The sequence below is a fragment of the Micromonospora ureilytica genome (genome assembly GCF_015751765.1).
GTDB lineage: Bacteria > Actinomycetota > Actinomycetes > Mycobacteriales > Micromonosporaceae > Micromonospora > Micromonospora ureilytica.
In genome coordinates, this window is sequence record NZ_JADOTX010000001.1 from 4,072,415 (window position 1) to 4,300,540 (window position 228,126).

Sequence of the window (228,126 nt, forward strand, 5' to 3'; positions counted from 1 at the left end):
ACCACCGGCGTCGCCGTGGTGCTCCAGTCGGTGGGCCTGCAGGCCGGCGACGAGGTGCTGAGCACCGACCACGGGTACGGGGCGGTGAGCCTGGCCATCCAGCGCGAGTGCCGCCGTACCGGCGCGGTCAGCCGGGTCCTGCCGATCCCCCTGGCCGCCACCGACGAGCAGATCGTGCAGAGCATCCGGGACGGCCTGCGCCCCGGGCGGACCCGGCTGCTCGTCGTCGACCAGCTCACCTCGGCCACCGCCAAGCTCTTCCCGACCGCCGCCATCGTCGGGGTGGCCCGCGAACAGGGCGTGCCGGTCCTGGTGGACGCCGCGCACGCCCCGGGCATGCTGACCACCCCGGTGGCGAGCATCGGCGCGGACTTCTGGGTGGGCAACCTGCACAAGTGGGCGTACGCGCCGCGCGGCACGGCCCTGCTGGCGGTGGCACCGCAGTGGCGGGACCGGATCGAGCCACTTGTGGTGTCCTGGGAGCAGGAGTCGGGTTTCCCGGCCCGGCTCGAGTGGCAGGCGACTCTCGACTACACGCCCTGGCTGGCCGCCCCGGCGGGCCTGTTCACGATGCGCAGCCTCGGCGTCGACCGGGTGCGGGCGCACAACGCCGCGCTCGCCGCGTACGGCCAGCGGGTGGTGGGGGACGCTCTGGGGGTGGACCCCGCCGACCTGCCCGACCCCGGCGGGCCGGGGGTGGCTCTGCGTCTCATCCCGCTGCCGCTCGGCCTGGGCAGCACGATCGACGCGGCGCGGGCGTTGCAGACGCGGATCGGTGCGCGGCTCGCCGCCGAGGTGGCGGTGATGAGCTGGAGCGGCCGGGGGTGGCTGCGGCTCACCGGCCAGGTCTACAACGCCGCCGACGAGTACGAACGGCTGGCCGCACGGCTGCCGGCACTGCTCGCCCAGCGCTGACCGGACCTACCGCGAGCAACAGCACCGGGCCGACCGGGAGCAGGCGCACCGGGCCGAGGCCGAGCAGAGCCAGCGGGTCGAGATACTCCTCGCCCCGGCGCAGGCCCCAGTGCAGGCACGCCTCGGCCGGGCAACCCGGGTGCCCGGGCAGCAGCTCGCCCAGCGGTGCGCCGGCGGCGACCGGCTGGCCGGGGCGTACGCCGGGTTGGACCGGTTCGTGGGTGGTCCGCAGCCCGTCGGCGTGCCCCACGGTGACCACCGGTCGACCGGCCACCAGGCCGGCGTAGAGCACGGTGCCCGGCCCGGCGCTGCGGACCACCGCTCCGGCGGGGGCGGCCAGGTCGACGCCGCGATGCCCGGGTAGCCACGGTCGCGGCGGCCTGTCGAACCGGCGAACCGGACGGGGTGGCCCGTCGACCGGCCAGCGGAACCGTCCGGCGGGCGTCGGGGCGGCGACCGGCTCCCCCAGGACCGCGACCGGCATGGTCGGGGTCGGTGGTTGGCCGGGCGCCGCCGCTACCAGCACCGCCAGCCCGCAGAGCTGGACGGTCAGTGCGAGCGGAAGCGCGGCGCAGAGCAGCACCGTGCGGCGGATCGAACGGACGGGTGGCTGTCGCATGACGGCAGCCTCCGGCCGAGGCCGGGCCGACCGCCAGCCCCGCCGACGCGGCTGTGGACAACCGGAGGCGCTGTGGACGACCACCCGACGGCTCCGATGATCTGCTATGCCCGGGGCCGCCGAACGCCGTCCACGGCCCGTCGCGCCAAGGCCGCCGCACTTCCGCTGCCGTTTTCGGGCCGCCGCGCAGGGCCTAGGCTGGGCCGGGTACGGCGGGTGCCGCCGTCTGTACCGGGGAGGCCCCGCATGACCACTCTCGATGACCGGAAGCCGTCCTCCCGCGAGCCGACGCTGGCCGACGTGAGCGGCCCGTCCCGGCTCGCGGAGCCGGACGAGGCGATCAGCGCCGAGGAGTTGCAGCTCGCGGCCCGCAACCACGGCATTCCGTTGGAGGCGCTGCGCTACGACGTCACCCCGGCCGGGCTGCACTACCTGCTGATCCACTACGACATCCCGGAGCTCGACCCGGCGACGCACACGCTGACCATCGGCGGGGCGGTGGACCGGCCGCTGACTGTCACCCTCGCCGACCTGCGCGAGCGGCAACGGGTCACCCGACAGGTGACCCTGGAGTGCGCCGGCAACGGACGAGCCCTGCTGCACCCCCGGCCGGTCAGTCAGCCCTGGCTGGTCGAGGCGGTCGGCAACGCCAAGTGGACCGGCACCCCCCTCGCACCGCTGCTGCGGGAGTCGGGCATCGACCCGGACGCGGTGGACGTGGTCTTCACCGGCGCCGATCACGGTGTGGAGCGCGGGGTCGAGCAGGACTACCAGCGGGCGCTTCCGGTCGCCGACGCGCTGCGCGAGGAGGTGCTGCTGGCGTACGAGATGAACGGCGCTCCCCTGCTGCCGCAGCACGGCGCGCCGCTACGGCTGATCGTGCCGGGCTGGTACGGCATGGCGCACGTGAAGTGGGTCCACTCCGTCGAGCTGCGGACCGAGCCGTTCGAGGGGTACCAGAACGCGGTGGCCTACCGGGTACGCCGCGACGCCGACGATCCGGGCGTGCCGGTCACGCGGATCGAGCCGCGGGCAGTGGTCCGCCCGCCCGGCTTCCCCGACTTCATGTCCCGCCGCCGGGTGCTGCGACCCGGCCCATGCCTTCTGGATGGTCGGGCCTGGTCGGGGCACGCCCCGGTGGTCGCCGTGGAGGTGACCACCGACGGCGGGGAGAGCTGGGCGCCGGCCGAGCTGGACCCGACGGACGCGGGCGATTTCGCCTGGCGGCGCTGGCGATACGAGTGGGTAGCCGACCCCGGCCGGTACGTGCTCGGCGCGCGGGCGACCGACGCGTCCGGGCGGACCCAGCCGGTCGAGCAACAGTGGAACCGTGGCGGCTTCGCCAACAACATGGTGCAGCGGGTCGAGGTCGTGGTGCCGGCCGAGTGATCGGCGGCGGGTGTCACGCCACGGGTGGGGGGCCCGTGGCACGGCCCGGCGGCTCGGGTGCGCTCAGCCGCCGAAGCCGGAGTCGGCGGGCAGCGAGATGTCGGGCTTCTCCAACTCCTCGACGTTGACGTCCTTGAAGGTCATCACCCGGACGTTCTTCACGAAGCGGGCAGGACGGTACATGTCCCACACCCAGGCGTCGTGCATCTCGACCTCGAAGTAGACCTCGCCGTCGGAGTTACGCACGTGCAGGTCGACCTGGTTGGCCAGGTAGAACCGGCGCTCCGTCTCCACCACGTAGGAGAATTGGCGGACAATGTCGCGGTACTCCCGGTAGAGCTGCAGCTCCATCTCGGTCTCGTACTTCTCGAGATCTTCCGCGCTCATCGCACTCCGCCTTCCATGGCCACATCTTCCCCCACCGGCGTCGGAGGCCGAGGCTGCTCGCCCAACGCCACGCCGACGGTACCCCCTGACGCCCACGAGCGCTCCATCGGCTCATCCGGGCGGTGGCCGCCGGGCCGTCGAGCACGCGGCGGCCGGCCGTCGCGGCCGGAGACCGCGGCGACATTGACGTACGAGAACCGGTGCTCCCGGCACGGCCCGTGCTCCCGCAGCGCCGCCGAGTGCTCCGGGGTGATGTAGCCCTTGTGCTCGGCGAAGCCGTACGCCGGGAAGACCCCGTCCAGCTCCACCATGAGCCGGTCCCGCGTGACCTTGGCCAGGACACTGGCCGCCGCCACACACGCGGCCACCCGGTCGCCCTTCCACACCGCCAGCCCGGGAACACCCAGGCCGTCCACGCCGAAGCCGTCGGTCAGCACGTACTCCGGGCGGGTGGTGAGCGAGGCGAGCGCCCTGCGCATCGCGGCCAGGTTGCACACGTGCAGGCCGCGGGCGTCGACCTCCTCGGCCGGGATGACCACCACGGCGTACGCGAGCGCGCGGTCCACGACCTCCGCGTACACCCGTTCCCGGCTGGCCGGGGTGAGCAGCTTCGAGTCGGCCAGCCCCTCGACCTCGCCGCGCCGCCCCTCGGGCAGCACCGCCGCGGCGGCGACCAGCGGACCGGCGCACGCACCGCGGCCCGCCTCGTCGGCACCGGCGACGTGCCGGAAGCCACGTCGCTGCAACGCCCGCTCCAGGGCGTACAGGCCGGCCTCTCGGCGCACCACGGTGCGCGGCGGGGTCAGCACGACGCCTCGTCCTGGCCGGCGGTGGTCGACAGCCCGAGCCGGGTCAACAGGGCGGGCAACTCGGGCGGGTAGAACCGGTCCCCGCTGGCCACCAACTCGTCGGGACGCCACCAGTTGTGGTCGGCGATGCTGCGCCGCTCGATGTCGTTGAAGCCCGTGGTGTCCACGAGCCAGGAGTCCACCCGGAAGAGGAAGAAGTCCTGCTCCTGGCGGTACCAGACGCCGTCGAAGGAGAACTCGGTCGCGTCGGACCAGACCGGCTCACCCAACTCGGCCGGGTCGAGCCGCAGGCCGGTCTCCTCGGCCAACTCCCGGGCCGCGCCCGCCGCTGGGGACTCCAGCGGATCGAGCCCGCCGCCGGGAGTGAACCAGTAGCGGTGCTCGGGCCGGGCCGGGTCGAAGCCCTCGAACAGCAGGACCCGGCCGGCCGCGTCGACGAGCAGCACGCGGGCCGCACGTCGAGGGGTGTAGGCACGGTCGCCACTGCTCGCGCCTGCGGGGCTCGCAAGCTCACTCCTCGCGCTCACGGTCACCGCACCAGCCTGCCAGACCGACGACGGATCGCCCACGCCCCGTCTGCCTACGGCTTGGGAATGCCGTCGAACCCGTCGGGCACCGTGAGCCAGGTGGCCCGGTTGACCGGCCAGAAGACGGTGAACGCCCGCCCGACCACTGAGTCCTCGGGGATCGTGGCCTCGGTGATGTTCTGCTGGGACTGCTGCCAGTGCTCCAGCGAGTCGCCGGAGGCCGACCGGTGGTCGCCCATCACCCACAGCCGACCCTTCGGCACGGTGATGTCGAACTCCTGGTCGGCGGGCTTGTCGCGAATCCCGTCCATGGAGAAGATGTACGGCTCGTCCAACGACTTGCCGTTGATCATCAACCGTTCCTCCGGGTCGCAGCAGACCACGTGGTCGCCGGGGATGCCGATCACCCGCTTGATGAAGTCCTCCCCGTCGGGGTTGCCGCTCCACTCGGTCGGGGCCTTGAACACGATCACCTCGCCCCGGTGCGGTGATCGGAAGTCGTAGACCAGCTTGTTGACCAGCACCCGGTCATCGATCTTGAGAGTGTTCTCCATGGACGGGGAGGGGATGAAGAAGGTCTGCAGCACGAAGGCGCGGACCAGCACCGCGACCAGGATCGCCACACCCAGCAGGATCGGCAGCTCCTTCCAGAAGGAGCTGCGGGGCTTGTCGGTCTGCTCGTCAATCACGCCAAGGAGCCTACGTTGCCCGACTGGACGGCACCGTCCGGAACGCGCGGGAACCGCGTAGTGCGGCTGCCAGCGGAAGCATCAGCAGCACACCGCCCTCCGGAGTCGGTCGCACCGGAGGCGCAGCGGGGGACGCCGTGGCCGACCCGGACACGTCCTCGAACGTCGGCGGCACCGACAACGCGCTCCACCGCGACGAGGGCCAGACCACCATGAAGGCCCGGCCGACCACGTTCTCGATCGGCACCGGCCCCTGGCAACGCGCGTCCTGGGAGACCTCACGGTGGTCGCCCATCACGAAGATCTGACCGGGCGGCACGACGACCTCGTCGAAGCGCCGGGAGCGACACTCCGACGGGTTGGGGGGCAGATCCAGTGGGGAGTCCCGCAGGACGTACGGCTCATTGAGCGGCGTGCCGTTCACTGTGACCCGCCCCTGGCTGTCGCAGCACTTGACCCGGTCACCGGGGAGACCGATCACCCGCTTGATGAAGTCCTTCTCACCGGGGCGGCTCACCCCGATCAGATCGCCGACGGTCCGGGTGAGCCGGCCGGCGACACCGGGCTTCGGCTGATCGTCGACCTGCGGCGCCCAGCGGTCGGTGCCCCGGAAGACCACCACCTCGCCGCGCAGCGGGTCACGAACGTCGTAGACGACCTTGTTGACCAGCACCCGGTCACCGACGAGGAGGGTGTCCTCCATCGAGCCGGACGGGATGAAGAACGCCTGGAGCAGGAAGGTCCGGATCAGCACCGCGAGGCAGAACGCGACCACCAGCAGCAGCGGCAACTCCTGCCAGAGGGGCATCTGCCGGCGGGTGCGGCGAGCCCGTCGGCGCCACGGATCGACGGTGCCGTCCTCGTCAAGCGTCTGCACCACGCCACTCCCCGGTCCGCAGAAACACCACCGCCCGGGAGCCTCGTCGAGGCTCCACGGGCGGTAGTGGACAACTGCCCGCCACGTGGGCGGGACCGCTACCTCGCTGCGCCCGTACCGACCAGGGTAGTGCGCTCTGGTCGGTACGGCATACGCGCAGCTCGGGCAGCGTGGCGAGCGGGAAGTCAGCTGGGCTGCTTCTCCCGCTTCTCCTTGATCTTGGCCTTCTTGCCGCGCAGCTCGCGCAGGTAGTAGAGCTTGGCGCGACGCACGTCACCGCGGGTCACGATCTCGATCCGGTCGATGCCCGGGCCGTTGAGCGGGTAGGTCCGCTCGACGCCGACACCGAAGCTGACCTTGCGGACCGAGAAGGTCTCGCGCAGACCGTCACCCTGGCGGCGGATCACGACGCCCTGGAAGATCTGGACACGGGACCGGTTGCCCTCGACGACGCGGGCGTGCACCTTGACGGTGTCACCGGCCCGGAAGTCGGGAAGGTCGGTCCGCTTCGACTGGGCGTCAAGGGCGTCCAGGATGTTCATCGCTGCGTCCTCGTAAGGCTCACGGCGCACCGTCACTCGGTGCGCGGGTGGGTGATTCTGATTCCCGGGTGGTGATCGGCGGACCGACCCCCGGTCGGGGATCCTCGCAGCCGACCGCGGGCGCGGACGGATGCGGCAACCCCACTACTTTGCCACATCCCCCGGCGGAGGTTGAAATCCGGCCTGGTCGAGGGCCGCGATGTCCCGTTTGTCGAGCCGATCGGCGGGCAGCGCGGCCAGCAGGTCCGGACGGCGGGCCGCGGTCCGCAGCAGACCCTCCTCGCGCCGCCAGCGGGCGATCTTGCCGTGGTCACCGGAGCGGAGCACCTCCGGCACGTCGTGCCCACGCCAACTCGGCGGCTTGGTGTAGATCGGCGCCTCCAGCAGCCCGTGCGCGTGCGACTCCTCGTCCAACGAGCCCGCGTTGCCCAGCACCCCCGGCAGCAGCCGGGTGACCGCCTCCAGCATCACCAGGACCGCGACCTCGCCGCCGAAGAGCACGTAGTCACCGAGCGACACCTCGGTGACCGGCATCCGGGTGGCGGCGTGCGCCAGGACCCGCTGGTCGATCCCCTCGTAGCGGCCACAGGCGAAGAGCAGATGCGACTCGGCCGCCAACTCGTACGCCATGGCCTGGGTGAACGGGGCACCGGCCGGCGACGGCACCAGCAGCCGGGGCGGCGGGGCGTCGACCGGCGCGAGGGCGTCCAACGCCTCACCCCACGGCTCCGGGCGCATCACCATCCCCGGCCCGCCGCCGTAGGGGGTGTCGTCGACAGTGCGGTGCACGTCGTGGGTCCAGGTCCGCAGGTCGTGCACGGCGAGCTGGAGTACGCCGTTGGCCCGCGCCCGTCCGATCAGCGACAGGTCCAGCGGGGCGAAGTACTCCGGAAAGATCGACACGACGTCGACGCGCATGCGGGCTGGTCCTAAAGGTCGAGCAGTCCGGCTGGCGGGTCGACGACCACACGTCCGCCGGCCAGGTCGACCTCCGGAACGATCGCCCGGACGAACGGGATCAACGCGGTACGCCCCTCGGGGCGCCGCAACACCAGCAGGTCGGACGAGGGAGCGTGGTCGATGCGGGCGACCTCACCCAGGCGTTCGCCGGCGGGGGTCACCACGGCCAACCCGACCAGCTGGTGGTCGTGGAACTCCTCCGGGTCGTCCGGTGGGGCCACGTCGGCGCTGTCCACCACGAGCAGCGTCCCACGCAGCGCCTCGGCGGTGTTGCGGTCCAGGATGCCGTCGAACGCGATAAGCACCCGGCCCTGGTGGAAGCGGGCTTCCTCGATGGTCAGCTCCGCCGGAACCCGGAACGGCACGCCGGGCTCGTCGGTGGCTGGAGGGGGTGTCGCCCCTGGCTCAGTGCGGAGCACTGTGCCAGGGGCGAACCGTGCCTCGGGCTCGTCGGTCCGCACTTCCACGGTGACCTCACCGCGGACACCGTGCGGCTTGCCGATCCTGCCGATGACGAGCTGCATCAGTACGAGTCGACGATGTCGACGCGGACTCCGCGCCCGCCGATGGAGCCGATCACCTGGCGCAGCGCCTTGGCGGTCCGGCCGGACCGCCCGATCACAGTGCCGAGGTCCTCGGGGTGCACGCGGACTTCGAGCCGCTTGCCCCGACGGGAATCGACAAGCCGCACCCGGACGTCATCCGGGTGGTCGACGATGCCCTTGACCAGGTGCTCCAACGCCGGACGCAGTGGCATGTCAGGCCTGCTCACCGGCGTCGGCAGCGGCCGGGGCCTCGGCCGGAGCCTCGGTCTTCGGCGCCTCGGCCGTCGGAGCCTCAGCCGCAGCCTCGGTCTTCGGCGCCTCGGTCTTCGCAGCCTCGGTCTTCGGAGCCTCGGTCTTCGGAGCCTCGGCAGCCTTGGCGGCCTTCTTGGCCGGCTTGGCCGGGGTCTCCGGGGCGAGCCCGGCGGCGGCCTTCGCCTCAGCCTCGTACGCCGCCTTGCGGTCGGCCCGCTCGGGGGCGACCAGGAGCGGCGGCGGGGCGGGCAGGCCCTTGTACTTCTGCCAGTCACCGGTCAGCTCCAGCAGCCGCTGCACCGCCTCGCTCGGCTGGGCGCCGACGGACAGCCAGTACTGGACCCGCTCCGACTTGACCTCGATGATCGAGGGGTCTTCCTTGGGCTGGTAAATCCCGACGAACTCGATCGCCCGACCGTCGCGCTTGGTGCGCGAGTCGGCGATGACGATGCGGTACTGCGGGTTGCGGATCTTGCCCATCCGCAGGAGCCGGATCTTTACGGCCACAGTTGTTTCGCTCCTGTTGCGATCTCACCGGCCCAAACGGGCGGTGTGCATGGGTGAGCGCCGACCGGACCCGTGGGGTTGGGCCGGAGACTACTCGGTGGACTGGCAACGCGCCTGGGTTAGAGGGCGCCGGACGCGCGCCGGATACCAGCGACCCATTCTGCCAGATGAAGCGCCGATCACTCACACCGGAGCCCCAGACCGGCCCGCCCGACGCCGCTACGTGACCGACATCACTCTGCCTTCGGGGTCCACGGGGCCCGGCAACCCGGGGGTGGCCAGCCAACCCAGCAGCTCGCGGGCCGGACCGGCGGGCACGATCCGCAGCGCCTCTCGCGCCCGTTGGGCGTGTTCGGCGATCAGGCCGAGCAGACCGGCCACCCGGGGGTCGTCGGGCGCAACCGCCCCGGGCTGCGCCGCCCCACCCCACCGGGACGCCCCTGCCAGCTCCCGAAGCTGCTCGCCGAGGGCGTGGGCCGCGCCGACCTCACGACCGTACGTGGCCAGCGCGTTCACCACCGGAACCCGGGCGCCTCCGAGCCGGCCGCCGAGCCGACACGGCAACTCGAACGCGATGGCGGCGCGCCCGGCCAGGACGGCACCGCCGGCTCCCCCGCCCGACGACGGGTCGTCGCGCAACTCCTGAGCCCGACCTTCACAGGCCACTGTCAACGCCTCGGCGAACTCGGCGACCACCGGGCCGCCGCCCTGCGCGGCGAACTCGTACGCACGGGCCAACAGGAAGTCCGCGACCAACACCGCGAACCGGTTGCCCCACGGCGTCGGTCGGGGCCCGGTCGACCGGGGCTCCTCCCGGGCGCTGTCCACCGCCAGCCCGGCGAGCAAACCGAGGTCAACAGCTGCGGCGAGGGCGTGCCGAAGCGGATGCTCACGGCCCCCGACCGCCGCGGCGACCAGCAGCAGCACCGCCGGACGCAGCGAGAGGGTCGACAGGTCCTCGTCCACCCCGCCGAGCCGGACGAACATCGGCCAGTCCTCGCGTACGCAGCCGGCCAGCAGCTCGCCCACCGCCATGAGATCGCGCCGCAGGTCACGGGCGAGGCCCGGAGCTGGCTGGGGCAGCGGGTCCAGCAGGACACCCGCCCGCGCCCCGTCCGGGAAGAGCGCCAGCCGGCGGCAGAGGGCGAACAGTGGCCGGTCGTCGTCGAAGGTGGCGTCGAGCACCCGCCAGGCGAGCAGGTAGCGGCGCACCGAGTACCGGCCGGTCTCGAAGTAGCCGGACTGCCGGGCGGCGAGCTGCCGAGCGTACGGAGCCGGGTCCACCGGTCCCGTCTCGGCGCGGCGGAGTGCCGTGTCGATCCGGTCGGCGGCGAGCAGGCCCGATTCCAGGGCGAAGCTGATGCCCTCACCGGTGAACGGGCTCACCAGCCCCGCCGCGTCGCCGACCAGCAGCAGCCCTGGCACACCGCACCGGGACGGGTCGAAGTCCAACCGCAGTGGCGCACCGGTCATCGGTCCGGCCGGACGGGCCGCCCGGAACCGGTGGTCGGTCGCCACCAGCTCGGTGACGAAACGCTCGTACAGCACTCGGACGTTCTCCCGGTGGGTCGGGTCGAAGAGGCCCACGCCAACGTTTGCCGTCCCGTCGCCGACCGGAAACACCCAGCCGTAGGAGGGCAGCACCCGCCGGTCCGTGACGTCCGCCAGCGGAAGGTGGATCTCCAGCAACTCGTCGAGGTCCGCGATCTGGGTGAAGTAGCCCCGGACGGCGAACCCGGTCCATTCCCGGTCCGGGCTACGCAACCCGGCCTGGTGAGCCAGCCGCGAAGAGGCCCCGTCGGCGGCGACCACAGCCGGGGCACGCACCGGAAAACGGCGGCCCGCGTACTCGACCTGCACGCCGTGGACCCCGGCGGCGCCGCCGAGCAGCCGGGTGGCACGTGCCCCGGTCCAGAGCACCGCGCCGGCGCGCACCGCCCGCCGGCACAGCACCGCGTCCAGCTCCAGCCGGGGCACCACCATGCCGTACCCGGTGCCGTCGGGGTCCTCGTAGTGGAAGTCGCGACCGCCCCGCCCGCGCATCCGGATCCGCACCCCGCCGACCCGCTGGGCACCCGTCAGCTCGTCGAGCACTCCCATGTCCGCGAGCAGACGTACGGCGCTGCGGGTCAGGCCGTCGCCGCAGCACTTGTCGCGGGGGAACTCGCGCCTGTCGATCAGCAGAACCCGGCGGCCCAGCACCGCCAGCCGGTAGGCCGCGGCGGCGCCGCCCGGGCCGGCGCCCACGACGACCGCGTCGAAGCCGTCGAGCCGGTCCGGGACCATCGGCGGGTCCGGCGTAGCCATCTCAACCGGCCCTGGTGACGGCGTAGTCGGCGAGTCGGACCAGCGAGTCCCGGGCCGGGCCGGGCGGCAGCGGGTCGAGTCGCCGGGCGGCCCGAGCGGCACGGCTCCGGGCCTCGGCGAGGACCTCGTCCACGGCACCCGAAGCGACGACCAGCTCCGCCACCTCGGCCAGCTCCGCCGGGGTGGGCTCGCGTACTTCCAGGAGGTCGCGTACCCGGCCGGCCGCCGGTGTGTCGCGGGCCAGCAGGCGCAGCACCGACATGGTGTAGATCCCTTCTCGCACGTCCGTCAGTGGCCGCTTGCCGAGCGCCGCGTAGCTGCCGCGCACGTCGAGCGCGTCGTCGGCGAGCTGGAAGGCGACGCCGAGGTCGTGGCCGTACCCGGCCAGCGCCTCGACGGTCGCCGGCGGCGCCCCGGCGAGCAGCGCGCCCAACCGGCAGGGCAACTCGAACAGGGTCGCTGTCTTGCCGGCGATGATCTCCAGGTGCTCCGCCTCGGTCAGCCCGGTGTGGAACGCGTTCTCCGTCTCGCGGAGCTGCCCGGTGCAGAGCGCGACCAGCGCCGCGGCCGCCTCCCGGCCGTACCTGTCGTCGAAGGCGGCGAGCAGGGCGATCGCCCGGGCCACCAGGAAGGTCCCGGCGACGACGGCCGCCGGCTCGCCCCATTCGGCGTTGACGCTGGGGCCGTGCCGCCGCGTGACGGCGCGGTCCATCACGTCGTCGTGGTAGAGCGAGGCCAGGTGCAGCAATTCCAGCGCCGCGGCGGCGTCGAGCAGATGTGCCGAACGGACGGTGCCGAATTCGGCCGCGACCAGCAGTAGCGCGGGACGGATCCGCTTGCCACCTCGGCGCTGCAGTGCCGTCGCCATCGCCCACAGCGCCGGGTCCGACGCTGCGACGGCGTCCCGCATCCGCCGGTCCAGGCCGGCCAGCGCCTCCCGGGTACGGGCGCTGGCCAGCCAGTCCAGTTCAGGTGCGTCACCCACCGTGACCGGCGCTCCCACCGCCACCGCAGCCACAGCCGCCGTCGCCGCGCCGCCCACTGCCCGGAGCGCACAGAGTGGGCACCCGCTCGACCAACTCCTGCGCCTTCTGCAGCAGCTGCTCGTCGTCGAGCATCCGCAGGATCTCCATCGGAGTACGACCAACGGCGTCGTTCGCCAGCGCCAGCACCTCCTCGGCGGCGGAGAGTTCCTCGGTGGTCAACCGGTCCGCGAAGCGGCGCAGCGTCTTGCGGGCCTCGTCGATGTGCTCGGTGGTGAGCGTCGCCTCGGAACGCTGCGGCTGGAGCATCGCCGCGCGGGCCGTCTCGGCGTAGGTGTCGTAGAGCTTCTGCAGGTGCCGCCGGTCGGCGTCGGAGAGCTTCGTCGCCCGCGCCCGGGCGACCAGCCGGTCCTCGTTGGCGAAGTAGGTGTCGACAGCGAACCGGCCGACCCGGGTCTGCTGCAGGTAGCGCTGCCGGAACTCCTTCTCGACCGCCACATCGAGGTCGACGTCACGGTCCAGGACCCGGCGGGCGGTGCTGCTGGAGGCGCAGCCGCAGGCGCTCTCGTTGCCACCTTCGCCGCCCAGGTAGACCACCGACCCGGAGTCGCCACCCTCGGACAGGTGGGCGGTGGCGATCTGGCCCTCGAAGCTCAACACGCCGACGCCGGGGCCGTAGTCGATGCTCGCGCTGACATCCAGCTCGGTCACCGTGGAGGTGGTGTACTCCGTGGTCCGGCCGACCTTCTCCACATTGCTGCCGATGTCGACGCCGGCGATGGCGTTCGCACCGCTCAGAAACGTCACGTCGAGCTGTTGCAGCACCTCGTCGATGGGGTTGATCAGGGTCCGGTTGCACGAGCCCGCGAAGAGCAGACCGATCGCCGGGTGGTCGCTGTTGGCCACCGGGAAGATGTCGTCTTTCACCCGGTCGACCACGTCGTTGGGCTGGGAGACCTGGCCGATAGCGCAGTCCACCCGATTGCCGGCCGCGTTGATCATGACGAATCGCTTGAGCGTGGCGATGGTGTCGGCCGGCGCGGTGCCGCCGTCGGCCGGGCCGGGCTGCACGATCGCGTCGCCGATCGCCCCGGCGTTCGAGTTGGCCAGCACGTGGTTGTTGCTCAGGATGCAGAGCGACCCGTCGGTGTTGTCGGTGACCAGCGCGCCGAGCGTGCCGGCCGTGACGTCGATGTGCGCGACGCTCACCCCGTTGGGCGCCGGGCGTTCCCGAGCGGTGAACTCCTGGGCGAAGAACGGGCCGGTCTCCACCACGTCGACCTCGACGAAGTCGGGCCCGAAGTAGACCCGCCGCGGCAGCAACCGGGTGGTCGGTAGGAACTGCCTCGGCACCTTGCGTACCACGTACACCACCAGGGCCGGCTCGTCCGTGCGGCGGCCGCTGACCTCCCGTCTGCCGTAGGCGAGGCCGCTGACGTTCGGGTCGCCCAGCAGCCCGGCCAGTGGTCCTCGACGGGCCGCCCGGGCCAACGCCCGGGCCTTGACGTAACTGTCGTCGTTGGAATTGGACATGGCCGCCTCCTGCCGATGGAACGGGGTGATGGATCAGGTTGGGCGGGCCTCGAACGGCCCGGTGAGCACGAAGCGCAGCGCGACACCGTCGACGCGCTCGCTGGTGCGGGCCACCAACACGGGGTCGGTGACGTAGACGGTGATGACGTACGGTCCGGCCGGGTCGGGCCGACCGATGCCGGTGCCGACTGCGGCGAACCGTCGGGTGAGGTCAGCTCGGTGCGCGGCCAGCACGGCACGGACGGCGTCGAGCGAGCCAGGCTCAGCCACAGCAGCCGCCACGCAACGGCGGGTCGGATCGGCGCGCCGGGCCGGTCGCAGCGGGGTCGATCGGAACCGGGTGCGACGTGGGGTCGCCGTGTTCGTCAGCGGAGTCGTCGTCCGGCCCGGAGGCGTCGGCGTACTCGGCGCAGAGCCGGACCAGCAGCCCTTCGGCCGACCGCCCGACGATCCGGACGGCGACGATGCCGGGGCCGGTGAGAGTCACCGTCGCCGGGCCCGGAGGCGAGTTCGCCGGCACGTCGACGCGGTCGAGTGGCGCACCGTCGTCGTCGAGCGCGGTCAGCTCGACCGGTTTGCCGCCCTGGTTGACCAGGGTGACGATGACCCGGTCCGCCGGGTGGGGCAGTCCGACCTGGACGCCGGCGCCGAGTTGCAGGGCCGCACCGCCGGTAGGCGGCCCGACCGCGACGACCACCCGGCCGACGCCGTCCACGGAACGGATGAGGAACTCGTGGTCCGTCCACTCCGCCGGGAACTGGGTGCCGGGCTGCCGGCCGGCGAAGTCGAGGCAGTCACGCGGCCGTGGCGGCGGCGGCTCCGTCGGGCAGTACGGCTGCACGGCCAGCAGGTCCACGTCGTCGAACCACACCCGCCCGCCGCCCCTTCGGGGTTCACGCCCGTCGGCCACCGCCTCCAGGAAGACGGTCAGCGCGGCGGCCTGGGCAGCGACGCGTACCGTCAGCGGGCTCCACCGCTGGGCGCTCGTGCCGTCGCTCCAGACGACGGCGGCGGAGGTCGGGTCGGTGCCGCCGGTGGGGTCGACGCCCAGCCGCGCGGTCGAGGGGTCGGCCTGGTCGAGGTCGTACCAGGCGGTGAGCTGGTAGGCCCAGCCCGGGTTGGCCCCGATCTGCTGCCGGACGCCGACCCGTTGCTGCGGCCCAGGCACCAGCCCCTGTGCCCGGCGACCACCGTGCACCACGAAGTTGCTCGCGGCGTGCTGGCCGGTGCCGCCGGCCGCCGAGCCGGCGAGCACGTATGGCTCCCAGCCGTTGGCGACCTGTCCGGTGGTGCGCTGGGCGAACCCGTCCTCGAAATGCCGGTTGACCACGTCGACGGCCCGGACCACCAACTCGTCGACACCTGTCCCGCCGTCGTCGTCGGTGACCGTGCACCGGGTCAGGAACGTTCCGCAGTCCGGGTAGCGGTGGGACAGCACGGCGGTCCCCCGGCCGATCGGCGGCTCGTGCGTCTCGTCGACCAGGGCCGGCAGCGGCGGGGTGCAGTCGCCGAAATCCCAGACCGCGGTGTGCGTGTCGCACCAGCCGGGATCGGTGAACCGGGCGGTGAGGGTCAGGACCGTGCAGGGGTAGGTGAACAGATCGGGGCCGGCATCGACCGTCGGCGGGACGTTGCGCACCGTCACGGTTCGGGTGTCCGTCGCCATCCCGCCGTTCTGGTCCCGGACCCGCAGGGTCACCTCGTACACACCGTTGTCGCACCAGGCGTGCCGCACCGTGCTGGTGCCCTCGGCCCGGGGTGGGGTGTTGGTCTCCACGACCGTGCCCGGTTCGGTGGGTTGGGCGTCGCCGAAGTTCCAGGTGGTCTCGTGGGTGTCGGCGTACTCGACGTCGCTGAACCGGCCGACGAGCGTCACCACCTCACCCTCCTCGACGGTGAGGTCCGGGCCGGCGTCGACAGTGGGCGGCACGTTGGCGACGTACACCAGCGCGAAGTGGCGGCTGGTGGCGCCGCCGGGCTGGTTGATCGTCAACGAGTGCGCCGCCAGGTAGGTGCCGCTGGCCGCGTAGACGTGGTTGACGTCCGCGGTGGCGGCCGGTCCCGCGCCGTCGCCGGTCAGCCAGGTGTAGCCGGCGGCGGCGCTGGTGTGCCCGGCGGCCAACAGGAGGGCCGACTGGGCCGTCCCGGTGTACGGCCCGCTGCTGCGGGCGGCGAGCACCTCGGTGCTCTCGCAGGAGCTGAGCACCTCCAGGTCGCCACCGAGGAGGAGCCCGTCGGCGTTGATCACGATTGGGTCGAAGAAGACAGCCCTGACCCGCCCGATCCGGGCCAACTCGGGCGGCCAGCCGGTGATGCCGCTGACCGCTCCGGTGATCGGGTCGACAAGGCGCGACCCGCCGATGTTGTTGACCACGGCCGTGATCACCGCGGCGATCACGATGATGATGACCCCGATCAGGATGCTCCCGGCGCCGAAGCTGATGATCGCCAAGATGATGGCGATGACCCAGAACAGGACCGACTCCTCGGGGTCGACGTCCGGCTCGCCGATCAGGTGGTTGTCCATCCGCTGGACCCCGTCGGGATCGAGGTCGCCGCTCGGGGTCCAGTGCAGTCCCACGTCGGCCCGGAAGCTGGCGTCGACGTCGATGCTGCCGAGGATCGCGTCGATGACGGTCAGCTCTCCGGTCATCCGGATCGACCCGTCGCGGAGTACGACGTCCAACTCACGGACGTCCGCCTTGTCGTCGCCCTGGTCGACGCGGCGCGGCAGGTCGCTGTCCGCCCAACCGTTGGTGACCCGGGCGGAGTCGATGTTCTCCTGCACGATCGTCCCGTCGAGCAGGATGGCGAAGTCCCGACCGGCCGGTACGACGTTTGTCATCGCCCCGATGTCGGCGCCCTCGCCGGCGTTGATCGCGATCACCAGCAGATCGGCGAAGACCCGGGTGGCGACGGTGTCGGCCTCGAACACCTCGCCACCGACCTCCGGCGTCCACAGTGCCAGGAAGCCCCGCCCGACCAGGTCGCCGAAGAGCAGGTCGCCGATGGCCGTCTCGATCTGCGCCACGGTTGGCACCACCACGCTCTGCGCCCCGAAGCCGTGCACCAGCGCCGCCCCCTGCTGGTTGAGCTGGGCTTGCAGCGCGTTGTCGAGGAATCCGAAGAGGGTGGCGTTGTTGGTGGTGAAGTGGGTGCCCTCGATGCCGGGTGCCGGGTTGATCGGTCCGGCGACCACGGTCGCGGTGTCGAACCGCAACGTGTACGCCCCCGGCGGGGTCTCCAGCGGCACCGTGATGGCGAGCCGGGTTTCCACAGCCATCGGGTCGGCCAGCGCGGGCGCCACGCCACTACCCACGATGTGGAACATCCGCAGGTAGACCGGCATGCTGATGAGGACGTGCCCCGGATCGGGCTGACTGACGTCGATCCGGTGGGCGGGGTCGGCCTGGTCGTCGTAGATCTCCAGGTGGGTGTCGAGGGTGTAACTGCCGACGCCGAGTCCCAGTACCAGCCCGGTGTCGTCCTGCTCGTGCGGGATCGCCGGGATACCGGGATGCAGCACGCCCCCGGGGCCGCCGTTCTCGTAGGCAGAGTGGACGTATTCGCCGAGGATCTGCACGAGCTTCGGGGCGAGAGGGTCGCCGCTGGTCAGAGTCGCGGTGACCGCGCTGCGGGGCAGGCCGTCAAAGCGCAGCCCCACGTTCTTCGAGTCGGGCAGCACCCCGATCGGCACGGCGGCATGCGCGGTGGCGGTGAGGTCCAGCAGTTGCGCGGATGGCACCGGCGGGTCGGCGACGGTCACCTGGATGATCAAGCCGAAGGTGAGTTCGCAACCGTCGATGTCGGGCCGTGGGGTGGCGTCGAGCTGGTCCCGGGGGATCTCCACCTGGCCGCCGGCCGTGGTGAACCCGCCGATCCCGAGGCCGGCCGGGACCGGCAGGTATTGCGGGATACGTCCCTCGTCGGTGCTGGTGTCGCCACACTCGGCCGACTTCCAGGCGCCCTGCAGGGCCTTGCGGAGAACGGGCGGGGTCGCCTCGATGACGACCTCGAAGCCATGGGTGTCGGCCATTGGTCCCCCTTCGGGGCCGGTGTGGTGGAGGCCGGAGGGTGTGGACGGCCGGATGCCGGGCCGGACGTCGGGAGTTGCCTGGGACCGTCGCCGCGCGACGGGCCGCCTGTTGGTCAGCGGGGGTGGGTCTCGGGTTCCGGCTCCGGCGCTGGCGACTGGAGCCGGCCGGTCACCGCCGTCAACGGTGTGGTCACCGCACCGCTGAGGATCGCGGCGAAGGCCCGCGGGGGCGCGAACCTCGGCCGGCGGGCGGAAACCCTCCGGTACTCCAGCAGCGGTTCCATCACCGGGTGCCGGTCCCGGAACGGTTCCAGCGGGTCGGGGCCGGCGCCGCCGGGCTGCCAGCGCGGCGGGTCGGTGTCCGGTTCATCACCGTCGGGGCAGGCCGGGAGCACGCCCAGGTCGGTCAGGAGCCGGCGGACGGTGGGGCCGTCGTCGGGGTCGACCTGACGATCGACAAGCCGGGCGATCGCGGTACGCAGCTCGGCGAGCTTCTCGGCGGCGGTCGGTCCGAGTCGGATGCGGTCGCCGATGCCGGTACGGGTGTCGGGGTTGAACTCGTAGCCGAGGTGCTCGACGGCCAGCAGCGGATTCGTGGCTGCCGCGATCGCGACGGCGGGAGCGGCATTCAGCCTGGCGAGGATCACGCCGGCGCGGGCCTGCAGGTCGGAGAAGGTGTTGATCTGGTCGACCATGAGGGTCTCCCATTACTGGTGGTGACGTTGCCTGAACCCTAGGCCGCCACGTCGCGCACGCACGCTCTATGTCCGCAGGATGACACCGAGTAATCGGAGCAGGTCAGCGGACTGGTGCTCGGTCCCAGCCGGCGGGCAACCCGTCCGGTACACCCCAGCCCGGCGGCGGAGTGTAGTCACACCAGGTGCCGTCGAACGGGAACTCGCCGGCCTCGGCGAGCGCGATCACCCGCTCCCCCTCGGCGCGGACCGCCTTCTCGTCGGTCACCCAGTAGTCGGCGCCGAAGGCGAGTCGCTCGACGAACTCGCCCTCGTCCTTCCACTGCCAACTCAGGTCCGGGTGGACGACCACGTCCAGGTCCTGGTCCACCACGTCCACCCCGGCCACCGGCCCGTCGTCCCACCGGACGCCCGGCTCCTCCAGGTTGACGTACCAGTTCAGGAAGCGCCCCTGCGCGTCCCGGAACCACCAGACCGAGTGCGCCGCCCCTGTGGGCAGGAACTTCAGCAGCGGCGGGCCGTTCCAGCGCCCCCGCGCCAGCCGGTACGTCGACGAGATCCACTCGGCGAACGGCATCGCCCGCATCCCCAGCCCGGCCTCGGTCACCTCGTGGGCGACCGGCGAGTCCCGGGCGATCCAGACCAGCAACCCCCGGTCGTCGTCGCTGACCACGCGGGCCGGCCGGACCCACCCGATCCGGCCGTGCCGCACGTTCCGATGCATGATCAGCCGGCCCGGCTCGAACCGGTCGACAGGGTTGCCCGGCCGCACCTCAGTAGGCGCGGGCGAGGATCGCGACCAGGTCGGGCTCGTCCTCCGAGTCCGGTACCGAACCATCGGCGCGCAGCAGGCAGCGCACCGTGACGCCCTGACCGTTCGCCTCCGCCTCGCCGGCCACGCCGACCGCCGACCACGGCACCCGCGCCCAACCGGTCGCGGCGGCCTCGATCGCCTCCGCCAGGGTGGCCACCTCCACGGTGCGCGACTCGCGGTTGGCCAGCGCCTGGTCGTGCAGCACCTGCTGATCGGTCTCCAGGGCGGCCAGCACCGCGGCGACCACGTCGGCAACCGGCGTCGGGGTCTTCGAGCCGTCGGTCCGGCGCACCACCGTCGCGTTGCCCACGGCCAGGTCACGAGGGCCGACCTCGACACGTACCGGATAGCCGCGCAGCTCGGCGTCGACGGCCCGGCGGCCGAACGGGGTGTCGGTCCGGTCGTCGAGCGCGACCCGGACACCGGCGTCGCGCAGGCCGTCGCGCAGCTTGGCCGCCGCCGCGCCGACGCCGTCACCATCCTTGACGACCATGACGTACGCCTGGATCGGTGCCAGCCTCGGCGGCACACGCAGGCCGTTGTCGTCGCCGTGCGCCATGATCAGCCCACCCAACATTCGGGTGGACGTGCCCCAGGAGGTGGTCCAGGCGTGCTCCCGGCCGCCCTCCTTGGAGGAGTAGCTGATGTCGAACGCCTTGGCGAAGTTCTGGCCCAGCTCGTGGCTGGTGCCCAGCTGCAACGCCTTGCCGTCGCCCATCATGCCTTCGCAGGTGTACGTGGCCGTCGCGCCGGCGAACCGCTCGCGCGTCGTCTTCAGGCCCACCACCACCGGAATGCCGATCACGTTGACCATCAGGTCCTCGTACGCCTCGTGCAGGATCCGCCGCGCGTACGCCCGGGCGTCCTCGCGGGTGGCGTGCGCGGTGTGCCCCTCCTGCCAGAGGAACTCGCTGGTACGCAGGAAGATCCGCGGACGAAGCTCCCACCGGACCACGTTCGCCCACTGGTTGAGCAGCAACGGCAGGTCCCGGTACGAGTCGATCCACTTGGCCATGAACTCGCCGATGACCGTCTCGCTGGTGGGGCGCACCACGATCGGCTCGGCCAGGGGCTTGCCACCACCGTGCGTGACGACCGCCAGCTCCGGCGAGAAGCCCTCGACGTGCTGCGCCTCGCGCTTGAGGTAGCTCTCCGGGATGAACAGCGGGAAGTACGCGTTCTCCGCACCCGCCGCCTTGATCCGGGCATCCATCTCGAGCTGCATACGCTCCCAGATGGCGTAGCCGGCCGGTCGGATGACCATGGTGCCGCGAACCGGGCCGTTGTCGGCCAGCTTCGCCTTGGCGATCAGGTCCTGGTACCAGCGGGGGAAATCCTCCGCACGGGGAGTGAGCACGCGTGCCATGACCGCACATCCTATGCGCCACGCGGGCGGCCACCGCGTCCGGGAGTCGCCAAGCCGCGCCGTGCCGCACTCCGCGCCCGCGCCGTGCCGCTCCGAGTGGTCCCGAGTGGTCCCGAGACCGCGTTGGGTGGGTCCACGGCGTTGCGTGGGTCCACGGCGGTGGGCGGGCCTGGACGACGCTGGGCGGGCCGAGGGTGCGACCGTAGAATTCGACCACCATGGCTACATCGACGGACTCCCCTCGACAGCGGCTGCGGGACACGATCGTGGACGCCGCCCGCGCGCGGACCATCACCGCCGGGTGGGACGCGGTCCGGATGGGCGGAGTGGCCACCACTGCCGGGGTGAGCCGGCAGACCGTCTACAACGAGTTCGGCAGCAAGGCGGGCCTCGCCGAAGCGCTCGCCCGCGCCGAGGTGGACCGGTTCGTCGGCGACGTTCGCGACGCGCTGCTCGCACACGGCTCCGACGTACGGGCCGGCGCGTACGCCGCCATCGCGCGCACCCTCTCCACAGCGGCGGACTAACCCGTTGGTCACAGCGATCCTGACCAGCGCCCGGGGCGGCTCGGACGAGCTACTGCCGTACCTCACCACCAGGGCCGAGGTGGTGCTCACCGAGGCGTCCGGCGCGCTGATCGACCGGGCCGGCGACCACCTGCCCGGGGCGGACCGGGCCGCACTGGCTTTCGCCGCCGACACCACCGTCCGCCTGGTGGTCAGCCACATCGTGCTCCCCCGCGAACCGATCGAGCAGACCGCCACGGCCCTCGCCGACCTTGCCGTACACCTCTTCAGCGCCGCCGCCCGCCCAGCCCCCTGAGCCCCCGGCCGCCCCCTGAGCCCCCCGGCCGCCCCCTGAGCCCTCCGGCCGCCCCCTGAGCCCCCCGGCCGCCCCCTGAGCCCTCCGGCCGCCCCCGGCGCCCCCGGCGCCAAGATCCGAGCAAATTCCCGGATGTTGCTGCCTCGGGCGCGCGGGAGGCAGCAACATCCCCGATGTTGCGCGGATCTTCCTCATCGATCTCGCACCCGAGACTGCTGCTGGAGACGACCGACCTCACCGTCGACCAGATCGCCCACCGCTCGGGTTTCGGCACCACCGCCGCCCTACGCCAGCAACTCCACCAACGCATCGGCGTAGCGCCCTCGACCTACCGCCGCACCTTCCACCCCCGCCCCGAGCTGGCCGAACCCTGATCCCCCACCCCCAGCCCTCGCACCTCCCCGCCTCCCCGCCTCCCCGCCTCCCCGCCTCCCCGCCTCCCCGCGATCTTGCATTTACTGTTGTGGATTTGCCCTTTTGTGCGGCTTTTGTCGCGACAGAAAGTGCAAGATCGGCGGTGGGATTGGGGCGGGGTGGGCAGCACTGGTGTGAGCGTGATGTCTGTGGGTCATCGTGATGACTCACCGACATCACGCTCAACTGGGCAAGACCTTCGGCGCCGACCGGCCGATCGACGTCGCTCAGGACCGGAGGACGTGCAGCTGGGACTGATGCTTCGGCAGGTGCACCCGCATGTGCAGGTCCAGGGTGCGGGACCAGGGCAGCGGCTCGTCGACGATGAGGTCGAAGCCCTCGCGTAAATGCGTCGCGACAGGGGTCTCGGCGGCCAGGCCAAGCTGATCGACCAGCCCGCACAGCCGATCGCTGGTGCCATGCAGCAGCGCCTCGGTGGCCTGGATCATCAGCTCGTCGTTGGCGACCAGATGCGCGACGATCTGCTCGGCGCTGAGCTGCCCCTCCGGAGCCGGACCGAACCCGCCGGCGTCGACCTCCGCGAACAAGGCACCGTAAGCCCGCCGCAATCCCCACCAAGATCGCGCTCGATCCTGGATGTTGTGGCATCCCTTAACGCCGAGGCCACTACATCCTGGTTCGAGCGCGACCTCGCGCGCCGCATACGGCGCGGCACGGCGCGGCGCTCGCAGGGGTTAGCGGATGACACGGCCGCGGAGGATCGTGCGGGACGGGGCGCGGACGACGCGCAGGTCACCACGGGGGTCTTCGGGGTAGACGGTCAGGTCGGCCAGGCCGCCTTCGACCAGGCCCGGGAAGCCGAGCCATTCGCGGGCGCCCCAGGAGGCGGCGGCGAGTACGTCGATGGGGGCCATGCCGGCTCGTTCGTGCAGCAGCAGCATCTCCTCGGCGGCCAGCCCGTGGTCGATGCCGCCTCCGGCGTCGGTGCCCACGTAGATCGGCACCCCCGCCTCGTACGCGGCACGCACCACCTCGGGGAAGCCGTCGCGCAGCGCGAGCATGTGCTCGGCGTACCCGGGGAACTTGCCCCGCGCCTGTTCGGCGATGCCTCCGAAGGTGGCAATGTTGATCATCGTGGGGACCAGCGCGGTGCCCTGGCGGGCCATCTCGTCGATCAGGTCGAGGTTGAGCCCGGTGCCGTGCTCCACCGAGTCGACGCCGGCCCGCACCATGATCTCGACGGCTGATTCGGAGAAGGTGTGCACCGCGGCGCGCACCCCGGCGTCGTGCGCGGCCCGCACGGCGGCGGTGAGGGTGTCCGCGTCCCAGGCCGGCGCGAGGTCACCCACCCCCCGGTCGATCCAGTCGCCCACCAGCTTCACCCAGCCGTTGCCGGCCCGCGCCTGCGCGGCCACCGTGGCGGCCACCTCGGCCGCGTCGACCTCCACGCCGATGTCACGCAGGTAGCGCTTCGGTGGGGCGACGTGCTGGCCCGCGCGGGCCAGTCGCGGTAGGTCCGGCGCGTCGTCGAGTTCCGGGTACGGGTACGGCGAGCCGGCGTCGCGGATCGCCAGCACACCTGCGTCCCGGTCGGTGTGGGCCAACTCGCGGGCCTGGTCGAGCGAGGTGATCGGGGCGCCACCTCGGGCGATGCCGATGTGGCAGTGCGCGTCGACCAGCCCCGGCAGCACGAAGCCGCCGTCGACGACGGTCTCCGCGCCGGGCACCGGGTTGAAGGTCACCCGGTCGCCGACCAGCCAGAGATCCCGGACCTCGTCGTCGGGGAGCAGCACGCCGCGCACATGAAGAGCCATGCGCACAGTCCTACCTGATCACTCCCCGTCGGGGGCGAGCAGGTCGCCCCCGACCGGCAGGGAGGTCAGCGGGGGCGGTTGTCGCCACCCTTGCCGAGCTTGTTGAAGTCGATCTTCGGGAGCTTGAAGCCGGGCGGAAGGCCCTGGCCGCCGGCGAGATCGTTCGGGTCCATTCCCGGCGGGAGCTGCGGCATACCACCCGGGAAACCGCCCGGGAGTCCGGCGCCGGCGCCAGCGCCGGTACGCGGACGACCGCCGCCCTTGGTGCCCTTGCGCTTGTTCTTGGGCGACTTGGTCGCCTTGCGGCGGCCACCGCCGGGCAGGCCCATCATGCCGCCCATCTGCTTCATCATCTTCTGCGCGTCGGCGAAGCGGTTGAGCAGTTGGTTGACGTCCATCACGGTGACCCCGGAGCCGTTGGCGATGCGCGCCCGGCGGGAGCCGTTGATGATCTTCGGGTTGGTCCGCTCGCCCGGGGTCATCGACCGGATGATCGCGGTGACCCGGTCGAAGTGGCTGTCGTCCAGCTCGGCGAGCTGGTCCTTCATCTGCCCCATGCCGGGCATCATGGCCAGCACGTTGGCGATCGGGCCCATCCGCCGCACCGCGATGAGCTGGTCGAGGAAGTCGTCAAGGGTGAACTGCTCACCGCCCATCAGCTTGGCGGTCATCTTCTCCTTCTGATCGGAGTCGAAGGCCTGCTCGGCCTGCTCGATCAGAGTGAGGACGTCGCCCATGCCGAGGATGCGGCTGGCCATCCGGTCGGGGTGGAAGACGTCGAAGTCCTCCAGCTTCTCGCCGGTGGAGGCGAACAGGATCGGCTGCCCGGTGACCTCACGGACCGACAGCGCGGCACCACCACGGGCGTCGCCGTCGAGCTTGGAGAGCACCACACCGGTGATGCCGACGCCGTCGCGGAACGCCTCGGCGGTGCGGACTGCGTCCTGACCGACCATCGCGTCGATGACGAAGATGACCTCGTCCGGCGAGACGGCGTCGCGAATGTCGGCGGCCTGCTGCATCATCTCGGCGTCGATGCCGAGCCGGCCGGCGGTGTCGACGATGACGATGTCGCGAGCGGAGCGCTTCGCGTGCTCGATCGACGCGCGGGCCACCTGCACCGGGTCACCGGTGCCGTTGCCGGGCTCCGGGGCGTACACCTCGACACCGGCCCGGCCACCGAGAACCTGGAGCTGCCCGACGGCGTTGGGGCGCTGGAGGTCGGCGGCGACGAGCAGCGGCTGGTGCCCCTGGCCCTTGAGCCAGCGCGCCAGCTTGCCGGCGAGGGTCGTCTTACCGGAACCCTGGAGGCCGGCAAGCATGATCACCGTGGGCGGCTGCTTGGCGAACTGGAGCCGTCGCCCCTCACCGCCGAGCACCTTGATCAGCTCTTCGTTGACGATCTTGATGATCTGCTGGGCCGGGTTCAGCGCCTGGGAGACCTCGGAGCTGCGGGCCCGCTCCTTGACTGCCGCGATGAAGCCCTTGACCACCGGCAGCGCGACGTCCGCCTCCAGCAACGCGAGGCGGATCTCGCGCGCGGTGGCGTCGATGTCGGCGTCGGTGAGCCGCCCCTTGCCGCGGAGCTTGGTGAAGATCCCGGACAGGCGGTCACTCAAGGTGTCAAACACGCGAACATCCCGTTTGTCAGTGTTCCGGCGGGCACAACGCGGCCGGCACTGCGGAGTCCGGCCACCGCTAGGGTAACCGCCCGGCCGTAGGGCCGCTGTCGCCCGGCCCGGGCCTCACCCCGACACCAACCCCGACTGGTACGCGAACACGACGAGCTGGGCCCGATCCCGGGCTCCCAGCTTGCCCATCGCCCTGCTGACATGGGTTCGCGCGGTCGCCGGGCTCACCACCAACTGGGCGGCGATCTCCTCGTTGTTCAGGCCCTCACCGACCAGGCCGACGACCTGACGCTCCCGATCGGTGAGCGTGTCCAGCCGGGGGTGCGGACGGAGCACCCGGGACGGCCGGGTGGCGAACTCCCGCACCACCCGCCGGGTCACCGACGGCGACAGCAGCGCCTCCCCCTCGGCGACGAGCCGGATCGCGCGCAGCAGCTCGGCCGGCCTGGTGTCCTTGGTGAGGAATCCACTCGCACCGTGCCGGAGCGCGTCGAAGACGTACTCGTCCAGCTCGAAGGTGGTGAGCACCACCACCCGGGTACCGGTCAGGTCGGGGTCGGCGACGATACGGCGGGTCGCCTCGATGCCGTCGATGCCGGGCATCCGGATGTCCATCAGCACCACGTCCGGCCGTTCCCGACGCGCCAACTCGACCGCCAGCAGCCCGTCGGACGCCTCGCCGGCCAGCGCCAGGTCGTCCTCGCTCTCCACAAGCGCGCGCAGTCCGAGCCGGACCAGGTCCTGGTCGTCGGCGATCAGCACCCGGATCATGTGGCCGGCTCCACCGGCAGCCCGGCGTACACCCGGAACCCGCCACCGGCGCGCGGCCCGGTGGTCAACCGCCCGCCGAGCGCCGCGACCCGCTCCCGCATCCCGGCCAGTCCGTGACCGCCCTCGTCGTCGACCGGAGCCGTTCCGGCGCGGCCCGTCCCCATCCCCCGGTCGGTGACCTCGACTGTCACCTCGTCCGCGCGGTAGTCCACGGTCACCTCCGCGCTCGCCACCCCGGCGTGACGCAGCACGTTTGTCAACGCCTCCTGCACCACCCGGTACGCGGCGAGATCCACCGCGGCCGGCAACTCGCGGGGCGCACCGACCACACGCACCTCGACCGTGAGACCCGCCCCGGCGAGCCGGTCGCGCAGTGCGGAAAGCCGGGCCAGGCCGGGTACCGGCTCACGCTCGGCACCCCGCCGGACCGCCCCCAGGGTGACCCGCAGCTCGTCCAGCGCCTCGCGGCTGGTCCGACTGATCGCGGTCAGGGCCACCTCCGCCTGCTCCGGCCGCTTCGGCAGCAGGTGCAGGGCGATCTCGGCCTGCATGCTGATCGCGGCGAGCCCGTGCCCCACCACGTCGTGCACCTCCTGCGCGATGCGCAGCCGCTCCTCGTCGGCCTGCCGTCGCGCCTGCTCAACTCGACTGCGGGCCTCCTCGGCACGGGTACGCGCGGCCGCCTCACGACTCACCCGCACCACCACCCCCACCGCGAACGGTACGACCACCCAGGCCGACGCGGGCAGCACTCCCGTCCAACCCGGCGCGGGCCCCCGCCCGAAGAAGACGTGCGCCAACAACAGGACGAACGCGCCACCGCTGGCGAGCGCCGCCGGTCGCACCGGCAGCCGCACCGCCACGGTGTACACAGCGACCAGGAACGTGACCAGAATCGGCCCGTACGGATAGCCGATCAGCAGGTACGTCGAGGTGACCACTGTGACCACGGCGAGGGCGGCGACCGGAGCACGCCGCCGGAGCAGCAGGGCGAGCGCGGCGACGGCGATCAGCACCCGACAGGCGGCGTCCACCGGCCTCGACCCCGGCTGGTTGTCCCCGGCCAAATCGGTGGCGAGCAACCCGAACCCGAGCAGCACCAGGGCCAGCACGGCATCTGCCGCCACCTCCGGCCACCGCCACTGCCCGCCTCGTCGCATGGCCGTCATTCTGCCCGCGCCGACGCCGCTCGACGTGCGTCCACGAGCGGCACCGCCCCTACGCCCCCGGACGTACCCCGCCCCACCCTCACCCCGGCCTCGGCCCCGGCCCCGGCCCCGGCCCCCGGCCCCCGGCCCCCGGCCCCCGGCCCCGCGATCTTGCACTTTGTGTCGCCACTATGCGGCTTTCGCGCCTTATGCGGGGACACAAAGTGCAAGATCGACGCGGGGGGCGGGGCGGGAGTGCGGCGGGGCGGTTAGACGGCGGCGAGGACCGCGGCCTCCAGGCGGGCCCGGGTGGCGTCGTCCGGCCAACCGCCGACCAGATAGAAGGCATCGACCACGTCGGCGCCGAGGGTGGAGATGCGGGCCGCGCGAACCAGGGCGCCAGCCTCGTCGAGCGCACAGGCGACCCGGAAGAGCAGGCCGGCGGCGTCGGCGGCGCGCAGTTCCAGCAGTACGGCGTCGGTGGCCGCCTCGCGATGCCAGACCACTCGTGGAGCCGCGCCGCCGGCACGGCTGGCGAGCGCACGGCCGCGCAGCCGTTGGGTGACCGACACGTCGCCGGCGACCGCCCGGCGCAGGTCGGCGCGGAGGGGGACCGGGTCCGGCGGGAGGCCGTAGCGGGGCTGCACCCGGCACTCGACCAGGGCCCGACCGTCGACGGCGGAGGCGTCCGCGGAGATCACTTCCAGCCGGTGCAGCGCCAGGCAGCCGGCCACCGTGGCGAGCAGACCACGCCTGTCGGCCGCCGCGACCGACACCCGGTCGCCGGTCAGGTGGACGACCGGCAGTGGCCCGGCCAGCAGCTCCGGGTCCGGGGCGGGCGGCTCGGGGAGTACGCCGGTGTCCAGCGCGGTGCGAACCCGGGCGACCAACTCGGCGACGAGTCGGCCCTTCCAGTCGGACCAGGCCGCCGGCCCGGTCGCCGCCGCGTCGGCGCGCACCAACGCGTGCAGCACGTCGAGGGTGCCGGTGTCACCGACCGCGTCGGCCACCGAGGCGATGGTGACCGGGTCGGACAGGTCCCGGCGGGTGGCCACGTCGGGCAGCAGCAGGTGCAGCCGGACCAGCTTGCCGATCAGCTCCACCTCCGGGGCGGGCAGACCGACCCTGGTGGCCACCGCCTGGGCGACCGGCACACCGACGGTGCTGTGGTCACCGGGGAGGCCCTTGCCGATGTCGTGCAGGAGGGCGCCGAGGAGCAGCAGGTCGGGGCGCTCCACCTCGCGGGCGTGCCGGCTGGCCTCGTGCGCGGTCTGCACGAGGTGCCGGTCGAGGGTGAAGCGGTGTACCGGGTTGTGCTGGGGCAGGCTGCGCAGCCGGGTCCACTCGGGCAGCCAGCCGTCGACCAGGCCGTACCGGTCGCAGGTCTCCCAGGCCGGCACCAGGCCGGGACCGGCGCCGAGCAGGGTGATCAGCGCGGCCCGTGCCTCGGCCGGCCAGGGGGCGGGCAGGGGCGGGCAGTACGCCGCCAGCCATTCGCAGGTGGCCCGCGCGATGGGGATTCGGGTCGTGGCCGACGCGGCGGCCATCCGCAGCGAGAGGCTCGGATCGGGGCGTGCGCCGATCGCCGTACGGGCGAGCACCAGCTCGCCGTCGTGTTCGACCACGTCGCGGGCGACCGGGCGGCGAGCCGGGCGGCCGTTCCCTCCCCGGGAGCGGCCGGAGCGCAGCCGGTCGGCGGCCCGGAAGGCGTCGTCCAGGGCGTGGCTGACCGTGCGCGCGTCACCGGCGACCCGACGCAGCAGCGCGTCGCGGTCTTCCAGATTGAGCAGGGTGGCCACCCCGTCGCGCTCCTGGGCGACCAGACGGTCGACCCGTCGGCCGACCTGCTGGTGCAGCGCGTCGCGGGTGTCCAACAAACGCAGGTGGGCGGCGCGTGCGGCGGGACGCAGCGCGTCGGTGATGCCGGCAGCGGAGATCGCCCGCAGCAGGCCCACGTCGCGCAACCCACCGGCGGCCTCCTTGAGGTCGCCCTCCAGCAGAAATGCCAGCTCACCGTGGGCCTGCCAGCGAGCTTCGGTGACCTCCCGCAGAGCGGGCAGGTGCCGGACGGCGGTGCGCCGCCAGTGATCGGCTGCGGTGTTGATCAGCGCGTCGGCCAGCGCCTGGTCCCCCACTACCAGCCGGGCGTCGAGCAGCCCGAGGGCGACCTTGACGTCGTCCTGGGCCACCGAGAGCGCCTCGGCGACGGTGCGTACCGAATGGTCCAGCCGCAGGCCCGCGTCCCAGATCGGGTACCAGACCGAGGCGGCCAACTCGTCGATGCCGGACACCCCGGCGTGCACCAGCACCAGGTCGAGGTCGCCGTACGGGGCGCACTGCCGCCGCCCCAACCCCCCGACGGCCAGCAGTGCCACCCCGTCCCGCGCCGGCAGCAACCCTCGCAGGAACGAGTCGTAGGCGGCAGCCCGCCCCCGCCGGGCCGCTTCCCCGATCCCCCCGGGAACGCCGACGACCTCGTTGATCAAGAGGTTCGCGTCGCCGTCATCGGCGTTTCCTGACGCATTCTTCTTGATCAACGAGGTCATGTCAGTCGTGGCCGAGATCAGAGGGCGTCGAGGCCGCGTTCGCCGGTACGCACCCGGACGACCTCTTCGACACCGGTGACCCAGACCTTGCCGTCACCGATCTTGCCCGTGCGGGCCGCCCCGACGATGGCGTCCACCACCTTGTCGACGTCGATCTCGTCGGTGAGCACCTCGACCCGGATCTTGGGCAGGAACTCGACCGTGTACTCGGCACCCCGGTAGACCTCGGTGTGCCCCTTCTGCCGCCCGTACCCCTGAACCTCGCTGACGGTCAACCCGGCCACCCCGAGGGCGTGCAGGGCCTCCTTCACCGCGTCCAGCTGGTACGGCTTGATGACTGCGGTCACCAGCTTCATGTCCAACCCCTCCATCCCAGGAACGTTAACCGGCGACCTTTTCGCTCACCGGCTCGGCGGGCTCCGCCTCCGGCTTGGCACCGCTCGTCGTGCCGCCACCGGGGGTGCCGATGCCGGCCATCGCGAACGCGCTGCCCGTGCCGCCGCCGGCCGGGGACAGGTCGTAGCTGCTCTCGGCGTGCTCGGCGATGTCGATGCCCTCGACCTCCGCCTCGCCCTTGACGCGGAAGCCGATCGTCTTCTCGATGACGAAGGCGAGCACCCAGGCGACGCCGAACGACCAGACGGTGACGATCAGGCCGGCGAGGGCCTGCCGCCCCAGCTGGGTCGCTCCGCCGCCGTAGAAGAGGCCGTCGGAGGCGCCCACCACATCGGTGATCGCGGCGTTGACCGAGTTGGTGGCGAACAGACCGAGCCAGAGCGAGCCGATCCAACCACCGACGAAGTGCACGCCGACCACGTCGAGCGAGTCGTCGTAGCCGAGCTTGTACTTGAGGCTGACGGCGAGCGCGCACACCGCGCCGGCCACGATGCCGAGCAGGACCGCCGCCCACGGTGCGATGAAGCCACAGGCCGGGGTGATGGCGACCAGACCGGCGATGGCGCCGGACGAGGCGCCGACCATCGTCGGCTTACGGGTCTTGACCCACTCGACAGCGATCCAGCCGAGCACCGCCGCCGCCGTGGCGAGCTGGGTGTTGATGAAGGCGAGACCGGCGACCGAGTCGACGGTCAGCTCCGAGCCGGCGTTGAACCCGAACCAGCCGAACCACAGCAGACCCGCACCGAGCGCGACCAGCGGGATGTTGTGCGGCTTCATGCCCTCGCGTGGCCAACCGAGCCGCTTACCGAGGACCAGGACCACGGCCAGGGCCGCCGCACCGGCGTTGATGTGCACCGCGGTGCCACCGGCGAAGTCCAGTGCGTGGATGTCGCCGCCGATGATGCCGCCGCCCCACACCCAGTGCGCGACCGGGAAGTAGACCAGGGTGGCCCAGCCGAAGGCGAACAGCAGCCAGCCGGCGAACTTGGCCCGGTCGGCGATGGCACCGCTGATCAGCGCGACGGTGATCACCGCGAAGACCATCTGGAAGGCCATGAACACGTAGAGCGGAACCCCGATGCCGCTGGGGTTCTCCGCCGTGGCACCCCACAGGTCGGTCTCGGCGAGGAAGGTCTTGGTGCCGAGGTACGCGCCCGGGTCACCCCAGAAGCCGTTCACGTCGGTCCCGAAGGCGACGCTGAAACCGTAGAACCACCACAGAATAGAGATGAGCCCGATAGCCGAGAAGCTCATCATCATCATGTTGAGTACGCCCTTGGCCCGGTTGAGGCCGCCATAGAACAGCGCCAGTCCGGGGGTCATGAGCAGCACGAGCGCGGTCGAAACCAGCAGCCACGTGGTATTGGCGCCGTCGATCGTCGGTGCTTCAGGCACGCTGGCCTCCTAAAGGTGAAGTCCTCCTTCGCGGCTTTCCGGGGCAGCGTCGCCCGTAGGCCGGTTGGGCGGAAGCTTCGCGGCCGGCTGTTTCACTTTGGGTCCCGTGCGGGTTTCCGTTTCGTGACGGGTTGTTTCGTACGTGTCACGAAGTCCGCACAGTCAGGAGCATGGACGACTGTGGATCGCCCGGACAGCGAACGTCGATGGCTGACCGGTCAGAGGCATCGACCGGTGGGCCTGACAGGCCCGGCCGAGCATCGGCCTACCGACGCTCAGCGGAGGGCGTTCTCCAGAGCGTGCCGCTCGTAGTCGAGCAGCCGCAGATCGCGCATCGGCCGGCGCAGGTGGCCCTTGTGCACGATCCGGACGAACGCCGGCTCACCGGCCGCGGCCATCCGGCGGATCCCCTCGACGTGGTCCACGATCCGTTTGCGGATGGTCCGGATCAGCCGGTGCCGGTCCCGGGGAATCAGCCCGTACGCGTCGGCGAAGAGCCGGAGGCGGCGCGGCCGGTCCGGGTGCTTCCAGCCGAGCGTGATCGAGTCCCGGTCCGCGAAGATCGGCACCCAGGTCCAGGCCGCGTACGCCACGTCGTAGATCCGCGCTCCGGGTGAGGCGAGGTCGAAGTCGATCAGCCCGAGGGTGCCGTCCGGACGCCAGATCACGTTGTGCGGCGCGGCGTCGTGGTGGCAGATCACCTCGGTGTCCGGTGGCGGGGGCCCGAACGAGCGCCAGACCGCCGACTGCGGAGGGGTGAAGCCGTACTGCGCGTCGTGGAACATCCGCAGCATGGTGGCGACGGTGACCAGGGCCTCGTCGGTCACCCAGTGCGGGGCGAGCGGATATTCTCCGCACTCCCCCTCCAGGTACGACAGCACCTCACGGTTGCGCTCGTCCATCCCGAGCGCCCGCGGGGCGCCGGTGAACCCCACGTACTCCAGGTGACGCAGCAGCGCGTGCACGGACGGGGTCCACGGTCCGGCGTTGCGCCGGACGGTGTCACCCACGCGGACAACTGTGCTCACGTTGCCGCCGTGCAGCGGGATCTCCTGCGAAGTCACGTACGGTCTCCCGAGGCGCTGCGAAGGATGGCCGGGGTCGCGCCAGCCCGCGTACGCGCGATCGTCAGTGGTCACCCGAGACTACGCGTCCCGGCCGGTGGCCTCGGTCCCCAGCAACGCGTCGACGAACTGCGCCGGGTCGAACGGAGCCAGGTCGTCCTTGCCTTCGCCGAGGCCAACCAGCTTCACGGGGATGCCGAGCTTGCGCTGCACGGCGATCACGATGCCGCCCTTGGCGGTGCCGTCGAGCTTGGTCAGCACCACACCTGTCACGTTGACCACGTCGGTGAAGACCCGGGCCTGCTCCAGGCCGTTCTGACCGGTGGTGGCGTCCAGGATGAGCAGTGTCTCGTCGATCGGGCCCTGCTTCTCCACCACGCGCTTGACCTTGCCCAGCTCGTCCATCAGGCCGACCTTGTTCTGCAGGCGGCCGGCGGTGTCGATGAGCACGGTGTCCACGCCGGTGTCGATGCCGCGCTTGACGGCGTCGAAGGCGACGCTGGCCGGATCGGCGGCCTCGGGCCCCCGGACGGTTTCCGCGCCGACGCGCGAGCCCCAGGTTTCCAGTTGGTCGGCCGCGGCGGCCCGGAAGGTGTCGGCCGCGCCGAGCAGCACGCTGCGACCGTCGGCCACCAGCACCCGGGCGATCTTGCCGCAGGTGGTGGTCTTGCCGGCGCCGTTGACGCCGACGACCAGGACCACCGCCGGCACGCCGTTCTTGGGGGCGGTGCGCAACGAGCGGTCCAGGCTCGGGTCGAGCGCGTTGACCAGCTCGGCGGCGAGCAGCGCGCGCAGCTCGGAGGCCGAGCGGGTGCCGAGCACCCTGGTGCGCTCACGGAGCCGGTCGACGATGTCGCGGGTGGCGTCGACGCCGACGTCGGCGGTGATCAGGCTGTCCTCGATCTCCTCCCAGACGTCCTCGTCGAGGTGGTCACGGGCGAGCAGGCCGAGCAGGCCCTTGCCGAACACGTTCTGTGAGCGGGACAGCCGCGAACGGAGCCGGACCAGCCGCCCGGCGGTCGGCTCGGGGACCTCCACCTGCGGTTCGAGCACCGGCGGTGGCTCGACCAGGACGCCGGTGGACAGATCAGACTCCGGTGCCTCGACCGGCGGGCCGGCGAGATCCTCCTCAACCCTGGTGTCGACCTCGGTGCGCGGCAGCGGGGGCTCGGGCCGCCGCCGCAATCGCGGCACGACCAGCCCGACTGTGCCGGCGATCAGCACGCCGAGCAGGACCAGAGCGAGGACGAGATATTCGGCCATGCCGGAATCCTGTCAGATGCGGACGGCGGCGTCCCAGCCACCGCACCCCGAGCGGTGCCCGGGGTCTCAGCCACCGCACCCGGCCGGGGTCGGGAACCGGCGGTAGGCTCGGCCGCATGCCCGCCGCACACCTCCTCATCGGCCCACTGCTGCGGCGAGTGGTGGACACCCGGGCGACGATCTGGGTGGAGACGGCGGCGCCCGCCGTGGTCACCGTCCGCACCGCGGGCGGCGCCACCGGCACCGCGCCCACCTTCTCGGCGTACGACCACCACTACGCCCTCGTCGTGGTGGAGGGGCTTGACCCGGACAGCGAGACCACCTACGAGGTGCTGGTCGACGACGAGGTCGTCTGGCCGGTGCCGAGCAGCGGGTTCCCGCCGAGCGTGATCCGCACCCGGGCCGCCGACGATCGGGACCAGCCGGTCAATCTGATCTTCGGCTCGTGCCGGGAGACCACCCAGCACGCCACCACCCGCAAGCTGCCGCCGGACGCGCTCGACGCGTACGCCCGGCGGTTGATGGCCGACCCCGAGTCGAATCCGCTGCCCGACCTGCTGGTCCTGCTCGGTGACCAGGTCTACGCCGACGTCACCTCGCCCACCGTGCGCCGGCTGCTGCGTCGACGGCGGCGGCGGCCGAAGGGCGCTCCGGCCGACCAGGTGGTGAGCTTCGACGAGTACACAAAGCTCTACCTGGAGTCCTGGCGTGATCCGGAGATCCGCTGGCTGCTCTCCACCGTGCCGAGCGTGATGATCTTCGACGATCACGAGATCATCGACGACTGGAACACCTCGGCGGCGTGGCGAGCCGAGGTGCGCGAGCAGCCGTGGTGGCAGGAGCGGATCGGCAGTGGGCTCGCCTCGTACTGGGTCTACCAGCACCTGGGCAACCTCTCCCCCGACGAGATCGTCGCCGATCCGGTCTTCGCGAAGGTCGCCGCCGCCGAGGACGCCACAAGCGTGCTGCGCGAGTTCGGCCACCGGGTCGACCAGGAGTCCGACCTGGCGCACGACACCGAGCGCTGGCGCTCGGTGCAATATCAGTGGAGCTACGCACTGGATCTGGGCCGGACCCGGCTGGTCATGCTGGACAACAGGTGCAGCCGGGTGCTCGAGCCCAACAGCCGGGCGATGCTGCCGCCCGGCGAGTGGGCCTGGTTCCTCGACCAGGCGCACGGGGTCTACGACCACCTGGTGGTGGGCGCCTCGCTGCCCTGGCTGCTGCCGCAGGGCATCCACCACATCGAGGCGTGGAACGAGAAGCTGGCGGACTCACGCCGACCGTGGGTGGCGCGCGGGGCGGAGAAGCTGCGCCGTGCCCTGGACCTGGAGCACTGGGCGGCGTTCCGGCGTTCCTTCGAGGCCCTCGCGGAGACGTTCGCCCGCATCGGCACCGGCACACCACGGCAGTCCGGCGCACGGATCGGGGCCGGCCCCGCGTACGCCCCGCCGGCGTCGATCAGCGTGCTCTCCGGTGACGTGCACCACTCGTACGTGGCGCGGGCCCGGTTCGCCGACCCGGCGGTGGTCACCCCGGTGCACCAGCTCACGTGTTCGCCGATCCACAACCAGGTGCCGGCGGGCATCCGTCCGCTGATGCGGCTGGGCTGGTCGCCCGGTCCGGCAGGGGCGACCCGGGCGCTGGCCCGTTCGGCGGGCGTACGCCGGCCGGGGGTGCGGTGGCGCAAGCTGGCCGGCCCGTACTTCGGTAACGCGGTCGCCACCCTGACCCATCAGGGGCGCGGGGCCGACGTGGTCATCGAGGGCACCACCAAGGACGGCCATCTACGCCCGGTGATGCGGCGCCGACTTTCCGGTGGCGGCGAGCCGGCCGCGCCGTAGTCTCTACGCCGTGGATGAGCACCTGCCGGAGCCGATCCGGGCGGTCGAGCACGAGTTGACCGCTCTGCTGCGTCGTGGCCGGGCGGTCTCCTGGGAGATCGCCCGGGAGGTGCACCCGAACCTGGAGCCGAACACCTACGGGTTGCTGCTCTGGTTGCGCCGTAGCGGGTCGATCCGGTTGACCGAGTTGGCGGCGCGGCTGGGCGTGGGCAAGGGGACGCTGAGTCGGCAGATCAACGCCCTGGAAGTCCTCGGCCTGGTGCACCGCGACCCCGATCCGAGTGACCGGCGGGCCGCGCAGATCAGCCTCACCGACGAGGGGCAGCGCCGCTTCGACGTGGCCCGCGCGGCCCGGCTGGGCGAGTTCCTGCGCGCCCTGGACGGCTGGCCGGAGCGGGACGTCGAGGAGTTCGCCCGGCTGCTCGGCCGGTTCAACGACTCCTGGCAGTAGCCGCAGGGAACCGGGGAATAGGGCACCGGTCCGACAAGTTGTTGCTTCAGGCAACTAAGGCATACGGTTGCCTCAGGCAACTCACAGGCGGCCCGTGCGTACCAGCCCCGCCGTTCCACCTCGACTCCGCTCGGAGGCAACAAACGATGAGCCAGGCGACAGCGCCTCCCCAGGCGACCGCCGTGACCATGACCCACCGGCAGATCCTGGAAGCACTCTCCGGCCTGCTGCTGGGTCTGTTCGTCGCGATCCTCTCCTCCACGGTCATCTCGAACGCGCTGCCGCGGATCATCACCGAACTGCACGGCGGCCAGTCCGCGTACACCTGGGTGGTGACCTCGGCCCTGCTCGCCACCACCGCGACCACCCCCATCTGGGGCAAGATGGCCGACCTGACCAGCAAGAAGACCCTGGTCCAGCTGGCCCTGGGGATCTACGTGCTCGGCTCGGTGCTGGCCGGCCTCGCCCAGGGCACCGGTGAGCTGATCGCCTGCCGGGTGCTCCAGGGCGTCGGCGCCGGCGGTCTCACCGCGCTGGCCCAGGTGATCATGGCTACGATGATCGCGCCCCGCGAGCGCGGCCGCTACAGCGGCTACCTCGGCGCGGTGATGGCCGTCGGCACCATCGGCGGCCCGCTGATCGGCGGCGTGATCGTGGACACCTCCTGGCTCGGCTGGCGCTGGTGCTTCTACGTCGGCGTGCCCTTCGCCATCCTCGCGCTGATCGTGCTCCAGAAGACCCTGCACCTCCCGGTGGTCAAGCGGAAGGCCCAGATCGACTGGTGGGGCGCCACCCTGATCACCGCGGCCGTCTCGGTGCTGCTGATCTGGGTCTCGCTCGCTGGCGACCAGTTCGCCTGGGCCTCCTGGCAGAGCGCCGTCATGGTCGTCGGCGCGCTGGTCCTCGGCGCGCTCGCGATCCGGGTCGAGACCCGGGCCGCCGAGCCGATGATCCCGCCGCGACTGTTCCGCAACCGCACCATCACCCTCGCCGTCGTCGCCAGCATCGCGGTCGGCGTGGGCATGTTCGGCGCGTCGATCTTCCTGGGCCAGTACTTCCAGATCAGCCGCGGGCAGAGCCCGACGATGTCCGGTCTGATGACCCTGCCGATGATCCTCGGCCTGCTGGTCGCCTCCACTGTCATCGGGCGGGTCATCAGCAAGACCGGCCGCTGGAAGCGGTACCTGGTGATCGGGTCCGCGCTGCTCACCATCGGCTTCGCGCTGATGGGCACCCTCCGCGCCGACACCAGCTTCACACTGCTCAGCGTCTACATGCTGCTGATCGGCGTCGGCCTGGGCATGACCATGCAGAACCTGGTCCTCGCCGTGCAGAACACCGTCGGCCCGCACGAGCTCGGCGCGGCCAGCTCGGTGGTGGCGTTCTTCCGCAGCCTGGGTGGCGCGATCGGCGTCTCCGCCCTCGGCGCGGTGCTCGCCCACAAGGTCAAGGACTACACCGCCGACGGGCTGGCCCAGCTCGGTATCCCGGCGTCCAGCTCCGGCAGCGGCGGCGCCCTGCCCGACGTGCACACCCTCCCCGGCCCGCTGCGGGCGGTGGTCGAGGGCGCGTACGGCCACGGCGCCGGTGACATCTTCCTGGCCGCCGCCCCGTTCGCGCTGATCGCGCTGATCGCGGTGACCTTCATCAAGGAGGTGCCGCTGCGCCAGCACAACGGCAACCCGGTTTCCGACGAGGTCGAGCGGGAATCGACAGTCGCCGCCGGCGCTGGCGCACCCGTGATCCGTACCGGCGAGCAGAGGTGAGGTAGAACCATGGGCGTGGGAGCACCGGACCGCGAGGAGTACGGTCCCCGGACCCGACCGCTGCCCTTCGAGCGCGGCACGGACGGGCCTCGGGTGATCATGGTGGGCGTCGACGGCACCCGTACCTCCGAGCGGGCCGGCTCCTACGCCGCGGGCCTGGCCCGTCGGCAGAGCGCCGCTCTGGTGGTGGTCTTCGTCAGCTCGCCGAGCGGGCTGACCGCCCTCGTGCCCGGCATGGATGCCGGCGCGGTCCAGCGCACCCACGACGAGTTGGCCGACGAGCTGCGCCGGGAGTGCCGGCGCGGGGCCGAACAGTGGGGCATTCCGGTGACCCTGCTGGTGCGGCGCGGCGACGCGTACGGCGAGCTGTGCGCGGCGGCCGACGAGTTCCAGGCCGACATGGTGGTGGTCGGGGCCTCCGAGCAGGCCGGGCACCGGCTGGTCGGCTCGGTCGCCACCCGGCTGGTCCGCGCCGGCCGCTGGCCCGTCGTCGTGGTGCCCTGATAACCCGTCGCGGCGTGTCCGGGGTGCCGGGCAGGATGCGCGGCATGACGTGGACCGCACCGGAGATCACCCGGACCCCCGAACCGTACGTCGGCGACGAGCGCACCATGCTCGACGGCTGGCTCGACTACCACCGACAGACACTGCTGCTCAAGTGCGCCGGCCTGACCGAGGAGCAGTTGCGGACACCCAGCGTGGAACCGTCCGGGCTGACGCTGCTCGGCCTGGTCCGACACCTGGCCGAGGTCGAGGCCTGGTGGTTCCGGGAGAACTTCGCCGGCGAGCCTGTCGACTACCCGTACTTCACCCCGGAGACCCCGGACGCCGACCACGACGTCAGCGCCGCCGACGCCGAGGCGGACTTCGCCATCTTCCACCGCGAGGTGGCGCTGGCCCGGGAGGCCGCCGCCGGCCACTCGCTCGACGAGACGTTCACCGAGGTCGGCGCGAAGAAGCGCACCTTCAACCTGCGCTGGGTGTACGTGCACATGATCGAGGAGTACGCCCGGCACAACGGGCACGCCGACCTGATCCGGGAACGCATCGACGGCGTCACCGGCGAGTGACAGGCGCTCAGTAGTTCAGGGCGGCCCGCAGGTAACGGAGGTCGGCGTGGCCGCCCCAGCGGTGCGCCGACAGCCCGGCGGCGCGGGCACCCCGCACGGCCCAGTCCTCGTCGTCGACGAAGAGGACCCGGGCCGGCGGGGTGGCCAGGGCCACGCAGGCGGCCTGGAAGTATTCCGGGGCGGGCTTGTGCACGCCGACCGTCGAGGAGTTGACCACCACGTCCAGCTCGCCGACCAGGCCGAGGGCGGCCAGGTCGGCGTCGAGCAGGTCGGTGGCGTTGGTGCCCAGACCGACAGTGATCCCGGCCGCGCGCGCCTCCCGGACGAAGTCGAGCACCTCGGTGTCCACCTCACCCCGGTAGCGCTGCCACTGCTCCACCGCCGCGCGGGCCCGGTCCGGGCCGCCGGCCGGCTCGGCGAGCGCGTCGGCCACGCTGCTCACCCACTCGGCGTGGCTGACCTGGCCGGTGAGCACCGGCTGAAGCCGGCCCCACTGCATGGCGATCTCGCCGAGCACCCCCTCGGACAGGCCGTACTCCCGCTCGACACCGGCAGCCACCGCCGGATCCCACCGGCGCAGTACGCCGTCGAAGTCCAGCAGGAGCGCCGTCGCGCGTTCCCGAGCCACTACCCGTTCTCCTCGCCGCGGCCGTGCCGCTGGTCGTCCTCGTCGGCCCGGTTGAGCCGTTGGCTGATCACCTGGGTGACCCCGCTGCGCATGGTCACGCCGTAGAGCGCGTCGGCGATCTCCATCGTCCGCTTCTGGTGCGTGATGACGATCAGCTGGCTCTTCTCGCGCAACTGTGCCAGCAACAGGATCAGCCGGCCCAGGTTGACGTCGTCCAGGGCCGCCTCCACCTCGTCCATGATGTAGAACGGGCTGGGTCGGGCACGGAAGATCGCCACCAGCATGGCCACCGCGGTCAGCGACCGCTCGCCACCGGAGAGCAGCGACAGCCGCTTGATCTTCTTGCCCGGTGGGCGGGCCTCCACCTCGACACCTGTGGTGAGCAGGTCGTCCGGTTCGGTGAGGATGAGCCGCCCCTCGCCGCCGGGGAACAACACCGTGAACACCTGCTCGAACTCCCGGGCGGTGTCCTCGAAGGCGCTGGCGAAGACCTCCAGGATCCGCTCGTCCACGTCCTTGACCACGGTGAGCAGGTCCCGACGGGTGGCCTTGAGGTCCTCCAACTGCTCGGAGAGGAACTTGAAACGCTCCTCCAGCGCGGCGAACTCCTCCAGCGCGAGCGGGTTGACCTTGCCGAGCAGGGTGAGTTCACGTTCCGCCTTCGCGGCCCGCTTCTCCTGCACCGGCCGCTCGTAACGCACCGGCTCGGGCACCGGCAGACCGTCACGTTCGGCCGCCGCGACGTCGACAGGGGTCGGCGGAACGGGCTGAGCCGGGCCGTACTCGGCCACCAGCGTCTCCACGTCCAGCCCGAAGTCCTCGGCGGCCTTCGCCTCCAACTGCTCGATGCGCAGCCGCTGCTCCGCGCGGGCCACCTCGTCGCGGTGCACCTGGCTGGTCAGCCGCTCCAGCTCGGCACCGAGCCGCTTGGCTGCCCCGCGTACCTCCTGAAGCTCTGCCTCCCGCGCGGCGCGCTCCAGGGCGACCGCGTCGCGGTGCTCCTCGGCCGTCGCGATCGAGGTGGTCAACCGGGTCAGCGCCTCCCGGGCGCCACCGGCGACGGACCGGGCGATGCCCGCGCCTCGGGCGCGGGCGGCCCGCCGGGCCGCCGCGCGCTCCCGGGCGGCCCGCTCCGCGGTGGCCTGCCGGGCGAGCGAGTCGGCGCGGCCGGCGATCGAGGAGACCCGCTCCTCGGCGGTACGCACGGCGAGCCGGACCTCCATCTCGTTCTGCCGGGCCTGCGGCACCATCGCCGCCAGTTGGTCCCGTTCCTCGGTGGACGGCTCGGCGTCGACCGGGGTCTCCTCGGCCAACCGCAGCCGCTCCTCCAGCTCGGCGAGGGCGGTGAGGTCGCGTTGCCGGGCAGCCTCGGCGCGGGAGCGGGAGTCGCCGAGCCGGTCCGTCTCGGCCTTCGCGGACCGGGCCGCCGCGCCCAGCTCGGCCAGCCGGCGAGAGGCGGCGTTGCGGTGGCTCTCCGCTTCGCGCTTCTCGGCGGCGGCGTGCTGCACGGTCTCCTTGGCGGCGGCCACCTCGGCGCGCGCCTCGACCAACTGATCACGTAGCTCCAGGCCGGCGCGTTCGGCGGTGAGCCGGTTGGCGCGGGCCTCCTCGACGGCGGCCTGCACCTCGATGTAGCTGGGAGCCTTGGCCGACCCGCCCGCCGCCGCGTACGCCCCGACCACGTCACCGTCGGGGGTGACCGCCCGCAGCTCGGGGTTGCTGGCGACCAGCTCGGCGGCGGCGGCGAGATCATCGACGAGCGCCACGTCCCGCAGGGCCCTGTGCACCGCCGGCCGCAGCTCGGCGCCGCACTCCACCAGGTCGGGCGCCCACCGGGCGTCGTCCGGCAGCTTCGGGCGCAGCGCGTCCGCGGAGCCGGTCATGCCGGGCCCCGCCGGGCTGCCGACCAGCAGGCCGGCCCGGCCGGCGTCGGAGATCTTCAGCAGCCGCATCGCCTCGACGGCCTCGTCCACCCCGCTGACGGCGACCGCGTCGGCGAGGCCGCCGAGCGCGGCGGCCAGCGCGGCCTCGTGGCCCGGCGCGACGGTGAGCAGCCCGGCGAGGCTGCCGAGCAGGCCGGGGACGTCCCCGGCGCGGGCGAGCAGCGCCCCGGCGCCGTCCTTGCGGCGCAGCCCCAGGGCGAGCGCCTCCTCGCGGGCCTTCCAGGTAGCGGCGTCCTTCTCCGCCGCCCGCTCGGCGTCGGCCAGCGATCGGACGGTGGCCTGGGCCCGTTCCTGCACGGCGACCGCTTCGTCGTGCCGGGCGTCCAGGTCCGCGTTGTCCCGGTCGGCCTCGGTGGACTGGGCGGCGACCGCGTCCAGGTCGGCCTGCGCCTGCTCGGCGCGGCCCAGCGCGTCGGCGTGCGCGATCGCGAGGCGTTCGATCTCCTCGCCGGCGCTTGTGGTTCGGGCCCGGGCGGAGTTGACCTGCCCGGTGAGCCGGGCCATCCCCTCCCGCCGGTCGGCGATGGCCTTGGCCGCGGCGACCAGTTCGCGCTCGGCGGCGGCCAGCTGCCGCTCCAGCTCCTGCCGGCGCTCGACCGCCTCGGCCAGTCGGATCTGGTCGTCGGTGAGCGCGCCGCGTAGCTCCTCCTCCTGCTCGCGGACGCGTTCCGCCTCGGCCTCCAGCTGCTCCGGGTCCCGGCCGGGTCGCTCGTCGTCGCCGGTGGCGCTGAGGTGCCGGAGCCGTTCCCGGGCCAACTGCTCGATCGAGCGGAAGCGTTCCTGGAGGGCGGACAGCTTGTACCAGGTGTCCTGGGCGGCGGCGAGCAGCGGCGCGTCCTCCGCGAGGGCGGCCTCCAACTCGCCGAGCCGGCCCTGCACCTCGGCGTGCTCACCCTCGATCTGCTCGCGCCGCTCACGCAGCGCGGTCTCGTCGGCGATCTCCCGGTCGAGGGTGGTCCGCAGGGTGGCCAGGTCGTCGGCGAGCAGGCGCAACCGGGCGTCGCGCAGGTTGGCCTGGATGGCGGCGGCCCGTCGGGCCACCTCGGCCTGCCGGCCCAGCGGCTTGAGCTGACGGCGCAGCTCGGCCGTGAGGTCGGTCAAGCGATTGAGGTTCACCTGCATCGCGTCGAGCTTGCGCAGCGCCTTTTCCTTGCGCTTGCGGTGCTTGAGGACGCCGGCCGCCTCCTCGATGAACGCCCGGCGGTCCTCCGGCTTGGCGTGCAGCATCCCGTCGAGGCGGCCCTGCCCGACGATGATGTGCATCTCCCGGCCGATGCCGGAGTCGGACAGCAGCTCCTGGATGTCGAGCAACCGGCAGGTGTTGCCGTTGATCTCGTACTCGCTCTCGCCGGAGCGGAACATCCGGCGGGTGATGGAGACCTCGGTGTACTCGATCGGCAGCGCGCCGTCGGTGTTGTCGATGGTGAGGGTGACCTCGGCGCGACCCAGCGGCGCCCGGCCGGCGGTGCCGGCGAAGATGACGTCCTCCATCTTGCCGCCACGCAGGGCCTTGGCGCCCTGCTCGCCGAGGACCCAGGCGATGGCGTCGACGACGTTGGACTTGCCCGAGCCGTTCGGGCCCACCACACAGGTGATCCCCGGCTCCAGCTTCAACGTCGTGGCGGAGGCGAAGGACTTGAACCCCTTCACCGTCAGGCTCTTGAGATACACCTACTCGATCCTCGTCCGGTGGCCGCCGTACCGTCGCCGGCTGTGGGGACCTGGGTGAACTCGCAGACTAACCCGGCGGTGGGAGTGGGCCGGCACGCGACCCGCCCCAGGTCGCGTCGACAGTGGGCGCGCTGTCGTTCCGCCGACCGCGAGAAAGACAAGCGCCTTTCATGATCGGCTTATCCGGCGACGCGCTTTCGGTAACTGCGCGGCGCGCTTCCCGCACGATCGGCCACAAGATCACGAATCGTCGGCGCCGAAAGGTACCGGACAGTGTTACGCGCCGGCACAGACGTGTCGGCGCGCATTTTGCGATGGTGCGATTCAGTTTTTTTACGACCTGGAGATCAGGTCAGCGCCGGCTCGGCCAGACGGAGCAGATCGTCCGCCTCCGCCGCAGCCGCCGCGAGCCGATCATTGTCGGCACGCAGCCGCGTGATCTCGAACTCCAGTGCCTGGACCCTGGAACGCAGTCGGGTGACCTCGTCGAGCAGACGCCGGTCGGGCGCTGCACCTACGTGGCCGTAGAGGGCCTTCGCCATGCTGACTCCTTGATATGCGCTGCCGGAAAGGCCGGCCAACGCGCGCCCATTTGTACGCGGCTGTCATTCCAGGCTGTATCTGGGCATGACCGGGCGCGACTGGCGACACCTATATATTGAGCCGCAAACCCCTCCTTCGTCAAGTTCTCGCAGGCCGTAGATCATCTCCACGTCGACCTGTCCACTTGTCGGGGGGGCTGCCGCAAGGCACGGACACTCTCTGTCCGGACGCCTTTACTGTACGCCCGGATCTGCGGAAGTCCGCACCCTGGCGTCCGACTTCCCCTTAACTCTTTCTTAGCCACGTTGCCGCAGGTCTTGGGCGCGCCGTAGCGTCAGCCCGGCCCGCAACCGACCCCTGGAGGCATAGGCGTGTACGGCTGGACCGATCCGATGGACCCGAACGGCGCCCCCCGGCGCGCCGAGGGACCGACCGACGAGCCGGCCTGGCTGCATGACCGCCCGGAGCCCCGCTCGGCATACCTGTTCGGCGACGAGCCCGGTCAGCCGGGCGACGAGTGGCACCGGGAACAGCCCACCGGCGGCCTCCAGTCGGAACCGGCGACCCCCGCCGAGCCGGCCGACGCCCACACCGCAGCCTGGCCGGCGTACCAGCCGGAAGGCGAGGCCGGCGGCTGGGGCGACAGCCGCCCGGCGCAGGACAGCACCGGCCGGCGCGCCGAGACGCCCGGTGGCTGGCACACCGACACCGACCCGGAGACCACCGACGGCTGGCGCGGCGCCGCCGAGACCGGGCGGTCCGGCGAGGGACGGCACCGCTCCCCACGCCGCTGGCGCCGGCCGCTGATGATCGGGGGCGCGGCCGCGGCCGCCACCCTCGTGGTGAGCTTCGGCGTCGGCGCGCTCACCCTGCCCGGCGGTGACGACGGTGCCGCCCAGCCGACGGCCGTCGACGACTCCTTCGCCGCGTCGGCCGTGCCGACCGACGAGCCGGTGCTGGACACCCTCGCCGCGCCCTCGGAGTCCGCCGTCCCCAGCCCGGCGTCCCCGAGCCCGTCGCCGAGCAAGGTCATCAAGCCCACGCCGGCGTCGTCGCGGAGCACCGCCGCCTCGCGCCGCAGCGTCGAGCGCAGCAGCGCGCCCAGCAACACCGGCAGCTCCACCGGTTCCAACGGCTCCAGCGGCTCCGTCAGCGCCCAGGCCCAGGAGGTGGTGGACCTGGTCAACGCCGAGCGGGCCAAGGCCGGCTGCAAGGCGCTGAGCATCGACGACAAGCTGATGACGGCCGCCCAGCGGCACAGCCAGGACCAGGCCGACCACCAGAACATGTCACACACCGGCAGCGACGGCAGCAACGCCGGCACCCGGCTGGACCGGGCCGGCTACACCTGGCGCACGTACGGCGAGAACGTGGCCTGGAACCAGAAGAACCCGGCCGCGGTGATGGACGCCTGGATGAACAGCTCCGGCCACCGGGCCAACATCCTGAACTGCGCGTTCACCGAGATCGGCGTCGGCATCGCCAACAGCAACGGACCGTACTGGACGCAGGTCTTCGCGGCGCCGCGCTGACCGCGCGTCGTTCCCGCCCCCGCGCTCGTTTGACCCGGTGAGGTACGTCGGGCCGGAGCGTGGGGGCCGCGTACCGGTGCGGGCGGCGACCGGCCGCCCGGGACCCGGGAGCTGCCGATGCGGATCCGGCCGCGGCGACGCGTCGCCGTACGCCCGCTGCGCCGCGTCCTGTCCGCCGGCGTCGCTCTCGCGTTGGTGGTGCCGGCATACGGGTGTCGGCCCGCGCTGACCCCGCCGGGGGCGCCCACCACCTGGCCGACGGAACAGGCCCGGCACTGGCAGTGGCAGTGGCAGCTCAGCGGCCCGCTCGACCCGGCGGTGGACGCCGAGGTCTTCCTGCTCGACCCGGTGGCCACCACCGCCGCGCAGACCGCCGAGCTGCGCTCCCGGGACCGCAGGTTGATCTGCCAGGTGAACGTGGGGTCGGTCCGCTCCGCCGACCCGGACGCCAGCCGGTTTCCGGAGATCGTCCGGGGTACGGCCGGGCGTCGACCCGACAGCCGGTGGCTGGACGTCCGGAGTTGGGACGCGCTCCGGCCGGTGCTGGCCGACCGGTTCCGGCTCTGCCGGGGCAAGGGCTTCGGCGCGGTGGCGCTCTTCGACGCCGACGGGTACGCGGCGCGCACCGGCTTCCCGCTCGACTTCGACGACCAGCTGCTGTTCAACCGCCGGCTGGCCGAGCTGGCCCGCTCGCTGAGCCTCTCCCCCGGGCTGGCCAACGACGTGCCGCAGCTCGCCGCGCTGGCCCCGGATTTCGACTTCGCGGTCAACGAGGAGTGCGTCCGGCTGGCCCTGTGCGCCAAGCTGCTGCCGTTCGGCGACGCCGGCAAGCCGGTCTTCCACGTCGAGTACACCGGCTCGACCGACGACTTCTGTGTCACCACAGTCGGCTACGGCTTCGCGTCGATCCGCAAGGACCGCACCCTGGACGCCCCCCGAGAAGCCTGCCCCCTCCCCTGACCAACCCGCCCCGCCCCCGATCGGCGGGGCGGGGCGGGAGTGCGGTGGTTAGGGGACCGGCACCAGTTCCGGGGCGGGGGTCGGCGGATCGGCGGGGGCGGGCGCCGGACGGGGGCGCAGGAAGCGCGGTGCCCACCAGTTGGCGTCGCCGAGCATGGTCATCAACGCCGGCAGCACCACTCCCCGGATGATCGTGGCGTCCAGCAGGATCGCCGCCGCCAGGCCGATGCCGAGCTGCTTCATGTCGATCGTGCTCAGCGTGGCGAAGATCGAGAAGACCCCGACCATCACGATGGCCGCGCTGGTCACCACCCCGGCCGACGAGGTGATCCCGTACGACACGGCGTCCCGGTTGGACATGCCGGCCCGGACCCCCTCGCGGATCCGGCTGACAACGAAGACGTGGTAGTCCATCGAGAGGCCGAACAGCACCACGAAGAGAAACAGCGGCAGCCAGGACACGATCGCGCCCATCGACGTGAAGCCGAGCAGTCCCTGCGCCCACTCGCCCTGGAAGATCAGCACCAGCAGACCGTACGCGGCACCGGCGGAGAGCAGGTTCAGCGCGATCGAGCTTGCCGCGATCACCACCGACCGGAAGGTGAACGCCATAACCAGGAAGGTCAGCACCAGCACGAAGCCCATGACCAGCGGCAACTTGTCCCGGACGTGCTGTGCGTAGTCCTCGCTGTCGGCCACACCCCCGCCCACCGCGTACTCGATCCCGGGGACGCCCCGCAGCTCGGCCGGGACCAGGTCCGCGCGCAGCTTCTCCAACGACTGCACCGACCGGTCGTCCCGACTGGCGTACGGGGTGGGGACCTCCAGCACCGACACCCGCCGGTCGGCCGACACCTCGATCTTCGGGCCGTCCGCCTCGGCCGGGGCGAACAGCGGATCGCCGGCCGCCCGGGCCGACAGGTCGGTGAGAGCGGCGCTCACCCGGCCGGCCTGGTCGGCGGGCGCCCGGACGGCCACCACGTGATTGGTGCCGGCGCTCGGGAAGGCCGCGGTGAGCCGGTCGTACGCCTGCATGGCCGGAGTGGTGCGGGGCAGATCCTCCATGCCGGGGAACTTCAGCTTCATGCCGAGCGCCGGCGCGGCCAGCGCGAGCAGCAGCCCCACGGAGATGATCAGCGTGACGACCGGCGCGCGCAGCGCGGGCCGGAGCACCGCCGGCCAGAGCCGGGGCTTGCGGGGCTCGCCGTGCCGGCCGGTACGCGGCGCGGTCAGTCGCCAGAGCAGCGGCACCCGGGGCCTGTCGACCCAGCGGCCGAGCTTGGCCAGCAGCGCGGGCAGGACGGTCAGCGAACCGGTCACCGCGACGGCCACCACGAGGATCGAGCCGATGGCGAGGGACGAGAAGACCACGTCGCCGGCGAGCAGCAGCCCGGCCATCGAGATGATCACCGCGAAGCCGGAGACCACCACGGCGTGCCCGGACGTCTCCGCGGCGATCTCCACCGCGTCCAGACCGGACCGACCCTTGGCCCGTTCCTCCCGCTCCCGGCGGATGTAGAACAGCGAGTAGTCGACCCCGACCGCCATGCCGATCAGCAGGATCACCGGTGCCGTGGTGTCGGTGGCCGGTACCAGGTGCGAGGCGAGAGTGGACAGACCCATCGCGGCGGCGACCGAGGAGAGCGCCAGCAGCACCGGCACGCTGGCCGCGATCAGCGCGCCGAACGCGATGATCAGGATCGCCAGGGTGACCGGCAGACTGAGCAGCTCCGCGCGCTTGAAGTCCTTGCCCAGGGTGTCGTCGAGGGCCTGACCGATCGACGGCCCGCCGACCTGCTCGACGCGCAGCTGCGGATGCGCCGCCTGGACGGTGGCGGTGGCGTCGCGCAGCGGTTGCACCCGGTCCGAGGCGGTCTCCGGGTCACCCGACATGGTGATCGGCAGCAGCAGCGCGGAACCGTCCCGCGCGGTGATCGGCTGGCCCACCCCGGCCACCCCGGCGACCGTACGCAGCCGGGCCGCAGCGTCGTCGGCCGCCGCCTTCGCCGCGGCCTGGTCGAGCGCACCGCCCCGGGAGGTGATGAGGACGTTGTCAACGGCCGGGTCGTCGAAGTCACCGGCGTCCACGATCAGGCCGGCCCGCCCCGCCTCACCGATCGCCTGGTCGCCGCTGGTGGCCTCGTTGAGACCGGCGGCGCTGCCACCGATGAAGCACACGGCCACGAACACGACCCACAGCGCGATCGCCCGCCATGGGTGCTCGGCGCTCCACCGTGCCATCCGCACCGTCACCGGTCTGCTGCCCATCTCGCGTCCCCCTGTCACGTCAACCCCCTGTCAACGGTGCTGACGCTAGGTGCGTGACGAGACGGTCACATCGGGGATCGACCCCGGTCCACCCTGGAACGACCAGACCGGGGGCGGGGGTGCGTTCATCGGGCGTAAGTCCGCGATCCGGACGTACACCGGGGTCCAGCCCGGAGCGACCCGCCGCGACCCGCCGGCATCCCCCCGAGCCGGCTCGGGGTCATCCCCGAAGGGAACCCCGGGGCCGTGGCTGACAGTGCGGGCAACTGTACGAGGAGCGGTTCATGAACGCCTCGCGGCGGATCGGCGCGCCGCACCGGCGGCACGGCTCGCCCTCGCGCCCGTAGGCGTTGAGCGCCCGGTCGAAGTAACCGCTCTCGCCGTTGACGTTCACGTAGAGGGCGTCGAAGCTGGTGCCGCCCTCGCTGATCGCCTCGGCCAGCACGTCGCGGACGTGGCCGAGCAGCCGCTGCGCGGCCGGGCCGGTCAGCGCGTCGGTGGGTCGGCCGCCGTGCAGCCGGGCGCGCCACAGCGCCTCGTCGGCGTAGATGTTGCCCACCCCGGAGATCAGGGTCTGGTCGAGCAGGGCCCGCTTCACCTCGGTGTGCCGGCGGCGCAGCGCCGCGACGAACGCCTCGTCGGAGAACTCCGGGTCCATCGGGTCGCGGGCGATGTGCGCGATCTCGTCGGGCAACTCGGCGCCGCCCTCGCTCACCGAGAGCCCACCGAACGTGCGCTGGTCGACGAAGCGCAGCTCCGGGCCGTCGTCGGCGAACCGGAACCGAACCCGCAGATGGGTCTCGTCCGTCGTGCCGGGTGGCTGGAGCAGCAGCTGACCCGACATACCGAGATGCCCGACGATCGCGTCACCGCTGTCCAGTGGCAACCACAGGTACTTGCCGCGACGGCGGGCGTCCAGCACCGTCCGGCCGGCGAGCACGTCGGCGAAGTGCACGTCGCCCGGAACATGTCGACGGACCGCACGCGGGTGACGAACCTCGACCGAGGCGATCCGACGGCCGACGACCCACTGGGCCACCCCCTGTCGGACGGTCTCCACCTCGGGCAGCTCAGGCACGCCGCGGGCCCGTCTCGTGGCCGTCGGCGCCCCCGGCCGGCAGCGCCTGCGCCAGGTGGTCGGCCTGCTCGGCCTGAGCAGCCCGCTCCGCGCGCTCCAGCGGCCCGAACGGCTCGTCCCGGTCGCCCGAGTCGTCCCGGCCGGTCGGCTGGTCCCGGCGGTCGTCGCCGGCCCGACCATTCTGGCCGTCGTCGCCGTTCTGGCCGTTCTGCTCGGCGAGCGTCCGCCAGGCGGCCTCGGCGGCCCGCTGCTCCGCCTCCTTCTTGCTGCGCCCCTCGGCGCCGCCGTACCGGTTGCCGGCCACCACCACCCAGGCGGTGAACGTCTTCAGGTGATCCGGGCCGGTGCCCTCGATCCGGTACTCCGGCACGCCGAGCCCGAGCGCCGCCGTCAGCTCCTGGAGGCTGGTCTTCCAGTCCAGTGCGGCCCCGCGGCCGGCCGACTCGGCCATCAGCGGGTCGAAGAGCCGGTGGATGACGATGCCCGTGGTGTCCAGGCCGTACTGGAGGTAGATCGCGCCGAGCAGCGCCTCCAGCGTGTCGGCGAGGATGCTCGCCTTGTCCCGGCCACCGGTCGTCTCCTCACCCTTACCGAGCAACAGGTACGCGCCGAGCCCGTCCGGGCCCAGACCACGGGCCACGTCGGCGAGCGCTCGCATGTTGACCACGCTGGCACGCAGCTTGGCCAGCTGCCCCTCGGGCAGATCCGGGTGGTTGTGGAAGAGCGCCGTGGTGATCACCACGCCGAGCACCGAGTCGCCGAGGAACTCCAGCCGCTCGTTGGTCGGCAGCCCGCCGTTCTCGTACGCGTACGACCGGTGGGTCAACGCGCGCTGGAGCAGCTCGGGTTCCAGGCTCACTCCGAAGGCGGCTTCCAGGTGACCGACGGACGCCCGCCGCCGCTTGTCGTTGCTCATGTGCGTACCTCGGTGTCGGTGGAGCGATCGGTGCGATCCGTCGCGGCGTCGCGGTCGAGCAACGCGGAGACCAGATCGGTGGCGCGCCGCCGCCACAGGTGGGCGGCGAGAGCTATGCCGGAGGCGACGTCGTCGGCGCGGGCGGACCCGTGGCAGACGACCACCGTCCCCGCGACGCCCAACAGGGCAGCCGCGCGGGGCGCACCGCCCTGGGCAGGTGGGCCGCCGGCCATCGCGTACGCGCCCTCAATGGCCTTGAGCAGCACGTTACCGGTGAACCCGTCGGTGACGACCACATCGGCGCGCGCGCCGAGGGCCACGTCGTACCCCTCGACCAGACCGACGTAGCGCGCCCCACCGGGCAGCGGTTCGACGGCGAGCAGAGGATCGGTGGCGCGGCGGACACGGTCGCCCTTGCCGGCCTCGGTGCCGACCGAGAGCAAACCGACCCGTGGCGCGGCGATCGAGTGGGCCACCGCCGCGTACGCGGCGCCGAGCACGGCGTGGCGGGCGAGGGTGGCCGGGCGGGGTTCCAGGGAGCCGCCGACGTCGAGCAACACCACAGGCCCCGCCACGGCGGGCAGGGTGGCGGCCAGAGCGGGTTGGCGGATCTCCGGCGAGCGGCCGAGGCCGAGCACTGCCGCGGTGACGGTGGCACCTGTGGCACCGGCGGAGACCAGGGCGTCGGCGGTCCCGTCACGGACGGCGGTGACCGCCGCCCGGACGGTGCTCTCGGCGCGGGCGGCGCTGGGATGGTCGGCCATGCCGACGACGTCGCGGACGGGCCGCACCGTGATCCGGGCGCGTTGCCCCGGATCGAGGGCAGCAATCAACTCGTCGGCGACCTCGGTCGGACCGACGAGAAGCAGATGCAGGTCAGGGTCGGCGCGCATGGCCCGCAGAGCGCCGTCAACCACGACGGCGGGAGCGTCGTCCCCGCCGAGGAGGTCAACGGCGATCCGCGCGGCGCCCGGCTCCACCGGAACGCCGGCCGGAGTAGGCCGGCCGGCGTCGGAGGGAGCCGGAGCACCGGGCGAATGCCAGGATGCGCGCGCCGCCCGACCTGGGGTCGGGGGCGTCACTCGGCGTCCAGGTCAGACCTCGAGAACCTGGCGGCCGTTGTAGGTGCCGCAGACGGAGCAGGCGGCGTGCGGCAGCTTCGGGGACTTGCACTGCGGGCACGCAACGGTCGCGACCACTGTCGCCTTCCAGTTCGCCCGGCGGGACCGGGTGTTGCTGCGCGACATCTTGCGCTTCGGGACGGCCACGGTTCTTACTCCTCTGTAACGGTCAGTTGCGACAGGCCCGCCCAACGCGGGTCGATCTGCTGGTGACTGTGGTCGGCCGGCAGATCGTCCCAGTGCGCCCCGCATTCGGGGCACAGTCCTGGGCAGTCCTCCCGGCAGAGCGGGTTGGTCGGCAGCGTGAGCACCAACGCGTCCCGCAGCGCCGGCTCCAGGTCGATCAGATCGCCCTGCATCCGGCCCACCTCGTCCTCGTCGGTCGTGGCGTCCGTGGTGCTGTCCTCGTACGCGTACAGCTCCTGGATCGTCACGCCCATCGAGTCGTTGATCTCGCGCAGGCAACGGCCGCACTCGCCCCGGACAGGACCGGTGATGGTCCCGGAGACGAGCACGCCCTCGGACACCGACTGCAACCTCAGATCGAGGTCGAGGTCCGCGCCCTCCGGCACAGCGATCAACTCCACACCGAGGTCCGCCGGTGCCGGCACGACCCGCCGGACCTCACGCAACGCGCCAGGGCGACGCGGCAGGTCCCTCGTGTCGAGGACCAACGGCGACCTGGGGTTGAGTGTCGATGGCGAGCGCTTGGGCATAGTTAGACTCCGGCCGGTGAGAGGCCGACAAAAAAGGTTACCTGGACGACCGCCCGACCGTCGAACCGGGGGCGACGCCCGCCTGAGAAGTCGGCTGGTGAGGTGCCGCTCAGAAGGGTAGCGGGCGTTCCGGCTCATCCCCAGCGAAGGTGCCGATCTCCCGCAGCGCGTGCATCTTGTCCCGGCCGCGCTCTATCGAGGCCAGCGCCCGGGTCAGGAACTGCTCGAAGTTGGCCAGCGCGGTGTCGACGTAGTCGTCGACCTCCTCACGCAGGCGCTGTGCCTCGGCACGGGCCTCGCCGATGATCCGGGCACCCTCGTGCTCGGCCGACACGGTGATCTCGTTCACCGAAACCAGGCGGGCGTGTTCTGCCTCACCCTCGCTGATGATCCGGTCCGCCTCGCGCTTGCCGGCGTCCATGATCTTGTCGCGCTCCTCCAGGAGCGCGGCGGCACGACGCAGGTCGGCGGGAAGATCGGCGCGCATCTCATCGAGGGCAGCGATCATCTCACCCCGGTCGACCATGCAGTTGTTGCGCGACATCGGGACGGAGCGGGCCTGCTCCAGGATGGCGATCAGTTCGTCGATGCGATCGAGCGGGTCCACCGGCTACCTCACTCCTGTCGTTCGTCGGCCGACCTCCATGATGCGGGCTACGGCCGTTCCCCGCGCCACCAATCATGTCGTGCCCGCCCCACCGCCGCCCCACTCACCCCAACCCGGCGAGTCGCGACATAGTCACCCCCCGCTCCCGCGCCCACCCCGCGCCTCTTTCCGCGCCGATCTTGCACTTTCGGTTGCACCAAACCACCCCGAAAGGGGCGATCCGGGAACCATAAGTGCAAGATCGCGGGTGAAGGGGTGACGGGGTGAGGGGGTGACGGGGGCAGGTCAGCGGCGGGGGCCCAGACGGGCCTGGAGGGCTTCGCGGACCGGATCGGGGACGTGGGCGGAGATGTCGCCGCCCCACTTGGCCACGTCCTTGACCAGGCTCGACGAGAGGAACGAGTAGAGCGGGTTGGTCGGCATGAAGAGCGTCTCGACACCGGCCAGACCGATGTTCATCTGGGCCATCTGCAGCTCGTAGTCGAAGTCACTGACCGCCCGCAGACCCTTGATCAGCACACTTGCCTGCTGGGCCCGACAGAAGTCCACCAGCAGCCCTCGGAACGACTCGACCCGCACGTTGCCGTACGACGAGGTCACCTCGCGGAGCATCTCGATGCGCTCCTCGACGGTGAACAGGCCACTCTTCGACTGATTCACCAGCACACCGACGATCACCTCATCGAAGAGCCGACTGGCCCGCCCAATGATGTCGAGGTGTCCGTTGGTGACCGGGTCGAACGAACCGGGGCACACCGCACGTCTCATGATCGGCGACCGTACCAAAGGGTGGTCTCGCCGTAACGGCGACTGCGCTCGGCGGTGATCCCCTCCACCCAGTCGAACTCCCTGGTCCGGCGGGACCGCTCCACCACCACCAACGCGTCGGGCGCCAGCCATTCGCCGTCCACCAGCGCGGCCAACAGCGCGGTGATCTCCTCGTCCGGCACCGCGTACGGCGGGTCCGCGAAGACCACGTCGTACGGCTCGCCGTCCGGTCCGCCGGCCAGCACCGTCGCCACCTTGCCGGTGACCAGACGGGCCGCCGGACCGGCGCGAAGGGCCGCCACGTTCTCCCGGATCACCCGGGCCGCCCGCGGGTCGGACTCGACCAGCAGCACGTGCCGGGCACCCCTGGAGAGCGCCTCCAGGCCGACCGCGCCGGAGCCGGCGTACAGGTCGGCGAAGCGGGCGCCGTCGAGATCGACCTCGGCCTGGACGGCGCTGAAGAGCGCCTCCCGGACCCGGTCCGAGGTGGGTCGGGTGCCGGCGCCGGGCGGCGCGGCGATCCGCCGGCCACCGAGCGTCCCGGCCACGATCCGGGTCACCGTTTCCTCCTGCTCATGCCCGCGACGCTACGCGATGCGGCGCGCACCCGGTCAGGACGGCGTGGATCCGAGCAGCCGGCCAGCCGGCGCCGACGCGGAGTACCTGAGCTGCCCCGACGGTGCGGCATCCATCGTGGAGACCGGGCTGGCGCACCGTCCCCAGTGACCAGACCGACACCTTCGGTTTATCAAAGATCACGAATCGACTACATTGCCGGATGGCAATGATCTGAACTCCCCTCATTAACCACCCATCAGTACAGTCTCCCCCTGTCCCCGCTTTCGCCGCGGGAACACCACCGCGTCGCGCGACGCCCCGGTGAGCAGGTGACTCCCCGGTCACGATGTCTCCCGGCCTCCCGCCACGCGATCCGTACCCCCCTCACCAGGAGCAGGCGTGAACCCTCCCAAGTCTCCGTTCCCCGGCGCGTAGCGGCCATCGCCGCGGGCGCGCTGATCGGCCTCGCCGGCATCGGCGCCATCGCGAGCCCCGCGAGCGCCCACCACCCCGAGCCCTCCGGCACCTACTGCCTGACCTCCGACGGCCAGGTCAAGGTGACCTGGACGGTCGGCAACAGCGAGAACATCGACGCGAAGATCACCACGCTCAAGTCGACCGTCCCGGGCGACTTCACCGGCGGCCTCGCCAAGGACGCCACTCTCCCGGCGAAGGGTCAGGGTTTCCTCACCGGCACCCAGGCCCACCGCTTCGACGAGAAGCGGCCGACGATCGAGCTGACCGTCGAGGCGCGATGGGTGCGCTCCGACCGGATCGTGACCGAGGAGCGGACCGTGGCCGCCGAGCCGGCGGGCACCTGCGCGGCAGAGCCCACGCCCTCGCCGAGCAACCCGACCGCCACTCCGTCGGCCACCCCCAGCCCGACCCCCACGGCCGCCTCTCCGTCGCCGAGCCAGCCTGCGACCCAGAGCCCGACCCCGACCCCGCCTGCCACCCCGGCTCCGGCGGAGCCGGTGGGCTCGGTCGAGTCGACCTGCGACAAGCTCACCTTCACGATCGAGAACCCCGCCGACGGTGAGACCGTCACGCTCACCCTGACCCCGAACAAGGGCGAGGTGAAGACGCTTGTCGTGAAGCCGGGCGAGACCGGTTCCGTCTCCTTCGACGCGACCAAGGGTCTCGTCGTCACGCCGGCCGCCGAGGGCCTCGACGACACCGCGCCGATCGCCTGGGAGCAGCCGGCCGACTGCGCCCCGGGTCAGGGTGGCGGTAAGGACGAGCCCGCTCTGCCGCTGACCGGTGCTGCCACCGGCGGCATCATCGCCGGCGCCGCGGTCCTGCTGGCCGCCGGTGTGGCGCTGTTCATGGTGGCCCGTCGTCGTCGGGTTCGCTTCACCGTCTGAGACAACCCGCTCTGACACCTGAGGGCGCGTCGACCACCCGGTCGGCGCGCCCTCAGCCATGTGATGAGCGTGGTCAGCCCTTTTCCAGGTACTCCGCGCGGTCCTCGTCCACAAGTGCGGCCACCGACGCGGCCAGCGCCGGACTGCGGGTCAGCTCCGGGTCGTCCTCGATCAGGGTGATCGCCTCGGCGCGGGCGTCGCGGATCAGGTCGGCGTCGCGTCGCAGGGACAGCAACCGCAGGTGCGAGCGGCGCCCGGACTGGGTGGCGCCCAGCACGTCGCCCTCACGGCGCTGCTCCAGATCGAGTTCGGCGAGCTTGAAACCGTCGCTCGTGGACGCCACCGCGTCCAGCCGCTCCCGTGCCGACGAACCCTCGGCCGCCTCGCTGACCAGCAGACAGAGCCCGGCAGCGGCGCCCCGGCCGACCCGGCCCCGCAGCTGGTGCAGCTGGGAGACACCGAACCGGTCGGCGTCCAGCACGATCATCACCGTCGCGTTCGGCACGTCCACGCCGACCTCGACCACTGTCGTCGCCACCAGCACGTCCAGGTCGCCGGCCGCGAAGGACCGCATCACCGCGTCCTTCTCGTCGGCCGGCAGACGACCGTGCAGCACCCCGATGCGCAGGCCGTGCAGCGGGCCCTCGGCCAGCAGCGGAGCCACTTCGGTCACCGCCAGCGGTGGCCGCCGACCGTTGTCGTCCTCGGCCGGCGGTTCCTCATCGCCAGTCGGTCCGTCGCCGATCCGCGGGCACACCACGTACGCCTGGTGGCCGGCGGTCACCTCCTCGCGCAGCCGACGCCAGGCCCGGTCCAGGTAGGCCGGCTTCTCGGCGGCCGGCACCACGTGCGAGGCGATCGGCGACCGCCCCCTGGGCAGCTGAGAGAGCGTGGAGACCTCCAGGTCGCCGTAGACGGTCATCGCCACCGTGCGCGGGATCGGGGTGGCCGTCATCACCAGCACGTGCGGCGGCTGGTCGGCCTTGGCCCGCAGGGCGTCGCGCTGCTCGACGCCGAAGCGGTGCTGCTCGTCGACGACCACCAGGCCGAGGTCGGCGAAGTCGACCCCCTCGTACAGCAGGGCGTGGGTGCCGAGCACGATGCCGGCGGCACCGCTGGCCACCTCGCCGAGCGCCCGACGGCGGGCCACCGCGCCCAGCGAGCCGGTGACCAGCTCGACCCGGGTGGCGGTCTCGGCGGAGCCCAGCTCGCCGGCCCGCCCGAGGGGCCCGAGCAGGTCGAGCATGCCGCGGTGGTGCTGGGCGGCCAACACCTCGGTGGGAGCCAGCAGTGCGGCCTGCCCGCCCGCGTCGACCACCTGGAGCATCGCCCGCAGCGCCACCACCGTCTTGCCCGAGCCCACCTCGCCCTGCAACAGGCGGTGCATGGGGTGCGGGGTGGCCAGATCGGCCGCGATCTCCACACCCACCTCGCGCTGACCGGCCGTCAGCTCGTACGGGAGTCGTGCGTCGAAGGCTTCCAGCAGCCCGCCCGGGCGCGCCGGGCGGGGCCGGGCCGGCCAGTCGGCCGCCCGGTGCTTGCGCTGCACCAGGGTCACCTGGACGGCGAAGGCCTCGTCCCACTTGAGTCGCCGCCGCGCCTGGTGCAGCGCCTCCTTGCTGGACGGCCGGTGGATCTCGGTCAGCGCGGCACCCAACCCGACCAGCTTGCGGCTCGCCCGCACGGCGCTCGGCAGTGGATCGTCCGGCGGGGTGAACGTGTCCAGTACGACACGCACGCAGCGCGCGATCACCCAGGTCGGCACGGCCGCGGCGGCCGGGTAGACGGGGATCAGCGCCCCGGCGAACTCCTCGATGTCGTCGCTGACCGCCGCCTCGCCGTCGCCACCCTCGCCGAGCAGGACGTACTCCGGGCCGTTGAGCTGCCGTTTGCTGCGGAACTCGGTGACCTTGCCGGCGAACAGGCCCCAACGGCCGGGGCGCAGCTCCCGCTCGCGCCACGCCTGGTTGCCGAAGAAGGTCAACGTCAGCACCCCGCCGGAGCCGTCGCCGACGGTCACCTCCAGCAGGTTGCCCCGCCGCTGACGCATCGGGCGCACCGCTGTGCGCTGCACCTGGGCCAGCACGGTGACCTGCTCACCGACGTCCAGTGCGCGGATGTCGGTGTGCTCACCACGCTCGTCGTAGCGACGCGGGAAGTGGTAGACCAGGTCGCCCGCGGTGTGCAGGTCGAGGTGCGAGGCCAGCGCCTTGGCTGTCTTGTCCCCGACCAGCTTCTTCAGCGGAGTGTCCACCGTGGCTGGTTCGCTCATTCGATCCCTACCAGGAGCGGATAAAAAGGCTGGCCGCCAGGGTACGCGTGCACCTCGACGAACGGCCAACGTCGCGCGACGTGCGCGCGGACGGCATCGGTGAGCCCGGCCGGAGCGTCCACCCCGGCCAGCAGGGTGACCATCTCGCCGCCACCACCGAGCATCCGGTCGACAACTGCCGCGCAGGTGTCGGTGAGATCGGTGCCGATCAGGTGCACCTCACCCTCCACCAGCGCCAACACGTCACCGGGGCGGCACGGACCGGCCACGGTCAGCGCCTCCCGGCTGGCATGGCAGACCTCGGCGTAACGGCAGGCGCCGGCCGCCTCGGCCATCGCGATGACGTCGTCCTCGAAACGGCGGTCAGCGTCGCGGACCGCGAGGGCGGCCAACGCCTGCACGGGTGAGCGGGTCGGCACCACGCTCACCTTGATGCCGTGCCGATGGGCCTCGCGGGCTGCCGCGCTCGCCACCGCCTCGGTGTTGGGGTCGTTGGGCAGCACCACGACCCGGGCCGCGCCGGTGCTGCGGACGGCGTCGAGCAACTCGCCGATGGACGGGTTGCCCGGCACCACTGTGGCGCCCTCCGCCGCGAACAGGTCGGCGATGCCGCCGCCGGTGGCCACCACCACCGCGGCCCGGCCGGCCACCACCGGGCCGGGGGGCGACTGCGGCTCATCGGCGAAACGGGTCACCGAGATCCGGTACGGGCGGCCGGCGGCGACACCGGCCTCGACCGCCGCGCCCACGTCGTTGACGTGCACGTGCACGTTCCAGGTGCCTTCCGGCTCACGCCCGTCGCCGACGACGACGAGCGAATCTCCCAACGCGTCCAGGGCCCGCCGCAACCCGGCCACCGCTTCGCCTCGGGCATCGAGCAGGAACTGCACCTCGTACGCGTATTCCTCCGAACCGGTCTCGCGGGCGACGGTGGCCGCCGGGCGGGCGGAGCGCGGCGTCGGCGCGGGCCGGGCCGTACGCTCCCCGGTCAGCACCTCGACCAGGGCGTCGAGCAGCACGCAGAGCCCTCGGCCACCGGCGTCGACCACGCCGGCGCGGGCCAGCGCCGGCAGTTGCTCCGGGGTCCGGGCGAGCGCCTCGGCCGCCGCCCGGGCCGCGACGCCGGCCACCGTCGGCAGGTCGTCGCTGTCCGTGCCCTCGGCCGCGGCGGCGGCCGCCGCGACCACTGTGAGCATTGTGCCCTCGACCGGCCGGGAGACCGCGGCGTACGCGGCGGCGGTGCCGGACCGCAGCGCGGCGGCCAGCTCCCGGCCACGGACCGCCGGCGCCCCGGCGACCTGGTCGGCGAAACCGCGCAGGATCTGCGAGAGGATCACCCCGGAGTTGCCCCGTGCGCCGAGCAGCGCGCCCTGGGCCATCAGCCGCAGCGCGTGCCCGTGCGCGGTCGGCCCACTGTCGGGGAGAGTGTCCAGATCCATGGCGAGGGCCTGCTGGGCCGAGGTGAGGGTGAGCACCAGGTTGGTGCCGGTGTCGCCGTCGGGCACCGGATAGACGTTGAGCTGGTCGATCTCGCCCTGGTGGCGCTTCAGTGCGGCCAACCCGCTCGCGCACCAGCGGCGGACCGCGGCGGCGTCGAGGGTGTCCAGCACGGGCAGAAGCCTACTGGCGCACACCGACACCCGTCGGACTCGTCCGGCGTGTCCCCCGCGCACCGGGCCGGCGCTGGCCGCGGCGGGGATCACCGTCTCCGGTACCCTTGCCGCCGGGCCGGCCCGCCGATGGGCGGACAGGTCCACGACCAGGTGTGAGCCGGGGCACGGGCGAGCGCCGGACCGGGCCGGTTGGCCGGGTCGGCGAGTCATCGGGTAACCTGACCAGGTTGCCCGGGCAGCACCTGCCGGCGACCTCATGAACGTATCAATCCCAGGAGTATCCCGTGGCTAGCGTGTGCGACGTCTGTGGCAAGGGACCGGGCTTCGGCCACAACGTGTCCCACTCGCACCGGCGGACCAACCGCCGCTGGAACCCGAACATCCAGTCGGTGCGTACCCCGGCCGGTGGCGGCAACACCAAGAAGTTGCAGGTCTGCACCTCGTGCATCAAGGCCGGCAAGGTCACCCGCGCCTGACGCGGTAGCACCCACCTTTCTCGTACGGCTCAGCCGGCGGACCTCGAGGGTCCGCCGGCTCTGTCGTGTCCCCTGGGCAGACACCGCACACCGGGCCCGCCGGGGCTCGGCGCGCAGGTCAGAGGGTGCGGCCGAAGGAGATGCAACCCTCCGCGTCCTTGTAGAAGCCGAAGTTCGGGATCCGCTCGTACCCGGCGGAGCCGTACATGGCAATCGCCTCGGGCTGCTTGTCGCCGCACTCCAGCACCACCCGCTTGCGGCAGTGCTCGCGGGCTGAGCGCTCCACGGCCGCCAGCACCGCGCGGGCCACCCCCCGCCCCCGCGCCGCAGGTGCCGTGTACATCCGCTTCAGCTCCGCGGTGTCCGCGCCGTGGCTGCGCCAGCCACCGCAGCCGACCGGCTCGCCAGCCAGGTAGGCGACGAGGAACGCGCCATCGGGCGGCTCGAACTCGGCCGCGTCCACCGGGGTGTCGTCGCCGGTGCCGCCGTAGCGGGCGCCGAGGTCGGCCAGTGCGGCGTGGATCAGGTGCTGTGCCACAGGTGCGTCGAACCGCACCACCCGGATCTCGATCTCACTCACGGTATCCAGGGTACGGCCGCGCTCGGACCTCAGCGGAAGTGGTCCCAGCCGGTCGGGCCGTCGTAGGCACCGCCGTCGACAGTCACGCCGGCACCGTCGGTAACCAGGCCGATCGGCCGCCAGCCCGGCGGCAGCACCGCCGCCGGGGGGAAGGTCGCGGCCAGCGCGTGGTCGTCGCCACCGGCGAGGATCCAGGTGTACGGGTCGACGCCGAGCGCCTGCGCCGCGTCTGCCATCTGCCGGGGCACCTCGAACCCCTCGCGGCGTACGTCGATCGCCACCCCGCTGGCCGCCGAGACGTGCCCGAGGTCGGCGAGGAGCCCGTCCGACACGTCGATCATGGAGGTGGCACCGAGTTCGGCGGCCTGCGGGCCAGCCCGGTAGGGCACCTCCGGCCGCCGGTACGCCTCGACCAACAGCCGGGGGGTACGGAAACCCCTGGTCAGCACTGTCAAACCGGCTGCCGCGTACCCGGTGCGTCCGGCCAGGGCGAGCACGTCCCCGGGTCGGGCCCCCGAGCGCAGCACGGGCGGACGGCCCGCCAGGTCACCCAGCGCGGTGACCGCGACGGTCAGGGTGGGGCTGGCCGACATGTCCCCGCCGACGACACTCGCGCCGACCGTCGCCGCCTCCGCGGAGAGCCCGTCGGCCAACTCCTCCGCCCAGCCGGTGTCCAGGTCCGCCGGCATGCAGAGAGCCACAAGCAGGGCGGTCGGCGTGGCACCCATCGCCGCGATGTCCGCCAGGTTGGCCGCTGCCGCCCGGTGGCCGACGTCGCGGGCCGAGGACCAGTCCCGCCGAAAGTGCCGGCCGTCGACGAGCACGTCGGTGGAGGCCGCCACCCGGCCGTCCGGCGCGGCCACCACCGCCGCGTCGTCGCCCGGGCCGAGCAGGGTCGTCGGCCCGTACGACAGCCGGGCGGTGATCTTCCCGATCAGCCCGAACTCCCCGATCCCGGACACACCGACGCCACCGCGGGCGTTCCGCCCGTGCTGCCCGGCTCCGCCGTGCTCGCTCACCGCTGCTCCTTGACGACCGATAGGGATCAGACCTGGTCCGTAGGGTAGTTTCACCCTTCGGGCCGCTCCCGGGCGGCGACGGACGGAGGTCGAGTCGTGGTACAGGCGTACATCCTCATCCAGACCGAGGTCGGCCGCGCACGTGACGTGGCGGGGCTCATCGCGGACATCCCCGGCGTGGTACGCGTCGACGCCGTCACCGGGCCGTACGACGTGGTCGTCCTCACCGAGGCGAACACCGTCGACGAGCTCGGCAAGCTCATCGTCAGCAAGGTGCAGATGGTGCCCGGCATCACCCGCACCCTCACGTGTTCGGTGGTGCGGCTGTAAGTGGACGAGATGACGACCTCCTCCTCCCTGGACGACGACGCGGCGCGCGACGCGGCCGATGGCACGGCCGAGCCGGCTGACGGTATCCGCGAGTCGACCGATCCTGCCGCTGCCGCGCCGGCCGGTCGCGATCGGACCATGCGCGGCGCGGCCCTACTGGCCACGTTGATCGCGCTGCCGATCACGCTGCTGGTGGCCGTGCTGGCCTTCAGCAAGCTCAGCCCGGACGCGCCGGCCGCCGCGCCGACACCCTCCGCGACCAGCGCCCGGGTGCAGTCCACAGCCCCGGTGGAGATGGCCGCCCCGGCGCTGGCCGCCCGCCCGGCGACGGTCTGCCGGGCCCTGCTCTCCCAGCTCCCGGCGAGCATCCGCGACCTGGCCCAGCGGCCGGTCACCGCCGGTCCGGAGCAGAACGCCGCGTACGGCGACCCCGCGCTCACCGTGGCCTGCGGCGGCACCGAGCCGACAGTCCCCAGCACGGACGAGGTCTGGACGGTCAACCAGGTCTGCTGGCACCTGGCCGAGCAGGCCGACGCGGCGGTCCTCTCCACGGTCGACCGGGAGACGCTGATCACCGTGCGCGTCCCGCGCTCGTACGAGCAGCCGTTGCAGTGGTTGCCGACGATCTCCAGCACGATCGTGGCGAGCGTGCCCTCCGGCGGCGCCATCCCGTCCGGCTGCCAGCGCTGAACTCGACCCGACTCCGCCCGCGCCGGCTGACCTGCACGGGCGGGGTCGGACGGCTCAGTGCAGGCCGACGCCGCGCCGCTGGGCGGTACGGATCAGCCGGTTGACCAGCTTCGGGTACTCCAGGCCGGAGGCCGCCCACATCCGCGGGAACATCGACGTCGGGGTGAAGCCCGGCATCGTGTTGATCTCGTTGAGGTAGACGTCCAGCTCGGGGGTGACGAAGAAGTCGGCCCGGGCCAGGCCGGCGCAGTCCAGTGCGGTGAACGCGCGGACCGCGTACTCCTGCACCTGGCGGGTGACCTTCTCCGGCAGGTTGGCCGGAATGTCGTACTCGCAGGAGTCGTCGAGGTACTTGGCCTCGAAGTCGTAGAAGTCGTGGTCGGCGACGACCCGCACCTCGGCCAGCACGGACGCCTCGGGCGCGCCACCGGCCTCGCCCTCCAGCACACCGCACTCGATCTCGCGGCCGACGATCGCGGCCTCGATGATGACCTTCGGGTCGAACTGCCGGGCGGCGGCGACCGCCGCGTCCAGCTCGGCCCAGTCGGTGACCTTGCTGACGCCGAACGACGACCCGGCCCGGGACGGCTTGACGAAGACCGGCAGGCCGAGCCGATCCTTGTCCTGCTCGCTGAGCGTCATGCCGTTGCGCAGCACCGCGTACGTGCCGACCGGGATGCCCTCGACGGCACAGAGCTTCTTGGTGAACTCCTTGTCCATGGCCGCCGCGGAGGCGAACACGTTCGCTCCGACGTAGGGGATGCCGGCCATCTCCAGCATTCCCTGGATGGTGCCGTCCTCGCCGTAGGTGCCGTGCAGCACCGGGAAGACCACGTCCACGTCGGCCAGCGCCCGGGGGCCCTCGGTCGGGTCGAGCACCATCAGTCCGTTGCCGGTGGGGTCGGCGCGCAGCACGATGTCGTCGCCGGAGTCGGCGGTGATCTCCGGCAGCTGACGGGCGTTGATCGCGAGCTGGGCGGGATCCCCGTTGGTCAGCACCCACTGGCCGGCCCGGGTGATGCCCACCGGCACCACCTCGAACTCGTCCGGGTCGAGTGCCCCGAACACGCTGCCGGCGCTGACGCAGGAGATGCCGTGCTCCGGGCTGCGGCCGCCGAAGACGATCGCCACGCGGGTCTTGCCTGGGGTGGTCACTCCGGTCACCTCTTCGTACGCGACTGCGGCTGGTCGTGCTCGCCGGTGGCGCTCACCCGGTTGACCTTACTGTGCGTGGCCACAGGGCGAGGCGATACCCGGCGAGCCACGGCGCGACACGGCATTCGGTCATCAGAGGATGTACGGTGCGTAATCGGTCGGTAGCGGTGTCGCGGACCGCTGACCTGGGCCCACGCTCAGTCCCGGGAGTGCCGGCGGCCGACCGCGATCACCTTCACCCGCTGCCGGCCGGCCCGCACCATGCCCAGCGCCATGAACGCTCCGGCGATGCGATCGGCGGCCTCCCGACTGCTGGCACCGACGACCTGCCGGCGCCGCTCCGGCGCGACCCGTTCGTTGCGGTTGACGCCCTCGGCGGTGCGCACGTCGGTGAGCACCACGAGGAAGCGGGTCATCGCGCGCCGCCCGAGGGTATGGCGGGGGGCTCCGGGCGGGTTCGCACGTCGTCTCCTTCCGGCAGGCCGGGGTGGAGGGGCGGCACGCGACGATCGGGAACGGGGGAGAAACCCGATCGCCGCGCGCCCCATCCCCTCCGGTCGCTCACCACCACCGTCGCCACGACAACCGGCGGTGAGGACGCGATAACAGATTGACACGTGTACAGCCGTGAATGCAACTCTCATCGACGTTCTCTCATGCAGACGTTCCCGCGAATGTGTGCGACCATCGATGCATGGCCCCGAAGACCGCCCGTGCCCGCCGGCTCGGCATCGCCCTACGCCACCACCGGGAAGCCGCCGGGCTGACGCTGGAGACCGCGGCGGATGAGATCAACAGCACCCGCAGCACCCTCTCCCGGTACGAGAACGCCCAGACCCTGATCAGCCCCGCCACCGTGCGCGCCCTGCTCACGTCGTACGGGGTGAGTGCCGAGGAGGTGGCCGCGGCGGTGCAGCTGGCCAAGGACGCCCGCAAGCCGGGCTGGTGGGTGTCGTACTCGTACCTGCTGGATCCCCGCACCATCGACTTCATCGCACTGGAGGCCGAGGCGACCGCAATCGCCAACTTCGAGCCCTCGGTGGTGCCCGGTCTGTTGCAGACCGCGGACTACGTCCGTGGCGTGATGCGCGGCGGGCCGCACACCCTCGGCGACGACCTGGTGGAGCAGCGGGTCAAGATCCGGCTGGACCGTCAACAACGGCTCACCGGCGAGAACCCGGCCATCTTCGACGCGATCATCGACGAGGGCGCGCTGCTACGCCCGGTCGGTGAGCAGTCGGTGATGAACGGGCAACTGCGGCACCTGGTCAAGATGGCCGAGCTGCCGAACATCAGCGTTCAGGTGATCCCGCTCTCCGCCGGCTACCACCGGGGCACCCGGGGTTCTCTGCACATCCTCGAGTTCGCCGACCCGGAGGACCCGATCATCGCGTCGGTGGAGACCGTCGCAGGTCAGATGATCCTCGACCGCGCCGGCGAGACGCGTACCTGCACCAAGATCATGGAGCATCTCCGAAGCGTGGCGCTCAGCCCGGCGGACAGCCGCGAGATGCTCCTGTCAGTCCTGAAGGGACGGTAGGACCGATGACCCCGATGATCACAGCGGCCTTGGCCGCGGCGCAGTGGCGCAAGAGCAGCCGCAGCGGCGACGAAGGCGCCTGCGTGGAGGTGGCCACGATTCCGCGACTCGTGGCCGTCCGCGACTCCAAAGACCCGGCCGGCCCGGCCCTGCTGTTCCCCGCGGCGGCCTGGGCCGCCTTCGCCCAGGCTCCACCCCGCCCCTGACCAGAACCGTCGCACCCCCGGAACGCACCAACCGCTGACCCGGCCCGCCCCGCGCCGCTGACCACGGCTCGCGGCGGGCCGGAGTGCACCTGGCGGCCGAGGTACGGCTGACCTCGGCCGCGCCGCAGGCCGCTCGGCCGCGCCGATCTTGCACTTTCTGTTGCCGAAATATGCGGAATGACCCGTTATGCCGCCGCACAAAGTGCAAGATCGCGGTGGACCTGGTCGATCATGGAGTTGTGGTGCCTGACTTAGGAGCGTAACGGCTAGTTTGTCCCCCACCACAAGTCCATGATCGACGGGGCGAGGGCGGGGTGAGGGCGGGCGAGGGCGGAGCCGGGCGGGGCGGGACGCTCAGGCGACCAGGGGGCGGGACTCCGGGACGGTGCGGAGCGTTTCCAGTGCGGCGATCGCGACTCCCCGGGCACCGGCCATGTCCCGGTCCGGCACCAGCGCGAAGGTGGCCACCGCCGCCTGCTCCTCACGGAGCACTGTGTGCTCGCGGACCGTCGCCAGGAACCAGTCGCGGAACTCCGGTGCCGCTTCCACCACGCCACCGCCGACGAAGTACGCGTGCGGGTCGGTGAAGTTCGCGGCAACGGTGAACAGCCGCCCCAGCGCCATCGCCTGTTGGGCGAAGAGGTCCCGGGCGAGGGCGTCCCCCCGCTCGCCGTACCCGCGGACCAGCTTGGCCGCTCGGGCCACCGGTTCGGCGGCGAGCGGGTGGTCGGGGTACCGGGTCAGCCAGTACGGCAGCAGGTTGCGCTCGATGCCGGTCAGCGAGGCGACGCTCTCCACGTCTCCGGTGAAGCCGCAGGCACATCTGGGCTCCGGCTGGTCGGGGCCGAGCAGCCCGTTCAGCGGGATGTGCACGTGGCCGAGCTCGCCGGCCATTCCGGACGCACCGGCGATCACCCGACCGCTCTCGACCACACCGCCGCCGAGGCCGGTGCCGACGATGGCGGACACCGACGAGCGGTTCATCGCGTCGACGCCGAAGTAGACGTGGTGGGCGTACAGCGCGGCGGCGTTGCCGTCGTTGTGATAGATCACCGGCAGACCGAGGCGTCGCTCCAGCGCTCCTCGCACGTCGAAGCCCCGCCAGGCCGGCTGGGAGAAGTTGGTGGACCCCCGCGACGAGATGACGCCGTCGGCGCTGGCCGGGCCGGGAGTGTCCAGCCCCACCGCCTGAACCAGGTCACGTGGCACGCCGGTCTGCGCCAGGGCGCCGTCCAGTGCCCGAGCCAGTGCCTCGATGGCTGCCTCCGGCCCGGCCTGCACCTCGCTGGGGATCTCCAACAGGCCGTCCACGAGGAAGTGGCCGTCCACCGTCAGCACGGTGGCGTTGTTGCTGGTGCCGCCGTTGTCCAAGCCGACGACCACCGGCACCCCTGCGCTGCCCACCGAAACCGCCTCCCGCCGTGATGAGTGTGAGCCGAGGCTAGTGCCAAGCCCTCTCCCCCGCCACGCCCGGCCACCCAACCGAATCTGCTCCGTGACCTGAACCGGACGCTCAGCCGGTTTCCCAGCCAAAAGCCCGCGCCATGAGCCCGCGCCATGAGCCCGCGCCATGAGCCCGCGCCATGAGCCCGCGCCATGAGCCCGCGCCATGAGCCCGCGCCACTGCGCGCCGGTCAGGTCCATGATGCCGCCGCTTTCCGGATGAGGTCGAAGGACTGCACCCGCAGTCGAGCCTCGCCGCAGATCCGTGCCCACCGCCTGTCCAGGGCAGCAATCTCACTTGTCGATTCGATGATCTGCGCCTGCGCCTGCCCGTCGACGTGGGCGGCGCGACCGGGCGGGGCCGGCTCAGCCGGGACGGCGGGCGGTTACCGCTGTGGCGTCCAGGTCGTCGTCGTGGCGGACGGTCGGCAGCAGTCCGGCCGCGCGGAACGCGTCGCAGAGCGTGTCCACCTGGGTGGTGCCGGCCTCCACCACGAGGTGGCCACCGGGGGCCAGCCAGCCGGCCGCGTCGGCACCCACCCGGCGCAGCACGGAGAGCCCGTCCGGGCCGCCGTCGAGCGCCACCGGGGCCTCGTGCAGTCGCGCCTCCGGCGGCATGAGCGCGACCGCGTCGGTCGGCACGTACGGGGCGTTGGCGACCACCAGGTCCAGCCGGCCCCTCCACCGCTGGGGCAGCGGGGCGAAGAGGTCCCCCTCGTACACCTCGACGTTCAGCCCGACGACGTTGCGGCGCGCGCATGCCACGGCCGCCGGGTCGATGTCGGCGGCGGCCAGCCAGCGCGGCGTGAGCCGCTGCGCCAGCGCGACGGTGGTGGCCCCGGAACCGCAGCAGAGGTCGACCACGGCCGGCGCCGCGCCGGTCAGGTCGGCCGCCAGCTCCACCAGCAGGGCGGTCCGGGCACGGGGCACGAAGACGCCCTCGTCGACGGCGATCCGCAGGCCGCAGAACTCCGCCCAACCGAGCAGGTACTCCAACGGTTCACCGGCCACCCGGCGGTCGGTCAGGTCGGCCAACGCCGCCGGGCTGTGCGCGGCGGCCAGCAGCAGCTCGGCCTCGTCCTCGGCGTAGACGCAACCGGCGGCCCACAACCGGCCCACCAGAGCGGCCCGGTCGGAGTGGGAAGAAGGCGCCATCGGAGACGTCAGACCGCCCCGGCCACATCCAACGCGGCGGCGATGTCGGCCACCAGGTCCGCGGTGTCCTCCACGCCGCAGGAGAGTCGGACGAAGCCGGGAGCGGTGTCGTCACCCCACTGCGCCCGCCGGTCCGCCGTGGTGTGCAGGCCGCCGAAGGAGGTCGCCGCCGCCACCAGCCGGGCGGCCTCGACGAATCGGCCCACCCGGTCGGCGTCGCCCAGGTCGAACGAGAGCACCCCCGGTATCCGGCGCATCTGCGCCGAGGCCACCGAGTACGCGGGGTCGTCCGGCCGCCCCGGCCACCGCAGGCCGGTCACGTCCGACCGGCCGACGAGCAGGTCGACGATCGCGGCGGCGTTCGCGCTCTGCCGGGCCAGCCGCAGGTCGAGAGTGGCAAGCGACCGGTGGGCCAGCCAGGCGTCGAACGCGCCCGGCACCGCCCCGGTGGTGGTACGCCAGGTCGTCACCGCGTCGATCAGCTCGGTGGACCGGCTGGCCAGGTAGCCCAGCAGCAGGTCGGAGTGGCCGGTGAGCGCCTTCGTGCCGGAGGCGACCACCAGGTCGGCACCGAGATCCAGCGGGCGCTGACCGAGCGGGGTGGCAGTGGTGTTGTCCACGGCGAGCAGCGCGCCGGCGGCGTGCGCCCGCTCGGCCAGGGCCGCCACGTCGACCACGTCCAGGCCCGGGTTGGCGGGAGTCTCCACCAGCACCAGCCGGACGCCCTCGAACGACGGGTACGGCCCGACGGTCGGCACGAAGAGCACCCGGACGCCGATGGCCTCCAGGACTCCGGTGGCGAACGCCCGGACCGGAAAGTATCCGTCGGTGGGGAGCACCACTGTGTCCCCCGGACGCAGCAGGCTGAGCAGCAGGCCGGTGATGGCCGCCTGACCGGTCGCGAAGACCCGGCAGTCACCGCCCTCCAACTCGCCGACCGCCGCCTCCAGCAGCCGCCGGGTCGGGTTGTCGGGGCGACCGTAGCCGTTCGGCGACGCGCCCTGACCCTGGAACGGGTCGAGGTGGTACGGCGCGGCGAAGACCGGCCCGGGCAGGAACGGGTCCCCCGGTGCCGGTTCGGGCAGGCCGGCGCGTACGCAGCGCGTGCCGTCTCCCCACTCGGTCATCGGGTTCCTCACTCGTACGACTCGGGTTTCGCGGTGCGGCTCATCAGGGTCTCCACGGCGAGGCGCGGGTCCATCCCCTCGTGGCAGATCCGCTCCACGTGCTCGGTGATCGGCATCTCCACGCCGTGCGCCCGGGCCAGGTCGCGGATCGCCAGGCAGCTCTTCACGCCCTCGGCGGTCTGCCGGGTGGCGGCCTGGGCCTGCTCCAGCGTCTCGCCCCGGCCCAGGTGCTCGCCGAAGGTGCGGTTGCGGGCCAGCGGGGACGAGCAGGAGGCGACCAGGTCGCCCATGCCGGCGAGGCCGGCGAAGGTGATCGGGTCCGCGCCGAGCGCCACGCCCAGCCGGGCCGTCTCGGCCAGCCCACGGGTCATCAGCATGGCCCGGGTGTTGTCGCCGAAACCCATCGCGGTGGCGATGCCGTACGACAGGGCGATCACGTTCTTGACCGCCCCGCCCAGCTCACAGCCGATCACGTCGTCGTTGGTGTAGGGGCGCAGGTACGGCGTCCGGATGGACGACTGGACGAGCGTGGCGCGGGCGCTGTTCGTCCCGGCGACCACCGTCGCGGCGGGCTGCTCGGCGGCGATCTCCGGGGCCAGGTTCGGGCCGGACACGACGACCACCCGGTCCGCGGCGACCCCTGCGGTCTCCACGATGACCTCGCTCATCCGCTTGGTGGTGCCCAGCTCGATGCCCTTCATCAGCGACACCAGTGTGGAATCCGGGTGCAGGTGCCCGGCCCATTCGGCGAGGTTGCCGCGCAGGGTCTGCGACGGCACGGCCAGCACCACCACCTCGGCGCCGGTGATCGCCTCGGCGGCGTCGGCGGTGGCGGTGACGCGGGCCGGCAGCAGCAGGTCGGGCAGGTACTCCGGATTGCGGCGCTCGGCCCGGATGCTCTCGGCGACCGGCGCGCGGCGGGCCCACACCGTCACGTCCCGCCCCGCGTCGGCGAGGATCTTGGCGAACGCGGTGCCCCAGGAACCGGCACCGAGCACCGCGACGTGACCGCTCATGCCGCGTCGTCCAGCTGCTCGCGGCCGACGGAGGGTCGGGCCGGTCGCTCCCACAGTGGCGGCGGGGTACCGCCACGGACCTCGGCGAGCATGTCCCGCAGCCGCAACATGATGGTGTCCGTCATCTCCTCGAGGGTGGCCCGGGTCGGCTGGGCGTCCGCCCACCGGCTCAGGTCGATCGGCTCCCCGGCGGCAACGGTCACCGGGATCCGGGGGCGCAGGCTGACACGGGTCGTCCGCGGGTCGAAGATCCGTTCCGGCCCCCACATCACCACCGGTACGACCGGGGCGCCGGTGGCCAGGGCCAGCCGGGCCGCACCGGTCTTGGCCTTCATCGGCCAGAGCTCCGGCTGTCGCGTGGTGGTGCCCTCAGGGTAGATCACGACCGCGCCGCCCTCGTCGAGCGCGGCGACCAGTGCGTCCAGCGAGCGGACGGCGTCGGTGCTGCCCCGCTCGACCGGGATCTGCCGGCACCGGTGCAGGATCCAGCCGACCACCGGCACCCGGAAAACGCTGGCCTTGCCCAGGTACTGCGGCCAGCGCCCGGAGTCGTAGATGAAGTGCGCGGACACCAACGGGTCGGCGTGCGAGATGTGGTTCGCCACGACGATCACGCCGCCGTCGCCGTGGAGATGTTCCTGACCACGCCAGGTACGCCGGGTCCAGACGGTCATCACCGGCTTCACCAGCCCCACGGCGAACCGTTGCCAGAACCCCAGCCTCCGCCGTGCCACTGTGCCTCCTCGTCGCGCCCCAACCCCGCCGCGAAATCCCGCCCGCGACACCCGCAGCGGAAATCATGCCTGCTCGCCCCCGGTACGGCCAGCGAGGGGCCCGCCGTCCGGCTGGCAGGATTGCGGACGTGAGTCAGCCGAGGTGGGCCGTGGTGGTGCCGGTGAAGCAGCTGGCCGCGGCCAAGAGCCGGCTGCGGGGCGCGCTGCCCGGCGTACCCCATGAGGAGTTGGCGCTGGCCCTGGCGGCCGACACGCTCCGCGCGGTGCTGGCCTGCCCGGCGGTCGCCGAGGCCCTGGTGGTGACCGACGACCCCCGGGTGGCGGCGGCGGCGCGGGCGGCCGGCGCGCGGGTGCTGCCGGACGAGCCACGCGCCGGCCTGAACGCCGCGTTCCGGCACGGAGCGGCCGGGGCCGCCGCCGGGTGGGTGGCCGGGATCACCGGGGACGTGCCGGCGCTACGCCCGGCCGAGCTGGCCGGCGCGCTGCTCGCGGCGCAGAACGGCCATCCCGCGGCACGCCGCTTCCTGCCGGACGCACCCGGCGGAGGCACGGTGCTGCTCACCGCCCCGCCTGGCGTGCCGTTGGATCCTCGCTTCGGGGTGGGCTCGGCGGTCGCGCACGCGGCGAGCGGGGCACTGCCGCTCGACGGCGACTGGCCCAGCCTGCGCCGGGACGTGGACACCGCCGCGGACCTGGCCGCCGCCGCCCGGCTCGGGCTGGGGCCGCGCACGGCCGCGCTCGTGGCCTCCGCTCACCCCGCCCGCGCCGCGGGCTGAGCTCGCCCGGCTCCGCCGGCTGAACCCCCGGGTGTACGGTGCCAGCATGCAGGGCACGGTGGCCAGCTACGACGCGGCGACGCGCAGCGGTGTCCTGCTGCTCGACGACGGCACCGAGATGCGCTTCCCCGCCCGGGCCTTCGACGCCTCCGGGCTGCGACTTCTCCGGCTCGGTCAGCGGGTTCGCATCGACACCGATCCCGACGGAGAGGTTGTCCGGGTGACATTGCCGACGATGATCTGACCCGGCGAGCCCAAGTTCATTTTGCGTTTACCGTAATCGGGTGATTATGAGCGGGTGAGCACCCCTCGCGAGCAACCGGTCCACCCGCCCACCACCGACCTCCGCAACGGCTCCCGCGCGCGCGGGACCGATGGACGCTTCCGCCCGTCCCGCGCCGAACGCGCCAGCGCCGCCCGTGCCGACACCCTCGCGGACGATCCCGGCGCCGCCTCCTCCGGGCTGGACGAGGTCATCGAACCCGCGCCGACGATCGAGGCGGACGGCCCGGCCGCCGGTGACGTCCACCCGGTCCTGCCGGGCGGCCTGTCGGCGGGTGCCGGGCAGGGGGACGACGACGCGCCCCCCGCTCCGCCGCTGCCGGAGGACCGCTTCCTCAACCGGGAGCTGTCCTGGCTCGACTTCAACGCCCGGGTGCTCACCCTGGCCGAGGACCAGAACACACCGCTGCTGGAGCGGGCCAAGTTCCTGGCCATCTTCGCCAGCAATCTCGACGAGTTCTACATGGTGCGCATCGCCGGGCTGAAGCGGCGGCTCTCCGCCGGCCTGCCGGTGCGCGGCGGGGACCGGCTGCCCCTGCGTACGCAGTTGGAGCTGATCGCCGAGCGGACCGCCGCACTGGGCGCCCGGCACGCCGCCTGCTTCGTCGACGACGTGCTGCCCAAGCTCGCCGACGAGCGCATCCGGATCCTGCGCTGGGCTGAGCTGGGCGACGGCGAGCGGGAGCGGCTGCGCACCTACTTCCGGGAACACATCTTCCCGGTGCTGACGCCGCTCGCGGTGGACCCGGCGCACCCGTTCCCGTACATCTCGGGGCGGTCGCTGAACCTGGCGGTGGCGGTTCGTGACCCCGACGGCGGTTCGGAGCTGTTCGCCCGGGTGAAGGTGCCCAACAACGTCCCCCGTTTCGTCCGGGTGGACCGGGACCAGCCGGGCGTCCGGATGCTCCCGGTGGAGGACCTGATCTCGGTGCACCTGGGGCAGCTGTTCAGTGGCATGCAGGTGGTCGAGTGCCACCTGTTCCGGGTCACCCGCAACGCCGAGGTGGAGGTCGACGAGGACCGCGACGAGGATCTGCTCCAGGCCCTGGAACGGGAGCTGGCCCGGCGGCGGTTCGGTCCCCCCGTCCGGCTGGAGGTCGCCGAGTCGATCTCCGACCACATGCTGGAGCTGCTCGTCCGCGAGCTGGACATGGACGACCAGGACGTCCTGCGGGTGCCCGGCCTGCTGGACCTGTCCGCGCTGTGGCAGGTCTACGGCGAGGCGGACCGGCCGGACCTGAAGGACCCGCCGTTCGTGCCGGCCACCCATCCCCGGCTCGCCGAGGGTGAGGTGCCGCGCAGCGTCTTCGCCACCCTGCGCGACGGCGACATCCTGGTGCACCACCCGTACCACTCGTTCGCCACCAGCGTGCAGCGCTTCATCGAGCAGGCCGCCGCCGACCCGAACGTGCTGGCCATCAAGCAGACCCTCTACCGGACCAGCGGCGACTCCCCGATCGTCGACGCGCTGGTCGACGCGGCCGCCGCCGGCAAGCAGGTGGTGGTGCTGGTGGAGGTGAAGGCCCGCTTCGACGAGGTGGCAAACATCGGCTGGGCCCGCACGCTGGAACGCGCCGGCTGCCACGTGGTGTACGGCCTGGTCGGCTTGAAGACGCACTGCAAGACCGCGCTTGTGGTGCGGCAGGAGGGCAACCAGATCCGTCGCTACTGCCACATCGGCACCGGCAACTACCACCCGAAGACGGCCCGACTGTACGAGGACTTCGGCATGCTCACCGCCGACCCGGAGATCGGCGCGGACCTCACCGACCTGTTCAACGTGCTCACCGGGTACAGCCGACAGACCGCGTACCGGCGGTTGCTCGTCGCACCGCAGGGCATCCGCAGCGGGCTCATCGAGCGGATCGAACGGGAGATCTCGCACGTCCGCCTGGGCATGCCCGGCCTGGTCCAGTTCAAGGTCAACTCGCTGGTCGACGAGGGGGTGACCGACGCGCTGTACCGCGCCTCCCAGGCCGGCGTACACGTCGACCTGCTCATCCGCGGCATGTGCACGCTGCGCCCCGGGGTGCCGGGGTTGTCGGAGAACATCCGGGTCCGCTCGATCCTCGGCCGGTTCCTGGAACACTCCCGGGTCTTCCGGTTCGGCAACAACGGTGAGGCCGAGTTCTGGATGGGCTCGGCCGACCTCATGCACCGCAACCTGGACCGTCGGGTGGAGGCGCTGGTGCAGGTGAGCGATCCGATCGCCCGCGCGGAGCTGGACCACGTGCTGACCACCGCCATGGGTCCCGATGTGGACGCGTTCGAGCTGGCCGGAGACGGCACGTGGACCCGGCGTACCGGCGATGACGACGCCGGCCGGGCGCATCTGCAGGAACTGCTGCTGCGCCGCGTCGGTGGCACGGCCAGCTGACCGCCCAGCGCATAGGCTGAGCTGATGGTCGAGGAGGAGCAGAAGTACGAGGTGGACGACGCCTACGTGCTGCCGGACCTGGCCGGCACGGCCCCGGCCGGCGGTCGGGTCCGGGCGCTGCCACCGGTGACGCTCGTCGCCCGCTACCTCGACACTGTCGACCTGCGGCTGGCCCGGGCCGGTGCCTCGCTGCGCCACCGCAGGGGTGACGAGCTGCCCTGGACTGTGAAACTCCCGACCGGAACGCCGGGCGTCCGGCACGAGATCTCCCGGGCCGGGCCGAAGGGGCAGCCGCCACCGGAGCTGGTGGAGTTGGTCACCGTCCTGCACCGGGGAGCGCCGCTCGCCCCGGTGACCGTGGTGCGGACGGTGCGGCACGCGTACGAGGTGTGTGACCGGGTCGGCACGGTGCTCGCCGAGGTGGTGGACGACCGGGTGACAGTGCTCGACGACGCCGGCACCACCACCGACACGTTCCGCGAGGTGGAGGTGGAGCTGAAGGCCGGCGACCGGAAGCTGCTCGACCGGGTCGGCGGGGTGCTGCGCGAGGCTGGCGCCCAGGGCGGGTCGTTCACGCCGAAGCACGTACGGGCGCTCGGCGCCACGGCGCAGGCCGATCCGGACCTGGTCGCGCCGGCCGGGCTGGCCGCCGAGCCGAGCGCCGGTGACGTGGTGACCGAGGCGGTACGCAAGGAGATCCGCCGGCTGTTGGCGCACGACCCGCTGGTCCGGTTGCGCGCCCCGGCCGCCGGTGGCGACACCGCAGTGCATCAGATGCGGGTGGCCTGTCGACGCCTGCGCAGTGATCTGCGCACCTTCAAACCGTTGCTGCGCAAGACCTGGTCCCGCCCGCTGCGTACCGAGCTCGGCTGGTTGGCAGGTGTTCTCGGCGGGGCCCGCGACGCCGAGGTGCTGCGCGCGCGGCTACGCCGTACCGCCGACGCCGATCCGCTGAGCCCGCTCGACCAGGGCGCGGTGAACCGGCTCGACGAGGTGCTCGCCGACCGGCAGCGGCAGGCGCTCACCGCCATCGACGAGACGCTGCGCTCCGCGCGTTACGTTGCCCTGGTGGACTCCCTGGTGCTGGCCGCCCGCGCGCCCCGACTCACCCGCCGGGCGGCGGCTCCCGCCGCGCAGGCGCTACCCGCGCTGGTGGCGCGCCCCTGGCGGCGGTTGACCGGGCCGGACGGCGTCGAGGGGCTCGACGCGCAGTCGCCGGACGACCGCTGGCACGCCGTTCGCAAGGAGGGCAAGCAGGCCCGGTACGCGGTAAACGCGGTGGCCCCGACGGTCGGCAAGGGCGCGCGCCGGCTGTCCCGCGCCCTCGCCCGTGTGCAGGACGTGCTCGGCGAGCACCAGGACGCGGCGGTGGCGGCGGACACCTGGCTGGAGATCGCCACCGAGCGGCCGGAAGACCACAAGTTGGCGGTCACCGCCGGGCGGCTGGCCGAGCGGGAACGCCTGTCGGTACGCCGGATGCGGGATCTCTTCCCGGCCGCCTGGCACCGGGCCACCCGGCGACGGCGAACCAGTTGGCTGCCGTGACCGGCATCCGGGCGGCGGGCGGGGTGGCCTGGCGGCCGACCGACGACGGCGTACGCGTCTGCGTGGTGCACCGCCCCCGCTACGGCGACTGGACGCTGCCGAAGGGCAAGCTGGAACCGGGGGAGCATGCGCTGGCCGCGGCGGTCCGTGAGGTGGCCGAGGAGGCCGATGTGCGGGGCGTGCCGCAGGTGCGGCTGCCGTCGGTGCGGTACCGCAGCGAGGGGCAGCCCAAGCTTGTCGACTACTGGTCGATGCTCGCGGTGGCCAGCGGCGGTTTTCAACCGGGCACCGAGGTGGACGACATCCGCTGGCTAGCGGTCGACGACGCGATCCGGTTGGTGAGCTACTCCCATGACGCCGAGGTGTTGGGGGCGTTCGCCGTGTTGCCGTCGGTGACGGCGACTGTCGCGCTGGTGCGGCACGCGCACGCCGGCAAGCGGGCCACCTGGTCCGGCCCGGACGTCGGGCGACCCCTGGACGCCGAGGGGTGGGCCCAGGCGAGCGCGCTGGCCGGGCTGATCGCCCTGATCCGACCGGCCCGACTGGTGTCGGCGTCGCCGCGACGGTGCGTGCAGACCCTCGACCCGGCCGCCGTGTTGCTCGACCTGCCGATCGAGGTCTGCGGGGACCTGGACGAGCCACAACCCGGCCAGCAGAGCGACGAGCAGATCCTGGCCACCGCCGCCCGGCTGCTGGAGCTGGCCGGCAGTGGTGGGCAGGCGGCGGTGTGCAGCCAGGGCAAGGTCCTGCCGGGTGCCCTGGAGCGGCTGACCGGCCGCGCCGACGAGGACTTCACCACGCCGAAGGGCGGCGGCTGGCTGCTCGCCTTCGCCGCCGACCGGCTGCTGGCCGCCGATCGCCTGTAGGGCCCGCGTTCGCACCGGGCCGCGTTCGCACCGGGCCGCGTTCGCACCGGGCCGCGTTCGCACCGGGCCGCGTTCGTCCCGGGCCGCTTGGTCAGCGGGGCGGCAGGGTCACTGTCACCGCGACCGGCAGGTGGTCGCTGGCCGTGCTGCGCGGCGCGACCGGATCACTCGGGGCCAGGCCGGGCGAGACGAAGATGTGGTCGATCTGCTGGCGCGGGTCGTCCGCCGGGCTGGTCGCCAGCGGTCGGGCGGCGGCCAACGCGTCGACAAGTCCCGCGTCGACGAACTCCGTGAACGCCTCGTCGCCCGGCTCGGTGTTCAGGTCACCAGCCACCACCAACGGCCGACCGGCCGCGTACCGGGTGGCGAAGTCGGCGACAGCGCGGGCCTGGACCACCGGGCCCCTGCCGGGCGGCGGCTGCAGATGGGTGCTGACCACTGCGGTACGGACACCGTCGCCGAGGTCCAGCGTGACGGCGAGCGCCTGCGCACCGGTGGGCGCGCCGACGGCGGCCAGCGGCAGGGTCTGCGGATCGCGCACCGGCCACCGGCTGAGCACCGCGTCACCCCAGACGGGGTCGGCCGCCGGCCCGAAGACGTACGGCATACCGAGCCGGTCGGCCAGCAGGTCCAGGGTGTCGTGCCCGCCGTTCAGCAGCCACGCCCGGTCCACCTCGCTGAGCAGCACGACGTCGGGCCGTTGCCGGACGACGACCTCGGCGAGGCCGGTCAGGTCGAACCGGCCGTCCAGCCCGAAACCCATCCGGATGTTGTACGCCACCACTGTCAACCGTTCCGGCGGGCCGTCCCGGTTGCTGGCGACCGGCACCTCGTCGGCGAGCACCGGTGCCAGCAGGGCCAGCGCGGTGACCGCGGCGGCGGCCCGTAGCGGCGGGAACGGCCCGGAAAGCCGGTGGACGACGGGACGGGCGGTGAACGCCACGGCGGCGACCAGCACGGCCACCACGACGGGCACCGCGGCGTTGGGGTAGCCGAGGTCGTAGGCCGAGTAGTAGCCGACAGCCCCCAGCGCGAAGACGAGCATGCCGGCGGCGACCGCGTACCCCCGCCGCGAGGCGCTGGCGCCCCCACCGGTGCTGGCGTTCGCGGGGCCGTCACCGGTGCTGGCGTCGTCGGTGCTGGCGTCACCGGTGCTGGCGTCGTCGGTGAGGGCGAGGCAGGCGCCGAGGCCGACCGCGGCGAGGAGGATGGCCGGGAGGAGCAGGTCGCCACGGTCGAGGGCGAACAGCACGGCGCCGCCGAGCAGCGCCACCGGGCCGTACGCTCGGGCCCAGCCGCGCGGCGGCCGGGTCAACGCGGCGCACAGGAACCCGGCGACCGCCACCGGCACCGGCGCCAGGCCGAACAGCGGCGAACGGGCCACGCCATCCCCGGCGGCCAGGTACGACATCCCGGTCCGGGCCAGCGCCGGGGAGAGCGCCACCATTCCGGCCAGCAGCAGCGCGGGCCCGGCCAGCAGCCAGGCTCGGCCACCACCAGCGCCGGCCGGGGCGTCAGCGGGGCCAGCAGGGGCGTCAGCGGGGCCAGCGAGGGCGTCACCTGCGCCGCCGCGCTGGCCGGGTTGCGCCGTGCCGGCCAGGAACACCGCCACCGCGACGGCGCTGAGCAGCCAGGCCACCCAGTCACCCCGCCAGACCAGGTCGGCGGTGTCCAGCACCGCGTGCACTGCCGCGTTGGCCGCGAACCCCAACGCCAGCCCCGGGACCGGCCGGTCGGTGTCGGCGGCGACACCGACCAGCCAGACCAGCCCGGCGAGCAACCCGGCGGTGGCCACCCAGAGTTGCGTACGCCCGCCGGGTGCGGCGGTGAGCGTGAGCCGGGCGACGGCGAGCGCGACAGCGGCGGCGATAGTGACCGGGCGCGCTCCGACGCGGCGGACCACGGCGGGTGCGCCCAGCGCGAGCACGAACCAGCCGAGGGCGAACGCCCCCATCAGCTCGGCGGGGGTGGACGCCGCCTGACCGAAGATGGTGATGATGCCGGGCAGCCAGACCCGCAGCACGTCGATGAGGAGGAGCACGCCCAACGCGAGCGTCCCGGTGGTGAGCTGGCGGTAGCGCACCGGCGCCCCATTTCCCGTCGACGGGCCGGCCCAGGGGTGGCCGGCACGGCGATTCTGCGCGAGCGAGGCAACCGGGTCAACGGTCCTCGTACGCCGAAGGACGGTCCCGGTACGCCGAAAGGGCGCCCACCCACGGGTGGACGCCCTATCGGAGCTGGTCGGTCAGCGCTTGCTGGCCGCCTTCTTGGCCGGAGCCTTCTTCGCCGGCGCCTTCTTGGCCGCCGTGCTCTTGCTCGCCGACGCGGTGGTCTTCTTCGCCGCGGTCGACCGGGTCGCCGCGGTGGTCTTCTTCGCCGCGGTCGTCTTCTTGCTGGCGGCCGTCTTGGTCGCCGTGGTGCTCTTGCTCGCCTTGGCCGGGGCGGTCTTCTTGCTGGCGGCCGTCTTGGTCGCCGTGGCGGTCTTGCTGGCCTTGGCCGGGGCGGTCTTCTTGCTGGCCGCCTTGGCCGTGGTGGCCTTGGCGCCCGTGGCCTTCGCGCTGGCCGCCTTGGTGCCGGTCGCCTTCGTGCCCGCCGCCTTGGCCGTGGCGGTGCTGGTGGCGGTCTTCTTCGTCGCCACCGTGGCCTTCGGCACCTTGCCGCTGGCCACCATTTCCTTGAACCCGGCGCCGGGGCGGAAGGTCGGGACTGACGTCTTCTTGACCTTCACCGCCTCGCCGGTACGCGGGTTGCGCGCTGTTCGCGCGCCACGCACACGCTTTTCGAATGCTCCGAATCCGGTGATCGCCACCTTCTCGCCCTTGGTGACCGCCGCCTGGACCTCGGTGAGGACCGCGTCGAGCGCGGCCGTCGCCATCTTCCGGTCCCCCAGGCGAACGGCGAGCGCCTCGATGAGCTCGGCCTTGTTCACGACTTCCTCCCGATTGTGCAACTGACTCGTCGCGAGCCATTCTGCGCGCACGGTATGCCCTGTGCTGCCGGGACACAAACATTCGGTAGAAAAAAGCCCTTGTGTCGTAACGGATTCACCCCCACCGGATGGACCGATGGGGGTGAAATCCGCTGTGCGAGCGGCCTAACGGCTATGCGACGGCGGGCAGGAACGGCAGTCGGCGCGCCTCGTAGGAGTCGATGTCGGCGACGTGCCGGAGGGTGAGTCCAATGTCGTCGAGGCCCTCCAGGAGGCGCCAACGGCTGAAGTCGTCCAGCGGGAACGACCAGCTCGCGTCCCCCGCCCGGAGCTGCCGGGAGGTCAGGTCGACGGTCACCGGAGTGGTCGGATCGGCCTCGACCAGGTCCCACAACTCTTCGACGGCTTTCAATTCCAACTCGACCGGCAACAGACCTTCCTTGAGGGCGTTGCCACGGAAGATGTCACCGAAGCGTGGGGCCACCACCGCGCGGAAGCCCCAGTCCCGTAGCGCCCAGACGGCGTGCTCCCGCGAGGAGCCGGTGCCGAACTCCGGGCCGGCGATGAGGATCGACGCCCCGGAATAGTTTTCATCGTTGAGCACGAATGCCGGATCTTCCCGCCAGGCGCTGAACAGCCCGTCGGCGAAACCCGTCCGGGTCACCCGCTTGAGGTACACGGCGGGGATGATCTGATCGGTGTCCACGTTGGACCGGCGCAGCGGCACGGCGGTGCCGGTGTGGGTGGTGAACTTGTCCATCTCGTCGGTCCCTTCTACAGGTCGGCGGGTGCGGCCAGCCGGCCGACCACTGCGGTGGCGGCGGCAACCGGCGGGGAGACCAGGTGGGTACGCCCACCCCGGCCCTGCCGGCCCTCGAAGTTGCGGTTCGAGGTGGAGGCAGAGCGCTCACCCGGCTTCAGCGTGTCCGGGTTCATCCCCAGACACATGGAGCAGCCGGCGAACCGCCACTCGGCCCCGGCGTCGGCGAAGACCTTGTCCAGCCCCTCGGCCTCGGCGGCCTCGCGCACGGCTGCTGAACCCGGCACCACGAGCATCCGGACGCCGTCGGCCACCCGGTGGCCGCGCAGCACGTCGGCGGCGGCCCGCAGGTCCTCCAGTCGACCGTTGGTGCAGGACCCCACGAAGACCACGTCGATGGGCAGCTCCCGCAGCGGGGTGCCGGGACGCAGGTCCATGTATTCCAGGGCCCGCCGGGCGGCGGAGCGCTCCGAGTCGGTGGTGAACTCCTCCGGGTCCGGTACCGGGGCGCTCAGCGGGGCGCCCTGGCCGGGGTTGGTGCCCCAGGTGACGAACGGGGTGATCTGGCTGGCGTCCAGGGTCACCTCTGCGTCGAAGCGCGCGCCCTCGTCGGTGGGCAGCGTCCGCCACCACGCCAGCGCCGCGTCCCAGTCCGCGCCCTGCGGCGCGTTAGGTCGACCCTTGAGGTACGCGAAGGTGGTCTCGTCCGGCGCGATCATGCCGGCCTTGGCGCCCCACTCGATGGACATGTTGGCGATGGTCATCCGCCCCTCCATGGAGAGGGCGCGGATCGCCTCGCCGCGGTACTCGACGATGTGCCCGCGACCTCCACCCGTGCCGACCTGCGTGATCAGCGCGAGCACCAGGTCCTTGGCGGTCACGCCGGGCGCGAGGCGGCCGGTGACGTTCACGGCCATCGTCTTCGGCCGGCTCTGCGGCAGCGTCTGGGTGGCCAGGACGTGCTCCACCTCGCTGGTGCCGATACCGAAGGCAAGCGCGCCGAAGGCGCCGTGCGTGGCGGTGTGCGAGTCGCCACAGACGATCGTCAGGCCCGGCTGGGTGAGACCGAGCTGCGGGCCGATCACGTGCACGATGCCCTGGTTGTCGTCGCCGAGCGGGTGCAGTCGCACCCCGAACTCGGCGCAGTTGCGGCGCAACGTCTCGATCTGCGTACGCGACGTCGGGTCCGCGATGGTGAGCAGGTCACCACGGCGGAGGCGGAACGCCGGGTCCGCGTACCCGGTCGGGGTGTTGTGGTCCTCGGTCGCGAGGGTCAGGTCGGTACGACGCACCCGGCGCCCGGCGAGCCGCAGCCCGTCGAACGCCTGCGGGCTGGTCACCTCGTGCAGCAGGTGCAGGTCGATGAAGAGCAGGTCCGGCTCACCAGCGGCGGACCGTACGACGTGCGCGTCCCAGACCTTCTCGGCCAGGGTCCTCGGCTCAGGAGTGACTCCCACCATCTGGACATCCTAAATTCTGGGAGGTAAGTTTCGGCTTGTGGGACACAGTATGAGCGGTGTCGGCGTTCTCGACAAGGCGGTGGTCATCCTGGCCGCCTGCGTCGACGGCGCCAGCCTGGCCGAACTCGTTGAACGCACCAAGCTGCCCCGGGCCACCGCACATCGCCTGGCCCAGGCCCTGGAGATCCACCGGATGCTGGTCCGGGACACCCAGGGCAGATGGCGGCCCGGCCCCCGGCTGGGCGAGTTGGCCAACGCCGCACCGGACGTTCTGCTGACCGCCGCCGAGCCACTGCTGGCCGCGTTACGCGACGCCACCGGTGAGAGCGCGCAGCTCTACCTGCGCCGCGCCGACGAGCGGATCTGCGTGGCCGCGGCGGAGCGCGCCAGCGGCCTACGGGACACCGTTCCGGTCGGCTCGGTCCTGCCGATGACGGCCGGCTCCGCGGCCCAGATCCTGCTCGCCTGGGAGCCGCCGGAGGCGGTGATGCCGCTACTGCCGCGCAGCAAGTTCACCGGCCGTACCCTCGCCGAGGTACGCCGCCGCGGCTGGGCGCAGAGCGTCGCCGAGCGGGAGGCCGGTGTGGCGAGCGTCTCCGCCCCGATCCGCGACCGCACGGGCCGGGTGATCGCCTCGGTCAGCATCTCCGGCCCGATCGAGCGCCTGGGCCGCCGCCCCGGCGAACGCCACGCCATGGCCGTAGTAAGAGCCGGCCAACGCCTGTCCGGCCTCTAACCCCACCCCCTCCCCCTCCACCCACCCCGCCTTGCCCGCGTTGATCATGGGGTTAGCGGCGCCGACATCGGCGTGTCGTGACGTTAACCTCATGATCAACCGCGAGACCGGGGTGGGGACGCGGGGTGGGGAACGAGAAAGGCTCATCTCGCTGAGCGAGATGAGCCTTTGGTTGTAGCCCCGACCGGATTCGAACCGGCGCTACCGCCTTGAGAGGGCGGCGTCCTGGGCCACTAGACGACGGGGCCAGAACTTTTCCGTTCACCACCCTCGCGGGCGGTACGACTGTAGTCTAGCGGCACCGTACCCGGGCACGAGCGCGGGGTGCGCGCCCGGCGGCGGGCCCTGCGGTGGACACGAAACAGCCCGCCTCACCAAGGTGAGACGGGCTGTGCACAATGTAGCCCCGACCGGATTCGAACCGGCGCTACCGCCTTGAGAGGGCGGCGTCCTGGGCCACTAGACGACGGGGCCAGAACAACTTTTGCTCCCCCACCTTAGCGGCGGAGGAGCTGCACTCTACCGAAGACCGCTCTCCGCCCCCGAAGGGGCGGAGTCGAACTCCGTCAGAATCCAGCGTCTGGAAATTCTCGCGAACTCCAGCAGCGCTGGGGTACCAGGACTCGAACCTAGACTAACTGAACCAGAATCAGTCGGGCTGCCAATTACCCCATACCCCATTGGCCCCTTGCGGTGCCGGGAGTGAACTTTACCCTCCCGGTGCCGAGAGGCCAAACCCGATCCCCCCGAACCACCCGTGAGCTGCGGAAACAGGGGAATCAGACGGATCAGGCGACGGGAACCACCGGGTTGGTGAGCTCGCCGATGCCGTCGATCCGCACGGTGACCGTATCCCCCTCGACAAGCGGGCTAACCCCGGCCGGAGTGCCGGTGAGAACGACGTCGCCGGGCAGCAGAGTCATCACGTGCGAGATGTACGACACCAGGCCCGGCACGTCGAAGACCATGTCCTTCGTCCGGCCGAGTTGGCGTACCTCCATCTCCTCCGGGTTGCGACCCACCTCACACCGGATCTCCAGGTCGGAGACGTCCAGCCCGGTGGTGATCCACGGGCCGATCGGGCAGAACGAGTCGAAGCCCTTGGCCCGGGTCCACTGCGCGTCCGAACGCTGGAGGTCCCGAGCGGTGACGTCGTTGGCGCAGGTGTAGCCGAAGATGGCGCGTTCGGCGGCGGCCCGGTCGGCGCGACGGGCACCCGGCGCCCCGATCACGACGGCCAACTCGGCCTCGTGCTCGACCTGCTTGGAGAAGATCGGCAGGCGGATGGCGTCCCGGGGGCCGATCACCGAGGTGGACGGCTTGAGGAAGAGCAGCGGCTCCTTGGGCACGTCGTTGCCGAGCTCGGCGGCGTGGTCGGCGTAGTTGCGACCGACACACACGACCTTGCTGGGCAGGATCGGCGAGAGTAGCCGAACGTCGGAAAGGGCCCACCGGGCCCCACTGAAGGAGAGTTTGCCGAACGGGTGGCCCTCGATCTCGGCGATGGTCAGGCCCTGCGGCCCGGCCTCCGGTTCGCCTTCGACGGCACCGAACGACATTCCCTTGGCATGGGCGAAACGAGCGATACGCACCCGGCCAATCTAGCCCGGCGGGCACCCCAACCGGCCAGGACCGGCGGTCGGGTGTGCTCAACCCGTCAGCGCGCGGGCACCCTAGCGGAGCTGGAGGTGACCGGGGCGGGCTTCCCGACTTCGTACCCGCACGGAGGCTGCTCGCCCCTAGCGTCGGCTCCGGAGGTTCGTTCGTATGCCTGCATCGACACGACACCACAGAGCCCTCGCAGTGTTCGTGCACTGCCTCGGCATCCTCGCCGCCGTGCCGGCCCTGCCGACGGCGGCTCCGGAGGCGGCGGCCGCGCCACGACCAGCGGCCGCCACACCACGACCAGCGGCGGCCACGCCACATCCAACAGCCGCCACACCACGACCAACGGCCGCCACACCAGAACCGGTGGCCACGAGGTCACCGGTGGCGATGGTCGCCCGGGTGACCGAGCCCACCCCGCCCTCGGCGCCACCGGCGCTGGCACCGCCCACCCGGGCACCGGCGTCGGCGCCCCCGCAACAGGTCACGGTGGCGGTCGCGACGGAGAGCAGCCCGGCACCGAGGTACCGGATCCAGGTGCGCAACGTGAGCAACTCGCCGCTGGAGACCACAGTGCGTCAGGAACTGCCGCCCGGCTCGTCGACGACCGCGATCAGCGGTGGAGGCCGGTCCACGCCGGCCAGCGGATCGACCACCGAGGTGACCTGGCGGCTACGGCTGCCCGCGCACAGCACGACCACGCTGGGGACCGCGCTCGCCGCGACCGCGCCGGGCCGGCCGTTGACCGCGCCGACCTGCGCGTTCACCAGTGACGGCAGCCGGCCGTACGACTGCGCTACGGCCACCTGGCAGGCGGCAGCCGCACCGGCGGCCGAGGTGACCGAGGCGCCGCCGTGGCGCCGCTACCCGGTGCTGCTCGCCGGACTGGCGGTCCTGCTGCTGATCAGTGCCGCCCTGGCGTGGGTGTGGCGGCGTCGGCGCGGGCGTCGGGTGACGGCTGCCGCACTGTCCACCGGCGGCGGTTCCGGGGGTGACCGCGGAACGATCTATCCGCGACCGGCAGCCCCGAACCCGGTGCGCCGTCGGCGTACCCCGCCGGTCTGGATGTTGGTGGGCGCCGCCGTCGTGGTGCTGGCCGGCGTGGTCGGCACCGCGGGTTGGACGGCGACCCGGCAGGTCGCGGCGATCGACACGCAGAAGCAGCCGACCAGCGGCGCGTGGACGGGCACCGGGGTCAACGGGTCGCTGGGCGTGCCGCTGCGCGAGTCGGCGTTCGAGTTCACCGTGTACCGGATGACCTGCGGCGCTCCCGGCACCGCCGGGAAGACCGCCGGCGGCGGTGCCCCACCGGCGAACGGTCGACGCTGCGAGGCCACAGTGGGTGTGCGCAACGTCACCGGCGACCACCAGCCCTGGCACAGCGAGCTGCAACGGGCGTACCTGCCCGGCGGGCGTTGGGTGAGCACCGACGAGTCGGCCACCCGGACGGCGAACCTGGGTCGGGATGTCTTCGCCGACCCGATGGCGGCGGGTACCCGGATGGTGCTCCCGCTGGTCTTCACCGTCGACGGGCGGGACCCGCCCCAGCAGCTGGAGTTGCGCAGCGGGGTGTTCTCCGCCGGCGTGCGGGTGCAGATGCCCTGACCTGTGTTTCGGGCGGCGGTCGTACCCTGGGTGGGTGACCGCCGCCCTCGCCCCCGCCGTGCTCGACGTGGCGCAGTGGCAGGCCCGCCGGCGGGCCCACGAGGAGCGGGTGGATGTCTGGCTGACGCCGCACCTGGCCCGGCGGCGACGCGGTGAGCGGCATCCGGTGGCCGACTTCCTGTTCACCTACTACTCGCACCGCCCGGCCCAGCTGCGTCGCTGGCATCCGGGGCCCGGGGTCGAGCTGCGCGACGCCGATCCGGCCGAGTTCGGCCGCGACTACCGCGCCGGCACCGCCGGGGTCACCCTCGACACCGATGGGGTACGCGAGCGGCGCGCCGAGTCGATCACCTGGATCCGCTCCCTGTTGACGGCGACGCGTGGACGGGCGCCGCACTTCGGCTGCTTCGGGATGCACGAGTGGGCGATGGTCTACCGGCAGACCAGGGAGGAGTTGCGGCACAACGCCTGGCCGCTGCGGCTGAGCGCGGAGCGCACCGCCGCGGTCGTCGAGGAGCGGGGCGTGCGGTGCAGCCACTTCGACGCGTTCCGGTTCTTCACACCGCCGGCCCGCCCGTTGAACCTGCTCACCCCGACCCGGGAGACGCAGCACGCGCACGAGCAGCCGGGCTGCCTGCACGCCAACATGGATCTGTACAAGTGGGCGTACAAGCTGTCGCCGTTGGTCTCCTCGGAGCTGGTGGCCGACGCGTTCGACCTGGCCCGAGACATCCGCACGCTGGACATGCGGGCCAGCCCGTACGACCTGGCGGCACTCGGCTACCCGCCGGTGCGGGTGGAGACTCCGGACGGCCGGGCGGAGTACGCGGCGGCGCAGCGCGCGTTCACCGAGCGGGCCGCGATGCTGCGCGACCGGCTGCTCGCCGCCGTCCCCGCCTGAGTCGGCGCCGGCGTCGGCGCCTAGTCGTCGTCGGCGCGGCGGTCCCGCTTGCGCTGCGACTGACGTTTCTTCTCGGCCAGCCGGCGTTCCTTGGCCCCACGGGACGGGCGGGTCGCTCGGCGGGTCGGAGGTGGCGGCGCGGCGGCCTCCCGCAGCAGGGCGGTCATCCGCGCCCGGGCCGCCTCCCGGTTGGCCAACTGGGCCCGGTGCTCGCTGGCGGCGATCGTCAGCACCCCGTCGACGAGGCGGTTGGCCAGCCGGTCCAGCGCCCGCGACCGCAGCCACTCGGGCACGGCCGGCGAGTTGGCCAGGTCGTAGCTCAGCTCGACGCGGGAGTCCGCGGTGTTCACACCCTGCCCGCCCGGCCCCGACGAACGGGAGAAGCGCTCCCGCAGCTCTCCGGCGGGGACGACCCACCGGTCGGTCACCCGCAGTCCGTCGTCCACGCCCCGAGGCTAACCCGCGACGACCCGCCAGGGGCTATCGGTGCGGAGGCTGGCTCTGGGTCGGTGACTGGCTGGGCGCCGGCCCGGCGGTCTCCTCGTCGGAGCCGACCGCCGCGTACGCGACCGCGCCGAAGAGCAGCAGCCCGATCACCGCAGCCTTCACGGCGACCCCACGGATCAGCGACCAGGCGCCCCGGCGGGCGCCTGGCACCGACTTCTTGACGGTCTGGTAATCGTTCCACCCGCGTCGTGCCCGGGCGTACGCCGACCCCACTGCACATCCGATGACCAGGCCCACCAGCAGGAGGACCGTGAGAAGAGGACGCTCCACCTCCGCCAGTATCCATACCGAGCGTAATATTTCCATGGTCCGATGCCGTCCGGCCGGATATCTGACAGTGGTGGCCCTCTATGCGGGCGTTCGGGCAGCTCAGCCGCCCTTGCCGATGATCGTGTCGGCGGTCTGCTGCACCTGGTCGATCGGGATGGCGAACCCGATGCCGATCGAGCCGTTTCCGTCGATGGTGGCGATGGCGGTGTTGACCCCGACCACCTCTCCGCGCGCGTTGACAAGTGGTCCGCCGGAGTTGCCGGGGTTGATGGACGCGTCGGTCTGCACCGCGCTGTGCCGGTTGTTGCCGAGCCGCACCTCGCGGTCCAGCGCGCTGACGATGCCGGCGGTGACCGTCCCCGCCAGACCGAGTGGCGAACCCACAGCGAGCACCGGCTCACCGACCCGGGTCGCGCCCGGCTTGGACAGGGGCAGCGGGGTGAGACCTGCCGATGCCGGCACCTTCAGCACCGCCAGGTCGCTGCGCGGCTCCCGTCCGACCACCTCGGCGGCGAACCGGCGGCCGTCGGGCAGCTCCACTGTCACCGGCCCGCCACCCCCCTTGGCGAGGATGTGGTCGTTGGTGATCAGGTGCTGCTGGTCGTCCACGGCGAAGCCGGAGCCGGTCGCGGACCGGCCGGTCGCACCGCCGGCCAGCACCGACACCACCCCGGGTACGGTCCGCTCGGCCGCGGTGACCAGCTCGGCCGGCACCGGGGCGGCGGACGCCGCGGCCGGTCCCCCAGCCCCGTCCCGGCCGGCCACCACCCCACCGGCGATGGCGCCGGAGACGGCGGAGAGCGCCACCACGGCCAGCGCGGCGAGCAGCCGTCGAGGCCGCCGCCCGCCCGGGTCGCGCTCGGGCGCGTCCCACCACCCGCGCCCGTCCGGGTCGAGTTCCGGCGAGATGAACCAGGGACCGCGCGGTTCGCCCAGTCCGGTCTGCACTGCCATGCGTACTCCTCACTGTCGACGTCAGTTGTGCGCGGCGGTCAGGGCAACCGGGAGAACCAGCGCATCGAGCCGGCGGCGGCACCCATCGCGAACACCAGTCCGAGGCCGATGAACCGGGCCGAGACGTCCTGCCGCTCGGTGCGGTAGCCGACCGAGCTGCCGATGTCGTCGTAGACGGCGCGCAGCTCGTCGGTGGTACTGGCCTCGTGGAACATGCCGCCGGTCTCCTCGGCGACCGCCTTGAGGGTCTGCCCGTCCACCGGCACCTGGATGGGCCGTCCACCGCGGTCGACGAACCCGGACGGTGTGCCGAACGAGATCGAGTGCACCGGCACCTCCGCCTTCACCGCTTCCGCCGCCGCCTCCATGGGGTCCATCCCGGAGGTGTTGGCACCGTCGGAGAGCAGGATGATCCGGGCCGGTGGGGTCTCCTTCGCGGCTTCGCTGTCCAGGCTCTTGACCGCGCCGAGTGAGGTGTTGATGGCCTCGCCGATAGCGGTGCCCTGCACGCCGGTGATGCCCTCGGCGAGCCGGTCGATCCCCTCGTCGAGGGCCTCCCGGTCGGTGCCCGGGGGCACCAGCACGGCGGCGCTGCCGGCGAACGCGACGAGACCCACGTTGAACTCGTCGGGCAGTCCCTCGACGAAGCGCCGGGCAGCTTCCTTCGCCGCGGCCAACCGGTCCGGTTCGACGTCGGTGGCGAGCATCGACGTGGAGACGTCCACCGCCACCATCACCGTGGCCCGCTCCCGGGGCACCCGGACCTCGGCGGTCGGGCGGGCGAAGCCGACCACGAGCAGCGCCAGCATGGCCAGGAAGAGTCCGGCCGGCACATGTCGACGCCAGGCCGGCCGCTGCGGTGCCACCCGGTCCAGCAGCCGCAGGTTGGTGAAGCGCACCGCGTACCGGCTGCGTCGCCGCTGCAGCACCAGGTACGCGACGACCAGGGCGAGCACGCCGAGCAGCAGCCAGAGTCGCAACGGCGACTGCCAGATCACGCGGCACCTCCCCGGGGCTGGCCGGCCGGCGCGGCGGCCATCCGACGCTGGGCGTGCACGTGCCTGACGATGTCCGCGCTCCAGTCCCCGTCGGTGCGCAGCGGCAGGTGGGTGGCCCCACTGCGGCGCAACGCCTGGTGGACCTGTTCGCGCTGGGCGGTGGCGGCCTCGGCGTACCGCTCGCGCAGCCCACGGTCCGATGTGCACACCTCGCGGTGCCGACCGGTCTCCGGGTCGACGAGCGTGATCAGGCCGACGTCCGGTAGTTCCAGCTCACGCGGATCGGTCACCTCGATCGCCAGCACCTGGTGCCGGACGGACAGCCGGCGCATGGTCCGTTCCCAGGGCGCCGCCTGGGCGGGTTCGTCGGGCAGGCCGTCGAGGAAGTCGGAGACCACCACGACCAGCCCCCGCCGGTTGGCGATCCGGTGCAGCGCGTCGAGCCCGTCGGCCAGGTCGGGTGGCCGGGCCGTCGGCCCCCGCCCCGGCCGGTCGGTGGGCGCGGTGGCACGCGGGGCGGCGAGCAGCGCGCGGAGCAGGGCAAGCAGATGGGTACGCCCGCTGCGGGCCGGAAAGCGGCGTACCCCGTCGGCGCGCAGCACCTGGGCGCCGAGGCGGTTGCCGATGCCCGCGGTCAGGAAACCGACAGCCGCGACGGCGGCCACCGCCAGTTCCCGTTTGTCCAGCTCGGCGGTGCCGAACTCCATGCTGGCGCTGCCGTCGACGAGCAGCCAGGTGGTCAGTTCCCGGTCGGCGTCGACCTGCCGGACGTGCGGCACGCCGGTCCGGGCCGTCACCGCCCAGTCCATCCGTCGGACCTCGTCCTCGCCCGGCCGGTACTCGCGACTGCCGGACGGTTCACTGCCCGGACCGGGCAGCAGACCGCGGTACTGGCCGTGTAGCAGGCCGTTCAGCCGGCGCGTGACGGTCAGCTCCAGGCGGCGCAGGCGTTGGTCGGGGGCCAGCTCGGCCAGGCCGGGGTCGGCGGGGGCGCTGGCCGACGCGACGTTCGCGCGTCTCATGCCGCCGCCAGATCCGGTGTCTGCTGCGGGTGTCCGGTGGCCAGCCGGGGCGGCGGCACCGCCTCGACGAGCCGTCGCACCACGCTCTCGGCCGACACCCCGTCGGCCACCGCGTCGAAGGAGAGCACCAGCCGGTGGGCGAGGACGTCGACGGCCAGCTCTCGGATGTCCTCGGGCAGCACGTACTCCCGCCCCCGCAGCAGGGCCTGTGCCCGGGCAGCCGCGACCAGGCCCAGGGTGGCCCGCGGGCTGGCCCCGTACGCCAGCAGCGGGGCGATCTCCGGCAACCCGAATCGGCCTGGATCGCGGGTGGCGAGGATCAGCCGCACCACGTACTCGGCCAACGCGTGGTGGACGAAGACCCGCTCGGCGTGGATCTGGAGGTCCCGCAGCCGTTGCGCGTCGAGCACTCGGCGCGGGCTCGGCCGGTCGGTGCTCATCCGGTAGAGGATGGCCAGTTCGTCGGCGTCGCTGGGGTAGTCGACCACCACCTTCATCAGGAACCGGTCACGCTGCGCCTCCGGGAGCTGGTAGACCCCCTCGGACTCGATCGGGTTCTGGGTGGCCAGCACCAGGAACGGCTCCGGGACCGGCCAGCTGCGCCCGCCGATCGAGACCTGCCGTTCGGCCATCGCCTCCAGCAGCGCCGACTGGACCTTGGCCGGGGCCCGGTTGATCTCGTCGGCCAGCACCAGGTTGGCCATGATCGGGCCCAACTCGATGTCGAAGGTCTCCTTGGACGCCCGGTAGATCCGGGTGCCGACGATGTCGGACGGCACCAGGTCCGGGGTGAACTGGATCCGGGAGAAGGTGCCGCCGACCACTGTCGCGAGGGTCTGCGCGGCCAGGGTCTTGGCCACGCCGGGTACCCCCTCCAGGAGGCAGTGTCCGTTGGCGACCAGGGCGGTGAGCAGGCGTTCGACGAGGCGATCCTGCCCGACGATCACGCGTTTGACCTCGAAGAGGGTCTGTTCCAGCTCGATGCCGGTCGGCTCCGGATCGACCGGGCTGGGCATGCTGGCCAGGGTGTCCGAGATGTCCGTCACGGTGCTTGCTTCCCTGGCACACGCTCGGCAAACGTGGGATTGTGCGGCAGGGACCGGCCCGGAGTGACCGGAATGGGGATGAGCTGCGCGGAAGGGTGACGACCGTCGCGAGCCTGCCGAGAGGCGGACAAGCGGCGGGTGACCGGCCAGCGGGCGCCCGATCGGCACGAACCGGTCGAGGAGAGCCAGACGCTTCCTGGGCCGCCGATCCGGGCGGGCGGCGCGGGCCGGGCAGACAGGGTCCGGCCCCCGCGCCGGAGGCGACGGGGGCCGGGTGTCGGTTGGTCAGGGTGTGTGGGTGAGCAGTGTGAAGCCCAGGTTGGCCGGCGTCCCGGCCGAGTTGCGGGTCTGCACGAAGACCGCGTTGGGTGTCAGCAGTCGCGGGGCGACCGAGACCTCGCCACCGGGCGGGATGCAGCAGGAGCCGGACAGGGAGAGGGTGGCCAGGAAGGCACCGGCCGAGACCGTGTGACCAAAGATCACCTCGTACTCCCCGACACCGTACTTGACCACGGTGCCGCCGCCGCGCGCCTTGGTGCCGTTGGAGTTGACGACTGTGAAGACGTTGGTGGCCACCAGTGGGGTGGCCGCACCCGCCTTCAGCGCGGCCTTCGCCAGACGCGCCGACTCGGCGCTGACCGGCGGCTGGGAGTTCGTGCCGCGTGCCGCCGGCTGGACGGCCTCCTGCGGCGCCTTCGCCGACGGCTGGGCGATAGCGATGCCCCCGCCGGCGAGACTGAGCGCCAGGACGGCGAACGTGACCGCCGCCACCTTACGTCGGAAGGATGTGCTCATGACAGGTCCCCCTTGTGTGACCGTGCGAATTCGGCCGACCCGCGGGGCGGGACGGATGACTGCCCATAAATAGGCTTACGACGACAGTTGGACGGGGGAAAGCTGCCTCGCTCACACCCGAAGAGATTGATTTCTCAGCAATCTGCATCCCATCTGAGCTGGGGTTACTACTCAGAGTTGCGTCGTTTAAGCCAGATGGAACGTAGCACCGGAAAAAGCCGCCAGTCAATAGTTGATCTCGCTTTTCCGGAGTGTCAACCAGCCGTCAGATAATTGTGAAATGTGAGCGCACCACCATTCATGAAATGGCTTCGCGGGGCCCGACTAGGATCACCGTCGTGATCGTCGACGCTCCACCCGCGCACCGAGGTGCCCGGCTCGGCACGGTGTTGTGCTGGCTTGCCGCCGTACCCACAGCCCTCTGGGCGGCCGTCCGGCTACTCGGCCTGGACCGGGGGCCGTTGGTACAGGCGCTCGCCTTCACGCCGTACGTCGCGGGCGTCAGCGTCCTGGTCCTGGCCCTCGCGCTCGCCCTACGGCGCTGGTGGCCGGCGGCGCTCGCGGCCCTGGCGGCGGTGGCGTTGCTCGGCACCGTCGCACCTCGGGCGCTGTCCAACTCTCAGCCGGCGGCGGCCGGGCCGACCGTGCGGCTGCTCACCGCCAATCTGCTCGCCGGTGCCGCCGACGCGCGGACGCTTGTGGAGCTGGTCCGGCGACACGAGGTGGACGTGCTCACCGTGCAGGAGTTCACACCGGACGCGCAGGCCGCCCTCGATCAGCTCGGCCTCGCCACGCTGCTGCCGCACCGGCAGCTCAACCCGGAGGTGGGCACCCCCGGCTCCGGGCTCTACTCGCGGTGGCCGATCACCGACGTCGGCGTCCGGCGCAACCTTGAGGGTTGGGGCTTCACCCAGGCGTACGCGACGGTGTCCGTCCCCGGCGGACCCCCGGTCCGGGTCGAGTCGGCCCACCCCTCGGCGCCCTACGCGCTGGACCAGGTGGGCGCCTGGCGAGCCGACCTGACCGCCCAACCAGCCGCCACCCCGGACGGTGGCCTGCGGATCCTCGCCGGGGATTTCAACGCGACCCTCGACCACAGTCCACTGCGGGCCCTGCTGCGCACCGGTTACGTCGACGCCGCCGACGCCACCGGGAAGGGCCTGACCGGCACCTGGGGTCCGTACGACGGTGACCTCATCCCACCGGTCACCATCGACCACGTCCTGGTCGACCACCGGATAGCGGTCCGCTCGGTGAAGGTGCTGAACCTCCCCAACACCGACCACCGCCCCGTCCAAGCCACCCTCACCCTCCCCACCCCCTAAACCCCGCCCCCGCCCCGTCGATCTTGCACTTTCTGTCCCAGCATCAGCGACAAAAGCCTCATAATGCCAACACAAAGTGCAAGATCGCGAGGGTGGGGTTGGGGTGGGGGTTAGACAGTGGTGGGGGCCAGGCCGTAGGTGAGGGCGTCTACCAGGGCGTGCCAGCTGGCCTCGACCACGTTGGGGTGGACGCCGACCGTGGTCCAGTCTCGGCCGCTGCTGTCGGAGGTTTCCAGCAGGACCCGGGTGACCGCGCCGGTGCCGTGGCTGCCCTCCAGGATGCGCACCTTGTAGTCGGCCAACTCGAAGTCGCGCAGCTGTGGGTAGTGCCGCGCCAGCCCCACCCGCAGCGCCTCGTCGAGTGCGTTGACCGGGCCGTTGCCCTCGGCGGTGGCGATCACCCGCTCACCGCGGACCCGGATCTTGACGGTCGCCTCGGAGACCACCGCGCCGTCCTCGCGGTGCTCGACCAACACCCGGTACGACTCCAGCTTGAACGGTCGGGCCGGGCTGCCCTCCGGCAGCTCGGAGCGGACCAGCAACTCGAAGGACGCGTCGGCCGCCTCGAAGGACCAGCCACCCGCCTCCAACTCCTTGACCCGCTTGGTGACCCGGGTCAGGGCGTCCGGGCTGCCGGCCAGGTCCAGGCCGAGCTCGCGGCTCTTGAGCTCGACGCTGGCCCGACCGGCCATCTCGGTGATCAGGATCCGCATGTCGTTGCCCACCACCGACGGGTCGACGTGGTTGTAGAGCAACGGGTCGACCTTGATCGCGCTCGCGTGCAACCCCGCCTTGTGGGCGAAGGCAGCGGCCCCGGCGTACGCCTGGTGGGTGTCGGGGGCGATGTTGGCGATCTCGGCGATGGCGTGCGAGACCCGCACCATCTGCGCCAGGCAGCCCTCCGGTAGGACGGGCATGCCCAGCTTGAGTTGGAGGTTGGCGACGACCGCGAAGATGTCGGCGTTGCCCGGGCGTTCGCCGTACCCGTTGGCGGTGCCCTGCACGTGGCGGACGCCCGCCTCCACGGCGGCGATCGTGTTGGCCACCGCGCAGGCGGTGTCGTTCTGGGCGTGGATGCCGAGCAGCCCGGCGTCGATCCCCAGCTTGTCGGTCAGGTCGAGGACCGCGGCGGTCACCTGGGACGGCAGCATGCCGCCGTTGGTGTCGCAGAGCACCATCCGCTCGGCGCCGGCGGCGAGCGCGGTCTGCACCACGGCCGCGCTGTACGCGGGGTCGTGCCGGTAGCCGTCGAAGAAGTGTTCGCCGTCGACGAAGACCCGTCGGCCCTCGCGGACGAGGTGGCTGACGGTGTCGTGGATCATCGCCAGGTTCTCCGCGCCGGTGGTACGCAGGGCGCGCTCGACGTGCCGGGAGTGGGCCTTGGCGACCAGGGCCACCGCCGGGGTCTGCGCGTCCAGCAGGGCGCGCACCTGGGGGTCGTCGGCGACCGGAACACCGGCCTTGCGGGTGGCGCCGAACGCGACGAGTACGGCGTGCCGCAGGTCCAGCTCGGTCCGGGCGCGGCGGAAGAACTCGGTGTCCTTGGGCACCGCGCCCGGCCAGCCGCCCTCGATGAAGCCGACGCCGAACTCGTCGAGCAGCCGGGCCACGGCCAGCTTGTCGACCACCGAGTAGGTGAGCCCCTCGCGCTGGGCGCCGTCGCGCAACGTGGTGTCGAAGACCTGGAACGTCATCAGGATCCTTTCTCGGAGCAACAAAAAGACCTCCCGCGGATGCGGGAGGTCTGCGCGCTCGGCAGAGGGGAGGGCCGGCGCGCTAGGTCGCAATAATCAGGACGGTGCTGGTCACGCTCGCCACTCTGCCACCCCTCCCCCGAATGTGGGAGGAACAATCCACATGGCGGGATGGTGACTGAGGGTTCGTTCACCCCGAACCGCCGCTCGTGATCGGCTTCACAAGCCCACCAGGCCACTCAACGGCGCAAACAGCTATGCGGAAGCATCGGCAACGGATCCAATGATGGCCACCGTGCCGTCTGCAAGGAGGACCTGTGCTCACCGTCAGTGACCGCTTACCTGAGCACGGACTCACCGCCTGCGGATCGCTGGGCGCCAACAACGCGTCCAAGACAACCAGCCACACGTCCCACGAGGGCACGTGGCGTGTGGTCTTCGTCGGGCCGATGGACTTCGTCTCCATCAGCCCGACGGAGATCGCCGGGGTTTGATCATGGGTCTGGACGCGATCAAGGCGGCCCTGCCCGACTACGCCAAGGACATCCGGCTCAACCTGGGCTCCACCATCGGCGCCTCGACGTTGACCCCCGCGCAGACCTGGGGCACGGCACTTGCCTGTGCGGTGGCCGCCCGTAACCCGGTGGTACTGCGGGAGATCGCGGCCGACGCGCTCGGGCACCTCGGGCCGGAGGGTGTCGAGGCGGCCAAGGGCGCCGCGGCGATCATGGCGATGAACAACATCTACTACCGGGCCAAGCACCTCATCGGCGACGACCAGTACGCCTCGATGCCAGCCCGCCTTCGGATGCAGATCATCGCGAGGCCGGGGGTGGACAAGGGCGACTTCGAGCTCTGGTGTTTCGCCGTGTCGGCCATCAACGGCTGCGGGGTGTGCCTGGAGTTGCACGAGAAGAAGCTGCGCGGCAGCGGCTTCACCAGGGAGCAGCTGCACGAGGCCCTACGGATCTCCGCCGTGGTGCACGCCGCGGCGGTCACCCTGGACGCCGAGGCCGCACTGCGCCTCGACCTCTCACCGTTTCCGGCCCCCGACGGCCGGGTAGCTCCTGCGGAGACACGATCTGATCGGTGACAGTCAGGAGTGAACGGCATGGACAGGATCGATCCGCACGCCACCCACGCCGGGCCGGACCCGCTGCGCGGCGGCGACCAGGGCTCGGTGCCCGGCGGCGCGCCGGCCGGCACGTTCGACCCCTGGCGCTACCGCGACCAGGCCGGCGTGGCCGACGCCGACCTGGTCGGCTACAAGGTCGAGGCCAGCGACGGTGGAATCGGCAAGATCGACAGCGCCAGCCACGAGGTGGACGGCAGCTACCTGGTCGTGGACACCGGGCCATGGATCTTCGGCAAGAAGGTGATGCTGCCGGCCGGCACCGTCAACCAGGTCGACCACGACCAGCGCACCGTCTCCGTCGACCGGACCCGGGACCAGATCAAGGCCGCCCCGGAGTACGACGAGACCACCCACAGCGACCCGAGCTACCGGGATCAGCTGGGTGGCTACTACGACGAGACGTACGGCGCGCTCCCGCCCGGCACGGCACGGTGACCGTTCGACCCGATGGCCGGTGGGGCACTGTCCCACCGGCCGTTACCGTGTGAACGTGGACGCCACCGAGGACAACCTCCCGCTTTCGCTCCCCGCCACCTTCAACTTCCGCGACGTCGGTGGCTACCTCGGCCACGACGACCGATCCGTACGCCGAGGCCGGCTCTACCGCTCCGACTCGCTGCACCGCCTCACTGAGCAGGACCGGGACGCGTTCGCCGCGATCGGGATCCGCACCGTCATCGACCTGCGCCGCCCCACCGAGGTGGAGCGGGACGGCCGGGTGCCTGCGTACCAGGGGCTGACCTACCGGCACATCCACCCGGAGCACGCCGACTGGGCGGGTACGCCGCACGAGGAGGGCGCGAGCCTCGCCCAGTACCTCGCGGACCGGTACGCCGACCTGGCCCAGACCGGCACCGCCGGGCTGGCGGAGGCGGTCGGGCTGATCGCCGACTCCGCCAACGCCCCGGTGGTGGTGCACTGCGTCGCCGGCAAGGACCGCACCGGCATGGTCTGCGCGCTGACCCTCGCCGTGCTCGGCGTCGACGACGCGGACATCACCGCGGACTACGCGTTGAGCAGTGCGGCGTCGGCCCGGTACAGCGCCTGGTTGGCCTCCGTCACCCCGGGCGGTGTGGACGTGCCGGCGCCGTTTTTGAGCTCACCCGCCGAGGCGATGCAGATCTTCCTGAACGAGTTGCGCGAGGGGCACGGCTCGGTCGAGGCGTACCTGCGTCACGCCGGGGTGACCGACGAGCAGCTCGCGGCGCTCCGCGACCACCTGCTCGACGAGCCCACCAGGGCGAAGTCCACCGACGCGTAGGCCGCGCGCCGGCCCGTCCACATGGACGGGCCGGCGCGGCGACGGAGGTCAGAGGACCCGCTGCACCCAGCCGTGCGGGTCGGCCGCCTTGCCACGCTGGATGTCGACCAGCTGCTGACGCAGGGCCATGGTGACCCGGCCGGGCTCGCCACCACCGATCAGGAACTCGCCGTCCGGGAAGCGGACCCCACCGATCGGGGTGACCACCGCGGCGGTGCCGCAGGCGAACACCTCCCGGAGGCGACCGCTGGCGGCGTCGGCCTGCCAGTCGGCGAAGCTGACCGCCCGCTCCTCGACCGGGTGCCCGGCCTCCCCGGCCAACGTGAGGATGGCGTCGCGGGTGATGCCCGGCAGGATCGTGCCGCCCAGCGGCGGGGTGACCACCGTGTCGTCGTCGTAGACGAAGAAGACGTTCATGCCGCCCAGCTCGTCGACGTACCGGCGCTCCACCGCGTCCAGGAAGACGACCTGGTCGCACCCGGCCTCGATGGCCTCCGCCTGGGCCGCCAGCGACGCGGCGTAGTTGCCGCCGCACTTGGCCGCGCCGGTGCCGCCGGGCGCCGCCCGGGTGTAGTCCGGGGAGACCCAGACGGTGACCGGCTTGACGCCACCGGTGAAGTACGAGCCGGCCGGTGAGGCGATCACCAGGTAGAGGTACTCGTTGGCCGGGCGGACGCCGAGGAAGACCTCGCTGGCGAACATGAACGGTCGCAGGTAGAGGCTGCCGTCCTCGCCGGTGGGGATCCACTCCTGGTCGATCTCGATGAGCTTGTGCAACGAGTCGACGAACACCTCCGGCGGCAGCTCCGGCATCGCCATCCGCTGCGCGGAGGTGACGAAGCGAGCCGCGTTGGCGTCCGGCCGGAACATCGTCACGCCGCCGTCGGCGGTCCGGTACGCCTTCAACCCCTCGAAGATCTCCTGCGCGTAGTGCAGCACCGCGCTGGCCGGGTCCATCGGGATCGGCCCACGGGCCTCCACCCGGGCGTCGTACCAGCCCTTGCCGTCGGCGTAGCGGACGGTGACCATGTGGTCGGTGAAGACGCGGCCGAAACCCGGGTTGGCCAGCAGGGCGGCCCGGTCGGCGGCGGATACCGGTGCGGGATTCGGACGGATCTCGAAGTCGAGCTTGTCACCACCGCTCATCGCGCTGACCTCCCTGCGGAACAACGGCATGCGGGACCGCACACCGACATGGCTGTGCCAGAAACTTACCCCGAACGGTCGTTCAGAAGGTAGCGCCGGTCGGGCGAGGCGGACAGCCCCGGGCAGACCGACGCCGGGTCGGTCGCCCCTCGGGCCGGGACGGTCAGGCTACGGCGTTGGCCGCGAGCCGGTCGCCGACCTCTTCGGTACGCAGCGTTACGCCCGGAACCCGGCTGGCCAGCTCGGCGGCGACCGCCGCATTGACCCGGGCGGCGGACTCGCTGTGCCCGAGCTGCTCCAGCAGCAACGCGGCGGAGAGCACCGCGGCGACCGGGTCGGCGATGCCCTGCCCGGCGATGTCCGGCGCCGAGCCGTGCACCGGCTCGAACATCGAGGGGTACGCCCCTTCGGGGTTGATGCAGCCGCTGGCGGCCAGCCCGATGCCGCCGGTGACGGCCGCGGCGATGTCGGTGAGGATGTCGCCGAAGAGGTTGTCGGTGACCACCACGTCGTAGCGCTGCGGCTGGGTGACAAGGAACATGGCCGCCGCGTCGACGTGCTGGTACTCGGTGTCGATGTCCGGGTGTTCGGCGGCGACCGCGTCGAACGTACGGGCCCAGAGCGAACCGGCGTGGGTGAGCACGTTGGTCTTGTGCACGAGGGTGACCTTGCGCCGCTCCCGGCGAGCGGCGCGGGCGAACGCGTCGCGGATCACCCGCTCCACGCCGTGCCGGGTGTTCAGGCTCTCCTCCGTGGCGACCTCGGCCGGGGTGTCCCGGTGCAGGGAACCACCGGCGCCGGCGTAGAGCCCCTCGGTGCCCTCGCGCACCACCACGAGGTCGACCTCGCCCGGCTTCACGTTGCCCAGCGGGCCGGCGACCCCGGGCCAGAGCCGGGACGGGCGCAGGTTGACGTACTGGTCGAAGGCGAAGCGGAGCTTGAGCAGCAGCCCCCGCTCCAGCACGCCCGGCGGAACCGTCGGGTCACCGACCGCGCCGAGCAGGATCGCGTCGTGTCCGGCCAGCTCGGCCAGCACCGAGTCGGGCAGCACCTCTCCGGTACGGTGCCAGCGGGCGGCACCGAGGTCGTATTCGGTGGCCTGCACATCGGGCAGCACCGCGTCGAGGACCTTGCGGGCCTGCGCGACCACCTCGGGCCCGATGCCGTCTCCGGCCACCACCGCGATCCGCGCCACGACCGCACTCCTCTGCTCAACGGTTCCGTACCCGGCAACGGTACGTCGCCGTCCCGCCTCCCGGTACGCGGCGTCCACCATTTGGGAGGCGGAATGCACAGCACCCTCTCAGCTGGGACTCATGGGGCGGTCATCTCCGCTGCCTACCGTAGTGCTCAGTGGGTCGCGGGGGCCCGCTGACCAACTGGGTCGCGATGACGCGGCGCCATGTGCGAGGGGGCAGATGCGATGCGCATCGACGAGCAGCCACGGACCCGCTGGCCGGACCCGTCCGCGTTCCGCAACCGCCGGCCGGACCTTCGACTCGGCAGCCGCCGGCACCGGATCGACCCGGCCGCCGCCACCGAGGGCCGGATCGCGGTGCAGCACACCGTACGCACCGCGACCGCCGAGTACACCCTCCTGCTCAACGCCCCCGAGTGGCTCGGCCGCCGGGGTGTGGGCGAGGCGCTGCGGGACAGCGTCGCCGAGCTGCGTGCCATCGACCTCACCTACGGCCCCAACCGACCGGAGAGTCTGGTCTCCCGGCTGCGTCGGGGCGAGATCAGCCCCGACTCGTACCCTCCGCTCGCCGATCTGGTGGACCGCTGCGCGGCGATGCGCGCGGCCACCGACGGGTGGTTCGACGCCTGGGCGGTGCCCGGCGGCTTCGACCCGGGCGGGATGCTCGGCGGTTGGGCTGTGGAACGCGCCGCCGAGCGGCTGCGCACCGCCGGCATCCACGACTACGCCGTACTCGCCGGCGCTGACCTGGTCGTCCGGGGCCGCGCGCCGCACGGCGGACCCTGGCGGGTCGCGGTGCACCACCCGACCGCGCCCGAGCGCGCGCCGCTGGTGCTGGAGATGACCGCCGGCGCGGTCGGCACCTCCGGGGTGACCGGGCGGCAGGGGCACGTGGTGGACCCGCACACCGGTGAGCCGGCCGACCACCTCGTCGCCGCCACAGTCGTGGGCCCCGACCTGGCGATCGCCGACGCCTACGCCACCGCGCTCTACGCCGCCGGCCCCACCGGCCTGGCGTGGTTCCGGGGCAACTCCGACTATCGCGCGCTCTTCGCACACCGTCGCTGAGCTGGTCGAGCCGCGATCGGCCCCCACGGTCTCGGCAACGACAGTGGGGGCCGGTCAGCGACGAGTGCGCGTGGCTCGCACAACCGAGGGGTGCGGACCGGTCGGGCCGGACGTCGACCGCGCCACCCGAAGACGGGCCGGCGCCTCGAACTCGGCCAGTGACCGCAGTGCGTACGCTAGCGAATCGACGCAACTCGACGCAAGAGTCTCCACACCGGACCGTCGCGACCGGAGCCTGCGGTGATCGATGGTCGACCGGCGGCGAGGCAGTTTCGACATGGTGAACGGCGGATGGCACGCTATCCGCCGTGAGTTTCGATCTGAGCGTGTGGGCCCTGGAGGACGGGGCGACGCCCGAGGACGTGCGGACAGCGGTCGACGGTTGCCGGCAGGGGCGGCACGTGGACCGCTACCCCGACCCGCGGGTGGTCAGCTTCTACCGGGCGATCACCGCCTCCTATCCGGACCGTCACCCCGGCCCGAACAGCCCGTGGGCGGTGGCGCCGCTGCACGCGGCCCACGACCACGTCGAGCTGAACCTGCACCCGACCTGCGCGGACCAGGTGCTGCTCGACATCGAACGGCTGGCCGGCGAGCACGGGCTGATGCTGTTCGACCCGCAGGACGGCTCGGTCTACCCGCCTCCGGCGCGGCTGCCCGGCTGACGTCGACCGGCGGCACGGACGGGAAACGACGAGGGGCCCGGCGAATCGCCAGGCCCCCCACGGTGCTTGCCGTCTACTACTCGTCGCGCAGGTCCGCGGCGCTCGCCGCAGTGGCGCCGATCGACTCGGCAGCCGAGGTGAGCAGGTCGGCGCCGAGCGCCTGGTCGACGGTGAGCGTCATCAGCGTCTCGCCGCCCGCCTCCCGACGAGCCACCTGCATGGCGGCGATGTTGATGCCCGACTCGCCGAGCAGGGTGCCGACCGTGCCGACCACACCGGGTCGGTCGGCGTAGCGCAGGAAGAGCAGGATGCCCTCCGCGCCGATCTCCACGTCGAAGCCGTCCACCTCGGTCAGCTTCAGGACGTCCCGAGCGCCGGAGTGGGTGACAGTGCCGGACACACTGACCGTCCGGCCGTCCGGCAGCGCGCCGCGCACCGTGACCAGGGTCGGCTGCTCGGCCGTCTCGGCCAGGGTGGCCAGGGTGACCTCGACGCCACGCTCGGCGGCCAGGTGCGGGGCGTTGACGTAGGTGACCTGCTCCTCGACCACTGAGCTGAACAGGCCCTTGGTGGCGGCGAGCTTGAGCACCGACACGTCGTGGCTGACGATCTCGCCGCGGACCTCGACGGTGACGCTGGCGGCGACCACGCCGGCGACCGCGGTGAACGCCCGGCCGAGCTTCTCCGCCAGCGGCAGCAGCGGCCGAACGTCCTCGGCGACCACACCGCCGGCCTGCACGTTGACCGCGTCCGGGACGAACTCGCCCTGCAACGCCAGCTTGACGCTCTTGGCCACGGCGAGGCCGGCCTTGTCCTGCGCCTCGTGGGTGGAGGCACCCAGGTGCGGGGTGGCCACCACGTTGTCGAAGGCGAACAGCGGCGACGAGGTGCACGGCTCCTTGCTGTACACGTCGACACCGGCGCCGGCGACCCGGCCCTCGGCGATGGCGTCCGCGAGCGCCTGCTCGTCGACCAGCCCACCGCGGGCGGCGTTGATGATGCGCACGCCGGGCTTGACGATCGCCAACTCCTTCTCACCGATCAGGCCCACCGTCTCCGGCGTCTTCGGCAGGTGGATGGAGATGAAGTCGCTCTCCCGCAGCAGCTCCTCCAGCCCGACCAGGCGAACGCCGAGCTGCGCCGCACGGGCCGGCTGGATGTACGGGTCGTACGCGATCAGCCGGGTGCCGAACGCGGCGATGCGCTGTGCGAAGAGCACCCCGATCCGACCGAGCCCGACCACGCCGACGGTCTTGCCCTGCACCTCGACGCCTGTGTACTTCGACCGCTTCCACTCCCCCGCCTTGAGCGCCGAACTGGCGCTCGCGGTGTTGCGGGCAACGGCGAGCAGCAGCGCGACGGCCTGCTCGGCTGCGGAGACGATGTTGGAGGTGGGCGCGTTGACGACCATGACGCCCCGCGCGGTGGCGGCCGGCACCTCGACGTTGTCCAGTCCGATGCCCGCCCGGGCGACCACCTTCAGTCGCGGCGCGGCGGCAATCGCCTCGGCGTCGATCTGGGTCGCGCTGCGCACGATGACGGCGTTGGCCTCGGAGAGCGCCGAGAGCAGGGCCGGACGGTCGGTGCCGTCGACGTGACGGACGTCGAAGTCGTGGGCGAGCACCTCGATGGCGGCGGGGGCGAGTTCTTCGGCGATCAGTACGACAGGATTCATCGGTCCTCGTAGAGGTCGTGTTTGCGATCGGCCCGGGCGGCCGGGCGCCGCACTGCGCCCTGCGCTGATCCGTGCCGTGGCCGTCAGGTGCCGGCTGCTGCACCTACAGGCGATCGTAGGGGGCCCGCTCGTCGGCGTGTTCTGGTCTTCGGGGTGAGTGCCCTCACACGCCCGGTCGAGCGACGGACATCGGCCGTTCACCGCACCGAAACGGTTGCTCCGGCCGCGCCGGGCACCGGCGACGCCGGGCACCCGGGCAGTCCAGGGGAGTCGTGGCGCACGAGCACTGCCGCCCGACGCATCGACGGGCGGCAGCATGCCGGGCAGCCCCGGGGCGGCGCTGGGGAGAGCGCCGGCCCAGGGGCTGTCGGTGAATCGTCGTCCGGCCGAGCCGGACGGTCAGGCGGTCTCGGTGATCGGGCGGTCCACCCAGCTCATCATGCCGCGCAGCTTCTTGCCGGTCTCCTCGATCGGGTGCGCCGCGCCCTCGGCCTGCCACTTGGTGAAGTTGGGCCGGCCGGCCTCGTCCTCGGCGACCCACTCGCGGGCGAACTCGCCGGACTGGATCTCACCCAGGATCTTGCGCATCTCGTCCTTGACGCGGGAGTCGATGATGCGCGAACCACGGGAGAGATCGCCGTACTCGGCGGTGTCGGAGATGCTGTAACGCATCTTCGCGATGCCGCCCTCGTACATGAGGTCGACGATCAGCTTCAGCTCGTGGAGGCACTCGAAGTAGGCGATCTCCGGGGCGTAGCCGGCCTCGGTGAGCACCTCGAACCCGGTCTGCACCAGCGCCGAGGCGCCACCGCAGAGCACGGCCTGCTCGCCGAAGAGATCTGTCTCGGTCTCCTCGGTGAAGGTGGTCTTGATCGCACCGGCCCGGGTGCCGCCGATCCCCTTGGCGTACGCGAGGGCGAGCGCGAACGCGTTGCCGCTGGCGTCCTGCTCCACGGCGACGAGACAGGGCACGCCCTTGCCGTCGCTGTACTGGCGGCGGACCAGGTGGCCGGGGCCCTTGGGCGCGACCATCGCCACGTCCACCTCGGCCGGCGGCTTGATCAGGCCGTACCGGATGTTGAAGCCGTGGCCGAAGAAGATCGCCTTGCCCGGGGCGAGGTTCGGTGCGATCGACTCCGCGTAGATCCCGCGCTGGGCGGTGTCCGGTGCGAGCACCATGATCACATCGGCCTCGGCGGCGGCCTGCGCCGGCGTGACCACCCGCAGGCCCTGCTCCTCGGCCTTGGGACGGCTCTTCGAGCCCTCCGGCAGACCGATCACCACGTCGACGCCGGAGTCACGCAGCGACAGCGCGTGGGCGTGGCCCTGGCTGCCGTAACCGATCACCGCGACCTTCTTGGCCTGGATCAGGCCGAGGTCGGCATCGTCGTCGTAGTACACCTCAACGCTCATGAGAACTTCCCTTTCGTACGACGGCCGGGGCGGCCCGTCGTGGTCTGTGCGGATGGATTCCGGTACGGCCCGCCGGGGCCGACCGGCGGCGGGTCAGGCGGCCCGCAGTGCGGGGCCGGCGGTGATCGAACGCGAGCCGCGCCCGATGGCCACCAACCCGGACTGGACCATTTCCTTGATGCCGAAGGACTCGAGGTCGCGCAGGAGCGCGTCGAGCTTGTCCGGGGTGCCGGTGGCCTCGATGGTCAGCGTGTCCGGTGCGACGTCGACCACCCGGGCGCGGAACAGGCTGACGGTCTCCAGCACCTGCGACCGCGCGGACCGGTCGGCGCGAACCTTCACCAGCAGCAACTCCCGGGCAACCGAGACCTGCGGGTCCAGCTCAACGATCTTGAGCACGTTGACCAGCTTGTTCAGCTGCTTGGTGACCTGCTCCAGCGGGGACGACTCCGCGTTGACCACGATGGTGATCCGGGAGACGTCCGGGTTCTCGGTCTCGCCGACGGCGAGACTGTCGATGTTGAACCCGCGGCGGGAGAACAGGCCGGAGACCCGGGCGAGCACGCCGGGCTTGTTCTCCACCAGCACGGACAGGGTGTGCATGGTCATTAAATGTCATCCTCGTCGAAGGTCGGGCGGACGCCACGGGCGAACATGATCTCGTCGTTGCTGGTGCCGGCGGCGACCATCGGCCAGACCATCGCGTCCTTGCCGACCACGAAGTCGATCACAACGGGCGCGTCGTTGATCTCCATGGCGGCGGCGATGGTCTTGTCCACGTCAGCCGCGCTCTCGCATCGCAGCCCGACGCAGCCCAGCGCCTCCGCGAGCTTCACGAAGTCGGGGATGCGGTGCTTGTGGGTGCCGAGCTCCGTGTTGGAGTAGCGCTCGTTGTAGAAGAGCGTCTGCCACTGTCGGACCATGCCGAGGTTGCCGTTGTTGATGACGGCGATCTTGACCGGGATGCCCTCAAGCGCGCAGGTGGCCAGCTCCTGGTTGGTCATCTGGAAGCAGCCGTCACCGTCCACCGCCCAGACCACCGTGTCCGGCTTGCCGACCTTGGCGCCCATCGCCGCCGGCACCGCGTAACCCATCGTGCCGAGGCCGCCGGAATTCAACCAGGTGTACGGCTTCTCGTAGGAGATGAACTGCGACGCCCACATCTGGTGCTGGCCCACCCCGGCCACGAAGATCGCGTCGGGGCCGACGATCTCGCCCAGCCGCTTGATCACGTACTGCGGGGAAAGGGTCCCGTCGACCGGCTCGTCGTAGCCCAGCGGGTAACGGTTGCGCAGGTCGTCCAGCTGCGTCCACCAGTCACCGAGGTCGGTGTTGTGCCCCGCCGACCGCTCGGCGGTGAACGCGACGATCAGCTCGTCGATGACGTGCTTGGCGTCGCCGACGATCGGCACGTCCACGTGCCGGTTCTTGCCGATCTCGGCGGGGTCGATGTCCGCGTGCACCACTGCCGCGTCCGGGGCGAACGAGTCCAGTTTGCCGGTGACCCGGTCGTCGAAGCGTGCGCCCAGCGCGACGATCACGTCCGCCTTCTGCAGGCCGTAGACCGCGGCGACCGTGCCGTGCATGCCGGGCATCCCCAGGTGCTGCTGATGCGAGTCGGGGAACGCCCCGAGCGCCATCAACGTGGTGACCACCGGGATGCCGGTCAGCTCGGCCAGCCGGCGCAGCCCGTCGGCGGCACCGGCCTTGAGCACCCCGCCGCCGACGTAGAGCACCGGCCGTCGGGCCGCGGCCATCAGCCGCGCCGCCTCCCGGATCTGCTTGCCGTGCGGGTGCAGGGTGGGTCGGTAGCCGGGCAGGTCCAGCGTGGGCGGCCAGGCGAAGGTGGTCGGGGCCTGGAGCACGTCCTTGGGGATGTCGACGAGCACCGGGCCCGGCCGCCCGCTGCTGGCCAGGTGGAACGCCTCGGCCAGCACCCGGGGGATCTCCTCGGCGTTCTGCACGAGGAAGTTGTGCTTGGTGATCGGCAGGGTGATGCCCTGGATGTCGGCCTCCTGGAAGCCGTCGGTGCCGATCAACGGGCTGGCCACCTGGCCGGTGATCGCGACCATCGCCACCGAGTCCATGTACGCGTCGGCGATCGGGGTGACCAGGTTCGTCGCGCCCGGGCCGGAGGTGGCGATGCAGACGCCGACCTTGCCGGTGGCCTGCGCGTAGCCGGTCGCCGCGTGCCCCGCGCCCTGCTCGTGCCGCACCAGGATGTGCCGAACCGTCGAGTCGTAGAGCGGGTCGTACGCCGGCAGGATCGCGCCGCCCGGAATGCCGAAGACGACGTCGACGTCGAGCGCCTCAAGGGACCGCACGAGCGAGCCGGCACCGGAGATCGGGGTCGCGGCGGTGGGCCGTACCGCCGGGACGGCCGGGGTGGCGGTGCGCGTGGCGGCCTGGTCGACGTCGACGGTCGGGTCGGCGGCCGCGCGGGCCCGGCGGGCGGTGTGGGCGAGGGTCTCGGGCGTGGGTCTCGTCATGGCGGTTCTGGCCTTCGGCTGGAGTGGCTGGTGGCTAGTCAAGCGATGCGACGCGGGCGCGGCCCGCTTCGCCAGGTTCCGATGGCAATAAAAACGGCCCTCGTGCAGATGCACGGGGCCAGCGCACTCTCGATGGGGAGAGTGCGCTCAGGTAAGTACTCGCAGCGACCGGTACGACGACATGCGGCTAAGCCTGACGCATCTCACGCGATGAGTCAACTGATCCCACATGTTGGTTAACGGAGGTCGGCGCGTCTGCCGACGACGCGCCATCGGCAGGCGGGGTGAGCTGCCCGGACCCGCCCGGAGCGCGACGTGGCGCGGGCATCGGAGCGGGACGTGCACCCGGGGACGTGGCCGCCTCCAGCATCGCCTCCAGGTGCTCGGCCGGCACCCCCCAGCCGAAGAGCGCGCCCTGGCCGAACCGGCAACCGGCGGCCACCACCGCGGCCAACTCGGTCGGGGTGGTCACCCCCTCGGCGATCACCTCCAGCCCCAACTGGTGGCCCAGTCGCATGACGATGTCGACCATCGGGGCGAACGCCGGGCCGTCCTGGTCGACCGGGCGGACCGGCTCGTGCTCGGCGACCAGACTGTGGTCGATCTTGAGAATGTCGATCGGCAGCCGGCGCAGCTGCCCCAACGACGAGTAGCCGGCGCCGAAGTCGTCGAGCGCGATCCGGACACCTGTCAACCGCAGCGCGGTGAGCCGCCGGATCAGCTCGTCCAGGTCGGTGGCGACCGCGTGCTCGGTGACCTCCAACACCAGCCGCTGCGGCGGCACGTGGTGGGCGCGCAGCGCCTCGGCGACCTGGACCACGTACGCCGGGGCGTGCAGCTCGCGCGGGGAGACGTTTACCGACACCCAGACGTCGTGCCCGTCCGCCAGCCACCGGGAGAGCTGGTAGCAGGCCTGGTGCAGCACCCAGGCGCCGAGCGGAGCGATCATCCCGCACTCCTCGGCGAGCGGGATGAACTCGTCCGGACGGACGTTGCCCAGCTCGGGATGGTGCCAACGGAGTAGCGCCTCGGCGCCGACCGGCCGCACCGACGGCAGCGACGCCACCGGCTGGAACGCCAACCGCAGCTCGTCGCGGTCGATGGCCCCGCGCAGCTCGTGCTCCACCGTCGTACGGCGGCGCAGCAGCTTGTCGTACGCGGCGTCGTACCGCTCGATCCGGTTCTTGCCCCGCTGCTTGGCGTAGCGCAGCGCCAGGTCGGCGTGCCGCAGCAACAGCTCCACGTCCGGCTCGTCGGCCCAGTCGGCGACCCCGATGCTCACCGACAGGAAGACCGGCCCCTCCGGCTGGTCGTACGGCCGGTTGAGCACCCCGAGGAGCCGTTCGGCGACCCGGTCCGCCTCGACCGGCCGGCCCTGCATGAGTACGGCGAACTCGTCGCCACCCAGCCGGGCGGCCACGTCACCGGGGCGCAGGTTGCCGCGCAGCCGCCGGCCCACCTCGGCCAGCACCGCGTCGCCCACGTCGTGGCCCCGCATGTCGTTGACGTTCTTGAAGCCGTCCAGGTCGAGGCCGAGCAGCACGCACGGATTGTGGTCCGCGGCGTTGCGGTGCAGCGCCCGGAGCAACCCGCGCCGGTTGGCCAACGACGTCAGCGGATCGGTGTGTGCCAGCTCACGGAAGTGCGCCTCCCGCTCGGCCAGGCGGCCCGCGTACCCCCGGACGTCGCGAAGGGTGAGGTATTGCCGCGCCACCAGGGCGAAGCCCTCCACGCTGCCGGCCACGATGCCCGCCGCGGTGAACCGGCCGTCCTGGGCGAGGTGGTACATCGCCGAGGCGGCCATCGCCAGCATCGGGGCGATCGCGTACTCGCCGTCGCTCCCGACCAGGTCCAGGTCGACCTGCCCCGGCCGGTCGGCCCGGTGGACCGTGAGCGCGACGGTCAGCAGGCCGGCGGCGAGCATCGCCGCACCGGTCAGCGCCATGGTCGGCCCGGCCTGGCACAGCCCGGCGCTGAGGCCCAGCCCGCCGCAGGTCACCGCGCTGATGCCGGCGCCGAGCGCGGCGAGCCGTCGACGTGGCGCGGCGGCCCGGAAGACGACGATCACGGTGAGCCCGGCGCCGAGCGCGGCGCTCACCGTGGCCACCAGGATCGCCGGGCAGGCCATCGGGGTGGCGGCACCGAGCAACCGGGTGGGCTCGGAGAACAGCACCCAACCGACGAACCACAGCGCCGCGGCCATGACCAACCCGTCCAGGGCGAGCCGGGCCGTTCCCGCCGCGCCGGCGGCCACCCCGGGCAAGCGGAGCAGACCGGCGGCGAAGGCCAGCCCGCTCACCGCCATGCCGATCGCCACCACTGTCGCCCAGCCGGTGCGCTGCCCCTGCTCGTGAGCCCAGTGGTCATTCGCGCTGAGCGCCGCGACCACCCCGATCAGGAGACTGAGCAGGGCACCCCCGGCGGCCGCCGCGAGCAGCACGTGTGCCGGTCGACGCGGGCCCGTCCGCCGCCGGGCGACGACGGTCAGCAACACGGCGGCCACCGCGGCGACGAGCCCGCTGAGCGCCGCGACAGCGACCATGCCCGGTGGAAGATGCACGCCTCCAAGAGTGCCGGATGGGCGCACGTCGTGGGGGGCTGAGTGTGCATCTGTTGGGACACGGCAGATACCCGGGTGGGCCGGCGCGTCGACGGTGTCATGCTGGTATGCATGCCTGAGCTGCGGTCGAGGACTTCCACACACGGTCGGACGATGGCCGGCGCCCGGGCCCTCTGGCGGGCCACCGGGATGACCGACGACGATTTCGGCAAGCCGATCGTCGCCATCGCCAACAGTTTCACCCAGTTCGTGCCTGGTCACGTACACCTCAAGGACATGGGTGGCCTGGTCGCCGACGCGGTCGCCGAGGCCGGCGGGGTGGGCCGGGAGTTCAACACCATCGCTGTCGACGACGGCATCGCGATGGGCCACGGCGGCATGCTCTACTCGCTGCCCAGCCGTGAGCTGATCGCCGACGCCGTCGAATACATGGTCAACGCGCACTGCGCGGACGCCCTGGTCTGCATCTCCAACTGCGACAAGATCACGCCCGGGATGCTGCTGGCCGCGTTGCGGCTCAACATCCCGACCGTCTTCGTCTCCGGCGGCCCGATGGAGGCCGGCAAGACGATGGCGATCGAGGGCGTCGTGCACAGCAAGATCGACCTGATCGACGCGATGATCGCCTCCTCGAACGAGGCGGTCACCGACGAGCAGCTCGGTGAGATCGAACGCTCCGCCTGCCCGACCTGCGGCTCCTGCTCCGGCATGTTCACCGCCAACTCGATGAACTGCCTCACCGAGGCGATCGGGCTCGCGCTGCCCGGCAACGGTTCGACGCTGGCCACCCACGCCGCCCGCCGGTCGCTCTTCGTCGAGGCCGGCCGGACCATCGTGGAGATCTCCAAGCGGTGGTACGACGGCGACGACGACTCGGTGCTGCCGCGCGTCGTCGCCTCCAAGGCCGCCTTCGAGAACGCGGTCGCCCTGGACGTGGCGATGGGCGGCTCCACCAACACGGTGCTGCACCTGCTCGCCGCAGCCCGCGAGGCCGAGATGGACTTCGGCGTCGCCGACATCGACGCGATCTCCCGGCGGGTGCCGTGCCTGGCCAAGGTCGCGCCGAACTCGCCGAACTACCACATGGAGGACGTGCACCGGGCCGGCGGCATCCCGGCGATCCTCGGTGAACTGGACCGTGCCGGGCAGCTCAACCGGGACGTGCACGCCGTGCACTCCCCCTCGCTGGCGCAGTGGCTGACCGACTGGGACGTGCGCGGCGGTTCCCCCACCCCGACGGCGGTCGAGCTGTTCCACGCCGCCCCCGGCGGGGTGCGTACCGTCGAGCCGTTCTCCACCACCAACCGGTGGTCGTCGCTGGACACCGACGCGGCCGGCGGCTGCATCCGGGACGGCGAGCACGCATACTCCGCCGACGGTGGGCTGGCCATCCTGCACGGCAACCTGGCGCCCGAGGGCAGCGTGGTGAAGACCGCCGGCGTGCCGGACGACTGCCTGACCTTCCGTGGCCCGGCGAAGGTCTACGAGTCGCAGGACGACGCCGTGACCGCGATCCTCGCCAAGCAGGTGGTCGCCGGGGACGTCGTGGTGATCCGGTACGAGGGGCCCAAGGGCGGCCCCGGCATGCAGGAGATGCTCTACCCCACCTCGTTCCTCAAGGGACGCGGGCTGGGCCGCTCCTGCGCGCTGCTCACCGACGGCCGTTTCTCCGGTGGCACCTCAGGGCTCTCCATCGGGCACGTCTCCCCCGAGGCGGCCTCCGGAGGGCTTATCGCCCTGGTCCGCGACGGCGACGAGGTCGTCATCGACATCCCGAACCGGTCGATCGAGCTGAACGTGCCCGCCGAGGAGCTGGAAGCGCGACGGGTGGCCGAGGAGAAGCGCGACAAGCCGTACAGCCCGACCGATCGGCAGCGCCCGGTGTCGGCGGCGCTGCGCGCGTACGCCTCGATGGCCACCTCCGCCAGCGACGGCGCCTACCGCCGCGTCCCGGAGTAACCACCCGGTCCCGCCCGCACCGACATCTGTGATGTCGGTGCGGGGTGGGTCGGCGAAAACGCGGTGCCCCCGAATCGATCAGGTGGGCTAGCGTGTCGTCGGTCTACTGGGGATCGCCCCAGATTCTTACGGGGGAAGGCGTGTACGTGTCATCTTGGAAGAAGCCCGCTCTGATGGCGGTTTCGGCGCTCACCGCGTTCGCTGTCTCCGCCTGCGGCGTGACGTCCGGCGCGTCCGAGGCGCCGAAGCAGCCCAGCGTCCTGGAGCTGCTGGCCAGTGATCTCAAGGGTTCGCTGCTGAAGGCGGCCGAGGCCACCGACAAGACCGACTCGGTGACCGTGACGATGACGGGCACGATGGCCGGCGAGAAGATCTCGGTGCAGGGTCTCCTGGACCTGGGTGACCCGCTCAAGGCCGAGATGAAGATGACCAACAGCAAGGGCGCCACGACCGTCCGGATGATCGGTGCCGTGATCTTCACCGAGATTCCAGCCGAAAACCGCGCGGGTACGGGTGGGAAGCGCTGGATGAAGATGGACCTGACCGGCCTGAGCGAAATGGCAGGCTCGGGCTTCGCCAAGCAGTTCGAGGACGTCGACCCGGTCAAGCAGGTCAAGACGCTGCTCGCCATCGACGGCACGACGGTGGTGGGGCAGGAGACTGTGAACGGGGTGCCGACGGTCCACTACACCGTCACCACTCCGGTGGCGACCTATCTCAAGCAGATCGACGCCATGCGCCGGGACACCACCGAGCAGACGCTGGCCGCGCAGGGCGTCAAGGAGCTGACGATCGACCTGTGGGTCGACGAGCAGTACCGTCCGCGTCGGGCCGGCCTCGTGATGGGCACGATGGGCGACATGGTGATCGACTACACCGACTACGACAAGACGGTGACCATCGAGACGCCGCCACCGGCAGAGACCGCCGACTTCGCCGAAATGCTCAAGGGTCTGACCGCCGACATCTGATCAGAGGTGGCGTGCTGCCCGGCCGGCGCGGAGACGCGCCAGCCGGGCAGTGCCGTGTCCGCCCGCTCGTCGCCCCCGGCTGACAGCCGACTCCGGGTCAGCCGAGGTCGCACAGGTCCTTCACCCCCGCCACCTGGGTCACCTTCGTGCGAGCGACCAGCACGTTCCACTGAGGCGCCGGCGGGTGCCCCGGGACCGCCTCGGAAAACCACGCGGTGCAGGGCCACGCCCGCTGGTGGCGAGCATGGCCTTCGACCGCCCGCCACTCGCGACCGGCCGCCTCGCGGGTTCCTGGAGTGGCATCTCGACGAGGTGTACCAGGCAGCACGAGGCCCGCGCACCCCAGTGCACCGCTCCAGCTCTGCAGTCTGAGGAGATCTTGGACAGTTTCCGTTAGCGACTAACGGAAACTGTCCAAGATCTCCTCGAAATTGCGCGAGAGGCAGGTATCACGCTCGCCGCAAGCGTTAGGAATCAGCCGCCCGGCTTGTCGAGCTGGATCTCGGCGAGCGGGTCCACAGTGCGGTGGACCCTCCGGCGGCCGCCGACCGGTGGGCCCAGTGTCTGCTGGCTCACCTGCGTCGCATGAACGCGTGCAACATCCTGGCGCTCTCGATCGTTCCGAACGGCTGCCCCGTTCCTCAGATCAACGTGGCGGTCGGGGTGGGGATCACCGGGTCAGGACGGTGCCCACGGTCCGCTGATGAACTTGCCGTTCGGGGCGAACGGGCTGACGTTTGGCACGCACCCGCCCAGGCCCATCGTCTGGGTCATCATGACCGGGGCCGGCTTGCCGCGGCCGCCGCACTTCATGTGGGCGAAGCCGAGGAAGTGGCCGAACTCGTGATTGATCACGCCGGCGTGGTACTCGTCGATGCTGACCGGGTATCCCGGGGAGCCCTGGAGCCAACGCCGCAGGTTGATCATGATGGTCTTGCCGTACTTGCAGGAGTAGACGCCCTCGGTGTCGACGCCGCTCGCGCCGCAGAGTCTGTCCACTGTCCTCGGTGTCGCGAGCCGCACGTCGACGTCGACCTTTGAGGTCCCGACCCGCTGGAAGGACCATGACGCCCGGGTCAGGTTCACCGCCGCGTTGGTGACCGGGCGCTGTGCCGAGGTGGCCCACCCGTTCGGTGCCGCCAACACCTGCTCGATGCTCGCGGCGAACCGGCCGGGCTTCCAGGCGGGAATGTCACCCCAGGCGATGCCCTTCTCCACCGAGACGCTGTAGCGCACCCGCTTCTTGCCCTTGCCGATCACGCGACCGTTGCCGCTGGCAGTGGTGAAGGTGCCGGCGGCCCTGGTGGGAATCTGCTTGTCGGTCGGGATCTCCGGCGTTGGGCTGGAGGTCGGCGTGTCGCTGGGGTCCGCACTCTGGGTGCTCAGCCCGGAGAGTGGGACATCGGCCTGCCCGGCAGCCGGTGTCGACGTGCCACACCCGGCGGTCGCCAGCATCACTGCCAACGAGATCGGCACGAGCAGCCGTCCGTTGATCCGCACGTCGAAACCTCCAGGAGCAATCACGGGTCAGCGAGGAACACCGGAAGGCTACGTGACTGCCTGTAAGGAAATTGTCAGGATGACCGGCGGAGGCGCAGGCGCAAAAGCGCATGGATCCGGCATGCAGCACCACAGGAAAGTCACCCTAAGTGAGCGGTGCTGTCGCTTTGAGCGAGGTCAGGCGGCCGCTACGACGTGGTCGATCACCAGGTGGGCGGCACCGGTGATGCCGACGTCCTGGCCGGCGGCGACCCGTTCGATGAGCAGGGTCTGGGTGGCCAGCGGGAGGCACCGCTCGTAGAGGGTGGCCCGCATGCTGGCCAGCAACGGCTCGCAGTCGGCGAGCCGACCACCGATGGCCACCACCTGCGGGTTGAAGAAGTTGACCACCACGGCCAGGATCTCGCCGACGGCGCGGCCGGCCTGCCGGGCGAGGGCGGTGGCCTGCCGGTCACCGTCGTCGATCAGGCGGATCACACCGGTCAGGTCGGAGACCGGTACGCCCTGACCCCGGAGCGCTGTGACGAGTGCGGCGCCGCTGGCCACCGCCTCCAGGCAACCGGCGTTTCCACAGGTGCACGGTGGCGCGGGGTCCGCCACGACCCGGCAGTGGCTGATGTCCCCGGCCGATCCCTGCGCGCCCCGGTGCAACCGTCCACTGGAGATCACACCGGAGCCGATCCCGGTGCCAGCCTTGATGTAGACGGCGTGGTCCAACTCGGAATGAGCGGTGCGGTGCGCGCCGAGCGCCATCAGGTTGGCGTCGTTGTCCACGATGACCGGCACGTCGACCCGGCCGGCGCAGAACGCGGCGACGTCGAAGCCGTTCCAGCCGGGCATCCGCGACGGGCTGACGATCCGTCCGGTGGCGTGCTGCACCGGACCGGGAATCCCGATGCCGATGCCGCGGAGCGCGTCCGCCGCCGAGCCGTCGGCCGAGGCCGCTGGATCGCCGCCCACCAGCGTGGTGACCTCGGCCAGCAGCGCGCCGAGCACCGCCTCCGGGCCGTCCTCGATGCGGACCGGCAGGGTGCGGGCCTGGACCACCCGCCCGGAGAGATCCAGCGTGCCGACGCGGGCGTGATGTGCGCCGAGGTCGATGGCACCGACCACGGCACCGCCAGTGGGCACGGCCAGCTGGCGGGGCCGTCGCCCACCCCGGGACCGCCCGGCGCCGGTCTCCTCCAGCAACCCCTGGCTGATCAACGCCTCGACCCGCTGGGAGACCGTCGAGGGGGACAGCCCGGAGAGGCGGGACAGGTCGGCCCGACTGACTGCCGCACCGGTGGCCACCCAGCGCAGTAGCTCCCGGGGGCCGCCCCGGAGGACATCGCGTGGCGCCTCGTCAATCGTCACGTCAGCTTCTTAGCACCCGGAGTTTGTTCAAGCAACCGGTTGACTTAGTTTGCTGGCTACCTTTAGATGGCGCTGTTGGTTCGATATGAAGCTGACTTAGTTTTGTAGTCGAAGGAAGTGAGGCCGTCTGGTGGCACCGGAGACGACGGGTGCGGACCGACCGATGGTGTCGGTACGCGGCCTGAACAAGTGGTTCGGTCCGCTGCACGTGCTGAAGGACATCGACCTCACGGTGGCCGCCGGCGAGGTGGTCGTCGTGGTGGGGCCCTCCGGCTCCGGCAAGTCGACACTGTGCCGCTGCCTCAACCGGCTGGAGACCGCCGGGCAGGGCAGCATCGAGATCGACGGCGAGCCGCTGCCCGCCGAGGGCCGCGCACTGGCCCGACTGCGCGCCGATGTCGGCATGGTCTTCCAGTCCTTCAACCTCTTCGGCCACAAGACGGTGCTGGACAACATCACCCTCGGCCCCACCCGGGTCCGCCGGATCGCTCGACCCGAGGCGCGGCAGCAGGCGATGACGCTGCTGGAGCGCGTCGGTATCGCCGACAAGGCGAACCACCACCCGGCCCAACTCTCCGGCGGGCAGCAGCAGCGGGCAGCGATCGCCCGGGCCCTGGCGATGCAACCGAAGGTGCTGCTCTTCGACGAGCCGACCTCGGCCCTCGACCCGGAAATGGTCAACGAGGTGCTCGACGTGATGGTCTCCCTGGCCGCCGAGGGGATGACCATGATCGTGGTGACCCACGAGATGGGCTTCGCCCGTCGCGCCGCCGACCGGGTGGTCTTCATGGACGACGGCCGGATCGTCGAATCCGGCGCTCCCGACGACTTCTTCGCAGCTCCGCGCACCGAGCGGGCCCGCGACTTCCTATCCAAGATCCTCCAGCACTAGCCCCCAACGGGAGGGTGTCATGTCAATCCTCAAGATGAGCTTCACCGGGCGGCGGTCGCTCGCCCTCACCGCCACCGCTGTGGCGGTGGCCCTCGCCGCCACCGGCTGCGGCGGTGACAGCGGCGGCAGCACTCCGGCGCTGCCCGGCAACCCCGGCCTGGGCGGCGACGGCGTCATCGCCCAGTCGGTGTACGACGCCGCACCGGTCGCCACCGACGCGGACATCCCGGCCGGTTCGACGATGGAGGCGATCCGCAAGCGCGGCTACCTGAACATCGGCGGATCCCTGGACGCGCCGCTGCTCGCCCAGCAGAACCCGGTCAGCGGCACCATCGAGGGCTTCGACGCCGACATGGCGAAGTTGCTGGCGAAGTACATCATCGGCAAGCCCGAGGTGAAGACGACGACCATCGGCACCCAGACCCGTGAGGCCATGCTCCAGGCCAAGTCGGTGGACGCGGTCTTCCAGACGTACACGATCACCCCGCAGCGGGCCACCCAGGTCGCCTTCGCCGGGCCGTACCTCACCTCCGGCCTCGCCGTCGGGGTCCGCAAGGACGAGACCTCGATCAAGAGCGTCAAGGACCTCGCCGGCAAGACCGTGATCGTCGGGGCGAACACCCCCGCCGTCACCGCGCTGCCCTCCGCCGCGCCCGGCTCGAAGCAGATCGCCTTCGGCACCGACCCGCAGGCGTTGCAGGCGCTGCTGCAGAAGCGCGGCGACGCGTACGTGCAGGACTTCACGCTGCTCGCCTCGGGCGCCAAGGCCAACCCGGGGATGAAGGTGGTGGGCGAGCCGTTCACCACCGAGGCGTACGGCATCGGCCTCAACAAGGCGGACGCGCAGTTCAAGGAGTTCGTCAACAACTGGCTGAAGAAGATCCAGGCCGACGGCACGTGGGCGAAGGTCTGGGAGGGCACCCTCGGCTCAGTGGTGGAGGGTGGGGCGCCCACCCCGCCCGCCCTCGGTTCCGCCGACGGCTCCTGAGCAGTCTCTCGTACCGATGGAAGCCCTCACCGCCCACCTGAGCCAGCTTGGCCACGGCCTGGTCACGACCGTCGAACTGACAGTCGTGACCACCGTCGGCGCGATGCTGCTGGGCATCGTCGTGGCCACCCTGCGGATCGCCCCCGTCCCATTGCTGCGCGCCATCGGCACCGCGTACGTCGAGGTGTTCCAGAACCTGCCGCTGCTGGCGCTCCTGGTGCTCTTCGTGTTCGCGCTGCCGACCATCGGCATCACGTTCCCGCTGTTCACCTCCGCCGCGATCGTCATCGCGGTGTACGAGGGGGCGTACCTGGCGGAGGCGATCCGCGCCGGGATCAACACGGTCGGTGTGGGCCAGGCCGAGGCGGCCCGCGCCATCGGGCTCACCTTCGGCCAGTCCCTGCGGCACGTGATCCTGCCGCAGGGACTGCGGGCGGTGATCCAGCCGATCGGCAACATCTGCATCGCGCTGCTGATGAACACCTCGCTGGCCGCCGCCGTCGGCGTGGTCGAGCTGACCCAGGCGGCCAACAACGTGAACCTGGTCGAGGCCCAACCGATCGCCGTCTTCACCGGCGCGGGCCTCGCCTACATGCTGCTGGCGCTGATCATCGGTCAGGTCACCGGCCTGCTCGAACGAAGGCTGGCGATCGTCCGATGAACAAGACGCAACAGATCCTCTTCGACGAGCCCGGCCCCCGCGCCCAACGGCGCATCCGGATCGCCACAGTGCTGGGCGCCGTTCTGCTGGCCGGTGCCCTGGCCGCGGCCGTCTACCAGTTCGCCAGCCACGGGGAGTTGGCCGCCGCCCGGTGGGAACCGTTCACCACCTGGCCCATCTGGCGGTACCTGCTCAACGGCCTGTGGGCCACGCTGCGCGCCGCAGCCGCGACCGCCGTGCTCAGCGCCGTGCTCGGGCTGCTCCTGGCGCTCGGCCGGCTGTCGACGCATCGACCGCTGCGCTGGCTGGCCGGCGCGTACGTGGAGGTCTTCCGGACCGTCCCCACCCTGCTGCTGATCTACGTGACGCTGTTCGCCCTGCCGCAGTACGGGCTGAACTTCCCACTGTTCTGGAAACTCGTGGTGCCGCTGGTGGTCTCCAACTCGGCGGCGTTCGCGGAGATCTTCCGGTCCGGCATCCTGGCGCTGGACCGTGGGCAGACCGAGGCCGGCCTCGCGATCGGGCTGCGCCGCGGGCAGGTGATGGCGCTGGTGGTCCTGCCGCAGGCGCTGCTCCAACTCGCCCCGTCCCTGGTCAGCCAGCTGGTCGGGCTACTCAAGGACACCTCGCTCGGCTTCGTCGTCAGCTACACCGAGCTGCTCTACAGCGGGCAGGTGCTCGCCTCCTACACCCACCTGCTGATCCAGACGTTCCTGGTGGTGGCGCTGATCTACCTGGTGGTCAACGCCTCGCTGTCGAAGTTCGCCCGCGTACTCCAGGCCCGTAACGGCCGCTTCGGCGGCCGGCGCAAACGGCGGGCCGTCGAGCTGCCCCCGGCGCTTCTCGAAGGGAACACTCCCCGGTGACCATTTTCCGCTACGCCGAGCTGGCCCGGGTCGTGCGCAACGGCTTCGTCGAGAGCCGGCACTACGGCAGCGTCGTGGTGCTCGCCCCGGACGGGACTGTCGCCCTCGCCGCCGGCGTACCCGACGAGCCGGTGCTCCCCCGCTCCACCCTCAAGCCGGTGCAGGCACTGGCCTGCCGCATCGCGGCGGGCGACGAGCTGACCGGCCCGGCGCTGGCCCTCGCCGCCGGCAGCCACACGGGCGACGACCGGCACGTCGAGGTCGTTCGGGCGATGCTGGCCGGGGCTGGCCTGACCGAGGACGCGCTCGGCTGCCCGGTGGACTGGCCGGAGGACGAAGCGACCCGGGACCGGCTGATCCGCGCCGGCGGTCAGCGCGACCGCATCCGGATGAACTGCTCCGGCAAGCATGCTGCGATGCTCGTCGCCTGCGTCGCCCGGTCCTGGAGCACCCACGACTACCTCGACCCGGACCACCCGCTCCAGCGGGAGACCGCCGCCGCCGTCGCCCGGCTGGCCGGCACGCCGATCGCGCACCACGCTGTCGACGGCTGCGGCGCTCCGCTGTTCGGTCTGCCGCTGACCGGCCTGGCCCGCACGTTCCAGGCGTTGGTCACCGCGCCCGCCGGCAGCGACGAGGCGCTGGTCGCGCAGGCCATGCGCCAACACCCGGAGTACGTCGGCGGCTGGCACGGGCACCCCAACACCGACCTGATGCGGGCGCTGCCCGGCGTCCTCGCCAAGGGCGGAGCCGAGGGCGTGCTCGCGGTGGCCGCACCGGACGGTCACGCGGTGGCGGTGAAGGCGATCGACGGTTCGCCCCGCGCCACCACCGCCATCGCCCTCGCCGCCCTCGACGCCGTCGGCGTACCTGTCGGTGGGGCCGACGCGCTGCGCCAGGTGCCGGTGCTCGGCGGCGGCGTACCCGTCGGCGCCGTCACGGCCGTCATCGACTGGACCACAGCCTCGCCTCGCACGTCTCGCACGGAAAAGGAAGAATCATGAACACATTCGAGATCTGCATCGACAGCGTCGAAGGGGCGGTCGCCGCCGAGGAGGCCGGCGCCGACCGGGTGGAGTTGTGCTCCGCGCTCTTCGACGGCGGGCTGACCCCCAGCCTGGGCACCATCGAGACGACAGTGGGCGCGGTCAGCCGGATCCGGGTACACGTGATCGTCCGTCCCCGGGCCGGCGACTTCATCTACTCGCCGTTCGAGGTCGAGGCGATGGAGCGGGACGTCCGGGCCGCGGTGGCGGCCGGCGCGCACGGCATCGTGATCGGCGCGCTGACCGCCGAGGGCGACGTCGACGTGCCGACCACCCGCCGGTTGATCGCCGCCGCAGGCGACGCCAGCATCACCTTCCACCGGGCGTTCGACATGACCCGCGACCCGCACGCGGCGCTGGAGCAGCTGATCGAGCTGGGCGTGCAGCGGGTGCTCACCTCGGGTCAGGAGGTCAGTGTGCTGGAGGGCGCTCCGCTCATCGCCGACCTGGTGCGCCGGGCCGCCGGCCGGATCATCATCATGCCGGGCGGTGGCATCACCCCGCGCAACATCGCCCGGATCGTCGAGGCGACCGGCGCCGACGAGTACCACTTCGCGGCCCTGGTCAGCTCGGACAGCCCGGCCGTGCACCGCAACCCGGCGCCGCTCATGGGCGGCAGCCTGAACCGACCCGAGTACGAGCGCTCGGGCACCTCGGGCGCCCTGGTCGGCCAGGTGCTCGCCGCCGCCCGCGCCTGACCCTTCGCGCTCCGGGCCCGCTGATCGTGCTCGAACATTGAAGTAGTGGCCTCCCCGCCGTGGGAGGCCACTACTTCATGGATCGAGCGCGATCATGGGACCTCAGCCCTCACGGCCCCTGTAATCGCGGCAGATCTGGGGCACCGCCGTGCGGGGCCGCTGTTGGTGGTGCCTCAGGCATCGGTCGCGTTGAGCTCAGTAGGCGACCAGTGCGATGAGCAGCGAGGACACCGCGGCAATCAGGAGCACGACGCCAGTGCCGAGCCCGACCACCGCGCTCACCGCCACGGCGCGGGCCCGGGCCACCGGCACCGCCGCGAGGGCCACCACGGTGACGAGCGCGGCGACCAGATGGATCAACGGATAGTCGATCAGCGCCGCAACCGGGAAGAGGTGCACGCCCACGACAAGGGCGACCCAGGGGGCGGCCAGCTCATTACGCCGCAGCAGAGCGAGCAGCCCCGCACCAACCGCGGCGGCGGCGAACTCGATGCCGACGACGATGCCGAAGGTAGGGCTGGTGTCGGCGTCGAATGCCGTACCGTCCGACCAGTGACGCCAGGCGAGCAGGGCCCCGGCGGCCGCCGTGAGCAGGGAAAGAACCGAACCGGCGATGAGCACCGGCCGCCACCGCTTCGGGGGCGCCTCCTGCGCCCAACCGAACCAGCTGGTGGCGAAGAAGCCGAAGACGAACGCCGTCGCCGCCGCGTCCCGGACATGTTCGGTGATCATTGCGCTCCCCGCGATACCACTGGTTCTACGTCGGACTTCGCCGTTGTCGGCGGCGCTGTCACCACCGGCCACGACGCGGTAATACTGCCCTGGTAGGCGTGCTCGATGACAGCGTGGGGGTTGCGGTCGCTCGAATCCCCGCATGCCTGTCATTGGACCGGTCGTACCGTCTCGGGGAAGCCCCTGTTATTTGGAAGCCGACAGCGGGCAGCCCTACCGCTCAGTCGGCGGGTATGACCGCCGGGTGGCCCGCCGCGGAGAGTGCGACGGTGCGGGCGTACTGGATGGCGGCGGGCGTGTCCGGGAAGAGCAACTCCTCGCGGCGCAGGTCGTCAGCAACCCCCAGTGTGGCCAGCACCTGGTCGTGTGCGGGGGTGATGCCGGAGAGCAGGACGGTGATCCGGCGTCCGCGTAGCCGCCGGATCGCATCACCGAGGACATGCGCACCGGTGGCGTCCATTGTGGTCACCCGGGACATCCGCAGGATGACGACACGGACGTCGGTGACCTCGGAGAGTTCGAGGAGGAAGGTGTGGGCCGCAGCGAAGAAGAGCGGCCCGTCCAGCCGGTACGCGACGATGTGTTCGGTGAGCAGCGCGTACTCCTCGGCGCTGTGTTCCCCTGGGTCGAGGGGCACCTGTTCCAGCCGGGCGCTGCGGGCCACCGCGCGCAGGGCGAGCACCACGGCGACGGCGACGCCGACCGCGACGGCGGTAACGAGGTCCCAGATCACCGTGACGGCGAAGGTGAGTACCAGCACGATCGCGTCGCCCCGGGTGGCGCGGGCCAGCGCCCACAGCGAGCCAGCCTCCACCATGCGGACGGTGGTGGCCAGCAGTACGCCAGCAAGGGCGGCGAGCGGGATTCGGCCGACCAACGGCGCGGCGGCCAGCACGATGGCGGCAAGGGCGACGGCGTGGGTGAGGGCCGCCAGCTTCGAGGCCGCGCCGGCGCGGACGTTCACCGCGGTGCGGGCGATGGCGGCAGTCGCCGGGATGCCGCCGAAGAGCGGCGCGGCCAGGTTGGCCAGCCCCTGACCGAAGAGTTCCCGGTCCGGGTCGTGCCGCTCACCGACGGTCATGCCATCGGCGACGGTGGCGGAGAGCAGGCTCTCCAGGGCGGCGAGTGCGGCGACGGCGAGAGCACTGGGCAGCAGCACGCCCAGCGCGCCGAGGTCGAGGAAGCTGAGCGAGGGGACTGGCAGGCCCTGCGGCAGCGCGCCGATTCGGACCAGATTGACCGGGATGACCTCGGCGAGGACGGTGGCGGCCCCCACGCCGAGCAGCGAGAACGGCAGGCCGGGTCGCCACCGGGCACCCAGCAGCATCAGCGCCGCGACGGCGACGGCCACCGCGAGCGCGGCCGGCTGCGGGTGTACGACGAAACGGGTGACCGCGTCGAAGGCGACGGCCCAGACCTTTTCCCCGTGTGCGTCGCTGACGCCGAGGGCGGCGGGCACCTGTTGCAGCGCGATGACCACGGCGATGCCAGCGGTGAAGCCCTCCAGCACCGGGGTGGGCAGGTAGCGGACGTACCGGCCCAGGCGGGCCACGGCGAGCGCGATCAGCACCAGGCCGGCCATCGCTCCGACCATGAGCACGCCGGTGGCTCCGAACTGCTGCACCACCGGCACCAGCACCACGGTCATCGCCCCGGTCGGCCCGGAGACCTGGAGGTTGGAGCCGCCGAAGACAGCGGCCACCGCACCGGCGATCACAGCGGTGATCAACCCGGCCTGGGCGCCCAGCCCGGAGGTGACGCCGAACGCCAGGGCCAGCGGCAACGCCACCACCGCCACGGTAAGCCCGGCCAGTAGGTCCCGGCGCGGCGAGCGGTGCACCGCCGCCCAGTCGGCCCGGCCGGGCACCAGCCCGAGGAGCCGCTCTCGGACCACCGGGATGGCGCCGCTCACCTGTCCGCGCCGGTGGCGCGCAACTCCCCGAGGAGGCCGTCCCGGTCGGTGAGGACCGCGCCGAGGATCCGGCGCCCGGCGGCCAGCAGGTCGGCCACGTCCGGGGTGCTGAGCGCGTACATGACGAGGGGACCGTCGCGGTGTGAGGTGACCATTCCGGCGCGGCGCAGCACGGCGAGTTGCTGGGAGAGGTTGGAGGCCTCGACCTCGATGACGGCGAGCAGATCCCGGACCGGCTTCGGGCCGTCCTGGAGCAGTTCGAGGACCCGGATGCGCACCGGGTGGCCGAGGGTGCGGAAGAGTTCCGCCTTCGCCTGGTACAGGGGGACCGACATGAACACCTCTCCCGATCGATACGAAGACTTTAACACTTGAACAAGTCTTCAATTCGATGCCACGACGCCGTCCCAGGAAAAACCCGCCGGTTCGACCATGGAGGTCAACGCCATTGCGTTAGCGCGGCGGCCGGTTAGGCAAGACCTCGATCAGCAGCCGACCCCTCGCCGTGGTGAGGGGGCACAGGCCAGCCCACCCCCTTTGCTCTGCACCCCAATAGGCACCAGTCGCAGACCGTAGCCGTCGCGCCCGCGGGTGCAGAGCAAAGGACAATCAACCGCCTCTCACTCCCCGGCCACCTCAGGCACACGCCAACAGAAACACCCAGCGGTCACGCAACGGACATCAGGAAGCAGTGGCCTCCGTAGCCGTGGGAGGCCACTGCTCCATCGACCGGGCACGATCTTGGGACGTCAGGCGAGGTCGTTGACGCAGCGCAGCACCGGGCGGGCGACGAGGGCCGCCGGGTCCAGCAACCCGTCCGCGTGCACGGTGAAGGTCGCCGACTCGCCGTGCAGCAGAGTGACCAGGGCTTTGTTCACAGTGGCCGACGCATCCAGCCGGTCCGGGAAGAGCGTCAGGTCGCGCAGCACCGTTCGGGCCGTGACCCGGACCCGCTGCCCGCCGTCGAACGGCTCGACCGTCGCGTCCCAGGCCGCCGAAGGCCAGTCCACGTCCCGGTCCTCGGCGAAGAACCACAGTGCGCGCTCGGCGGTGCCACCGGCCTCCGCGACCAGCAGCTCCCGCCTGGCGTCCTCCGGCCGCGCCAGGTCCGCCGGCAGCGCCAGCACCACCGAGGAGTAGGCCGGGACGTCGAGTTCGACGGAGATCTTCGCCCGAGGTTCGCCGCTGAGGGTCACCCGGGTCACCGCGGCCGGCGCGGCCCACACCTCAGCGGTCTCGTTGACCGCGACCAGGGCCAGGCCGCCGTCGCGGGGCTGCACGGTGAGGAGCCGGTCGGCGTACGCGTGGCGCAGCGCGTACCACAGGGGTTTGCGGCGGCCGTCGCCGTCGACGGCCGACCAGGAGGTCACCGGCCAGCAGTCGTTGAGCTGCCACACGATGGTGCCCGCGCAGACGTTCCGGTGGGAGCGGAAGTGCTCCACCCCGAGCTGGATCGCGCGGGCCTGGTTGAGCTGCGTCAGGTAGTGCCAGTCGTCGAAGTCCACCGGGGCGGGCAGGTGCGCGTCGAGGCCGCGCTGGAGCTTGGCGTCACCGCCGGCCGCCTTCTGGTGGTGCGCCATGCCTGGCGAGTCGTGCGCGAGGGGTTCGTCGCTCAACGCGCGGCGCAGCGTGGCGTACGCCGGTGGGGCCTGGTAGCCGAACTCGGCGACGAAGCGCGGGACGTACTCCCGGTATTTGGTGTAGTCGTCGGTGTTCCACACGTCCCAGATGTGGGTGGTGCCGTGCGCCGGGTCGTTGGGGTGGATCGCCTCGCTGCCCGACCAGGGGCTGCCCGGCCAGTACGGGCGGGTCGGGTCCAGCTCGCCGACGATCCGGGGCAGCACGTCGAGGTAGTAGCCGCGCCCCCAGGTGCGCCCGGCGAGGGCCTGCTGCCAGTCCCAGTCGTGCCAGCCCCAGATGTTCTCGTTGTTGCCGGTCCAGAGCACCAGCGACGGGTACGGGGCGAGCCGGGTCACCTGCTCGGCGGCTTCGGCGGCCACCTCGGTGCCGAACGGCTCCTCCTCCGGGTACGCGGCGCAGGCGAAGAGGAAGTCCTGCTGGACGAGGAGTCCGCGCTCGTCGGCGAGGTCGTAGAAGTCCGCGGACTCGTACCGACCGCCGCCCCAGACCCGCAGCAGGTTGACGTTGGCGGCGATCGCCTGGTCGAACCGCTCGGCCAGCCGGGCCCGGGTGATCCGGGTGGGGAACGCGTCGTCCGGGATCCAGTTGACCCCGCGGACGAAGACCGGGATGTCGTTGACCGACAACGAGAACGGGGTGCCGTGCTCGTCGGGTGTGGTGTCCAGTCGGACCGAGCGGAAGCCGATCCGATGCGACCAGCTGTCCAGGGCGTCGCCGTCCGGGGCGTGCAGAGTCACCTCGATCGGGTGGCGCGTCTGGTCGCCGTACCCCCGGGGCCACCACAGTGCGGGCTCGCGGACGGTGAGGGTCAGCACGGCCGTGCGCTGGCCGGCCGGGACGACCACCTCGGCGCGGACGCCGGCCACGGCGGCGCGGACGGTCAGCGGGACGTCCGCGACCCGCTCGACCTCGACGTGCACCTCGACCCGGCCGTCGCGACCGTCCATGGTGACGAGTGGACGGACGGTGGCCAGCCGGGCGGTCGACCAGGCGTGCAGGCCGATCTCCTGCCAGATGCCGGCGGTGACCAGTGTCGGCCCCCAGTCCCAGCCGAAGTTGCAGGCCATCTTGCGGATGAAGTGGAACGGCTCCGGGTAGGCGTTGGGCCGGTCGCCGAGCCGCTCCTGCTGGGCCTCGGCGTAGCGGTACGCGGAGTCGAACGTGACGACCAGGTCGTTGTTTCCGTCGCGCAGCAGCGGTCGGACGTCGAACCGGTAGCCGCGGTGCATGTTCGCGGTGCGACCGACCTCGACGCCGTTGACTGTGAGCGTGGCGACGGTGTCCAGGCCGGCGCAGACCAGGTCGACGCGCTCGTCGTCGCCCGCGCGATGGACGAATGTGGTCTGGTAGACCCAGTCGGTGCGCCCGATCCAGGCCAGCGCCCGCTCGTTGTCGTCGAGGTAGGGATCGGGGATCAGCCCGGCGTCGAGCAGATCGGTGTGCACGCAGCCGGGCACTGTCGCCGGCACGGACCGGCCGGCGACCTCCTCGGGCACCTGCGCTCCGGGGGCCGCTCGCACTGTCCAACCGTCGTAGAGTGCCTGTCGGCGCAAGACCTCACCGCACCTTCCGCATCGAAAGACGCTTACTGAACCGGATAAGCTGAGAAACCGTACGGTTCGAATTCTGGGCTGTCAACGGCCAGGGAGCAAAGGAGTACGCCGGTGAAGCGGCCGACAATCGCCGACGTCGCCCAACGCGCCGGGGTGTCCAAGGGCGCCGTGTCCTACGCGTTGAACGGGCAGCCCGGCGTCTCCGAGGCCACCCGGCAGCGCATCCTGGCCATCGCCACGGAGATCGGGTTCAGCCGGAGCAGCGCCGCCCGCGCCCTCTCGGCCGCCACCGCCGGGGCGATCGGCCTGGCCCTGTGCCGACCGGCCCGGACACTCGGCGTCGAGCCGTTCTTCATGGCGCTGATCAGCGGCGTCGAGTCCGAGCTGTCCGCCCGCTCCTACGCGCTGACTCTCCAGGTGGTGGCCGACCACGACGCCGAGATCGCCGTCTACCGGCGCTGGTGGGGCGAACGACGGGTGGACGGGGTGCTCGTCTGCGACCTGCGCACCGACGACAGTCGCATCCCCGCACTCGAGCAACTGCAACTGCCGGCGGTGGTGATCGGCGGCCCCGGTGGCACCGGTGAGCTGGCGAGTCTCTGGTCCGACGACGCCGCCGCGCTGACCGAGACGGTGGAGTACCTGGTCGCGCTCGGGCACCGACGGATCGCCCGGGTCGCCGGTCTGCCCGACCTGCGGCACACCGAGATCCGCACCGACGCCTTCGCCGCCGTCCGCCAGCGGCTCGGTCTGGTCGACGCGGTCACCGTCTGGTCCGACTACACAGGCGAGGAGGGCGGTCGGGCCACCCGCCGGTTGCTCAGCTCGGCCGACCGACCCACAGCGGTCATCTACGACAACGACGTGATGGCCATCGCCGGGCTCTCCGTCGCCCAGGAGATGGGCCTGACCGTGCCCGGCGATCTGTCCATCGTGGCCTGGGACGACTCGCCGCTGTGCCGCCTGGTGCACCCGCCGCTGACCGCGCTGGGCCGGGACATCCCGGCGTACGGCGCGCACGCCGCCCGGCAACTGCTCGCCGTCGTCACCGGGCAGCCGGCCGGCCGGGTGCAGGACGAGACGGCCCACCTCACACCGCGCGGCAGCACGGCACCGCCCCGCAACAGATGAACCGGTTCAGCGCGACGCTGAGGGAAACTCCTCGAAGTACGCCTCGACCCGCTCGGCCGTCGCCGGGCGGGCCAGCGCGAACCCCTGCCCGTACCGACAACCGCCCCGGCGCGCCCCCTCGACCTGGATCGACGACTCCAACTCCTCGGCGACGAGCTCGACGCCCAGCCGCTCGCCCACGTTGACCACCACGTCGATCAGCGGTGGCTGCCCGTCCGGCCGTGCGCCCACCAACTCCGGGCCCACCTTGAGCAGGTCGATCGGCAGTCGGCGCAGCTGGGCAAGTGAGGCGTGCTCGGCCCGGAAGTCGTCCAACGCGGTGCGTACGCCCAGCGACCGGAGCCCGGCCAACCGAGCCACAACTGTCGGCAGGTCACCGGCGACCCTCGGCTCGCTCACCTCCACCACCAGTCGCTCCGGCGGCACCCCGTACGCGGCCAGCACGGCTGCGAGCCGCTGGACGAAGTCGGGGGTGGTCAGCTCCCGGGTCGTGACGTTGACCGCCATCCACAGCTCCCGTACGCCCACCGACCAGTCGGACAACTGCCGGCAGGCTCGGTCCAGCACCCACCACTCCAACTCACCGACCAGGTCCAGGTCCTCGGCGACCGGCAACAGCTCGGCCGGGAGCACCGTGCCGAGCACCGGGCTGCGCCACCGCAGCAGTGCCTCCGCGCCCACCGGTTGCCCGTCGACCAGATCGACCACCGGCTGGTAGACGAGGTCCAGCTCGCCGCGCGCCACCGCACCGGGCAGCTCGCGCTCCAGGTCGAGCCGGCGCACCAGCTGTTCCTCCAGGAACGCGTCGTACCACTCCACCCGGTCCCGGCCCAGCTGCACGGCCCGTCGGCGGGCCAGCTCGGCCTGCCGGAGCACGTCCGCCGGGCCGGCGCCGCTCACCTCGGCCAAGCCGATGCTCGTCTGCATGCGCAGCATCGCCCCGGCCAGCCGGTAGGGCGGGCTGAGCGCGCTCAACAGCCGGGTGCCCAGCGCGTACGCCAGCACCGGGCCGGCGGCGGTGACCACCGCGAAGCCGGTACCCGTGCACCCGGTGACCAGATCGTCGGCGGCGATGACCGCGCGAGCCCGGTGCACCGCCTCGGCCAGCACGTCCTCCCGGGCCGTCGGGCCGATCCCCTCCGTGCCGTGCAGGTCCACCAGCAGCAGCGCGCCGGCCGGCACCGGGACGTCGCCGATCGCGGCCAGGGCGTCCAGCAGGGCAGCCCGGTCGCCGGGGGTGCCGCTGGTCGGCGAGGGTCGCCGGTTGGGCCCCCACCAGGCGGAACTGTGATCAGGCGACCAGGTCGAGCCGGCACCCATCGCGGTGGCCGTGCCCTCCGGGGCGCCGGGTCCTCGCTCGGGCCGTGGTTCGGGGGTGCCCGGCCAGCGTGCCGGGGTGGCACGGCGGTGCCGCAGCGACCGGCCCGCCGGCCGACGATGAGCGGCCCGCCGACCGGACGTGGGCGCCTCACCCGCGCGCAGCAGCTCACGCAGCACCAGGGGCGGCACCGCCGCCAGGGCCAACAGCACGCTCGTCCGGTCCGGTGCGCGGCCGGCGCCCAGGTGCAGACCCGACGCCAGCAGCAGCACCGCCGCGGGGAGCACCGTCCGGGGCCAGGCCGCGGCGACCGGCTCCGCCGGCTCTGCCGGCTCCGCGTCGTCCGCCGCATCCGCCGCGCCGACCGCGACGAGCAACATCCCGAACACCAACGGGGGTACGGCCAGCAGGGCCACCCGGCCGGCCGGTGCGGACGGCAACGTGGCCAGCAGCACCAGCCCTCCCAGGGTAAGCAGGACACCGCCCCGGCAGACCGCCGCACCCGAGCGCCGCCGCGGCCCCGCGAACGCGTTCAGCGCGGCCATCCCCAACCCGCCGAGCGTCAACGCGGCGCCCAGTCGAACCGGGACCGGCAGGCCGTCGGTGGGCAGCAGCAGCCAGCCGGGGACGGCCAGACCGACGGCCGGGCCTGTCGACTCGACCAGCCAGCGCAGCCGGACCGAGGCCGCCGGCCGGGAGCGACCGGGGAGCAGGTACAGACCGGCCGTCGCGAGAGCCGACACGACCAGCGACCCGATCAGCACGGCGAGGGTGTGCCCGAGGTCGGTCAGGGGCAGCACGACGGCGGTGAGACCTGCCGCCACCACCGCCGCGTCGAGCAGCACACCCGCCGCACGCGGGGTCGGGTCGGTGTCGCGCCGGGAGGCCAGCCGGGAAAGTCGCAGCCCGGCGAGCGTGGCGCCGGCACCGGCGGCCAGCGCGATCACCACCGAGGTCGGGACCAGGTCGGCGGCGGCGGCGAGGAGGAGCAGCGCCACCGCCATGGACGTGGCGGCCTCCGGTGCCGCACGGCGGGGGACGAGGACGCGGAACGGGTACGCGAGGAGCACGGCGGTCGCCTTCGTGAGGGGGCACGGGGGCGGTGCGGCGGTGCGGGACATCGGACGTTGCGAGTCCGCTACCCACGATTGGCAACGATGGACGGCCGAATTGGTTACTTGCCGGTCACTCAGGGAAGACAACGACCCGTGTCACTGTACGGCGTACCGCACGCTGCCGGCACCGCCCGCCGCGAGCCGAAACGACAGGGAGTGGGATCATCGGAGGGTGAGTAAGCCCGACACGGTCCGCTTCCGGTACAACCAAGCCATCCTGGTGGCCGCGATCATCGCCTTCGTGGGCGCCCTGCCGCTGGCCAACGCCCGGGACTACCTGCTGCCGGTGCTGCTCGTCCCGCTCGCCGTCGCGGTGTGGGCCTGGCGGGCCGGCACCGACGCCGACGCACGGGAGCTGCGCGTGCGGGCGTTGGCCGGGCAGCGTCGGATCGGCTGGGAGCAGGTCCTCGAGCTGACCACCGACCAGCGCGGGCGCGCGGTCGCCCGGCTCGACGACGGCCGCCAGGTCACGCTGCCGGCCGTCCGTGGGGCAGATCTGCCGCGGCTGGTCGCGGCAACCGGCCAGCCGCTGCCGGGCGCTGCGGCGGACGCGCCCCCTCAGTAGCCGTCGACCACCCTGTTGATCAGCGTTTGCCCGGCGGCGAAGCGGCGTACCTGATCGCCCACCAGCCGGTAGGCCCGTGGCAACAACCCGCGCACCGACCCGCCCACGTGCGGGGTGAGCAGCACGTTCGGCATGGTCCAGAGCGGGGAGTCGGCGGGCAGCGGCTCCGGGTCGGTGACGTCCAACGCCGCCGAGATCCGACCGGTGCCCAGCTCGGCGACGAGCGCCTCGGTGTGCGCCACCGGACCCCGGGCGGCGTTGACAAGCAGCGCCCCGTCCGGCATCGCGGCCAGGAACGCCTTGTCGATCAGGCCACGGGTCTGGTCGGTGAGCGGCACCAGCACCACCACCACGTCCGCGTCGGGCAGCAGCCGGGGCAGTTCCTCGACGGCGTGCACGCCCTGCTCCGGGCGGGCTGTCCTGGCGACCAGTGTGAAGCTCACGTCGAAGGGGGCGAGCCGGTCACGCACCGCGGTGCCGATCGAGCCGGCGCCGATGATGAGCACCCGCTTGCCGGTCAGCTCGTCGGTCGGGGTGTTCTCCGCGAACGTCCAGCGCCGCTCGGCCTGCGCGCGGACGAACGCCGGGAACGCCCGCAGCTGGGTGAGGATCGCGGTGACGACCCACTCGGCGGTGGAGGGGTCGTGCACGCCCCGGGCATCGCAGAGCGTGACAGCAGGCGGTGTCCGGCCGGCCCACGCGTCCGCCCCGGCGGAGAGCAACTGCACCACCGCCAGGTCGGGCAGGTCACCCAGCACCGCCGTCGCGTCCGAGCCACCCAGGAACGGCGGCACCCAGAAGCGGACGTCGGCCGCCTCGGACGGCATCCGATCGGTGTGCTCGAAGACCTCCACTGTCACGTCCGCGGGCAGCTCGCCCAGGAGGTTCAGGCCGGCCTGGTGCGGAATCCATACCTTCACGTCCGCCGACGATAGTCCCCGACGCCGCGGCCGGTGGAGGCACGGCGGCGAACCGGCGTCCCGGGGGATGGCGCGCGGGCGCGGGGCGGGCGAGACTCAGCACACCGATGTTCGACTCCGACCTGGACGAGGTATAACGAAGGGTCGGAGGGCCGGTCGGCCTCCGCCCCGGCAGACAGGTGCTCGATGACCGACGGCTCCCCCGGCACCGCCCGGCGTTCGATCGCGCCACCTTCGGTGCTCGGCGACCCAGCGCGGTTGCGTGCGCTCGCCGACACCGGGCTGGACGCCGCCCCGGACGAGGCGTTCGACAGGTTCGCGCGGCTGGTCAGCGACCTGTTGGACGTGCCGGTCGCGCTGGTGTCCCTGGTCTCCGCCGACCGGCAGTTCTTCCCGGGCGCGGTCGGTCTGCCGGAGCCCTGGTCGGAGCGCCGACAGACCCCGCTGAGCCACTCGTTCTGTCAGCACGTGGTGGACATCGAGGTGCCGATGGTGCTGCCGGACGCCCGGCTCTACCCCCGTGTCCGGGACAACCTGGCCATCGACGACCTCGGCGTGGTCGCGTACGCCGGGATGCCGCTGACCGACCTCTCCGGTCGGGTGCTCGGCTCGCTCTGCGCCATCGACAACAAGCCCCGCGCCTGGACGGCCGCGCAGCTGCGGACCCTGGCCGACCTGGCCGCCGCCTGCTCGTCGGAGCTGCGACTGCGGATCGCGCTCGACGGCGCGCAGGAGGCACGGCGGCGGGTCGTGCAGGCGCACGAACGGCTGGAGCTGCTGGCCGGGGTGAGCGAGACCCTCGCTGGCACCCTGGACGTGGGCACTGCGCTGCGCCGACTCGCCGCCACCATGGTGCCGCTGCTCGCCGACTGGTGCCTGCTCACCCTGATCGGGCCGAATGGCCTGCCCCGCGAGGTGGTCTCGGTGCACCGGGACCCGGCCCGTGCGGCGGACGTCGACCGTTTCGGCGAGCTGCTGCGCACCGGGCTGAGCCCCGAGTCGAGCATCCGGGCTGTGCTCCGGACCGGCCAGCCCCGGCTGGGCAGCATGGCGTCCCTGGCCGACGTGACGCGGGGCACCACCGACCCGGAGATGGCATCCATCGCCAGTCGGCTGGGAATCGCCTCCTACCTGAGCGTGCCGGTACGGGGTGTCGGCGGCACGGTGCTGGGAGCGATCACCCTCGTCAACGGCGGCCAACGTCAGCAGTTCGACGACCGGGACCTGCTCACCGCCGTCGACATCGGCCGGCGGGCCGGCCAGGCCGTCGGCAACAGCTCGATGTACGGCGAGCAGCGGCACGTCGCCGAGGTCCTGCAACACAGCATGCTGCCCCGGCTGCCGGTGGTGGCGGAGCTGGAGCTGGCGGCCCGCTACCAGCCGGCGGCCGACCGGGTGGAGGTGGGCGGTGACTGGTACGACGCCTTCGTGCAGCCCGACGGCGACGTGATCGCGGCGATCGGGGACGTGGCCGGGCACGACATCGAGGCGGCGGCGACCATGGGCCAGCTGCGCAACCTGGTGCGCGGCAACGCCTTCGGCCGGCCGGACGCGGTCGGGTCACTGCTGAGCAACCTGGATGGCGCCATCCGTGGCCTGCAGCTGCCGATCGCCGCCACCGCGACGCTGGTGCGGATCTGCCCGCAGCGCGCCGGTGTGCACGAGATGACCTGGTCCAACGCCGGGCACCCGCCGGCCCTGGTGGTCCGCCTCGGCGGGGCGGTCGAGGTCCTTCAGGGCACACCGGAGCCGCTGCTCGGCCTGGCCCGTCCGTCGCCGCGCAGCAGCCACTCGACCAGCCTGGCCACCGGCGACACCCTGCTGCTCTACACCGACGGGCTGATCGAACGGCGGGACCGCTCCATCGACGAGGGGCTGGCCGAGTTGGCGGGCCGGCTGACCGGCACCGACACGCTGCCCCTCGACGACCTGTGCGACCTGCTGCTCGCCTCGATCCAGCATCGCGAGGACGACACGGCGCTGCTGGCCGTACGGGCACGGTGAGCGGTCCACCGGGGACCACCGAGCGGGTCCATCGGCACCCGTTGCATCTCGACGGGCCCGGCCGGGCCGCGCGACGGGCTACCCTGGGCCGGGTGAGCGCCCGCCCCCCGTACTCTCGCATCAGCCGCCTCCGGGTGGCCCTCGCGGCGTCCTGCGCGGCGCTGCTGTTCGCCGCCGGTTGCAGCTTCGGCGAGCCGGAGCCCGACCCGGCCGGCGAACCGCCCAACCTGCCCACCCCGTCCGCGTCGGCGAGTCCCGGCGGCGCCGGCCAGCAGGCGGTGGCGACAGTGCTGGCCAAGCGTCTGCGGGTGCCCTGGGCCATCGCCTTCCTGCCGGACGGCGGCGCGTTGGTCACCGAACGGGACAACGGCCGGATCCTCCAGGTCGGGCCCGAGTCCGGGCCGGACGGGCTGACTGTCCGCCCGCTCCAGACGATCCCCGACGTGGCGGCGGCGGGCGAGGGTGGCCTGCTCGGCATTGCCGCCTCCCCCGACTTCGCCCGGGACCAGACGGTGTTCGTCTACTACACCACCGAGCGGGACAACCGGGTCGCCCGGCTGCGACTCGGCGGGCAGCCCACTCCGATCCTCACCGGCATCCCCAAGGCCAATGTGCACAACGGTGGTGGGTTGGGCTTCGGCCCGGACAAGCAGCTCTACGTCAGCACCGGTGACGCCGGTCAGCGCCCCCTCTCCCAGGACGTGAAGAGCCTCGGCGGCAAGATCCTCCGGATCACCCCGGACGGCAAGCCCGCCGCCGGCAATCCGTACCCCAACTCCCCGGTCTGGTCCATGGGCCACCGCAACGTCCAGGGTTTCGCCTGGGACCCCGCGAAACGGATGTACGCCGTCGAGTTCGGCCAGAACACCTGGGACGAGATCAACCAGATCACCAAGGGCGGCAACTACGGCTGGCCGGAGGTCGAGGGTCAGGCCGGGGACAGGCGGTTCACCGACCCGATCGCGCAGTGGGCGACGTCGGACGCGTCCTGCTCCGGTCTGGCCGCCACGGACCGGCTGCTGGTCACCGGCTGCCTGCGCGGCAAGCGCCTCTGGGTGATGGAGCTGACCGACACCGGCACGCTGCTCGGTCAGCCCAGTGAGCTGCTCACCAACCGCTACGGCCGGCTGCGCGCGGTGGCCGCGGCGCCGGACGGGTCGCTCTGGGTGAGCACCTCCAACCACGACGGGCGGGGCGACCCGGCGGGCGACGACGACCGGCTCCTGCGGGTGGTCTTCGCGGGCGGCGACGGCGGACGCAGCTGATTTCGTCACCATCCGTTCAGGTTTACCAAGATCTTCCGACGGGCAGGTCAGACTCTCAGCATGGACGGCCAACGCGACGAGCGGCACGACGACGCCGATGACCGGGACGACCCGGTGACCGGCGACGACCGGCCACGCCCGACGGGTTGGCGGGTCGGCGCCGCCGGCCCGCTGCGCCGCCTCGGGCTGATCCTCGCAGTCCTCGCCGTGGCCCTGGCCGGGGCGGTGCTCGGGGTGCTGGCCGGTGGCCAGGTGAGCACCGACATCGGCCCGTTCCGGGCCAACCTCAGCATCTCCCCCGCCCGGGACGGCGGCACCACCGTCGACATCCCGCCGCTCGGCGCGCTGTTGCTCGACAGCCACGACGGGCCGACCCACCTCACCGTCCGACTGGGCGCCCTCGACCAGGGGCGCACCGAGGCGCTGATCGACGACCCGGCCAGCATCAGCCGGGCCAGCCAGAGCGCCGTGGAGGACGTCCGCTCCGGGGTGATGCGCCTCGGCCTGCGTACCCTCGGCGCGTCGGTCCTTGTCACGTTGGTCCTGGCCGGGCTGATCTTCCGCGACGTCCGGCGCACCGCCTGGGCGGGTGGGCTGGCGCTGCTGGTCACCGCCGGCAGCCTCGGCACGGCGGCGGCGACCCTTCGCCCGCAGGCCATCGAGGAACCCCGCTACGAGGGGCTGCTCGTCAACGCGCCGGCCATCGTCGGTGACGCCCGCCGGATCGCCAACGACTACACCAAGTACGCGGAGCAGTTGCAGCGCCTGGTCGGCAACGTCAGCCAGCTCTACACCACCGTCTCGGCGCTTCCCCTGTTGGAGCCGACCCCGGGCACCACGCGGGTGCTGCACGTCTCCGACATGCACCTCAACCCGACCGGCTGGCAGCTGATCCGGACTGTCGTGGAGCAGTTCGGCATCGACGTGGTGATCGACACCGGGGACATCACCGACTGGGGCAGCGAGCCGGAAGCGTCCTTCGTCGGCTCGATCGGCCTGCTCAAGAAGCCGTACGTCTTCATCCGGGGCAACCACGACTCCGGCAAGACGGCCGCCGCGGTGGCCCGTCAGCCGAACGCCATCGTGTTGAACAACACGACCACGACTGTCGCCGGGCTGACCATCGCCGGCATCGGCGACCCGCGCTTCACGCCGGACAAGAACACCTCCCCCGCCGGCAGCGGGTTGACCCAGCAGGTGGCCGACCAGGTGATCGGGGCCGGCAACCAGCTCGCCGCGACGGTGCGCAGCTCACCCCGACCGGTCAACATCGCGCTCGTGCACGACCCGGCGTCGGCCGGGCCGCTCGCCGGCACCTGCCCGCTGGTGCTGGCCGGGCACACCCACTCCCGGCAGGTCTCCAAGCTGCCGCAGGCACCCGGGCAGCAGCCCACCACGCTGATGGTGGAGGGCTCCACCGGGGGCGCCGGGCTGCGCGGCCTGGAGGGCGAGAAGCCCACCCCGCTGTCGATGAGCGTGCTCTACTTCGACCAGCAGAAGATGCTCCAGGCGTACGACACCATCACCGTCGGCGGCACCGGGCAGGCCCAGGTCAACCTGGAACGACGCCTGGTGGAGAACCCGACCGCCGGTGTGCCGGTCACACCCACGCCCACGCCGACCGACGGTGTCCCGGCCACACCCACACCCACGCCGACCGGCTGAGCCGACGCCGGCGGGCGCGGACGGTCAGCGGAGGGCGATGGCGGCCAGGGCGGCGTTGACGATGCTGCCGGGCAGCAGGTCGTGCAGTTCGTACAGCTCGGCGACGCTGCCGGACTGGCCGAACTCGTCCACGCCGAGCGGCACCGCCGGCGCGCCGACCGCCGAGCCGAGCCAGGCCATCGCGTGCGACGCGGCGTCGTGCACGCTCACCACCGGCACCCGATCGGCGAACGCGGACCGCAGCGCGCCCGGCACGCTGGGCACCGTGGCCGTCCGTACGCCCTGGCGCAGGGTGCGCTGCCAGGCCCGGTAGAGCCGGTCCAGCGAGGTCACGTCCACCACGTGCGCGGCGATGCCCTCGTCGGCCAGCTCCGCCGCGGCGGCCAGCACCTCGGGCAGCACCGCGCCGGAGGCGGCCAACTGCACCACCGGGGCGTCGACCAGGTGCGGGTACGCCTGGTGCGCGTCGACCAGCCGGTACGCCCCGGCGACCACCTGTCGGCGCAGCACCGCGTCGCCGAGCCGTGCCCGGGCCGCCTCGAACGGCGCCTGGTCCAACGGTCGGGTGCTCAACCGGAAGTAGTACGCGCCGTCCTCGGTTGGCGCGGCCGTCGCGGACGGGGCCGCCCCGCCCGCGATCTGCCCCAGCGCGTCGCAGAGCAGCCAGTCGAGGCTGCCCGCGTACGCCGGCTCGACGAAGGTCACCCCGGGCAACTCCAGGCCGACCGACGCGGTAATGGTGGACTGGTGGGCGCCGCCCTCCGGGGCGAGGGTGATGCCGGACGGGGTGCCGGCGACCACGAACCGCGAGCCGGAGTACGTGCCGTACAGGAACGCGTCGAGACCGCGCAGCACGAACGGGTCGTAGACGGTGCCCACCGGCAGCAGCGGCTGACCAGACAGGTCCCAGGACAGCCCGAGCTGGCCGAGCAGCAGGAACAGGTTCATCTCCGAGATGCCCAGCTCGATGTGCTGCCCGGCGGGGCTCTCCGTCCAACGCAGCATCCGGTCCTCGGTCCAGGAGCGCTGCTCGGTCGGGGCGAAGACCCCGGTCTTGTTGATGAACCCGGCGAGGTTGGTGGAGGTGGCCACGTCCGGGGCTGTGGTGACCAGGTAGCGGCCCACCTCCCGGTCCCGCGCCAGGTCCACCAGCACCCGACCGAAGACCTCCTGCGTGGAGATCGGCTTGTTGGCGCGTACTCCAATGCTCTCCGGAACGGTGACCCCGAGCGCACGCTCGCGCGGCGCGCGGGACAGCGCCTCCCGGCGGGCACCGGCCTGGATGCCGGCGGGCGACGACGGGTCGAGGCGGTCCCACTCGGTCTCGGCCGTCAACCCCTGCGCGGCGCGCAGCGTGTCGACCTGCTCCGAGCTGAGCAGCGCGGAATGGTTGCGCGGGTTGCCGGCGATGGGCAACCCCCAACCCTTCACCGTGTACGCGAAGACGACGCTGGGCCGGTCGGTGACCGCGTCGCACTGGGCGTACGCGTCCAGCATCGCCTGAAGGTCGTGCCCGCCCAGGTCGGTGACGAGCGGGCTCAGCTCCTCGTCGCTGACGTGGGCGATCAGCTCGTCGATGCCGGCCGGCGCGCCGTCCAGGAACTGCTTGCGCAGCGCCGGCCCGGCCAGCCCGAACAGCGACTGGTACTGCTCGTTGGGCATCGCGTCGATCCAGTCGCGCAACGCCTCGCCGCCCGGCCGGGCGTACGCCTCGGCGAGCCGACGGCCGTACTTGACCTCCACGACGTGCCAGCCGGCCGCCTCGAACTGGCCCCGCCACTGGTTGATCCGGATGCCGGGGACCACCCGGTCCAGCGACTGGCGGTTGAAGTCGACCAGCCACATGACGTTGCCCAGCCCGGTGGTCGCCGGATCGGCCACCGCCTCCCAGATGTTGCCCTCGTCCAGCTCGGCGTCACCGATCAACGCCACGAACCGGGAGTGCGGGCGGGCCCCGAAGTGCGCGTCGACGTACCGCCGGGTGGCGGCGGCGAAGAGCGGCGCCGCCGCGCCCAGGCCGACCGAACCGGTGGAGAAGTCCACAGCGTCCGGGTCCTTGGTGCGCGACGGGTACGACTGGAGGCCGCCACGGGCCCGCAGCCGGGGCAGGTAGGAGCGGTCCAGGTTGCCGAGCAGGTACTGGATGGCGTGGAACACCGGGGACGCGTGCGGCTTCACGGCGACCCGGTCCTCGGCGTCCAGGTGCGCGAACCAGAGCGCTGTCATCGCCGTGACCAGGGAGGCGCTGGACGCCTGGTGACCGCCGACCTTCACACCGTCGCCGGTGGCCCGGTCATGGTTGGCGGCGTCCACGATCCGGGTGGCGAGCCAGAGCACCCGCCGCTGGATCTCGTCGAGGACATCGAGGTCGTGCTCGGTCACGGTGGCTCCATCCAGGCGTCGCCGTTGACGCCCTCGCGAGGGGTGCGGGGTGGCCGCGTAGTCGACAGGGGGTGGCGACACGCCGCCGCCGGGTCGCGGCGGCGGCGTGCTCCGGGTGGGTGTCAGCCCTGGACGCCGAGGCGCTCCAGGATCAGCTCACGCAGGGTCTTCGCGTCGGCCTGGCCCCGGGTGGTCTTCATGACCGCGCCGACCAGCGCGCCGACCGCCGCGACCTTGCCACTGCGGATCTTGTCGGCGATGCCGGGGTTCGCGGCGATCGCCTCGTCCACGGCTGCGGTGAGCGCGCCGGTGTCCGACACGACCTCCAGGCCCCGGTTGGTCATGATCTCGGTGGGTGAGCCCTCACCGTCGACCACGCCCTCCAGCACCGTGCGCGCCATCTTGTCGTTGAGCTTGCCGGCGTCGACAAGCCCCTGCAACTCGGCGACCTGGGCCGGGGTGGCACCGATCTCGGCCAGCTCCACGCCGCTCTCGTTGGCCCGGCGGGACAGCTCACCCAGCCACCACTTGCGGGCCGCCGCCGGGGTGGTGCCGGCGGCCACGGTGGCCTCGATCAGCTCGACAGCGCCGGCGTTCAGCACCGACTGCATGTCCAGGTCGGAGAGGCCCCACTGCTCCTGGAGCCGACGCCTGTGCACCCGGGGCAGCTCCGGCAGGGCGGCCTTCAGCTCGGCGACCCAGGCCGGGTCCGGGGCGATCGGCACCAGATCCGGCTCCGGGAAGTACCGGTAGTCGGTGGCCGTCTCCTTCGAGCGACCCGGGGTCGTGTCGCCGGTGTCCTCGTGGAAGTGGCGCGTCTCCTGGGTGATCCGGCCGCCCGCGTCGAGCACCGACGCCTGCCGCAGCATCTCCGAGCGGACCGCCCGCTCCACCGACCGCAGCGAGTTGACGTTCTTGGTCTCGGTACGGGTGCCCCACTCCGCGCCCGGCAGGTTGAGCGAGGTGTTCACGTCGCAGCGCAGCGAACCCTCCTCCATCCGCACGTCGGAGACGCCGAGGGTGCGGATCACGTCGCGCAGCTCGGTGACGTACGCCTTGGCCACGTCGGGGGCGAGCGCACCGGTGCCCGTGATCGGCTTGGTGACGATCTCCACAAGGGGGATGCCGGCCCGGTTGTAGTCGACCAGCGACTCCGTCGCGCCCTGGATGCGACCGGTGGCACCGCCGACGTGCAGCGACTTGCCGGTGTCCTCCTCGAGGTGCACCCGCTCGATCTCGATCCGCACCGTCTCGCCGCCCACCTCGACGTCCAGGTAACCGTCGACGCAGATCGGCTCGTCGTACTGGCTGATCTGGAAGTTCTTCGGCATGTCCGGGTAGAAGTAGTTCTTCCGGGCGAACCGGCACCACTCGGCGATCGAGCAGTTCAACGCCAGGCCGATCCGGATGATCGCCTCGATGGCCGCCTTGTTGGCCACCGGCAGCGAACCGGGCAGACCCAGGCACACCGGGCAGACCCGGGTGTTCGGCTCGCCACCGAAGTCGGTCGGGCAACCACAGAACATCTTGGTGTTCGTGCCCAGCTCGACATGGGTCTCCAGGCCGATCACCGGTTCGAAGCGCGCAACGACCTCGTCGTACGCGGGCAGTGTCGTGGTCATCGGGGCTCCTGCCTCACAGCGTCGGTGGGGTGAACGTGCCGACGGCCGACTCCAGCGCGGCGGCGACCCGGTACATCCGGTCGTCGGCCAGCGTCGGGGCCATCACCTGCAGGCCGACCGGCAGCCCCTCGGAGAGCCCGCAGGGCACCGAGATGCCCGGTCCGCCGTACAGGTTGGCCGGGATCGTGTACAGGTCGGCCAGGTACATCTGGTACGGGTCGGCGGTCCGCGCGCCCAGCGGGAACGCCACCGACGGGGTGGTGGGCGAGATCAGCGCGTCGACCTGCTCGAACGCGGCGGTGAAGTCCCGGGTGATGAGCGTCCGGACCTTCTGCGCCTGCCCGTAGTACGCGTCGTAGTAACCCGACGACAGCGCGTACGTGCCGATCATGATGCGGCGCTTGACCTCCGGGCCGAAGCCGGCCTCGCGGGTCAGCGACATGACCTCTTCCAGCGACCGGTTGCCGTCGTCGCCGACCCGCAGGCCGAACCGGACGCCGTCGAACCGGGCCAGGTTGGAGGAGCATTCGCTCGGGGCGATGAGGTAGTACGCCGGCAGCGCGTACGCGAACGTCGGGCAGGAGATCTCGACGACCTCGGCGCCCATCTTGGTCAGCGCGTCCACCGACTCCCGGAACGCTGCCATCACGCCCGGCTCGGCGCCCTCGCCGACGAACTCACTCACGATGCCGAGCCGCACACCGGTCAGGTCGCCGGTCGCGCCGAGCTTCGCCGCGGCCACCACGTCCGGCACGGGCTGCGGGATCGAGGTGGAGTCACGCGGGTCGTGCCCGCCGATCACCTGGTGCAGCAGGGCCGCGTCGAGCACGTTGCGGGCGCACGGGCCAGGGGTGTCCAGCGACGAGGAGAAGGCCACCAGCCCGTAACGGGAGGTGCCGCCGTAGGTGGGCTTGGCGCCCACCGTGCCGGTGACCGCGCCGGGCTGACGGATCGAGCCGCCGGTGTCCGAGCCGATCGCCAGCGGCGCCTCGTACGCGGCAAGCGCGGCAGCGCTGCCACCACCCGAGCCACCGGGGATCCGGCCCAGGTCCCACGGGTTGTGCGTCGGGCCGTACGCCGAGTATTCGGTGGAGGAGCCCATCGCGAACTCGTCCATGTTGGTCTTGCCGAGCATCACCGTGCCGGCCTCCCGCAGCCGCTGCACGATCGTCGCGTCGTACGGCGGGCGCCAGCCCTCCAGGATCTTCGACCCCACGGTGGTCGGCACGCCCCGGGTGGCGAGCACGTCCTTGACCGCGACCGGCACACCCGCGAGCGGGCCCAACTCCTCGCCGGCAGCCCGGCGCTCGTCCACGGCGCGGGCCGCGGCGAGCGCGCCGTCGGTGTCGACGTGCAGGAAGGCGTGCACGCGGTCGTCGACCGCGGCGATCCGGTCCAGGTGCGCCTGGGTCACCTCGACGGCGGAGGTCTCGCCCCCGGCGACCAGGCTCGCGATCTCCGTCGCGGTCATTCTGGTCAAATCGCTCATGCCGTCACTCCGCTTCGCTCCACGACGCCATGAGGCACCACGGCGCTGCACTGCTGATTCGCTCGCTGCCGCTCGCTCATGAGGCCACATCCTCGGTCAGGATCCGCGGTACGCGGAACCGCTGGTCCTCGGCGTCGGGCGCACCCGACAGCGCTTCCTCCGGGGTCAGGCACGGCGTGACGACGTCCTCGCGGAAGATGTTGGTCAGCGGCACCGAGTGCGAGGTCGGCGGGATGTCCGCGGCAGCGACCTCGCCGACCTGGGCGACCGCCTGGAGGATCACGTCGAGCTGGCCGGCGAACGTGTCCAGCTCCTCCTCGGTGACGGCGAGCCGCGACAGGCGCGCCAGGTGCGCGACCTCCTCGCGGGAGATGGCGGCCATCCGTGCCCCCTTCTGAATTCCTGCTGGTCGGGCGATGTGCCGGCCGCGCGACAGGTGGAGCGTGACACGCGGTGACCGGAGCGAGTCTATTGTTCCGCTCCGGTGCCGCGTCCCCGACTCCCCCTCCGCCGGCCGTCGTGCCGTGTCGGCGGGCGGGTCAGCGGGTGGGGCGGCGAGCGACGTCCGGCTGCGGGTGCCCGCCGGTCGGGCGGACCGGCCGGTACCGGGCCAGCCAGGTGACCAACTCCTCGGCCGGCATCGGCCGGGCGTAGAACCAGCCCTGAGCGGCGTCGCAGCCGGCGGCGTGCAGCATCCGCCAGGTCCGCTCGTCCTCGACACCCTCGGCGACCACCCGCAGCCCCAGAGCGCCGGCCAGCTCGATCATCGACCGGACGATCGCCGCGTCGTCGGCGTCGTCGGCCATGCCGAGGACGAACGACCGGTCCACCTTCACCTCGGACAGCGGCAGCCGGCGCAGGTGCTGGAGGGAGGAGTAGCCGGTGCCGAAGTCGTCAAGCGCGATGGCCACCCCGATCCGGTGCAGCCGGGAGATGGTGGCCAGCACCCGGCGCGGGTCGGCCATCAACGCGCCCTCGGTGATCTCGACCTGCAGCCGCTCGGCCGGCACCCCGTGGCGGGCCAGCCGGTCGGCGATCTGATCGGCGATCTCACCGGTGTGCAGGTCGCGCACGCTCACGTTCAGCGCCGCGCGGAGGGCGATCCCGGCCGCCGACCACTTGGCGAGCTGCTCCACCACATCGTCGACGACACGACGGGTGAGCAGTCGCATCACTGCGCTCTGCTCGGCGACCCGGATGAGTTCCTCCGGGTCGACCATGCCCCGCCGGGGGTGTCGCCAGCGCAGCAGGGCCTCGACGCCGACCACCTCGCCGGTCGCGATGGCGATCTGCGGCTGGTAGTACATGGTGATTTCCCCGGCGTCGTCGGCCGGCTCGTCGTCCGCGTGCGCCCACCCGGTCGGTTCGAGTGGCTGCCCGGGCGTACCGGGGCCGACGTCCCGCCGCGCCCCGGTGCGACCCTTGCCCACCGCGCTGCCGTTCGGGGACCGCCGGCCGTTCCCGCCCCCGGCGCGCCGCTCCCGGGTCGAGCCGGAACGGGTGCCGGCGACGGTGGCACGGGCGTTGCGGCCCCGGATCGGGTCGGCTCCGGTGGCGATCCGGTTGATCAGCTCATCGGAGTGCACCAGCTCGGCGTCGGTGCGCCGACGGCGCGCCCACCACCGAACAGCTCCCGGAGGGGCCGTGGCGACCGCCGGCGCCGGGTCCCCCGCCGGCGCGGGCTGGCCCGGCGCTGGGCTGGGCAGCGCCGCCCCGTCACCGCCGCGCACCTCCGCAGTCACGACAAGGGGTACGTCGACAGTCCGCTCGGCGTCGCTCGGCACGCCGTGCCGGCCGTTTCCGTCCGCCGGCGCGGCCGCATCCTCGCCCTGACCCTGACCTGTCGGCTCGGCGTCGGCGTCGAATGGCCCCTCGGTCGAGGGGCTGGCCTCCAGTACGCGGCGCAGGTCGGCGAGGAGGCCGAGTCGCTCGGCGGAGTTGTGGTCGGACTCCGGTGCGTACACGGCCACCGTGTCGTTGCGGTGCTTGGCGTCGTACATCGCGACGTCGGCGTGGCGCATCAGGGTGGCGAAGTCCTCGCCGTGCTCGGGGAAGAGGGCGATCCCGATCGACCCGCCCACGTCCAACGGCAGCCCGTCGAGCGGCACCGGCTCGGCCAGCGCCTCGACCACCCGGTCGGCCATCTCCCGCGCCTGACCGACGTCGGTCAGCCCGGTCATCACGATGGCGAACTCGTCACCGCCGAGCCGGGCGATCATCTGTGGTCGGGGCTGCACATCGGTGAGCCGAGCGCTGACCTCGACCAGCAGCCGGTCGCCCACAGCGTGCCCGAGGGCGTCGTTGACGTTCTTGAAGCGGTCCAGGTCGATCAGCAGCAGTGCCAACTGCCCGTCGGGTTCACCGCGAGCGGTCCGCTCGGCATGCACGTGCACCTGCTCCGCCACCTCGGCCAACAGGGCCTTGCGGTTGGGCAGCCCGGTCAGCGGGTCGGCGGCGGCGAGGTGCTGCTGCTCGTTCGTCAACCGCGCCATCCGGTAGACCGCGAAGAGCGGCACCAGCACCAGCGGGATCAGCGCGGCGCTGACCCGCGCCGCGGCGACCAGCACCGGGGCGAGCAGCAGCAGTGAGCCGGTGGAGAGCAACTCGAACCCGAGGCCCTGACGGACGGTGGGCCACCAGCGATCTCCGAAACGCAGCCGCACCGCCCAGCTGACCAACCCGTAGTTGACGACGAACCAGGCCAGCGCGGCGCCGCCGACGGCGGCCACGTCGGTCCAGTGCAACCGTCCGCCGGAGAAGATCGTGCCCGACCCGAGCTGGATCACCCCGTACGCGGCGGCGAGGGCACACGCGTACTGGCCGACGTTGAACGCCGTGCGCCACGCGGCGTGCCCCATCCGCCAACCCGAGAGGACCACCCCCAGCGCCTGCACCACCACCGCCGGGCCGAGGCCCCAGCCGAGCAGGATCGCGAAGGTGAAGCAGGTGGACGGGAACACCGCCGACGTCTGCCGGCGCCCCGGTGGAACGAACGGGCGCGCGTCGCAGACCACGGCGAGCGCGGCCATCGTCCAGAACGCCACCGGCAGCCCGGACAGTTCGTCGGGGAGCCTCGCGAGTGGAACGGCGGCGGTCAGCGCGGCGACCGCCAGGATGCCGGCGACGAAGGCGGCGAACGGCGCGACCCGTCCCGCAGGAAGCGAGTTGCGTGGGTCGGCGACCTCCACCACACCTCCCGACCGACCATCGGCGTGCCGGTGCGCGCGCCGTGACCCAATGAAACGCCCTCGACCCCCAGTTTCCCGGTATGACAGTCACGAATCGGTCGTAGTCGTAATTAAGTTGGTATACGCGGCCAGTCGCCGTGTCCAGCGGCGGCGGGGTCAGCCGCCCAGCTGAGCGACATCCCGGGCGGCGTCCGGGCCCGCGTCCAGCAGGAGCCGGAACCCGTCCTCGTCGAGCACCGGCACCTTGAGACTGGTGGCCTTGTCGGCCTTGGACCCGGGGTTGTCCCCCACCACCACGAAGCTCGTCTTCTTGGAGACCGACCCGCTGACCTTGCCGCCGCGAATCTGCACGGCCTCGGCGGCCTGGTCACGCGAGAACCCGGCGAGTGTGCCGGTCACCACCACTGTCAACCCCTCCAACGGGCGCGGCCCCTCGTCGACCGCCTCCTCGGCCATCCGTACGCCGGCCTCGGCCCACTTGCGGACGACCTCGCGGTGCCAGTCCACAGCGAACCACTCCCGGATGCTGGCCGCGATGGTCGGCCCCACCCCGTCGACTGAGGACAGCTCCTCCTCGGTGGCCGCGTCGATGGCGTCCATCGAGCGGAAGTGCCGGGCGAGCGCCTGGGCGGCGGTCGGGCCGACGTGCCGGATGGAGAGCGCCACCAGCACCCGCCACAGGTCCCGTTCCCGAGCGACCGCCAGATTGTCCAGCAACTTGGTGGCGTTGCTGCCCAGGCTGCCGTCCTTGTTGACGAAGAACGGCGATCGGGACAACTGCTCGGCGTCGAGGTGGAAGAGGTCGCCCTCGTCGCTGATGATCTCCGCGTCGAGCAGGGCGGCCGCACCCTTGTAGCCGAGCACCTCGATGTCGAACCCGCCCCGGCCGGCGAGGTGGAACACCCGCTCCCGCAACTGGGCCGGGCAGCTGCGGGTGTTGGGGCAACGGATGTCGACGTCGCCCTCCTTCGAGGGGGCGAGCGGGGTGCCGCAGGCGGGGCAGCTGGTCGGCATGACGAACGGCCGGGCATCGGCGGGCCGCAGGTCGACCACCGGGCCGAGCACCTCGGGAATCACGTCGCCGGCCTTGCGCAGCACCACCGTGTCGCCGATCAGCACACCCTTACGCTCCACCTCGCGGGCGTTGTGCAGGGTGGCGAGCGCGACTGTGGAACCGGCCACGCGCACCGGCTCGAGCACGGCGAACGGAGTGACCCGGCCGGTGCGTCCCACGTTGACGTCGATGTCGAGCAGCTTGGTGGTGACCTCCTCCGGCGGGTACTTGAAGGCGATCGCCCAGCGCGGGGCACGACTTGTCGACCCGAGCCGGCCCTGGATGGAGACCGGATCGACCTTGACCACCACACCGTCGATCTCGTGCTCGACGTCGTGCCGGTGCTCGGCGTAGTAGGCGATGAACTCCGCCACGCCGGCCAGGTCCGGAACGACCCGCCACCGGTCGCTGGTCGGCAACCCCCACGACTTCAGTGCCGCGTACGACTCGGACTGTGCCGTGGGCTGGAACCCACGGCGGGCGCCGATGCCGTGCACCACCAGGCGCAGCGGCCGGGTGGCGGTGACCCGCGGATCCTTCTGTCGCAGGCTGCCGGCGGCGGCGTTGCGAGGGTTGGCGAAGGGCGCCTTGCCCTGCTCCACCAGACCCGCGTTGAGATCGGCGAACGCGGCGATCGGGAAGTAGATCTCGCCCCGGACCTCCACCAGCTCGGGAATGTCCGGGAATTCGCCGGACGGGGTGAGCTGGCTGGGCACGTCCCGGATGCTGCGCACGTTGGCGGTGACGTCCTCGCCGGTGCGCCCGTCGCCCCGGGTGGCGGCCCGGACCAGCCGGCCGTTCTCGTAGGTCAGGTTGATCGCCAACCCGTCGACCTTCAACTCGCACAGGTAGGGCACCGGACCGCCCGCGTCCCGTTCGACCCGCTCGGCCCAGGCCGCCAGCTCCTCGTCGGCGAAGGCGTTGTCGAGCGAGAGCATCCGTTCGGCGTGGGTGACCGCTGTGAAGTCGGTGGAGAACGTGCCGCCCACCCGTTGGGTCGGCGAGTCGGGCGTCCGCAGCGCCGGAAACTCCGCCTCCAGTGCCTCCAACTCGCGCAACTGCCTGTCGAAGTCGGCGTCGGGGATCGTCGGCGCGTCCAGGACGTAGTAGCGGTACTGGTGCTCGGTCAACTCCTGGCTGAGCGCGGCATGCCGCTCCCGGGCCTGCGGCGTCGGCTCAGCCCCGGCCGCCGCCTCCTGCGCCGGGCTGACCTGCTGACCGATCTGCTCCTCGGACACACCGCCACCTTCGGACACGCCTGCGACCTCCCTGATCACGCTACTCCGGCACGGTATCGGGCCGGTGGGACAATCCGCCGCCCGCCCGCGCAGGGAGCGACCTCGCCCTCAGCCACGTTCGGTGATCACGGGTGACGGTGGGGTGCCCCGGTGCGGTGGGCGGCCGCGGTGTGGTTGGCGGGCGGCACGGGCGGTGGCGTGCGAGGATCGCCGGACGATGGCGGCCCGTGGGCCGCCGGGACACGGAGGTACGGATGCCCGAGGCACTGCTCTGGGCGGTGGCGATCCTGCTGGCGGTGGCCGCCGGCTGGGCGTGGAACAGTTGGCGGCACCGGGTGACCACCCGGCGTCCGGGCACCCGGCCGGGTCGGGGCGGCACGGGTGGCCGTCGTTCCACCCCGCCACGGCCCCGTGGCGCCGAACGGCCGTCCACCAAACCCCGCTCGCGCGACACCGACCGGCACGGCGACACCCCGGCGCCGGGCGAGATCTGGTGGGCCGACGTGCCCTACGCCGACGGCAGCGGATCGAAGGTGCGCCCGTGTCTGGTGCTGCGCGCCGACTCCCGGGGCGCTGACGTCCTGAAGATCACCAGCCAGGACAAGAGCGACCGGGACGACCATGTCCGGATTCCCACCCGGGACTGGGACCCCGGTGCGGAGCACGACAGCTACCTCAGCCTCACCGAGCCGATTCGACTCAGTTCGGCCGCCTTCGCCGACCACGCCGGGCGCTGCGACGCCGACCTGTGGCGAAAGGTCCGCAGCCTGCGCCACCTACCCACCCCCTGACCGCCCTCGTGGCCGCCCGGTCAGTCCCAGGTCGCGCCGAGCGTGGCGAGCTGGTCGGCGTACTCGATGCGGTTGGCCCAGTCGCGCGGCCAGGCGGTCATGCCGACGGCCGCGCCCACGAAAGCGCCGGCCAGGGCGGCGATCGAGTCGGAGTCGCCGGCGGTGGTCGCGCCCCGGGCCAGTGCCGAGACCGGATCGTCGGCGTGCCGGACGGCGCAGAGCACCGCGGTGGCCAGCGCCTCCTCGGCCACCCAGCCCTCCCCGGTGGCCTGGCACGGGTCGGTGCCGTCGTCCGGCTGCGCCAGGGTGTTGGTCAGCCGGCCCAGCACCGTCAGGCACTCGTCCCAGCCCTGGGCGATGAACTCCTCCGGAGAGCCGGAACCCGCGCATTGCCAGAGGTCACCCAGCCACCGCTCCCGGTAGACCAGGCGCTGGGACAGTGCCCGCTCGATCAGCACCGCGGGAAGTTCGGGCAGCGGGACGCCCGCGCGCAGCGCGAAGACCGCGTACGCGGTGAGTTCGCTGGCGGCCAAGCCGGTCGGGTGGCCGTGGGTCAGCCCGGCCTGCAACTGGGCCAACCCGGCGAGCGTGTCGAGGTCCGTGTCGAGCAACCCGACCGGCGTGACCCGCATGTTGGCCCCGCAGCCCTTCGAGCCGACCACTGTCGCCTCCTGCCAGCGCACCCCACGGCTCAGCTCGGCGCAGGCCCGCAGGCAGGTCATCCCCGGGGCACGGTTGTTGTCCGGGCTGACCGCCCAGGCCAGGAAGCGCTGCCGCAGCAGTGGCTCCACCGCCTCCGGCGTGAACGACGGCGCCTCGCGCAGCGCCCAACCCACGGCCAGCGCCATCTGGGTGTCGTCGGTGACCAGCGCCGGCTCGCCGGACAGCTCACGCGGACCGGTCGGGCCGTACCGACGCTCGATCTCGGTGACGGTCAGGAACTCGGTCGGCTTGCCCAGCGCGTCACCGTAGGCGAGGCCGAAGAGCGAACCGGAGGCGCGCAGCGCGGAGGTGTGGATCACGGCGGCCATGATGCCCGACCGCCGCAACCCACGGGTGCGTGCTCAGTCCCAGCAGAGGCAGAACGGGTGGCCGGCCGGGTCGGCGTAGACCCGGAAGCCCTCGCCCTCACCCGGCAGCCGCCGAGCCCCGAGCGCGAGCGCCGCCTTCTCGGCGGCCTCGATGTCGTCCACCGTCACGTCGAGGTGGAACTGCTGTGGACGCTCGGGATCCGGCCAGGCCGGGGGCCGCAGGTTGAGCGCCTGTTGGAAGGCGAGGCGCGGCTGGTGACCGGGCGGGCCGCCCAGCACCACCCAGTCGTCAGCGGAGTCGCCCTCGGCGAGAGGTACGCCGAGCAGCTCGGCGTAGAACGCCGCCAATGCTCGCGGGTCCGGGCAGTCGATCACCACTGAACGCAGCTGTCCAATCATGACCGTCATCCTGCCCACCGGGTACGACCGGAAACCTCAGTCCTCGGCGAAGCGCCGGCCGGCGTCCCGGCACGCGGCGAGCACGGCCCGGGTGTACTCCGGGGTCGCGCCGGCGAGGCCGCAGGCCGGGGTGACCACCACCTGCTCGGCGAGCTGCCGACGGGGGAAGCCGAGGCGGTCCCAGAGCTGGCGTACCCGGTCGGCGATCTGTGCGGAGGTCGGCGCGCCACCGGCCGACGGCGGCCGGGTCGGCGCGGCCCCGGCCAACAACCCGAGGCCGGCGTCGAGCGCCTCGCCCAGCGGGTCGAGCTTGGTGACGAGATCCAGGTCGAGGGCGACCGCGACGGCGCCGGTGGAACGGATCAGCTCCAGCGGCACGTCCGGGGCGCAGCAGTGCACGAGCGTCGGCACGCCGACCGCCTCGACGACCGTACGCAACAGGGCGGCGGCGTCCACCGGATCGACCGCCCGGTACGCGCCCAGCCCGCTCTCGGTCGGCACCCGCCCGGCCAGCACTGTCGGCAGTGACGGTTCGTCCAGTTGCAGCAGCACCGATGCCTGGGGCAGCCGGCGGGCGACCGCCGCGACGTGTGCGCGCAGCCCTTCGGCGAGGGAGCCGGTCAGGTCGCGGACCGCGCCGGGATCGCGCAGCATTCGGCCACCGATCGGCAACTCCAGGGAGGCGGCCAGCGTGAGCGGGCCGGCGGCCTGCACCTTGATCGGCCCGGCGTACCCCTCGGCCTGCTCGGCGAGCTGGTCCAGGTCGCGTTCCATCAGGTCACGGGCCCGGCGCAGGTCACGGCCCGGGCGTGGGGCGACCCGCCAGCGCCCCGCGTACACCTCGACGGGCAGTTCGACGAGCAGCCCGAGGGACCGGCCGATCATGTCCGCGCCGGGGCCACGGGCCGGCAGCTCGGGCAGGTGGGGCAGCTCGGGAAGCTCACCGAGGACCACCCGCTGGGCCTCGCCGATGTCGGTGCCGGGCAGCGAACCAATTCCGGTTGCCGCGCCGGTCGGCCAGGGCCACGCCTGATCTGTCACGGGCGAAGGCTATCCCGCGAACACCCGGGCCGTGCGGTCAGCCGGTGATGGTCGCGGAGCCGAGGACCACGTCGCCGGCCGGGTCCGGTCGGTACGCCACCACGGCCTGACCGGCGGCGACGCCGCGTACCGGTCGACGCAGCTCGGCGTGCAGCCGGTCACCGTCGAGGGCGACGGTCGCCGGCGTCACGTCGCCGTGCGCGCGCAACTGCACCTCGCACTCGACCGGCACGTCCGGGCGCGCGCTGCCGGTCCAGACCGGGCGTACGGCGTGCACGTCGGACACCTCGAGCGCCTCGGCCGGGCCGACCGTCACCGTGTTGGTCTTCGGGGTGATGGAGAGCACGTAGCGCGGTCGGCCGTCCGGGGCGGGCCGGTCCAGGTGCAGCCCGCGACGCTGCCCCACCGTGTACGCGTACGCGCCGCTGTGGCTGCCGACGACCGCGCCGGTGGACGCGTCCACCACGTCGCCGGGCGCCTCACCGAGCCGGCCGGCGAGGAAGCCGCGGGTGTCCCCGTCGGCGATGAAGCAGATGTCGTGCGAGTCCGGCTTGTCGGCCACCGCCAGGCCACGCTCGGCGGCCTCCGCGCGGACCTGCGCCTTGGTCGAGTCACCGAGCGGGAAGATCGACCGGTCGAGCTGCTCGCGGGTGAGCACGGCGAGCACGTACGACTGGTCCTTGGCCAGGTCGACACTGCGCCGCAGCAGCCCGTCCGCGCCGAGGCGGGCGTGGTGCCCGGTGACCACCGCGTCGAAGCCCAGGGCCACGGCCCGGTCCAGCACCGCCGCGAACTTGATCTTCTCGTTGCAACGCAGGCAGGGGTTCGGTGTACGGCCGGCGGCGTACTCGGCAACGAAGTCGTCGACCACGTCCTCGTGGAAGCGGTCGGCCATGTCCCACACGTAGAACGGGATGCCGATCACGTCGGATGCCCGCCGGGCGTCCCGGGAATCCTCCAGGGTGCAGCAGCCGCGCGCCCCGGTCCGATAGGTCTGTGGGTTGCGGGCCAGGGCCAGGTGTACGCCTGTCACGTCATGCCCGGCCGCCACCGCCCGCGCCGCAGCCACGGCCGAGTCAACCCCACCCGACATCGCCGCCAGAACCCTCACCGACCCACTCCCCTTCGCCGTCCCCATCACAACCCTATCCACCAGCCCCGAAAACCCCCGCTCCCGTGCCCGCCCGGCCCCCGCCCGCGCGATCTTGCAGTTTCTGCGGCGACATAAGCCGCACAAGGCGCGAACGGCCATCCGAAAGTGCAAGATCGCGGGGATGGAGGGCTGGGTGGGGCTAGCGGGGGGTGCGGAGGGCGGCGGCTCGGCGGGCTCGCTCCACCGCCGCCGGGAGGGCCGCGATCAGCGCGTCGACGTCGGCCTGGGTGCTGGTGTGGCCCAGGGTGAACCGCAGGGAGGAGCGGGCGCGGTCGTCGTCGGCGCCCATCGCGAGCAACACGTGCGAGGGCTGGGCCACGCCGGCCGAGCAGGCGGAGCCGGTCGAGCAGGCGATCCCCTGCGCGTCGAGCAGGAGCAGCAGCGCGTCGCCCTCGCAGCCGGGGAAGGAGAAGTGCGCGTTGCCGGGCAGCCGGTCGGTCGGGTCACCGTTGTAGATCACCTCGGGCACCGCCTGGCGAACCCGCTCGATCAGGTCGTCGCGGAGCGCGGCCACCCGGGCCGCGTACTCCTGCTGGCCCTTCACGGCCGTCTCGACGGCGACCGCGAAGGCGACGATGCCGGCGGTGTCCAGGGTGCCGGAGCGGATGTCGCGTTCCTGGCCGCCGCCGTGCAGCAGCGGCGTGGCCGGCACGTCCCGGGCAAGCAGCAGCGCGCCCACGCCGGTCGGACCGCCCAACTTGTGCCCGGTGACCGTCAGCGCGGCGACCCCGCTGGGCCCGAAGTCGACGGGCACCTGACCGACCGCCTGGATGGCGTCGGTGTGGAAGGGCACACCGTGTTCGGCGGCGACGGCGGCCAGTTCGGCCACCGGCTGGACGGTGCCCACCTCGTTGTTCGCCCACATCGCGGTGACCACTGCCACCTGGTCGGCGTGCGCGGCCAACTCGGCGCGCAGGGCCTGCGGGTCGAGCCGACCGACGGCGTCCACCGGTAGCCAGCCGACCTCGGCGCCCTCGTGCTGGGCCAGCCAGTCGACCGCGTCCAGCACCGCGTGGTGCTCGACGGCGCTGGAGACCACCCGGCGGCGGTCGGGGGCGACCCCGCGGCGGGCCCAGAAGATGCCCTTGACCGCGAGGTTGTCGCTCTCGGTGCCACCACCCGTGAAGATCACCTCAGAGGGCCGGGCGCCCAGCACCGCGGCCACCCGCTCCCGTGACTCTTCGACCCGGCGGCGGGCACGGCGACCCGCCGCGTGCAGGGAGGACGCGTTGCCGACCTCGCGGGCGGTAGCGACGTACGCCTCCAGTGCCTCGTCGAGCATCGGAGTCGTCGCCGCGTGATCCAGGTAAGCCATCGTCGTTCAGCGTACGGCCGACGCCTTGGGGACCGGATGCCGGAGGGGACCGCACGCGACGGCCGGGGCGGAACTCCACCCCGGCCCGATGCGCGTGGCCCGGTCAGGCGGGCACCGCGGTGACGACGATGTTGTCGCGGTACTTGCGCGCCTTGGCGTCGAACGGCCCACCACAGGTGATCAGGGTCAGTCGCGGCTTGCCGTCGCGGGCGAAGTACCGGTCCAGTGGGATCTTGGTCTTGGCGTACTCCTCCCGGGCGACGACCCGGTAGCGCCGAGCCTCGCCGTCGCTGCCGGTCACGGTCACCGCGTCGCCCTGGTCCAGCTCACGCAGCCGGAAGAACGCCCCCTTGCCCTGCTTGGCGCTGTCCACGTGACCGGCGATGACCACCGAGCCGGCATCCGCCTCCAGGCCGGGGCCGTAGCGGTACCAGCCGATCTGGTCGACGCTCGGCGGCACCTCGAACTCGTTGGTCCGCTCGTTGATGCCTACCGCGTTGACGGTGGCGGTGACGTCGATCTCCGGGATCAGCAGTCGTACCGGCGGGATGGTCTTCGGGCCGGCGGGCAGCTCACCGGCGGTCACCGGCACCGACGGGACGGTGGCGGCGGTCGGTGGAGGGCTGGCCAGCGTGCTCGCCTCCTCGGCGCCCACGGTCCCGGCCGGCTGGGCGGCGCACGCCACCAGGGCGGCGACGGTGAGCGCGGCAACGCCGGCGGCCAGGGCCGCCAGCGCGCCGCGATCGCGCACCGTCACTTGCGGCCGGTCCGTGCGGTCGCCATCCGCACCCCACCACCAAGCAGCAGGAGTACGCCGGCGCCGGTGAGCACGTACCACCAGGTGTCCACGCCCGTGCCGGCCTGGCCGCCGTCACCGCTGGGCACGCCGCCCGGGGCGGAGTGCAGGCCGGTGATGGTCTGGGCCACCACGTCGAGGGTCTTGCCCTCGGCGGAGCCGATCGCGTAGACGATCGTGGCGGTGCCCTCCTTGAGGTCAAGGTCCGCCGGGCCGATGGCCACGGTGTCGGTGCCGGCCAGCACCACGTCCGCCTTCACGTTGCCCGCGTCGACGTCGCCCTTGGCCTCGTTCGGGTTGGTGAGGTCCTCGAAGACCGGGGTGCCACCGGCGCGAACGTCGACCGCCGGTGCGGCGGCGGTGTGCCGGACGATCAGCCGCGCCTTGCCGGCGTCTACCTTCGATACGTCGTTCACGAACGGCGTGATCTTCGGCTGGCCGGCGGCGTCGAGGTGGGCCGCGATGCTGATGTTCGCACCGCCCGGCACCGCGGCGTTGTCGACAGTGAGGATCGCGCTGGCGATCGGCTCGCCCGGCTTGGTGAGCGCGATGTCGTAGTCGCCCTCCTCCAGGCTCAGCGGGCCGGCGACGTCGCCGGGCTTGAAGTTGTCCAACGTCTTCTTGCCGTTGACGTAGACGTCGACAGGGGTGTCCGGGATGCCGTGCACGACGGAGACCTTCGACGTGGCGGCGTACGCGGGGCCGGCGGTGAACGCTGCGACGCCGGCGAAGGCCAGCGCGGCGACCGCGCCGCCCGCGGCGACCCGACGGAAGTACGAGAGCTGCATGTCTGCCTCCTGATAATTGGTGCTGATTCGTCAGGCCTGGCTTGCAGAACTGGTTACGCCCGCTCCCGGACGGGTGGATGCGACAGGGAGGCACTTTTCTTTTCCCGCTCCGGCTGCATCCGGCAGGGGGTCGGGGGACGAAGAGCTGGTGAGATGACATCGACCGGGGAAGTGGGGCGGAGACTGTGGCGGCTACAGTCGGGCATGCCCCATCGAAGGCGAGCCGCTCGATGACGGCGCCACGACCGGAACCGGACCCTCCGGTGGACGACCTCGACCGCAGGTTCCGCGCCGGCGACGACGTGGCGCTCCGCGAGGCGTACGACAGTTACGGTCGTGCCGTGCTCCACCTGGCCACGTCCATGCTGGCGAACCGCAGCGACGCCGAGGACGTCACCCAGGCGACGTTCGTCGCCGCCTGGCTGGGCCGCGACACGTTCGACCCGGCCAAGGGGTCGCTGATCGGTTGGTTGCTCGGCATCGGCCGGCGGAAGGTCATCGACCGGATGCGCGCCTCGGCCCGGGAGACGCGGGTGGTGGAGACGGTCCGACAGCTACCCGAGCAGGCGCCTACCGACCCGGACCCGGACCGCGTGGTGGACCGGTTGGTGATCGCCGACGAGCTGGCTCGTCTTCCGGACGACCAGCGACGGATGCTGGAGTTGGCCTTCTACGACGACCTGACACACCAGCAGATAGCCACGGTGACCGGCGTGCCGTTGGGCACCGTGAAGAGTCACATCCGACGCGGCATGGCGAGCTTGAAACGCAGATGGGAGGTGGACGGTGCAGCACCTGGACCACGACCGGCTGGTATTTCTGGCGCTCGGTGAGAGCGAGGCGGACAACGGGGAGAGCACCCACCTCGGCACCTGCGCGCACTGCCGTACGGAGTTGGCGACACTTGAGCGGGTCGCGGGGCTCGGCACCGAGACACGGGGCCTGGCTGACCTGCCCGACCCGCCGGAGCACATCTGGCAGGGCATCGAAGCCCAGGTCAGGGCCGCGGAGGTCGACACCTCGCCGGCCGAGACCCGGGTTCCTGAGCAGGCCGGCACCAGAACGGCCGAGCCGATCCCGGGCGCGGCGGCCAGGCCGACGGTGACCCGACTGGACCCGGCGCGACGATCCCGCCGGGGTGGTGGCTGGTCCCGTTGGGCGGCCACCGCGGTGACCGCGGCCGCCGCGGCCGCGGTCGGCGTGATCGGCACCGTCTCCGTGCTCCGACCCGACGATCCGGCGCCCACCCCGACGCCGGTGGTGGTGGCGAGCGCGCCGTTGGCGGCGTACGGGGCGACGCCGCCGGCGGCCAAGGGTGACGCCCGGGTTCTCCAGGACGGCCAACTACATCTGCATGTGGCGAATCTCCCGAGCGTCCCGGGGTACTACGAGGTCTGGCTCATCAATCCGACGACGATGGAGATGTTCTCGATCGGCACCCTGGGGGGCGGCTCGGACGCCCTGCTGCCCCTGCCCCCGAATGCCGACCTCAAGAGCTACTCGGTGGTCGACGTCTCCGCCGAGCAGTACGACAACAACACCCGCCACTCCGGCGACAGCCTGTTGAGGGGCTCCCTGACGGGCTGATCGGCGGGCCGGCTCAGCTCCCCGGCTCGCCGATCAGCTCCCCACACGGCAGTGGCCGCCCGTTCGCACGGGCGGCCACTGCCGTGTCGCTGGCTTACTTGCGCTTGCGGATCTCCTCGGCGGCCTGCGGGACGATCTTGAACAGGTCGCCCACCACCCCGAAGTCGGCCAGCTCGAAGATCGGCGCCTCGCCGTCCTTGTTGACCGCGACGATGGTCTTCGAGGTCTGCATGCCGGCCCGGTGCTGGATGGCACCGGAGATGCCGAGCGCGACGTAGAGCTGCGGGGAGACCGTCTTACCGGTCTGGCCCACCTGGAACTGGTGCGGGTAGAAGCCGGAGTCGACGGCCGCGCGGGACGCGCCGACGGCGCCGCCGAGCAGGTCGGCCAGCTCCTCGACCAGCTTGAAGTTGTCGGCGTTGCCGACGCCGCGGCCGCCGGAGACGACCACGCCGGCCTCGGTCAGCTCGGGGCGGGAGCCCTTCTGCTCGGCGACCCGCTCGACGACAGTGGCCAGCTTGTCGGTGTCGGTGACCGACACACTGAGCTGCTCGATCGCCGGGGTGGCCGCCGCCGGCGCGGGGGTGACCGAGTTGGGTCGGACGGTGACCAGCGGCAGGCCCTTGGTGACCTTGGACTTGACGATGGCGGAGCCGGCGAAGGCGACCTGGGTCGCGGTGCCGTCGGCGTCCAGGCCGACCACGTCGGTCAGGATGCCGTTGTCGAGCTTGACGGCGAGCCGGGCGGCGATCTCCTTGCCCTCCTGGGCCGACGCCAGCAGCACGGCGGCCGGCTGCACCCGCTTGACCAACTCGGCCAGCACTGTCGCCTTGGGGGCCACCAGGTAACCGTCGATCTCGTCACCCTCGGCGGCGTAGATCTTCTCCGCGCCGTACTCGCCCAGCTTGCCGCTCAGCGCCTCGGCGGCGCCGGCGCCGCCGAGCACCACAGCGCTCGGGGTGCCCAGCTCACGCGCGAGGGTGAGCATTTCCAGGGTGACCTTCTTGACGCCGAATTCCCTTGTGGCTTCGACGACGACGAGAACCTCAGACATGTCAGAACCCCCCTCTCACACGAACTTCTCGGTGGCGAGGAACTCGACCAGCTTGACGCCGCCCTCGCCCTCATCAGTGACCTTGGCGCCGCCGGAGCGCGGGGGGCGCTTGGCGTGCTCGAGGACGGCGCTGGTGGCGCCGTCGAAGCCCACCTCGTCGGGCGCGACACCGAGGTCGGCCAGCGAGAGCGTCTGCACCGGCTTCTTCTTGGCGGCCATGATGCCCTTGAAGGAGGGGTAGCGCGGCTCGTTGATCGTGTCCCACACGGAGACCACGGCCGGCGTGGAGGCGGTGACCACCTCGTAGCCCTCCTCGGTCTGCCGCTCGACGGTAAGCGTCGCGCCGTCGACGGTGAGCTTGCGGGCGCCGGTGAGCGCCGCGACGCCCAGTCGCTCGGCGATCATGTGCGGCATGACCTGGACCCGACCGTCGGTGGACTCGGCGCCGCAGATGACCAGGTCGGCACCCAGCTGACCGAGCGCGGCGGCCAGCACCTTCGAGGTGGCGACGGCGCACGAGCCGTGCAGGGCGTCGTCCAGCACGTGCACGGCCTTGTCCGGACCCATGGAGAGCGCCTTGCGGATCGACTCGGTCGCCCGGTCCGGACCCATGGTCAGGATGGTGACCTCGCCGCCGTGCGCCTCCTTGATCTTCAGGGCCTCCTCGATGGCGTACTCGTCCATCTCGTTGATCACGTTGTTCGCCGAACCGCGGTCGACGGTGTTGTCGTCATTGCGCAGGTTGCGGTCCGCGCCCGAATCAGGCACCTGCTTGACGAGTACGACGATGTTCATCGCGCTTCGACGACCCTCCTGTGTGGTGTTGCGATTCGCTCGCCCGGTCTGGGGCGCAGCGTCGCGCGTCGGTCGACGCCAGGTCAACCGAGGGCGGTTGTGCGGTTGCCCACGACGCAATGTTACCTGCCAGTAGGTTGCGCTCCGGCAGCACTCAGAGTGACACAGCTCACCGCCGCGCGGCCGGTCAGGCCGGCTCGGCCAACGCGACCCGGATCTGGTCGATGGCCGCCGCCTCGGCGGGCGCCACCCCGTCGTGCGCCCGGGCCACCTGGTCCGCCGCGGCCAACACCAGCGAGCGGTACGCGTCCACGTCCCGCGGGGACTTCTCGCGCAGGATCCGCACCGCCTGCCCCAGCGCCGGCAGCACCACCGACTCGATCTCCAGCTGCGAGTCCCGGGGAAGTCGCGGCAGCGGGCCGGTGGTCAGCGCCTCCTTCACCGTGCCACTGGCGTCGGCCAACGCGCCGGACGCGGCGATGCTCTCCCGGATCACCCCCAGGACCCCCGGGTCGGCGTTGGAGACCAGGAAGACGGCGCCGAAGGCGCCGGTCTTGAGGGTCAGCCGCTCCTCGTCCGTCAACCGCTGCTCCATGATCACGGAGTGTAGACGTACGGGGTTGTGGTGGTGACCGCGACGAGGCCGAGTCGCTGCAGGATGGGCCGGCTGTCCTCGGAACAGTCGACCTGCATCAACGTCCGGCCGCGCTGGTCGGCCAGCCGCGCCCGGTGGTTGACCAAGGCCCGGTAGATGCCCTTGCGACGCCACTGCGGCAGGGTCGAGCCACCCCACAGGGTGGCGAAGCCGGTGTTCGCCGGGAACCGCACCCAGCCGGCGCTCACCACGGTCTCGTCCGCCTCGGCCACCACCACGGTGATCGAGTTCGGGTCGGCGTCGATCTCCTTGGCCAGGCCCCACACCAGGTGCGAGCGGTCCTCCTGCCACACCTCCTCCTCCATGGCGGCGATCCGCTCCAGGTCCTCGCGGGAGGTCACCTCACGCAGGCGTACCCCCTCGGGGGCGACCGGCAGCGCGGCGGCCAGCGGGGCGACCGGGCCGACCACGACGGTCTCCCGGTCCTCCGGCACGAAGCCGGCGGCGCGCAGACGGTCCGCCAGGTCCGCCGGCTCGTCGTGTTCGTTGAGCTTCCACTCCGCCGACTCGCCCCGTTCACGGCACAGCCGCACCTGCCGGGCGATCAGCTCGTCCAGCGCGTCGCCGGTCAACCCGCCCAGGTCGCGGTAGGTGATGAACCCACCGGAATCGAGCCCGGTGATCCGGACCAGCGGCCCGTCCCGCTCCACGGTCACCCCGGCCGGGACCGGGTCGGGGATCTCCGGGCGGAGTTGGTTGTCGTAGGCGGTCCGCAGCGTCTGTACGTCGAGATCAGTCACCGGCCCAGGCTAAGCGGGAGGGGAAGTGGATAATCTCCCACTGTGTGGGAGGCGATCAGGCGGTGGTTCGACCCGGCGGAGCTGGGCTCGGTCGGCGAGACACCCGACTACCGGTTCTCCCTGGCAAACGAGCGAACCTTCCTCGCCTGGCTGCGCACCGGTCTGGCGCTGGTCGGCGGTGGGCTGGCCGCCGCGCAGTTCCTGCCGCAGCTGCCGATGAGCCACCTGCGCGAGGTGATCGCCGTGGCGCTGCTGCTGCTCGGCGGCGCCGTCGCGATCCGCGCCGTGGACCACTGGGCGCGTACCGAGCGGGCCATCCGGCTCGGCCAGGAGCTGCCCGCGTCCCGGTTTCCCGCCATCCTGGCCCTCGCCGTCGGCGTCGGCGCGTTGCTGCTGGTGGTCGCCGTCCTGATGCGGGCGATCGGCGGGCGGTGAGCAGCGGACGCGACCCGGGGCTGCAACCGGAGCGGACCCGGCTGGCCTGGCGGCGCACCCTGCTCACGGTGACCGTGGTGACAGTGCTCGCCGTTCGGCTGGCGTCGACGGGCGACCCGACCGATGCGTTGATCGCCGGGGGGACCGTGCTGGTGTGGGGCGCCCTGCTGGTGCTCTGCTGGCCCAGGGGCACCGGCACCGGTCCGACCCGCACCGGCGGCCGGACACTGCCCCTGGTCACGGCCGGCACGGTGGTGCTCGCGTTACTGGGAGTGCTGCTGGTGCTGCGCGGACTGTGGTGACGGGATTCGGTGCGCCATGATGGTTACATGGCCCGGCTTGGCGTACTTCTCTTCCTGGTGCAGATCGTTCTCGCGGTCTGCGCGCTGATCAGCTGTCTCTCCGCCGAGGAGGGCAAGATCCGTGCTCTTCCCCGCATCGCCTGGGTGCTGATCATCTTGTTCTTCCCGCTGGTCGGCTCGATCGCCTGGTTCATCGTCGGCCGGCAGCCCAGCCCCGGCGCCGGCAAGGGCTGGTCGGGCGGCATCGGCGGCGGTGAGCGGCAGCGCCCACGGCCGGTGGCCCCCGACGACGACCCGGAGTTCCTGCGCTCCGTCGAGGAACGCGCCCAGCAGCAGGACCAGGAGCTCTTCCAGCGCTGGGAGGAAGACCTGCGGCGGCGTGAGGACGACCTGCGCCGCCGCGACGGTGAGCCGCCGCGGGAGGGTGACCGACCGGAGGTGTGAGCGCGCCGCCGCCGCCGCCGACGCAGGGGCGACGGCGGCGGCGGGTGCGACTCAGGCCAGGTTCGACGACCGGGGGTACGCGTCGGTCGGGTCGGTGAGCACGTTCACCAGGTACGGCACTCCGGAGTCGAACGCCCGCTGGAGCGCCGGGCCCAGGTCGGCAGCCTTGGCGACCGTCTCCCCCGCCCCGCCGAGCGCGCTGACCACCGTGTCGTACCGCAGCTCCGGCTGCAGGTCGGCGGCCACGTCGTAGCCGTACATGGCCCGCATCGGGTGCTTCTCCAGCCCCCAGATGCCGTTGTTGCCGACGACGATCACCACCGGCAGCTTCTGGCGGACCAGCGACTCGACGTCCATCAGCGAGAACCCGGCCGCGCCGTCGCCCATCAGCACGCAGATCTGCCGGTCCGGGTGGCTGACCCGGGCGCCCATCGCGTACCCCATGCCGGTGCCCAGGCAGCCGTACGGGCCCGGGTCCAGCCAGGTGCCGGGCTGGGCCGGCTCCAGGTACCGCCCGGCGTACGACACGAAGTCACCGCCGTCGCCGATGGTGATCGCGTCCGGGGCGAGCGCCCGGCGCAGCTCACCGTAGATCCGGGCCGGACGGATCGGGTCGGTCTCGGCGGCCATCTCCGCGGCGTCCCGAGCCTTCGCCGCGTCCTCGGCGACGCGTAGGTCGGCGATCCAGTCGGCGTGGTCGGCCCGGTCGCCGGAGTGATCGGCCAGCGCGGAGAGGATCAGGCGCAGGTCGCCGGCGGGAGCCGCGGCGGGCTGCACGTGCGTCGCCCGCTGGCTGGGCGCGTCGACGATGTGCACCACCTTGGCGTCACCGAAGTCACCGAAGCTGAGCCGGAAGTCCAGCGGGGTGCCCACCACCACTACCACGTCGGCGCCGGAGAGCGCGGCCCGGCGGGCCTTGGCGAACGCCAGCGGGTGCTGCGGCGGAAGCGAACCGCGACCCATGCCGTTTGTGAAGACCGGCACCTGCAACGCCTCGGCCGCCTCGCGCAGGGCGGCGACCGCGTCGCCCGCGTACACGTCGGAGCCGGCGATGATGACCGGCCGCTGCGCCCCGGCGATGAGCAGCGCGGCGCGGCCGACCTCCTCCGGGTCCGGCGCGATCGGGTCGACACCCGTCACGGTGGGCAGCTCGGCCTCGGCGACCGAGAAGACCGTCTCCAGCGGGAAGTCGAGGAAGGCCGGGCCGCGGTGCGGGGTGAGCGCGGCGTTGAGCGCCGCACCGACCGCACGCGGGATGTCGTCGGTGCTGAACACCGTCTCGGCGTGCTTGGTGACCGGGGCGACCAGCGGCAGGTGGTCCATCTCCTGGAGGCTGCCGGAGCCCCAGCGGAACGCGGGCGCTCGGCCCCCGAGCACCAGCACCGGCGAGGCGTTGAAGAATGCGCTGGTCATGCCGGAGATGCCGTTGGTGACGCCGGGCCCGGCGGTGAGCACGGCGAGGCCGGGACGGCGCTGGAGCTTGGCCACCGCCTCGGCGGCGAAGACCGCGGACTGCTCGTGCCGGACGTCGTAGATCGGGAAGTCGGTCTTGTACGCGGCGTCGTAGAGCGGGAAGACGTGCCCGCCGGACAGCGTGAACATCTCCCGTACGCCGTGCGCGCGTAGTGCCGCGAGCGCCAGCTCGCCGCCGTGACCCTCGATCCGCTCCGTCATGTCGCTCCCATCGTCCGTGGCCGGGATCACAGGTTACCGGCCAGTCACTTGACCCTTCGACCGTGGCCCCGGCGACTGGACGTTGTCGAGGTCAGGGGCCATCGGGCCGGGAAGCGGCGGGTCAGCGGCCGGTGAAGTCCGGTTTGCGCTTCTCGACGAAGGCGGCCATGCCCTCCCGCCGGTCCTCGGTGGCGAAGAGCGCCGCGAACAGCTGACTCTCCCAGGCCAGACCCGAGTTCAGATCCATGTCCAGGCCGCCGTCGACCGCCAGCTTCGCCGCGCGCAGCGCCTGCACCGGCCCGGTGAGGTACGGAGTGATCAGCGCGACGGCCGCGTCGTACACCTCGGCGGCCGGTGCGACCCGGTCGGCCAGGCCGATCCGCAGCGCCTCCTGCGCGTCCACCATCCGCCCCGACATGATCAGGTCCTTGGCGCGGGCCGGGCCGACCAGGCGGGCCAGCCGCTGGGTGCCGCCCGCGCCCGGGATGATGCCCAGCTTGATCTCCGGCTGGCCGAGCTTGGCGTCCTCGGCCACGACCCGCCAGTCACAGGCCAACGCCAGCTCACAGCCACCGCCGAGCGCGTACCCCGTGATCGCGGCGACCACCGGCTTGGGGATCCGGGCGATCGCGCCGAGCGCGCTGGACAGGTTCGCGGCCCGGTCGGCCATGTCCACGTAGGACATCTCGGCCATCTGCTTGATGTCGGCGCCTGCGGCGAAGACCTTCTCCCCGCCGTACACGATAACGGCGCGGACCTCGGGATCGGCGGTGGCCGACGTGGCGGCGGCGCGCAACTCCTCCTGCACCTGGGTGTTCAGCGCGTTCATCGGCGGCCGCTCCAGCCGGATCGTGCCGATGCCGTCAGTGGTCTCCAGCCGAACGAACTCGCCCACGCTGCCCTCACTTCCTCGTCGAAGTCGCGTGCCAACCTTACGACCCGGCTCGTTTGGGTAAGTAGTGTGGTGTCAGCCCCGTGGGCGGGAGTCCAGCCATGATCACGTATTACGACGACAGATCGGTGCAGGTCACCTCCACCAGCGTCCGCGTCGACGGTCGCAGCTACGCGCTGGCGGACATCACCGTGATCTGGCACCGCCGTGGCACCCGTTCCTGGCGCGTGCTGGTGGGGCGGGGTGCCATCGGCGCCGCGCTCGCCGGTCCGCTGGTCGCGGCGGTGCTCGGCATCGCCGTGGCCGTCTGGCTGCACCGCTCCCCCACCGTGACGATCGCGATCGTCGGCGCGTCGGTCCTGGTCGGGTTGGCCGTCGGCCCGGTCGCCGACTTCCTCTTCGAACACCTCGACCGCTCGTACGCCCGGGGCAGCCGCCAACTGGAGATCTGGGCCCGTTGGCGGGGTCAGCCGGTGCGACTGCTGCGCACCGGTGACGCGCTGCGTTTCGGGCAGATCTACCGGGCGGTGCAACGCGCGGTCGAGCACAGCCAGCCGGCCCGCCCCGGCACGCGCCGCTAGCCAGCCTGGTTCCGCTCCACGTCCCGAACTGACCAGGCCGGTCGTCACCGGCGGGACCCGCGCAGCGACCGCGCGCTTTAGCCGGGCGCAGCGGGCGCAGCGTTCCTGCAGTGCCTATGGAGCTGATATCGCAAACGAATCGGACCAGGAGGCTTGCGGCACCGCTGCGCCGCGAGGCCGCGAGGCCGCGAGGCCGCGAGGCCGCGAGGCCGCGAGGCCGCGAGGCCGCGAGGCGACTCTTGATGTCGCAGACGATTCAGCTCCAAAGGACCGGCGCACCACCACCTCTACCCGCCGGACAGCCTCCGTCGAATCCTCTGTGAAGAAGGGTCGATCCGCTGCGAAGAAGGTCAGATGCCGAGGTCCGGGCGAGGCGCGGGTTGCCTGTCGGTGGTTAGGCTTAGTGATGACCCTCTATTACCGGGACGACGCGGTGCAGGTGACCTCCGAGTCGATCCGGGCGGGCGGTCACGTGGTCGCCCTGTCCGACGTGACGTTCGTCTGGCACGCGCGGGGGCAGAAAACCCTCGCCGTCCGCGGCCGTGTGCTGGGGCGCGGTGTCCTGGTCCTGCTGCTCTCACTGCCGCCGTTGGTCGCCGTCGTCTGCGTGCTGTCACTGGCCTGGTCGGCTCAGGACCGGGGCAACTGGCAGCTGGCGTTGATCATTCTGGCCGCCTGCGCGGCGGGGGCGCTCGCGTTGGCACCGTTCCTGGAGATCCCCCTCGGCTGGCTGGACCGCTCCTACGAGCGCGGCAGCCACGTGCACGAGCTGTGGGTGCAGCACCACGGCCGGGAGGACCTGCTGGTACGCACCCCGGACGCGCTACGGTTCGGGCAGATCTACCGGGCCGTGCAGCGCGCCGTCGAACAGCAGGGGGACCATCGATGACCACCCGCCGCGGCGAGGCCGTCGCACTGGCCGGCCTGCTCGCCGCGGCCGGCGTCACCCATTTGGTACGCCCCGGCGTCTACGACCCGATCGTGCCGCGCGCGTTGCCCGGCCCGGCCCGGTTCTGGACGTACGCCAGCGGGGTGGTCGAACTTGCGGTGGCGGCTGCGGTCGCGAGCCCGGCCACCCGCTCGGCCGGTGGTCGGGCCGCCGCCGCGCTCTTCGTCGCCGTCCTGCCGGCGAACGTGAAGATGGCAGTGGACTGGCGGCACCGACGCCCGACGAAGCGGGCCATCGCGTACGGCCGGGTGCCGTTGCAAGCGCCGCTGATCTGGTGGGCGCTGCGGGTAGCCCGCGCCGACAACGCCGGTCGACAGCCCCGCTGACCAGCCCCGTCGGGCGGTTGTGGCACGGCCGACGCACACTTGACCCCATGGCGATTCCCCTCCCCACCCCGGCCGCCGTGGTCGGCCTGACCCGTTCCGCTCTCGACCAGGCGCTCGGCTCGGCCACCTCGATGGCCGCCGTGCCCGCCCGCGCGTTCGCGGTGCTGGACGGGGTGGAGGCGCTGCTGGCCCGGATCAACGGCGTGATCGACCGGATCGAGACGACAGTGGACCGGACCGACCAGGTGCTCACCGACGCCGAGGCCGCGGTTCGCGAGGTGGCCGTCATCAGCGCCGCCGCGACCACCGCCATCGACACGGCCACCGAGGTGGCCACCGCCGCCGCGGTGGTCGTCGCCGAGGCCGACCGGGTCGCGGGCCACGCCGCCGCCACAGTGGGCACCGCGGCGGAGGCCGCCGCCACGGCGGCCGAGCTGCTGGCCGCGTACGAGCCGGCGCTGCGCCGGGCCGCGCCGATGGCCGGGCGGTTCGTGGAGGAGTTGAGTCACGAGGAGATCAGCGCGGCGATCCACCTGATCGACGAGTTGCCCAAGCTCAAGGAACACCTGACGGCGGACATCCTGCCGATCCTGGCCACGCTGGACCGGGTCGGCCCCGACCTGCACGACCTGCTGGACGTGACCCGCGACCTCAAGCTCGCCGTGGCCGGCATCCCCGGGCTGGGCATGCTGCGCCGACGCGGCGAGAAGCTCGCCGACGAGCCCGTCGGCTGAACGTCCGGGCGGGCCGGCCGGACGGCCTGCGACCGGGGCGCGGTCAGGCCGGTACGTACAGCTCGTCGATCTCGGCGCGTCGCGGTAGCGCCACCGAGGCGCCGAGCTTGCGGACGCAGGCAGCGCCGGCCGCCGACGCCCAGCGCACCGCGTCGACCAGGTCGCGCCCCTCGCCCCAGCCGACGGCCAGCGCGGCGGTGAACGCGTCACCGGCGGCGGTGGAGTCGACCACGTCGACACGTACCGCCGGCACGTGCACCTCGGTGCCGTCCCGGTCGACGTACCAGGCACCCTCACCGCCGAGAGTGAGCACGGCCCGGGGGGTCAGGTCGAGCAGCGCCCGGGGCTCCTCCCGACCTCGCCCGGCGAGCGCCTGCGCCTCGCCCTCGTTGACGACAAGCAGGTCCACGGCGGCGAGCAGCTCGGGCGGGAGGTCCCGCGCCGGGGCGGCGTTCAGGATGACCCTGGTGCCGGCGTCGCGGGCGGCCACCGCGGCGGCGGTCACGGTCTGCACCGGGATCTCCAGTTGGGCGACCAGGACGTCCGCCGCGCGCACCGTGGCCAACTCCTCCTCGGTGAGGCCGACCAGGGCGTCGTTCGCGCCGGGGGTGACCACGATGGCGTTCTCCCCCTGGGCGTTGACCATCACCAGCGCCACGCCGGAGGCACCGTAGACCACGCGCAGCTGACTGGTGTCCACGCCCGCCGCGGTGATGCGGGCCTTGAGGGTGACGCCGAAGGCGTCCGAGCCGATCGCGCCGAGGAAGGCACAGGAGGCGCCGGCCCGGACCGCGGCCACGGCCTGGTTGGCACCCTTGCCGCCGGGCACCATCACGAAGTCGGTGCCGAGGATGGTCTCGCCCAGTCGCGGCAGCGCGGGTGCCATCGCGACCAGGTCCATGTTGGCGCTGCCCACCACGGCGACCCGGGTCTGCGGCACGATCGTCTCCGCCGGTCCGACGCTCAGGCGGCGCGAGCCGTGAAGCGCTCGCCCGTCCGCTCGACCACCAGTGGCAGCCCGAAGGTCTTGGAGAGGTTGTCACCGGTCAGCGTCTCGGCGAGCAGGCCCTGGGCGACCACCCCACCCTCGCGCAGCAGCAGCGCGTGGGTGAACCCGGGCGGGATCTCCTCGACGTGGTGGGTGACCAGCACCATCGCCGGGGCGTCCGGGTCGTACGCCAGCTCGGCCAGTCGGGCGACCAGGTCTTCCCGACCACCCAGGTCGAGCCCGGCGGCGGGCTCGTCGAGCAGCAGCAGCTCCGGGTCGGTCATCAGGGCACGGGCGATCTGCACCCGCTTGCGCTCGCCCTCGGAGAGGGTGCCGTAACGGCGCTCGGCGAGGCCACCGACGCCGAGTTGGCTCAGCAGCGCCCGGGCCCGCGCCTCGTCGCCACGGTCGTAATTCTCCCGCCAGCGGCCGACCACCGACCAGGCGGCGGTCACCACCACGTCGCTGACCCGCTCGTCGGCGGGCAGTCGCTCGGCGATCGCGGCGGTGGTGAGCCCGATCCGGGTACGCAGCTCGTTGACGTCGGTGCGGCCGATCCGCTCGCCGAGCACGTGCGCGACACCCGTGGTGGGGTGCAGCCGGCCGGCGGCGAGGTTGAGCAGCGTGGTCTTGCCGGCGCCGTTGGAGCCGAGCACGACCCACCGCTCGTCCAGTTCGACGCGCCAGGTCAGGTCCTGAAGGAGGGCGGTGCCAGAGCGGCGTACACCGACGCCGTCGAGGCTGACCACCAGATCCGGGTCCACGAAAGCGGCGGCAGGCGCGGCGCCGGCAGCGCCGGGGATCAGGTCACCAGTCACCGCACCATCCAACCACGCAGCGCCGGGGTGCCCCCCATGGGCGGCACCTCAGCCATAGGGTGAAGCGCCGTGTCGTTGATCACCAAGCCCGAAGGACGGCCCATGCCCCGTCGACGTACGGAGCCGCGCGGATGAGCGCGGTCATCGAGATCGAGGGTCTGCGTAAGACCTTCCACAGCCTGCGTAGCGGCCGACGGGTGGCGGTGGACGGGTTCGACCTGCTGGTCGAGGCGGGCCAGGTCCACGGCTTCCTGGGCCCGAACGGCTCCGGCAAGACCACCACCCTGCGGGCCCTGCTCGGGCTGGTACGCGCCGACAGCGGCCGGATGAGAGTGCTCGGCGAACCGTCGCCGGAGCTGCTGACCCGGGTGGCGGGCCAGGTCGGCGCCATCGTGGAGAGCCCGCAGTTCTTCGGCAACTTCACCGGTTACCGCACCCTGCGGTTGTTGGCCCGCGCTGGTGGGGTGCCGGTCTCCCGGGTGGACGAGGTGCTGGATCTGGTGGGCCTGCACGACCGGGGCGATGATCGGGTGAAGGGCTACTCGCTGGGCATGAAGCAACGGCTCGCGGTGGCGTCCGCGCTGCTGAAGGACCCGCGGCTGCTGATTCTGGACGAGCCCGCGAACGGGCTGGACCCGGCGGGCATCCGGGAGATGCGGGACCTGATGCGGTCGCTGGCGGCCAGCGGGGTGACCGTCCTGGTGTCCAGTCACATCCTGGGCGAGATCCAGCTGATCTGCGACCACGTCACGATCATCTCCCGGGGGCGGCGGGTCGCGACCGGTCGGGTGGACGAGGTCCTGGCGGGCCACGACCGGCACGAGTTCCTGGTCCGGGTGGCCGAGCCGGAGCGGGCCGTCGAGCTGCTGCACGCGGCCGAGCTGACGGCGGTCGCGGACGGCGCCGCGCTGGTGGTGGGCGGGGTGAGCGACCCGACGGTGATCAGCCGGGTGCTCGGTGAGCAGGGTCTGTGGGTGGGCGAGCTGACACCGCTGCGGCCGGATCTGGAGAGCGTCTTCCTGGAGCTGACCGGTGCGTACGAGCATCCGTCGGTGCCTCGGCAGGGCGGCGACCCGTCGCTGCCGCAGGGTGCAGCTGTGATCGACCTCGATCGGGGAGTGGACGCGTGAACCTGGTGCGTGCCGAGTTGGAGCGACTGTCCGCGCGTCGCTTCGTGCAGCTCATGGTGGTCCTGTTGGTGTTGGCGTTCGCCGTCACGGCGGCGACCACGATGGCCGGCTCCCACAAGCCGACCGCCGGTGAACTGAGCTCGGCGCGGGAGCAGGCCGCCGACGAGCGGCGCGCCCTGGAGGCCACCCACCAGGAGTGCCTGGCCCGCCAGAACAGCACCCTGCCGGCCGACACGGACAGGTTCTTCCCCAGCGACTGTTCGGATATCGATCCGATCCGCCAGGACCGGCTGCCGATCGCCGCCGACTATCTACCGGGTGTGTTCAACTTCGCCGAGCAGGCAAAGCCGCTGCTGTACTTCCTCATCGCGTTCCTGGTGCTCTTCGGGTTCCTGGTCGGCGCCTCCTACATCGGCGCGGACCTGACCTCGGGCGGCGTGGTGAATCTGCTGCTGTGGCGACCGCGCCGGTTGACGGTGCTCGCGGCCAAGTTGGGCACCCTGCTCGGCGCGGTGTTGGTCCTGGCCCTGCTGGCGTCGGTGGCCTACCTCGCCACGTTCTGGGTGATCGGGCAGACGGCCGGGTTGCCGGGCCGACTGGACGGCGACTTCTGGCGTTCACTCGGCGCGGTGCACGGCCGTGGCCTGGTGTTGGTTCTGCTGGCCGCCGCCGTGGGCTTCGCGATCGCCACGCTGGGTCGGCACACGTCGGCGGCGCTGGGTGCGGTGGCGGCGTACGCGGTGGTGTGGGAGTTGGGCGGTCGGCTGGTGCTGGAGATCGTCGACGCCCGGCGGCCCGATCAGCTGATGCTCTCCAGCCACATCGGGGCCTGGCTCGGCGGTAGGGCGCAGTTCTTCGACCCCGAACTCTGTCGGGGCAGCGCGGGGACCGGCTACTGCGAGGGCTTCTACACCCTGAACTGGCCGACGGCGCTGCTGGTGCTGTTGGTGCTCACCGGTGGGCTGACCGCGGCGGCGTTCGCCGTGTTCCGTCGCCGCGACCTGATCTGACTCGAGGCCGTCGGGTCGCCCGGTCCGGGCGGCCCGACGGAACAGTCCAGGCCAGCGGCCGGCAAGAGCTTGCAAGCCACGGATGCTCGGTGAAATATTCCTTCACATGACCGCCGCAGCGGGCTCAGCCGACGGTGGAGCCGAACACCTCGTCACGCACCGCGTCCAGGGCGGTACGCAGCGCGCCGTGCAGGATCGGCTCCTCGGTCAGCCCGGTCGGCACCACGCGCGGCCGGACCAGGGTGATCGCCGCGACCTCCTGCTGCACCCGATCGGCGAGCGCCGCGCCACCGGCCTGACCCACCTCACCGGCCAGCACGACAAGCGGTGGGTCCAGCACCACGCAGGTGCTGGCCACGCCGAGCGCGAGCCGACGGGCCAACTCGTCGAGCATCGGGCCACCGTCGGCGCCGGCCGCGACGGCCGCACGGACCGCCTCGGCGGCGTCGGCGTCCGGGTACCCGTGCTCGCGGGCCACCGCGCGCACCGAGTCCGCACCGATCAGCTGCTGGAAGGCTGGCTTGGCCCGCCGGGAGACGTCGCGCGGGATGGGCGCGCCGGGCACCGGCAGGTAGCCGATCTCGCCGGCCGCGCCGCTGCTGCCGTGGTGCAGCCGTCCGCCCAGCACGATCGCCAGGCCGACGCCGGCACCCACCCAGACCAGCACGAAATCCGCCAGCCCCTGGGCGGCGCCGGACTGCGCCTCCGCCACCGCGGCCAGGTTGACGTCGTTCTCGAAGACCACAGGCGTGTGCAGGTCGTCCCGCAGCGCGGCGAGCAGGCCGCTGTGCCAGCGGGGCAGGTTGAAGGCGAAGGTGATGTCGCCGGTGCCGGGGTCGACCAGGCCCGGGGTGCCGAGCACGATCCGTCGTACGCTGCTCAGCTGCGCCTGGGCGCTGCTCGCGGCCTGCACGACGGCGTTGTGCACCACGCCCACCGGGTCGTCGGTGTCCCGGGTCGACTGCTCCACCCGGCCGATGACCGCACCTGTGATGTCGGCGCAGGCGGCCACCACCCGGTCCGGTCCGACGTCCACGCCGACCACGTGCGCGCTGCCCGGGCGGACCGCGTAGAGCTGGGCGTTCGGCCCGCGTCCGCCGGCCTGCTCGCCGACCCGCGCGACGAGGCCGCGCTCCTCCAACCGCTCGACCAGTTGCGAGGCGGTGACCTTCGACAGCCCGGTCAGCTCGCCGAGTCGAGCCCGGGTCAGCGGGCCACGTTCGAGGAGCAGTTCCAGCGCGGCACGGTCGTTGAGCGCCCGCAACAGGCGGGGGGTGCCGGGCAGCCGGGTCGCACTCATGACACGTCCTCTAGTTTTAGTAAACTTTGCTAACTGTAAACCAACCTGCGAACGGGTAGCCGTAGCGTAACGGCCACTCGGCGGTCGGACGCTCGGCCGAGTCGGCAGCGCCAAGACCACCACCGGTACGACGTTTCGTACCCGCGGGGCACCGAAGGGGGAAGATCACGTGGGGTTGGATCCAGGACTGCGCCGGCTGGCGCTGGGCACGCTCCTCGCCGCGTACCCGGGACCGGTCCCGCCGGACTGGGCTGTCGACCTGCTGGCCGACGGGTTGGCCGGGCACACCCTGTTCGGCACCAACGTGCACGACCCCGCGCAGGTGGCGGCGAGCACCGCCGCGCTGCGCGCCGGCCGGCCGGACGCGCTGATCGCCATCGACGAGGAGGGCGGCGACGTGACCCGGCTGGCGCACGCCACCGGCAGCCCGTACCCCGGCAACGCCGCCCTCGGGGCGATCGGCGACGTGGCGCTCACCCGACGGGTCTACCAGTCGATCGGCGCCGAACTGGCCGCGCTCGGCATCACCGTCAACCTCGCCCCCACTGTCGACGTCAACACCGCCGACGACAACCCGGTGATCGGCACCCGGTCCTTCGGCGCGGATCCGGTGCGGGTGGCCGCCCACTCGGCCGCCGCCGTGGCGGGATTGCAGGCCGCCGGCGTGGCCGCCTGCGCCAAGCACTTCCCCGGGCACGGCGCCACCGTCACCGACTCCCACCACGAGCTGCCCACAGTGGACGCTCCGCTGAGCCTGCTCCGTCAGCGGGACCTACCGCCGTTCGCGGCCGTCGTCGCCGCCGGAGCGCGCGCCGTGATGACCGCGCACATCCGGGTGCCGGCGCTCACCGGCGCCGACCCGGCCACCTTCAGCCGGGCCGTCCTTGTCGACCTGCTGCGCACCGAGTACGGCTTCACCGGCACCGTCATCACCGACGCGCTGGAGATGAAGGGTGCCGCGGTGGCGGCCGGCGGCGTCGGGCCGGCCGCGGTCCGGGCGCTGAGCGCGGGCGCCGACCTGCTCTGCATCGGCGCGACTGTCGACGCCGAGTTGGTCGAGCGGGTGGCCGCCGAGATCGTCGACGCGCTCGCCGACGGCCGGCTCGCGAGGGCGCGGGTGGAGGAGGCGGCCGGCCGCGCCGCCGACCTCGCCGCCTGGACCCGGGCCGCCGGCGGGTCGCCGGCCACCGGGGACACCGAGCTGGGGTACGCGGCAGCGCGCCGAGCGGTCCGGGTGGACGGCCTGCTCACCGGCCTGCACCAGCCGCTTGTGGTGCAACTGCACACCGAGTCGACGATCGCCGAGGGTCGAGTGCCGTGGGGCCTCGGTCCACACCTGGACGGGGTGTCGGAGATCCGGGTGATCGCCACCGAGACCGATCCGGCGACGCTGCGCGAGCTGGCCGGTGAACGCCCCATCGTGCTTGTCGGGCGACACCTGCACCGGCTGCCCGGCGGCCCGGAACTGATCGCCGACCTGGCAGCCCAGCACCCGGTGACCGTGGTGGAGATGGGCTGGCCGGCACAGTGGCGGCCGACGGGCGTCCGCGCCTTCGTCACCACCTACGGTGCGAGTCACGCCAACGGACGCGCGGCGGCCGAGGTGCTGGGCCTGGCCGGCTGAGCCACGGCGTTCTCCGGCCGGGCTTCGCTCCTGAGTGTCCACTGTCACTCGTCGCACCTTCTTGAACATGTTCAATATCCGCCCTAGGCTGATGACATCGGTAGTTGAACACGTTCAAGAAGGGCGTCCACCATGGACATCAAGGTCTGGATGTACGTGATCTACCTCGCGGTCAGCGTCGGCCTGACCATCTGGGTGGCGCGAGCGCTGTCCCGCAACGGGCAGGTGTTCCTGGAGGAGGTGTTCGCCGAGGAACGACTCGCCCGAGCGGTCAACAGCCTCCTGGTGGTCGGCTTCTACCTGCTCAACCTCGGCTACGTCACAGTGGCGATGAAGCACTCCGACCCAATCGATTCGACCAGCCAGGCCATGGAGGAGCTGTCTCTCAAGATCGGCTTGGTGCTGCTGGTACTCGGCGCGCTGCACTTCTTCAACGTCTTCGCGCTCGGCCGCTACCGCCGAAACCGACTCCGCCAGCTCGCCACCCACCCTCCGATCGCCCCGATCGGCCGACTCCCCATGCCGTCCGCCCCACCCGGAGCGCAGTTGGTCGGCGCGTACCCGGGAGGACCCCAGCCGACCGGCGGATATTCGGCCGGACCCCACGCGGCCGGACCACAGCCGGCAGGTCCGCAGCCGGCCGGACCACAGCCGGGTGCCGGCCCGACGAGCAACCCACCGAACCGATGACCGTGCCCCCGACCGGTGGCGTCGGTCGGCTTCCGGACCCCACCGCACACTCCGGCGGTGGGGTCCGGGGGTTCACCGTCCTGTTCGACGCGGCCTGCCCGCTCTGCCGCGCCGCCCGCCGCTGGTTGTCGTCCCGCGCCCAGCTCGTACCCCTGGAGTTCGTGCCGGCCGGGTCTGCCGAGGCCCGGCGGCGCTTCCCCGGCCTGGACCACGAGGCGACGCTGCGCGACCTCACAGTGATCGCCGACACCGGCGAGGTGTACGCGGGCGACGGCGCCTGGTTCGCCTGTCTCTGGGCACTGACCGACCATCGGTCCACGGCCGAGCGGCTGGCCCGACCGCACCTGCTGCCCCTCGCCCGGCAGACGGTGGCCGCCGCCTCGGCGATCCGGGAGCGGATCCGCGACCCGTGGGCCGAGCCGACCGACGAACCGCCGGGATACGGTGACCCCGATGACCGAGCAGCCTGCGCAGACGACCACTGCGGGTGACCCTGCCACCGCCCGAGGCGAGCAGACCCGGCAGCTGATCCGGGACACCGCGATGCGGCTGTTCCGCGAACGCGGATACGCCCAGACCACCATGCGGGCGATCGCGCAGGAGGCCGGCGTGGCGGTCGGCAACGCCTACTACTACTTCGCTTCCAAGGACCACCTGATCCAGGAGTTCTACGCCCAGTCCCAGGTCGAGCACCGGGCCGCAGCGCAGCCCGTACTCGATCGGGAGGAGGCGTTTGGCCCCCGGCTCGCCGGAGTGCTGCACGCGGGGATCGACGTGTTGACGCCCTCACACGGGTTCGCGGCGACCTTCTTCAAGACGGCGGCCGAGCCCACCTCCCCGTTGAGCCCCTTCTCCGCGGAGTCCGCCGGCCCCCGACAGGCCGCCATCGAGCTCTTCGGCGAGGTGTTGACGGGCTCGACGGCCACTGTCGACGCCGAGCTGCGCCCACAGCTGCCCGAGCTGCTCTGGCTCGCCCACATGGGCGTGATCCTCTACTGGGTGCACGACCGCTCGCCGGGCCAGACCAAGACCCGCCAGCTGATCGACGGGGCCGTACCGCTCATCGACCGGCTCGTGGCGCTGTCCCGGCTTCGGGTCCTCCGCCCGGTGACCCGACAGGTGCTCGACCTGATTCGCACGCTCCGTCACTGACCCGGCCGGCACCATCGGTCGGCGAAGAAGCAGGTCAAGTCCACTTTTCGACACTCCGAACCGACAGCTCCAGCCTTGCCCCAAGCCGCTCAGATACGTAGCGTGATCGACACGTAGCGGCTCGCCCACAGCGGGGGCCGCTACACCCGGAACCGGGGCCTGGGGGGAGGTTGCGGACCGTGGATCCGGCCCGGGATCCACGGTCCGCGCCCCAAATGCCCGCTCAGCGCGGATAGACCCCGTACGCGCGCCAGCCCCGGTCCGGGAAACCGGCGGCATCGGCGACCCGGGCCGAGGCCTGATTGTCCCGCTCGTGCAGGTAGGTGGGCACCGCCCCCTCGTCGAGCACCCGCCGCGCCGCCTGGGCCACCAGCCGACGGGCGAGGCCGCGCCCCTGGGCGGCCCGCACCGTGCCGACTGCCAACTCGTGCCCGTACGCGTCGTGCCGTTTGATCCCGGCACCGGCCAGGTAGGCGCCGTCCGGGTCACGGACCACCAGCACCGGCCGGTCGAAGAGTCGCAGCCACGGCGGCAGCCCGGGAGCGCTCGACTCGGTCCACTCCCCCACGTCGGGCAGCGGCGCGGGCGCAAGGCTCCACCGGAAGGGGCCGTCGTGCACGCAGAATTCGGGCCGGCCGACGGCGTCCGGCAGTGCGGCGAGGAGCCGAGCCGGCGCACGGCGAGTCAACGCGCGGATCGCCGCCACACGATCCGGCGCCACGGAGAGCACGGCGCTCTGCCCGGTGTCCACGGCGAGCGCGGGGCGCAGCCGACCGTCCCAGGCCGGTTGGGCCCGTCGCTGCGAGGCCACCACGTGCAACCCCGGCCCGGCCGGCCACTGGCCGAGCCAGCTGGCCAGGTGCAGGTGGAGTCGCCGGTCGATCATGCGCACCTCCCCGTCACCCGACGCGTCGTGGATCACCGTACGCGCCGGACGGCAGGGCGGGCGCGGGATACGTCAGGGCCGAGTGGGCCGGGGGTGCGGGAACCGGCCGCTCGAATTGACCGTCATATGTATTTCCATATCTGGACACCTTTGTTTGGGACGGTGAACGCATGCTGATTCAGCCGAGCGACAACTACCAGCAAAACCCCGAGCGACTCTGGCAGGCGGCGGATGCCGTCGGAGGCAATCCGCCCCAGCCGCGCTACCGGAACCCTCGCACGATCGGCGGCGGAGCCCTGTCCTGGGCCGGGTTGAACAAGCTGTCCGTCGACAGCTCGGGTAGGCACCGCCTGAACAATCACTGACGCACCAAGATCCGCCCATGCATGGTGCCCTTCTGCCAGAAGATTTGGTGTATCGTCGTGCCATGACTCGCATCACCGTGGACGTGAACGACGAGTGGCTGGACGCCGCGAAGGATGTGCTTGGCACCGACACCAAGGTGGCCACAATCAATGCCGCCCTGCACGCGTTCGCCGTACGCCGGCAGGCTCGCGAGATTGTTGCCGCGTTCGATCAGGTGGAGATGGACTTTTCCGGGTCGGTGGACGCCTGGCGCTACGGCGGCGGTCGCGACCTGGACTCGCTTACCGAGCAGGCGCGCGACGCCGAGGCGGCCTGATGGCTGGTCAGATCTATCTCGCGGACACCTCGGTCTACGTGCTGCAGGGTCGTCACGCGTCGGTCCGGCGGCGCTTCGAGACGCTCCTGGCCGAGGGGCGGCTCGCCGCCTGCCACATGACCAGCCTGGAATACCTCAACAACGCACCCCACCAAAAGGGGTACGAGATCCTCTGGCAGGCACTACGCGGGGGTCGCTGGATTGACGTGTCGACAGCGGCGATGGACCGCGCCATGGCGGTCCATCGCCTACTCGCGGCCGAGAGTCAGCACCGCAACTTCCGGCTGCCCGATCTGATCATCGCGGCGACCGCCGAAGAGCACGGCGCGACCGTCCTGCACTACGACGCCGACTACGACCGCATAAGCGCTGTCACCGGCCAGCCCACCGAGTGGGTGGCACCAAAGGGCAGCCTCTGACGTTCGCCTCGGGGCGACACACCGGAGGAGGTCCAGCGGCGGCTTTCGCACACCTGTCGGGTAATTTCTTGTGGTCCGCCATCCCGGCCTACGACAGGAGAAGCTCCGCGCATGGGCAAGAAGACGATCCACGTCTCCGACTTCACCGGCACGGTTCTGCAGCAGGACGACGAGGTGGTCCGCATCGTCGTGCTGGAGCACCCGGACCTGGTCGCCGGGCCCGTGCAGTTGGACGCCACCCCGGGCGAGGTGGAGAACATCGACGACGCCGCGCTGGACGTGGCGGTGGTGGAGATCCACGACCGGCACGGTGGCGGCGAGCCCCGTCGAGTGGTGTTGACCGCCAGCGAGTTCGACGCGATGGCCACCGACGTGCCGATGGCGCAGCTGTTGAAGACGGCCGAGCGGGTCCGCCCACCCAAGGCCCGCAGGAGCACCGAGAAGATCGACTACGGCACGCTGGACCACGCCGGCAAGCCACACCGGGGCCGGGTCACCGAGGAGGAGGCCCGCCTGGTGCGCGAGCAACTCGACGAGGTCAACAAGCGCCTCGCCGACGCGGGCGTACGCCAGATCGACCCTGCCGATCCGGAGCACGCCCTGCGCTACGGCTTTCCTGACGTTTCCTGACCCCGGGTTCTCACTTCTTCCCGACGGCGGCGGCGAGAGCGGCGGCCAGGTCGCCCTCGACCGCCGCCTTGTCCAGGCCGAGGTTGGTGAGCACGCCGGCGCCGTCCTCCTGCTCCAGCAGGGCGAGCAGGATGTGCTCGGTGCCGATGTAGTTGTGCCCGAGGCGCAGCGCCTCCCGGAAGGTCAGCTCCAACGCCTTCTTGGCGCGCGCGTCGTACGGGATGAGGTCCGGAACCTGCTCGACCCGCGGTGGGAGGACGGCACCGACCGCCTCCCGTACCGCCTCGGCGGTGGCGCCCCGACCAGCCATCACCCTGGCGGCCAGCCCCTCCGGCTCGGCCAGCAGGCCCAGCACCAGGTGCCCGGGGCCGATCTCGGCGTTGCCGTTGGCTCGGGCCTCCTCCTGCGAGGCCATCACCACGTTGCGGGCGCGAGGGGTGAACCGGCCGAAGCCGGCGTTGGGGTCGAGCGCCGCGGTGTCGGTCGCCTTCGGCACGAAGCGCTTCTGGGCGGCCTGCTTGGTGACCCCCATGCTGCGGCCGATGTCGGTCCAGGAGGCGCCCGAGCGCCGGGCCTGGTCGACGAAGTGTCCGATCAGATGGTCGGCCACCTCGCCGAGGTGATCGCCGGCGATGACCGCGTCGGTGAGTTGGTCGAGCGCGTCGGTGTGCGCCTTCTTGATCGCCTGGATCAGGTCGTCGAGCTTGACGGTGTTACCGATCTGGAGAGGATCTGTCATGCGTCAACCATAGGTTGACGCATCCGCCTCGTCAACCCTGAGTTGACGAATTCAGCCGGCGTACTCCGGCAGCAGCTGGGCTACCGCCGCCGGGGACGGCATGGCGGCGATCTCCTCGGCGACCGCTCGGGCCGCGTCGCGCTGCTCAGCGTTGCCCTGCCGCGGCAGCAGCCGGTGCACCTGCTCGGCGATGGCGTACGCCTCCACCTGGCCGGGAAGGAGCCGCAGCGCGACACCGGCGGCGGCGAGCGTGTCGGCGTTGGCGAACTGGTCCGCGCCCTGCGGCAACATCAACTGGGGTACGCCAGCGGCGAGCGCGCCGAGGGTGGTGCCGCTGCCCCCGTGGTGCACCACCGCGTCGACGAGCGGCAGCAACTCCGCCTGCGACACCCACTGGTGCACGCTGACCTGGTCGGGGATCTCGCCAAGCTGTTCCACCGGCACCCGGCCGGCCGCGACCACCACCTGCGCGTCCAGCGTCGCCAGACCGGCGATGGCCGTGCGGAGCAGCTCCGGCGTGCCGAACGCGGTGCCGAGGGTCAGATAGATCAACGGTTGGGACGTCCGACGGTTCACCAGTTCGGGCAGCGGGGCGGGTGTCGAGAAGGCGACCGGTCGCAGCTCGATCCGACGTTCGGTGGCGAGGAAGCCCTTGTCCTGCAGCGAGGGCGGCCAGATGTCCAGGTGCGGCCGGCCGACGGCCTCGGCGTTCCTGGTGGGGAGTTCCAGGCCGATGCCCTCGGGAAACATCCGGCCGAACCCGTGCCACAGACCCGGTATCCCGGCCCGACGAGCCGCCACGGCCGCCCCCGGCAGCCCCCACTCGTGCACCACCAGGTCGGGCCGCAGCCGCGTCAGCTCCGGTGCGAGATCCTCGGCGTACACCTCGTAGAAGGCGTCGCCGGGGCGGAACGGCCGCAGGCCGTGCGCGGCGAGTGGCGCGTGCACCTCCGGACCGGCGGCGAAGTGGACCTCGTGCCCGGCATCCCGGGCGGCGATCGCCAGCGGGATCAGCGGATAGGTGTGACCGACGGACGCAAGACTGGCGAACAGCACACGCATGGCGTCGGACCCTACCTGCCCCACCGTGGGCCCGGTCGGGTCCGCTGGCCGTATACGGTGGGCTCCGGTCGAGCGCGGTCACCGGCGGGAAGGGCGGTCATGCGTCTGCACGTGGGGTGCGCCATGTGGAGCCACCGGTCATGGCCGGGCCACCGGCTACCACCCACGGAGCGCCTGCGGCACTACGCCAGTTGGTGCGACGCCGTGGAGGGCAACACGACGTTCTACGCGACCCCGGCCAGGGACACGGTCGCCTCGTGGGCGGCGCAGACGGATCCGGACTTCCGGTTCGTCCTCAAGCTCCCCAAGGTCATCACGCACGAACGCCGGCTCACCGACGTCGGCGAACCGCTGCGCGCCTTCCTGGACGCCATCGAGCCGCTCGGCCCGCGCGCCCACGCCCTCTGGATCCAACTGCCCGGCTCGTTCGCGCCCGCCGACGTCCCGGCCCTGGGCCGCTTCCTCGCGCAGCTTCCGCAGTCCCACAGGTACGCGGTGGAGGTCCGCCATCCCGCGTTCTTCACCGACGCCCGCGCGGCCCGACTGCTCGGGGCGACACTCGGCGCCGCCGACGCCGAGTGGATCCCCTTCGACACGACGGCCTTCTTCGCCAGCCCGCCGACCAGCGACGCGGAGCGGGACGCCTGGACCAAGAAGCCGCGCGTGCCGCTCCGGTCCGTCGCGCTGACCGACCGGCCGATCGTCCGCTACCTCGGCCGTGACGACCCGACGCGCACGACCGAGGGGTGGCAGCGCTGGATCGACGTGACAGTCACCTGGCTACGCGAGGGGCGCTCGCCGACGATGTTCATCCACACCCCGGACAACGCCGACGCGCCGGTGCTCGCCCGCCGGTTCCACGACGAGGTACGGGCACGCGTACCCGGGCTCGACGCGTTGCCCCAGCCAATCCCGGTCGAGCCGCTGACGTTGTTCTGACGGGACACGTCAGCCTGCTAATCAAGCAGGTCGTCGAGGTGGGCTGCCGTGCTGATCAGCGAGAGGTGGCTGAACGCCTGCGGGAAGTTACCGATCTGCTCACCGGTCGGCGCGATCTCCTCGGAGTAGAGGCCGAGCGGGTTGCTGTAGGTGAGCATCTTCTCGAAGGTCAACCGGGCGTCGTCGATCCGGCCGGCCAGAGCGAGCGCCTGCACGTACCAGAAGGTGCACATGTTGAAGGTGCCCTCGGTGCCGGCGAGACCGTCCGGCGAGGCGCTCGGGTCGTAGCGGTAGACCAGGCTGTCGGAGACCAGGCCGCTGTCCATCGCCCGCAGCGTCGACTCCCACATCGGGTCGGTCGGCGAGATGAAGTTCAGCCCCGGCATCGCCAGCAGCGACGCGTCCAGGATGTCGGACCCGTAGTGCTGCACGAAGGCGCGACGTTCCTGGTTGAACCCACGAGTCATCACCTGCTGGTAGATGGCGTCACGTTCGGCCGACCAGCGGGCGATGTCGCCGGGGCGGCCCCGACGTCGCGCGATGCGGATGGCCCGGTCCAGCGCGACCCAGGACAACACCCGACCGTAGGTGAAGTCCTGCCGACCGGAACGGGTCTCCCAGATGCCGTCCTCGGGCTGGTCCCAGTGCGCGCAGAGCCAGTCCATCAGGCCGGCCGTCTTGCGCCACCCCTCGTACGGCGGGATCAGCCCGTTGCGGTCGGCGAGCTCCAACGCGACGAGCGCCTCGCCGTAGATGTCGAGTTGGAGTTGCCCCGCAGCGCCGTTGCCGATCCGCACCGGCGCGGAGCCGCGGTACCCCTCCAGGTGACCCAGCACCTCCTCGGGGAGGTCCGGTGAGCCGTCGATGCGGTACATGATCTGCAGGGGCAGGTTGCCGTCGCGTGCCTCCCGGATACGCGCGTCGAGCCAGAGCAGATACTTCTCGGCCTCGTCGGTGAAGCCCAGGCGCAGCAGCGCGTGCACCGAGAAGGACGCGTCCCGGATCCAGGTGTAGCGGTAGTCCCAGTTCCGCTGCCCGCCGATCTGCTCGGGCAGCCCGGCGGTGGGCGCGGCGACCAGGGCGCCGGTCGGCGCGTACGTCATCAGCTTGAGGGTCATCGCCGAGCGCTCGACCACCTCCCGCCAGCGGCCCTTGTAGCGGGAACCGCCCACCCACCGCCGCCAGTGGTCGCGGGTCTCGGCGAGCAGCTCGCACGCCTCGTCAGTACTGAGTGCTCGGGGCGCGTGCGGGCAGGCCGTCTCCAGGACCACCCCGCCGATGTCGCCGGCGTGCAGCGTGAACGACGCGGACACGCCCTCGGCGTCACGTTTGATGTCCCTCGTGTCGAACTCGCGGACCGAGTTCTTGAAGGCGGCGAGGGTGAAGCTCATCGTCGCGCTCCGGAAGACATCGCCCTCGGGGTGCACCTCCAGCTCGTACGGATCGCGCCCATAGTTGAACCGTGGGTGGCAGTGGAAGCGGAACTGCATGGTCCCCCGGACCATCCGGACCAGCCGGATCAACCGGTGCCGGTCGGTGGCCTGCGCACCGGTGACGGGCATGAAGTCCAACAGCTCACCGACACCGTCGGCGCTGTGGAAGCGGGTGATCAGGATTGGCGTACCGGGCAGGTAGAGCTGCTTGCTCGTGTAGTCGACACCGTGGGGCGAGAGCTGGAAATGGCCACCGTTGCGGCGATCCAGCAGGGCGCCGAAGACGCTCGGCGAGTCGAAGCGGGGCGCGCAGAACCAGTCGACAGTGCCGTCCGTGCTGATCAACGCCGCGGTCTGCAGATCACCGATCAGACCGTGGTTCTCGACTGCCGGGTAGCTCTCCACGCCATCCCCCGCCATCCGTGCCGGCAATGGCGGCGACTACCCGGCCGAGGACGAAAAATGCGGGCCACGGCTCAACATCGTCAAGACCCCCAGCCCATTGCGGAAGCGGACCTTCCGCAATCGTCGATAGCGTCAACACCAACGACATCGACGAGAGGACACCTGATGAGCCTGCGAGGATTTGCCACACTGAACATCTGGGCGGACGACGTGGCAGCGGCGACTGCCTGGTACGCGGACTTCCTTGGCGTCGAGGCGTACTTCATGCGTCCCGGCCCCGACGGACGCCCGGCCTACACCGAGTTCCGCATCGGGGACTACCAGGCCGAGCTGGGCATCATCGACCGCAGGTACGCACCGGCCGGCGCGGCCACCGGGCCGGGCGGCGTGGTCATGCACTGGTACGTCGACGACCTCGACGCGACAGTCGAGCGACTGTTGGCGATGGGTGCCACGGAGTACCAGCCGATCACTCCGCACGGGGACGAGGGGTTCATCACCGCGGCGGTGGTCGACCCGTTCGGCAACGTGCTGGGCGTCATGAAGAATCCGCACTACCTCGACGTCCTCGCCTCGCTGAAGGCGACCTGACGCGGTTCAGTCCCACTCGTCCCGGTCCGCCGTCCGCCGCACCAATGCTGCCGCTTCGTCGGCGTTCAGCCCGCTGGCCATCAGCAGGTCGTGTGCCGACGTGCGGAAGTCACCGGCGGCGATCATGCCCGAGTAGCCCAGCCGGTGGGTGTGCGGGCGGGTGGGATCCGACGCGGCGGGTCCCTGCGCCTTTCCGACCAGCTCGACGGCCGTCAGGATCTGCTGGCGCGCCTGTTGCGGCTCGGCCCGCGCGCGGATCGCGCAGCGCAGCGTCTGCACGCTGTCGGCCAGCAGGTCGATGGCGCCGGGAAACTCCTCCGGCACCGGTTCGCCGTCCCGCAGGGCCCTGGTGAGCCTCCTCGCGATCGCGCGCATGCTGTACAGGGTGCGTTCCATATGTCGGACGGCACCGGTGTAGTAGGCCAGGGATGGGCGCTCCCGCCAGCGCAGTGGCGCCAGTCGCACCACCTCCTGTGCGGCGCCGAGCCCCTCGTCAAGCACGGTCAGCCGGGAGCCGAGGCCGCGTAACGCGTCAAGGCTCCGCTGGGCGCCGTCAACATCCCGAAGGCGCAGCGCCGCGGCCAGATCGTGCATGGCGGTGATGGCCGGGTCGAGGACGGGTTCGGCCAGACGCCGCACGGTCCGCTGCGGGTGGATGGGCACCAGCAACAGACCGACCGCCAACCCGACCACCCCGCCGACCGCGGCGTCGACGAAGCGAGGGACGGACAGGTCCCGCACGGGCGGTTCCAGGGTGGCGATCAGCACCGCGGTGCCGCCAGCCTGGGTGAGCAGGGAGCCACCGCCCTTGAGCAGAATGGCGACGATGATCGCCAGTACGACGACCACGCCGGTCTGCCAGGCCCCGATGCCGAACAACGGCATGAGCGCGTCACCGACGGCGAGCCCAAGGACGACTCCGACCAGCAGCTCGACGGTGCGCCGCAGGCGCGAGCCCATCGCGGCGGCCACGATGCCGACAGCTGTGGTGGGCGCGAGCACCGGGGCGGGATTGTCCAGGAACTGGTACCCCACGAACCAGGCAATCGTCGCCGCGACGCCGGCCTGCACGGCGAGCAGCCCGAAGAGGCGAAACCGCCAGGCGCGGGAGCGCAAGCCGTGCCCCACCCGCTCGCGGAGGCCGGCCCAGGTTCGGTCGACCCGGGACACCCGGTGCGGGGGCGGGTCGTCGTCAGCTGCCGGCTCCTGCTTGGCGGGCATCCGCGCCGTTTACCCAGCGAAGGCGTACCTATCCGGCTGGTGAGCCGAATCGTGTGAGTGTCGGTCAGTGGGCGGGGTTCGGCGTGTGCGGGAGTTTGCCGAGTTGACGCCAGTTCGTCTCGGCGACGTCGACACCGTAGTGCTTGGCGGCGGCGAGGATGTTCTGAAAGGCCAGGTCGCGGTCCTTGTCGGTGACGCCCTGCACCTGGTCGAACCGGGCGATGGCATTGCGGACGTGGCCCGCATCGGTCATCGGTTCCTTGCGCTTCTCGGGGAACGCGAAGACGCTCTCCGGCAGCTCGCGCTTGTCCTTGTCCGACAGGGTGCCGTGCTTCTCGTGGGGCTTCCAGGTTGCCTTCATCGCCCAGCATTACCCGCACGCTGTCCGGCAGCACCTCCGAAGCCGACATTTTCCGGACGATCGACACCGAACAAGATCCATATCATGCCGGTCGGGCCACACGAAGCCGAAGCCCTTCCCATGTTGTCCTTTGTGGAGTGAGAGCATGGCCGACATGGATATCTACGAGGACGCCCGTACGGTGTCACGCTCCGACCTGGCCGCCTGGCTGCGTCAGCTGGCCCACCAACTGGAGTCTGATGGGCGGCTCTTCTACGGCGCGGCAGGTGCGGTGACGGTCGCGGACACGGTGCGCTGCGAGCTGGAGATCGAACGGGAGAACGAAACGGAGGTTTCCGTCGAGATCGAGTTCTCCTGGACCGAGCCCGCGCGCGTCAAGGTGGCGGACGAGGAAGAGCCCTCGACTGACGACGAGGCCGCCGAGCCGACCGACGCCACGCCGCACGCCGCCTCCTAGCGACGGCGCCGACCCGAGATCGGGCGTGGGTACCGTCCGTCGAATCCGGCGGACGGTACCCACGGACGCGGGAAGCCCGCGTACTTTAAGGAAGGTTTAAAGACCTTCCGAGCGTGGGCTGCAAGCGCCTACCATTCGGCGGCCGTGGCCGCTCGGGTCATCCTGGCGTCTCCTCGTTGGGAGTGACACGTGTCGTACGAAGGCCCGCCGCCGTCACGTCATCGCGTTCCTGGCTGGCTCGCCCGCCACCGGCTGGGCGTAACCCTCGGCGCGGCGGCCGTAGTCGTCATCGCGGCGGGGGGTGTGTACCTGGGCAGCGGCGCGGCGCAGCCCGAGCCGTCGAACGCGGCCAACGCCCTCGAATACCCGCCGTCACCGGCCGGGCAGCCAGCTTCGCCCGGCGCGACAGTGCCGGCCTCCGCGACCCCGTCGGCCTCCACGACCCCGTCGCCCGGGGCGACGCCGTCGACCGCTGCCGCGCCGAAGGTTCCCGCAACCGGTTGGGTTCCGGTCGATCGGGCGGCCTGGAAGACGCAGGCCGACGCCTACCGGGCGTTGAAGGTCGACCCCGTCCCGGCCGGCGTGGGTAACCTCCCGGAGTTCCGGGCCGACTGCCAGTACAGCCACCGGCTACCGGACGACCCGATCGTCGCCCCCGGCCTACCCGGCGCGTCACACATGCACTCGTTCGTCGGCAACAAGGCAGTCGACGCGAACACCGTCGCCGGGGACCTGACGAAGTTCACGGCCACCTCCTGCAAGCCGGTCCAGGACCACTCCGCCTACTGGGTGCCGACGCTCTACGACAACGCGACGGGAAAGCCGGTCGAGACCACCGGATTCCGGGTCTACTACCGCTCGCTCGCCAAGAACTCGACAGGCCAGATGCCGATGCCCAACGGCCTGCGCATGATCTCCGGCGACGCAAAGAAGAAGAAGCCCACACCACGCGGCGCGACCGGCCAGTTCTACTGCGCCTTCTACGGGCCCGGTGACCTCGACGGCATCGCCCGCAGCACCAACGGCAACTGGCCGATCTGCGGGGGCGACGCGACGCTGCACTTCATGATGCAGTTCCCGGACTGCTGGGACGGCAAGCACCTGGACAGCCCCAACCACAAGGACCATGTGGCGTACGGCAGCAGCAACTCCTGCCCGACCAGCCACCCGGTCCGGATCCCGGCGATCACCTTCGACATCCAGTACCCGGCGAAGGGCACCCCGGCGGGCTACTACCTCTCCTCCGACAAGGAGGGCAAGAGCGCCTCGTCGATGCACGGCGACGCGTTCGTGATGTGGGACGTCAACACCATGAACAAGCGCACCAGGAACTGCGTCCAGGGACGCCGGACCTGCGACAACTACGGCTACCAGAAGTAGCCGGGGCCAGGCCCGTGTCGGCCTGGCCCCGGGGTCTGGTCGGGTCAGCTACGCAGCGTCCACCGCTGGTTCGTGCCGCCGTTGCAGGACCAGAGGATGAGCTTGGTGCCGTTGGCGGTGGCGGCGCCGTTGGCGTCGAGGCAGAGCCCGGACTGGGCGTTCGTCACGGTGCCGTTGCTGTTGACGTTCCACTGCTGGTTGAGCCCACCGTGGCAGTCCCAGATGATGACCGCGGTGCCGTTGGCCGTGCCGGCCCCGGAGGCGTCCAGGCACTTGTTGCCGTACACGGTCAACTGCTTGCTGGCGCTCTGGGTCCACCGCTGGTTGGCGGCGCTGGAGCAGTCCCAGAGCTGGGTCTGGGTGCCGTTGGTGGTGGAGGAGTTGGGCACCTCGGCACAGCGACCGGACTGGGCACCCACGAGTTGCCCGTTCCCCGTACCGCCGCCGCCCTGCTGCTGCCGGACGATCGATGTCGACTCGACCGACCGGTTGCCCTGGGCGTCGACGACGTAGAGCCGGTACTCGCCCTGGGTGGTCGGCACGGCGATGGACGTGGCGGTGCCGGCCGCCCTGGTCATCGTCGCCCCGGCGGTGAAGCTGGTCGTGCCGTACGGGGCCAACCAGACCGACTTGGTGGCGTCACCGATGCTCCGGATCGGAATCGACGCCGTGGCACTGGCGACGAAGGTGCTGGCCGGCAGCACGTAGTTCGGCGCGGAGAAATTGCTCGCCGGAATGATGTCCCGGTACGCGTCCTCAAGGCCGGAATTCGCGGCGATGCCGTACGCCGTCGCCGGCCAGACATAGTCGGAGGAGACGATGATGTCAGCCACCGTGCTGTTCGGCAGGTTCTTGTTCGAGACCTTGTTGATCGGGCCGTAGATCTGCGTGATGCTCAGATCGTGCTTCCGCCCGAAGTCGTCCGAGTTAATCATCCAGGTGACGTTCTTGTCGATGCTCAACACGTTGTCGCGGAACGTGATGAACGCCGACCCCTCGTCCGGGTGCAGTCCGTACTTGTGGCCCGACGGAACACCCTGGAGGTAGTTGTTGGTGATGGTGGTACCGGGCTGACTACCAAGCGTGTAGATGGGGGCCGTGTCGCTGAGACGCTGCACCGTGTCGATGATGTGGTTGTAGCTGATGGTGTTGTTTCGCGCCGTCGTGGTCGGCCGGTTCGGCACGATCGAGCCCGACGATCCGTCGAAGTTCCACCAGCCCCAGCCGAGCGTAATGCCGGACCATGGGGTCTTCTCGATCCGGTTGTGCTGGATGGTGAGGGTGTCGGCGAAGTAGGCCGAGATGGGGCTGTGCCCGTTGAACAGGACCGCGCTGTCGTAGAGGTAGTTGTTCTTGATGTCGATGTTCTTCGGCAGCCCCTCGACCGACGCGGAGTACTTCTCCCGGTTGGTCGACGTGCCGTCTCCGATGTAGACGTGTTGCGGATGGCCCACGAGGATCGCGGAGCCGGCGATGTCGTTGGTGTGGTTGCCGATCAACTGTGTGCCCTGCACGTCGTTGACCATGCTGATCCCGTCGGCACCGGTGTGTTGGATCCGGTTGCGTTGCAGGAGGATCCCGTCGGCGTTCTGCACCTGGACGATGCCGGGAACCACGTCGACGTTGCGGTAGTGGTAGACGTGGAAGTTGCCCTTGGCGTACACGTTCGCGCTCAGATTGCCCTGCTGCGCCTGCTTGAGGACCGAGCCGGCGACGTTGACCAGGTTCCAGTCGGAGTGCTGCACCGTCAGGCCGGAGAACGTGATGTTGCGCGCGTGGCTGCTCGTCGAGGTGCCGGCGACCCGCAGCACTGTGGTGACGTTGTTCGGCGCGTAGACCGTCGCTGTCGACATGTTCTCGGCACTGGCCTTGTAGTAGTAGACCGTCTTGGTGCCCTTGTCGAAGTAGAACTCACCGGGCGCGTCGAGGAACTCGTAGGCGTTCATGAGCTTGTGCGTGCCGCCCACCTGGGCGTTGCCGTTGAACGAACCCTGGGCGATCGCCGCACCGGGCTGCTGGAAGAGGGCGACCCGGTTCGCGCCGTCGGAACTCGTGGTCACCTGGCGGACGCCCACGATGGCCGTGGTCCAGGTCGTGCCCGTCTCGATCTCGATGTCGTCCTGGTTGCGGGCGACGGCAGGAAAATCGTTCAGGCTGTATTTTGCGCCGTCACACTGCGACCCCGACTCCCACGCCCAGGCGGCCTGGTTGGCGGTGATGTTGTACGTCCCGTAGCAGCCCGCCGAGCTGATCGTCTTCGACGCCATCAAAGCGCGCTTGTCATTGACGTAGAGCGCCCGCAGTTTGTTGGCGCGGTCCAGTGGCGCCTTCCAGATATTGCCGCTGTGCTGGGACCATCCGGTCACCTGGACACCGCCGTCGAGGACCGGCGTCTCGCCGGGATAGGCAGCGTAGGCGACCCGGAACCCGTTGTTGCCGGAGTCGCTGGCACCGAACTCGACGGTGCTGGTGACCGGGTATCTCCCGCCGCGGAGATACACGTTGATGTCACCGCTCATTGTCGAATTTATCGTGCGAACCACGTCCCGCGCGCGTTCAACCGTCTTGAACGGCGATTGCAGGGTCCCCGGGTTGGCGTCGTTACCGTCGGGAGCGACATAGTAGGTCGCCTGGACCGCGGCCGATGCCGGCAGCTGGTTGGTCAGCACGGCCGGCAGTGTGGCGGCGACAAGCGCCGCCACCGCCAACACTGACATTCGAGCGGTGGATATGGCTGACTTCACGTCTGTTCCTCTCACTGGTCGTCGATGTGGTGCCCAAAGTGCGTATCGAGCGACGAGTACGGAACAGCGACGCCACTAAGGGCCGGCGGGGACTTCCGTCGCCCCGACCGCACTCTTTGTTAACCGCCCCGAAATTCTTACTGGGAGCGTAGGTCACACGTCTGACGAATGCAACTGGCAATTGGGGGGCGTCTATGTAGAAATGCCCCCGGATCGGGCAGATCAGCCAGCCTGACCGCACGCCCCCACCCGCGTCGTCCGACGAATCCACGGGGACGGGGGACCGCGCGGGCCTCGCCGCCGAGGCCCACCAACCACACGTGCAGGAGGGCTACCACTCGCGCCGCCAGCCGGGCTGCGTCCTGAGGTGGCGGGTCTGCGTCAGCGCTCCTTTGGAGCTGAATCGTTTACGACATCACCGGCACATGCGATCCCTCGCGACACCACCGCCGCGCGACCCCTTCGCGCGACCCTCCGCGACACCATCGCCACGCGGCACTCCTCGCGACACATCGCCACACGGCACCCCCTCGCCGCGCCCCCTCGCGAGACCACTCCCGCACGGTCCTGGCGCCTGATTCGTTTGCGGCATCAACTCCAAAGGACCGCAGTACTGAACTCCGCCCACGTCGCCGTCACGAGAGACTCAGCGGCCGCCCTGGGTCGGGCCGACGATCAACCCACCCCCACCGGCCCCGCTCATTCGGGACGCCGCACCAGCCGACCGACGACGGCCCGCTGCCGTTGACCCCGAAAGGCTCCGAAAGTTTCGGCGACCTCACGACCTGAGCCAGCGTCCTCCGCCTGCCCACGTCAAGGGCAGTGGACCCCCATCGAGCGGCCAAGGGACCTGAACGTGGGCACCGATCACACATTGACTTCGATTGATGTTCTGCTTACAGTCACCAACGAAATACCGAAAGTTTACCGAAAAGTAATCCGGAGGCCGGCCACCTTCCGCAGGTCGCCACGCAGCGACGGCGGCCTGGCGTCGGTCCGCTCCGGCAGCGAACCAGGAGGAATACCAGCGATGTCGCAGCTCGTCCTGTTCGCGATCGACATCTGCGCGGTGGCGCTGCTCGTCTTCGGGCTCTACTTCCCGCGGCACCGCCGGCGCGACCTGGTCGTCGCCTACCTGGGGGTCAACGTCGGTGTCCTCGCGGTGGCGAGCGCGCTGAGCGCCAGCGACGTCGGTGCCGGGCTGGGGCTGGGGCTGGCGTTGTTCGGGGTGCTCTCCATCATCCGACTCCGGTCGACGGAGCTCGACCAGCACGAGGTGGCGTACTACTTCTCGGCTCTCGCGCTGGGCATTCTCGGCGCACTCAGCACCACGTCGGTCTGGCTCAGCGGGGGCCTGATGGCACTCATCGTCGCGGTGATGTTCGTCGGTGACCACCGACGGCTGCTCCGGCACTACCGGCACCAGATCATGGTGCTCGACTCCGCCGTCACCGATCACGTCGCTCTCGTCGCCCAGCTGGAGCAGTTGCTCAATGCCCGGGTGCACAACGCCATCGTCCAGCGGCTCGACATGGTCAACGAGACCACAGTGGTCGACGTCCGATACTCGGTCGCTCGGCGCAGCGCGGCGACCGGCACCAGCAAGTCGGCCCGGGCCGGGGCGCTCCGATGACCGCCCCACCGCTGGCGAGGCTGGCGCCGATCGCACTCGCCGAGGTGATCGACCGAGCGGCGCTGCAGTGCAGGGTGGACCGCAAGTACGTGATCGCGGTGGACGAGCTGCCGCACCTGCTGGACCAGCTCACCCCGTACGCCCGGGTGCTGGACATCGATGGCGAGCGCACCTTCCGGTACGAGTCCGTGTACTTCGACACGCCCTGTCTGGCCAGCTACCACTGCGCCGCGTACCGGCGGCGCAGGCGCTTCAAGGTACGGACCCGGACCTACCTCGACTCGGCTCAGTGCTGGCTGGAGGTGAAGATCAGCGGAGCGCGCGGACGGGTCACCAAGCACCGACTGCCGTATCTCGCCGAGGACCGCCGCACCGTCAGGTCCGGACGCGGGTTCGTCGACGATGTGCTCGATCGGGAGTCGATCCTGTCCAACCTCGCCGGCAGCCCGCTGGAGCCGGTGCTGGTCACCAGCTACCGTCGCTCCACTCTGCTGCTGCCGGCGACAGCGAGCCGGGTCACCATCGACACGGGGCTCACCTGGCAGGACGGTGACCGCGCACTCCGACTGCCCGGCATCGCCGTGGTCGAGACCAAGACCACCTCGGCCCCCTCGCTGGTCGACCGCGTGCTGTGGCAGCGCGGGACCCGGCCGGTACGCATCTCGAAGTACGCCACAGGTCTCGCGGCGCTCCGCCTGGACCTCCCAGACGTGCCGTGGCGACGGACGCTACGCCGCCATTTCCGCGCCGACCCGTCCTCGGCGCTCCTGGAGTTGACAGTTCCCACCCGATCAGAACAGGAGGCATCGTGCGCATGACCACCCACAACACCCGTCTTCCGGCGGCGGCCCTTCGTGCCGCCGGGATCGCCGCCGCCACCGTGTTCGTCGCAAGCCTGCTCGTGGTGTCTTCGCCACCGGTGGGCGCCGAACCCGTCGCCACCACCCAGGCCACCCGACCCGTCACCGAACGCACCCAAGCCGCCGCCGCACCGGCCGCGGCGGACGACCTGATCGGCGACATCGTCTTCTCCGTTCCCAGCGGCACCTTCCGGGGAGAGGTGGCGGTGACGCTGAGCAGTACGGTCAGCGGCGCCCAGATCCGCTACACCACCAACGGGCAGCCGCCCACCGCCCAGTCGTCGCTCTATTCCGGCTCCGCGCTGCGCTTCACCCGCACCACCCAGTTGCGGGCACAGGCGTTCGTCGGTCAGACGCCAACGGGTGCGCCCGGCACCGCCATGTACACCGCGCAGAACGTCACCACCGCCCACGACCTGCCGGTGGTACTGATCGACTCGTACGGTGCGGGCCGGCCAGACCGTGAGTATTTCGACGCCACCACCATGATCTTCGAACCGACAGGCGGCGGCACCACGTCGCTGGCGGCCACGCCGACGCTCAGCACCCGAGCGGGATTCCGGCTGCGCGGCAACTCGTCCGCGACGTTCGAGAAGACGCCGTTCCGCGTCGAGTTCTGGGACAACGAGAACGACGACGCCGACTACCCGGTGTTGGGCATGCCCGCCGACTCCGACTGGGTGTTGCGCGGCCCGTTCCCCGACAAGGCGCTGATCCGGGAGGCGCTCGTCTACGACCTCGGACGCGAGATGGGGCTGCCGGCTCCGCGCTACGCGTTCGCCGAGTTCTATCTCAACACGGACGCCGCACCCGTGGGTGCCGGTGACTACATGGGCGTCTACATGTTCATGGAGACGATCAAGAACTCCAAGGACCGCCTCGACCTCAAGCAGTTGGATGAGGACGACGTGACCCTGCCGAAGATCCAGGGCGGGTACATCTGGAAGTTCGAGTGGATGGCGGCCGAGGAGCCCACGTTGCCGTGCACCGGGCCGGCCGCCACCTGTTGGAACTACCTCGAAGTTGCCGACCCGTCGCCCCTGCAACCGCAGCAACGGGACTGGCTGCGCGGTCACCTCCAGGAGTTCAACGACGTGCTGCACTCGTCGAACTTCGCCGACCCGAACACCGGATACCGCAAGTACATCGATGTCGACTCCTTCATCGACCTCATGATCGTCAACGAGCTGAGCCGGGAGATGGACGCGTACGTCCGTAGCTCGCACTTCTACAAGGACCGGGACAGCAAGATCTTCGCGGGTCCGCTGTGGGACTTCGACCTCAGCTTCGGCGTCGGTGGCTTCTTCGCCAATGACCAGGTGTCGGGCTGGCAGCACCAGCAGACCCGGCAGCCGTCGGCCAACGACTGGTTCGCCCAGTTGCTGCGCGACCCCGCTTTCGTCAACCAGGCCCGATCACGCTGGCAGACGCTGCGACGGGGCCTGCTCTCCGACGCCGCGCTCCAGACCCGGATCAACACTCTCGCGACCCCGCTGACCAACGCGGCCCAGCGCAACTTCCAACGCTGGCCCAACCTGACGTCGCCGACGGTCAGCTTCTTCCGTACCCCGACCTCGCCCACCTGGCAGGGGCAGGTCCAGGTCATGCGGGACTGGATGCTGCGACGCACCGCCTGGCTGGACTCCACCGCCGGCTGGGGTGGGTCCGTCACCACCCCGCCGCCCACCACGCCGCCGCCGACCACGCCGCCGCCCACCACTCCGCCGCCGACCACGCCGCCGCCCACGGCCGGCTGCACCGCGACGTACGCGGTGACCAGCCAGTGGACCGGCGGCTTCCAGGGCGAGGTGCGGGTCACCGCGGGAACCTCCGCGATCAGCAACTGGACCGTGACGTGGACCTTCTCCAGCGGCCAGAGCGTCACCCAGGCATGGAACGCGACAGTCACGAGTCAGGGATCCGCGGTCACCGCCCGCAACGTCGCCTACAACGGCGCGCTCGGCGCCGGCGCCAGCACCGCGTTCGGGTTCCTCGGCTCGTCCACCGGCACACCCAGTACACCGTCGCTGACCTGCACGGCGAGCTGACCAACCACAGGCCCGGGGCCGGGTCGACGATCGACCCGGCCCCGGACCCCGGTCACCTGATGGAGAAGTCCGCCAGGCGCAGCGGGGAGTCGAACACCAGGTACACGTCGCGGGTGCCGACGGCCCGGGCCAACTCGGTGCTGGTGCTGACGTACCGGTAGTCGTCGCCGGTGCTGGGCACGGTGGCCGTGCCGAGCAGCCGACCGGTGGGCGAACCCAACCGGATCTGGATGGTGCCGGCATCCGCGCCGGCCTTGGCGACAGTCGCGGTGAAGGTGCGCGCGCCGGCTCGCAGCGCGGAACCGTCGAAGGAGATCCACTGACCGGCCGCTGTGGCGCCGACCGCAGTACCGCTGGGCTTCGACTCGTCGACGAGCCGGACCCCCGCGTACCTGTCGAAGTTCTCCGCCCTGGTCGCACGGGACAGGTCACGGGCCGGGATCGTCTCGCCGCGGACCCGGACCGCGGCGCGGGCCCGGATGTCCTCGGCGGACGCCCCGACCATCAGGTCGTGGACGGACGACTCGACCACCCACCGGCTGCGGGTGACGTCCCAGTGCGCCAGGTCCGCGGCGGGTAGGCGCAGGGTCACGGTACGGGTCTGCCCGGGCGCGAGTTTCACCTGCTGGAACGCCTTGAGCTGGCGGATCGGGGTGGTATCGCGCGAGGTGCGCTGGTGGGTGTAGAGCTGAACGACCTCGGACCCGGCCCGGCTGCCGACGTTTGTCACGTCGACACTGGCCGTGATGGTGCCGTCGGCCGCGACCGACTGGGCGCCGGCGCGCAGCTGGCCGTAACGGAATCGGGTGTACGAGAGCCCGTGGCCGAACGGGTAGAGCGGCTTCGCGCGGCTGTACAGGTAGGTCTGCCCGGACGAGATGATGTCGTACTCCAGCAGGTCCGGGGGCAGTTGCGAGTCCGAGCGGTACCAGGTCTGGGTGAGCCGGCCGGACGGGTTGCGGTCGCCGAAGAGGACGTCGGCGACGGCGTGACCGGTCTCCGCGCCCGCGTGGGTGGTCCAGACGATGGCCGGCACGTTCTCCTGCTCCCATCGGATGGTGACCGGGTAGCTGGTCTGAAGCACGAGCACGGTCCGCGGGTTGGCCCTGGTCACCGCCTTGACCAGCGCCTCCTGGCCGGCGCTCAGCGCGGTGGAGGTCCGGTCGTGCGCCTCGCGGCCGTTGATGAACGGGTTGCTGCCGACCACGAGCACAGCGGTGTCGGCCGCCTTGGCCGCCGCCACGGCCCGGTCGATGCCGCTGCTGATCACCTCGCGGCTGAAGTGGGTCGCGGCGGCCGGGGTCGATGCGCCGAGCTTGAGGGCGCCATCCTCGCCGACGGTCACGTACGTGTCGGCGCCGAACCAACTTTCCTTGGTCTCGTAGCCGGCGTAGCGCAGCACCACAGTTCCGTCGGCCTGCGGCTCCAGCTTGAACTGCTGCTGGACGTACCAACCGTTCGGCTGCTCGTCGCGGGTGAGGAACGGCCCCCAGTTGTAGCCGAGGTAGCGACCGTTGGCGGCGTTGCGCAACGTCACCACGTCCTGCCCCCAGTCGACCACGTCGAACTGGGCGTCGAGCGAGGCGCTGCCCCCGGTCGCGGTGACCGGGTTGGTGTCGGTGGTGCCGGTGGCCGTGACGTACCGGCCGGTCACCGCGTCCTTCAGTGCGATCCGGTCCGCCCCGTCGAGCCCACTCACGCTGGCCGAGCCGCCGAGCCGTTCGCGGATGCCGTCGAGCGCCGTCACCTGGTACGGCAGGTCGCCGCCGTACCAGTCCGAGTAGAGGGTGTCGGCCAGCGGACCGAGCACCGCCACCTTGCGGGTCCGGGCCGGGTCCAGCGGCAGCGCCTGCCGCTCGTTCTTCAGCAGCACCATCGCCTCCCCGGCGGCCTGCCGGGCGAGTCGCTGGTGTTCGGGACTGTTGATGACGTCCGGGGTGATGCCGCCGTACCGGCCGCCGCCCGGGTCGAACTCACCCAGCCGGAACCGGACGTTCAGGATCTCGCGGATCCGGGCGTCGATGTCCCCCTCGGTGAGCAGGCCGGTCGCCAACGCCTGCTTGATGGCGGTGACGGTCGGCTGCGCGTTCGTGTCGTCGGTGATGAAGCTGTTCAGGCCGGCCTTGATGATCGCGGCGTTCCCCTCGGCCTGGGTGGCGTAGTACCCCTGGGAGGCGACGAGGTTGTTCGGCGCCCAGGCGTCCGTGACGTTCATCAACGGCTGGTCGGTCCAGTCGCGGACCACAGTGGCCAGGTCCGGGTCCACCGTGGCCGGACGGCCGTTGACCAGGTTGTACGCGGCCATCATCCCGGTCGCCGCGTCGGCGGCGATGGCCGGCTTGAAGGCGGCACGGTCGTACTCGTTGAGCACCCGAGGCGGCACGTTCGACGAGGTCACGTCGCGCCGGACCTCGTTGTTGTAGGCCAGGTAATGCTTGAGGGTCGGTGCGCTCTTCAGGTGGTTCGGGTCCCCGCCGGTCATTCCCGACCCGTACGCGGTGGAGATCGCGGCGGTGAGCAGCGGGTCCTCGGAGTAGCCCTCCTCGTTGCGACCCCACCGGGGGTCGCGCAGCAGGTTGACCACCGGCGCCCAGAGGTTGAGCCCCCAGACCCGGGGATTCTGCGCGTGGTAGCCGCGCGCCTCGTCGCCGACGGCCGAACCTACCTGCCGGATCAGGTCGGTGTTCCAGGTGCTCGCCATGCCCACCGGCTGGGGGAAGGCGGTGCCGCGAGCCTTGACCACCGCGCCGTTGTTGTCGATGTCGGTGGACCAGGCCACCCCGTGCAGCGCCTCGGTGCCGGTCTTGAACAGGCCGATGCCCAGCCGGGGAATGGCCGGCTGGTACTGGTGCAACCAGGAGATCTTCTCGTCCTGGGTGAGACGGCCGAGCAGGTCGTCGACCCGGGCGTTCACGGACAGGTGGGGATCTCGGAACGGGTAGGTGGGCTCGGCGAGCGCGGTGCCGGGGACGGCCGGTAGGGCTAGCAGTGCGAGCGCGAGCGCGGTGATTCCGCGCCGAAGGCGCCAGTTCCGCATGCGTTTCTCCTCATGTCGTACGACAGACGCCCAGCGGGCGCCCAGACCGACGTGACCAGGCTCGACACCCGGCTGGCGGGCCTGAACGACGAATCGTCGAAGCGCTTCGACGACCCGGCCGCGTCACCACGGCCATGATTGTTGTGATCCGCGCAACTATAGATGCGCGCCAATGACCCGGCAATACCTGCTTCCTCCGTCGACAAACCGTCGTACCCACGGAGAAGGCGAAAGGTCGTATGATTTTTCGGCCGGAGGACACACGATGCGGGGCGGTGCGTCGATGCTGGGGATAGCCGCGTCGCAGTGGCGAGTACGACTGCGCCGGTCGCTGGCCCTGCTCTCGATGATCGCCGTCGCGGTAGCCGGGTTCACAGTGCTCACCGGGGCCGCGGTGACCTCCCGGCTGGACACGGTGGGCACGGTCAGCGCCAACTACCGCCCGGTCTACGACCTGCTGGTACGCCCCGGAGACGCGGTGCTGCCGCTGGAGCAGGAACGCAATCTGGTCCAGTCGGGACAGTTGGCGGGCATGCGTGGCGGCATCACCCACGACCAGTGGCGCGAAATCCAGGCGGTGCGCGGGGTGTCGGTGGCGGCACCTGTCGCGATGGTCGGGTACGTGATGCGCACCGTGCCCGTGACTGTCGACCTGTCGGATCACCTTGACCCGACAGCCGAGCGTCAGGTGTTGCGGGTCCAGCCGACCTGGGCGACGGACGCGGGGCTGAGCCAGATCCCGGACGGGCCGGCGTTTCTGTACGCGACGCGCAACCGGCTGGAGGTGGTGCCCAACAGCGAACTGAAGAGCGGCGGGGGCCTGCCACCGCCGGAAGAGGTCGACGCCGACGGCCAGCGGGTGAAGATCTGCCCAGCGGCGGTGGCCATCGGCACGCAGGACTGGCTCGCACCGACGGACCTCCGAGCCCGATCGTCGTTGACCTGCGTCGGTGGCACGGGTTCGACGGATCGCGAGGGAAAGGCGATGCGGCCGACCGTCACATTGGCGTGGACGGTGCCGTTCCTGATGGCCGCTGTAGACCCGGAGTCAGAGGCCGCGCTGGCGGGGCTGGACCAGGCCGTCACCTCGGGCCGATACTTCAGCTCCGCGGAAGCGCCGACGTCACGGCGACTGGACGGAATGCCGTACCCCTACTCGGTGCTCCCCATCCTCATCGCGGACCGGCCTCAGGTCGACAGGTCGCTCAACATCAGCGTGCAGCGCCTGAACGCCGACGTGCCCGAGCTGGTCCGGAGATCCGCCGACGACCAGCGGCTACGCGCCGATCTGGTCAACGAGCCCGGCACGCCCATCGACAAACGGGTGATGTCGTTCGAGGAGCCGTACCAGAACCTGGTCGACCGGATGCTCCGCCCCGACGACCTGGGCGTCGAGTACGACCTGGCGACGGCGAACACCAGGTGGCTGGACCAGTTCTGGACCGTCGGACCGCCGAAGAGGGTGCGGGACGGGGACGGTCTGCGGGCCCAGCCGGATCCGTACGACCTGAAGATCTGGGGTCAGGGCGCCGACGACGGCGGGTCGTCCCGGCACGTGCCGATGGAGTTCGCCGACACAAGTGTGCGAAGCGGCGTCGCCGTCCACCGGAACCTGGCGCACGGGTACGACGATCAGCCCGGGGACGTGGGCATGCCCGATGCCGCGCTGGGCGCGGTGGGCACCTTCGACCCCGCAAAGGTTTCGCTCGGCAGCGCGCTGGCGGCGGTGCCCATGGACACGTACTTCAACCCGGGTGCCGAGGGCGCCGACGAAGCGTCGCGGCAGGCGCTGGGCGGCCAACGCCTGGCCCCGAATTCAAACGTCACGGGGCTGCTCAGCCAACCACCGCTGATGCTCACCACCATGGCGGCCCTGCCAGCCATCTTCGACCCCGGCGCGTACAGCACCGAGCCCAGCTACCCGGAGTACCAGCTCAACACCACCGCACCGATCAGTGTGGTGCGAGTCCGGCTGGCCGGAGACGTCGGCATCGACAGGGTTTCCCGGGAGCGGGTCCGGGTGATCGCCGAGGAGATCGCGCAGCGCACCGGCCTACAGGTCGACATCACACTGGGGTCGTCACCCACCGCGATGACCGTGCACTACCCGGCGGGCAACTACGGCCGGCCCGACCTCGCCGTGGCCGAGCCCTGGGTGCAGAAGGGCGTCGCGTCCGTGCTGGTCCGCGCGGCCGACCGCAAGAGCGTGCTGCTGTCCGTCCTGGTGCTCGCGGTGTGCGCGCTGGCGGTGCTCAACGCCAACACCGCCGCCATCCGCGCCAGACGCACCGAGTTCGGCATCCTCACCTGTCTCGGCTGGGGCCGGCGGCACCTCCTCCAGCTGATGTTCATCGAGATCGCCGGCATCGGCCTCGCCGCAGGCATCGCGGGCACCGGGCTGGCGCTCGGGATCGCGTTCGGTCTCGGGCTGAACATCGCGTGGAGCCATACGCTGCTCGCCGTACCCGCAGCGGTTGCCCTTGCCCTGCTCGCCGGCGGCTGGCCGGCCTGGCGGGCCGCCCGGCCGGACCCCGGCGAGATCATCCGCCCCGCCGTCTCGGGTTTCGCCCTCCGCCGGCAGGCGCCGCGCCGGTTGGCCACCCTCGCCCTGGCCAACCTCGCCCGCACACCCGGTCGGACCGCGCTCGGCGCGCTGAGCCTGATGATCGGGGTGGCCGCGCTGACCATGTTGTTGGCTATCACGTTCGCGTTCCGGGGGGCGATCACCGGCACCCTGCTCGGTGATGCCGTCACCCTCCAGGCCCGCACCGTCGATCACATCGCCGTGGCGGTCACGATCGTGCTGGGCATCGTGTCGGTCGCCGACGTGCTCTATCTCAACATCTCCGAACGCGCGGCCGAGTTCGCCCTGTTCGGCGCCGTTGGCTGGACCGACGCCATGCTGAACCGGCTGGTCATCATCGAGGCCATCGGCATGGGCGCGATCGGCGGCACCCTCGGCGCCGCTGCCGGCCTGGGCGCGGCGGCGGTCTTCGCCGGAGGCGTCACCGCTCCGATCCTCTGGTGTTCCGGAGCCGCCCTGGTGTTCGGCGTCGCCGTCTCCGCCCTGTCCGTGGTGGTGCCGATCGCCGTGCTCCGCCGACTGCCCACCGCCCACCTGCTCGCCGAGGGGTGAGCGGCAAAGGAGTAGGTCCGATGGAACGGACGTCAGCTGCGACGGCGAGCACTGTCACCATGCCGCTGGTGTGTCTCACCCGGGTACGGAAGTCCTTCCCCCTGCCCGACGGCGCACCGCTGGTGGCGGTGAACGACGTCAGCCTCGCGATCGCCGCCGGCACCGCAATCGCGTTGACCGGGCCAAGCGGCTCGGGCAAGTCGACGCTCCTGCACCTGATCGGCGCCATCGAACGGAGTGACGGCGGCACCATCGAGGTCGGCGGCCAGGAGGTGACCGGCCTGTCCGGCCGGGGGTTGGCGGCCTACCGGCGACGGGTCGGCTTCGTGTTCCAACGGTTCCACCTGCTGCCCACGCTCACCGCCCTGGACAACGTCATCGCACCGCTGATCCCGTTCCGCACCGATTTCGACAAGGTCGCTCGGGCACACGAACTGCTGGCGACAGTGGGGCTCGCCGACCGGGCCGCCGCCCTGCCGTCGCGGCTCTCCGGCGGGCAGCAGCAACGGGTCGCCATCGCCCGTGCGCTGATCAACCAACCTGCCCTGTTGCTCGCCGACGAACCCACAGGCAATCTCGACAGTCAGACCGGCACCGCGATCGTCGACCTGTTGCTGAGGCTGCGCGACGAACAGGGCACGACAGTCATCATGGCCACCCATGACACCGCCATCGCCGCGCGCTGCGACCGAACCGTCCAGCTGCGGGACGGGTGCCTCACGTCATAGCTGACGGATCACCAGTGGTAGAGCACGTTCACGGTCAGCGCGGCCACCACGGTGGCGAAGAATACGACCGGGCCCACCAGCTGACGGGAGCCGACGCGCAGGTGCGCGATCAGCGCGCCGATGAAGTACAGCACCAGCCCGGCGGCGGCGAGAGTGCCCAGCAGCGGTACGGCGAAGCCGGCCAGCAGCCCCAACGAGCCTGCCGCCAGCGCGGTGCCCAGCCGCGGTAACCACGACCGTGGCACGCGCTTCATGTCGGCCTGGGCCTTGGGATAGTCGTGGCCGATCAGGTAGGTGACGGCGGCGGTGCCGGTGAAGACCGCCGCGAGAATGGTGACCGTGACATAGGCAGCGAACATTTTTCCTCCGTTGTGGTTGCTCGCCCCCCGGACGATCTGGCGCCGAGGATCGTGACGACTCGATCAGCTCGCTGGCCGCAGGGCGCCGAACCGTACGCCGGTGGTCTGTTCGGACAGTTCCCACAGACGGCGGCCGTGCTCGGGGTCCGTCGCGGCTGCGGAGAGTTTCCCCGGCGCGGGGTGACCGCGCAGTTCGCCCGGCCCGCCGGGGGCGACGAGCTGGCCGGGCCGCGCCCCGGGGTCGGTCGCGGCGTACAGCTGCGGCCAGACGCCGCGGTCGACCGGCTGGGCGAGGAGTGGGTTGCCGATTCTGCCCAGCAGCAGCCGCCAGATCGGCGTGGTGGCGCTGCTCTGCAAATTCGTCGCGGTGTAGCCGGGGTGGGCGAGGAAGCTGCCCAGCGGGCTGGCCACGGCGCCGAGCCGCCGGTGCAGCTCGTAGCCGAAGATGGCGTTGGCCAGCTTGGACGTGTTGTAGAAGCCCATCGGAGAGTAGCCCCGCTCGCCGGTCGGGTCGGCGAAGCGCACCTTCGCCTGCCGGTGGTTGACCGAGGTGACAGTGACCACCCGTGGGTCCCGGCCGGCCAGCAGGAGGTCGAGCAGGAGCCCGGTGAGGGCGAAGTGCCCGAGGTGGTTGGTGGCGAACTGCACCTCGTGACCCTGCGGGCTGAGGGTGCGCGGCACTGCCATCACTCCCGCGTTGTTGATCAGCACGTCCACCCGACGGTGGTCGGCGTGCATCCCGTCGGCGAACATCCGTACCGAGTCGAGGTCGGCGAGGTCGATCCGCCGTACTTCCAGGTCGACGCCGGGCCGGGCGGCGTCGATGTCGGCCGCCACCCGGCGGCCCCTCTCCTCGTCGCGGACGGCCAGAACGACGCGCGCACCGCGGACGGCCAGCTCCCGGGTGGTGACCAGGCCGAGGCCCGCCGAGGCGCCGGTGACGACGAAGGTACGGCCGCTCAGGTCGGGAATCTGGGCAGTGGACCAGCCATTGACAGTCATGCAACCCACTGTGCTATCGGTGGCACTCAGTGTCAAGCAAGGCGTGCAATGCCAACATGGGCATGGTGTAGCACCTCATGACGTAGCATCGGCGGATGCGATCTCGTGCGGACAACAGCCTGGCCGAACGCAAACGCCAGCTCGTTGCCGACGAACTCCGCGACGCCGCCCTGATGCTGCTCGCCACCAAGGGCTTCGACGTGGTGACCGTCGACGACATCGTGGCGGCGGCCGGCATGTCGCGGCGTACTTTCTTCCGCTACTTCGCGTCCAAAGAGGACGTCGTCGTCCGGTTCCTGGCCGACACCAGCGCTGACATCATCGCCGAGCTCACCGCCCGGCCACGCGCCGAGCCACAGTCGGTCGCGCTGCGCCACGCCCTGTGGGTGCCGCTCGCCGCCTGCAACGACCACCCGGAACACTCCGAGCGAGCCCGGGTCGTCGTCCGTCTCATCCTGGACACCCCCGCCCTGCACGCCCGCTGGCTGGAACGCCAGATCGAGTGGCGCGCCGAGCTGGCCGCCGAGCTGGGCAACCGCGGCGGCCTCGACCCGCACACCGACCCCTACCCACGGATGGCCGCCGGGATGGCCCTGCTGGCCCTCGACACGGTGCTCCAGCGGTGGCAGCCGGGCGACGACGAGCAGCACCTGGCCGAGCTGATGGACCAGGCGTTCGCCGTGGTGGCGCCGGCCCTCGACGGGCCCGCCGCGTCACCCGCCGCCGGCTGAGCGCCACCCTGCGCGAATCAGCGCGGTTTCTGCGCCCTTTCAGGCCGCTCAATACGTTCGCGGCATGACAACCAAACGTTCCACGCGCACCAGGCGCGGGACTGCTGTGCTGGCGATGATCGCGGTCACAGCGGCAAGCGTGCTCTTCGGCGAACCCGCGTCCGCCGATCCCGTACCCGTCCCCGTCCCGCAGGCGGCGCTCACCGACCGGGCCTTCGGCCAGGTCGCCGAGATCCATCTCCAGGGTGCCGCTCGGATCAAGACGGTCGTGCTGTCGGCCGAATTCGTCCAGTGGCACCGGCTGCACCCGAACGCCACGGCCGAACAGGCACAAGCCCAGCTCACGACGCGCCAGCAGCTGCTCGACAGCTCGCTCACCACGTTCGACCTGCTACTGCCCGAGCAGGACCTGCTGCTCAAGTCCGTCGACATCCTGCTCGGCACGCCCGGTGGCGACACCCGGACCGCACCGGAGATCACCGGGCTGGTCGGATCCGTGATCGGCAAGACTGTCGAACCGTGGGACACCCGCGAGGAGCTCGCCTCCGGCGCGCTGCGGACCGCACAGTGGCTGCGCGGTCGTGATGACGCCCTCGCCGCGGTGTGGTCCGCGATCCGACAGGCGGGGGCTGCCAGCGCGCCGGTCGCCACCGCCTGGAACGCCGTCCTCGGTGCGCCGATCGGGGTGGACATCACCAGCACCTACGAGGAACTCCGGGAGGACCCGGGACTTTCGCACGTGGACCTCGACGCGATCCTGGCGCTGCGGGGCGACTCGGTGGCGTACGTCGCGGCGGCCAAGCAGCAGCTTGCCTCCCTGCACGCGCAACTGCTCGGCCTGAGCCTGGAGATCCGTCTCGAGATCGGCGAGAACAACAGCAAGTGCCCGCCCGAAGGGCCGCCGAGCGCCACCTGCACCGCGGCGGCCAAGAAGGCCGCCGAGGACCGGGACAAGGCTCGGCAGCAGACGATCTCCGACATCAAGGCCGGAGTGGGCATGGTTTCCACAATCATCGGGTTCGCCGACCCCGACGCCGGCAAGAAGTCCAAGGTGATCGGGGAGGCCGTCCTCACCACGATCAGCGCGATCTCCAAGTACGCGGCGGCGATCACCGGCCGCGGCCTCGCGGGCTCGATCTTCAGCACCGCGACGTTGGCGATGACCGGCAACGTCTTCGGTGCCGTGATGTCGATCGTCGGGCTCTTCGGCAGCAGCGGACCGTCGCTGGACGCGCAGATCCTTGCCCAGGTCAAGGCACTGCGCGACGAGGTTCGGGCCCTCGGCGACGAGATGCGCGCCAGCTTCGCGCGGGTCGAGGCCCAGATCAACACGGTGTACGCGAACATGATGGCCCAGTTCGACAAACTGAACGCCGCGATCGCCGGCAACACCGCGCAGATCACTCTCGTCCAGCAGCAGGTCGCCCAGCTCGGCCTGCGCCTGGAGGACATCGCCGCCACCGTTCTGGCCGCGATCGGCGACGCCACCCTGCACGACGCCCGCGCCGACATCAACAAGTACGTCGGCTACCTGGAGAACTTCGGTCAACCCATCCCGACATACAACGAGTTCGTCGGCCCGGAGAACGAGTTCCACCTGACCTCGACCCAGCTGGCCAGCGGCGCGGCCTTCGTGGTGCCCAGGACCGACGCCGACAACCCGGCGGTCGACCCGACCACCGTACTGAACAGCTTCGGCGAGGCCCGTTCGATCAACTACCTGGCTCGGATCGCCAACGGACGTGACCCGTCGATGGCCGAACCGTCGACGCCGGTCGGCAACCCGGCGGTGTGGAACCTCGGAGCGCAGGCGTACGCCATGTTGATGCTGCAGAACCCGACGTACGCCGCCCAGGTCAGCGCCGGCCGCGCGGCGCAGATCGAGGCGGAGGGCACCCGCATCGCCGACCTCGCGGCCAGCTTCGGTCGGCCGGTCGACGGCAACACCAACGGCCTTATCACCGGGCTGGTCAACGAGTACGTCGCCGCCACCAACGAGCTGTCGACAGCGCTGAGGGCGTTCCGGAGCAACGAGGTCCAGGTCCGCTACGAGCCGGACGCCAACGGCGTCCAGGTGAAGACGCTCAAGGACTACGACCTGTTCTGGGACACCGACAAGCCGCTCGCCGCGGCGCCGGCGAAGGCCGACGAGGCGACGGTGCCTGCGTGTGAGGGCAGCAGGCAGATCGACCGACCCACAAACGTTCGCTACGAACTGATGTCGAACATGGTGCGGGCACTCCAGTACGCGTACACGCCGCGCCACGACGAGCCGCCGGCCGGGGTACGGGAGTTGCCCGAGGTCGGCTACTGCTACACGCCGAGCTGGGTCCACACCCGAACGACGGGCAGCGGAAGCGGAGTGATCCGCTCCTACGGCAAGCTGCGGTTGCAGATCCACAGCCGGTTCCGGCTGAACTCGTCAGCGGCCTGGCAGAACTCGCGCACCGCCGACTACACCTGGCCGGACGAGCAGGTCTACCAGGTCTACTGCGAGTTCTTCAGCTGCAGCAGCGAGACCACGCCCGAACAGGCCCTGACCCAGAAGTGGCCGTCCGGCCGGTACGCCTTCGCGAGCGGCGCGACGGCCGTGAACAACACGGCACTGGACGCCACGCTGACGCCGACCCTGCGCGGTTTCCTCCAGGCCCGGCAGAAGTCCATGTACGACCGGGTTCGGGTCCAGAGCACCCAGGTCAGCGGGGCGGTGCCCACCGCCCTGAAGAAGGTGAACACGGCGGCCCGGCTGCTCCAGGCGTACACCCGGTTGGGTCTGCCCAACGCCCTCGACTCGGACGACGTGTTGTCCGCGAACCTGTTCGGGCAGTACCAGATTCCGGTGAACATGCCGACGGACGCCAAGGTCGGTGCCGCCTATGCCACGGCGAGCGGGAACTACGCCCTCTGCGGGCCTACGCCATGCTCGCTCGACCCCAGCCGCCCACTGCGCGACCAGGTCAGCCTCAAGGTGCCCTGCGAACCAGCTGTCGACTCGTCCAACCTGCCCGGTGACCCACTGGGCGACTGTCTGATCACCAGCGCGCGTTCCCGCGCCCACACGCTCACGCAACGGTACGAGGTGTGGGCGGACCAGATGACCGCCGGCCTGCACCGCGAGCGGGTGCCGTGGATGAACGACACCCTCCTGGGCCTGCGCATCACCACGCGCCTGACCCACGCCAACTGAAGCACACGTTGCCGGCGCCTTCCGGGCGCCGGCAACGCCTTATGTGAGGTTCAGTACCGCTTCCAGGTTCAGTGACGTTCCATGCCTCGCAGGATCAGAGGGCGGGTGGAGCGGCCGACAGCTTCGCCAGCCAGTCCGGATCCGACAGGTCCACGGGACGGTCAGCGATGTTCCGGAGAAGAGCGTCGATAACGGCGACGTCTTCCCGAATCGCGGCGAGGGTCATACCCGGGGAATGCGTCGCCTCTGGTCACTGACGAGCGAGCAACGAATCTCCACGCGATAGCGTTCGGTGCCATGGGATCTGTGGACTTGGTCTTGGCCGCCATCGTCGCCGCAGCCAACCTGGCTTTCGCCACTGTGCTGATCCGCCGGAGCCGTGGCGGCACGACGGTGCCCCGGATCTTCGGCCGCCCTCAACCCCTCCCGCGCCTACGGGCCACGATGCACGCCTGCCTGGGGCTGGGGATGAGCGACACAACAGCCCTCTAGATCTGGAACTGCCGCGCGGTCGCCGCTCTGACGATCGAGCAGGCTTGATGCGGAACGGCCTCGTCACTCCGTAGGCAATCCTTGGGAGTTGCTCTGCGGTTCCGATTCGCTGACGCGAGGCTGCGGAGGCCGCAGATGCAGAGTTTCAGCTGCCGCCTGACGCATCATCCCGACCGCAGACGTCATCCCGTAGCGACGGTTGAGAATCTCCAAGATGTCCTCTTCAGTCTGGACACGACCGATCCTGCCCGAGCGCTTGGCTATGGCGGCCACGGCAATACAAGCGCGCACCGGATCAAGGGAAACGGTGTTGGCCGCAAACTCCTTGGGCGAGAGCACTTGCAATCCGTGAGGCAACTTGTCCGCAGGAAGGTCCCGCACGTTGAGCGTGATGATGGCGCCCGCATTGGCTACAACCGCAGCGGCGACCAGATGTTCATCGTCAGGGTCAGGAACATTGCCCCGCTCGATCAACTTCGTTCTCTGCTCGTACTCCAACTCTTCGAGCACGACCGAACTCCAGACGGGCCGATACATACCCTCGATCGCAAGGGACAACAGGAAGTCGCGCTGCAGATCGGGCCAGAGAACACAGGTGTCGAGTAGCGCTGTGAACACCCGTCTATCCTGTCAGGCCCCTACGGCGTCGCGCGACCGCACTACGCGCCTCGCGCAGCCGCCGCGTTACCGCATCGAGGTCTTCCTCGTCATCAATGTCCATAGACGTTGCCTCAAGCGCCGCATACTGCTCGGCCCTGCGCTGCGTCCGGTACGCAAGTAGGTCAGGCAGAAGGACTCGGCGGTGAGTTCCCAGTCGCTCAAACGGGATCTTGCCCTCGTCGAGCAACTTGACGACTGTTGGCCGACTGACTCCAAGTAGGTCGGCGGCTTGCTGTGTCGTCAGCTTCAGCGTCCTCGGAGCCACCGTCACTGCGAACCCCTGCTGAAGCGCCTCAACTACCTGGCGAAGCACACCGTAGATCTCGGCTGGAAGCTCGACGCGGTCGCCGGGGGTAGCTCCAGCCAGGAAGTACCGTGGCTCCACCGGCCCTCGGCCCGCCGTCTCATGCGCTTGCATAAAGTCGTGGACTTGGGCAACCTGCCCATCAGCTTCTGGCAGGTACGTCTCTTCCTTCAGAGCAGCCGCAGTCATGGCACCCCCATCTCGAAAGCATCGTAACTTCCTTCGTTTCTTTCGTCTACGAAACGCTGATCCTTGGCAAGAATGACGCGGGAGTGGCGTCTTGCTGAACAGGCTGGCCAAGCCGGCGCATGGCTGCCCGGCATCGCCGTGACTCTCGCCGCACCGAGGGCCGTGGGCGCATCGGTACGGTCCACGGATGACCGTCGTCCGCTCTGTCCTGCTGTTCATCGTCGCCGCCCTGTTCGAGATCGGCGGGGCGTGGCTGATCTGGCAGGGCTGGCGCGAGCACCGCGGCCTCTGGTGGATCGCCGCCGGAGTCATCGCCCTCGGCGCGTACGGATTCGTCGCCACCTTCCAACCCGACCCGAACTTCGGACGCATCCTCGCCGCCTACGGCGGCGTGTTCGTCGCCGGATCCCTCGCCTGGGGCGTGATCGTCGACAAGTTCCGGCCCGACCGATGGGACATCATCGGCGCCGGCATCTGCCTGATCGGCGTCGCCCTGATCATGTACGCGCCGCGTCAGGGATGAGCCGCCGGCTGACGTTCCTTTTCGCGTTGGCGGCGGGAGTGGCGGTCGGCAACCTCTACTGGGCCCAGCCACTGCTCGGCTTCATCGCAGGCGACCTACGCGTCACGACCGCGACGGCCGGCTGGCTGATCACCGCGACGCAGTTCGGGTACGCCGTCGGCGTGCTGCTGCTCGTACCGCTCGGTGACGTCCTGGACCGCCGCCGGTTCGTCCCGATCATGCTGCTGACCTCGGCCGCCGCACTACTGCTGTGCGCGCTGGCGCCGTCGATCGGCGTACTCCTGCTCGCACTCGGCGTGCTCGGCGTGACGACGATTTCCGGGCAGATCCTCACCCCGCTCGCCGGAGACCTTGCCGGCGACGCCCAGCGCGGTCGGATCGTCGGCGTCGTCGGATCCGGGACCCTCACCGGCATCCTGGCCTCCCGCGCAATCAGCGGTCTCGTCGCCGACGCCGCCGGGTGGCGAACGATCTTCGCCCTCGCCGCGGTCCTCGCCGTCCTGCTCGCGATCGTGCTCCACCGCGCGATTCCACAGCTGGCACCGCGGACGCGCATGCCGTACCCGCAGCTCATCGCCTCGGTCGGCGCTGTGGTCGTGCGCGAGCGGGCGGTCCGATGGACGCTGGTCCTGGCCGCCACCGGGTTCGCCACGTTCTCGCTGTTCTGGACCGCGCTGACGTTCCTCCTCAGCGGCCCGCCGTTCCGGTACCCGGTGGCGGTGATCGGGTTGTTCGGGTTGGCCGGCCTCGCCGGCGTCCTCTCCGGACTGCGCGGCGGCAGGCTGCACGATCGCGGTTGGTCGCTTCCGGCCACCGGCGCGGCCTGGGTACTGGCCCTCACAGCCTTCGTCGTCGCCGCGTTCGCCGTACGGTCCGTCGCCCTCGTCATCATCGTGATCGTCATGCTCGACGTCGCCCTCCAGACGCAGGCCCTGCTCAACCGGGCGCGGCTGTTCGCCCTCTCCCACGAGGCCCGGAGCCGGCTCAACACCGCGCTGGCCACCGGCAACTTCGTCGGCGCCGCCATCGGCTCCGCCGCCGCGACCGTGCTGTGGTCCGCGGGCGGCTGGACAGCTGTCACCGTCGCGGGAACAGCGCTCTGCTGCTTCGCGCTCATCGTGTGGGCGCTGGGACGTCGTGGTCCACTCGTGAGCCGGGTTGCCCCGCCGGACAACGCAATTCAGGGGGCATGACCAATTGGTCATGCCCCCTGAATATCGCTGGTGCGCCGCCAGGGACTCGAACCCCGAACCCGCGGATTAAGAGTCCGCTGCTCTGCCAGTTGAGCTAGCGGCGCTCGTCGGCAACGGAGAGAACATTAGCACCCCTCCAACGCGGGCTCCAATTCGGTTACCCGGGTCCCCCCTTCGGTCGAGCTTTGCCGGCAAAAAGCCCCAAACCGACCACCGTCGCCAAGATCGGGGCGTGGGTTGCGGCGGTGATGCGGCACGATGTCCGCCAGGTACGCGAGAACAGAGGTGGGCATGGCACGGTTCACGCGAGCCGGGGCGGTGGTGGGCGCCCTGACTCTGGCGGCGTCGCTGGCACTGACCGGATGCGGCGGCGACGAGAAGAAGCCGGAATTCGTTGGCGGGGCGTCCTCGGACGTGAGCGCCACTCCTGGTTCAGCCACACCTTCGACGCCAGGCACACCGGGCGGGCCGCCGCTCACGCTGAGCCCGGCGAACGGCACGAAGAACAGGCCGGTGAGCACGGAGATCAGCGCGAAGCTCCCGGACGGTGGGAAGGTGTCCGCTGTCACCCTGACGGCGGACGGTGGGGGCTCGATCCAGGGCAAGCTGCGTACCGATGGTTCGTCCTGGGTGCCGTCCACCCCGCTGAAGTGGGGCACCCGCTACACGGCCACTGTGACGGCGAGCGCGTCGGACGGCACGAGCAGCCAGGGGACCAGCAGCTTCACCACGATGGCCAAGCCGAGGTCGACGATCGGGTCGGGCCTGTACCTCTTCGACGACAAGAGTTACGGGGTGGCCATGCCTGTGGTCACCGAGTTCCACCCGGGTATCCCGAAGAAGGACCGGGCGGCGGTCCAGAAGCGGATGTTCGTCCAGACCGACCCGCCGCAGCCGGGCGCGTGGCACTGGGTCAGCAACGGCACGCAGGCGTACTACCGGGCCCCGGAGTACTGGAAGCCGGGCACCACGATCACCGTGCGGATCGCCCTGGCGGGGGTGCCGCTGAGCAACGGCAAGTACGGCGACATCGACCGCAAGGCCACCGCGAAGATCGGCCGGTCGTTCGAGATGAAGGTCGACAACGCCAACAAGAAGATGACTGTGTACGAGAACGGCGCGGCGGTGCGCACCATTCCGGTGAGTCTGGGCAAGAAGAGCACGCCGTCGTCGAGCGGCACGATGGTCGTGATGGAGAAGAAGGAAGCCACTGTCTTCGACACCCGGGACGATCCGGACCCGGCCAACCGCTACGTGACCGACATCCAGTTCGCCCAGCGGCTCACCTGGGGTGGCGAGTACATCCACGCCGCGCCCTGGTCGGAGCACGTGCAGGGGCGGCGGAACGTCTCGCACGGCTGCGTGAACGTGTCGATGGCGAACGCCAGGTGGTTGTTCGACAAGACCCGGATCGGCGATCCGATCACGATCAAGGGCACCGAGCGCAGGATCGCCGCCGGCAACGGTTGGACGGCGTGGAGTCTGAGCTGGTCGGAGTTCATCAAGGGCAGCGCGTTGCCGGTGCCCAGCGGTGGGGCCGGCCCGGCGGTCTGAGCCGTCGGCTCCGTTGCGCCGGCCCTGCCGTTGGCGGGGCCGGCGTACCCTTGCACTCTCCCGCCGCGCGACATCGGCGCGGCGACCCCCGCAATCCCGGTACGGAGACGAACCAGGCTCACGAAACGCCGGATAGTAGCAGTATTCGGGCACTATTGATGGCGTGTTTCGGTTCACCCTCGGCAACCGGGGCCGGCTCTGGCGCGTCAGTAGGAGACGATGGGGCAGCGACCACGACTTGTGAGGGAATTCATGCGAGCTAGCCAGGACCAGCTGATCAGGCCCGGTGGGCGACGCCGCGTGTTCGCGGCGGGGCTTCTCGCCGTGGCGCTGGCCTTCACCTCCGCCTGTACCGACGACGGCGGTAAGCCGTCCTCGTGGCACGGCGGTGGCGAGAACCCGGCACCGAAGGCCGCGGCGACGATCAGTGAGCCGGCGGCCGACGCCAAGGACGTGCCGGCGTCCACAGGCATCACCTTCACCACGAAGGACGCCGTGGAGACCGCTGTCGAGCTGAAGGACGCCGCTGGCAAGGCGGTCGAGGGCGCCGTCGCCAAGGACGGCAAGTCCTGGCTGCCGGCCGGCGCGCTGGCGTACGGCACGAGCTACACGGCGACAGTGACCGCCACCGGCGACGACGGGCGTCCGGCCACCACGACCAGCACCTTCACCACAATGGCCAAGCCCGGCAATCAGGTACGCGTGAGCAGCTTCCTCGGTGACAACCAGGTGGTCGGTGTCGGCATGCCGCTGATCGTGAAGTTCAGCCGGGGCATCCCGGAGGACTACCGCGACGACGTGCAGCGCCGGATGACTGTCACCTCGACGCCGGCGCAGGCGGGGATCTGGCACTGGGTCAGCCCCACCGAGATCCGGTTCCGGCCGAAGGAGTTCTGGAAGACCGGCAGCAAGGTCTCCTACCGGGTCCAGGCGGGTGGCCTGCCGATGGGTGAGGGCTGGTACGGCCGCGCCGACCTCTCGGTGGACGTCAAGATCGGCGCGTCGGTGGTCATGACTGTCGACAACAAGACCAAGCGGATGACGGTGACCCGCAACGGCTCAGTAGTCAAGACCATCCCGGTCAGCCTGGGCAAGAAGAGCACCCCGTCGTCGAGCGGCACCATGGTCGTGATCGAGAAGTTGCGCAAGACGGTCTTCGACACGTTCGAGGAGCTGGGCCCGGAGGAGGGTTACCGCACCAAGATTGACTTCGCGCAGCGCCTCACCTGGGGCGGGGAGTTCATTCACGCGGCACCCTGGTCCGAAGGCCAGCAGGGCACCACTAACGTGTCGCACGGCTGCGTGAACGTGTCGATGGCCAACGGCGACTGGCTCTTCAAGAACACCCAGATCGGCGACCCGATCACGGTGAAGGGCACCGAGCGCAAGCTGCAGAACGGCAACGGCTGGACCGACTGGAACATGAGCTGGGACGAGTACGTGAAGGGCAGCGCCCTCCCGTACGAGCCTCCGGCCGACCCGGACGCCACGCCGACCCCGGACGGGGCGGTCACCCCGTCCCCCACGCCGACCTCCTGAGCCAGCCGACGAAAGCCCCCTCCTCGGAGGGGGCTTTCGCGTAGGCCCTGTCTCGCCCCGACAACGACTCAGGCCCCCTCCGAGGAGGGGGCCTGAGTGGTGAAACCTGTGGGGTGACTGAGGGGAATTGAACCCCCGACAACCGGGACCACAACCCGGTGCTCTGCCAACTGAGCTACAGCCACCATGCCGCCGTCGCCCGGTCGATCGCTCCGGGCGGGGTGCGGACCAATAATAGCCACACCACAGCGCGCCTCGTCCAGCGGGTTCCCTGCTCCCCGGGAGGAGCTGCCGTGGTCAGAGTTCGGCGGCGATGGCCTTGGCGGTCTCGACATCCGGGCCGGGCAGCGGAACGAAGATCGTGCGCCGGTAGTACTCCAACTCCCGGATGCTCTCCCGGACGTCGGCCAGCGCCCGGTGCGCGAGACCCTTCTGCGGCTGGCCGAAGTACACGCGGGGGTACCAGCGGCGGCAGAGTTCCTTGATCGACGACACGTCGATCATCCGGTAGTGCAGGTGCGCGTCGAGGCGGGGCATGTCCCGGGCGATGAATCCCCGGTCGGTGGCGATGGAGTTGCCGCACAGCGGAGCCGTACGCGGATCCTTCACGAAGGTGCGGACGTAGTCCAGGACCAGGTCTTCGGCCTCGGCGAGGGTGACCGCCGAGCGGCGGACCTCCTCGGTGAGACCGGACTTGGCGTGCATGGTCTGCACGATCTCCGGCATCCCCTCCAGTGCCGCCTCGTCGGCGTGGATAACCACGTCGACACCGTCACCCAGCACGTTGAGGTCGGGATCGGTGACCAGTGCCGCAACCTCGATCAGTTTGTCCCTGCCGAGGTCCAACCCAGTCATCTCACAGTCGATCCAGACGAGGAGATCAGCCACCGGGACAGCCTACGCGCAGCCCGCGCCCCGCGGCTGCGCGCTCTCGGCGGGCCGGCCCGCTAGGGTTTCGGGGTGCCAGCAGAACCCGTCGCACCGCCCGCCGTCACCGAAGACGATCCCGGCGGCCGTACGGTCCGTCGCCTGGTCGCGGTGGTGGCCCTCGGCGCTGTGCTGCCAGCGCTCTACCTGCCCGGTCTCGTGCACGACTTCTTCGATCTCAAGATCTACATGTCCGCGATGGACTGGTGGCGCGTCGGTCACCCGCTCTACGACTACGTCCAGCCCGACCGGGTGCAGGGCGAGCTGTACTTCACCTACCCACCATTCAGCGCGCTGCTGCTGTGGCCGTTCGGTCTGCTGCGGCTCGGCGCCACCGTGGCGATCTTCACGGCGCTCACCGTGCTGGCCGTCGTCCTGACCACCCGGTGGCTGGTGTCGCCGGTGATCGCCCGACACGACCTGCCTCGCGCGTTCACCCTGGTCGCCGCCGTATTGCTGGTGCTGGCGGTGGAGAGCATCCGCGAGACGATCACCTTCGGCCAGATCAACATGCTGCTGGTCGTGCTGATTCTGGCCGATCTGCTGTTCGCGGTACCGCAGGCGCGACGCTGGGCCGGCGTGGGCGTGGGGCTGGCGACGGCGCTCAAGCTCTTCCCCGGCATCTTCATCGTGTACCTGCTGGCCACCCGGCGGTGGAGGGCCGCGGCGGTGGCGAGCGCGACCGCGGCGGCGGCGACCCTGCTCGCGGCGGCGATCGCCCCACGGGACTCGTGGCGGTTCTGGACGCACGAGCTGTGGACCACCGAGCGGGTGGGACGCACCGACATCGTCGGCAACCAGTCGCTGTTCGGTCTGCTCAGCCGGTTCACCGAGCCGGACAAGCCGGACCGGCTGCTCTGGCTGCTGGTGGTCGCCGTGGTCGCCGCCTACGGGCTGTGGCGGGCCGCCCGCGCGGCGCGGGCGGGTGACCCGTTGACGGGCCTGACGTTGACCGGGTTGGTCGGTTCCCTGGCGAGCCCGATCACCTGGACCCACCACATCTACTGGTTCGTGCCGGCGGTGGTGCTGCTCGCCGACGCGGCGTTGAGCGCCGACCGCCCGGACGAGGTGCGCCGACGGCGGTGGTTGGCCGGGCTCGCGCTGGGGATCACCGCCGTGACCATCTACGGCGTTGTGACGTTCCAGGCCTGGGGCGCGGAACCGGTCCGCACTCACGACCCGGTGGACTTCGTCCTGCAGAACACGTACGTGCTGCTCAGTCTGCTGCTGCTGGCGGCGTTGCCGGTGCGTCCGAAGCTCGGTGTGGAAAATCGCACCAATTGGACAGACCTCCCGAGTAGCCACGTTCGGCGCTAACCTGTCCTCATCTACCTCAAGCGTCGCTCGGGTAGCACCGATCCCCCGGTGAGAGTGGCCCTCCGCGTCGGCAGCGCGGAGGGCCACTCGCCGTTCCACCCCCGTCAGCCGGCAGGGTCGCCAACCGGTGGGACCGCCACCGGCCGGGCCGTGGGCTCGTCCGGGTCGGCCGGCGGCCAGGCGAGACTCAGCCGGACCTCTGGTGGGCGGGGCAGCCGGACCGGCTCGTCCAGGTCGGCGAGGGTGTCTGCGCGCGCGGCGCCGATCGCCGACCGGGAGGGTGCCGCGGCCCCGGCGCCGACCGGGGCCAATTGTCGTACCGGCAACGGCGGGGTCGGGTCGGGTTGCCGGGGACCCAGGCCGCTCAGCGAGGTGACGCCGAGGCGGCCGGCGAGCACCGGCACCTGGTCCGGCTCGACCACGAAGATCACCTCGCGCGGGCGCAGCGGTCGCAGCAGGAGCAGCGCCGCGCACACCACCAGCAGCACGCCGACGGTCAGCAGACCCCAGGTGGCCGGACCGGTCCACCCGGCCCGCAACTCCGCGCGCAGTTCCACTGCCACGTCGGCAGCGCCGTCGGGGCGCATCACCACCAGGCTCATGGGTTCACCGGCGAGGTCGTCCGCGCTCCACTCCAGCGAGCCGATCCCCTCGCGTACCCAGAAGGGCCGGCCCAACGGCGTGACCGGCCCGCCGGCCGTCGCGGCGCCCGGGGTGTCGGTGGCCGGTCCCGCCGGATCGATCCGGACCGGCAGCGGGCCCCGGGCCAGCGCCACCCGGCGGACCGTGGCGTGCGGCACCGCCTCCAGCCAGCCACGCACCTCGGCGGTGGGCGCCAACCCGACGAAGGCTGGCCCGCCAGTGGTGTGGGCGTCCAGTCGGAGCCGCGTCTGCGCGGTACGCGCGAAGGGCGCCTCCTGTCGCAGCAACCGGTCGAGGTCGGTGATCACGACCGCGTGACCGGGCGTGCGGACCGTCTCGAAGCGGGCGGCGAAGGCCCCGCCGGGGTCGGCGTGACGGGTCACCAGCCACAACCCGCCGCCGGCGAACAACGCCGGAATTCCCACGACCAACAGCAGCACCCCGGCGATCATCCGCACGAACCGCATCCGCACCGTCCCCCTCCGTAGCAAAACACCCGGCCGACCTTACCGACGTACACCGTCTGATCAGGGGATATCCACGGCACGGCCGGTACCGACTCCGGAAAGCGCGCTGGCCCGCCGGATGATCCGGCGGGCCAGCGGGTGGGACGGGGGTCAGGCCTTGACGACCGGCTCCCGGCGGGTACGCGCGAACGCCAGCCCGCCCAGCACCAGGCCGGCCAGACCGGCGACGAGACCGGCCACACCGAGGCCGACCGCGAGCCCGTTGCCGTCGTCGTCATCATCGTCGTCGGGCGACGCGACGGCGGCGCTCGGCGCGGGCGATCCGGCCGGCGCCGCGGCGGCGGCCAGGGTGAGGACCGGAGCCGGGTGCTCCGGCTCCTCGGCACCCGGCGCCGGCTCGTCGATCCAGCGCGAGATGTTGCCGTCCGAGTAGGTCTGCAGGGTCTTGAAGACCATCGATTCGACCTGCGGCAGCGGCCCCAGCGAGACGGGGAACTCCTGGAACTGACCCGGCTTCACCGCCGCGTCGCCGGTGGCCGTCCAGGTGATCTTGGAAACCGCTTCGGTGAGCTGACTGCCGTGCACCTCGATCGGCGGGTCCACCTTGCGCTTCTCCGCGGTGACCGTCCAGCCGGGCACCGGCATCGTCGACACCGAGCCGACCGGGGCGTTCTCCGGCAGCACCACCTCCAGCTTGGTGGTGGAGGCGGTGTCGCTCTCGTTGGGCACCCGGAACGCCACACGGGCGTAGCCGCCCTGCGTCGCCTCCTTCGGGTTCACCGTGACGTGCGCGGACGCCGGTCCGGCGAAGCCGAGCACAGCGGTGGCGGCGGCGGTGAACGCCAGGGCGGCAGCGGCGGTTGCGGTACGCCGGAATCGGGTCATGGGTTTCGCGAGCCTCTCTAACGGATGGGCACGGTGGCGGTCACCGTGGCCTGGTCGATGTCGGTAGTGCGGGCGGTGATCTTCAGTTGCCACTCGCCGGCGGTCGGCAGGCTGATGTCGCCGTAGGCGTGACTGTCCGTCAACCGCAGCAAGGGCACCTCGATCGGCTCGATCCCCGCCGAGGGCAGCGCGGCGGTGGCCTTCCACTCCGCGACCAGCAGTGGTTTGTTGTCCTTGTCGTACGCGTACAGGTGCACCGAGTTGTTGCCCCGCTCGGCCGGGCTCACCTCGACCTCCACGGACAGCAGTGGGCTGGACAGCCTGGTGCTGAAGAGGCCGGATTCGGCCCCGGCGGACGGGCCGGCCGCGGCGGTGCGGGCGGGCGTGGTCTGCACGAGCGTGGCGGACACGGCCAGCACGACCACCGTGACGGCCAACTCCACCAGGACCGCCCGACGCACCGGCGCCGGGCGTTGCGCCGCGACCCGGCTACGCACCAACTGCCGGGAGTACGCCGCCACGCCGATGACCAGCGCGAACAGGCCGATCTTGGCGAGCAGCAGGCGCCCGTAGGTGGTGTCGAAGAGCGCCTGCGGGGTGGCCACCTCGATCAACGCCTGGACGGTGCCGGCCAGCAGCAACGCCGAGACGGCGAGCGCCGCCCAGCGCGACCAGATCGGCAGGATCGCGCCCAACTCCCGCTCGTCGGCCTGCCGCAGCAGGAAGACGGCGAGCATGAGCAGGCCGCCCAGCCAGACCGCCATGCTGCCCAGGTGGACCGCGTCGACCACCACCGAGACCGCTGGCGCCGGGGAGGCCGCCGGGTGCCCGGCCAGCGGCCAGGTCAGCAGGGCCGCACCGCCGAGCACGGCCAGGATGATCGCGTCCGCCCGGCCGGCGGGCCGGGCCAGCAGCGGGCGGAGCAGGAAGACGGACGCCGCCAGCAGGCCGAGCCGGACCAGGTGGGCGGCACCGAAGGCGCTGCCGAAGACACTGCCGAACCCCTCACCGGTGACGTCGAAGAGACCACCACCAGCGGTGTAGGGCACCTGCAACCACAGGTCCGCGAGGGTGGCGAAGGCCACCAGACCGAGGCCGATCCAGGCCAGCCGGGTCGGCCCCCGCCGGGAGAGCCGTCGTGGCCAGAGCGCAGCCAGCACCAGCGCCGGCCCCACCAGCAGCACCAGGCCGGCGTAGCCGAGGAAACGGGCCACCTTCACCGCCGTCTCCACCACCGGGTTGGCGCGGCTGTCCGTGCCGGAGTCGACGGGTGGGGTCGACGGCGCGCCGACCGAGTAGGTGAACGCCCCGGAGACCGGGTGGCTGTCGGCGGAGATCACCCGGAAGCTGACCAGGTAGGTGCCGCGGGCGCCGGCCGGATCCACCGGGATGGTCACGACCCCGCCGCTGAACGACGGTTCGCCCCGGTCGGCCCGGGACCCGTCCGGCGCGATGACCCGGATCTTGTCGGGCACCTTACGGACCGACTCGCTGAACGTGAGGACCACCTCGGACGGCCCGCTCGGCACGATCGACGCGGCGGCCGGACTGCTGCTCTCCAGCACCGCGTGGGCGCTGGCGGAGGTGGCTGGCGCGATCAACAAGGCGACGACGGTGACCAGGAGGCCGGCGGCTGCGGCCAGCCGGGCAGCCCAACGGCGGGGGGCGACAGTCATGCCGGACATGGTCGCCGATAGGTGTCCCTTTCGGCGAGCCGAGGGGGGTGGGCGCGTCGGTGGTCGCACGTCATGAACTGGTAGTCGGCACGGGGCGCGGAAAAGTTCCCGACGTGGCGCAGACCATCCAAGAGCCGAACGACCCTGACGCGCCGCCGGCTGCCGCGTAACCTGGTGTGTCGTGATCCCTGTCCCGCGTGACCCCGGTGCCGCCGGTCCGGCCGCACCTGTCGACCAGGTCGCCCGGGACCCGGCAACCGAGTGGGCGCTGACCGCCCGCGACGGCGACACCACCGCCCAGGCGGCGTTCGTCCGGCTGACCCAGGCCGAGGTCTGGCGGTTCGCCGCCGCCCTGGTCGACCCGGACAGCGCCGACGACCTGACCCAGGAGACCTACCTGCGGGCGTTTCGGGCCCTGCCCGCGTTCGAGGGTCGCTCCAGCGCCCGCACCTGGCTGCTCGGCATCGCCCGGCGGGCCTGCGCCGACCACCTGCGCACCGTCATCCGGCGTCGGCGGCTCGACGAGCGCCTGGCGGCGAACGCGTACACCGACCACCCGCACCCGGACCCGGCCGGCCAGCTCGGCGCCGCCGACCTGGTCCGCCGCCTCGGCCCCGAGCGGCGCTCCGCGTTCGTGCTCACCCAACTGCTCGGCCTGTCGTACGCCGAGGCCGCCGCCGTCGAAGGGGTGCCGGTGGGCACCATCCGCTCCCGGGTCGCAAGAGCCCGTGACGACCTGGTCGAGGCGGTCGGCGACGCCCTGACCGGCTGAACGCGGGAACTTCCGGCGCGGACGGGACGACAAATGAGCGTGACAGCACCTTCCGCCCGAGGCGGCCGTTGGCCAGTGATCCGCCCCTGGCTCGGCATCGCGGCCCGACTCGGCCTCGCCGCCGTCTGGCTGGTTGCCGGCGCGTCGAAGGTCAGCGATCTCGCCGCCTCCGGGCGGGCTGTCAACGCGTACCAGGTGCTGCCGTACGACGTGGCGACAGTGATCGGCGCGGCCCTGCCCTTCGTCGAGCTGGCGTTGGGGGTGCTGCTGCTACTCGGGCTGGCCAGCCGGCTCGTCGCCGGGGTCTCCGCCGCGCTGCTGGTGGTCTTCATCGCGGGGATCGCCTCGGCCTGGGCGCGTGGGCTGGCCATCGACTGCGGCTGCTTCGGCAGCGGCGGGCAGCTGGCCGCGGGGCAGGCACCCAGTTACCTCCCGGAGATCCTCCGGGACCTGGGATTCTTGATTCTGGCCGGTTTTCTGCTGATCTGGCCGCGTACGCCGGTATCGGTGGACGGGTGGTTGTCCGGCGAACCCGTTGTGGAGGACGAGGATGAGTAGTCGCAAGGGGCAGCGGGACGCAGCCCGGGTGGTCCGCGAGCAGTTGGCCCGTGAGCGGCGCCGCCGCCGCACGATCTGGGTCTCCGCCGCCGCTGTCGTCGTCCTGCTCATCGCCGGTGTCGTCGGCTGGGCCGTCTGGTCCAGCCAGCGCTCCGACGACTTCACCACGCCACCCGGCGCCAACGCGGCCGGCACCGGCATCGTCACCGGCGGCGGCCCGGTCACCGTCGACGTCTACGAAGACTTCCTCTGCCCGGCCTGCAGGCAGTTCGAGCAGACCAGCGGGTCGACCCTCGAACAGTTGGTGGCCGAGAACAAGGCGACTGTGGTCTACCACCCGGTCGCGTTCCTGAACCGTTTCTCCACCACCGAGTACTCCACCCGCTCCTCGGCCGCCTCCGGCTGCGCCGCGGCGGGCGGCAAGTACCACGAATACGCCAAGGAGCTCTTCGCCCAGCAGCCGCCGGAGGGCAGCGCCGGGCTCACCGACGACAAGCTCATCGACATCGGCACCGGCGTCGGCCTCGACCGGGGCTCCTTCGGCAGCTGCGTGAAGGACGACACGTACCGGACGTGGACCGAGCACGTCACCGACGACGCCAGCCGGAGCAACGTCACCGGCACGCCGACCGTCAAGATCAACGGCCAGCCCCTCGAGAACCCCACCCCGGACGCTCTCACCGCAGCCGTGGCGGCGGCCGGCAAGTGATCCGTACCCTGCTGGGGCGCGCCGGCCTGGTCGCCGCCGCAACCGGCCTGGTGACCGTGATCAGCGCTGCGCCCGCCGCCGCGCACGGCGCCGACGCACCGGACGGCACCGACTACCGCACCCGCACCACCGGGGTCGCACCGGCGCGGCCAGGGCTCGAGGTACGCGTCGTCGAGGCCGGCGCCCGACTGGAGCTGACCAACAGCACCGGCCGCGCCATCGAGGTCATCGGCTACTCCGGCGAGCCGTACCTGCGCGTCGGCCCGGACGGGGTCTTCGAGAACAGCCACTCCCCCGCCACGTACCTGAACCGCACCATCACCGGGGACACCGCGCTCCCGGCCGAGGCCGACCCGGCCGCCGCACCGTCCTGGCGGCGGATCGCCGACGGCACCACCGCGCGGTGGCACGACCAACGCGCGCTGTGGCAGGAGTCGGCACCGCCGGCCGCGGTACGCGCCGCGCCGGGCCGCGAGCACCGCGTCCGGGACTGGACCATCCCGCTGCGCGACGGCACCGACCCGGTGGTGATCGGCGGCACGCTGGACTGGGTGCCACCGCCGGACGCGTACACCTGGTGGGCGGTGACCATCGTGGGGCTGCTCGCGGTGGGCGCGCTCGGCCTGCTCGCCGCCTCTGCCCCGGCCGGCGCCCGCGCGCTGTCCGCGCTGGGCGTGTTGCTGATCGTCGGCGGCGCGCTGGCCGTCGGGTACCCGGTGGGGCGAGAACTGGACGCCGGCGCCCAGGGCGTGGGTGGGGTGCTGGTCGGGCTGCTGTCCGGGCAGATCTGGTCCCTGCTCACCGGCCTCGGCGCGATCGCCGCCGGTTGGTACGCGCTGAGCCGCCGCCCGGCCGCCGACTTCGTGGTCGCGCTGGCCGGGAGCTGCCTGGCACTCTTCTCCGGAGCGGCGAACGCCGCCGTGTTCGCCCGCTCCATCGCCCCGGTGCCCTGGTCGCCCACGACCGCCCGCGTGCTGGTGGCGCTCTTCCTGATCAGCGGCGCCGGCGCGACAGCCGCCGGTGTCCTGCGCCTACACGCCACCTCCCGCACCACCGCCCGAATACCAACCCCAACCCCCTGACCCCCGCACCCCGCACCCCTGTCCTGCGGCGATCTTGCACTTTGTGTTGGTGATATGCGGCTTTTCCCCGCAAAGGCGGGGACAGAAACTGCAAGATCGCGGGGGTGAGGTGGGGGGTCAGGGGTTCGGGGTGAAGCCGTAGGGGAGTTCCAGGCGGTGTTTTGCCAGCAGGGGGGCATCGCTCAGCAGAGTGCGGGTCGGGGCGTCGGCGACGATCCGGCCGTTGTCCAGGATCACCGAACGCTCGCACAGCTCCGCCGCGTACGGCAGGTCGTGCGTGACCATCAGCAAGGTCACCGGCAGGCCGCGCAGGATCTCGGCGAGCTCACGACGGGCCGCCGGGTCCAGGTTCGACGACGGCTCGTCGAGCACCAGGATCTCCGGGTGCATGGCGAGCACGGTGGCCACCGCCACCCGGCGGCGCTGCCCGAACGACAGGTGCTGCGGGGTCCGGTCCCGGTGCTCGCTCATCCCCACCGCGGCGAGCGCCTCGTCCACCCGGGCGGCCAGCTCGGCCCCGCGCAGACCCAGGTTCGCCGGCCCGAACGCCACGTCCTCCGCAACCGTGGGCAGGAACAACTGGTCGTCCGGGTCCTGAAAGACGATGCCCACCCGGCGGCGCACCTCGGCCAGGGTGGCCCGATCCGGCGTGACCGTCAGCCCGCCGACGCTCACGCTCCCCTCGACCGGGGTGAGGATGCCGTTGAGGTGCAGCACCAGCGTGGTCTTGCCGGCGCCGTTGGGCCCCAGCAGCGCCACCCGGTCGCCACGCGGCACGTTCAGGTCGACCCCCTGCAGGGCGACGTGCCCGTCCGGGTACGCGTAACGAACACCCCGAACGTCCAGCGAGACAGCGGTCTGCACGACACCGATCATGACAGCACGACGGCGGTGGCGGCGATCGAGGCCGCCAACACCGGCACTGTCGCGGCGACCAGCCACTGACCGGCGCTCGCCGCACCCTCGCCCTGCCACACGGCGGGCATCCGCCCGGTGTAACCCCGGGACAGCATCGCCAGATAGACCCGCTCGCCGCGCTCGAAGGCGCGCAGGAACAACGCCCCGATCCCGGCGGCGAAGCCGCGCAGCTGCCACAGGAAGCGCGGGTCGTCACCCCGAGAGATCCGGGCCACCCGCATCCGCCGCGCCTCGCCGACCAGCACGTCCAGGTAGCGCAGCATGAACGTGGCGATCTGGGTGAGCACCTGCGGGCAGTGCAGCCGGTCCAGCCCCACGATCAGGTCCCGGGTGGTGGTGGTCGCGGCGAGCAGCAACGAGGCGAGCACCCCCAGCGTGCCCTTGGCCAGGATGTTCCACGCACCGTGCAGCCCGTCCTCGGACAGGCGCAGGCCCAGCACCTCGACCCGGTCGCCGGTGCCGAGGAACGGCAGGGCGACGGCGAACAGCACGAACGGCAGCTCGATCAACGCTCGGCTGAGCAACCACCGTGGTCCCACCCGGGCCAGCGCCGCCACCGCCGCCACCAGCACGGCGTACGCGCCGAAGGCCCAGAACGCCTCGCGTGGGGTGGCCACCACGGCGAGGGTGAAGACCACCATCGCAACGATCTTGACCTCGGGCGGGAGCCGGTGCACCGGCGAGTCCGACTCGCGGTACAGCACGTGCCCGTGACCGGCTCCCATTCGCGTACCCCTGCTCAGCTGGCCGTGCCGGCGCGCGACGCCGCAGCGTCACCCTCGGCGGGCGTGGCGCTCTCGGCGGGCGTCGTCGCGTCATCGTCGGTCGGCGTGCCGCCTCGACGGCGCAGCAGCCAGAACCCGCCGGCCCCGATCGCGAAGGTGACCAGCACCCCGAGCACCCCGGAGAGGCCGGTGGAGACGAAGCTGTTGCGTACGCCCCGTACGCCGTAGTCGGCGAGCGGGCTGTCGGCCAACTCGTGGTCGCGGGCCTGCTGCGCCGGGCAACTCCCCCCGACGATGTTGTCGTCGGCGTCGACGGTGCAGCCCTTGAGCAGGGACGAGTCCAGCCCGTCCGGGTGCGACGAGGCGTAGTTGCTCACCACACCGGCGAGCAGCAGGGCGACCAGCAGGCCGCCGGCCAGGAAGGCCCAGGATCGGTTCTTCATCGGACACCTCCGGCGACCGGAACGGCGGGGGCGGTGGGCGTGCGCAGGGACCGCAGCGCGTACACCAGGTCGGGGCGCACCTTCGCGACGGTGAGCACCGTGGTCGCGGTGATCAGACCCTCGCCGATGCCGATCAGCAGGTGGACGCCGGCCATCGTGCCGGCCAGGCCACCCAGGTTGCTGCCCAGGTCGGTGGTGCCACCCAGCCAGTACTCCAGGACGAAGCCCTGCGACGCCACCACCACGCTGAGCGTCGCGGCGACGAACGCGGTCACGGCCAGTCCGGCCCGCGTGCGGGGCAGCACCCGCAACAGCAGCGCGATCAGCGCGTACGCCGCCGCGGTGCCGAGCAACGCCATGTTGGTGATGTTGAGGCCGAGCATCGCCACGCCGCCGTCACCGAAGATCAGTGCCTGCACGACAAGCACCACGGCCACGCAGAGCGCTCCGACCCAGGGGCCGACCAGCATGGCGGCGAGCGCGCCACCGAGCAGGTGACCACTGACACCGGCCGTGAAGATCGGGAAGTTGAGCATCTGGACGGCGAAGATGAACGCCGCCACCAGGCCGGCCATCGGGGCCAGCCGGTCGTCCAGGTCGCGCCGGCCGCGTAGAACGCAGGCGGTGAGCGCGGCAAGAGCGAGCGCAGCGAAGATCGCTGCCACGGGACCGTCGATGATCCCGTTCGAGATGTGCATCGCCAGTGTCTCCACGCGACCTCCCACGCGTCAGCGGGCCCGACCGGGCCAGCGTGGGTCAGCCTATTTCCCAAGCATCGTTGTTGCCAGACTCTGGCAACAACGCATGGCCTTGATCACTCCAGGTCAGGGTCCACCATCCACCCGCCCACCCACACGCCGACGCGTCCCGGCGGCGGCGGCACCCCCCGGCTCGGCGGTAGGGTCGGGCCATGACCGCGCCCGACCGCCTCTCCCCCGGTGACCCCGCGCCCGAGTTCACCCTCGGCACCGACACCGGCGACCAGCTCTCCCTCGCCGACCTGCGCGGCCGCAAGGTCGTCCTGTACGCCTACCCGGCCGCGATGACCCCCGGCTGCACCAAGCAGGCCTGCGACTTCCGCGACTCGCTCGCCTCACTCCAGGCCGCCGGCTACGAGGTCGTCGGCATCTCCCCCGACAAGCCGGAGAAGCTGGCGAAGTTCCGAGAGCGCGACGCGATCACCTTCCCGCTGGTGTCGGACCCGGACAAGGCGGTGTTGATCGCGTACGGCGCGTACGGCGAGAAGCAGCTGTACGGCAAGACCGTCACCGGCGTGATCCGCTCGACGTTCGTGATCGACGCCGACGGCAAGATCGAGCGGGCGCTCTACAACGTCAAGGCCACCGGGCACGTCGCCAAGCTCCGCCGCGACCTCGGCCTGGACTGACCTGTCGTACCGGTTCGCTACGGTCCGTCAGTGGTCCGATACAAGTACACGCCCGAAGCGCTGGCCGCCGCTGCCGCCGTCGCCCGCAACATCACCGAGGTGATGCGGTTGCTCGGCGTACGCGTCAGCGGTGGCTCGCACGCGCACATCAGCCGGCAGCTCAAGCGGTTCGGCATCGACACGTCGCACTTCACCGGTCAGGCACACAATCGAGGCGTGCGTTGGCGGCGGATGTCCCCTACAGAACTGCTGGTAGTGCTGCCGGCCGACTCTCGCCGAATTCCAGGGATCCGCCTCAAACGCGCCTTGGCGACAATCGGCCTCCCCGAGACCTGCGAGGTGTGCGGCACCGGGTCAACGTGGCAAGGCGCCAGACTGACGCTGCACGTGGACCACATCAATGGCGATTTTCTCGACAACCGGCCACGCAACCTCCGCCTGCTTTGCCCCAATTGCCACAGCCAGACCTCCACATACGCTGGTCAGCGACGGCCTGCACTCGTCGAGCCCGAGGTGGTCTACGATCCTGATGCGGTTACTCCGACCGGCTTCCCGATAGGCAGGCGACTGCCGAGTCGGCAGGACTGGCCGTGGACGCTTGTGGAGTTCAGCTTCAAGGGGCCGTAGCCCAACGGCAGGAGGCATGCGGTTTAGGTCCGCACCAGTGCGGGTTCGAATCCCGTCGGCCCCACATCGCCTTTAGTGACGACGGATCCTGGCTCGGTCAGAGCCAGGACTGAGTGTCGGGCGCGTCACTGTCGCGGGTCGTGGGCCTGGTCGTCGGGTCAGGATGGCGAGCGTGAGTCTGCGCTTCGTCCTCGACCCCGATCTGACCCCGCGGCTACGTGCCGAGATCGTCGACCTCTGGGTGGACGTCAGCAACGCAGGCGGCGCCGTCGGCTTCGTGCCACCGGTCAACGCCGCCGAGGTGCACGTCATCGCCGGCCCGACATTCGCCGGCATCGTCGACGGACCGGACCGGCTGCTGGTCGGTTACTCCGGGGGTCGACTGGCGGCTATGTTGATCTTCAGTGACAACCGTTTCCCGCTCAAGGCGCACTGGTGTGTGTTGAAGCGGGTGATGGTCCACCCGGACACCCAGGGCGCCGGCTACGGCTCGGCGCTGATGGTGGAGGCCGCCCGGCTGGGCAGGGTGTTCGGCCACGAGGCGCTGCACATCACGGTGCGCGACGGGCTGGGGCTGGACAAGTTCTACGGTCGCCTCGGGTATCGGGAGATCGGCCGACTGCCGGGCGCGCTGCGGGTGGCCGCCGACGACGACCGGGACGAGATCCTGATGTGGCTCGATCTGACGGTGGCCGACTGAGCGGTCAGCCCTCGCACCACCGGGCGTTCGCGCGGGCCGAGCTGGTGGTCGGCGCGTCGGTGGCCGGCGCGCTCGCCTTCGCCACCTCGACCGGGCGACGAGCCGGTGTCGGAGTGACGGCCGGTCGGGTGTTCGGCGGTCGGGTCGACGCGGACGGGCGTCGGGTGGCCGCCCCGGCACCGGGTGCGTACATCCGGGTCGTGCTGTTCTGCACCTGGCCGGGCGCCATCCGAATGCCGCCGGCGGTGACCCGGTTGCCGTACACGTCGCTGATTCGCAGGTTGAACGGGCCCGGCCCGGCGCCGGAGGCGATCAACCAGTAGTTGTAGTCCTGCCGGGCGGCCGACTGCCAGGGGCCGCTGTCCCCCTGCCGGACCTCGACGGACCGCAGCGGGTTGCCGTGGTTGCCGACGCGGACGGCGAACCACCACTGCGACGCGCCCTCCTTGATCCGGAAGGTGAGCGGTCCGGGCAGCGGCGGGTTGACCACCGCGCGGTAGGTGACCGGAACGAGGCCCTGGACCGGGTCGGCGATCCGGGCGAACGCCTCGCGGGACAGGTCGAGGTGGCCGGGCTCGCACTCCGGGCACTGGTCCATGATGAGCACCCGGACGGTGCCCTTCGGGCCGACGACGTCGAGGAATCCGCCGCAGGCGGCACCGGCGGAGTATTCCGCCGGTCCGAGCGCGACGTAGAGCCGGTTGGCCGGGGCAGCCGGGTTCGAGCAGTTGCCGCCGGCACCCTTGGAGTCGTAGAAGGTCGCCTTGCCGCTGTGCGTGGCGTTGCCGGTGGGTGGCGCGGCGGCGAGCGTCCGGCCCGCGGCGCAGGCCGGGGTGGAGCCGGAGCGCAGGGTGAGGGTGAGCCCGAGCGCCGCCGCGAGGACTGTGACGCCGGTGGCGACCAGCCAGGGCTTCGCGCCGGACGACGGCGCGGGCCGGTCCTCTGGAGGATGGTCCAGGTCGATGTTGATGTCGACAGCGCCTTCGTCCGTCACGACGGCGATGCTGCCGGACCGGGGCGCGTACCGACAAGCGGGCTAAGCCAAAGCTAAGACAGCATCGACGGACAGTGATCGTGGGGTGCCGATTGCCGGTCGGCGACCCGATCAGGGGTCGATGACGATCGGGGCGCCAACGGCCAAGGGTCCACTGTCGAGCGGCACCAGGTGCAGTCCGAAGAGGAGCTTCTGGTCGACGTTGCGGTGCCGCCCGAGGGTGCGCAGCGGCTCCTTCGTGCGTACCCCGGTCTCCTGGTCGGTGGTGGTCACCACGCAGCGGTTGCACGGCCCGGCGGCCCGGAACGACAGGTCGCCGATGCGCAGCGGCCGACCGACCCAGTCGTCCTCGGCCCAGGCCGGCGCGCCGCCGACCACCAGGTTCGGTCGGAACCGGCTCATCGGCACCGGCTCCTCCCCCACCTCGGCCAGCCAGTCGTTGAGGACGTCGAGGGAGGCGGCGTTCACCAGCAGCAGCGGGTAGGTGTCGGCGAAACTGACCTGGTCGCCGGTGTCGTGGTCGCGGACCCCGGCGACCAGGTGACGGGTCGGCTGGGCCAGCCAGACCAGCCGGACCGGTCGGCCGAGCAGGGCGCCGAGCCAGTCGTCGGCCGCCTGACCGGCCGGCAGCGCGGGGACCGGGAAGGTCCGGTTGCGGAAGGTACGCACCGCGACCGGTTCGCCGCCGGCCGGCTCCGGCACGTCGAGGTCGGGCTGCCCGTCGGCGCGCAGCGACAGACCTCCCGGGCGCACCGAGGCGCGCAGCCCGACCAGCCGGGTCGTGTCCCGTTGGGTGACGCCGACGCCGTCGGCGTCGACGACCATCCAGCGCCGGTCGCCGGCCAGACCCCAGGGATGCACGAACGCGCCGTCGTGGTCGAGCCGGTGACAACCCTTGACGGGGTACGTGTGAATCGAGGTCAGCCGCACCCGGCTACCATGCCACGCCGATCCCGTCGCCCGGGTACCAGTGATTTGCCGGGCTCTCCCGATAGGCGAGGAACCGTCGGCCGGTGCGTTCGGCGTGCTCGGCGAGCACGTTGGT

General features: G+C 71.6%; 215 protein-coding genes, 6 tRNA genes and 1 pseudogene (2 of these 222 only partly in view). 92 read left to right on the plus strand and 130 right to left on the minus strand.

Annotated features, from left to right (window positions below; translation table 11 throughout):
- Positions 1-915, plus strand: the 3' portion of a protein-coding gene (locus IW248_RS18270) for an aminotransferase class V-fold PLP-dependent enzyme (protein ID WP_196927970.1). It extends 267 nt beyond the left edge of the window; only the last 915 of its 1,182 coding nucleotides appear in the window; its start codon lies off the left edge, out of view; the stop codon is at positions 913-915.
- On the opposite strand, the gene IW248_RS18275 is transcribed toward IW248_RS18270, so the two are convergent.
- Positions 836-1,534, minus strand: a complete 699-nt coding sequence (locus IW248_RS18275; protein WP_231396348.1) for a murein hydrolase activator EnvC family protein — start codon at positions 1,532-1,534, stop codon at positions 836-838. The two genes, IW248_RS18270 and IW248_RS18275, sit on opposite strands and share 80 nt — an antisense overlap.
- A gap of 246 nt (positions 1,535-1,780) precedes the next feature.
- Between IW248_RS18275 and IW248_RS18280 the strand changes: the two genes are divergently transcribed.
- Positions 1,781-2,923 carry a sulfite oxidase gene (locus tag IW248_RS18280; RefSeq protein WP_196927971.1) on the plus strand — a complete coding sequence of 381 codons (1,143 nt, stop codon included), beginning with the start codon at positions 1,781-1,783 and terminating at the stop codon, positions 2,921-2,923.
- Between the two features lie 63 nt (positions 2,924-2,986).
- On the opposite strand, the gene IW248_RS18285 is transcribed toward IW248_RS18280, so the two are convergent.
- The 18 genes from IW248_RS18285 to proS form a co-directional block, all read right to left on the minus strand.
- On the minus strand, positions 2,987-3,310 hold the full coding sequence (locus IW248_RS18285; protein WP_007075222.1) for a DUF2469 domain-containing protein: 324 nt from the start codon (positions 3,308-3,310) through the stop codon (positions 2,987-2,989).
- Entirely contained in the window at positions 3,307-4,119 is an 813-nt protein-coding gene (locus IW248_RS18290; protein WP_196927972.1) for a ribonuclease HII, read from the minus strand. Before IW248_RS18290 ends, IW248_RS18285 begins: the two co-directional genes overlap by 4 nt.
- The gene (locus tag IW248_RS18295) at positions 4,113-4,565 is read right to left on the minus strand and encodes an NUDIX hydrolase (protein WP_372432762.1); all 453 of its coding nucleotides are present in this window, start codon (positions 4,563-4,565) and stop codon (positions 4,113-4,115) included. The genes IW248_RS18290 and IW248_RS18295 overlap by 7 nt, the downstream gene beginning before the upstream one ends.
- A gap of 134 nt (positions 4,566-4,699) precedes the next feature.
- Positions 4,700-5,335 (minus strand): signal peptidase I, encoded by a 636-nt coding sequence (lepB, locus tag IW248_RS18300; protein WP_124817736.1) that lies wholly within the window; start codon positions 5,333-5,335, stop codon positions 4,700-4,702.
- A gap of 10 nt (positions 5,336-5,345) precedes the next feature.
- On the minus strand, positions 5,346-6,215 hold the full coding sequence (lepB, locus tag IW248_RS18305; RefSeq protein WP_196927974.1) for a signal peptidase I: 870 nt from the start codon (positions 6,213-6,215) through the stop codon (positions 5,346-5,348).
- 182 nt (positions 6,216-6,397) lie between these two features.
- Positions 6,398-6,754 (minus strand): 50S ribosomal protein L19, encoded by a 357-nt coding sequence (rplS, locus tag IW248_RS18310; protein WP_007456548.1) that lies wholly within the window; start codon positions 6,752-6,754, stop codon positions 6,398-6,400.
- A 144-nt stretch (positions 6,755-6,898) separates the two neighbouring features.
- The gene (gene trmD / locus IW248_RS18315) at positions 6,899-7,672 is read right to left on the minus strand and encodes a tRNA (guanosine(37)-N1)-methyltransferase TrmD (RefSeq protein WP_124817732.1); all 774 of its coding nucleotides are present in this window, start codon (positions 7,670-7,672) and stop codon (positions 6,899-6,901) included.
- 11 nt (positions 7,673-7,683) lie between these two features.
- Positions 7,684-8,238, minus strand: a complete 555-nt coding sequence (gene rimM / locus IW248_RS18320) for a ribosome maturation factor RimM (protein WP_196927975.1) — start codon at positions 8,236-8,238, stop codon at positions 7,684-7,686.
- The gene (locus tag IW248_RS18325; RefSeq protein ID WP_186718042.1) at positions 8,238-8,498 is read right to left on the minus strand and encodes an RNA-binding protein; all 261 of its coding nucleotides are present in this window, start codon (positions 8,496-8,498) and stop codon (positions 8,238-8,240) included. The genes rimM and IW248_RS18325 overlap by 1 nt, the downstream gene beginning before the upstream one ends.
- The gene (rpsP, locus tag IW248_RS18330) at positions 8,473-9,018 is read right to left on the minus strand and encodes a 30S ribosomal protein S16 (protein WP_196927976.1); all 546 of its coding nucleotides are present in this window, start codon (positions 9,016-9,018) and stop codon (positions 8,473-8,475) included. Before rpsP ends, IW248_RS18325 begins: the two co-directional genes overlap by 26 nt.
- Before the next feature lie 219 nt (positions 9,019-9,237).
- On the minus strand, positions 9,238-11,325 hold the full coding sequence (locus tag IW248_RS18335; protein WP_196927977.1) for a geranylgeranyl reductase family protein: 2,088 nt from the start codon (positions 11,323-11,325) through the stop codon (positions 9,238-9,240).
- 1 nt (position 11,326) lies between these two features.
- Positions 11,327-12,310 (minus strand): polyprenyl synthetase family protein, encoded by a 984-nt coding sequence (locus tag IW248_RS18340; RefSeq protein ID WP_196927978.1) that lies wholly within the window; start codon positions 12,308-12,310, stop codon positions 11,327-11,329.
- Positions 12,303-13,841: a hypothetical protein gene (locus tag IW248_RS18345; RefSeq protein WP_196927979.1), complete on the minus strand. Its 1,539-nt coding sequence runs from the start codon at positions 13,839-13,841 to the stop codon at positions 12,303-12,305. Before IW248_RS18345 ends, IW248_RS18340 begins: the two co-directional genes overlap by 8 nt.
- A 33-nt stretch (positions 13,842-13,874) precedes the next feature.
- Positions 13,875-14,111, minus strand: coding sequence for a hypothetical protein (locus tag IW248_RS18350; RefSeq protein WP_240639042.1), 237 nt, complete (start codon positions 14,109-14,111; stop codon positions 13,875-13,877).
- The gene (locus IW248_RS18355) at positions 14,104-17,877 is read right to left on the minus strand and encodes a PKD domain-containing protein (protein WP_196927980.1); all 3,774 of its coding nucleotides are present in this window, start codon (positions 17,875-17,877) and stop codon (positions 14,104-14,106) included. Before IW248_RS18355 ends, IW248_RS18350 begins: the two co-directional genes overlap by 8 nt.
- Positions 17,878-17,990: 113 nt before the next feature.
- Entirely contained in the window at positions 17,991-18,572 is a 582-nt protein-coding gene (locus IW248_RS18360; protein WP_196927981.1) for a hypothetical protein, read from the minus strand.
- A 103-nt stretch (positions 18,573-18,675) separates the two neighbouring features.
- Positions 18,676-19,296: a ribonuclease FAU-1 family protein gene (locus tag IW248_RS18365; RefSeq protein WP_196927982.1), complete on the minus strand. Its 621-nt coding sequence runs from the start codon at positions 19,294-19,296 to the stop codon at positions 18,676-18,678.
- Between the two features lie 49 nt (positions 19,297-19,345).
- Entirely contained in the window at positions 19,346-20,752 is a 1,407-nt protein-coding gene (proS, locus tag IW248_RS18370; RefSeq protein WP_124817715.1) for a proline--tRNA ligase, read from the minus strand.
- Positions 20,753-20,970: 218 nt separating this feature from the next.
- Here proS and IW248_RS18375 point away from each other — a divergent pair.
- Positions 20,971-21,574: pseudogene (locus IW248_RS18375) on the plus strand (TetR/AcrR family transcriptional regulator).
- Between the two features lie 173 nt (positions 21,575-21,747).
- Positions 21,748-21,948: a helix-turn-helix domain-containing protein gene (locus IW248_RS18380; protein ID WP_372432554.1), complete on the plus strand. Its 201-nt coding sequence runs from the start codon at positions 21,748-21,750 to the stop codon at positions 21,946-21,948.
- A gap of 267 nt (positions 21,949-22,215) precedes the next feature.
- On the opposite strand, the gene IW248_RS18385 is transcribed toward IW248_RS18380, so the two are convergent.
- The 10 genes from IW248_RS18385 to ftsY form a co-directional block, all read right to left on the minus strand.
- Complete coding sequence (locus IW248_RS18385; RefSeq protein ID WP_196930262.1) at positions 22,216-22,587, minus strand: hypothetical protein; 372 nt, start codon at positions 22,585-22,587, stop codon at positions 22,216-22,218.
- Positions 22,588-22,683: 96 nt separating this feature from the next.
- On the minus strand, positions 22,684-23,763 hold the full coding sequence (locus tag IW248_RS18390) for an amidohydrolase family protein (RefSeq protein WP_196927983.1): 1,080 nt from the start codon (positions 23,761-23,763) through the stop codon (positions 22,684-22,686).
- 65 nt (positions 23,764-23,828) lie between these two features.
- The gene (gene ffh, locus IW248_RS18395; protein ID WP_196927984.1) at positions 23,829-25,394 is read right to left on the minus strand and encodes a signal recognition particle protein; all 1,566 of its coding nucleotides are present in this window, start codon (positions 25,392-25,394) and stop codon (positions 23,829-23,831) included.
- A 114-nt stretch (positions 25,395-25,508) separates the two neighbouring features.
- Positions 25,509-26,165: a response regulator transcription factor gene (locus IW248_RS18400; protein ID WP_196927985.1), complete on the minus strand. Its 657-nt coding sequence runs from the start codon at positions 26,163-26,165 to the stop codon at positions 25,509-25,511.
- Positions 26,162-27,325: a sensor histidine kinase gene (locus IW248_RS18405; protein ID WP_231396350.1), complete on the minus strand. Its 1,164-nt coding sequence runs from the start codon at positions 27,323-27,325 to the stop codon at positions 26,162-26,164. Before IW248_RS18405 ends, IW248_RS18400 begins: the two co-directional genes overlap by 4 nt.
- A gap of 257 nt (positions 27,326-27,582) precedes the next feature.
- Positions 27,583-29,859 (minus strand): [protein-PII] uridylyltransferase, encoded by a 2,277-nt coding sequence (locus tag IW248_RS18410; protein WP_196927987.1) that lies wholly within the window; start codon positions 29,857-29,859, stop codon positions 27,583-27,585.
- A gap of 17 nt (positions 29,860-29,876) precedes the next feature.
- On the minus strand, positions 29,877-30,215 hold the full coding sequence (locus IW248_RS18415; protein ID WP_172862163.1) for a P-II family nitrogen regulator: 339 nt from the start codon (positions 30,213-30,215) through the stop codon (positions 29,877-29,879).
- Positions 30,216-30,240: 25 nt separating this feature from the next.
- A complete protein-coding gene (locus tag IW248_RS18420) occupies positions 30,241-31,653 on the minus strand; it encodes an ammonium transporter (RefSeq protein WP_124821280.1) in 1,413 nt (470 codons plus the stop codon).
- A gap of 275 nt (positions 31,654-31,928) precedes the next feature.
- Positions 31,929-32,792 (minus strand): phosphotransferase, encoded by an 864-nt coding sequence (locus tag IW248_RS18425; protein WP_196921516.1) that lies wholly within the window; start codon positions 32,790-32,792, stop codon positions 31,929-31,931.
- 6 nt (positions 32,793-32,798) lie between these two features.
- Positions 32,799-33,980, minus strand: coding sequence for a signal recognition particle-docking protein FtsY (gene ftsY / locus IW248_RS18430; RefSeq protein WP_196927988.1), 1,182 nt, complete (start codon positions 33,978-33,980; stop codon positions 32,799-32,801).
- A gap of 116 nt (positions 33,981-34,096) precedes the next feature.
- Here ftsY and IW248_RS18435 point away from each other — a divergent pair, with 116 nt between their 5' ends.
- The 5 genes from IW248_RS18435 (at position 34,097) to IW248_RS18455 (ending at position 39,111) form a co-directional block, all read left to right on the plus strand.
- On the plus strand, positions 34,097-35,824 hold the full coding sequence (locus IW248_RS18435) for an alkaline phosphatase D family protein (protein WP_196927989.1): 1,728 nt from the start codon (positions 34,097-34,099) through the stop codon (positions 35,822-35,824).
- A 10-nt stretch (positions 35,825-35,834) separates the two neighbouring features.
- A complete protein-coding gene (locus IW248_RS18440) occupies positions 35,835-36,275 on the plus strand; it encodes a MarR family winged helix-turn-helix transcriptional regulator (RefSeq protein WP_238681244.1) in 441 nt (146 codons plus the stop codon).
- Between the two features lie 188 nt (positions 36,276-36,463).
- Positions 36,464-38,041, plus strand: a complete 1,578-nt coding sequence (locus tag IW248_RS18445; protein ID WP_459541121.1) for an MDR family MFS transporter — start codon at positions 36,464-36,466, stop codon at positions 38,039-38,041.
- Between the two features lie 9 nt (positions 38,042-38,050).
- Positions 38,051-38,545 (plus strand): universal stress protein, encoded by a 495-nt coding sequence (locus IW248_RS18450; protein ID WP_167493090.1) that lies wholly within the window; start codon positions 38,051-38,053, stop codon positions 38,543-38,545.
- Between the two features lie 44 nt (positions 38,546-38,589).
- Positions 38,590-39,111, plus strand: coding sequence for a DinB family protein (locus tag IW248_RS18455; protein WP_124821286.1), 522 nt, complete (start codon positions 38,590-38,592; stop codon positions 39,109-39,111).
- A 7-nt stretch (positions 39,112-39,118) separates the two neighbouring features.
- Here the strand turns inward: IW248_RS18455 and IW248_RS18460 are convergent, their stop codons facing one another.
- The 3 genes from IW248_RS18460 to IW248_RS18470 all read right to left on the minus strand — a co-directional run bounded on the left by IW248_RS18460 (position 39,119) and on the right by IW248_RS18470 (position 43,895).
- Positions 39,119-39,739 (minus strand): HAD-IA family hydrolase, encoded by a 621-nt coding sequence (locus tag IW248_RS18460; protein ID WP_196927990.1) that lies wholly within the window; start codon positions 39,737-39,739, stop codon positions 39,119-39,121.
- Positions 39,739-43,353: a chromosome segregation protein SMC gene (gene smc, locus IW248_RS18465; RefSeq protein ID WP_196927991.1), complete on the minus strand. Its 3,615-nt coding sequence runs from the start codon at positions 43,351-43,353 to the stop codon at positions 39,739-39,741. Before smc ends, IW248_RS18460 begins: the two co-directional genes overlap by 1 nt.
- 347 nt (positions 43,354-43,700) lie before the next feature.
- Entirely contained in the window at positions 43,701-43,895 is a 195-nt protein-coding gene (locus IW248_RS18470; RefSeq protein ID WP_030487463.1) for a hypothetical protein, read from the minus strand.
- A 372-nt stretch (positions 43,896-44,267) separates the two neighbouring features.
- On the opposite strand from IW248_RS18470, the gene IW248_RS18475 reads away from it, so the two are divergent.
- Entirely contained in the window at positions 44,268-45,428 is a 1,161-nt protein-coding gene (locus IW248_RS18475) for a CAP domain-containing protein (RefSeq protein ID WP_307788059.1), read from the plus strand.
- A gap of 117 nt (positions 45,429-45,545) precedes the next feature.
- Complete coding sequence (locus IW248_RS18480; RefSeq protein ID WP_196927992.1) at positions 45,546-46,388, plus strand: endo alpha-1,4 polygalactosaminidase; 843 nt, start codon at positions 45,546-45,548, stop codon at positions 46,386-46,388.
- 48 nt (positions 46,389-46,436) lie between these two features.
- Here IW248_RS18480 and IW248_RS18485 read toward each other — a convergent pair whose 3' ends face one another.
- The 9 genes from IW248_RS18485 to rsmD form a co-directional block, all read right to left on the minus strand.
- Complete coding sequence (locus IW248_RS18485; RefSeq protein WP_196927993.1) at positions 46,437-48,656, minus strand: MMPL family transporter; 2,220 nt, start codon at positions 48,654-48,656, stop codon at positions 46,437-46,439.
- Positions 48,657-48,876: 220 nt separating this feature from the next.
- Positions 48,877-49,734 carry a bifunctional DNA-formamidopyrimidine glycosylase/DNA-(apurinic or apyrimidinic site) lyase gene (gene mutM / locus IW248_RS18490; protein ID WP_124815454.1) on the minus strand — a complete coding sequence of 286 codons (858 nt, stop codon included), beginning with the start codon at positions 49,732-49,734 and terminating at the stop codon, positions 48,877-48,879.
- Positions 49,727-50,650: a ribonuclease III gene (gene rnc / locus IW248_RS18495; RefSeq protein ID WP_231396351.1), complete on the minus strand. Its 924-nt coding sequence runs from the start codon at positions 50,648-50,650 to the stop codon at positions 49,727-49,729. The genes mutM and rnc overlap by 8 nt, the downstream gene beginning before the upstream one ends.
- Complete coding sequence (locus IW248_RS18500) at positions 50,647-51,630, minus strand: phosphate acyltransferase (protein ID WP_196927994.1); 984 nt, start codon at positions 51,628-51,630, stop codon at positions 50,647-50,649. The genes rnc and IW248_RS18500 overlap by 4 nt, the downstream gene beginning before the upstream one ends.
- A 114-nt stretch (positions 51,631-51,744) precedes the next feature.
- Positions 51,745-51,918 (minus strand): 50S ribosomal protein L32, encoded by a 174-nt coding sequence (gene rpmF / locus IW248_RS18505; protein WP_030335284.1) that lies wholly within the window; start codon positions 51,916-51,918, stop codon positions 51,745-51,747.
- Positions 51,919-51,923: 5 nt separating this feature from the next.
- Positions 51,924-52,487: a YceD family protein gene (locus IW248_RS18510; protein ID WP_196927995.1), complete on the minus strand. Its 564-nt coding sequence runs from the start codon at positions 52,485-52,487 to the stop codon at positions 51,924-51,926.
- Positions 52,488-52,596: 109 nt separating this feature from the next.
- Entirely contained in the window at positions 52,597-53,094 is a 498-nt protein-coding gene (locus tag IW248_RS18515; protein ID WP_124815448.1) for an SPFH domain-containing protein, read from the minus strand.
- Positions 53,095-53,379: 285 nt separating this feature from the next.
- A complete protein-coding gene (coaD, locus tag IW248_RS18520) occupies positions 53,380-53,862 on the minus strand; it encodes a pantetheine-phosphate adenylyltransferase (RefSeq protein ID WP_030335289.1) in 483 nt (160 codons plus the stop codon).
- Complete coding sequence (rsmD, locus tag IW248_RS18525; RefSeq protein WP_124815330.1) at positions 53,859-54,422, minus strand: 16S rRNA (guanine(966)-N(2))-methyltransferase RsmD; 564 nt, start codon at positions 54,420-54,422, stop codon at positions 53,859-53,861. Before rsmD ends, coaD begins: the two co-directional genes overlap by 4 nt.
- A 34-nt stretch (positions 54,423-54,456) precedes the next feature.
- Between rsmD and IW248_RS33555 the strand changes: the two genes are divergently transcribed.
- Positions 54,457-54,588 (plus strand): hypothetical protein, encoded by a 132-nt coding sequence (locus IW248_RS33555; protein WP_269155087.1) that lies wholly within the window; start codon positions 54,457-54,459, stop codon positions 54,586-54,588.
- A gap of 161 nt (positions 54,589-54,749) precedes the next feature.
- Positions 54,750-55,784, plus strand: a complete 1,035-nt coding sequence (locus IW248_RS18530; RefSeq protein ID WP_307788062.1) for an LPXTG cell wall anchor domain-containing protein — start codon at positions 54,750-54,752, stop codon at positions 55,782-55,784.
- A 73-nt stretch (positions 55,785-55,857) separates the two neighbouring features.
- Here IW248_RS18530 and recG read toward each other — a convergent pair whose 3' ends face one another.
- Positions 55,858-58,056, minus strand: coding sequence for an ATP-dependent DNA helicase RecG (recG, locus tag IW248_RS18535; RefSeq protein ID WP_196927996.1), 2,199 nt, complete (start codon positions 58,054-58,056; stop codon positions 55,858-55,860).
- Positions 58,053-59,666 (minus strand): DAK2 domain-containing protein, encoded by a 1,614-nt coding sequence (locus IW248_RS18540; protein ID WP_196927997.1) that lies wholly within the window; start codon positions 59,664-59,666, stop codon positions 58,053-58,055. The genes recG and IW248_RS18540 overlap by 4 nt, the downstream gene beginning before the upstream one ends.
- A 287-nt stretch (positions 59,667-59,953) precedes the next feature.
- Here IW248_RS18540 and rpmB point away from each other — a divergent pair, with 287 nt between their 5' ends.
- Entirely contained in the window at positions 59,954-60,145 is a 192-nt protein-coding gene (gene rpmB, locus IW248_RS18545) for a 50S ribosomal protein L28 (RefSeq protein WP_007456456.1), read from the plus strand.
- Between the two features lie 118 nt (positions 60,146-60,263).
- Here the strand turns inward: rpmB and IW248_RS18550 are convergent, their stop codons facing one another.
- Both IW248_RS18550 and IW248_RS18555 read right to left on the minus strand, forming a co-directional pair.
- Positions 60,264-60,725, minus strand: coding sequence for a GNAT family N-acetyltransferase (locus IW248_RS18550; protein WP_124817278.1), 462 nt, complete (start codon positions 60,723-60,725; stop codon positions 60,264-60,266).
- Between the two features lie 29 nt (positions 60,726-60,754).
- Positions 60,755-61,744 carry a thiamine-phosphate kinase gene (locus tag IW248_RS18555; RefSeq protein WP_196927998.1) on the minus strand — a complete coding sequence of 330 codons (990 nt, stop codon included), beginning with the start codon at positions 61,742-61,744 and terminating at the stop codon, positions 60,755-60,757.
- Between the two features lie 96 nt (positions 61,745-61,840).
- Between IW248_RS18555 and IW248_RS18560 the strand changes: the two genes are divergently transcribed.
- On the plus strand, positions 61,841-62,074 hold the full coding sequence (locus IW248_RS18560; protein WP_030487446.1) for an Lrp/AsnC ligand binding domain-containing protein: 234 nt from the start codon (positions 61,841-61,843) through the stop codon (positions 62,072-62,074).
- A gap of 9 nt (positions 62,075-62,083) precedes the next feature.
- Positions 62,084-62,764: a DUF3515 family protein gene (locus IW248_RS18565; RefSeq protein ID WP_196927999.1), complete on the plus strand. Its 681-nt coding sequence runs from the start codon at positions 62,084-62,086 to the stop codon at positions 62,762-62,764.
- Between the two features lie 54 nt (positions 62,765-62,818).
- On the opposite strand, the gene IW248_RS18570 is transcribed toward IW248_RS18565, so the two are convergent.
- The gene (locus IW248_RS18570) at positions 62,819-63,919 is read right to left on the minus strand and encodes a D-alanine--D-alanine ligase family protein (protein ID WP_124817272.1); all 1,101 of its coding nucleotides are present in this window, start codon (positions 63,917-63,919) and stop codon (positions 62,819-62,821) included.
- A gap of 197 nt (positions 63,920-64,116) precedes the next feature.
- Positions 64,117-64,335: a hypothetical protein gene (locus IW248_RS18575; RefSeq protein WP_124817270.1), complete on the minus strand. Its 219-nt coding sequence runs from the start codon at positions 64,333-64,335 to the stop codon at positions 64,117-64,119.
- Positions 64,336-64,613: 278 nt separating this feature from the next.
- Between IW248_RS18575 and IW248_RS18580 the strand changes: the two genes are divergently transcribed.
- Positions 64,614-65,459, plus strand: a complete 846-nt coding sequence (locus tag IW248_RS18580; RefSeq protein WP_196928000.1) for a helix-turn-helix domain-containing protein — start codon at positions 64,614-64,616, stop codon at positions 65,457-65,459.
- Positions 65,460-65,464: 5 nt separating this feature from the next.
- Positions 65,465-65,665 carry a DUF397 domain-containing protein gene (locus tag IW248_RS18585; RefSeq protein WP_196928001.1) on the plus strand — a complete coding sequence of 67 codons (201 nt, stop codon included), beginning with the start codon at positions 65,465-65,467 and terminating at the stop codon, positions 65,663-65,665.
- 354 nt (positions 65,666-66,019) lie between these two features.
- On the opposite strand, the gene IW248_RS18590 is transcribed toward IW248_RS18585, so the two are convergent.
- The 5 genes from IW248_RS18590 to IW248_RS18610 form a co-directional block, all read right to left on the minus strand.
- A complete protein-coding gene (locus IW248_RS18590) occupies positions 66,020-67,069 on the minus strand; it encodes an ROK family protein (protein WP_196928002.1) in 1,050 nt (349 codons plus the stop codon).
- 405 nt (positions 67,070-67,474) lie between these two features.
- Complete coding sequence (locus IW248_RS18595) at positions 67,475-68,263, minus strand: putative protein N(5)-glutamine methyltransferase (protein ID WP_196928003.1); 789 nt, start codon at positions 68,261-68,263, stop codon at positions 67,475-67,477.
- An 8-nt stretch (positions 68,264-68,271) separates the two neighbouring features.
- The gene (locus IW248_RS18600; RefSeq protein WP_196928004.1) at positions 68,272-69,390 is read right to left on the minus strand and encodes a cystathionine gamma-lyase; all 1,119 of its coding nucleotides are present in this window, start codon (positions 69,388-69,390) and stop codon (positions 68,272-68,274) included.
- An 8-nt stretch (positions 69,391-69,398) separates the two neighbouring features.
- Complete coding sequence (locus tag IW248_RS18605) at positions 69,399-70,406, minus strand: NAD(P)H-dependent glycerol-3-phosphate dehydrogenase (RefSeq protein ID WP_124815264.1); 1,008 nt, start codon at positions 70,404-70,406, stop codon at positions 69,399-69,401.
- A complete protein-coding gene (locus IW248_RS18610) occupies positions 70,403-71,140 on the minus strand; it encodes a lysophospholipid acyltransferase family protein (protein WP_196928005.1) in 738 nt (245 codons plus the stop codon). The genes IW248_RS18605 and IW248_RS18610 overlap by 4 nt, the downstream gene beginning before the upstream one ends.
- Positions 71,141-71,268: 128 nt before the next feature.
- Between IW248_RS18610 and cofC the strand changes: the two genes are divergently transcribed.
- The 5 genes from cofC to IW248_RS18635 are packed head-to-tail and all read left to right on the plus strand — an operon-like array spanning position 71,269 to position 76,986.
- Complete coding sequence (gene cofC / locus IW248_RS18615; protein WP_196928006.1) at positions 71,269-71,916, plus strand: 2-phospho-L-lactate guanylyltransferase; 648 nt, start codon at positions 71,269-71,271, stop codon at positions 71,914-71,916.
- Between the two features lie 46 nt (positions 71,917-71,962).
- Positions 71,963-72,160, plus strand: coding sequence for a cold-shock protein (locus IW248_RS18620; RefSeq protein WP_030335323.1), 198 nt, complete (start codon positions 71,963-71,965; stop codon positions 72,158-72,160).
- Between the two features lie 54 nt (positions 72,161-72,214).
- The gene (locus IW248_RS18625) at positions 72,215-74,575 is read left to right on the plus strand and encodes an RNA degradosome polyphosphate kinase (protein WP_196928007.1); all 2,361 of its coding nucleotides are present in this window, start codon (positions 72,215-72,217) and stop codon (positions 74,573-74,575) included.
- 24 nt (positions 74,576-74,599) lie between these two features.
- Complete coding sequence (locus IW248_RS18630) at positions 74,600-76,120, plus strand: CYTH and CHAD domain-containing protein (protein ID WP_196928008.1); 1,521 nt, start codon at positions 74,600-74,602, stop codon at positions 76,118-76,120.
- A complete protein-coding gene (locus tag IW248_RS18635) occupies positions 76,108-76,986 on the plus strand; it encodes an NUDIX hydrolase (protein ID WP_196928009.1) in 879 nt (292 codons plus the stop codon). Before IW248_RS18630 ends, IW248_RS18635 begins: the two co-directional genes overlap by 13 nt.
- Positions 76,987-77,077: 91 nt before the next feature.
- On the opposite strand, the gene IW248_RS18640 is transcribed toward IW248_RS18635, so the two are convergent.
- The 4 genes from IW248_RS18640 to leuC all read right to left on the minus strand — a co-directional run bounded on the left by IW248_RS18640 (position 77,078) and on the right by leuC (position 82,135).
- Positions 77,078-79,069, minus strand: coding sequence for an endonuclease/exonuclease/phosphatase family protein (locus IW248_RS18640; protein ID WP_196928010.1), 1,992 nt, complete (start codon positions 79,067-79,069; stop codon positions 77,078-77,080).
- A gap of 162 nt (positions 79,070-79,231) precedes the next feature.
- Entirely contained in the window at positions 79,232-79,915 is a 684-nt protein-coding gene (locus IW248_RS18645) for an HU family DNA-binding protein (protein WP_196928011.1), read from the minus strand.
- A 172-nt stretch (positions 79,916-80,087) separates the two neighbouring features.
- Positions 80,088-80,675, minus strand: a complete 588-nt coding sequence (gene leuD / locus IW248_RS18650; protein ID WP_196928012.1) for a 3-isopropylmalate dehydratase small subunit — start codon at positions 80,673-80,675, stop codon at positions 80,088-80,090.
- 14 nt (positions 80,676-80,689) lie between these two features.
- Entirely contained in the window at positions 80,690-82,135 is a 1,446-nt protein-coding gene (gene leuC / locus IW248_RS18655) for a 3-isopropylmalate dehydratase large subunit (RefSeq protein WP_196928013.1), read from the minus strand.
- A 49-nt stretch (positions 82,136-82,184) separates the two neighbouring features.
- Between leuC and IW248_RS18660 the strand changes: the two genes are divergently transcribed.
- Positions 82,185-82,871 (plus strand): IclR family transcriptional regulator, encoded by a 687-nt coding sequence (locus IW248_RS18660; protein ID WP_007456408.1) that lies wholly within the window; start codon positions 82,185-82,187, stop codon positions 82,869-82,871.
- Between the two features lie 175 nt (positions 82,872-83,046).
- On the opposite strand, the gene IW248_RS18665 is transcribed toward IW248_RS18660, so the two are convergent.
- From IW248_RS18665 to IW248_RS18680, 4 genes are all read right to left on the minus strand, one after another.
- Positions 83,047-83,119 (minus strand) — tRNA-Glu (locus IW248_RS18665).
- A gap of 153 nt (positions 83,120-83,272) precedes the next feature.
- Positions 83,273-83,345: transfer RNA gene (locus IW248_RS18670), tRNA-Glu, on the minus strand.
- Positions 83,346-83,479: 134 nt separating this feature from the next.
- Positions 83,480-83,551, minus strand: a tRNA-Gln gene (locus IW248_RS18675).
- Between the two features lie 108 nt (positions 83,552-83,659).
- Positions 83,660-84,463: a fumarylacetoacetate hydrolase family protein gene (locus tag IW248_RS18680; protein WP_124820298.1), complete on the minus strand. Its 804-nt coding sequence runs from the start codon at positions 84,461-84,463 to the stop codon at positions 83,660-83,662.
- A gap of 175 nt (positions 84,464-84,638) precedes the next feature.
- On the opposite strand from IW248_RS18680, the gene IW248_RS18685 reads away from it, so the two are divergent.
- Positions 84,639-86,081, plus strand: a complete 1,443-nt coding sequence (locus tag IW248_RS18685) for a hypothetical protein (RefSeq protein ID WP_196928014.1) — start codon at positions 84,639-84,641, stop codon at positions 86,079-86,081.
- 34 nt (positions 86,082-86,115) lie between these two features.
- On the plus strand, positions 86,116-86,982 hold the full coding sequence (locus tag IW248_RS18690; RefSeq protein WP_196928015.1) for a 3-methyladenine DNA glycosylase: 867 nt from the start codon (positions 86,116-86,118) through the stop codon (positions 86,980-86,982).
- Positions 86,983-87,002: 20 nt separating this feature from the next.
- Here IW248_RS18690 and arfB read toward each other — a convergent pair whose 3' ends face one another.
- The 7 genes from arfB to IW248_RS18725 all read right to left on the minus strand — a co-directional run bounded on the left by arfB (position 87,003) and on the right by IW248_RS18725 (position 92,574).
- The gene (arfB, locus tag IW248_RS18695) at positions 87,003-87,428 is read right to left on the minus strand and encodes an alternative ribosome rescue aminoacyl-tRNA hydrolase ArfB (protein ID WP_124820302.1); all 426 of its coding nucleotides are present in this window, start codon (positions 87,426-87,428) and stop codon (positions 87,003-87,005) included.
- A 34-nt stretch (positions 87,429-87,462) separates the two neighbouring features.
- A complete protein-coding gene (locus IW248_RS18700) occupies positions 87,463-87,759 on the minus strand; it encodes a hypothetical protein (RefSeq protein ID WP_124820303.1) in 297 nt (98 codons plus the stop codon).
- Positions 87,760-87,858: 99 nt separating this feature from the next.
- Positions 87,859-88,713: a S1C family serine protease gene (locus IW248_RS18705; RefSeq protein WP_196928016.1), complete on the minus strand. Its 855-nt coding sequence runs from the start codon at positions 88,711-88,713 to the stop codon at positions 87,859-87,861.
- A 38-nt stretch (positions 88,714-88,751) separates the two neighbouring features.
- Positions 88,752-89,711, minus strand: coding sequence for a VWA domain-containing protein (locus IW248_RS18710; protein ID WP_196928017.1), 960 nt, complete (start codon positions 89,709-89,711; stop codon positions 88,752-88,754).
- Positions 89,708-90,733: a DUF58 domain-containing protein gene (locus IW248_RS18715; RefSeq protein ID WP_196928018.1), complete on the minus strand. Its 1,026-nt coding sequence runs from the start codon at positions 90,731-90,733 to the stop codon at positions 89,708-89,710. The genes IW248_RS18710 and IW248_RS18715 overlap by 4 nt, the downstream gene beginning before the upstream one ends.
- Positions 90,730-91,779 carry an AAA family ATPase gene (locus tag IW248_RS18720; RefSeq protein ID WP_124815291.1) on the minus strand — a complete coding sequence of 350 codons (1,050 nt, stop codon included), beginning with the start codon at positions 91,777-91,779 and terminating at the stop codon, positions 90,730-90,732. Before IW248_RS18720 ends, IW248_RS18715 begins: the two co-directional genes overlap by 4 nt.
- Before the next feature lie 285 nt (positions 91,780-92,064).
- Positions 92,065-92,574, minus strand: a complete 510-nt coding sequence (locus tag IW248_RS18725; protein ID WP_196928019.1) for a hypothetical protein — start codon at positions 92,572-92,574, stop codon at positions 92,065-92,067.
- A 341-nt stretch (positions 92,575-92,915) separates the two neighbouring features.
- Between IW248_RS18725 and IW248_RS18730 the strand changes: the two genes are divergently transcribed.
- Positions 92,916-93,899 carry an endonuclease/exonuclease/phosphatase family protein gene (locus IW248_RS18730; RefSeq protein ID WP_372432763.1) on the plus strand — a complete coding sequence of 328 codons (984 nt, stop codon included), beginning with the start codon at positions 92,916-92,918 and terminating at the stop codon, positions 93,897-93,899.
- Positions 93,900-94,009: 110 nt separating this feature from the next.
- Here the strand turns inward: IW248_RS18730 and cimA are convergent, their stop codons facing one another.
- Entirely contained in the window at positions 94,010-95,593 is a 1,584-nt protein-coding gene (gene cimA, locus IW248_RS18735) for a citramalate synthase (protein ID WP_196928021.1), read from the minus strand.
- Positions 95,594-95,910: 317 nt separating this feature from the next.
- Between cimA and IW248_RS18740 the strand changes: the two genes are divergently transcribed.
- From IW248_RS18740 to IW248_RS18755, 4 genes are read left to right on the plus strand one after another with little or no spacing between them, the layout of a single operon-like run.
- Positions 95,911-96,087: a hypothetical protein gene (locus IW248_RS18740; RefSeq protein WP_196928022.1), complete on the plus strand. Its 177-nt coding sequence runs from the start codon at positions 95,911-95,913 to the stop codon at positions 96,085-96,087.
- Between the two features lie 2 nt (positions 96,088-96,089).
- The gene (gene ahpD, locus IW248_RS18745) at positions 96,090-96,686 is read left to right on the plus strand and encodes an alkylhydroperoxidase, AhpD family (protein WP_196928023.1); all 597 of its coding nucleotides are present in this window, start codon (positions 96,090-96,092) and stop codon (positions 96,684-96,686) included.
- A gap of 18 nt (positions 96,687-96,704) precedes the next feature.
- Complete coding sequence (locus tag IW248_RS18750; protein WP_196928024.1) at positions 96,705-97,163, plus strand: PRC-barrel domain containing protein; 459 nt, start codon at positions 96,705-96,707, stop codon at positions 97,161-97,163.
- A gap of 55 nt (positions 97,164-97,218) precedes the next feature.
- The gene (locus IW248_RS18755) at positions 97,219-97,989 is read left to right on the plus strand and encodes a tyrosine-protein phosphatase (RefSeq protein WP_307788068.1); all 771 of its coding nucleotides are present in this window, start codon (positions 97,219-97,221) and stop codon (positions 97,987-97,989) included.
- Positions 97,990-98,037: 48 nt separating this feature from the next.
- Here the strand turns inward: IW248_RS18755 and IW248_RS18760 are convergent, their stop codons facing one another.
- Complete coding sequence (locus IW248_RS18760; protein WP_196928026.1) at positions 98,038-99,135, minus strand: branched-chain amino acid aminotransferase; 1,098 nt, start codon at positions 99,133-99,135, stop codon at positions 98,038-98,040.
- A 163-nt stretch (positions 99,136-99,298) separates the two neighbouring features.
- Positions 99,299-100,330, minus strand: coding sequence for a 3-isopropylmalate dehydrogenase (locus IW248_RS18765; protein WP_196928027.1), 1,032 nt, complete (start codon positions 100,328-100,330; stop codon positions 99,299-99,301).
- 228 nt (positions 100,331-100,558) lie between these two features.
- Here IW248_RS18765 and IW248_RS18770 point away from each other — a divergent pair, with 228 nt between their 5' ends.
- Together IW248_RS18770 and IW248_RS18775 are read left to right on the plus strand one after the other, a co-directional pair.
- Positions 100,559-101,401 carry an FAD:protein FMN transferase gene (locus IW248_RS18770; RefSeq protein ID WP_196928028.1) on the plus strand — a complete coding sequence of 281 codons (843 nt, stop codon included), beginning with the start codon at positions 100,559-100,561 and terminating at the stop codon, positions 101,399-101,401.
- Positions 101,402-101,709: 308 nt separating this feature from the next.
- Positions 101,710-102,066, plus strand: coding sequence for a hypothetical protein (locus tag IW248_RS18775; protein WP_124774447.1), 357 nt, complete (start codon positions 101,710-101,712; stop codon positions 102,064-102,066).
- A gap of 76 nt (positions 102,067-102,142) precedes the next feature.
- Here IW248_RS18775 and serA read toward each other — a convergent pair whose 3' ends face one another.
- From serA to IW248_RS18800, 5 genes are all read right to left on the minus strand, one after another.
- On the minus strand, positions 102,143-103,741 hold the full coding sequence (gene serA / locus IW248_RS18780) for a phosphoglycerate dehydrogenase (RefSeq protein WP_196928029.1): 1,599 nt from the start codon (positions 103,739-103,741) through the stop codon (positions 102,143-102,145).
- Between the two features lie 399 nt (positions 103,742-104,140).
- A complete protein-coding gene (ilvC, locus tag IW248_RS18785; RefSeq protein ID WP_124815778.1) occupies positions 104,141-105,154 on the minus strand; it encodes a ketol-acid reductoisomerase in 1,014 nt (337 codons plus the stop codon).
- Between the two features lie 93 nt (positions 105,155-105,247).
- On the minus strand, positions 105,248-105,763 hold the full coding sequence (gene ilvN / locus IW248_RS18790; protein ID WP_196928030.1) for an acetolactate synthase small subunit: 516 nt from the start codon (positions 105,761-105,763) through the stop codon (positions 105,248-105,250).
- A complete protein-coding gene (locus IW248_RS18795; RefSeq protein ID WP_196928031.1) occupies positions 105,763-107,643 on the minus strand; it encodes an acetolactate synthase large subunit in 1,881 nt (626 codons plus the stop codon). The genes ilvN and IW248_RS18795 overlap by 1 nt, the downstream gene beginning before the upstream one ends.
- A 187-nt stretch (positions 107,644-107,830) precedes the next feature.
- Entirely contained in the window at positions 107,831-110,185 is a 2,355-nt protein-coding gene (locus IW248_RS18800) for a putative bifunctional diguanylate cyclase/phosphodiesterase (protein WP_231397447.1), read from the minus strand.
- A 129-nt stretch (positions 110,186-110,314) separates the two neighbouring features.
- Between IW248_RS18800 and ilvD the strand changes: the two genes are divergently transcribed.
- Positions 110,315-112,162, plus strand: coding sequence for a dihydroxy-acid dehydratase (gene ilvD / locus IW248_RS18805; protein ID WP_196928033.1), 1,848 nt, complete (start codon positions 110,315-110,317; stop codon positions 112,160-112,162).
- A gap of 146 nt (positions 112,163-112,308) precedes the next feature.
- Complete coding sequence (locus tag IW248_RS18810) at positions 112,309-113,133, plus strand: SCO4651 family lipoprotein (protein WP_196928034.1); 825 nt, start codon at positions 112,309-112,311, stop codon at positions 113,131-113,133.
- Positions 113,134-113,811: 678 nt separating this feature from the next.
- Here IW248_RS18810 and IW248_RS18815 read toward each other — a convergent pair.
- Both IW248_RS18815 and IW248_RS18820 read right to left on the minus strand, forming a co-directional pair.
- A complete protein-coding gene (locus IW248_RS18815; RefSeq protein ID WP_196928035.1) occupies positions 113,812-114,633 on the minus strand; it encodes a DUF3152 domain-containing protein in 822 nt (273 codons plus the stop codon).
- Positions 114,634-114,810: 177 nt separating this feature from the next.
- Entirely contained in the window at positions 114,811-115,989 is a 1,179-nt protein-coding gene (locus IW248_RS18820; RefSeq protein ID WP_196928036.1) for an ROK family transcriptional regulator, read from the minus strand.
- A gap of 163 nt (positions 115,990-116,152) precedes the next feature.
- On the opposite strand from IW248_RS18820, the gene IW248_RS18825 reads away from it, so the two are divergent.
- Genes IW248_RS18825 through IW248_RS18850 form a run of 6 tightly spaced genes read left to right on the plus strand, consistent with a single transcriptional unit; the run spans position 116,153 to position 121,140 of the window.
- Positions 116,153-116,881, plus strand: a complete 729-nt coding sequence (locus tag IW248_RS18825; RefSeq protein ID WP_124815798.1) for an amino acid ABC transporter ATP-binding protein — start codon at positions 116,153-116,155, stop codon at positions 116,879-116,881.
- Positions 116,882-116,900: 19 nt separating this feature from the next.
- The gene (locus tag IW248_RS18830; protein ID WP_196928037.1) at positions 116,901-117,869 is read left to right on the plus strand and encodes a glutamate ABC transporter substrate-binding protein; all 969 of its coding nucleotides are present in this window, start codon (positions 116,901-116,903) and stop codon (positions 117,867-117,869) included.
- Between the two features lie 16 nt (positions 117,870-117,885).
- Entirely contained in the window at positions 117,886-118,530 is a 645-nt protein-coding gene (locus tag IW248_RS18835; RefSeq protein WP_030337216.1) for an amino acid ABC transporter permease, read from the plus strand.
- A complete protein-coding gene (locus IW248_RS18840; protein WP_196928038.1) occupies positions 118,527-119,396 on the plus strand; it encodes an amino acid ABC transporter permease in 870 nt (289 codons plus the stop codon). Before IW248_RS18835 ends, IW248_RS18840 begins: the two co-directional genes overlap by 4 nt.
- Positions 119,393-120,400 carry an asparaginase gene (locus tag IW248_RS18845; RefSeq protein ID WP_307788071.1) on the plus strand — a complete coding sequence of 336 codons (1,008 nt, stop codon included), beginning with the start codon at positions 119,393-119,395 and terminating at the stop codon, positions 120,398-120,400. Before IW248_RS18840 ends, IW248_RS18845 begins: the two co-directional genes overlap by 4 nt.
- Positions 120,397-121,140, plus strand: coding sequence for a copper homeostasis protein CutC (locus IW248_RS18850; RefSeq protein ID WP_196928039.1), 744 nt, complete (start codon positions 120,397-120,399; stop codon positions 121,138-121,140). The genes IW248_RS18845 and IW248_RS18850 overlap by 4 nt, the downstream gene beginning before the upstream one ends.
- A 195-nt stretch (positions 121,141-121,335) precedes the next feature.
- Here IW248_RS18850 and IW248_RS18855 read toward each other — a convergent pair whose 3' ends face one another.
- The 4 genes from IW248_RS18855 to IW248_RS18870 all read right to left on the minus strand — a co-directional run bounded on the left by IW248_RS18855 (position 121,336) and on the right by IW248_RS18870 (position 126,978).
- A complete protein-coding gene (locus tag IW248_RS18855; RefSeq protein WP_196928040.1) occupies positions 121,336-121,872 on the minus strand; it encodes a hypothetical protein in 537 nt (178 codons plus the stop codon).
- 220 nt (positions 121,873-122,092) lie between these two features.
- On the minus strand, positions 122,093-123,784 hold the full coding sequence (locus tag IW248_RS18860) for a SulP family inorganic anion transporter (protein ID WP_196928041.1): 1,692 nt from the start codon (positions 123,782-123,784) through the stop codon (positions 122,093-122,095).
- On the minus strand, positions 123,781-124,119 hold the full coding sequence (locus tag IW248_RS18865) for an ArsR/SmtB family transcription factor (protein WP_112604395.1): 339 nt from the start codon (positions 124,117-124,119) through the stop codon (positions 123,781-123,783). The genes IW248_RS18860 and IW248_RS18865 overlap by 4 nt, the downstream gene beginning before the upstream one ends.
- Before the next feature lie 414 nt (positions 124,120-124,533).
- A complete protein-coding gene (locus IW248_RS18870; RefSeq protein ID WP_196928042.1) occupies positions 124,534-126,978 on the minus strand; it encodes a glycoside hydrolase family 2 protein in 2,445 nt (814 codons plus the stop codon).
- A gap of 111 nt (positions 126,979-127,089) precedes the next feature.
- Here IW248_RS18870 and IW248_RS18875 point away from each other — a divergent pair, with 111 nt between their 5' ends.
- The gene (locus IW248_RS18875) at positions 127,090-128,109 is read left to right on the plus strand and encodes a LacI family DNA-binding transcriptional regulator (RefSeq protein WP_196928043.1); all 1,020 of its coding nucleotides are present in this window, start codon (positions 127,090-127,092) and stop codon (positions 128,107-128,109) included.
- 6 nt (positions 128,110-128,115) lie between these two features.
- Here the strand turns inward: IW248_RS18875 and IW248_RS18880 are convergent, their stop codons facing one another.
- A complete protein-coding gene (locus IW248_RS18880) occupies positions 128,116-130,497 on the minus strand; it encodes an EAL domain-containing protein (RefSeq protein ID WP_307788072.1) in 2,382 nt (793 codons plus the stop codon).
- A 217-nt stretch (positions 130,498-130,714) separates the two neighbouring features.
- Between IW248_RS18880 and IW248_RS18885 the strand changes: the two genes are divergently transcribed.
- Positions 130,715-131,107, plus strand: a complete 393-nt coding sequence (locus IW248_RS18885) for a PH domain-containing protein (RefSeq protein WP_124823180.1) — start codon at positions 130,715-130,717, stop codon at positions 131,105-131,107.
- Here IW248_RS18885 and IW248_RS18890 read toward each other — a convergent pair.
- The gene (locus tag IW248_RS18890; RefSeq protein WP_196928044.1) at positions 131,101-132,027 is read right to left on the minus strand and encodes a 2-hydroxyacid dehydrogenase; all 927 of its coding nucleotides are present in this window, start codon (positions 132,025-132,027) and stop codon (positions 131,101-131,103) included. The two genes, IW248_RS18885 and IW248_RS18890, sit on opposite strands and share 7 nt — an antisense overlap.
- Before the next feature lie 186 nt (positions 132,028-132,213).
- Between IW248_RS18890 and IW248_RS18895 the strand changes: the two genes are divergently transcribed.
- From IW248_RS18895 to IW248_RS18905, 3 genes are all read left to right on the plus strand, one after another.
- Positions 132,214-134,031, plus strand: coding sequence for a SpoIIE family protein phosphatase (locus IW248_RS18895; protein WP_196928045.1), 1,818 nt, complete (start codon positions 132,214-132,216; stop codon positions 134,029-134,031).
- Between the two features lie 92 nt (positions 134,032-134,123).
- Complete coding sequence (locus tag IW248_RS18900; protein ID WP_196928046.1) at positions 134,124-135,296, plus strand: PQQ-dependent sugar dehydrogenase; 1,173 nt, start codon at positions 134,124-134,126, stop codon at positions 135,294-135,296.
- 60 nt (positions 135,297-135,356) lie between these two features.
- Positions 135,357-136,961, plus strand: coding sequence for a metallophosphoesterase (locus IW248_RS18905; RefSeq protein WP_196928047.1), 1,605 nt, complete (start codon positions 135,357-135,359; stop codon positions 136,959-136,961).
- A 24-nt stretch (positions 136,962-136,985) separates the two neighbouring features.
- On the opposite strand, the gene IW248_RS18910 is transcribed toward IW248_RS18905, so the two are convergent.
- The 6 genes from IW248_RS18910 to ligA all read right to left on the minus strand — a co-directional run bounded on the left by IW248_RS18910 (position 136,986) and on the right by ligA (position 147,934).
- Positions 136,986-139,343, minus strand: a complete 2,358-nt coding sequence (locus IW248_RS18910; RefSeq protein WP_196928048.1) for a thiamine pyrophosphate-binding protein — start codon at positions 139,341-139,343, stop codon at positions 136,986-136,988.
- 122 nt (positions 139,344-139,465) lie between these two features.
- The gene (gene gatB, locus IW248_RS18915; protein WP_124823174.1) at positions 139,466-140,965 is read right to left on the minus strand and encodes an Asp-tRNA(Asn)/Glu-tRNA(Gln) amidotransferase subunit GatB; all 1,500 of its coding nucleotides are present in this window, start codon (positions 140,963-140,965) and stop codon (positions 139,466-139,468) included.
- A 13-nt stretch (positions 140,966-140,978) separates the two neighbouring features.
- Complete coding sequence (gatA, locus tag IW248_RS18920; protein ID WP_196928049.1) at positions 140,979-142,454, minus strand: Asp-tRNA(Asn)/Glu-tRNA(Gln) amidotransferase subunit GatA; 1,476 nt, start codon at positions 142,452-142,454, stop codon at positions 140,979-140,981.
- A gap of 76 nt (positions 142,455-142,530) precedes the next feature.
- A complete protein-coding gene (gene gatC, locus IW248_RS18925; RefSeq protein ID WP_091393256.1) occupies positions 142,531-142,836 on the minus strand; it encodes an Asp-tRNA(Asn)/Glu-tRNA(Gln) amidotransferase subunit GatC in 306 nt (101 codons plus the stop codon).
- 157 nt (positions 142,837-142,993) lie between these two features.
- A complete protein-coding gene (locus tag IW248_RS18930) occupies positions 142,994-145,642 on the minus strand; it encodes a putative bifunctional diguanylate cyclase/phosphodiesterase (RefSeq protein WP_196928050.1) in 2,649 nt (882 codons plus the stop codon).
- A gap of 156 nt (positions 145,643-145,798) precedes the next feature.
- Complete coding sequence (gene ligA / locus IW248_RS18935) at positions 145,799-147,934, minus strand: NAD-dependent DNA ligase LigA (RefSeq protein ID WP_196928051.1); 2,136 nt, start codon at positions 147,932-147,934, stop codon at positions 145,799-145,801.
- Positions 147,935-148,188: 254 nt separating this feature from the next.
- Here ligA and IW248_RS18940 point away from each other — a divergent pair, with 254 nt between their 5' ends.
- Positions 148,189-148,725 (plus strand): type II toxin-antitoxin system PemK/MazF family toxin, encoded by a 537-nt coding sequence (locus tag IW248_RS18940; protein ID WP_124823168.1) that lies wholly within the window; start codon positions 148,189-148,191, stop codon positions 148,723-148,725.
- Between the two features lie 20 nt (positions 148,726-148,745).
- On the opposite strand, the gene IW248_RS18945 is transcribed toward IW248_RS18940, so the two are convergent.
- From IW248_RS18945 to IW248_RS18975, 7 genes are all read right to left on the minus strand, one after another.
- Positions 148,746-149,756: an ADP-ribosylglycohydrolase family protein gene (locus tag IW248_RS18945; RefSeq protein WP_196928052.1), complete on the minus strand. Its 1,011-nt coding sequence runs from the start codon at positions 149,754-149,756 to the stop codon at positions 148,746-148,748.
- A 33-nt stretch (positions 149,757-149,789) separates the two neighbouring features.
- Positions 149,790-150,155: a VOC family protein gene (locus IW248_RS18950; RefSeq protein WP_196928053.1), complete on the minus strand. Its 366-nt coding sequence runs from the start codon at positions 150,153-150,155 to the stop codon at positions 149,790-149,792.
- A 36-nt stretch (positions 150,156-150,191) separates the two neighbouring features.
- Positions 150,192-151,196, minus strand: a complete 1,005-nt coding sequence (locus IW248_RS18955) for a methionine synthase (RefSeq protein WP_196928054.1) — start codon at positions 151,194-151,196, stop codon at positions 150,192-150,194.
- Positions 151,197-151,233: 37 nt separating this feature from the next.
- Entirely contained in the window at positions 151,234-152,307 is a 1,074-nt protein-coding gene (gene mnmA, locus IW248_RS18960; RefSeq protein WP_196928055.1) for a tRNA 2-thiouridine(34) synthase MnmA, read from the minus strand.
- 181 nt (positions 152,308-152,488) lie between these two features.
- Complete coding sequence (locus tag IW248_RS18965; protein WP_196928056.1) at positions 152,489-153,664, minus strand: cysteine desulfurase family protein; 1,176 nt, start codon at positions 153,662-153,664, stop codon at positions 152,489-152,491.
- A 103-nt stretch (positions 153,665-153,767) separates the two neighbouring features.
- Positions 153,768-154,421, minus strand: a complete 654-nt coding sequence (locus tag IW248_RS18970) for a class F sortase (protein ID WP_196928057.1) — start codon at positions 154,419-154,421, stop codon at positions 153,768-153,770.
- On the minus strand, positions 154,418-155,248 hold the full coding sequence (locus IW248_RS18975) for a DUF4397 domain-containing protein (protein WP_196928058.1): 831 nt from the start codon (positions 155,246-155,248) through the stop codon (positions 154,418-154,420). Before IW248_RS18975 ends, IW248_RS18970 begins: the two co-directional genes overlap by 4 nt.
- Positions 155,249-155,478: 230 nt before the next feature.
- Here IW248_RS18975 and IW248_RS18980 point away from each other — a divergent pair, with 230 nt between their 5' ends.
- Positions 155,479-156,081, plus strand: a complete 603-nt coding sequence (locus IW248_RS18980) for an RNA polymerase sigma factor (RefSeq protein ID WP_124822634.1) — start codon at positions 155,479-155,481, stop codon at positions 156,079-156,081.
- Positions 156,035-156,835, plus strand: a complete 801-nt coding sequence (locus tag IW248_RS18985; RefSeq protein ID WP_196928059.1) for an anti-sigma factor — start codon at positions 156,035-156,037, stop codon at positions 156,833-156,835. The genes IW248_RS18980 and IW248_RS18985 overlap by 47 nt, the downstream gene beginning before the upstream one ends.
- A gap of 94 nt (positions 156,836-156,929) precedes the next feature.
- On the opposite strand, the gene IW248_RS18990 is transcribed toward IW248_RS18985, so the two are convergent.
- The 4 genes from IW248_RS18990 to IW248_RS19005 form a co-directional block, all read right to left on the minus strand.
- A complete protein-coding gene (locus IW248_RS18990; protein WP_196928060.1) occupies positions 156,930-157,889 on the minus strand; it encodes an electron transfer flavoprotein subunit alpha/FixB family protein in 960 nt (319 codons plus the stop codon).
- 15 nt (positions 157,890-157,904) lie between these two features.
- Positions 157,905-158,684: an electron transfer flavoprotein subunit beta/FixA family protein gene (locus IW248_RS18995; protein WP_196928061.1), complete on the minus strand. Its 780-nt coding sequence runs from the start codon at positions 158,682-158,684 to the stop codon at positions 157,905-157,907.
- 187 nt (positions 158,685-158,871) lie between these two features.
- Positions 158,872-159,285, minus strand: a complete 414-nt coding sequence (locus IW248_RS19000) for a hypothetical protein (protein ID WP_196928062.1) — start codon at positions 159,283-159,285, stop codon at positions 158,872-158,874.
- The gene (locus IW248_RS19005; RefSeq protein WP_196928063.1) at positions 159,282-160,079 is read right to left on the minus strand and encodes a GNAT family N-acetyltransferase; all 798 of its coding nucleotides are present in this window, start codon (positions 160,077-160,079) and stop codon (positions 159,282-159,284) included. The genes IW248_RS19000 and IW248_RS19005 overlap by 4 nt, the downstream gene beginning before the upstream one ends.
- A 42-nt stretch (positions 160,080-160,121) precedes the next feature.
- Here IW248_RS19005 and IW248_RS19010 point away from each other — a divergent pair, with 42 nt between their 5' ends.
- From IW248_RS19010 to IW248_RS19020, 3 genes are read left to right on the plus strand one after another with little or no spacing between them, the layout of a single operon-like run.
- Positions 160,122-160,514 (plus strand): YidH family protein, encoded by a 393-nt coding sequence (locus IW248_RS19010; protein WP_124822640.1) that lies wholly within the window; start codon positions 160,122-160,124, stop codon positions 160,512-160,514.
- On the plus strand, positions 160,511-160,816 hold the full coding sequence (locus tag IW248_RS19015) for a DUF202 domain-containing protein (protein WP_124822641.1): 306 nt from the start codon (positions 160,511-160,513) through the stop codon (positions 160,814-160,816). Before IW248_RS19010 ends, IW248_RS19015 begins: the two co-directional genes overlap by 4 nt.
- Positions 160,817-160,843: 27 nt before the next feature.
- Complete coding sequence (locus IW248_RS19020; protein ID WP_124822642.1) at positions 160,844-161,260, plus strand: PLD nuclease N-terminal domain-containing protein; 417 nt, start codon at positions 160,844-160,846, stop codon at positions 161,258-161,260.
- Positions 161,261-161,311: 51 nt separating this feature from the next.
- Here IW248_RS19020 and IW248_RS19025 read toward each other — a convergent pair whose 3' ends face one another.
- A complete protein-coding gene (locus IW248_RS19025) occupies positions 161,312-162,934 on the minus strand; it encodes an acetolactate synthase (protein ID WP_196928064.1) in 1,623 nt (540 codons plus the stop codon).
- A gap of 121 nt (positions 162,935-163,055) precedes the next feature.
- Positions 163,056-163,829, minus strand: a complete 774-nt coding sequence (locus tag IW248_RS19030) for an enoyl-CoA hydratase/isomerase family protein (RefSeq protein ID WP_124822644.1) — start codon at positions 163,827-163,829, stop codon at positions 163,056-163,058.
- Between the two features lie 98 nt (positions 163,830-163,927).
- Between IW248_RS19030 and IW248_RS19035 the strand changes: the two genes are divergently transcribed.
- From IW248_RS19035 to IW248_RS19050, 4 genes are all read left to right on the plus strand, one after another.
- Positions 163,928-164,407 carry a DUF6232 family protein gene (locus IW248_RS19035; protein ID WP_196928065.1) on the plus strand — a complete coding sequence of 160 codons (480 nt, stop codon included), beginning with the start codon at positions 163,928-163,930 and terminating at the stop codon, positions 164,405-164,407.
- A 406-nt stretch (positions 164,408-164,813) separates the two neighbouring features.
- On the plus strand, positions 164,814-165,296 hold the full coding sequence (locus IW248_RS19040; RefSeq protein ID WP_196928066.1) for a DUF6232 family protein: 483 nt from the start codon (positions 164,814-164,816) through the stop codon (positions 165,294-165,296).
- Positions 165,293-165,682, plus strand: coding sequence for a DoxX-related protein (locus IW248_RS19045; RefSeq protein ID WP_196928067.1), 390 nt, complete (start codon positions 165,293-165,295; stop codon positions 165,680-165,682). The genes IW248_RS19040 and IW248_RS19045 overlap by 4 nt, the downstream gene beginning before the upstream one ends.
- 47 nt (positions 165,683-165,729) lie before the next feature.
- Positions 165,730-166,416, plus strand: a complete 687-nt coding sequence (locus IW248_RS19050) for a hypothetical protein (protein ID WP_196928068.1) — start codon at positions 165,730-165,732, stop codon at positions 166,414-166,416.
- Positions 166,417-166,459: 43 nt separating this feature from the next.
- Here IW248_RS19050 and IW248_RS19055 read toward each other — a convergent pair whose 3' ends face one another.
- Both IW248_RS19055 and IW248_RS19060 read right to left on the minus strand, forming a co-directional pair.
- Entirely contained in the window at positions 166,460-167,356 is an 897-nt protein-coding gene (locus IW248_RS19055; protein WP_196928069.1) for a ribokinase, read from the minus strand.
- Between the two features lie 23 nt (positions 167,357-167,379).
- On the minus strand, positions 167,380-168,222 hold the full coding sequence (locus IW248_RS19060; RefSeq protein WP_124817631.1) for an ABC transporter ATP-binding protein: 843 nt from the start codon (positions 168,220-168,222) through the stop codon (positions 167,380-167,382).
- A gap of 131 nt (positions 168,223-168,353) precedes the next feature.
- On the opposite strand from IW248_RS19060, the gene IW248_RS19065 reads away from it, so the two are divergent.
- Together IW248_RS19065 and IW248_RS19070 are read left to right on the plus strand one after the other, a co-directional pair.
- A complete protein-coding gene (locus IW248_RS19065) occupies positions 168,354-169,352 on the plus strand; it encodes an ABC transporter ATP-binding protein (protein ID WP_196928071.1) in 999 nt (332 codons plus the stop codon).
- Positions 169,349-170,362: an ABC transporter permease subunit gene (locus IW248_RS19070; protein ID WP_196928072.1), complete on the plus strand. Its 1,014-nt coding sequence runs from the start codon at positions 169,349-169,351 to the stop codon at positions 170,360-170,362. The genes IW248_RS19065 and IW248_RS19070 overlap by 4 nt, the downstream gene beginning before the upstream one ends.
- Positions 170,363-170,486: 124 nt before the next feature.
- Here IW248_RS19070 and IW248_RS19075 read toward each other — a convergent pair whose 3' ends face one another.
- Positions 170,487-171,662, minus strand: coding sequence for an ROK family transcriptional regulator (locus IW248_RS19075; RefSeq protein ID WP_196928073.1), 1,176 nt, complete (start codon positions 171,660-171,662; stop codon positions 170,487-170,489).
- Between the two features lie 169 nt (positions 171,663-171,831).
- On the opposite strand from IW248_RS19075, the gene IW248_RS19080 reads away from it, so the two are divergent.
- The 4 genes from IW248_RS19080 to IW248_RS19095 all read left to right on the plus strand — a co-directional run bounded on the left by IW248_RS19080 (position 171,832) and on the right by IW248_RS19095 (position 175,128).
- The gene (locus IW248_RS19080) at positions 171,832-173,286 is read left to right on the plus strand and encodes a glycoside hydrolase family 3 N-terminal domain-containing protein (protein ID WP_196928074.1); all 1,455 of its coding nucleotides are present in this window, start codon (positions 171,832-171,834) and stop codon (positions 173,284-173,286) included.
- 132 nt (positions 173,287-173,418) lie between these two features.
- Positions 173,419-173,976, plus strand: coding sequence for a hypothetical protein (locus IW248_RS19085; RefSeq protein WP_196928075.1), 558 nt, complete (start codon positions 173,419-173,421; stop codon positions 173,974-173,976).
- Positions 173,973-174,467, plus strand: coding sequence for a thiol-disulfide oxidoreductase DCC family protein (locus tag IW248_RS19090; RefSeq protein ID WP_196928076.1), 495 nt, complete (start codon positions 173,973-173,975; stop codon positions 174,465-174,467). Before IW248_RS19085 ends, IW248_RS19090 begins: the two co-directional genes overlap by 4 nt.
- On the plus strand, positions 174,430-175,128 hold the full coding sequence (locus IW248_RS19095) for a TetR/AcrR family transcriptional regulator (protein WP_196928077.1): 699 nt from the start codon (positions 174,430-174,432) through the stop codon (positions 175,126-175,128). The genes IW248_RS19090 and IW248_RS19095 overlap by 38 nt, the downstream gene beginning before the upstream one ends.
- Positions 175,129-175,351: 223 nt before the next feature.
- Here the strand turns inward: IW248_RS19095 and IW248_RS19100 are convergent, their stop codons facing one another.
- The gene (locus IW248_RS19100) at positions 175,352-176,014 is read right to left on the minus strand and encodes a GNAT family N-acetyltransferase (RefSeq protein WP_196928078.1); all 663 of its coding nucleotides are present in this window, start codon (positions 176,012-176,014) and stop codon (positions 175,352-175,354) included.
- Positions 176,015-176,184: 170 nt separating this feature from the next.
- Between IW248_RS19100 and IW248_RS19105 the strand changes: the two genes are divergently transcribed.
- The 4 genes from IW248_RS19105 (at position 176,185) to IW248_RS19120 (ending at position 177,745) form a co-directional block, all read left to right on the plus strand.
- Positions 176,185-176,379, plus strand: coding sequence for a hypothetical protein (locus IW248_RS19105; protein WP_196928079.1), 195 nt, complete (start codon positions 176,185-176,187; stop codon positions 176,377-176,379).
- A 62-nt stretch (positions 176,380-176,441) separates the two neighbouring features.
- Positions 176,442-176,696, plus strand: coding sequence for a type II toxin-antitoxin system VapB family antitoxin (locus tag IW248_RS19110; protein WP_196928080.1), 255 nt, complete (start codon positions 176,442-176,444; stop codon positions 176,694-176,696).
- Entirely contained in the window at positions 176,696-177,115 is a 420-nt protein-coding gene (locus IW248_RS19115; RefSeq protein ID WP_196928081.1) for a PIN domain nuclease, read from the plus strand. The genes IW248_RS19110 and IW248_RS19115 overlap by 1 nt, the downstream gene beginning before the upstream one ends.
- Positions 177,116-177,226: 111 nt before the next feature.
- Entirely contained in the window at positions 177,227-177,745 is a 519-nt protein-coding gene (locus tag IW248_RS19120; protein ID WP_196928082.1) for a hypothetical protein, read from the plus strand.
- Positions 177,746-177,755: 10 nt separating this feature from the next.
- Here IW248_RS19120 and IW248_RS19125 read toward each other — a convergent pair whose 3' ends face one another.
- Positions 177,756-178,484 (minus strand): Clp protease N-terminal domain-containing protein, encoded by a 729-nt coding sequence (locus tag IW248_RS19125; protein ID WP_196928083.1) that lies wholly within the window; start codon positions 178,482-178,484, stop codon positions 177,756-177,758.
- Positions 178,485-178,535: 51 nt separating this feature from the next.
- On the minus strand, positions 178,536-179,546 hold the full coding sequence (locus tag IW248_RS19130) for a glycosyltransferase (RefSeq protein ID WP_196928084.1): 1,011 nt from the start codon (positions 179,544-179,546) through the stop codon (positions 178,536-178,538).
- A gap of 99 nt (positions 179,547-179,645) precedes the next feature.
- On the opposite strand from IW248_RS19130, the gene IW248_RS19135 reads away from it, so the two are divergent.
- Positions 179,646-180,485, plus strand: coding sequence for a DUF72 domain-containing protein (locus IW248_RS19135; protein WP_504739303.1), 840 nt, complete (start codon positions 179,646-179,648; stop codon positions 180,483-180,485).
- Between the two features lie 17 nt (positions 180,486-180,502).
- On the opposite strand, the gene IW248_RS19140 is transcribed toward IW248_RS19135, so the two are convergent.
- Positions 180,503-182,323: a glycoside hydrolase family 15 protein gene (locus IW248_RS19140; protein WP_196928085.1), complete on the minus strand. Its 1,821-nt coding sequence runs from the start codon at positions 182,321-182,323 to the stop codon at positions 180,503-180,505.
- Positions 182,324-182,488: 165 nt separating this feature from the next.
- Between IW248_RS19140 and IW248_RS19145 the strand changes: the two genes are divergently transcribed.
- A complete protein-coding gene (locus IW248_RS19145; RefSeq protein WP_196928086.1) occupies positions 182,489-182,914 on the plus strand; it encodes a VOC family protein in 426 nt (141 codons plus the stop codon).
- 6 nt (positions 182,915-182,920) lie between these two features.
- Here IW248_RS19145 and IW248_RS19150 read toward each other — a convergent pair whose 3' ends face one another.
- Together IW248_RS19150 and IW248_RS19155 are read right to left on the minus strand one after the other, a co-directional pair.
- Complete coding sequence (locus tag IW248_RS19150; protein WP_196928087.1) at positions 182,921-184,135, minus strand: FUSC family protein; 1,215 nt, start codon at positions 184,133-184,135, stop codon at positions 182,921-182,923.
- Between the two features lie 64 nt (positions 184,136-184,199).
- Positions 184,200-184,496, minus strand: coding sequence for a DUF6582 domain-containing protein (locus tag IW248_RS19155; RefSeq protein ID WP_124817598.1), 297 nt, complete (start codon positions 184,494-184,496; stop codon positions 184,200-184,202).
- 145 nt (positions 184,497-184,641) lie between these two features.
- On the opposite strand from IW248_RS19155, the gene IW248_RS19160 reads away from it, so the two are divergent.
- Together IW248_RS19160 and IW248_RS33145 are read left to right on the plus strand one after the other, a co-directional pair.
- A complete protein-coding gene (locus tag IW248_RS19160) occupies positions 184,642-184,953 on the plus strand; it encodes an amphi-Trp domain-containing protein (protein ID WP_196928088.1) in 312 nt (103 codons plus the stop codon).
- Positions 184,954-185,142: 189 nt separating this feature from the next.
- Positions 185,143-186,333 carry a DUF1996 domain-containing protein gene (locus IW248_RS33145; RefSeq protein WP_196928089.1) on the plus strand — a complete coding sequence of 397 codons (1,191 nt, stop codon included), beginning with the start codon at positions 185,143-185,145 and terminating at the stop codon, positions 186,331-186,333.
- Positions 186,334-186,377: 44 nt separating this feature from the next.
- Here IW248_RS33145 and IW248_RS19170 read toward each other — a convergent pair whose 3' ends face one another.
- Complete coding sequence (locus tag IW248_RS19170; RefSeq protein ID WP_231396354.1) at positions 186,378-189,050, minus strand: ricin-type beta-trefoil lectin domain protein; 2,673 nt, start codon at positions 189,048-189,050, stop codon at positions 186,378-186,380.
- Positions 189,051-190,107: 1,057 nt separating this feature from the next.
- On the opposite strand from IW248_RS19170, the gene IW248_RS19175 reads away from it, so the two are divergent.
- From IW248_RS19175 to IW248_RS19185, 3 genes are read left to right on the plus strand one after another with little or no spacing between them, the layout of a single operon-like run.
- Positions 190,108-190,710 (plus strand): DUF4956 domain-containing protein, encoded by a 603-nt coding sequence (locus tag IW248_RS19175; RefSeq protein WP_196928091.1) that lies wholly within the window; start codon positions 190,108-190,110, stop codon positions 190,708-190,710.
- Positions 190,707-191,528, plus strand: coding sequence for a polyphosphate polymerase domain-containing protein (locus IW248_RS19180; RefSeq protein WP_196928092.1), 822 nt, complete (start codon positions 190,707-190,709; stop codon positions 191,526-191,528). Before IW248_RS19175 ends, IW248_RS19180 begins: the two co-directional genes overlap by 4 nt.
- Positions 191,525-193,618 (plus strand): CotH kinase family protein, encoded by a 2,094-nt coding sequence (locus tag IW248_RS19185; protein ID WP_196930268.1) that lies wholly within the window; start codon positions 191,525-191,527, stop codon positions 193,616-193,618. Before IW248_RS19180 ends, IW248_RS19185 begins: the two co-directional genes overlap by 4 nt.
- Before the next feature lie 52 nt (positions 193,619-193,670).
- Here the strand turns inward: IW248_RS19185 and IW248_RS19190 are convergent, their stop codons facing one another.
- The gene (locus IW248_RS19190; protein ID WP_196928093.1) at positions 193,671-196,655 is read right to left on the minus strand and encodes a glycoside hydrolase family 3 protein; all 2,985 of its coding nucleotides are present in this window, start codon (positions 196,653-196,655) and stop codon (positions 193,671-193,673) included.
- Between the two features lie 12 nt (positions 196,656-196,667).
- Between IW248_RS19190 and IW248_RS33560 the strand changes: the two genes are divergently transcribed.
- The 3 genes from IW248_RS33560 to IW248_RS19200 all read left to right on the plus strand — a co-directional run bounded on the left by IW248_RS33560 (position 196,668) and on the right by IW248_RS19200 (position 200,519).
- Entirely contained in the window at positions 196,668-196,793 is a 126-nt protein-coding gene (locus IW248_RS33560) for a hypothetical protein (RefSeq protein ID WP_269155088.1), read from the plus strand.
- A gap of 127 nt (positions 196,794-196,920) precedes the next feature.
- Positions 196,921-199,791: an ABC transporter permease gene (locus tag IW248_RS19195; RefSeq protein ID WP_196928094.1), complete on the plus strand. Its 2,871-nt coding sequence runs from the start codon at positions 196,921-196,923 to the stop codon at positions 199,789-199,791.
- A gap of 20 nt (positions 199,792-199,811) precedes the next feature.
- Complete coding sequence (locus IW248_RS19200; protein ID WP_196928095.1) at positions 199,812-200,519, plus strand: ABC transporter ATP-binding protein; 708 nt, start codon at positions 199,812-199,814, stop codon at positions 200,517-200,519.
- Positions 200,520-200,527: 8 nt separating this feature from the next.
- On the opposite strand, the gene IW248_RS19205 is transcribed toward IW248_RS19200, so the two are convergent.
- Entirely contained in the window at positions 200,528-200,878 is a 351-nt protein-coding gene (locus IW248_RS19205; RefSeq protein WP_196928096.1) for a DoxX family protein, read from the minus strand.
- Positions 200,879-200,941: 63 nt separating this feature from the next.
- Entirely contained in the window at positions 200,942-201,880 is a 939-nt protein-coding gene (locus IW248_RS19210; RefSeq protein ID WP_196928097.1) for an oxidoreductase, read from the minus strand.
- Positions 201,881-201,975: 95 nt separating this feature from the next.
- On the opposite strand from IW248_RS19210, the gene IW248_RS19215 reads away from it, so the two are divergent.
- From IW248_RS19215 to IW248_RS19225, 3 genes are all read left to right on the plus strand, one after another.
- A complete protein-coding gene (locus IW248_RS19215) occupies positions 201,976-202,611 on the plus strand; it encodes an acyl-CoA-like ligand-binding transcription factor (protein ID WP_196928098.1) in 636 nt (211 codons plus the stop codon).
- A 64-nt stretch (positions 202,612-202,675) separates the two neighbouring features.
- A complete protein-coding gene (locus IW248_RS19220; RefSeq protein WP_196928099.1) occupies positions 202,676-205,798 on the plus strand; it encodes a hypothetical protein in 3,123 nt (1,040 codons plus the stop codon).
- Positions 205,799-206,095: 297 nt separating this feature from the next.
- Complete coding sequence (locus tag IW248_RS19225) at positions 206,096-206,290, plus strand: hypothetical protein (protein WP_196928100.1); 195 nt, start codon at positions 206,096-206,098, stop codon at positions 206,288-206,290.
- A gap of 63 nt (positions 206,291-206,353) precedes the next feature.
- Here IW248_RS19225 and IW248_RS19230 read toward each other — a convergent pair whose 3' ends face one another.
- On the minus strand, positions 206,354-206,908 hold the full coding sequence (locus IW248_RS19230) for a PIN domain-containing protein (RefSeq protein ID WP_196928101.1): 555 nt from the start codon (positions 206,906-206,908) through the stop codon (positions 206,354-206,356).
- Positions 206,909-206,912: 4 nt separating this feature from the next.
- The gene (locus IW248_RS19235; protein ID WP_196928102.1) at positions 206,913-207,443 is read right to left on the minus strand and encodes a helix-turn-helix domain-containing protein; all 531 of its coding nucleotides are present in this window, start codon (positions 207,441-207,443) and stop codon (positions 206,913-206,915) included.
- Positions 207,444-207,630: 187 nt separating this feature from the next.
- On the opposite strand from IW248_RS19235, the gene IW248_RS19240 reads away from it, so the two are divergent.
- A complete protein-coding gene (locus IW248_RS19240) occupies positions 207,631-207,966 on the plus strand; it encodes a YnfA family protein (protein WP_196928103.1) in 336 nt (111 codons plus the stop codon).
- Positions 207,963-209,159 carry an MFS transporter gene (locus tag IW248_RS19245; protein WP_231396355.1) on the plus strand — a complete coding sequence of 399 codons (1,197 nt, stop codon included), beginning with the start codon at positions 207,963-207,965 and terminating at the stop codon, positions 209,157-209,159. The genes IW248_RS19240 and IW248_RS19245 overlap by 4 nt, the downstream gene beginning before the upstream one ends.
- A gap of 28 nt (positions 209,160-209,187) precedes the next feature.
- Here the strand turns inward: IW248_RS19245 and IW248_RS19250 are convergent.
- A tRNA-Lys gene (locus IW248_RS19250) sits at positions 209,188-209,263 on the minus strand.
- Between the two features lie 187 nt (positions 209,264-209,450).
- Here IW248_RS19250 and IW248_RS19255 point away from each other — a divergent pair.
- A complete protein-coding gene (locus IW248_RS19255; RefSeq protein ID WP_196928104.1) occupies positions 209,451-210,713 on the plus strand; it encodes a L,D-transpeptidase in 1,263 nt (420 codons plus the stop codon).
- A 252-nt stretch (positions 210,714-210,965) separates the two neighbouring features.
- On the plus strand, positions 210,966-212,252 hold the full coding sequence (locus IW248_RS19260) for a L,D-transpeptidase (RefSeq protein ID WP_196928105.1): 1,287 nt from the start codon (positions 210,966-210,968) through the stop codon (positions 212,250-212,252).
- 109 nt (positions 212,253-212,361) lie between these two features.
- On the opposite strand, the gene IW248_RS19265 is transcribed toward IW248_RS19260, so the two are convergent.
- Both IW248_RS19265 and orn read right to left on the minus strand, forming a co-directional pair.
- Positions 212,362-212,437, minus strand: a tRNA-His gene (locus tag IW248_RS19265).
- Positions 212,438-212,549: 112 nt separating this feature from the next.
- Positions 212,550-213,140, minus strand: coding sequence for an oligoribonuclease (gene orn, locus IW248_RS19270; protein ID WP_124817552.1), 591 nt, complete (start codon positions 213,138-213,140; stop codon positions 212,550-212,552).
- A 72-nt stretch (positions 213,141-213,212) separates the two neighbouring features.
- Between orn and IW248_RS19275 the strand changes: the two genes are divergently transcribed.
- Entirely contained in the window at positions 213,213-214,496 is a 1,284-nt protein-coding gene (locus IW248_RS19275) for a glycosyltransferase 87 family protein (protein WP_196928106.1), read from the plus strand.
- 104 nt (positions 214,497-214,600) lie between these two features.
- Here the strand turns inward: IW248_RS19275 and IW248_RS33890 are convergent, their stop codons facing one another.
- The 3 genes from IW248_RS33890 to IW248_RS19290 form a co-directional block, all read right to left on the minus strand.
- Complete coding sequence (locus tag IW248_RS33890; RefSeq protein WP_196930269.1) at positions 214,601-215,605, minus strand: hypothetical protein; 1,005 nt, start codon at positions 215,603-215,605, stop codon at positions 214,601-214,603.
- Positions 215,606-215,755: 150 nt separating this feature from the next.
- Positions 215,756-216,490, minus strand: coding sequence for a YcnI family copper-binding membrane protein (locus tag IW248_RS19285; protein WP_196928107.1), 735 nt, complete (start codon positions 216,488-216,490; stop codon positions 215,756-215,758).
- Between the two features lie 17 nt (positions 216,491-216,507).
- Positions 216,508-218,175, minus strand: a complete 1,668-nt coding sequence (locus IW248_RS19290) for a copper resistance CopC/CopD family protein (RefSeq protein ID WP_196928108.1) — start codon at positions 218,173-218,175, stop codon at positions 216,508-216,510.
- Positions 218,176-218,347: 172 nt separating this feature from the next.
- Here IW248_RS19290 and IW248_RS19295 point away from each other — a divergent pair, with 172 nt between their 5' ends.
- Genes IW248_RS19295 through IW248_RS19310 form a run of 4 tightly spaced genes read left to right on the plus strand, consistent with a single transcriptional unit; the run spans position 218,348 to position 221,287 of the window.
- A complete protein-coding gene (locus IW248_RS19295; protein ID WP_124817545.1) occupies positions 218,348-218,938 on the plus strand; it encodes a sigma-70 family RNA polymerase sigma factor in 591 nt (196 codons plus the stop codon).
- Between the two features lie 33 nt (positions 218,939-218,971).
- Positions 218,972-219,496, plus strand: coding sequence for a MauE/DoxX family redox-associated membrane protein (locus tag IW248_RS19300; RefSeq protein WP_196928109.1), 525 nt, complete (start codon positions 218,972-218,974; stop codon positions 219,494-219,496).
- Positions 219,489-220,205: a DsbA family protein gene (locus tag IW248_RS19305; RefSeq protein ID WP_196928110.1), complete on the plus strand. Its 717-nt coding sequence runs from the start codon at positions 219,489-219,491 to the stop codon at positions 220,203-220,205. Before IW248_RS19300 ends, IW248_RS19305 begins: the two co-directional genes overlap by 8 nt.
- Complete coding sequence (locus tag IW248_RS19310) at positions 220,202-221,287, plus strand: hypothetical protein (RefSeq protein ID WP_196928111.1); 1,086 nt, start codon at positions 220,202-220,204, stop codon at positions 221,285-221,287. The genes IW248_RS19305 and IW248_RS19310 overlap by 4 nt, the downstream gene beginning before the upstream one ends.
- A 117-nt stretch (positions 221,288-221,404) precedes the next feature.
- Here IW248_RS19310 and IW248_RS19315 read toward each other — a convergent pair whose 3' ends face one another.
- Genes IW248_RS19315 through IW248_RS19330 form a run of 4 tightly spaced genes read right to left on the minus strand, consistent with a single transcriptional unit; the run spans position 221,405 to position 224,086 of the window.
- Positions 221,405-222,163: an energy-coupling factor ABC transporter ATP-binding protein gene (locus tag IW248_RS19315; protein WP_124820599.1), complete on the minus strand. Its 759-nt coding sequence runs from the start codon at positions 222,161-222,163 to the stop codon at positions 221,405-221,407.
- Positions 222,160-222,930, minus strand: coding sequence for a cobalt ECF transporter T component CbiQ (cbiQ, locus tag IW248_RS19320; protein WP_196928112.1), 771 nt, complete (start codon positions 222,928-222,930; stop codon positions 222,160-222,162). The genes IW248_RS19315 and cbiQ overlap by 4 nt, the downstream gene beginning before the upstream one ends.
- A 14-nt stretch (positions 222,931-222,944) precedes the next feature.
- Entirely contained in the window at positions 222,945-223,373 is a 429-nt protein-coding gene (locus tag IW248_RS19325) for a PDGLE domain-containing protein (RefSeq protein WP_196928113.1), read from the minus strand.
- Positions 223,370-224,086 (minus strand): energy-coupling factor ABC transporter permease, encoded by a 717-nt coding sequence (locus IW248_RS19330; protein ID WP_124820602.1) that lies wholly within the window; start codon positions 224,084-224,086, stop codon positions 223,370-223,372. Before IW248_RS19330 ends, IW248_RS19325 begins: the two co-directional genes overlap by 4 nt.
- 197 nt (positions 224,087-224,283) lie before the next feature.
- Between IW248_RS19330 and bcp the strand changes: the two genes are divergently transcribed.
- The 4 genes from bcp to IW248_RS19350 all read left to right on the plus strand — a co-directional run bounded on the left by bcp (position 224,284) and on the right by IW248_RS19350 (position 226,087).
- On the plus strand, positions 224,284-224,760 hold the full coding sequence (gene bcp, locus IW248_RS19335) for a thioredoxin-dependent thiol peroxidase (protein ID WP_196928114.1): 477 nt from the start codon (positions 224,284-224,286) through the stop codon (positions 224,758-224,760).
- A 30-nt stretch (positions 224,761-224,790) separates the two neighbouring features.
- A complete protein-coding gene (locus IW248_RS19340) occupies positions 224,791-225,387 on the plus strand; it encodes an HNH endonuclease signature motif containing protein (protein ID WP_196928115.1) in 597 nt (198 codons plus the stop codon).
- A tRNA-Leu gene (locus IW248_RS19345) sits at positions 225,378-225,451 on the plus strand. The genes IW248_RS19340 and IW248_RS19345 overlap by 10 nt, the downstream gene beginning before the upstream one ends.
- A gap of 108 nt (positions 225,452-225,559) precedes the next feature.
- Positions 225,560-226,087 (plus strand): GNAT family N-acetyltransferase, encoded by a 528-nt coding sequence (locus IW248_RS19350; protein WP_196928116.1) that lies wholly within the window; start codon positions 225,560-225,562, stop codon positions 226,085-226,087.
- Between the two features lie 4 nt (positions 226,088-226,091).
- Here the strand turns inward: IW248_RS19350 and IW248_RS19355 are convergent, their stop codons facing one another.
- The 3 genes from IW248_RS19355 to IW248_RS19365 all read right to left on the minus strand — a co-directional run.
- Positions 226,092-227,081, minus strand: coding sequence for an expansin EXLX1 family cellulose-binding protein (locus IW248_RS19355; RefSeq protein WP_196928117.1), 990 nt, complete (start codon positions 227,079-227,081; stop codon positions 226,092-226,094).
- A 111-nt stretch (positions 227,082-227,192) separates the two neighbouring features.
- On the minus strand, positions 227,193-228,011 hold the full coding sequence (locus IW248_RS19360; RefSeq protein ID WP_196928118.1) for an MOSC domain-containing protein: 819 nt from the start codon (positions 228,009-228,011) through the stop codon (positions 227,193-227,195).
- A gap of 4 nt (positions 228,012-228,015) precedes the next feature.
- Positions 228,016-228,126, minus strand: the final stretch of a protein-coding gene (locus IW248_RS19365; protein WP_196928119.1) for a class I SAM-dependent methyltransferase. Its footprint extends 723 nt past the window's final position; 111 of the gene's 834 nt are visible here — the last part of the coding sequence; its start codon lies beyond the right edge, outside the window; the stop codon is at positions 228,016-228,018.

Coding starts and splice junctions, on each gene's coding strand:
- IW248_RS18275 (WP_231396348.1), bottom strand. CDS start 1,534: ATGCGACAGCCACCCGTCCGTTCGATCCGCCGCACGGTGCTGCTCTGC.
- IW248_RS18280 (WP_196927971.1), top strand. CDS start 1,781: ATGACCACTCTCGATGACCGGAAGCCGTCCTCCCGCGAGCCGACGCTG.
- IW248_RS18285 (WP_007075222.1), bottom strand. CDS start 3,310: ATGAGCGCGGAAGATCTCGAGAAGTACGAGACCGAGATGGAGCTGCAG.
- rplS (WP_007456548.1), bottom strand. CDS start 6,754: ATGAACATCCTGGACGCCCTTGACGCCCAGTCGAAGCGGACCGACCTT.
- trmD (WP_124817732.1), bottom strand. CDS start 7,672: ATGCGCGTCGACGTCGTGTCGATCTTTCCGGAGTACTTCGCCCCGCTG.
- rimM (WP_196927975.1), bottom strand. CDS start 8,238: ATGCAGCTCGTCATCGGCAGGATCGGCAAGCCGCACGGTGTCCGCGGT.
- IW248_RS18335 (WP_196927977.1), bottom strand. CDS start 11,325: ATGGCTACGCCGGACCCGCCGATGGTCCCGGACCGGCTCGACGGCTTC.
- IW248_RS18345 (WP_196927979.1), bottom strand. CDS start 13,841: ATGTCCAATTCCAACGACGACAGTTACGTCAAGGCCCGGGCGTTGGCC.
- IW248_RS18355 (WP_196927980.1), bottom strand. CDS start 17,877: ATGGCCGACACCCATGGCTTCGAGGTCGTCATCGAGGCGACCCCGCCC.
- IW248_RS18360 (WP_196927981.1), bottom strand. CDS start 18,572: ATGGTCGACCAGATCAACACCTTCTCCGACCTGCAGGCCCGCGCCGGC.
- IW248_RS18365 (WP_196927982.1), bottom strand. CDS start 19,296: ATGCATCGGAACGTGCGGCACGGCCGGATCGGGTGGGTCCGGCCGGCC.
- proS (WP_124817715.1), bottom strand. CDS start 20,752: ATGGCACGCGTGCTCACTCCCCGTGCGGAGGATTTCCCCCGCTGGTAC.
- IW248_RS18380 (WP_372432554.1), top strand. CDS start 21,748: ATGTTGCGCGGATCTTCCTCATCGATCTCGCACCCGAGACTGCTGCTG.
- IW248_RS18390 (WP_196927983.1), bottom strand. CDS start 23,763: ATGGCTCTTCATGTGCGCGGCGTGCTGCTCCCCGACGACGAGGTCCGG.
- IW248_RS18400 (WP_196927985.1), bottom strand. CDS start 26,165: ATGATCCGGGTGCTGATCGCCGACGACCAGGACCTGGTCCGGCTCGGA.
- IW248_RS18405 (WP_231396350.1), bottom strand. CDS start 27,325: ATGCGACGAGGCGGGCAGTGGCGGTGGCCGGAGGTGGCGGCAGATGCC.
- IW248_RS18410 (WP_196927987.1), bottom strand. CDS start 29,859: ATGACCTCGTTGATCAAGAAGAATGCGTCAGGAAACGCCGATGACGGC.
- IW248_RS18415 (WP_172862163.1), bottom strand. CDS start 30,215: ATGAAGCTGGTGACCGCAGTCATCAAGCCGTACCAGCTGGACGCGGTG.
- ftsY (WP_196927988.1), bottom strand. CDS start 33,980: ATGGCCGAATATCTCGTCCTCGCTCTGGTCCTGCTCGGCGTGCTGATC.
- IW248_RS18435 (WP_196927989.1), top strand. CDS start 34,097: ATGCCCGCCGCACACCTCCTCATCGGCCCACTGCTGCGGCGAGTGGTG.
- IW248_RS18445 (WP_459541121.1), top strand. CDS start 36,464: ATGACCCACCGGCAGATCCTGGAAGCACTCTCCGGCCTGCTGCTGGGT.
- IW248_RS18450 (WP_167493090.1), top strand. CDS start 38,051: ATGGGCGTGGGAGCACCGGACCGCGAGGAGTACGGTCCCCGGACCCGA.
- IW248_RS18455 (WP_124821286.1), top strand. CDS start 38,590: ATGACGTGGACCGCACCGGAGATCACCCGGACCCCCGAACCGTACGTC.
- IW248_RS18470 (WP_030487463.1), bottom strand. CDS start 43,895: ATGGCGAAGGCCCTCTACGGCCACGTAGGTGCAGCGCCCGACCGGCGT.
- IW248_RS18480 (WP_196927992.1), top strand. CDS start 45,546: ATGCGGATCCGGCCGCGGCGACGCGTCGCCGTACGCCCGCTGCGCCGC.
- IW248_RS18485 (WP_196927993.1), bottom strand. CDS start 48,656: ATGGGCAGCAGACCGGTGACGGTGCGGATGGCACGGTGGAGCGCCGAG.
- rnc (WP_231396351.1), bottom strand. CDS start 50,650: ATGAGCAACGACAAGCGGCGGCGGGCGTCCGTCGGTCACCTGGAAGCC.
- IW248_RS18510 (WP_196927995.1), bottom strand. CDS start 52,487: ATGCCCAAGCGCTCGCCATCGACACTCAACCCCAGGTCGCCGTTGGTC.
- coaD (WP_030335289.1), bottom strand. CDS start 53,862: ATGAGACGTGCGGTGTGCCCCGGTTCGTTCGACCCGGTCACCAACGGA.
- IW248_RS33555 (WP_269155087.1), top strand. CDS start 54,457: ATGCGGCGCGCACCCGGTCAGGACGGCGTGGATCCGAGCAGCCGGCCA.
- recG (WP_196927996.1), bottom strand. CDS start 58,056: ATGAGCGAACCAGCCACGGTGGACACTCCGCTGAAGAAGCTGGTCGGG.
- IW248_RS18565 (WP_196927999.1), top strand. CDS start 62,084: ATGACGACCTCCTCCTCCCTGGACGACGACGCGGCGCGCGACGCGGCC.
- IW248_RS18575 (WP_124817270.1), bottom strand. CDS start 64,335: ATGACCCGCTTCCTCGTGGTGCTCACCGACGTGCGCACCGCCGAGGGC.
- IW248_RS18580 (WP_196928000.1), top strand. CDS start 64,614: ATGGCCCCGAAGACCGCCCGTGCCCGCCGGCTCGGCATCGCCCTACGC.
- IW248_RS18585 (WP_196928001.1), top strand. CDS start 65,465: ATGACCCCGATGATCACAGCGGCCTTGGCCGCGGCGCAGTGGCGCAAG.
- IW248_RS18595 (WP_196928003.1), bottom strand. CDS start 68,263: ATGGCGCCTTCTTCCCACTCCGACCGGGCCGCTCTGGTGGGCCGGTTG.
- IW248_RS18600 (WP_196928004.1), bottom strand. CDS start 69,390: ATGACCGAGTGGGGAGACGGCACGCGCTGCGTACGCGCCGGCCTGCCC.
- IW248_RS18605 (WP_124815264.1), bottom strand. CDS start 70,406: ATGAGCGGTCACGTCGCGGTGCTCGGTGCCGGTTCCTGGGGCACCGCG.
- IW248_RS18620 (WP_030335323.1), top strand. CDS start 71,963: ATGCAGGGCACGGTGGCCAGCTACGACGCGGCGACGCGCAGCGGTGTC.
- IW248_RS18630 (WP_196928008.1), top strand. CDS start 74,600: ATGGTCGAGGAGGAGCAGAAGTACGAGGTGGACGACGCCTACGTGCTG.
- leuD (WP_196928012.1), bottom strand. CDS start 80,675: ATGGACAAGTTCACCACCCACACCGGCACCGCCGTGCCGCTGCGCCGG.
- leuC (WP_196928013.1), bottom strand. CDS start 82,135: ATGGTGGGAGTCACTCCTGAGCCGAGGACCCTGGCCGAGAAGGTCTGG.
- IW248_RS18660 (WP_007456408.1), top strand. CDS start 82,185: ATGAGCGGTGTCGGCGTTCTCGACAAGGCGGTGGTCATCCTGGCCGCC.
- IW248_RS18685 (WP_196928014.1), top strand. CDS start 84,639: ATGCCTGCATCGACACGACACCACAGAGCCCTCGCAGTGTTCGTGCAC.
- IW248_RS18705 (WP_196928016.1), bottom strand. CDS start 88,713: ATGGCAGTGCAGACCGGACTGGGCGAACCGCGCGGTCCCTGGTTCATC.
- IW248_RS18715 (WP_196928018.1), bottom strand. CDS start 90,733: ATGAGACGCGCGAACGTCGCGTCGGCCAGCGCCCCCGCCGACCCCGGC.
- IW248_RS18725 (WP_196928019.1), bottom strand. CDS start 92,574: ATGAGCACATCCTTCCGACGTAAGGTGGCGGCGGTCACGTTCGCCGTC.
- cimA (WP_196928021.1), bottom strand. CDS start 95,593: ATGACGTTCCAGGTCTTCGACACCACGTTGCGCGACGGCGCCCAGCGC.
- ahpD (WP_196928023.1), top strand. CDS start 96,090: ATGGGTCTGGACGCGATCAAGGCGGCCCTGCCCGACTACGCCAAGGAC.
- IW248_RS18750 (WP_196928024.1), top strand. CDS start 96,705: ATGGACAGGATCGATCCGCACGCCACCCACGCCGGGCCGGACCCGCTG.
- IW248_RS18760 (WP_196928026.1), bottom strand. CDS start 99,135: ATGAGCGGTGGTGACAAGCTCGACTTCGAGATCCGTCCGAATCCCGCA.
- IW248_RS18770 (WP_196928028.1), top strand. CDS start 100,559: ATGCGCATCGACGAGCAGCCACGGACCCGCTGGCCGGACCCGTCCGCG.
- serA (WP_196928029.1), bottom strand. CDS start 103,741: ATGAATCCTGTCGTACTGATCGCCGAAGAACTCGCCCCCGCCGCCATC.
- ilvC (WP_124815778.1), bottom strand. CDS start 105,154: ATGAGCGTTGAGGTGTACTACGACGACGATGCCGACCTCGGCCTGATC.
- ilvN (WP_196928030.1), bottom strand. CDS start 105,763: ATGACCATGCACACCCTGTCCGTGCTGGTGGAGAACAAGCCCGGCGTG.
- IW248_RS18795 (WP_196928031.1), bottom strand. CDS start 107,643: ATGACGAGACCCACGCCCGAGACCCTCGCCCACACCGCCCGCCGGGCC.
- IW248_RS18800 (WP_231397447.1), bottom strand. CDS start 110,185: ATGGTCGCTGTCGCGGCGCTCAGCGGGCTCGTCGCCGCGGTGGCCGCC.
- ilvD (WP_196928033.1), top strand. CDS start 110,315: ATGCCTGAGCTGCGGTCGAGGACTTCCACACACGGTCGGACGATGGCC.
- IW248_RS18825 (WP_124815798.1), top strand. CDS start 116,153: ATGGTGTCGGTACGCGGCCTGAACAAGTGGTTCGGTCCGCTGCACGTG.
- IW248_RS18830 (WP_196928037.1), top strand. CDS start 116,901: ATGTCAATCCTCAAGATGAGCTTCACCGGGCGGCGGTCGCTCGCCCTC.
- IW248_RS18835 (WP_030337216.1), top strand. CDS start 117,886: ATGGAAGCCCTCACCGCCCACCTGAGCCAGCTTGGCCACGGCCTGGTC.
- IW248_RS18840 (WP_196928038.1), top strand. CDS start 118,527: ATGAACAAGACGCAACAGATCCTCTTCGACGAGCCCGGCCCCCGCGCC.
- IW248_RS18850 (WP_196928039.1), top strand. CDS start 120,397: ATGAACACATTCGAGATCTGCATCGACAGCGTCGAAGGGGCGGTCGCC.
- IW248_RS18855 (WP_196928040.1), bottom strand. CDS start 121,872: ATGATCACCGAACATGTCCGGGACGCGGCGGCGACGGCGTTCGTCTTC.
- IW248_RS18865 (WP_112604395.1), bottom strand. CDS start 124,119: ATGTCGGTCCCCCTGTACCAGGCGAAGGCGGAACTCTTCCGCACCCTC.
- IW248_RS18895 (WP_196928045.1), top strand. CDS start 132,214: ATGACCGACGGCTCCCCCGGCACCGCCCGGCGTTCGATCGCGCCACCT.
- IW248_RS18905 (WP_196928047.1), top strand. CDS start 135,357: ATGGACGGCCAACGCGACGAGCGGCACGACGACGCCGATGACCGGGAC.
- gatB (WP_124823174.1), bottom strand. CDS start 140,965: ATGACCACGACACTGCCCGCGTACGACGAGGTCGTTGCGCGCTTCGAA.
- gatA (WP_196928049.1), bottom strand. CDS start 142,454: ATGAGCGATTTGACCAGAATGACCGCGACGGAGATCGCGAGCCTGGTC.
- gatC (WP_091393256.1), bottom strand. CDS start 142,836: ATGGCCGCCATCTCCCGCGAGGAGGTCGCGCACCTGGCGCGCCTGTCG.
- IW248_RS18940 (WP_124823168.1), top strand. CDS start 148,189: ATGCCCGAGGCACTGCTCTGGGCGGTGGCGATCCTGCTGGCGGTGGCC.
- IW248_RS18945 (WP_196928052.1), bottom strand. CDS start 149,756: ATGGCCGCCGTGATCCACACCTCCGCGCTGCGCGCCTCCGGTTCGCTC.
- IW248_RS18950 (WP_196928053.1), bottom strand. CDS start 150,155: ATGATTGGACAGCTGCGTTCAGTGGTGATCGACTGCCCGGACCCGCGA.
- IW248_RS18965 (WP_196928056.1), bottom strand. CDS start 153,664: ATGGCTTACCTGGATCACGCGGCGACGACTCCGATGCTCGACGAGGCA.
- IW248_RS18975 (WP_196928058.1), bottom strand. CDS start 155,248: ATGCAGCTCTCGTACTTCCGTCGGGTCGCCGCGGGCGGCGCGGTCGCC.
- IW248_RS18980 (WP_124822634.1), top strand. CDS start 155,479: ATGACGGCGCCACGACCGGAACCGGACCCTCCGGTGGACGACCTCGAC.
- IW248_RS18990 (WP_196928060.1), bottom strand. CDS start 157,889: ATGTCTGAGGTTCTCGTCGTCGTCGAAGCCACAAGGGAATTCGGCGTC.
- IW248_RS18995 (WP_196928061.1), bottom strand. CDS start 158,684: ATGAACATCGTCGTACTCGTCAAGCAGGTGCCTGATTCGGGCGCGGAC.
- IW248_RS19020 (WP_124822642.1), top strand. CDS start 160,844: ATGGCCCGGCTTGGCGTACTTCTCTTCCTGGTGCAGATCGTTCTCGCG.
- IW248_RS19025 (WP_196928064.1), bottom strand. CDS start 162,934: ATGACGGAGCGGATCGAGGGTCACGGCGGCGAGCTGGCGCTCGCGGCA.
- IW248_RS19035 (WP_196928065.1), top strand. CDS start 163,928: ATGATCACGTATTACGACGACAGATCGGTGCAGGTCACCTCCACCAGC.
- IW248_RS19040 (WP_196928066.1), top strand. CDS start 164,814: ATGACCCTCTATTACCGGGACGACGCGGTGCAGGTGACCTCCGAGTCG.
- IW248_RS19045 (WP_196928067.1), top strand. CDS start 165,293: ATGACCACCCGCCGCGGCGAGGCCGTCGCACTGGCCGGCCTGCTCGCC.
- IW248_RS19050 (WP_196928068.1), top strand. CDS start 165,730: ATGGCGATTCCCCTCCCCACCCCGGCCGCCGTGGTCGGCCTGACCCGT.
- IW248_RS19065 (WP_196928071.1), top strand. CDS start 168,354: ATGAGCGCGGTCATCGAGATCGAGGGTCTGCGTAAGACCTTCCACAGC.
- IW248_RS19075 (WP_196928073.1), bottom strand. CDS start 171,662: ATGAGTGCGACCCGGCTGCCCGGCACCCCCCGCCTGTTGCGGGCGCTC.
- IW248_RS19085 (WP_196928075.1), top strand. CDS start 173,419: ATGGACATCAAGGTCTGGATGTACGTGATCTACCTCGCGGTCAGCGTC.
- IW248_RS19090 (WP_196928076.1), top strand. CDS start 173,973: ATGACCGTGCCCCCGACCGGTGGCGTCGGTCGGCTTCCGGACCCCACC.
- IW248_RS19095 (WP_196928077.1), top strand. CDS start 174,430: ATGACCGAGCAGCCTGCGCAGACGACCACTGCGGGTGACCCTGCCACC.
- IW248_RS19100 (WP_196928078.1), bottom strand. CDS start 176,014: ATGATCGACCGGCGACTCCACCTGCACCTGGCCAGCTGGCTCGGCCAG.
- IW248_RS19105 (WP_196928079.1), top strand. CDS start 176,185: ATGCTGATTCAGCCGAGCGACAACTACCAGCAAAACCCCGAGCGACTC.
- IW248_RS19110 (WP_196928080.1), top strand. CDS start 176,442: ATGACTCGCATCACCGTGGACGTGAACGACGAGTGGCTGGACGCCGCG.
- IW248_RS19115 (WP_196928081.1), top strand. CDS start 176,696: ATGGCTGGTCAGATCTATCTCGCGGACACCTCGGTCTACGTGCTGCAG.
- IW248_RS19120 (WP_196928082.1), top strand. CDS start 177,227: ATGGGCAAGAAGACGATCCACGTCTCCGACTTCACCGGCACGGTTCTG.
- IW248_RS19125 (WP_196928083.1), bottom strand. CDS start 178,484: ATGACAGATCCTCTCCAGATCGGTAACACCGTCAAGCTCGACGACCTG.
- IW248_RS19130 (WP_196928084.1), bottom strand. CDS start 179,546: ATGCGTGTGCTGTTCGCCAGTCTTGCGTCCGTCGGTCACACCTATCCG.
- IW248_RS19135 (WP_504739303.1), top strand. CDS start 179,646: ATGCGTCTGCACGTGGGGTGCGCCATGTGGAGCCACCGGTCATGGCCG.
- IW248_RS19145 (WP_196928086.1), top strand. CDS start 182,489: ATGAGCCTGCGAGGATTTGCCACACTGAACATCTGGGCGGACGACGTG.
- IW248_RS19150 (WP_196928087.1), bottom strand. CDS start 184,135: ATGCCCGCCAAGCAGGAGCCGGCAGCTGACGACGACCCGCCCCCGCAC.
- IW248_RS19155 (WP_124817598.1), bottom strand. CDS start 184,496: ATGAAGGCAACCTGGAAGCCCCACGAGAAGCACGGCACCCTGTCGGAC.
- IW248_RS19160 (WP_196928088.1), top strand. CDS start 184,642: ATGGCCGACATGGATATCTACGAGGACGCCCGTACGGTGTCACGCTCC.
- IW248_RS19170 (WP_231396354.1), bottom strand. CDS start 189,050: ATGTCAGTGTTGGCGGTGGCGGCGCTTGTCGCCGCCACACTGCCGGCC.
- IW248_RS19175 (WP_196928091.1), top strand. CDS start 190,108: ATGTCGCAGCTCGTCCTGTTCGCGATCGACATCTGCGCGGTGGCGCTG.
- IW248_RS19180 (WP_196928092.1), top strand. CDS start 190,707: ATGACCGCCCCACCGCTGGCGAGGCTGGCGCCGATCGCACTCGCCGAG.
- IW248_RS19185 (WP_196930268.1), top strand. CDS start 191,525: ATGACCACCCACAACACCCGTCTTCCGGCGGCGGCCCTTCGTGCCGCC.
- IW248_RS19190 (WP_196928093.1), bottom strand. CDS start 196,655: ATGCGGAACTGGCGCCTTCGGCGCGGAATCACCGCGCTCGCGCTCGCA.
- IW248_RS33560 (WP_269155088.1), top strand. CDS start 196,668: ATGTCGTACGACAGACGCCCAGCGGGCGCCCAGACCGACGTGACCAGG.
- IW248_RS19195 (WP_196928094.1), top strand. CDS start 196,921: ATGCGGGGCGGTGCGTCGATGCTGGGGATAGCCGCGTCGCAGTGGCGA.
- IW248_RS19200 (WP_196928095.1), top strand. CDS start 199,812: ATGGAACGGACGTCAGCTGCGACGGCGAGCACTGTCACCATGCCGCTG.
- IW248_RS19205 (WP_196928096.1), bottom strand. CDS start 200,878: ATGTTCGCTGCCTATGTCACGGTCACCATTCTCGCGGCGGTCTTCACC.
- IW248_RS19210 (WP_196928097.1), bottom strand. CDS start 201,880: ATGACTGTCAATGGCTGGTCCACTGCCCAGATTCCCGACCTGAGCGGC.
- IW248_RS19215 (WP_196928098.1), top strand. CDS start 201,976: ATGCGATCTCGTGCGGACAACAGCCTGGCCGAACGCAAACGCCAGCTC.
- IW248_RS19220 (WP_196928099.1), top strand. CDS start 202,676: ATGACAACCAAACGTTCCACGCGCACCAGGCGCGGGACTGCTGTGCTG.
- IW248_RS19225 (WP_196928100.1), top strand. CDS start 206,096: ATGGGATCTGTGGACTTGGTCTTGGCCGCCATCGTCGCCGCAGCCAAC.
- IW248_RS19235 (WP_196928102.1), bottom strand. CDS start 207,443: ATGACTGCGGCTGCTCTGAAGGAAGAGACGTACCTGCCAGAAGCTGAT.
- IW248_RS19240 (WP_196928103.1), top strand. CDS start 207,631: ATGACCGTCGTCCGCTCTGTCCTGCTGTTCATCGTCGCCGCCCTGTTC.
- IW248_RS19245 (WP_231396355.1), top strand. CDS start 207,963: ATGAGCCGCCGGCTGACGTTCCTTTTCGCGTTGGCGGCGGGAGTGGCG.
- IW248_RS19255 (WP_196928104.1), top strand. CDS start 209,451: ATGGCACGGTTCACGCGAGCCGGGGCGGTGGTGGGCGCCCTGACTCTG.
- IW248_RS19260 (WP_196928105.1), top strand. CDS start 210,966: ATGCGAGCTAGCCAGGACCAGCTGATCAGGCCCGGTGGGCGACGCCGC.
- IW248_RS33890 (WP_196930269.1), bottom strand. CDS start 215,605: ATGCGGTTCGTGCGGATGATCGCCGGGGTGCTGCTGTTGGTCGTGGGA.
- IW248_RS19285 (WP_196928107.1), bottom strand. CDS start 216,490: ATGACCCGATTCCGGCGTACCGCAACCGCCGCTGCCGCCCTGGCGTTC.
- IW248_RS19290 (WP_196928108.1), bottom strand. CDS start 218,175: ATGTCCGGCATGACTGTCGCCCCCCGCCGTTGGGCTGCCCGGCTGGCC.
- IW248_RS19300 (WP_196928109.1), top strand. CDS start 218,972: ATGAGCGTGACAGCACCTTCCGCCCGAGGCGGCCGTTGGCCAGTGATC.
- IW248_RS19305 (WP_196928110.1), top strand. CDS start 219,489: ATGAGTAGTCGCAAGGGGCAGCGGGACGCAGCCCGGGTGGTCCGCGAG.
- IW248_RS19315 (WP_124820599.1), bottom strand. CDS start 222,163: ATGATCGGTGTCGTGCAGACCGCTGTCTCGCTGGACGTTCGGGGTGTT.
- cbiQ (WP_196928112.1), bottom strand. CDS start 222,930: ATGGGAGCCGGTCACGGGCACGTGCTGTACCGCGAGTCGGACTCGCCG.
- IW248_RS19325 (WP_196928113.1), bottom strand. CDS start 223,373: ATGAAGAACCGATCCTGGGCCTTCCTGGCCGGCGGCCTGCTGGTCGCC.
- bcp (WP_196928114.1), top strand. CDS start 224,284: ATGACCGCGCCCGACCGCCTCTCCCCCGGTGACCCCGCGCCCGAGTTC.